Origin of the sequence: Mediterranea sp. ET5 (assembly GCF_023337025.1) — a bacterium.
Lineage (GTDB): Bacteria > Bacteroidota > Bacteroidia > Bacteroidales > Bacteroidaceae > Phocaeicola_A.
Map to the genome: position 1 here is coordinate 115344 of NZ_JAMBLN010000001.1, position 230686 is coordinate 346029.

The following is a 230686-nucleotide window of genomic DNA, read 5'->3' on the forward strand; positions in this document are numbered from 1 at the left end:
CGCCACAGGAAGTAGGACTGGTCCTTCCTGGGGTCATCCCCCGCCACGATATAGACATGGCCGTCCACCTCCTCCAGGCGCGAATAGTGCCCGGTCGCGATGTACCGACAGTCCAGGCGGTCCGCCCAGTCGGTCAGCATACGGAACTTGAACAGCGGGTTGCACATGGCACACGGATTGGGTGTGCGACCGCTCATGTATTCGTCAATGAAATTCTGTACAATCACCTTGCGGAACTCTTCACGCACGTCCGCCACATGGTGTTCAATGCCCAAACGCTCTGCCAGGCTTTGAGCTTCCAGTATATAGTCAGGCAGTTCCTGGTCCGGAGACGAGAACTTCGAGGGAGAATCCCACGTACGCATGGTCACTCCGACCACCTCATAACCTCGCTCCTGCAGCATCATACAAGTAGCTGTACTGTCAATACCGCCACTCATTCCCACTAAAACTTTCTTGTCATTCATCGTCTTTCTGTTTATGTATTGCGAACGGCAAAGATATTATTTTCACTTTGTTTGTACTGTTAAACTATTCTATTTTTCAGCAAAGACGAAGAGAGGAAAAGAAATTATACAACGCAAAAGGGCTACCTTTGCACCACTTCTTAACAACCATACCACATGACGACACACACAGGAACAGCAACCGAGCTTGGCACACTGCCCATCAGAAAACTGTTGACACAGTACTCCATTCCCGGCATCATTGCCATGACTGCGGCCTCCTTATATAACATGATTGACAGCATCTACATCGGACAGGGCGTAGGTGCGATGGCCATTTCCGGCCTGGCTCTGACCTTCCCGTTCATGAATCTGGCTGCCGCCTTCGGCTCCCTGGTGGGAGTGGGTGCCGCCACCCTGATTTCAGTCCGACTGGGGCAAAAAGATTATGACACCGCCCAAAGCATCCTGGGCAACGTCGTCCTGCTGAACGTCATTATCGGACTTGCCTTCGGGTTCATATCCCTGATATTCCTCGACCCCATCCTTTATTTCTTCGGTGCCAGCGATTCCACCATCGGTTATGCCCGCGACTTCATGCGGGTCATCCTGCTGGGCAATGTCATCACCCACATGTATCTCGGACTGAACGGTGTGTTGCGTGCGTCGGGACACCCCAAGCAAGCCATGATTGCCACCATCAACACGGTGGTGTTCAATGCCATCCTGGCTCCCATCTTCATCTATGGATTCAAGTGGGGCATCGAGGGAGCCGCCCTGGCGACCGTCCTGTCACAAGCCATCTCCCTGCTACGGCAGATACACATCCTCAGCAACAAGAATGAACTGATTCATCTCCAGCGGGGCATCTACCGGTTCAACCGTTCGATTGTCACCAACATCATTGCCATCGGCATGTCTCCCTTCCTGATGAACCTGGCGGCCTGCTTCATCGTCATCCTCATCAACAAAGGTCTGAAGGATTATGGAGGCGACTACCATATCGGTGCATACGGCATTGTCAACCGGGTCGGTTTCTTCTTTGTCATGATTGTCATGGGACTGAACCAAGGCATGCAGCCTATCGCCGGCTACAACTTCGGAGCGCAGCTGTTTGACCGCGTCATCCGCGTCCTGAAGCTCACCATCTACAGCGCCACCTGTGTCACGACGGCAGGTTTCCTGATCGGTGAGCTCTGCCCCCACCTGGTTGCTTCGGCATTTACGACCGACGAACAGATGATTGACCTGGCGGCCAAAGCCATGCGCATCATGGTCCTCTTCTATCCCATCATCGGGTTCCAGATGGTGACCACCAACTTCTTCCAAAGCCTGGGCATGGCGAAGAAGTCCATCTTCCTCTCCCTGACGCGCCAGCTGCTCTTCCTCCTGCCCTGCCTGCTCTTCCTGCCTCCCTGGCTGGGTGTGAACGGCGTCTGGTTCAGCATGCCGGCATCCGACTTGCTGGCTTCCATTGTGACGGCATGGCTGCTGTGGATCCAGCTCAAGAAATTCAAAAAAATGCAGGCGGCATGAGGCACCGTTACCTCACCCGACTGCATTCTTCCCTTTCTCTCTTTATAGACAACCTTTTGTAGAGGGTAGCGTGTAGTTGTAGATGTCGCGTCGCACAGCCATGCGCAATGCACGGGCAAATGCCTTGAAGATTCCTTCAATCTTATGGTGTTCGTTCGTTCCCTCGGCATGGACATTCAGATTCATCCGGGCGGCATCACTGAGCGACTTGAAGAAATGGAGAAACATCTCCGTCGGCATTTCCCCGATCCGTTCGCGACGAAACTCCGCCTCCCAGACCAGCCACGGACGTCCCCCGAAGTCCAGTGCGACCCGGCACAGGCAGTCGTCCATCGGCAGGCAATAGCCGTAACGTTCCATGCCCCGCTTGTCACCCAACGCCTTCAGCAGACACTCACCCAATGCCAGTGCCGTGTCTTCAATGGTGTGGTGCTCATCGACCTGCAGGTCTCCTTTGACACGGATGGTCAGGTCCATGTTGCCATGCCGGGCTATCTGCTCCAGCATGTGGTCAAAGAATCCCAATCCGGTCGACACCTCACACTGTCCGCTTCCATCCACCCCAAGCTGTACATAGACATCCGTCTCCTTCGTCACCCGGTGGACAGCCGCCGTCCGCTCACCAGCGAACAGGAACTCTGCGACACGGTCCCAGTCGGGAGTAGCCAGCACACAGACCTCCTTCAGGTCGTCCGGGAGTCCTTCCTCTCCCTCGTGCAGCCAGATGGCACGACACCCGAGGTTCTTCGCCAACTCCACGTCGGTCAGGCGGTCGCCGATGACATAGCTGCCCGGCAAATCGTATTCATCCGAAAAGTAACGCGTCAGCATGGCTGTCCCCGGCTTGCGCGTCGGGGCGTGCTCCTCCGGGAACGTACGGTCAATGAACTCCCGGTCAAAATCAATGCCCTCGCCTGCCAACGTCTGCATCACCAGACGATGTACTCCCCAGAAGGTCTCTTCCGGAAAGGAAGGAGTTCCCAGTCCATCCTGGTTGGTGACCAGGGCAAACTCAAAGTCCAGCTTCCGGCGGATGAACGCCAGGTTGCGGATGACACCCGGATAGAACTGCAGCTTCTCATACGCATCCAGCTGGTAATCGACAGGAGGTTCCAGGACCAACGTCCCGTCACGGTCAATAAACAGTACTTTCTTTTTCATAGGCTTATCTTCAAACGGCTTCATGGGACAAGGCTTCCAGCAAGGCATCATTCTCCTCGGATGTGCCGACCGTGATGCGCAGACAGTTGTCGCAAAGGGTGATGTGCGAACGGTTCCGCACGATGATGCCCTGCTCCACAAGGCGGGCATAAATACCGTTGGCATCGGTCACCCTCGCCAGGAAGAAGTTGGCATCGGTCGGGTACACATGCAGGCAACAGGGCAGCCCGGCGAATGCTTCCATCAGCCGTTCCCGCTCTTTCAGCAACACACCGACCCACTGCTGCACCTGCAACGGCTGCTGCAGCATGTGAAGTGCTTCGCGCTGGGTCAGCAGGTTGACATTATAGGGATACTTGATTTTGTTCAGGATAGCTATCACTTCCGGATGTGCACAGGCGATGCCCAGACGGATTCCCGCACAACCCCATGCCTTGGAGAAGGTCTGAAGGATAACCAGATTCGGGCGCTCCTTCAGTTGCCCCAGCAGGGAAGGTCCGGAAGAAAAGTCGATGTAGGCCTCATCGACCACCACCAACCCGTCGAAAGCATCGAGCAGACGTTCCATCTCCGCACGGTCCAGGCTGTTGCCGGTCGGATTGTTCGGGGAACAGAGGAACATCAGCTTGGTCTGCGCGTCTGCCTTCCGGAGCATGTCATCGGCACGGAAGCGGAAAGCCTCGTCCAGTGGGACCTTGCGGTATTCTACATTATTTATAGCGGCACAAACCTCATACATGCCGTATGTCGGGTCAATGGCTACCACGTTGTCACACGCCGGTTCACAGAACGCCCGGAACAGCAGGTCTATCGCTTCATCACTTCCGTTACCCAGGAAGATAGAGTCAGGGTCAACCCCCTTCACGGCTGAAAGGGCTTGCTTCACCTCTCCCTGCAGAGGGTCGGGATAGCGGTTGTACGGCTGGTTGTAAGGGTTTTCGTTTGCATCCAGAAAGACCGACGCCGTCTTCCCCTTATATTCATCGCGTGCCGAAGAATAAGGTTTCAGCCTTCGGATGTTCGGTCGCGTCAGTTCGTCTAAAGTTCTCATGTCACTGGTCGTTTAAATTCATTGTAAAGACAAGAGCCGCAAGGTCACGGCATTCTTATGTGCATCAAGCTGCTCACCGGACGCCAGCTTCTCAATCGCCGGTCCAATGTTGCGTATGCCCTCGGGCGACAATTCCTGAAACGTGATTTTACGTACGAAGCTGTCCAGATTGACGCCACTGTAAGCCCGGGCATACCCGCTGGTGGGCAATGTATGGTTGGTGCCGGAAGCATAATCTCCCGCACTCTCCGGCGTATAAGCTCCCATGAACACAGAGCCGGCATTAACTACTTTCTCAGACAGGGATGTGTAGTCTTCCACCTCCAGGATAAGGTGTTCGGGAGCATAGGCATTCGCCAGTTCCATAGCCTCCTCCATGCTGTGCACCAGGATCAGCTTGCTGTGCTCCAGCGAACGGACCGCCAGTTCCCGACGAGGCAACTTCTCCAGCTGGACCTGCACTTCCTCCCGGACGCGTTCCAACATCCGGTCCGACGTCGTCACCAGGAGAACCTGACTGTCTGCCCCGTGCTCTGCCTGTGAAAGCAGGTCGGCTGCCACAAAAACCGGGTTTGCTTTTTCATCGGCGACAACCAGCACCTCCGAAGGACCGGCAGGCATGTCGATAGCTACCTCATGAAGCGACACTTGTTGCTTCGCCGCCATGACATACTGATTGCCGGGACCGAATATCTTATAAACCTTCGGGACAGTCTCCGTCCCGTACGCCATGGCTCCGATTGCCTGAACTCCTCCAGCCTTGAAGATACGATGTACTCCGGCAAGGCGGGCGGCATGGAGAATGGCAGGATTGACCCTTCCCTCCCTGTCGGGCGGAGTACAGAGCACAATCTCCCGGCATCCGGCAAGACGGGCAGGCACCGCCAACATCAGGACCGTGGAAAACAGCGGAGCCGTTCCGCCCGGTATGTACAACCCGACTTTCTCGATGGGGACTGCCTTCTGCCAGCACACCACACCGGGAGCCGTCTCAATCTTCTTCCCCTGAAAGCGCTGCGCCTCATGAAAGGTCGCTATGTTCCGCTCAGCCTGTCGCAAGGCATCCTTCAGTTCCTCGGGAACCAGCTGCTCCGCTGCCTCCATCTCAGCTTCAGTCACCTGAAGAGAGGACAGACTCACCCGGTCAAACTTCTCTTCATAATCCAAGACTGCCCGGTCACCCCGTGTCCGTACATCCGTCAGTACCGTGTTAACCGTAGCGTATAAGGCTGTCATATCAATGTGCGGACGTTCCAGCAAGGAAGTCCACTCCGCACGTTCCGGATAACGAATAACTTTCATCATAATATCATCTTTTCAATCGGAAGTACCAGAATGCCCTCTGCACCCAGCGACTTCAGTTTACCAATAATCTCCCAAAAACATTTCTCGTCCAGCACCGTATGTACCGAGCTCCATCCCTCCTGTGCCAACGGCATCACCGTGGGGCTCTTCATGCCGGGCAGGACTGCTATAATTTCCTTCAGCCGTTCATTGGGGGCGTTCATCAGTACGTACCGTTTGTCCTCCGCACTTTTCACAGCCTCGATGCGGAACAGGAGCTCTTTCAGAACGTCCCTCTTTTCCGACGTCAGCTGACGGTTGGCTATCAGTACAGCCTCCGACTGCATCACGACTTCCACCTCCTTAAGGTTATTGCTAATCAGCGTCGAGCCCGAGCTGACGATATCAAAAATCGCGTTTGCCAGTCCGATGCCCGGAGCTATCTCGACAGAGCCTGTAATCACATGGATATCGGCATGAACCCCTTTGGACCTCATATAGTCTTTCAAGATACCAGGATAAGACGTGGCGATGCGTTTCCCTTCAAACCACGACACATCCGTGTACGCCTCCTCTTTAGGAATCGCCAGGGACAGGCGGCACTTACTGAACCCCAGACGACGCACCACCTCGGCATCTTCCTGCCGCTCTACAAATTCATTCTCTCCCACAATGCCCAGATCAGCAACTCCCCCGGCAACAGTCTGCGGAATATCATCATCGCGCAGGAACAGTACCTCCAACGGGAAGTTGGCAGCCTGTACCAGAAGGGTTCGTTTAGATGTACTCAATTTGATTCCTGCCTCTTGCAACAAGGCCATGGTGTCTTCAAACAAACGGCCCTTGGACTGAATGGCAATACGTAACATAGTTCTTTTCTATTTAGTTTAACATCATTGCATGGATACAAAAAAAAAGGCTTACCCAACGGCAAGCCTCTCAAATCTTTTTATCATACGACTACATACGACAACACAGCCTACCGAGTATCTTCGTTAGGGCAATGATGATGGAATGTAGTGTTTGTTCTCATACGTTTCTCAATTGTTTCGGTGGCGAAAGTAGGACATTCCGTTTGAAAATGCAAACATTTAGGGTGATTTTATTTTCAAATTATCAAATCCAAGCCATACGGGCTGTCATTTTATAGTCCGGCAACCGTTTCCGAAAGCCTCCATGCACGGCTTCTCCGTACAGAAAGCGGAAGACACTTCCTTTACTCCTCCTCTTCCAGTTTGCACGACTGGAAGCCCATCTCTGCCGCCTTCTCCTTCGAAAAGGTAAAGTAGGTGCAGACAGCCTGTGTGCACAACACGCCGGCTTCATTGTACAATCCTGCTTCCAACGTCACCAGGTTACGGCGTACCTCCTTGATATGTGCCCGTAAGGTCAGGTGGCAGTCGTTCGTCGATACGGGTTTCAGATAACGGGTCTCCATCTTGGACGTAACGCCGGTAGTCTGCAACTTACGCACAATCACCCAGGCACAAATCTCGTCCAGCAAGACCGCCTGTATACCGCCGTGCAACGTGTCAATCCACCCTTGGTATTGCGGTTCCGGATGCCATACGCTCACCACCTCGTCGCCGTCTTCATAGAACTCCATCTTCAGGCCGGAAGCATTACCCGGCGCACAACCAAAACAATTGTAGCCCTCTTTATGTAGCCACGGATTCTGGATTTTCTTCATCATAATAACAGTCTCTAGTGTTAGAATTCAGCGAACGAACCGTCCGTACGCCCGCCTTGTTGCCAAATTTCTTGCAAACAAAATTAAGCGTAAATTCTCAGTTATAGAAACAAATGGGGTATATTTGCACGCAAACAAGGTCAAATCATGTGTAAAGAAAAGCTCTTTGCGGGACTCCTCGGTGTCCTGTTCCTGCTCCTCTCCGGCTGTGCCAACCGACAACAGACGGCTGACCATGCGGAAGCTACCACCGACCTGCCGGCCATCCGACAAAGGGGTGAGCTGGTCGCTCTCACATTGTACAGCTCTACCTCCTACTTCAATTATCGCGGGGAGCCGATGGGATTCCAGTATGAACTGTGCAGACAGTTCGCCGACTCACTGGGAGTGACGCTCAAGGTGAAAGTTGCCAACAGTCCGGAAGAACTCATCCGCAAACTGCAACAAGGGGAAGGAGATCTCATTGCCTATAACCTGAATGTCACCAATGAACGGAAAGACAGCATCCTCTTCTGCGGAGAAGAAAACCTGAGCCATCAGGTCCTGGTTCAACGCGCCGGACGGAATGCACTGAAAGACGTGACCGAGATGCCCGGCAAAACCATCCATGTCAAACCGGGACGCTACCAGCAACGGCTGGAGAATCTCAACAACGAACTGGGAGGAGGTATCCTCATCCATCCGGTGACCGAAGACAGTATCTCGGAAGAAGACCTCATCGAACAGGTAGCATTGGGACAGATAGACTACACCATCTGCGACAATGAAGTGGCAAAGGTCAACCGGACCTACTATTCCAACCTGAACATCCGTCTGAATGTCAGCTTCGTGCAACGTTCTTCCTGGGCCGTCCGGAAAGATGAGCCGCTTCTGGCACAAGCAGCCAACGAATGGTTCAAACGCAACAAGACATCCAATGCCTACCGGAGCAGTGCCAAGCGTTACTTCGAACAGAGCAAACGCATCGCTCACGGCTCCATCCTGTCGGTAAAGAAAGGACAGATTTCACGTTTTGACTCGCTGTTCAGGCACTACGCCAGGCGAATCGACTGGGACTGGCGGTTGCTGGCCTCACTGGCTTACGCTGAATCGAACTTTGACCCGACGGTCGTTTCATGGGCAGGAGCAAGGGGGCTGATGCAGCTGATGCCCCGAACGGCAAGAATACTGGGAGTCCCTCCCGGCAAAGAGGATGACCCGGAAGAAAGCATCAAGGCAGCCGTCGTCTATATCGGACGCCTGGACAAGAGCTTTGCTTCTGTTGGTGACAAGGAAGAACGCATCAAGTTCATCCTTGCCTCCTACAACGCAGGGGAAGGGCATATCAAAGATGCCATGGCACTTGCCAAAAAATATGGTGCCGACCCGACATGCTGGAAAGACAACGTAGAAAAATACCTGAAGCTGAAAAGTCACGAACGGTACTTCAACGACGAAGTATGCAAGAACGGATACTTCCGCGGCGAAGAAACCTGCCGCTTCGTGAAAGACATCCTCCAACGACACAGACTCTATAAAGACAAGATTAAACATTGACTCACCGATGACAGGAAACGAACTCTTCGAAGAAATTCTCTTTTACCATTGCTCCGACTTAACCCTACGCGAAAAATATATCCGGCTCTATGCCTTGCTCGACCGCCTCAGCAAGCAGCTCACTGCTGACAGCGCCGCCGATTTCTCCAACTTGTTCTCACGACTCCACTATCTCTGCGAACAGCGGGAGATTCCCTCCAAAGCTATCGAAGTGTTCCGTATCCACGGGAAACAGGCCCAACAGACACGCCTGTCCCCCCGCTCCTTCCCCCTTACGGAAGAAGACTATCTTTACGACCTGAAAGCCCTTTGCGAACTGGTCAGCCGTCTCTCTTCCGAAGCAATTCCGGGAAGCCTGCTGCACGACCTGCCCCGGCAATGGAGGCCCCTGCCAACCTCTACCTATCAGAGTGAAGAGCGCAAGCGGATGCGCGTGGTCGTCGTCCGTTGGGACCAGGACTTCATTTATGCCTACGACGAAGCCTTCCCGTCTGACGAACCGTTTCCCGTTATCTGTCCGGAAGCCTTCGAATCCCTCCGCACTCAACTGTTCGAGGGTGCCCAGCTCAACCTGCTGGCAGTACACACCGACGAAGCAGGTGTCCTGTCTCCGGAAATCATTGTCTTTGAACCGGACTACCTGATAGACATCAGCGCGCTGGCTGCCTGCTACACCAACTACGGAAGCAGTCCATTGCAATACCTGGTCAATAAACTCATTCCACGGGAGACTTCCTTTTATACCTTATTAGGTAATGCAGCCAATCAGTTCCTCGACGACTGTGTGAACGAACGTCCCGAGTCTCCCGCTACTTTTGAAAGCTCCATCCAGAAGGCATTCCGTGCCAATGTCATGGAATACTGTACTTGTCCGGATATCCAACAGGACTATTTCACACGTGCCCACATGCAGTTCAACCATATCCACCGGACAGTTGCCCAGTCATTCATCACCCGCGAATGCCGCATCGACAAGAACCGAGCAGTCCTGGAACCTTCCTTTTTGTGCGAGAGCCTGGGGCTTCAGGGGCGCATGGACCTGTTGCAAAGCGATGGAAGAAACCTCATCGAACTGAAATCCGGGAAAGCGGAGGAATGGGGCGGCGAACAACGCTCCAAGGAAAGCCATGCCCTGCAAATGGCCCTGTACAAGGAGGTACTTTATTACAACCTGGACATTCCGCGGGAAGAAGTGCACTCGTTCCTCTTCTACTCGGTCTACCCGAAACTGTTCCTTGAACGAAGTTCTAAAGCACAAATACAGCGTGCCATCGACCTGCGTAACCGCATCGTCGGTAACGAACTGCTGATTAAAAACGGCCATCCTGACAAAGTGCTGTCCCAGCTGACTCCGGAGAACCTCAATGAGAATGGAGACACCTCCAAACTCTGGGTACAGTGGCAACGTCCCAAGCTTGCCCGGCAACTGGCACCCCTCGAAGCCATGCAAGGGACAGTGGCAGCCTACTTCAACCACTTCCTCACCTTCATTGCCAAAGAACAATTCCTGTCAAAGACCGGAGACTCGCAGCCGGATTCTTCCCGAGGATTCTCCGACCTGTGGAATGCCAGTCTGTCCACCAAACAAGCCGGAGGAAACATCCTGACCGACTTGCGCATCATCCGCATGGAAGACAACGAAGGCATCGAACTGATTGCCTTATCCGTACCGGACTACGACGAAGGTTTTCTGCCCAACTTCCGTCAGGGAGATATCGTACTGCTCTATGAACGGAATGCCGATACCGACAACGCCACCAACCGTCAGGTATTCCGCGGCAACATCGAGTCCATCAACGATCATGAGGTATGTCTGCGACTACGCCACAAACAACGGAACACCCAGGTATTTTCGTCTGGCAGCCTGTATGCCTTGGAACACGACTTCATGGACAGCTCCTTTAACAACCTGTATCAGGGACTGTACACATTCCTCACCGCCCCTGAATCGCGTCGTCAGCTCATTCTGGGACTGCGGAAGCCAGGAATATGCAGTCAGCGTACCCTCAACGGACATTACAAGAATGAACAAATCGACCAGATTGTTCTGCAAGCCAAGCAAGCAGAGGACTATTTCCTCCTTATCGGTCCTCCCGGCACAGGCAAAACATCGGTTGCCTTGAAAAGCATGGTAGAGGAGTTCTGTTCCGAACCCGGTTATAACATCCTGCTCCTCTCCTACACCAACCGTGCCGTCGATGAAATCTGCGAGATGCTGGAAAGTATCGCCGATACACCCGACTATGTGCGCATCGGTAGCAGCCTTTCCTGCGAACAGCGTTTCCATCCCCGCCTGCTGCAGAACGTCATTGCATCGTGCCCGAACCGTGGAATGATACGCCAAGCCATTGAGAACATCCATATCTTTGTCGGAACGACAGCGTCCGTCATGGGTAAAGCGGACCTGTTCAAGCTCAAACAGTTTCAGGTTGCCATTATCGACGAAGCCTCCCAGATTCTGGAACCGCAGCTGCTGGGCATCCTCTGTGCCCACAACGGAACCGGGCAATGTGCCATCAATAAGTTTATCCTGGTCGGGGACCACAAACAACTGCCTGCCGTCGTACTCCAATCTGAGAAAGATTCCAAGGTCCATGACTCCGCCCTGCACGCCATTGGGCTGACCGACCGACGCAACTCCTTCTTTGAACGGCTCTATCATCTACAACAGATACATCCGATGGAAGGCATTGTGGCAATGCTCAACCGACAAGGACGCATGCACCCTGCCATCAGCGACTTTGCGAACCGTCATTTCTATGGAGGCAGACTGGGGATTGTCCCTGTTCCTCACCAGACAGCGGAACTGGAATTCGGTCTATGCCCCACAGCCGAAACGCATCCCTTGCAGTATTTCGTAGCTCATACCCGCACGGGATTCATGGCATCCCATACACCTCCGGCAGCCGACTCCAATAAAATCAATCGGGAAGAAGCCCACATCACCGCCTCTCTGGTGCAAAGCATCCATGCGTTATGTCAGACCAATCTGCTTCCCTTCCATGCGAAGGAACGTATCGGCATCATTGTGCCCTTCCGCAACCAGATAGCTCTCATACGCCACGAATTGCGCAAAATGGATATTCCGGAAGCCGACGAAATCACCATTGATACCGTGGAACGTTATCAAGGAAGCCAACGCGACATCATTATTTACTCTACGACCATCAGCCAACGCTATCAGCTGGACATACTCAGCGTACCCGTCCGTGATGGCGAGCTATGGATTGATCGCAAACTGAACGTCGCCATTACGCGAGCCAAAAAGCAATTCTTTCTAACCGGAAACTATGATTTATTGATACAGAATGACATCTACCGGGATTTCCTGAGCACACTGACACCCTATGAAGGTATTGTGCCCTAACCGGATAAAAAGATAATAGACAGGAAAATTATTCGTTCATACGCTCCATGTTTTCCTGAGCGACAGACATAAACTCCTTTACCAAGAAGTGCTCTTTGAACGAAGCGGGTGCCTTATCCATGATTTGTTGAATTTCAGGAGTCACCACCGGATAGGGCATATTACTGGCAATCAAGGCAAACACTCCGACACTCAATACGTTGTCAAAATTGCCCGTAATGAAGTCAACAACCAGTTTACTCATTTCATCGGACAATTTCTTGCCTTCACGGTTTACCATTTCATGAGCCTCGTCCGGGTTCTCACCGTTCAGAATCATCTGGCTCTCCTTATGAAGGAGTTCCTGTACCTTGTTTTCCAATTCACTTTGTTTATGGAGAAAATCATAAAGATCCTCATTCAGCGGTGTACCATCCACCTTGGTTTCAGTGCCGCTCATGGTCACTTTCATCGTACCCTTCTCGACGACCAGTGGCAGAATTGCCATGTTGTCCATGAATAAAGTAGCCATCATCGTCGAGTCAGCCTCTCCTTTCATGGAGAACTCCCCATGAATGACCTCGCAAGAATCTATGCTATGCCACACTTTGTCGGCATTCAGAACCTTCACATAAAGCATCCTTCCATCCAGGCCGGCATCCGAAGCAGAACCTTCAATCTTATATTTATTGCATGAGGTCAATAGCAAAAGCACCAACGAAAGTAACAGATATTTATTCATAACTCCATGTTCCATAAATACAATTCATTTGGAGCGACAAAAGTACAACCATTCGAATTGAGGCAGAAAGTTTTTATTATTAATTAAAATAATCCCTACACATTTAGGTCTAATTAAAATTTTTCCTTCTCCATCTCAGCAGGTATGCGAAAGGCTGTATAAAGTTCTAAAATAGCGGCTATGGTCAAACAGACAATCCATTCATTACGATGCAGGGTAAACATGCAGACCGAAGTAACCAAAAGCAACAGTGCACCAAATATCTGCTGACGTCGCAACCGACGAATCACCAGGTTGTTTCCTTCGTAACGTGACATTAACTGTGCGATGGCAAACAACACGGCACCCACCGTATACAGATAGGGAGAAAGCAACCAGCCGGTAATATATGACCCGGCACCAATTAAAATCAACACGGCTCCCACCGCAGCCATGTAACCAAGAAGCTTTTTATTCATACGTTCATTCAGTCTTTTCAAAAATGTAAATATCCTCATCGGGCGACTTCATCAGATAGCGTTCACGTGCCACCTTCTCAATTCCGTCAGGGCTGGATTGCAGTTCATCCAACCGCTCCGTATCCCGTTCAAACATTTCCCGATAATGGTTGATTTCCTTACGGAGCGTAATGATCTCATATTGATATTTGGCACGGCGTATCAGGTTGTTTTCGTCAATGAAACCAATCACAACAACGAAAGCAACAGTAGTAATCAGGTATTTATGTCGGCGGATGAAGTTCCATCCCCTAACTAATTTATTCATAACAGATTTGCCATTTTAAATCCTTGCAAAGATAGAAAGTTTTCGAGAGGAAGAAGCTATAAAAACAATTTATTTAATGTACATTTGCAACCAACTTAGACTAAAATTGCCATTTGGATGGAAAACTATATTGTATCAGCCCGAAAATATCGTCCTGCAACGTTTGACTCCGTTGTCGGGCAGAAAGCGCTGACCACCACGCTCAAGAATGCAATCCTCACGCAGAAACTGGCGCATGCCTATCTTTTCTGTGGTCCTCGCGGCGTCGGGAAAACCACGTGTGCCCGCATCTTTGCCAAGACAATCAACTGCCTGCACCTGACACCGGAGGGCGAAGCCTGCAACGAATGCGAATCGTGCCGTGCCTTCAACGAACAACGCTCCTTCAACATCCATGAGCTGGATGCCGCCTCAAACAACTCGGTAGAAGATATACGTTCGCTCATCGAACAGGTACGCATTCCGCCTCAAATAGGCAACTATAAGGTCTATATCATTGACGAGGTGCACATGCTGTCACAGGCTGCATTCAATGCTTTTCTGAAAACATTGGAAGAGCCTCCCCATCATGCCATCTTCATCCTTGCTACCACAGAAAAGCACAAGATTCTCCCGACTATCCTCTCCCGATGCCAGATTTACGATTTCAACCGCATCAGTGTCAACGATACGGTCGAACACCTGCTCTATGTGGCACAAAAGGAGAACATACAGGTAGAGCCTGAAGCTTTGAACGTGATCGCACAAAAAGCAGATGGTGGCATGCGTGACGCACTCTCCATCTTTGACCAGGTTGTCAGTTTCACACAAGGCAATGTTACTTACAAGAGTGTCATCGCCAACTTGAACGTACTGGATTACGAATATTACTTCCAGATGACCGATCTGGTTCTTGGGAACAAAGTGTCCGATGCCATGATGCTCTTCAACACAATTCTTAGCAAAGGATTCGACGGAAGTCATTTCATCACCGGACTGGGAGCACACTTCCGCGACCTGCTGGTCAGTCGTGATCAGGTGACCCTGCCTCTGCTGGAAGTAAGCGATAGTGTCCGTCAACGATATCAGGAACAAGCCCTGCGCTGTGCCCCCAAGTTCCTCTACCGGGCCATGAAGCTTTGCAACGACTGTGACTTGAACTACCGTATCAGTAAGAACAAGCGCCTCCTTGTAGAACTGACGCTCATACAGTTGGCACAACTCACCAGTGACGACGAAGCGCCTGGTGTGGGGCAATGCCCTACACGAGCATTAAAACCCATATTCACTAAACAGGCTGCCACGCAACCCTCAGCGCCGGCAGCCACCTCATCGGTTCAACAGACTGCGCCGACCAAACCTGCACATGTTTTACAGTCCGGTTCGGCATCGGCTGCCACACAGCCTCAACAAGCACAATCGTCCCAACACCAGGCTCCTACCCCTGAGCCAAAAGCCGAGAACAAGATTCCGAAGGTGAAATTTGGTAATTTAGGAGTCTCTATTAAAAGTCCATACCCGGCGCCTACAGCCGAAAAACAGCAGTCTGCAACTACGGCTACCCCGGCTACCGTTCAGGAGGATTACATCTTTAATGAGAAAGACCTCCGTTTTTATTGGTTTGAATACGCCAATCTCCTGCCGGTAGAAGAAGCGGCCAATGCCGGACGCATGAAAGCCATGACTCCTCACCTGCTGAATGACACAACGTTCGAGGTAATGGTTGACAATGAAATTGTTGAAAAATACATGAAGGATATGATACCGCAAATACAAGCACATTTGCGCAAACAGCTTCATAACTCAAAAATCATCATGACGGTGCGTATCAGTACGCCTCAGGAACTCACCAAGGCATACAACCGCGTGGAACAGTTCCAAATGATGAACCAGAAAAATCCTAATTTACAACTTTTGCGCGAAGCATTCGGACTGGAGTTCTCCTGATCAGACAAGCCCAAAACAAAAAAAAGGATAAATTGTCATTTCTAACAATCTATCCTCATTTTAGTTGCGGAGGCCTGACTCGAACAGACGACCTTTGGGTTATGAGCCCAACGAGCTACCAACTGCTCCACTCCGCGATGTTTATCAATTGCTTTGTTTCTCAATTGCGATGCAAAGGTACGGCTTTTTTTGTTACTAGCAAACATTTGCAGCACTTTTTTTGCAGCTTTTTAAATACAGCATCGATAGAACACTAATAAACAATAAATTAGCAATTGAATATTCATGAGATTTTTTTGTCTGTTTTTCCACCAGAGCCTCACTGAAGAAGCGTAATCGGACTACAACTTCCATTCTGAAGAAAGCGAGAAGAATATCCACAATCCTTTTGTAAATAAAAAGAAATGTACTATTTTCGCCAGTGATTTACATTAATAATAAGTATACGGAAGGGAATTCTCTATGGCGATATCTAAAACAAGGAATCTTTTAGTCGAGGTGGCAAGACAGTTGTTTGCCAGGAAAGGAGTAGATGACACCACGATGAATGACATTGCTTTGGCTTCCAAAAAGGGAAGACGTACCTTATATACTTATTTCAAAAGCAAGGAAGACATTTACTGGGCCGTCATAGAATCAGAACTGAACCGACTTTCTGAAGAAATGAAAACGGTAGTTGTCAAGAACATCCCACCCGACGAAAAGATCCTGGAGCTCATTTATACCCGCTTGAGTATTGTGAAGGAAGTGGTTTACCGCAACGGAACACTCAAAGCATCCTTCTTCCGCGATATCTGGACTGTGGAAACATGCCGGAAAGAATTCGACAAACAGGAAATCCAGCTATACAGGGACATTCTGACAGAAGGAAATGAAAAAGGGGTATTTCATATAGAGAATGTCAACCTGGTGGCAGATATCCTGCATTATTCCATCAAAGGCATTGAAATCCCATACATCCGTGGACTGATTGGAGACGGAGTCCCTGACGAAGAGAGTAAAAGATGCGTTGAGAAGCTGGTCTTCGGAGCTTTGGGAAAAATGGAATGAACAAGAATTACTTATCACTAATAAATACGAAAAACTATGGGTTTACTAACTGGAAAGACTGCAATCGTGACCGGTGCTGCACGCGGCATTGGCAAGGCGATTGCACTGAAGTTTGCAGCTGAAGGTGCAAACATTGCTTTTACTGACTTGGTGATTGACGAAAACGGGCAAAATACAGAAAAAGAAATTGCCGCTTTTGGCGTGAAAGTGAAGGGTTATGCATCCAACGCTGCCAACTTTGAAGAGACCGAGAAAGTTGTCAACCAAATCAAAGAGGATTTTGGTTCGGTGGATATCCTGGTGAACAATGCAGGTATTACCAAAGATGGTCTGATGATGCGCATGAGCGAGGCTCAATGGGATGCGGTAATCGCCGTGAACTTGAAATCTGCCTTCAACTTCATTCATGCGTGCACACCCATCATGATGCGTCAGAAATCAGGAAGCATCATCAACATGGCCTCAGTTGTCGGTGTACATGGCAATGCCGGACAGTGCAACTACTCAGCCTCCAAAGCTGGAATGATCGGCTTGGCAAAATCCATCGCACAAGAGTTGGGTTCACGTGGCATCCGCGCCAACGCCATCGCTCCGGGATTCATCATTACCGATATGACGGCCAAGCTGTCTGAGGAAGTAAAGGCCGAATGGTGCAAGAAGATTCCTCTCCGTCGTGGAGGTACCCCTGAAGATGTGGCAAACATTGCTACCTTCCTGGCTTCCGACATGTCTTCCTATGTCAGCGGACAGGTAATCCAGGTGGATGGCGGCATGAACATGTAAGCTGCATGAAAGTCATCTACGAAGACAACCACATCATTGTCGTCAGCAAAACGGCTTCTGAAATTGTCCAGGGAGACAAAACGGGGGATACACCGCTATCAGAACTGGTGAAACATTACCTGAAGGAGAAATACAATAAACCCGGGAATGTGTTCATCGGTGTAACCCACCGCCTTGACCGTCCGGTAAGCGGACTTGTGGTGTTTGCCAAGACCAGCAAGGCACTGGCACGCTTGAACGAGATGTTCAAGAATGGTGATGTACACAAGACGTATTGGGCGATTGTGAAGAATTGCCCACAAGAGACCGAAGCAACTCTGGAGCATTACCTGGTGCGTAACGAGAAGCAGAACAAATCGTATGCATACGACCGTGAGAAGCCCGGAGCGAAGAAAGCCATCCTGCACTATAAGCTCATTGGCCATTCGGAGAATTACTTCTTGCTGGAAGTCGATTTGAAGACAGGGCGCCATCACCAGATACGTTGCCAACTGGCAAAGATCGGATGTCCCATCAAGGGAGATTTGAAATATGGATTTCCCCGTTCCAACCCCGATGGAAGCATCTGCCTGCATGCACGTCGGGTGAGCTTCATACATCCTGTCTCCAAGGAGCTGATTGAGCTGGAGGCCCCCTTGCCGGAAGGCAATCTGTGGAAAGGTTTTCAATCCTAAATAAAAAAAGGTAATGTGAATGGACGTCACATTACCTTTTTTAGTATCATCATATTCGCCCTTAATGCTTCATCCGGAAACGATACATCACAATCGGTTGCTTCGTATCACAGCTCTTCTTCACACTGCGGTATACCTCTTCAAACTCATAGTTCGTATGACGTTTGACAAATGATTCATAGTCATTCGGACCAATCAGCAGGTAGCCTTCACGCGGCTGCTCGTTCTCAAACTGGAGTACCCGATTGTCCAGATAGAAATTCACCGTGAAGTAACGCATCATATCAATGGAAATGTAACTGTATAGATTACCTTCTGGCACTTGCGCACGGATGTCTTCCGCAATGGGCTTGTCCGACTTGGCATTCATCACCTCCGGCTGGTAGACCGAATCGAGCGAGATATAGATGGTGAAGACAAGTCCCAACACGGGATAAAGCAAGGCGCGCTTCTCCCTTACATACTTCACGAAAATAAAGATTGCCACTACGGGAAGTACAATGTAAACCCAATGTATCCAGTCAATCGGCGTAGTCTCCATAATATTAACAATCAGTCCAAAGCTTGACTCAGCCTTATCAGCCGGAATGAACCGGGACACCACACCGCCTTTGATGAGGAAAAAGGCAAGCATCGGCAGAAAAGCGACGACAGACAGTATGACACCATAGGCACGCAACAACGGCGACCGTCTGCCCGACAGCCCAAGCAGGAACTCTGCCAGGAAATAAGCGAGGAAGGGATAAATGGGAAGAAGGTAGGTGCTGCGCTTGCTCTTGGGAATGCAGTAAAACACGAAGATAAGAACAATGCTCAGCAGGGAGAAAAGCCGCGCCTCATCCATTTCCCGGATATAAGTCTTGAACGACTGCCACCAATGCTTCGGACGTTGCCAGGCACGCAACCGACGGATCGCCCACGGCAATGCCATGACAAGCAACAAGGTGTATGGCACATACCCCGACAGGACCGTGATGAAATTATAGTGCATGCCATGCACGTGCGACTCATAGCTCATCTTGCCCATGAAACGCCCGAAATTCTCTTCCATCACCAGATTGAAGAATTCCTCCCCTCCCTGTTGGTAGGCCGCAATATACCACACCGCCGGCAACACACAGGACGCCACGGCAATCACAGCCATCTTACCGACTGCATACCAGAAGCGGCGTCCTCTGAGAAGCATGAATACTCCTGTCACCAGACAAGGCAGAATGATGCCTACCGGACCTTTGGTCAACGTCGCACAGCTCATCCACAGAACCGCCCAATAGGGGAAACCGCGTCCGCCCCTCTCCTGCCAACGGAAGAGCTGCAGCAAGGCAAGCACTATGAAGAGTGTCAACACCATATCCACGCGACAGGCCCATCCGCCACGATGCACCTCGAAGGCTGTGAGGGTGACCAGGGCTGTCACCAATGCCACTTCTGTTCCTCGTCGGCGGGCATAAAACAAGTAGACACAGACGACCATCAGAATCATGGCAAGCGCTGACGGCAACCGCGAGGTATATTCCGTCACCTGTCCGGCAAGGGTTGAGAAGGCTGCGATACACCAATGGAAGAACGGGGGTTTGTAGGCGATATCTCCACCATTGTTGATGGGGAGAATCCAGTTGTCCGTTTGGAGCATCGACACTGCCACTATGGCTTCACGCGGCTCCCCCTTGCTTTGGAACAAGGTTTCCCCCAGGAAAGGGAACACCGTGACGATGCAGACGCAGAGTAGAATCAATAAGAATGTTTTATTTTTCATTTACATGATAGATTGAGTTAGACACTGTCTGTACACGGGGACGCATCGCATGCCGTCCCTCTCAGATACCGACAACGCGGATGATGCAAGGTTCATCTCCCGAGATTATTTCAGGGACTACACAACCTGCGTCATCCGCGTCGTCTGCGTAAAAAAGAGTAAGTACATTTATTTCTTTTCACCGAAATATTTCATGAACTGCGTGCGTTCAAAGGCATTCACCTGTTCGGGGTCCTTGGCAGCCATCATGCCCTTGAACTGGCCGACGGTCTCATAACCGTGCAGTGCCATCCAGTCGCGCATGGCTTCCAGCATGGGATAAATGGCTTTTGCACCCTCCTTATACAGTGCGCTGCATACTTCCACAGCCGAAGCACCCACCAGGATGCTCTTGACGATATCCCGTCCGGAAGTCACACCTCCGGATGCCGCATAGTCTATGCGTCCCACTGCTCCGGAGGCAATGCCTATCCAACGCAGGGAGTTGGCAAGCTCACTCTCGTGACTGAGCACGTGGCCGGCAGTATATTCCAGCTTGTCGATGTCAATATCCGTATGATAGAAGCGGTTGAACAACACCACGGCTGCTGCCCCGTTGGCTTGAAGCTGTGCGATGAGCTTCACGGGATTCGTCAGGTTGCTTCCGAGCTTGACGATGACCGGCACATGCACCTGCTCCCTCACGTGTTTCAGGATATCAATGTGACGCTGTTCAAAGGAACCGTATTGATAATCCACGGATGCCTGGAGCGCCATCAGGTTCAGCTCGATAGCATCCGCTCCGGCCTGTTTGATCACCTTGGCATACTCTTCCCATTCGCGGTCCGTGTAGCAGTTGATGCTGGCGATCACAGGAATCGTGCACACCTTCTTGGTCTCTTTCACCAGACGGGTATATTCATCCAGGTAGTGGGCACGAAGGTAACCCTGCAAGTAGTCACCCGCCTCGGGGTAGTCCGTCTCGGCTGCATGATGGGCGGCCTGCCACATGATCTGTTCTTCGAAAAGCGATTTAAGGACGATGGCGCCTGCCCCCGCCTGCTCCAGCTGACGGTTCTTCTCGGCACTATCGGTCAATCCCGAACTGCTGACAATGAACGGATTCTTCAAGTCCAGTCCGGCAAAGGTGGTTTTCAGTCTTTCCATTATTTGAGCTTTTTAGTTCTTAAGTCTTTCTGTGAGCGGGCTTACGGGTCAATCGCCCACCGCGCTATGCTGCAAAGGTACAACAATAATAAAGAATGCGTACGCAGCCGATGGATTTTTACACCCTCTCGGAAGCATCTTTTTGCAAGACTGACTCCAGCCGTCTCCATTCATCTTCAAAATTCGGGGTGAACACTCCCTGTCCCAGGTTGGTACGTATTTCGTCCATGCCGGAAGTACATTCATAGCTCGGTTTGTCAAGCAAGAATTTGTGACAGTGGATGTCTCTTTCGAACGGAACATGAATCCTAATTTGGGAACTTTGGTCAACTACGAGGCTTTTGTAAAAGTGACTGATGAGACCCATGCCAAGAGCTATCAATTCAATGGAGCTACAGGAAGTTTCAAAATAGAGAAGGGGGCTTCCGTAGTCGTAGTTGTTGACCAATCAACCATCCGCATTGACGGAAGATACCGTCCGGAAGCAACCGTCGAATACATAGATGTAATAAGCAGCGATGTAAATGCTCCAAGAGGAGGGGCGCATGCTGGAGCTGTATCTTTTGTAGCAGAAGCAAATATGAAGGTTATCATCCGTATTTATTATAATCCTATATACTATCCTGATCTTAATTAGTGATAAAGAACCTCAAAAAAAACATCCCCTGCCGTTCATTGCGACAGGGGATGTTTTTCTCATTTTTCTTGGTTACTTAGCTTTTGGGGCTTTTTCTTGTCTTGGTAGTTAAAGTAAACAACCCCAACAATAGCTACGACAGTAACGAAAATAGATACTACAATTGCACCCATATTTATTCCTCCTTTTCTTTTTTGTTTCTAACCAGCCATAGTCCAGCTCCTAATGTTGAACCTGATGCAACGATTATAGAGATGAGTATTAATGGACTTTCCAAATCTCCGAAAACAGAAGACAGTAGCAAAGCTGTTACCATATATTTTGCTACATCCATCAGCCATTTTCCTAATTCTTTGCTCATAAGCAAAGATATAAATTTATCGCCAACTATACAGGGAAAGGTCTAAATGATTTGTTGTATTGTCCAATAAAGAATAAATACCGCCATCAAAATTTCTGTTAAACAGAAAGTCTGCATCTTGGCGAAGCAGTATCCATCTATCGCTTCCTTCAGCTCGCCAATATAAGTGTAATATACCTCCAGCATATCCTACTCCATTATGTTTGGGTTCTAGCCGTCCCTTCGGGATAAGAATTTCCATTTTACCCTTCCAAAACCTTGTACCACTTGGAATTTCTATTTGTGTCTGACCGACAACATCATTCCACTCAATGTCATTTTCAGTCCCCTTGGAGTATTTAGTACTCGGTCGGTAGGAGTTAGACCTCAACTTGAACTCACGTTCCCAACGTGCCTGAATCTCACCACGTAGGGCACCTTCCCCTTTGTTGGAAATGGTATAAATCAAGTTCCAAGGAGAACCATCTGGAACCCTGTCTACTAGAAATGAGTTATACTCTCGACCCTCGACCTGCATCATCCGGAGCGCCGGCAGGTTATCCGGTGCCGGAGGAAGAACCTCGTACATCCATTCTTCCTGCGTGCTGCCGTTTTCATAATCCACTGCCATAAACCACGAGCTTTCTCCCTTCTTTTGGAATAGCGGGACCAATTCATACATCCCAGGAGATACAGTCACATAGCATTGGATATATTTTCCATCCCATTGTCCAGACTCTACTTGGATGTCAATCGGCTGGTATTGCTCGACAATCCGTCCGTTCTGCATCAGGACAAAGCGGAGCTTGCCTTCAAAAGAACACCATCCAGTCCAAAATAAACCGAATACCTTACCTTCGTTCTGATAACACTCATAACCATATTCCGTGTAGTTCGGTCGAATCGTCACTTCATCCTCTCCACACTCCCGTATCTGAATCTCGTCCGTCTTGCCGTACTTTCCCCAGTACTCCACATCGATGGGCATATCCTCCATGTATACCGGGGCTGGGTACTTCAAATCCTTGGTAATCAACTGATTATCAAGGATTCTTCTTTTTATCGGGCGTACTAAAAGTGTACTTCCTGACGAAAAGAAAAAGAAAGAGTACTTTCGCCGTTTTATCAACCTTATATTTATGCTTTATTAACGAAGATGTTGCATATTTCTTCCTTTCTCCTGCTTTTGTTTGCTTTGAAAACGGTATCCATCACTTATCTTTGTAACCCAAACCGATTTTAATGCACAACGTATATGGAAGATTTCAGAGAAACCAACTTCAAAAAGATACAGCAGTTACTTGATAAATGTGTTGCCCATGAATACGGGATGAAAACTAATGCGCTTGCCTTAAAGCGTGAATACCTGACGGAAGCGCAAATGAATGACTACATCCGGCAAGAAATTTTCAACGTGACCGAGAACCTTGTATCCCTATGCCAAAAGAACCGTGCCCTGCACAATATACGTTTTGACATACTGATGCCGGACTTCCTTTGGGAAAGCGGTTTCTTCGAGAATCTCTCTTTTGACAAGCGGAAAAAATATATTTCGTTCCAATGTTCTTCTTTTGATATGGACAAATACCTGCAATCTTCCACTTGCTATGATGAGTAGCTTCCGTTCTTTTCTTCCATTGTGCGCCTTGTCATGCAGACCCAATATCTGGAATACCTCCAACAATCGGAGGACGCCAGTCATGCCTCTGTTCCTTTGGATGAGAAATCAGAAGAACAGCCAAAAGAAGAAGAGAAGGCACAGCCTGAGCCGACCAAGATAGTCGGGAAATCCAATCCATTCAAATCAGTCCTTACAACGCAACAAATCAAACTGTTGGTCGAATGTATCAACGAAGCGCACATATTCACCACGACAATCACCCCGAAAATCCTTTCGGACTTCTTCGCCTGCAAACTGAACGGGGTATTGAAGTCCAACAACAACCGCTTGCTGGCTTATCTGATGATGCAGCTTAGCTGCTACAACTATATCGCTTATGAGTGGCAGTCCGTCATAGCCAACAACAAGCTGGTACTTGCCAAGATAAAAGACAAATACCTCACACGCAGCGACTTGTCGAGCGCGACAGACAACGTGAAGTGCATCTACCCGAAAGGATACGAAATCATAGACAAATACATCAAGCAACTGCAAAAAGGTTGAGCATAGTCTGAGCGGTCAAACAAAGCTCAATTAGACTTAATTTCCAAGCCTTTAACTTTGCCCCCGTTAACAAAACGATGCGGCATGTCGGCATAGGTCAAAACAAAAATATTTCACGTGAGTTACCCGTAACTTATGTGTTGATGTTTTGGAGGATGCCGATTTTTGCCCCATCAAAAATAAAACGAGGGTGCGCACCTTCATATTGTTTCACCAAAAAGTTTCAAGCAATATGGAAAAAACTTTGGAAATGCGAGTGGAAGAACTCGAAAGAATGCTGTTTATGACCAAGAATGTGCTTAGCTTCGATGAAGCGAGCGCATTCCTCTGCCTGTCGAAAAGCTATCTCTACAAGCTGACTTCAGGCAACCTGATTCCCCACTACAAGCCGCAGGGGAAGATGCTCTATTTCGAGAAGTCTGAACTGGAAGCATGGCTCCGCCAGAATCCGGTAAAGACCAAAACGCAGATAGAGCATGAAGCGCAGAAGTATGTCCTTAACCGTTCCTTAAAGAAGTAAAGCCCATGGAAAACAAAGAAAGCATAGAGGCTAAAGGGAGTGCCATCATGAAAAAAGGAGGACTTCGCAGCTCTTTGGAAGATCATCCGCCTAAAAGTGACAGATACCTACGACGTGCCGCCCGAAATCCTTTGGGTGAACGGCTCCACCATCGGGACTTTGGGCAATTTCAGCGCGTCCACAGGAAAGGCGAAAAGCAAAAAGACGTTCAACATCTCCGCCATCGTTGCAGCGGCACTGACCAATGACGAGGTGCTGCACTATTCGGCGTGCCTGCCTCCGGACAAACGGAAAATCCTTTATGTGGACACCGAACAGAGCAGATACCATTGCCACAAGGTGATGGAACGCATCCTGCGGCTTGCCGGGCTGCCGACCGACCAAGACAGGGACGACTTTGTTTTCATCGTACTTCGGGAACAGACCCCTGACATGCGGAAGCGGATTATCGAGTATATGCTGGAGAACATGCCCGATGTGGGGCTGCTCATCATTGACGGCATCCGCGACCTGATGTATGACATCAACAGCCCCAGCGAATCGACCGACCTGATAAACCTGCTCATGCGCTGGTCAAGCGGATACAACCTGCACATTCATACCGTGCTGCATCTGAACAAGGGGGATGACAATACGAGGGGACATATCGGCACGGAACTGAACAACAAGGCGGAAACCGTCCTGCAAATCACCAAGAGCACGCAGGACGGGAACATCAGCGAGGTAAAGGCGGCACATATACGCGACCGGGACTTCGAGCCTTTCGCCTTCCGCATCAACGACAGCGCATTGCCCGAAGTCGTGGACGGCTATGTATTCCAGCAGCCCAAGCAGGAAAAAAGTTTCCCGCTTACGGAACTGACTGAACAGCAGCACCGCACGGCGTTGGAAAACGGTTTCGGCAAGCGCACCGTGCAGGGCTATTCCAACGTCATACAGGCGTTGAAGCAGGGCTATGCAAGCATCGGCTACGAGCGGGGACGCAATGTCCTCGTGGCATTGAACACGTTCCTCGTGAACAAGCGTATGATTGTAAAGGAAGGAAAGGGATACCGTTACAATCCCGATTTTCACTACTAAAACAGGTTTGGTTTAGTTCGGACATATATAAGGGGAACAGACTTCCCGTTTCCCGTCACTCCCGGCAATCAAGTCCGGTACAGTACGGGCGTATATATGAAGGTCTAAACCGGACTGGTACACTTCCCAATTATTCATCATCCACTAAAAAGTTTGCATTATGAACATTGAAGAAGCAAAGAAAATACCCATCACCGATTACCTGCACAGTCTGGGATATTCACCCGTCAAGCAGCAGGGAGCGAATCTATGGTACAAATCGCCACTGAGGGAGGAACATGAAGCATCCTTTAAAGTAAACACAGAACGGGAACAATGGTATGACTTCGGGGCTGGCAAAGGCGGCAACATCATCGCACTGGCACAGGAACTTTACTGTTCCGACCATCTGCCGTACCTCTTAAACCGGATAGCAGAACAGGCACAGCATGTCCGCCCGGTCAGTTTTTCTTTTCGGCAGCAAAGGTCGGCACCGAGTTTTCAACATTTGAAAGTCCGCGACCTCACCCATCCGGCATTGCTCCGTTACTTGCAGGGGCGTGGCATTGACCTTACACTGGCAAAAAGAGAATGCAGGGAACTGCGTTTCACTCATGACGGCAAGCCCTACTTCGCCATCGGTTTCCCGAATGTGGCTGGCGGCTACGAGGTGCGCAACTCCTTTTTCAAAGGCTGCATCGCCCCGAAAGACATCACCCATATCCGGCAACAGGGCGAACCGAGGGAGAAGTGCCTGGTGTTCGAAGGCTTCATGGATTATCTTTCATTCCTCACGCTAAGGACAAAGAACTGCCCTGTCATGCCCAACCTTGACAGGCAGGATTACGTCATACTCAACTCCACCGCCAATGTACAGAAAGCCATTGACGCATTGGGGCAGTATGAACGCATCCACTGCCTGCTCGACAATGACGGGGCAGGCATCCGGGCAACGCAAGCCATCACAGCGGAATACTCCTATCGGGTACGGGATTTCTCGCACAATTACCGGGAATATTCCGACCTGAACGATTACCTGTGCGGCAGGAAGCAGGAACAGAAAAACGGACAGAAACTGCTGCTAAGGCAGAAGAAAGGCAGGGGAATCTAACCCGGCGGAGATAGACACTGTGAGTAACGGGCAGACGTTTCTTAGGGGAAGCAAGGTTATGTTTCGGTAGACCGAAACCGCCTTGCTTTGCTCCCCGCAAAGGAAACCGCTCCCGTCGGTCGCAATTTTCAAGACAACTTCCAAAGACAAAAATGTATGACAGATACAAGGAACAAATCAGGCGGTCGTCCGGCAAAAAACCGGATAGACAAGCAAAGACGTGTGGTCAGCACGAAGCTGACCGAGTTGCAGTATTACGCCGTTAGGAAGCGGGCATCAGAAGCCGGGCTGCGTGTCAGCGAGTATGTGCGGCAGGCTGTCGTGTCGGCAGAGATAACGCCCCGGCTGAACAGGCAGGATACGGACATCCTCCGCAAACTGGCAGGCGAAGCGAACAACATCAACCAGCTGGCACACCGGGCAAATGCCGGAGGCTTTGCGAAAGTGGCGGTCGAACTGGTGAAACTTAAGAACAGGATAGTGGAAATCATAAGCCATTTGTCGGATGATTGGAAAAATAAGGAAAGGAAGCGGGTTTAAGGGCTGTGTGGACTACGTGCTGGGCAAGCAGCAGGCGGTCTTGCTCCATGCAGACGGAGTACTGACGGAAAGCAGGCAGGACATCATCCGCTGCTTCTGCGCACAAGCCTCCATGAATCCCCGTCTGGGCAAGCCAGTCGGACATATCGCGCTGAGCTATTCGGTAAACGATGCGCCCAAGCTGACGGACGAGAAGATGATACAACTTGCGCAAGAGTATATGCGAGAGATGAAAATCACCGATACGCAGTACATCATCGTGCGCCACCAAGACAGGGAGCATCCGCATGTGCATATCGTGTTCAATCGCATAGACAACAACGGCAAGACCATCTCGGACAGGAACGACATGTACCGCAACGAGCAGGTGTGCAAGAAGCTGAAAGCCAAGCACGGGCTATACTTCGCCAAAGGCAAGGAACTGGTTAAGCGGCATCGCCTGAAAGAGCCGGACAAGTCGAAATACGAGATTTACACGGCTGTGAGGAATGAAATCGGCAAGTCCAAAAGTTGGCGGCAGTTACAGGAGCGGCTGGCAGAAAAGGGCATCGGCATCCGCTTCAAGTATAAAGGGCGTACAGACGAAGTGCAGGGCATCTCCTTCACCAAAGGTGCCTATACGTTCAAAGGTTCGGAAATAGACCGCAATTTCAGCTTCTCCAAACTGGATAAGCATTTCGGGAACGCAGGAATGGATACCGTAAAAAATAGCCAGCAGATAGTTTCCGCACCTATTTTGGAGCCTGAGCAAACACCGCAAAGGAACGACAGCCCTTCAATGGGCGGCTTGTTCAGCTTGTTCGATGTTTCGCCGTCTGCTCCATCGGACGAAGAAATTGACTGGAGTCTGAGAAAAAAGAAGAAGAAAAAGAAAAGACAACTTAAACTGTAAACGGATATGGAAGAAAATTTGATTTTAGAGGGGCTTCTCTCCATGGTCACGGAACTGAAGGAGAAGCAGGAAGCGCAGGTGACGCCAGCCGGACGCGAGGAAACCCTTTCCCGACTGGAGGCTATAGAACGGGCATTGTCTGAGTTACGCAGGAACCCGGCGGTTCCCGAAAAAGAGTTGCAAGACATCCTGACCCGGCTTGCCGAACTGCGGAAATCAGGACAGGAACAACGGCAATCTTTCGGGGAGGTCAAGAATTATGTAGTAGCCACTTTCGGCTGTCTCAAGGAAATGCTGGAAACAATGAAGCGGTACCATGATGAGCGCATGGCAGAAAAAGAAGAAGCCAAACCCGTACCGTTTCATCGGCGGATTTACAACAAAGTAACTTCTTTGGTACGCCCGAAGCTATTCCTCTTTTCGGCAGGTCTGATTGTCTGTGCCACGTCCCTGTTCCTGAATGTCCGTCTGGCTGAACGGATGGGGCAGTTGCAGGACAACGACATGAAATACCGTTATCTGCTGATGCAGGGACAAGCGGACGGCAATACCCTTGAAAGACTGGAGAATAAGTTCAAGTGGCAGCGGGACGAGCGTTTTATCCGCAACCTGACGGATTCGGTACTAGATTTTGAGGAACGTTGCCGCAGGCAGGCGGAAGCCTTGGAACGGGCAAAGCTGCTTAATGAGCAGGCTGAGCAGTTGAAAAAGGAAGCTGATAGGTTAGGAAATCAGTAAATAGCAAAAAGCCGAGGTGAAGGATAAGTCCCATAACTTCGGCTTTTGAGTTTAATAGTTATACGTAATTCAAACAGACTATTTTTTTAGACAAGCCTTGACCATCGTCAAGGTTTATATGATATTTTTCACGAAAAAAGAAAAGTGAAATCTTATTGTTAAGATTTTATTTTATATTTGCGCCGCTTGAAAGGAAAACAAATATATGTAGAACAAAAAACTACTTTTTATGGCAAACCTATCAAAAGAAGGCAATATTCAACATAAACTTGGATTTGCCGGGTTACTCATCACATTGGGTATTGTTTTTGGTGACATTGGAACATCGCCACTCTATGTTATGAAAGCCATCATTCATACTGGAGAAGCTCTTGATGAAAATTATGTTTTAGGCGCATTGTCTTGTATCATATGGACGCTTACTCTTCAGACTACGGTGAAATATGTGCTGGTGGCTCTCCGTGCCGACAATAACGGGGAGGGTGGCATACTTGCGCTTTATGCCCTTTTACGCCGCCACAGAAGAAGGTGGATTTACATCATTGCCATTATCGGTGCGAGCACTTTGCTTGCTGATGGTATTATCACTCCAGCCATTACGGTCACAACTGCCATAGAAGGACTTGAAAGTATCAGTCCGCATCTGCCTGTGATTCCTATTACACTGACCATTATTACCATTATATTTTTCGTTCAGCGTTTTGGTACAGAAAATATAGGACGGTCATTTGGCATATTTATGCTACTTTGGTTCCTGCTTCTTGGAATCGCCGGAGCTATCAGTCTGACTTCCTATCCTCAAGTATTCAAGGCATTCAATCCTTACTATGCCATACGGTTATTAGTGGAATCCCCCCACTGGTTTCTGATATTGGGTGCCGTTTTCTTGTGTACCACTGGTGCAGAAGCCTTATACTCTGATTTAGGGCACTGTGGCAGACGAAATATTACGGTCAGTTGGATATTTGTAAAGGTGATGCTTATTCTAAATTATTTGGGGCAAGGAGCGTGGGTATTGCATCATCCGGAAAGTGCAGAAGGTACAGTGAACCCATTTTATTCAATCATGCCACAAGAAATACTGTTGTTTTCCATAGCAATGGCTACCGGGGCAGCTATTGTTGCGAGCCAAGCTCTAATAAGCGGTTCATTTTCCATATTGAGTGAAGCTATGAACTTGAATTTCTGGCCTCGTATGCGTATTAAGCACCCTACCAACGTAAAAGGTCAGTCATTTATTCCAATGGTAAACCTTGTAATGTATATTGGAGTAATATTTACTATATTGTTGTTTCGAGATTCCACCCACATGGAAGCCGCTTATGGACTTGCCATAACTATTACAATGTTGATGACAACATTGTTGTTGGGATTCTATTTGCATATGCATAACATTCCACGCATTCTATCAATACTGTTTGTCGGCGGATATTGTGTTATTGAAGGTATTTTCCTTGCTGCAAACCTGTCCAAATTTATGGTCGGAGGTTGGTTTACGCTGTTAATAGGTGGATTATTATGTTTTATCATGTTTGTATGGGTAAGTGCCAACAAAATTCGTCGAAAACATATGTCTTCCAAACGGTTAAGTGAATACTACAACATTATTTCTGATATTAAGGCGGACGAAAGCATATCCAAATATGCTTCTAATCTTGTCTATGTGAATCATGCAGACAAAGAAGGTTGTGTGGACGATAAATTGTTGTATTCCATAATTAATAAGCAGCCTAAACGGGCAGATCATTATTGGCTTATTAACCTTGAATTTGTGGATACACCAGACACACTTGAATATAATTGTTCCACATTAATAAAAGGGACATTGTTTAGTATAACCATGCGTATAGGTTTTCGTATAGAACCGCGCGTGAGCCTTTATTTACGACAAGTAGTTGATGACCTTGTTGCGGATGGTGAAGTAGAACTAACAAGCTCTTATCCTTCATTGCATAAGAATGGCATACCGGGTGATTTTCGCTTTATTATTATCCACCGGATATATTATCCTGAAGATTCCCGTAACCGCCGACAAAATTTGCTGATGAGCCTTTATGCCTTAATTAGAAAGATAGGCATTGGAGAACCGAGTGCGTTGGGGCTTGACACATCGGTTGTTGTTGTCGAGCGTGTACCGTTAATTATAGCTAATAGGGCAAAACATATTCGTCGTATAGAGCGGATTAAGCCTGAAAAATGCGATAATGATGCTAATATAGTCTTGGAAGAACAGAATGTATCATAAGTGACTTGCTATAATTATCGTCTGCATTTACGGTTTAGTTCTGTCTTTTGTATATACATCCAAACTAACCTAAACCTATTCTTGTTGGCAGTAATAAACGTGCTGGCGAAAAGAGAAAGAATGGCTTTCCTTCTTTTCGCCAGTAGTGTTTTTTTTATTGCTAATAGTTTGCAGTTGAAATGAACTTCTTAATTTCCTCTTCAGTGGGAAGTTCTATCATATACTTTTGCACGAAAATATTCGGGTCTAATCCGGCAGTGGCGTACTTTACCAACGTGTCGCCCTTCTCAGTACAAAGCAGGATGCCGACAGGCGAATTGTCGTCGGGCTGCATCACTTCCGCCTTGAAGTAGTTAAGGTATAGGTTCAGTTGCGAAGCGTACTCATGGCGGAACTTGTCTATCTTCAATTCCACGATGACATGGCATTTCAAAATGCGGTGGTAAAACACGAGGTCGGCAAAGAAATAATCCCCGTCTATCAGGATTCTCTTTTGGCGTGCTTCGAAGCAGAACCCATGCCCCATTTCCAACAGAAAGTGCTGCAGGTTGTCGAGAATGGATTGCTCCAAGTCGTTTTCCGTTACCAAAGCACGGTCGTTCAATCCCAAGAACTCCAACGTAACGGGCGTGTTAATAATGTCTTTGGGCTGCAGCGGCATGGCTTGCCGCTGCACCAAGGCAGACAAGGTTTCCTTATTTTGGGATAATCCGCTGCGTTCGTAATAGAGGGAATTGATTTGCCGCTCCAATTCCTTTACTGACCAGCAGCCCCGAATGGCTTCCATTTCGTAGAAAGCACGTTTTACAGGGTTATCAATGGGTGAAATTACATTCAAATGGGTAGAGGATAGGCGGCTAAATAACTTTTCGGGTGGGGTAATCCATTTGTTTTGAGCCGATTGAATGTATTGAGAAGATTCGGCGGTTGGCGACCGCCGAATTGGGTCTGCAAATTCGGCGGACAGTGTGTGCCGAATTTCGCTTCCTGCCAATATGTATTGTGCGATAGGCTCTTTCAGTTGCGGATAAACGAGGTACAACCGCCGGAACTCACGAAACCTGCGCTCGTTCAGTCCTTTGACATTCAACCGCTGTTCCAGTTTCTTCAACAGTTGCTCGCCGTATGCGGCACGGTCTTCACCGTTTTGCTCAAACTCCACGATATAGCAGCCCATGAGCCAGTTGCGGGCAGTCAGAGCGAGGTTTACAGCGTGTGCGGCTTGTGCCTGCAACGTGCTTTGTATCGTGCTGATATGTTTTACTAATGCTTCAAAGTCCATAATTGCAAAGGTAAGTCTTTTATGGTTAAAACTTTAATTCCGGCAGGCTGTTTATCGCTTCCTCTTTCAATTTATCCACCGCACGGGTGTATTTCTCCGTATGTTTCAGTCCGCTATGCCCGAGCAGGCTGGCAACCGTCTTGATGTTCGCCCCATTGTTGAGGATATTCACGGCGAATGAGTGACGAGCGCAATGCCAGCTTATGTGCTTATCTATCCCGGCTCTTTTCACCCAACGCTTGACGGATTTGCAGCAACTTTAATACGAAGGCAGGTTGAAGATGAGAGCGTCTTTGTTACCGTCTGCCGGCGGTTCTCCCACAAGCGAAAGAAGCCCGTCATTGAGCGGAATAACCACACCGCTACTGGCGGAATGACCTTTGGTCTTGTTCTGCTCAAATTTTAGCAGCTTGTTGGCGTAGTCGATATTCTTATAGGTAAGGTCTTTCACATCACAGAAGCGCAAGCCACAATACAGGCAAAAGATAAACGCACGCCTTACGTTGGGGTTCTCGTTGTCATAATGGCACGCAATCAACCGCAGGATTTCTTCCGGCGAAAGCACATCCTTGCGTAGTATCTGGCTATCCGCCTTGCAGGTAACGCCTTTGCAGGGGTCTTTCAGCATCACATCGTGGTCAATCGCATAGTGGATAACCTTCTTGAAACGCTGGAAGATGCTTTTAGCCCCTTCGCCCACGCTCCGGGATTGCAGATAAGCTACGAACTGTTCCATCATGTCCTTCGTGATAAGTTCCGGCTTGATGCCGAACTCGTGCATCGGGTAATGCTCCTTCAAAAAGTCCTTGAAACGGCTTAGGGCGATTTGCACCATCCGAATGTCTTTCTTGGTATAGTCATTGATATAGGCTTGAAAATAATCCAAGAAATTCACGTTCCGGTCTTTTTTCAGGCGATAGCCCAACATGCTTTCCTTGAACTCCTGTTCACGCTCGGCACGTATCCTTACGGCAAGTTCCAATGTTTCCTTGTTTTGCTGGCGTTCCGCAGAAGTACGGGGCTTTTCTATCAGATACAAACTGAGGTTTTCTTTTCGCCTGTGATGCTTGACGGCGAACTTCGGCTTTCCCAGCATCTTACCGCTTTCATAATACACCTGATTACCGTTTTCATCCAACACGGGCTTTTCCTCTCTACCCAAATAATACTCCAGATATAGGCTGATTCTGCCGTCCGACAGTTTATTTTGCTCCAATTTTGGGTTTTCTTTCGTTTTATTTTCTAACTTTGCCATTGTTTAGAGGTTTTATCCCGATTTAGGTACCATAACCGGGTGATTACGCTAAATAATTGATTTTCTTTTGTTTTCCGATATTGCAAAGGTACAAAAGAAAATGGAATTTCAAAGTGTACTAAAAGTGTACTGAATAACAGAAAATGGGCAAAATATGGCAAAAATGGAGAAAATAAGAAAGATGCAAATAGCTGATAATAAGGAAAATAAATTCTTTTATTTTCCTATGATTTCTATGCTTTGTACCGGGGCGTTGTACATACCCTTCAGGTTGAACGTATAGGTGTAGATATACCCGGCTTTCCACTCGTGCTTTGCCGGAATCTCGTAGCTGCACCGGTGACCGTCCACGTCAAAGCTCACCGTATAGCCGTAGCAGGAGACTGTCGGGAACACGACCGCCTCGTTCATCACCGGTGATGCGTCGTTGAGGAGGTAGTTTCCACCTGCCGGGATGCTACCCGCGTTCCCTTCCTGGACCACGCTGCCGTCTGCGGCATCGAGCCGTCCCCGGGTCCTTATGCCCGAGATGGTGACGTTCTCCACCTTTCCCTGTCCCATGTATTCGTCCTTCATGACCTTGATACGCACAAGGCTCAGGGCATGCTTCATCGTGAGTGCCGCCGTGGGCACCTGCTTCGTCACCCTTGCCGTCCCGTACAGGCAGTCCTCCTGTCGGGTGAGGTCTACGGGAATCTCCCGGCAATCCGTCACCGATGCGCTGTAAGGAAAGTACGCCGTGACGTTCATGTCGCCCTTGACCGGTGCGTTGCCACCCGCCTTCCATTCGTTCCCGTCATAGGCAAAGCTGACGTTCGAGCTGACGGCACCTCCGCCGTTGTCCGTGGCGAACACGCCCATCGTATGTCCGACTTGGAACGCTTCCACAATAGCCCTTGTCTTTATCCCTTCAAGAGAGGGGTTGACGGCGAGCATGATGTCCTTCGCCTCCGCAGGCTTTTCGTTCGGTGTCACTACCGGCGGTTCATTTATCACCGGTTCATCATTGGAACATGCCAGGAACATCCCCAGGCATACCACACAACTAATGTATTTAAATGTCTCCATAACTTGAAATGGCTGGTTGTTGATGCTGTAAAGATACAATCCATTATGGATTTTTACACCCTCTCGGGAGCATCTTTTTGCAAGGCTGACTCCAACCGTCTCCATTCATCTTCAAAATTCGGGGTGAACACTCCCTGTCCCAGGTTGGTACGTATTTCGTCGGCGGTCCAGAAACGTCCGCCATCCAGTTCTTCACTCGGACGGATTTCTCCCTCATACACCGTACGGAAGCTGTAGACCAGTTCGCGTTCGCGTGAGGACTCAAACACGTAGCGGTAGAGTTGCTCGGGCACAAAATCCGTGATACCCAGTTCTTCGCATGCTTCACGCCGCAGGGCACGGTCGACATTTTCTCCCAGGTCGACATGGCCTCCGACAGACGTATCCCAGCGTCCCGGCTGGATATCTTTCCACAGCGGACGCTTCTGCAGGAAAAGCTCTCCCTGACTGTTCATCACATGCAGATGGACAACCGGATGAAGCTTCATGCTTCCATTGTGGCACTCACCGCGTGTGGCGGCATCGAGGATGTTCCCTTCCTCGTCGACAACGGGAAAGAGTTCTTCGTTATTATCATGTGGTGTAGTCATAGCAACGGACAATTTTGTCTGCAAAGGTAAAGATTTGACCGTAATCTGAAGCTATTTTTAAGATACAACGTATATCACGGAGTAATTACAGGAATAAAGAAAAGTAAACAGCACGAACCTATCCGCCACCCATTTCCAACATCCTGTCAAACAGAAAGCATATTCAGGCATTTGCCTGACACTATTTCGGGAATCGCCTCTTTTCGCTAACTCATACTTTTCAAAATCGGCGTAAACTGGAGAGGGAATGCTAAAACAAATTAACGTTCGCCTCAAGTTAAGCCTTCGTTTTTAGAAAACTATACATTTCATTTTCGAAAAACAGACAAAACGTGCCCGGAACAATATTGTTTCACGAGCCAAACAATATTGTTTGACGCGTCAAACACATTAGTTTCATACCTCAAACACTATTGTTTCGTGCCCGGAAGTCAAATCTTTGGAAAACGAAAGTAAGAAATTGTGAGTTTCGTTCTCCAGAAGAAGGGCGCTGTCAATAAATCGGAAGGTAGCATCCTGCACCAGTGTATCAGATATCAGGTATCAAAAGGCAACTCCATACGTCCTCCAAGGTGCATGCGAATGGTATCAAAGGAAAATCGGTATCAATGTGTATTTGGCAAATCGCCTGAGAATGCCACGGAATCCACCAATCCGTATTTTGGTGCGAGGGAAGGCACTGTGGAGCGGTTCATTTGACATTTTGACAAATTGGCCCTATCTTCGTCCGTCAGTTTTTCAAACACCGGAAATAATGAAGGCAGATATTGAATCATTCAGACAAGCCGTATACGCCATCGTAGCGTCCATACCACCGGGAAAAGTAATGAACTACGGACAGATAGCCTGGCTGGCAGGAATGCCCCGACATGCCCGGCTCGTGGGACGCATACTGGGCGAAGTCCCGGCATCACTCAACCTGCCCTGTCATCGTGTGGTCAACAGTCAGGGACGAACGGCTCCGCACTGGCACGAACAGACCGACAGGCTGCATGCGGAAGGGGTCCTCTTCCGCGCGAACGGATGTGTCGACCTGAAACGGTGCGGATGGGACCTGAACACCGAGGTTGACAACCCCGACTGAAACACCTGCAACATGACACGGGAAGCGCGGGTTCGTTGTGATTTTATAAGGAAATTCCATCCATTTATCGTACCTTTGCCCATCAAACGTAAACGCATGTGTGATTATGAAAATTAGATTACTACTATTATGGGGGCTTCTACTCTTCTTTGTCTTTGACACTTCGCAAGCCCAACGGTTGAATCCCCGGCAACGATACAACCGGAACTATTTTAAGAATGTGGTAAAAGCCTATTCGGACTATCTGGATAAAAAGACGGCACAATACTGGCTGCCGGACTCCACCGGACGGGTTTACCAGCCAAATGTCGAAATCAATCCCATCTATTATCGTCTGTTTACCCCGGTCACCGTCTATCATTCGACGGTGTTGCGTGCCATGAACGGACAGCTCACCGACTCACTGATGGTGGACAGCACCGAAGAGACGCAGGAAGACGCATTGCTTCCCGTCCGCATGGCGCGCATCGAGCAGGATGAAGACATCGCACACGCCATGGACAAGGCGTTGGTCTACACCTACCTGAATCACCCGACGCTGGTCCGCCAGACAGAAGACAAAGTGAGGTCCCAGCGCGTGTTCAAGGAAGGTATCATGCCGGACAGCCCACGCCGTCAGCGGATGACCGACCTGATCAAGGAGCCGAACTGGAACGACCCGGGGGTCAACCAGAACCTGGTCATCCGGAAGCCGAACTTCTGGAAACATTCAGCAAGCGCCTCCCTGCAATTCACACAGAACTACATATCAAGCAACTGGTACAAAGGTGGTGAGAGCAACAACACGATGCTCTCGGGACTGGACATCAGCCTGAACTATGATGACAAGCAACGCATCCAGTTTGACAACCGCCTGGAGTGGAAACTGGGCTTTACCACCTCACGCTCCGACACCGTACACAAATACAAGACCAATACCGACCTGATCCGTCTGACCTCCAAATTCGGCATCAAGGCATTCTCCTCCTGGTACTACACCGTACAGACGGAACTCTCCACCCAGATCTTCGGCAACTACAAGACCAACAGCCACGAAGTGAACTCCAGCTTCCTGGCTCCGGGCTATCTGAAGGTGGACCTCGGTATGGACTTCAAGAAAAACCTGAAGAACCTGACATTCTCAGCTGTCATATCCCCTCTGTCCTACAAACTGACGTATGTGGGTGATGATGATGTCGACGAGACCAAGTTCGGAGTCGAAGAGGGCAAACGTTCCAAGAACGACCTGGGTTCGAACCTGCAGATCAACTCCAAATGGACCATCCTCTCCAACATCACCTGGGAGACGCGTCTCTCCTACTTCACCACCTACGAACGTGCGGAAGCCGAATGGGAGAACACCTTCAACTTCCAGCTGAACCGCTACCTGTCGACCAAGCTGTTCGTACATGCACGCTTCGATGACGGGGTGGAACGGGATGAGGATAACGACAGCTTCTTCCAGTTGAGCGAGTTGCTCAGCTTCGGCTTGAGTTATAGTTTTTAAACCTCATATACAATGTTGACATTAGACAATATTTACAGAGCATCTTATGTATTGAAAGAAGTAATCCGCCGTACCGACCTCATCAAGGCTCCCTCCATCAACCCGGGGAGTGAAATCTACCTGAAGCCTGAGAACCTGCAGGTGACAGGCTCGTTCAAGGTACGCGGTGCCTACTACAAAATCTCACAACTGACCGACGAAGAAAAGGCAAAGGGCGTCATCGCATGCTCGGCTGGCAACCATGCACAAGGAGTCGCACTGGCTGCCACACACAGCGGCATCAAGTCGCTCATCTGTCTCCCCGAAGGAGCTCCCATCAGCAAGGTGGAAGCCACCCGGCATCTGGGTGCAGACATCTGCCTGGTAAAGGGTGTCTACGACGATGCTTACCAACGTGCCATGCAACTGCGCGACGAAATGGGTTACACCTTCGTACATCCTTTTGACGATGAACTTGTCATCGCCGGACAAGGCACCATCGGTCTGGAACTGCTCGAACAATTGCCTGATGTCGACAATGTGATTGTTCCTATTGGCGGCGGTGGCCTGATCAGTGGAGTCGCCTATGCCATCAAGAGCCTCAACCCCTCGGTGAAAGTGTATGGCGTACAAGCCAGCGGTGCACCGAGCATGGTGCAGAGCTTCGAGAAGCACCACATCGAGTGCCTGCCTTCCGTCTCGACCATTGCGGACGGAATCGCCGTGAAGGAGCCGGGCGAACATACCTTTGATCTGTGTGAAAAGTATGTCGACGGCATCGTCACCGTCAGCGAAGACGAAATCTGTGCAGCCATCCTGGCACTGATGGAACAGCAGAAGCTCATCGCCGAAGGAGCCGGAGCGGTATCGGTTGCGGCAGCCATGTTCAATAAAGTTCCCGTCGAAGGGAAAAAGACCATTTGCCTGGTGAGCGGCGGAAACATCGACGTGACCATCCTGAGCCGGGTCATCAACCGTGGTCTGACAAAGAGCGGCAGGAACTGCGTCCTGACACTGGAACTGATCGACAAGCCGGGACAGCTCATGCGCGTGGCACAGGTCATCGCCCAGCATGGCGCCAACATCCTGTCGTCGCACCATGAACGCAACGGGGAGAATGCCAACGTCAACGCCTGCACCCTCCGTGTCGTCATGGAAACACGCAACGCCGAGCACGTGGAGGAAATCCGCAAAGCCCTGCTGGCCGACGGCTTCCGCATCCTCGACTGACGGGAACCGAAAGAGCGGTGCAACACGACCGCCCCAACACCTGCAAACAAAAAAACTCAAAAACCCAACAATATGGCAGACGATAAAAAAATCATTTTCTCGATGGTAGGCGTAAGCAAAGCCTTCCAGCAGAACAAACAGGTTTTAAAGAACATCTACCTATCCTTCTTCTACGGAGCCAAAATCGGCATCATCGGTCTGAACGGTTCCGGAAAGTCCACGTTGCTCAAAATCATTGCCGGACTGGACAAGAGCTACCAGGGCGAAGTGGTCTTCTCACCGGGCTACAGCGTGGGCTACCTGCCCCAGGAACCGCAGCTGGACAACACGAAGACCGTGAAGGAAGTGGTCATGGAGGGAGTGCAGCCCATCGTGGACGTACTCACGGAGTATGAAGAAATCAACAACAAGTTCGGCTTGCCGGAGTACTATGAGAACCCGGAAAAGATGGACGCGCTCTTTGCCCGTCAGGCAGAACTGCAGGACAAGATTGATGCCACCGACGCCTGGAACCTCGACAGCAAGCTGGAGCGTGCCATGGATGCCCTGCGCTGTCCACCTGAAGACCAGCCGGTCGCCAACCTCTCAGGAGGAGAGCGTCGTCGTGTCGCCCTGTGCCGTCTGCTGTTGCAGAAGCCTGACATCCTCCTGCTGGACGAGCCGACCAACCACCTCGATGCCGAATCCATCGACTGGCTGGAGCAGCACCTGCAGCAATACGAGGGAACCGTCATCGCCGTGACACACGACCGCTACTTCCTCGACGACGTGGCGGGCTGGATACTGGAGCTCGACCGTGGCGAAGGCATCCCCTGGAAGGGTAACTACTCCAGCTGGCTGGAACAGAAGACACGGCGCATGGAACTGGAGGAAAAGACTGCCAGCAAACGCCGCAAGACCCTGGAACGCGAGCTGGAATGGGTACGCATGGCACCCAAGGCACGTCAGGCGAAGGGAAAAGCCCGTCTGAACTCGTACGACAAGCTCCTCAATGAGGACCAGAAGGAGAAGGAAGAGAAGCTCGAAATCTTCATCCCCAACGGTCCGCGTCTGGGAAACAAGGTCATCGAAGCCCACGGCATGCGCAAGGCTTATGGCGACAAGCTGCTGTTCGACAACCTGGAGTTCAGCCTTCCGCCTAACGGCATCGTCGGCGTGATTGGTCCGAACGGAGCCGGAAAGACTACCCTCTTCCGCCTCATCATGGGACTGGAAACCCCTGACGCGGGAACGTTCGAAGTGGGAGAAACCGTCAAGCTCGCCTATGTGGACCAGCAACACAAGGACATCGACCCCAACAAGAGCGTCTACCAGGTCATCAGCGGAGGCAACGAACTGATACGCATGGGCAACCGTGACGTGAATGCACGTGCCTACCTGTCGCGCTTCAACTTCTCCGGTGCAGACCAGGAAAAGCTCTGCGGCGTGCTGTCAGGTGGCGAGCGGAACCGACTCCACCTTGCCATGGCGCTGAAGGAAGAGGGCAACGTGCTCCTGCTCGACGAGCCGACCAATGACATTGACGTGAACACCCTGCGTGCCCTGGAAGAAGGTCTGGAGGAGTTTGCCGGATGTGCGGTAGTCATCAGCCACGACCGCTGGTTTCTCGACCGTATCTGTACACACATCCTGGCATTTGAGGGCGACTCCAAAGTGTTCTACTTCGAGGGCTCCTATTCCGAATACGAAGAGAACAAGATGAAACGTCTCGGCAAGGAAGAGCCGAAGCGCATCCGTTACCGCAAACTGATGGAAGACTGATGGAAGAAAAGATAACCAAGGAATTTATCGACGGGCTTCTGCAATGGGGACAGGAGCGGCTCGACAAGGGAGACTACCCGAAGGAGACGGTACGGGTCAATGTCTCACACAGCATCCCCGATTGCCGCGTCTACATCGATGCCATGGTGCATACGCTGGCATTGCATTGGGAGAACCCGCTGTTCCGCCCCATGGTGGAGGAGTTCGACGAGTTCCGGCATTTGCTGACGGACCATCCGGCTGCCTCCTGACCCGTCATACGGCAGAGTAGCCGGAGGGTCCGCAACGGAAGCAGCACTTATTGCTCCGACAAGTACGGATTCATGCCGGTACATGTACGGCTTAGACCGACCAAAGTATAATACTTAGGGGGTCTAAGTATTATACTTAGCCTGCCTAAGTATAATACTTTGCCTCATCTATCCGTCACTTGGACGGAATACATGTACGGGATAGTCCGGGCAATACTCCCGGTACTGCATCTGACGAAGGTGTGTCAACAGGAATCTCATGTTCCCGCTGACGCACCTTCTTGCTTTGGCAGGACATACCGCAGCACGACGTAGCCCAGCACACCGGCCAGTACGGTGCCGACCAACACGCCAAGCTTTGCCTGGTTGAGCAGGACCTCGTCGGTCTCCCCGAAGGACAAGTTGGCAATGAAAAGCGAGACGGTGAATCCGATACCGCCCAACAGCGACACACCTGCCACATTCTGCCAGTTCATCCCTTGCGGCAGAGCCGTCACACGGCTGCGTACGGCCAGCCAGGTGAACAGGTAGATGCCGACGGACTTTCCCAGCACCAGACCGATGACGATGGCATAGGTCACCGGACCTGCAACAGCTCCTTCCGCCCCCGACAGGGTGATTCCGGCATTGGCAAAGGCAAAGAGCGGCATGATGAGATAGTTGACCATGCCGTGCATGCGGTCTTCCATGAACTGGAGGGGAGAGATGACCCGGTCGGAAGCCGACTCGATGCTCTTCAGGATATCAATCTGATTGGGAGTGAGCAGGATGCTGCTCTTGTCGAAATGGGGGAACTCGGCTACGTTCTCACGGATGCGCGCGATGTACTTCTTCACATTCAGGCACGGTATGGAGGGGATGGTGAAGGCGACCAGTACGCCGGCAATCGTCGCATGTACACCTGACTGCAGGAACAGGTACCACACCACAATGCCCGCCCAACAGTAGAACGTCCGCGACATGACCCGCATCCGGTTGGCAACCGCCAGCAACAGCAACACTCCCAGTGCACCCAGCAGATAAGCCACATCGAGATGAGAGGTATAGCCGAAAGCAATCACCAGGATGCCGCCAATGTCGTCAACTACCGCAAAGGCAGTCAGGAAGATTTTCAGGCTGAGCGGGACACGCTTTCCGAAAAGGCTGAGCACTCCCAGCGAGAAAGCGATGTCCGTTGCCATGGGGATGGCCAGACCGTCGGCTGCCGGTGTACCCGCCGTCAGAGCAAAATAGAGCAGCACGGGAATCAACATACCACCCACAGCGGCAATGATGGGCAACAGAGCCTGGCGAAGGCTGGAGAGCTCACCCACCAGCACCTCGCGCTTGATTTCCAGTCCGACGGAGAAAAAGAAGACCGCCATCAGGGCGTCATTGATGAACGCCATCAACGTGAGCGGCTCTCCGTGATGGCTGAACAGGTTGAAACTGCCTACCTGCAACGAGACAGGGTGACTCCAGAAGGCATGATAGGCATCCGCCCAGGGAGAGTTGGCAACTACCATGGCAAGCACGGCAACAATCATCAGCACCATACCACCGTTGACGCGGTGTTTCAGGAAACTCAGGAATGAGTAATCGAAAGTTTTCATAATCGGATTGTTCATGTTCATTGTCGTATTTGTTTTTTCAGGTCAGACGTTCAGCGGGGAAGACGGGCAGCTGCCGGAAAGGGTTGCTGCTTCACTTCATGAATACCAGATAGACTGCCATCACCAGACAGAGGAAAGCCGCCGCATGATTCCAATGCAACGCTTCTCCCTTGAAGAAGACCGTCGTAAAGACCGTGAAGATAATGAGGGTGATGACCTCCTGGATTACCTTCAGCTGCAGCAGGGAGAAAGGTCCCCCGTTGCCCACATAGCCGATGCGGTTCGCCGGAATCTGACACGAATATTCCGCCAAAGCAATAAACCAGGAGAAAAGAATGACGCCGTAGAGCGGCCAGTTGGAAATGACCTTCATTTCCTGAAGTTTCAAATGTCCATACCAAGCGAAGGTCATGAAGATGTTTGAAACAATCAACAGTAGGATCGTGTAAACGCCTGTCATATCAGTTAATCTATTTTAGAGGGTAAAAGTTCTTCTTGTACATTGGTCATGCTGCCCCACAGGCTGTAACGGGCTTCAGGATTCAGTTCCTCCAGCCGACGAAGGACGTCCTTCATCCGCGCCCGGTTGGAGGCGGTTTCATAGGGACAGTTCTTCACCTGTTTCCGGTAGCCCCGCAAGGCAGCCAGTTCCTCCAGGTCGGCTTCGTGCACCAGACAGAGCGGACGAATGAGGGTCATGTCGAACTTGTGCATCACCAGCTTGGGCGGCATGCTGCTGAATGCGCCCTGGAAGGTGATGTTCATCAGCAGAGTCTGAAGGATGTCGTCCATGTGATGTCCCAGGGCAATCTTGTTGCATCCGTGCTCCTTGGCTACGGTAAAGAGTGCCTTGCGCCGGTTCCACGAACAAAGGAAGCAGGGAGACTTGCGCGTGTCGGTCGAGGGGTCAAACGAAGTCTCATAATGGACAAAGGGGACTCCCAACCCTTCACTGTACGCCTTCAGATAATCCAGGTCAGCGCGGTAGGCAATGTTCGTCATACCGACATGAACCGCCATGAGCGAGAAACGCGGCTTGTGGATGCGCGAGCGCAACGCCAGCAGTTCAAGCAGCGCCATGGAGTCTTTTCCTCCCGACAGTCCCACGAGAATCTTGTCATCATCTTCAATCAATCCATACTTCACCACGCCCTTGGCAAAACGCTGGTTGATGCGGCGCAGGAGTTTGTCTTCAGTTGTCAGTAGTGCCATAAAGAGTATTCATCGTCTGAGCCAGTCACGGCTCTCTTTAAAAATGGGCAGCAAAATTACAGCATTTCAGAGAAATCTTCGTACTTTTGGGCTGACTTTATAACAAATGATTCATACAAACACCGACTTCTTATGAACAAGAGATATGTCCTGTTGCTTGCCGCCTTCCTAGGCATTACCCTGATGCAAGCCCAAACACTCAGTCAGGCACGTGAACTTTTCAACCAAGGAAAATATGCAGAAGCCCTCCCGGCGTTCCAACGTCTGGTGAAGCAGAGCCCCTCAAACGCCAACTATAATTATTGGTACGGAGCCTGCTGTGTAGAGACTGGCGCCGACTCCCTTGCTACCCCCTACCTGGAGAAGGCTGCCAAGCGGAAGGTGCTGGATGCCTACCCCTACCTGACCCGGGCACAGATGGCGCAATACCTTTATGATGAGGCTGTGGAAACCTGCGAAGACTACATCGAACTGCTCACAGCCAAAAAGAAAGAGACCACCGATGCCGAGACCGCACTGGCACGTGCCCGCATGGCTTCCCTGATGCTGCGAGGGACCGAGCGCGTCTGTGTCATCGACAGTTTTGTGGTGGACAGGGACAATTTCCTTTCTGCCTATAATATAGGTAAGGAATGTGGCTCAGTGGCCCTGGCAGACGGAAACATCTTCTACCAGAACGAATTGGGACAAAAGCGCTACTGGGCACTGCCCAAAGGCAAACACATCGGGCTTTTCACCAGTGACAAGCTGCTCGATGAATGGACTGCCCCCAAAGCGATTGAAGGATTGAGCGAGGACGGCGACAACAGCTATCCTTATCTGTTGGGCGACGGCACCACCCTTTACTATGCCAACAACGGCAGCGAATCCCTGGGAGGCTATGATATCTTCGTGACGCGTTTCAACACCGAGACCGGCAAGTTCCTCAAAGCCGAGAACCTGGGCATGCCTTACAACTCGCCTGCCAACGACTACATGATGGTCATCGACGAATTCAACAACCTCGGCTGGTTTGTTTCCGACCGCTATCAGCCCGAAGGGAAGGTGTGCACCTATGTCTTCGTGCCCAACTCCTCCCGTGAGACCTTCGATTACGAGAATGACGGGGAAGAGCTGATTGTCCGCCGCGCAAAGCTGAGCAGCATCCGCGACACCTGGACGGACGAGGATGTGGTACGCCAGGCACGTCAGCGACTTGCCATGCTGGTCCATGACCGGCCGACGCAGACCGAACGCCCCGACTTCACGTTCCTCATCGATGACCGGACGGTTTACCACAAGCTCGCCGACTTCCGTTCACGTGAAGCCCAGACGCTCTTCCGCCAGTGGCAGCAGATGCAAAAGGACTACCTGACCCTCTCCCAACAGCTCGACGGACTGCGTACCCGGTATGCATCTTCGCCCGAAGCAAGCCGGCAGACCCTGGCTCCGCAAATCCTCGACCTAGAGAAGCGCAAGGAGCAAATGAGCAACGAGCTGGACGAATTGGAGGTAAAAGCACGCAATACTGAAAAAAATCAGCTCGACCGATAGGATATATTCCCAAAGAGCCTTACCTTTGGAAAAACTAACCAATCAGGGAGAATCACCATGGAACTAGTCATCATTGCCGTCTTGCTTGTCGTCGGACTCATTCTTTTGGTTGCCGAGGTCTACCTCTTTCCCGGCATCAGCCTGGCAGGAATCTGCTCCACCGCATGCCTCATCTTTGCCAATGTCTATGCCTATCTTCATTTGGGCGGCATGGCCTGTCTCGTCACCTTCCTCATCACCCTCGTCAGCTGTGGAGGAATCCTGCTGTGGGTCTTCCGCTCCAAGGCACTCGAACGGGCAGCCCTGAAGGAAGACATCGACTCGACCGTGCACAACACGGCTGTCGACTCCATCCGGCCGGGAGACAAAGGCATCGCCATCACCCGTCTGGCACTCATCGGCAATGCTGAAATCAACGGACACATCGTGGAGGTGAAGTCGCTCGACGGCTTCATCGACGAGAAGACACCCATCGTGGTACAACGGGTGGTAGAGAGTACCGTATGGGTCCTGCCCGCCAAAGAGTGACAGCCTCCCCTATTCCATCACGAACCATTAACCTTTAATATTTATGACCATGTATCTGACTTTAGCGCTCATTGTCGGGATTATCATCTTCCTGGCAATCGTGTTGCACTACATCCCTTTCCTGCTTTGGCTGTCAGCCAAGGCTTCGGGTGTGCACATCTCTCTCGTACAACTCTTCCTGATGCGTATCCGGAATGTTCCGCCATCGGTAATCGTACAGGCACTCATCGAGGCTCATAAGGCCGGACTCCAGTTCATCACCCGCGACGGACTCGAAGCCCACTATCTGGCTGGCGGTCATGTCGCCAAGGTGGTCCATGCCCTGGTGTCAGCAGCTAAAGCCAATATCGAACTGTCCTTTCAGATGGCTACTGCCATCGACCTGGCAGGACGCGATGTCTTCGAAGCCGTACAGATGTCTGTCAACCCGAAGGTCATCGATACACCGCCCGTGACGGCTGTTGCCAAAGACGGCATCCAGCTGATTGCAAAAGCACGCGTGACGGTCCGTGCCAACATCCGCCAACTGGTGGGTGGTGCCGGCGAAGACACCGTCCTGGCACGTGTCGGCGAAGGTATCGTCTCCTCCATCGGCTCGTCAGAGAACCACAAGTCGGTGCTGGAGAATCCCGACTCCATCTCGAAGCTTGTCCTCCGCAAGGGACTGGATGCAGGCACCGCCTTCGAAATCCTGTCCATCGATATTGCCGACATTGACATCGGCCGGAACATCGGTGCCGCCCTGCAAATAGACCAAGCCAATGCCGACAAGAACATCGCACAGGCAAAAGCCGAGGAACGCCGCGCCATGGCTGTGGCTACCGAACAGGAAATGAAAGCAAAAGCGGAAGAGGCACGTGCCATGGTTATCCAAGCCGAAGCGGAAGTGCCCAAGGCAATGGCAGAAGCTTTCCGAAACGGCAACCTGGGCATCATGGACTACTACCGGATGAAGAACATCGAAGCCGACACCCGGATGCGCGACAACATTGCCCATCCGCAGAACAACGGACAGACTTCACTGGATAAATAACGTAATGACAGACTCCGCCATGGCTACTTATTTCCCTCCTTCCGAACTGATCATCAATCCCGACGGTTCCATCTTCCACCTCCACGTGCGTCCCGAGCAGCTCGCAGACCGTGTCATCCTTGTGGGTGACCCGGGACGTGTGCCCCTCGTGGCATCTCACTTTGAAACACGCGAATGTGACATCCAGAGCCGCGAGTTCCACACCATTACCGGAACGCGGAAGGGCAAACGCATCACGGTCGTATCGACCGGCATCGGTTGTGACAACATCGACATCGTGCTCAACGAGCTGGATGCCCTTGCCAACATCGACTTCGGGACCCGCCGGGAGAACCCCGTCCTGCGCTCCCTTCAGCTGGTCCGCATCGGGACGTGTGGCGGGCTGCAGCCGGATACCCCCTTGGGCTCCTTCGTCTGTTCGGAAATCTCCATCGGCTTCGACGGACTGCTGAACTTCTACGGGGGACGTGATGCCGTGTGCGACCTCGGACTGGAGCAGGCTTTCCTGACCCACATGGGGTGGAGCGGTTCGACAGGCATTTCCCATCCGTATGCCATCCATGCCGACCGTGAACTGGTCGAACGCATTGCCGGAGAAGACATGATACGCGGCATCACCATCTCGGCACCCGGTTTCTTCGGTCCGCAAGGGCGTGAACTTCGCATTCCGCTTGCCGACCCGCAACAGAACGCCAAGATTGAATCATTCAGTTACGACGGACGCCACATCACCAACTTCGAAATGGAAAGTTCTGCCGTAGCCGGACTGAGCCGTCTGCTGGGGCACCATGCTACCACGGTCTGCATGGTCATTGCCAACCGACGTGCCAAGGAAGCCAATGCCAACTACAAGAACAGCATTGACACACTCATTGAAACAGTGCTTGAACGCCTGTAACGGCTCCAGGTTCCCTGCCTGTCAGCGAATCTGCCATTCCCCAACAAACATAATTCAGTATGTCCCGTCCCTTACGCACAATCTGTCTCCTCTTGCTTGCCGTCCTGCCATTCCGGCTGACGGCACAAGAGGAGCTTGCGCGTACCCTGCATGAACAGGAGGAAGTGCTGGCACACGACCCGGACAACACGGAGGCGCTGCGTCGGTTGATGTTTCTCCATCTCGACCGGGCGGACTACCGCAAAGCCATCGAGTACGGACAACGGCTGTTGGACATCGGATACGAAAGAAAAGACTACCACCAGGCTGTCCTCTATGCCCACACTGGACTGGGACAGGCATACACCATGCTGGGTGACTCGATTGCTTACAGACACTTGGGACAGGCACGTTCCAACGCACTGACGGCACAGAATGACTCGGCGCTCTGCTCGGTCTACAACGGACTCGGACTCTATGCGCTCAACATCGACAAGGACTACTATTCCGCCCTGCACTACTACTTTCTCGGACTGGAAGCTGCCAAACGCTGCCACTACGAACGGTTACACACCATCCTGCTCGCCAACATTTCCGCCGTGTACTTCCTGAAACGGGATACGGCAGGACTCGCCTACTCGCTCGAAGCCTACGAACGGGGACACCGCCTCTCGTCTCCTTACCTTATATATATAGGTGCCCTGACGACCGCCTATATGTATTACCTGAACGGTGAATATGACCGGGCACTCCCCTACATCAAGGAAGCGGAGTTCCTCATGCAGCAGAACGACTTCTACGACCAGGGCAATGTCCATGCACTCTATGGCATGATTCTGACGGCACAAGGAAACACGGCAGAGGCCATCACGCTGTTCCGACGGGGATTAGACCTGAAGGAGAAGAACCAGACTTCCACCCACGTGATGCTGCTGCACGGCTATGCACGGGCACTGCAGCAGGAAGGTAAGACTGACAAGGCCATCCGCCTGCTGGAGGAGGCACTCTCCCTGACCGACCGGGAAAACAATGCCGTCTACCGGGACGAAGTCATCGATGCCTTGTCGGACTGTTATGCCGCCCAAGGCGATTATGCCCGGGCACTTGACTGGCTGCGTCGGCTGAACAACGAGAACGATACCCTGTACAATACCGATAAAGAGAAAATCATCAGCGAGCTGCGCCTGAAGTATGATTCCGAAAGGCAGGAGAATGAAATCAAGCAGGGGAAGCTGGCACTGCTCCGGAAAGAGAAGCATGAACAGTTGCTCATCGCCATCCTCACGGTCATCGGAGTTGCGACCGTACTCTTGTGGCAACTTTACCGGCGCAAGAACCGGCTGTACCAAAGCATCGTCCGTCAGAACCAGGAGGCCTTGCGACGTGAACAGCAACTGTCCGACCACATCCGGGTCCTGCAGAACGAGAAATACACCGCGTCCTCACTCACGGGAGAAAAGAAGCTCACGCTCTTCCAGCGGCTGGAAGAACTGATGCGCGAACAAGCCATCTACAAAGACAACCAGCTCACCAAGGACAAGGCTGCCGAACTGCTGGATACCAACCGCACCTATCTGTCACAAGCCATCAACGAACAGACCGGACTGAACTTCACCCAATACATCAACCAGTACCGGGTGAATGAAGCCGTCCGTCTGCTGAGCGACCCCTCGAACACGACAACACTCAAAGCCATCGCTGCCGAAGTAGGCTTCAGCTCCATGTCCACCTTCTACAAACTGTTCCAGAACAGCGTGGGGATGCCTCCCAAACAATACCGCGACACGGTAATGGAGCTGAAGGAAAAGGACAACTGACACAGAGAGGGGCATCCGATACCGGAAATCTTTTCCATATACGGCAATTGCCGGAGGTGTATGCGGAAATATTAGGGGAAATCTATTCTTTTTCATTCTTTTGCGATACTGAATAGCATGAGAAAGAAGAATGAATATAAACCTCTAAACAAATGCCATTATGGAAAAAGACACACCTATCCCCTGCCGGCTGTTCCTGATGCTGGCCGTGCTTTTCGCACTTTGGGCAGGTCCTTCCTGCGCACAATCTTACCAACGTACCATTCACGGAATTGTCGTGGACGAGCATGAACAACCGCTCCCTGCCGCTCACGTGAAAGAGGTGCCCGCCACTCCGGGAGCATCCGTTGCCGGTGTCATCACCGACGTACAAGGACATTTCACCCTCACACTGCCTGCCTCCGCCAAAGCCATCGAGGTTTCCTTCCTGGGTTATGAAATCCAGCAGGTGGCACTGACCGACGCTACTGACTACGAGATAGCACTCATCCCTTCCAGCGAACTGCTGGATGAAGTCGTCGTCACAGGCTACCAGACCATCTCCAAGGAACGGGCGACAGGTGCTTTTTCCAAGATTGACGCGAAGAAACTGGAGACGCAACGCCTCAACGATGTCGGTTCCATGCTCGACGGACGCATCGCCGGATACAGTGACGGCAAAATCCGTGGCGTGACCTCCATGAACGGCTTGACTACCCCGCTGTATGTCATCGACGGCTTCCCGGTGGAGAAGACCACCAACGACGGCTACGGCAACTGGGTGGAGAGCGTGCCGGACATCAATGTGGAGGACATCGAGAGCATCACCGTGCTGAAGGATGCGGCTGCCACCTCCATTTACGGTGCACGCGCTGCCAACGGCGTCGTGGTCATCACAACCAAACGGGCGAAGAAGGACCAGCTGAACGTCTCCTTCTCGGCAACTCTCACCGTACAGCCTTATGAGTATTATACAGGACACCTGGCAGATGCCGCCACCATGATTGGGATTGAATCGGAATGGGCCCTCCAAAACCCAAATCTTCAGGGAACCGATGCCGACGTCATGGAGTACGCACAAAACGCCTTGGACAACATGACCTACCAGTCACAAGGTATCCGCAACTACCTGAAGTATTTCGCAGGGAAACAGTCACTGGACGATACCATGGCTGCCCTGGAGGCTCTTGCCGCACAAGGCTACCGCTACTACCGCGACATGGAGAAGTACGGCAAACGCAACCCGCTCACCCAGCAATATAACCTGAGCATCGGCAAAGGCAGCGAACGCAACACGTTCAACGCCTCCATCTCCTACCGCGACAACCGGCTGGAGGACAAGTATTCGGCGAACCGTACCATCGGCATCAATCTCCAGAACTCCACCCGGCTCACTGACTGGCTGACCTTCGACGTCGGCACTTACCTGAACTATGGGACGGGGAACACGCAGAGCTTCGACCTCCTCTCGCCCAACTACACCTTCATGCCCTATGACGCCCTGATGGACGACGGAGGAACTCCGCACACCAACACTGAGGCTGACCGTTACAGCACCAGTCAGCTGAACACGCTGAAGAACTACGGACTCTACAACCTGGACATCACCCCGCTCGACGAAATCGGGATGAACCTGAAGAAGAACCGCGACTTCAGCAACCGTACGTTTGCACGCCTGAGCTTCCGGATTACCGACTGGCTGAAGTACACGGCGTCGTTTCAATATGAATATGCCGAACTGAAGAACAAGCAACTGCGCAGCAAGGATTCCTACGAAGTGCGCAACCGTGTGAACACATTCGCTTCCGCAGGCACCGACGGTACGGTATTCAACCTTCCCTACGGCAACATCTACTTCACCGAAGCCAACACGACGCATGCCTACAACTTCCGTCAGCAACTCGACTTCCAGAAGACCTTTGCAGGCAAGCACGACGTGACCGCCATATTCGGAACGGAAACCCGAGAGAACAAGATGGACTATGCCAGCCAGACGCTCTACAACTATGACCCCGCCCTGCTGACTTATACGCTGATTGATGCCAACCGGCTGAGCACCACCAGCGGCGTATGGGGCTGGGCAAGCTTCACCCAGAACGACAATGCCTACATCCGTCAGCTGGTGAACCGCTACGTGTCCATCTACGGCAATGCCGCCTATACCTACGACGGACGCTATACCCTCACGGGAAGTATCCGTTGGGACAAGACCAACCTCTTTGCCACCGGCTCGAAATACCAGCGCCGTCCCATCTGGTCCACGGGTGTCAGCTGGAACCTCGACAAGGAAAGCTGGTTCAATGCCAAGGGAGTGAACATGCTGAAGCTCCGTATGAGCTACGGTATCGGAGGTAACATCGCCAAGAACTCCGCTCCTTACATGACTGCCTACTATGGCAACAACAACAATGTGGGCGGCATCCAGGGAACCATCCAGAGCCGCCCGAACCCCAGCCTGCGTTGGGAAAAGACCACGACCTTCAACCTCGGCGTCGACTTCGCCCTGCTGGACAACCGGCTCAACGGCTCGATTGAATACTACAACAAGAAAGGCTCCGACCTCCTTGCCAACACCATGGGCGTACCCACGGAGGGATGGGGATACAGCACCTACACCATCAACAACGGCAAGATGACCAACCAAGGTTTCGAACTGACGCTCTCGGGCGACATCATCCGCACCAATGACTGGAACTGGAACGTGTCAGGCGTGCTGGGCTACAACAAGAACGAAGTGACCTACGTCAACGTGGAAGCTCCGGTAGCCTACCTGGTCATCGACTACCCGACTGCCTATCCGCGCATCGGCAATCCCTACAATGCCATTTACGGCTACCAGTGGGCAGGACTGAGCGCGACCGGTACACCGCAGGTCTATGACGCCGAAGGCAACCTCTTCACGGACATGGCTCCGACGGAAATCGAGGACCTCATTTACCTGGGAACGACCGTACCGACTTACACCGGCTCCATCAATACCAACCTGCGCTGGAAGAACTGGGAACTTGCCGCACAGTTTGCCTTCGAGGGCGGCCACAAGATGCGCAACACCAACCTCGCCTACATCTCTTCGGGCATGGCTCCCGTAAGCGCCTCCATTGCCGACCGCTGGATGGCACCGGGCGACGAGGCTCATACCGACGTACCGCGATACATCTCCTCCGAGAGTCCGGACTACAACTACGAGTACTACAACATGTATGCCCGTGCCTCGGTCAACGTCATCAGCGCTGCCAACTGGCGCATGAAGAACCTCTCGCTGACCTACCGCATCCCCGCCGACTTCTGCCGGAGCCTCTCCCTGCAGAGTGCACGCATCATGCTGGGCATGGAGAACGTGTTCACCGCAGCCAGGAGCCGAGACGCCAAGTACCTGCTGGGCGGCTACGTGAAACCCAACTACCTCTGTGGCATCTACCTGAATTTCTAACCCAACAACGAAGACCATCATGAAGAAACTGACATACCTATTCGCCCTCGCCGGACTGCTCGGCATGAGCTCCTGCAACGACTACCTGGACATCGTGCCCAAGGGCAACAAGATTCCCACCACGCTGGCTGACTATGAGGCATTGTTGCGCAATGAATACACCATCTCACAGACGCCCGTCACCAATGCGCTCTACCTGCTCAACGACCAGTACATGACCAAATCCAGTCTGGGCAGCCCGACCCTGAACACCGCCAACTACCTGTGGGACGAGAATGCCAACCGCATCACCCTCAACAACTCGGACGAAGGAACGTACTATTACCTCTATGGCGGCATCTCCTCCTGCAACCTCATCGTCGAGAATGCTCCCACGGCAACCGAGTCCACCGAAGAGGAACGCAACGAAGTGATTGCCTATGCCAAGGTCATCCGTGCCTACAACTACTTCGTCCTGGCAAACTACTATGCGGACACCTATGAAACGTCTACGGCAGCCGAGAAGCTGAGTGTCCCCCTCATCACCAGCGCGAACATCAGTGCTCCCTACCGTCAGGTGAGCATTGCCGAAATCTATGACTTCATCCTCAAGGACATACAGGAAGCCATCGACAGCGGCCTTCCGGCAAAATCTCAGACGGTGCTCCATCCGAACCTCGGTGCGGCATACGCCCTGCTGGCACGTGTCTACCTCCAGATGGGAAACTACTCCGAAGCCCTGCGCCATGCCGACCTCGCCTTGGGACAGAACGATGCCCTCTATGACTGGAACGCCTTCTACAATGCCCACCAGGCAACCATCGAAAAAGCGGACGACTACACCAACCTGCCCTCCCCGATGGGCTTCGATTACGTAGAGACCTACTACTTCCGCCACGGTATCCGTACCGGCATAGGCAATGAATCCAACATCCCCATAGAACGAAGCGAACGTTTCGAAGCTGGCGATGCACGCTTCCTCTCACGCTGGAAACGCTACACCACCGGTGACGACACCTACTACCGCAGCGTCATTAGCGGCTATTTCAACCACGCCGGACTGACTACTGCCGAGGTCTACCTTATCAAGGCGGAATGCCAGGCACGGCTTGCCTCGGGCAACGACTTCACCGAAGCCATGAACACCCTCAATACCGTCCGGAAGACCCGCATCCGTCCCGACGTGTATCAGCCCGCCCAAGCCTCGACACTCGCCGAAGCCATTGAACTCATCCGCCGGACCAAAGACAACGAGCTGATTTTCTCCATCGTTCCTTTTGCCGACGCACGCCGTTTCAACAGCGAAGGCACCTACGCCCGTACGCTGACCAAGACCTACGAAGGAAAGACACTCACCCTTGCCCCCGACTCCCACTTGTGGACCATGCCTTTCCCGGCAGGTGCCCTCAACAACCCGGGCAACGGCAGCATCCAACAAAATGTGAACAAATAAACCCTTACCACCATGATGAAAAAAGAAACCATTCTCCTTGCAGCTGCCGCCTTGCTTGCCGCAGCCTGTTCCTCCACTCCGTCCACTGACGGATATACCTTGACGGGACACATCGAAGGCCTGCCCGACAGCACCCACGTGCAACTCATCCCCGTGAGCCATTACAACGAGAAACCACTGGCGGACACCGTCATCGTCAACGGAGAATTCACCTTCACGGGCAAGATGGACGAACCGCGTGCCGTCCTCCTGCTGGTGAAAGACGCCTACGGTTCCCGTCGGCTGATGTTGGAAAACACCGCCATCGAAGTGAGCGGCACCGTTACGGCAACCGACAACAACGGCACCCCGAGCTATGACCTCGACCGTCTGTCGGTCAGCGGCTCTCCCCTCAGTACCCGTTATGACTCGCTGATGTCCGTACGCGAACAGATGGATGCCCTCTTCAAAGCGAAAGCCACGCTCTATAAAGACTCCACGATGGAGGCCCGTGCAGCAGCCAACCACAAGTTCTTCGCTACCGTCGACTCCACCTTCCACGCGGCAGTCCTGAGCCAGAAGGATTCCTACTGGGGTCCGCTGTTGATGATCTCGCTCACCAGCTACCTCGACAAAGGACAGCAGGCATGGTATGACGAGCTGTCCGACGCCGCCAAGGCATCCTACTACGGACAGAAGGTGAAAGAAGAGCTCTATCCTGCCGGGAAGGTCGGTTCTGCCGTTGCCGAGTTCACCGTCAAGGACAAGGATGGCAAAGAGGTGACCCTCGCCTCCCTGCGCGAAGGCAAGAAGTACGTCCTCATCGACTTCTGGGCTTCGTGGTGCAACCCCTGCCGCAAGGAAATCCCCAACTTGAAGAACCTCTACAAGCTCTACGGCGACAAAGGCTTCCAGATTGTGAGCATTTCTATCGACAAGAAGAAGGCTGAATGGGAGAAGGCACTCGAAGAAGAGCAACTGCCCTGGCCCAACTTCCTCGACGAAACAGGCGTAGCAGACCTCTACAAGGTACGGTTCGTCCCCACGATGTACCTCATCGACGCTCAAGGTACGCTGGTAGGTGAGAATCTCCGCGGACAAGCGCTTGCCGACAAGCTGAAAGAGCTGTTCCAGTAACATACCAACCGGTCATCAGACTTTGAGCAGTCCAATAACCCGGTTCGGGTTGAATCCCGGTTCCATCACCGGGGGTTGTTTGAACACCAAGGCACAGAAGTGCAGAGGAGGAATCCGAAGCTCTTTTGTGCCTTTCCCATTCGTCCCGGCGCCCTCCAGACAGACACCGGCATTCCGGTCTTCCCTCCTCACCCGGTCGTCCCCTGCCCGTTTCCACGTTTTTCCCCTCTTCCCACAGGTTTCCCTTCCGACACGGCACGATTCCAAAAACAATTCCCTATCTTTGCCGCCAGCTTAATTGACAGAACCAAATACACGTAACACAACCATTATGGAAAATAGAAAAGGTCTTATCATGGCACTCATCGGAGTGCTGATTGTTGGTCTTGCCATTGTCTCCTTCCTGCTGTTCCGCAGCCATTCCGCCAATCAGGAGATGCAGCAGCTCTTCGAAGTGGAGAAGGAAGAGATGGAGAACGAATACTCCAACTTCGCCAACCAGTATGACGAACTCCAAATCAAAATCAACAACGACTCCCTCTACCAGAAGCTGGAACAGGAGAAGCTCAAGACACAGCGTCTGCTGGAAGAGCTGCGCCAGGTGAAGTCCAGCAATGCCGCTGAAATCATGCGTCTGCGCAAAGAGCTGAAGACCGTACGTGCCGTCATGCGCACCTACATCATCCAGATCGACTCGCTCAATCGCATCAACCAGCAGCTGACGTCGGAGAACCAGAGCGTGAAGAAGAAGTACAACGAGGCAACCCAGCAAATCAGCAGCCTCTCAGAAGAGAAGAAGACCCTCAATGAGAAGGTGACTCTCGCCTCCCAGCTTGATGCCACCCACATCACCGTGACGCCGACCAACAAACGGGGCAAGAAGACAGACCGCATCAAACGTATCACCCGGCTCGACATCAGCTTCACCGTCGTGAAGAACATTACCGCCGAAACGGGACAGCGCACCCTCTATGTCCGCATCACCAAGCCGAACCAGGAAGTGCTGACCAAGAGTGCTGCCAACACCTTCCCCTATGAGAACCGCAACATCGCCTACTCCATCAAGAAGTACATCGAATACACGGGTGAAGAACAGAACGTGACCGTGTACTGGAATGTCGAAGAGTTCCTCCAGGCAGGTACCTACCGGGTGGACATCTTCGCCGACGGCAACCTCATCGGTTCGCAAACATTTGACTTGGATTGACGGGGCGTTTCCCCGATACCCTCCCCCTCCTGTCTTACCGACGGGAATGATACGTACGAGGCACGAAGACACGACATGGAACTCCATCCGGACGGCAGTTCCCTTTCATGTCTTCGTGCCTTGCTCGTTTACTCCCCACATGGAAAGGAAGATACCAACGGGTGAATAACCCTTTTTAACTTCGGTAACGTTATAAATTCCTAAAGGAGTATGGTTATTCAATCAATGCAGAGTTACTTTGCACACATCGTTGCATACGCAATTATTGCCGTGCAAAGAAAACCTCAACCACCTAAATTCAGGATAAGAAATATGAAGAAACTAATCGGCATCCTTCTGCTGTGTTCCGTTTGCAGTGCGGCACACAGTCAGACTGTCCTCAGCCTGGACAGTTGCCGGGCAATGGCTCTGCGCAACAACAAAGAGCTGCGCATTGCACGAGAAAAGACAAAGTCTGCACACTACGAACGCAAGGCGGCATTCACCAACTACCTGCCCAAGCTGTCTGCCACAGGCGCCTACCTGCACAACAACAAGGAACTCTCCCTCTTGAGCGACGACCAGAAGACAACCCTCACCAACATGGGGACCGGTCTGGCGACTGCCGTTCCCGCCCTGCAGGCACTGGGCGTGGACCAGCTGCTCAACTCCCTGGGCAGCACTGTCGTCAACGGATTGCGCACTGACACACGCAATGTCTATGCCGGCGCCGTCACCCTGACGCAGCCTCTCTTCATGGGAGGCAAGATACGCGCCTACAACCAGATTACGCGCTACGCCGAACAGCTCTCACGTGCCCAGGAGAATGCCGGCACGCAGGACATCATCCTCAGCACCGACGAAGCCTACTGGCAGGTGGTCTCACTCGCCAACAAGAAACGGCTTGCCGAAAGCTTCCTGGCACTGGTGAAGCAACTCGACAGCGACGTCGACAAGATGATACGCGAAGGGGTAGCCACCAAGGCGGACGGACTGTCCGTCAAGGTCAAAGTCAACGAAGCCGAAATGACTCTCACCAAGGTCAACGACGGACTGAGCCTCGCCAAGATGTTGCTTTGCCAGCTCTGCGGCATCGACGACCTGCACACCCCCATACAGCTGGCTGACGAAACGCTGGAGAACCTGCCCTTACCGACTTCCAGCACCGAAGCGGACGTGGCGATGGCATTCAACAACCGTCCGGAACTCATCAGTCTCGAACTTGCCCACAAGATTTACCGGCAGAAGGTGAACGTGGCACGCGCGGAGTTCCTGCCCAGCGTGGCACTGACGGGCAACTACCTCATCACCAACCCGTCGGTGTTCAACAGCTTCGAGAAGAAGTTCCGCGGCATGTGGAACGTCGGTGTCCTCGTCAGTGTACCCATCTTCCACTGGGGAGAAGGAGTCTACAAGGTGAAGTCTGCCAAGGCACAGGCCGAAGCCGTCCGCTACCAGCTCGACGAAGCCAAAGAGAAAATCGAGTTGCAGGTGAACCAGTGCGCCTTCAAAATCGACGAGGCGCTCCGCAAGCTGCAAATGACGGAAAAGAACATGGAGAAAGCCGACGAGAACCTGCGCTATGCCAACCTGGGCTTCAAGGAAGGCGTCATCCCGACCAGCAACGTGCTGGAAGCACAGACAGCTTGGCTCTCCGCCCAATCGGAGAAAATCGACGCACAAATCGACGTGAAGCTCACCGATGTCTACCTGAAGAAGGCGCTCGGCAAGCTCGGTCAGTGAATCCTCCCCAAGAATCAACAAGAACGTATAACATCAAAACCATTTTATAAAAGCCTACAACTATGCTTACAGAAAAACAACAGAACAAGAATATCATATTGGCACTCATCACCCTGGTGCTCGTCATCGGAGTGGTAGCCCTGGTGGGATACCTCACGTTGGGAAGGACCCCGGAAATCATTCAGGGACAGGCTGAAGCCGACGAATACCGTGTATCGAGCAAAGTGCCGGGACGCATCCTGGAGCTCCGCGTCAAGGAAGGACAGAAGGTGCACAAGGGCGACACTCTTGCCATTCTCGAAGCTCCCGACGTAGCAGCCAAACTGGCTCAGGCTGAAGCAGCCGAAGCTGCCGCACAGGCACAGCATGAGAAGGCGGAACGCGGCACACGCGCCGAGCAGCTGCAAGCCGCCTACGAGATGTGGCAGAAGGCGAAGGCTGGACTGGAGATTGCCGAGAAATCCTACAACCGCGTGAACCGCCTCTTCGAAGAGGGAGTGATGTCGGCACAGAAGCGCGACGAGGCTTACGCCAACTACAATGCCATGGTAGCCACGGAAAAGGCGGCACGTGCCCAGTATGACATGGCGCGCAACGGCGCACAACGGGAAGACAAGGCGATGGCGGCTGCCATGGTCGACCGTGCCAAGGGTGCCGTGGCTGAAGTAAACTCCTACATCAACGAGACCGTGCTGATTGCACAGGCTGACGGCGAAGTGACCGAGATATTCCCCAAGGTGGGCGAACTCGTGGGGACGGGCGCTCCCATCATGAATGTCACCCTCCTGGATGCCGTATGGGCCACGTTCAACGTCCGCGAGGACCTGCTGAAGGACTTCCAGATCGGACAGGAAATCACGGCATACGTCCCCGCCCTCGACCAGGAAGTGCACCTCAAGGTGTACTACATGAAGGACCTGGGCAGCTATGCGGCATGGAAGGCCACCAAGACGACCGGCCAATTTGACATGAAGACGTTCGAGGTGCGTGCCGAGCCGGCACACCCGCTACCCGGCCTGCGTCCCGGCATGAGCATCATAGTCAAAGGAATCGAGTAAGACAATCCGGCTTCCGCAAGTTCAGGCGGAATGCCAGCAAGAAACAACCAGAATCATGCGAATCCTCCTTCTTCGAATAGAGAGGCTCACCCTGCGGGAGCTCAAGCGGATGACAGCCCGTCCGCTATACCTCTTCTGCATGGTCATCGCCCCCCTGTTCTGTTACCTGTTCTTCACCACCCTGATGGGTAGCGGACTGCCGACCGGACTGCCGGTGGGCGTGGTCGACATGGACAACACCTCGACCACCCGTACCATCGTGCGCAACCTGGACGCCTTCCAGCAGACTGCCATCACCGCCCATTACAAGGACGTGACCGAAGCCCGCCAGGCGATGCAGCGCGGCGACATCTACGCATTCTACTACATCCCCGAAGGCACGACTGAAAAAGCCATCTCGGGCCGTCAGCCCCGCGTGTCGTTCTACACCAACGGCTCCTATCTCATTGCCGGCTCGTTGCTCTACAAGGACCTGCTCACCATTACCGAGCTTGCCAATGCGTCCGTGGGACAACAGACGCTGCTGGCAAAAGGCGCCACCGAACGGCAGGCGCTGGCGTTCCTGCAACCCATCCTCATCGACACCCATCCGCTCCACAACCCGTGGCTGAACTATTCCGTCTACCTGTGCAACACCTTGCTGCCCGGCGTGCTGATGCTGCTCATCTTCATGGTGACAGTCTACTCCATCGGCTCGGAAGTGAAGGAAGGGACGGCACACGAATGGATGAGGCTGGGGCACAACAACCTCAACCTCGCCTTGGCAGGCAAGCTGTTTCCGCAGACCATCATCTTCTTCATCATGGCAGCGGGCTACAACGTCTACCTCTACGGCGTGCTCCACTTCCCGTGCAACAGCGGCATCTTCCCCATGTTGCTTGCCTCGCTGTTGCTGGTGCTTGCCTCGCAGTCGTTCGGCATCTTCCTCTACGGCTTGTTGCCGACCCTGCGTTTCGCCCTGAGTGCCGCCTCGCTGTGGGGCGTCATCTCCTTCTCTATCTCGGGCTTCAGCTTCCCGGTGATGGCGATGCACCCGACCCTGCAGGCACTGAGCAACCTGTTCCCCCTGCGCCACTACTTCCTCATCTATGTGGACCAGGCGCTCAACGGCTACCCGATGAGCTATGCATGGGTGTCCTACCTCGCCCTGCTCGTGTTCGTGCTGCTGCCTCTGTTCATCCTGAAGCGGCTCCACAACGCCATCCTCTATTACCGCTACATACCCTAAACGAAAAGACATCATGAAACAAAATAACCTACGTACCGTATTCAAAGAAGGCTTCCTCGACATCTTCTATGTGTGGGGGATGGAGATGCGCAGCGTCCTCAAGGATGCCGGCGTGCTGATATTCTTCGTCCTCGTCCCCCTCGCCTATCCGCTGGTCTATGCCTTCATCTACACCAATGAGACCGTACGCGAGGTACCCGTTGTGGCTGTCGATGCGTCCCACTCCTCGCGCAGCCGCGAGTTTCTCCGTCGGGTGGACGGCACTGCCGATGTACATATCGTGGGCTATGCCGCCAACCTGGAAGAGGCGAAGCGCATCATGCGTGAGAAAGGTGCATACGGCAGCATCTACATCCCCGAGGAATTCAACGACAACCTGATGCGGGGCGAACAGGCATACGTCAGCATCTTCTGCGACATGAGCGGACTGCTCTACTACAAGGCGTTGCTGAGCTCGTGCACCGAGGTGTCGCTCGACATGAACAAGGACATCCAGGTGCAGCGGCTGGGCAACACGACCGCCCGTCAGGACGAAGTCAGCACGCAGCCCATCGAGTACACGTACGTCACCCTGTTCAATCCCCAGAACGGTTTTGCCTCCTTCCTCATCCCCGCCGTGCTGATGCTCATCATCCAGCAGACCCTGCTGCTGGGCGTCGGCCTGTCGGTCGGCACCCAACGGGAGGGAAACCGCTTCCGCGAGCTTGTCCCCATCAACCGCCACTACCACGGCACGTTGCGCATCGTGCTGGGCAAGGCACTGGTCTACCTGATGATTTACCTGCTGGTCGATGTCTACATCGTCTGTGTCGTGCCGAAGCTGTTCAGCCTCGTGCAGATACCCGACGTCGGCACACTGACTGCCTTCATGCTGCCCTACACCCTGGCGTGCATCTTCTTTGCCATGACGGCTTCCATCCTCATCCGCAACCGCGAGACGTGCATGCTCATCTATGTGTTCACCTCCGTCCCGTTGCTCTTCATCAGCGGAATCTCGTGGCCGGGTGCATCCATCCCGGCATTCTGGAAGGTATTCTCCTGGATATTCCCCTCGACCTTTGGCATCAACGGCTTTGTCCACATCAACACCATGGGGGCTACCCTGGGAGAAGTGGCTGCCGAGTATCGTGCCCTCTGGATACAGACGGGCGTATACTTCCTCACGACCTGCCTGGTCTACCGGTACCAGATTATCCGCAGCCGCAAGCTGTTGCTGAAGGAACGGGAGAAACAGCTGATGAGCCAACTGGCAACGGACAATTGATTACTTGCGGTTGCGGTAGTCAGTGGGCGACATGCCGCAATGCTTTCTGAAGTAACGTCCGAAGGTGGACTGGTCGGTGAAGTTCATCGCATCGGCAATCTCCTTGATGCTCATGGACGTCGTACTGAGGTAATGCTGTGCACGGACGATGGAGGCGGTCTCTATCCACTGGATGGCGGTGCGTCCGGTCTTTGCCTTTACGACCGACGAGAAGTAGTTGGGTGACAGATGCTGCTCGGTGGCATAGAAAGTCACCTTGCGTTCCCGGGTACAATGTTGCATCAGGGAATGGAAGAACCGGTTAAAGATGTTGTCCTCACGGCTCTGGGGAATCTCCTCCACCGGCGACCCTTCGAAATAAATCTCCAGCGCCTCCAGAAACAAAGCCTGCAAAAGGGTCCGGATCAGCAGACGGCGCATTGCCGCACCTTGTCCGGACTCCGTCTGCACGGACAACCGGGAACGGTCAAGCATCAGCTCCACCAGCTGCTCCATGCGCCCATACTGCGCTGAAGTGATGCGGATGCACGGATGACCGCGCAACAGCATCACGTCCTGCAAAGGCATGTCAGACAGGGTCGTGTAGAGCCGGTCCAGCTCCGTCAACAGCAGAAAGCCGTCGAAGTCATCGCTGTGGCGCACAATCCGTGTAGAGGTATAAGGAACATGAAAACACAGGAAACAGCCGTTCACCGGGTAGACACGGTCATTGACCAGGATGTCTGCCTGTCCCCGTCGGCAAAGGAAGAAACCAATCTCATTCTGTGCCGTCAAGCCATACGTGGCGTTCACTTCCGCCAGGTCCAATATACGAAACAATGACTTTTCCATCTGCATGCAGTTTGCCCGCAAAGATAAGGAAATATCCAAACTCCATAAAAGGACCATCCCTTTATAATAAGCCTAGCTGAAATAATCCGACAGACAGGAATCTCAACATACATTTCGCACCAAGCAGAGAAGGAAAAGGAAGCATCTGTCGGCTTTTTTCGTTGAAATTGCACAATTCTTCCCCTGTATTGCACTTCCGTCGATGAACGGGCTACCCTATCTTTGCCGATTCAAAAACGAGACTCAAATGTACAGGATAGGATTAGATGTAGGTTCTACCACCATCAAGACAATCGTGCTCGATGAGAGCGGCCGGATTGTTTATTCACGCTACGAACGTCACCACGCCAAAATACAGGAAAAGTTACTCGCCCTGCTATCGGACATCCGCACCCGGCTGGGCGATGCCGAGGTCACGCTCCGCCTGACAGGCTCTGTCGGGATGGGTATTGCCGAACGGTGTCGCCTCCCCTTCGTACAGGAGGTGGTCGCAGCGACCAACTACATCGCCCGCAACCATCGGGAAGTGTCTACACTGATTGACATCGGCGGTGAAGATGCCAAGGTCGTCTTCCTCCACGAGGGCGAAGCCACCGACCTGCGCATGAACGGCAACTGTGCCGGAGGTACGGGAGCTTTCATCGACCAGATGGCTATCCTGCTGAACGTGACTCCCGACGAGCTGGGGACCTTGGCGCTGAACGCCACACACATCTATCCCATCGCGTCGCGTTGTGGCGTATTCAGCAAGACAGACATCCAGAACCTCATTGCCAAGAACGCCTGCAAGGAGGACATCGCCGCCTCCATCTTCCACGCCGTTGCCGTGCAGGTCATCGTGACCCTGGCACACGGATGCGACATCACGGCGCCGCTGTTGTTCTGCGGAGGTCCGCTCACCTTCCTGCCTGCCCTGCGCAAAGCGTTCACCGACTACCTGCAACTGTCGCCCGACGAGGTCGTGCTGCCTGAAGACAGCCATCTGATACCCGCCTGGGGCTCTGCCTTGTCGGAGGAAGACAGCCAGCCGGTCCGCCTTTCCAGCCTGAGCGACTCCATCAACCGGCATTTGTCCGTCACCTACCAGCCTGCCGAAAGCCTGGAACCCATCTTCAGCGATGACGACGACTACCGCCGGTGGAAAGAACGCATCTCGCAAAGCCCCATCCGGGAAGGCAGCCTCCGACCCGGCGTTGAAGAAGTGACGCTGGGCATCGACTCCGGCTCGACCACAACGAAGATTGTCGTCCTCAACCGCCGGAACGAGCTGCTGTACACCTACTACCACGGCAACGACGGCAATCCGATAGCGACCGTGGAGAAAGGACTCCGCCTGTTCCGCGAACGGTGCGAAGAGGCGGGCACGCAAATCCGCATCACCGGCAGCTGCTCCACCGGTTATGGAGAAGACCTCATCAAGGCTGCCTTCCGCCTCAACGGAGGCATCATCGAAACCATAGCCCACTACATGGCAGCCCGTCATGTGACGAAGGATGTGTCCTTCATCCTCGACATCGGCGGACAGGACATGAAGGCAATGTTCGTATCGGGAGGGGTCATCAACCGCATTGAAATCAATGAAGCCTGCTCATCGGGATGCGGCTCGTTCATCGAGACGTTTGCCAAGTCACTGGGTCTCCCGGTGCAGGACTTTGCAGCCGAAGCCTGTCGTGCCACCCGCCCCTACGACCTGGGCACCCGCTGCACGGTGTTCATGAACTCCAAGGTGAAACAGGCACTCCGTGAGGGAGCCGGACTCGGAGACATCGCAGCCGGACTGTCCTACTCGGTCGTGAAGAACTGCCTGTACAAGGTGCTCCGCCTGAAGAGCACCGAGGAACTGGGACCGCACATCGTGGTGCAGGGAGGGACCATGAAGAATGACTCCGTGGTGCGTGCCTTCGAGAAACTCATCGGCAGAGAGGTGTTCCGCAGCAACCATCCGGAGCTGATGGGCGCCATCGGGTGCGCACTCTATGCCCGACAATATGCTTCAGCTGACGCCACGCTCGACGAAGTGCTGGGCAGCGCCTCCTACACCACCCGTCCGCAGAACTGCCACGGATGCGAAAACCAATGTCTCATCACGACCTACCGCTTCGCAAACGGCAACCGCTACTACTCGGGCAACCGCTGCGAAAAGGTATTTACCAATAAAGGTATGGAACAGCGACAGGGACAGAACGTCTATGCCCGGAAGGAGCATCTGCTGTTCGACCGCCACATCGAGGTGGAGCATCCCATAGCCGTCATCGGCATCCCGCGCTGCCTGAACCTGTACGAGGAGTATCCCTTCTGGCACACACTGCTCAACCGTTGCGGTCTGCGGACGGTACTGTCGGCGCCATCGAGCTTTGCCGCATACGAAGCCAAAGCCAAGCTGGTGATGTCGGACAACATCTGCTTCCCCGCCAAGTTGGCGCACAGCCACATCCAGGACCTTATCGACCGCCGGGTAGACCGCATCTTCATGCCCTTCGTCGTCTTCGAGAAACAGGAAAGCGGACAGAACAGTTACAACTGCCCCATCGTATCGGGCTATGCCGAGGTCATCAAGAGCGTGCAGCGTGTGGGCGTCCCCATCGACTCGCCGACGATAACCTTCAAGGACAAGGACCTGCTCTACAAGCAGTGCAAGGCGTATCTCCGGACGTTCAGCATCCCGGAAAAGACCATTCGAAAGGCGTTTGAAGAGGCTTTGAAGGAAGCGGACCGTTTTGAAGAACAGCTCATCGATGCCAACCGGCAGGTACTCGCGGCAGCCGACAGACAGACGCTGACCGTCCTGCTCGCCGGACGTCCCTACCACACCGACCCGTTGATTCAGCACAAGCTCTCGGACATGATTGCCGCGATGGGCGTCAACGTGCTGACCGACGACCTCGTCCGCCACACGTCCCTCCCCATGGAAGACGTGCACTACCTCTCGCAGTGGGCATATCCCAACCGTATCCTGAAAGCCGCCAAGTGGGTTGCCATGCAGGGACCGCACATCCAGTGCATGCAGATGACCTCGTTCGGATGCGGACCGGACGCCCTGCTCACCGACGAGACCCGCGACCTGCTGAAACGGTACGGGAAGACACTCACCCTGCTGAAGATTGACGACGTGAGCAACATCGGTTCCATCAAGTTGCGCGTCCGCTCTACCATCGAAAGCCTGCGCCTGTCGGGGAAGGAGGAGACACGTCCGGCTGTCCGTCCGTTCGTCACCACCCCGCCCTTCCGTGAGGAAGACCGGAAGCGGAAAATCATCGCCCCGTTCTTCACCCCGTTCATCTCTCCGCTGATTCCGCCCCTCATGAAGCTTGCCGGCTATGACGTGGAGAACCTGCCCGTGAGCGACACGGCATCCTGCGACTGGGGACTGAAGTACGCCAACAACGAAGTCTGCTATCCTGCCACCCTCATCGTGGGCGACATCGTGAAGGCCTTCAAGGAGGGACGTTACGACCCGGAAACGACTGCCGTAGCCATGACCCAGACGGGAGGACAGTGCCGTGCCTCGAACTACCTCTCGCTCATCCAGCGCGCCCTGTCAGAATCCGGTTTCGGACAGGTGCCCGTCATCTCCCTCACCTTCGGCGGACAGCTGGGCAACGAGCAGCCGGGCTTCCGTGTCAACTGGTTCAAGATGCTCCCGACCATCCTGAATGCGCTGCTCTTCTCCGACTGCATTGCCAAGCTCTACTATGCCACCATCGTGCGGGAGAAGGAAGAAGGGACTGCCGTCCGCCTCAAAGAGAAGTACCTGAACATCGCCAAACGGTTGATAGAGAACGGCAGTACGGACGAATGGCTTGCGACACTGCGCACGGCAGCAGCCGAGTTTGACGCCGCCGCCTGTGACCGGGACGTGCCCCGGGTAGGCATTGTGGGAGAGATTTTCCTCAAGTTCAACCCCTTTGCGCAAAAGAACATTTGCGAATGGCTCATCAGCCGACGCATCGAGGTCGTCCCTCCCCTCCTGACCGACTTCTTCGTCCAGGGATTCGTCAACTACAAGGTGAACCAAGACACCGGACTCCAGAAGAAGGTCGTACCCGGCAGCCTCATCCACTGGCTCTACAAGCTGGTATGGAGACGGATGGAGAAGTTCAACCGTGCCGGCAGCCGGTTCCGTCACTTCACCCCCTTTGCCAATGTGTTCGATGAGTCCAAGGAAGCTTCGCGCATCATCTCGCTCAGCGCCCAGTTTGGCGAAGGCTGGCTGTTACCCGGGGAAATCCTTTCCCTTGCGCGCCAACGGGTTGACCATGTCATCAGCCTGCAACCTTTCGGCTGTATTGCCAACCACATTGTCTCAAAAGGCATCGAGAAACGCATCAAGGACCTCTATCCCCAGATGCACCTGCTCTCACTTGACTTCGACAGCGGCGTGAGTGACGTGAACATCATGAACCGTCTGTTGCTGTTCACGAACAGTCTGAAGACCGAGGAGAGTCACGCATCAAGAACGGACCGGAACATTGCCGTCCGATAGCCTTCCCTCATCAAGCATCACGAAGGGCCGGTCTCCCCACGAGGAGGTCGGCTCTTGTTGTATCCGTTGCCGCCTGAAGCTGAACCTTGTCCCGCCTCTCCAGCAAGGCCATCGTATTCCCACGCCGTGGGACCGTGAGTTCCACGCCGTGGGACTGACAGTCCCAGCGCCTGGAACTCGAAGTCCCAAAGGCTGGAACCCGGAGTCCCACGCCGTGGAAATACGGTTGGGACTCTCTTTTGGGGAATAACGGAAGAAGATTGGTTCCTGGAAAAGAGCTGTAGAGTTGAAAATGGAGTAAATTACCTACTCAAGTTTCGCATGGGCTCAACCTATCTGTGGACAAGACGTCAAGAGACCACAACTGGAGCCTGCGAAAGTGGAACCAACAACAAAAAGCAACGTGAATGGCATCAGTAAGAGTGAAATTCCGCCCCTCTTCCAATACCACTGACGATGTATTGTGCGAGGCACGGTTGGGCAAGTGTTGCCAAGAGCAAAAACATACCGCTTTCCGTCATCAGTGAAGGTATGGGACACGACTCGGAGGAAACCACACGAATCTATCTTGCATCGCTGGATTCCTATGTGATTGACCAGGCAAACAGCCTTATCCTGAAAGGGCTGTGAGGGCTTAACTAAGCTGTTTATCCAGGCATTTATCTCTAAGCAAGAGATAAATGTACGGCAGGTCATATAATTCTAAGAATCATGGAATTGTTTGGAGTATTGAACAAACTAAAAACAAAATATTATGAACTTAAATAATATCCTACAGAAGCTTGAAAAGAACAAATACCAAGAGTATTTGCCCACTTCGAAATCACGTTGGGAAACTCTTAGAGAAAGTTTTCGCCCAGTAGAAATTAAAACGCTACTCGTTGGAGAGGCGCCGCCTGACGGAGGTACAAGGTTCTTTTATCATGACGATGTGCCTCAACATGACAATTTATTTTTAGCTGTTATGAAAGTTCTATACCCAACTGAAGCTAAAGCATATAAAATAAGAAGAACACCCAAAGCCAAAAAGGCACTTTTGGAAAGGTTTAAGGCTGATGGCTTTTATCTAATGGATTTGTATCCTATGCCATTAGATCAAAAGCCCAAAGGAAAAGGCGCGTCTTTCTTTTCTAAAGTATTCATGGAGAAGCTCAAACAAGAGACTTTAGCCGAAGATTGTCGCATTATTCTTCTTAATCCTGCAAAGAAATTGGAACAACCATTGAAAGATCTTGGTTATAAGGTTTTTGTTGTGCCTTTTCCATTATATGAGGGGAAGGTAAAATTCATTCAGCAATTCGGAGAAATAGTAAAAAACAAATAAATATGGAAAGGCTGAGGATGCAGAGCCTTGACGTGACAAGCTCAAACATAGACAAGATTGCGCGGCTGTTTCCGCAATGCGTAACGGAACACAAAGATAAGGATGGCAAGACGGTGCTGGGCATTGACTTCGAGAAACTGCGTGACGAACTGTCTTCCGACGTAATAGACGACGGTGAGGAACGCTACCAGTTCACTTGGCCGGACAAGAAAGCTCACGCACACTTGGCTAATACGCCGACCAACAAGACGTTGCGCCCTTGCCGGGAAGAAAGTGTGGACTTCGACCATACACAGAACCTTTACATTGAGGGCGATAACCTCGACGTGCTGAAAGTGCTTCGGGAGACATATCTCGGTAAAGTGAAAATGATTTATATCGACCCACCTTACAACACTGGTAACGACTTTGTTTATAACGACGACTTCTCACAGAGTGCGGATAAGTATCAAGAGAACAGCGGGCAGACGGATGAAGAAGGAAACCGCTTGGTTCAGAATACGGAATCAAACGGACGTTTTCATACGGATTGGCTGAATATGATTTATCCACGGTTGAAAGTGGCGAAGAACTTGCTAGCAGAGGATGGAGTGATATTTATTTCGATTGATGACAATGAGGTGGAAAACTTGAAGAAAGTTTGTAATGAAGTATTTGGAGAGGGGAATTTCATTGCACAACTGATATGGGAAAAAGCGTATTCACCGAAAAACGATGCCCGATTTATTTCAAACAGCCATGACTACATATTGATGTATGCAAAAAGCATAGATACCTTTACAATAGGTAGATTGCCACGGACAGAAGAAGCAAATGCTCGATATTCTAATCCTGATAATGATCCAAGAGGAGATTGGAAGCCAAGTGATATGTCTGTAAAAACATATAGTGCAGATTGTGATTATCCCATCACGACTCCCTCCGGCCGTGTCGTAGAGCCTCCAGCAGGACGCTGCTGGAGTCTCTCGCCGAAAGCTTTCGGCGAGAGACTCCGCGATAATAGAATTTGGTTTGGAACAGATGGAAATAGTGTACCTTGTATTAAGCGATTTCTTTCTGAACTTAAATTTGAAGGAATGGCTCCAACCTCCATCTTGTTTTATAAAGAAGTGGGTCATAGTCAGGAAGGGGCTAAAGAAGTTGTAGCTCTTTTTGGAGATAAAGGAGTATTTGATGGGCCAAAGCCTGTGAGGTTGTTGCAGCGACTTATTACTTTGGCTAATCTTAAAGATGATTCTATTGTTTTGGATTTCTTTTCGGGTTCGGCTACAACGGCTCATGCGCTGATTAAAACAAATGCAGAAAAAAACACTCACTGCAAATTTATAATGGTGCAATTACCGGAAGAGGTCAGCGAAACAAAGAAAGACCAAGGCTACAAGACCATCTGCGAGATAGGCAAAGAACGCATCCACCGCGCCGGAAAGAAAATCAAGGAAGAAAACGCAGACAAGGAGGGCATCGACAAATTAGATATCGGCTTCCGCGTGTTGAAGTTGGACAGCTCTAATATGCAAGATGTGTATTACACACCACAGGAGTTTACCATGAACGACCTCTTTGCCGACAACGTGAAACCCGACCGCACGGCGGAAGACCTGCTCTTCCAAGTGATGCTGGACCTGGGTGTAGAACTTTCCGCCACCATCGAGCAACGGACGATGAACGGCAAGCAGGTATTCTTCGTCAACGACAACTACCTGGTTGCCTGTTTCGACACGGACATTACGGAAGACACCATCAAGGCGATAGCCAAGCTGAAGCCTTATTACTTCGTGATGCGCGACAGTTCGCTGGCTTCGGACAACGTGGCGGACAACTTCGACCAACTGTTTGAGACTTACAGCAAGGACACCATCCGCAAAATCGTGTAAGCCCTATGAAATTCCAATTCAAGATACAGCAATACCAGACGGATGCTGTGGAGAATACGGTCAGCGTATTTGCCGGACAACCCTCGCACGACCCGGCGACATACCGCCGCGACGTGGGACGTGAGCGACTGAAACTGGACGAAACCGGATACCGCAATGCAGAGGTAGAACTCGACGCGAAGCAGTTGCTGGAAAACATCCGCCAGGTGCAGCGCGAGAGCAACATACCCCTGTCGGACAAACTGGTGACGGTCGGCGGCATGGGCGTGTGCCACCTCGACATCGAGATGGAAACGGGTACGGGAAAGACCTACGTGTACATCAAGACCATGTTCGAGCTGAACAAACGCTACGGCTGGAGCAAGTTCATCGTGGTCGTACCGAGCATTGCCATCCGCGAAGGTGTGTACAAGAGCTTCTCCATGCTGGAAGACCACTTCATGGAGCATTACGGACGAAAGGCGCGTTACTTTGTGTACGACAGCGGAAACCTGAACCTGCTGGACAGCTTTTCGAGCGACGGAGGCATCCATGTGATGATTATCAACACGCAGGCATTCGCTGCCTCGCTGAAAGAAGGCGGACGGAGCAAGGAGAGCCGCATCATCTATGACAGGCGCGATGCATTCGGCAGCCGAAGGCCCATCGACGTGATTGCCGCCAACCGTCCGATTATCATCATGGACGAACCGCAGAAGATGGAGGGCGAGGCCACACAGACCGGACTGAAACGCTTTACGCCGCTGTTCGTACTGAACTACTCTGCCACGCATAAGACCAAGCACAACACGGTGTATGCCCTCGATGCCCTGGATGCCTACAAGGAAAAGCTGGTGAAGCGCATCCAGGTGAAAGGCTTCGAACTGAAGAACCTGCAAGGTGCGAATACCTACCTGTACATAGACAGCATTATCCTCTCCAAGAAAGAACCGCCTATGGTCAGGATGGAGCTGGAGGTGAAACGGAATGGGGGCATAAGACGGGAGTCAAGGAAGCTGGCATACGGCGATGACCTGTTTGTGGTGTCCGACCTGAACCAATATAAAGGTTATGTGATTTCCGACATCAATCCCTACCGCAACACGGTGACTTTCCTCAACGGCGTTACGTTGCGCAAGGGTGAAGTGACAGGCGACGTGAGCGAGCTCGCCTTGCAACGGGTACAGATACGCGAGACCATCCGTTCGCACTTCGAGAAAGAACGTGAACTGTTCGCGAAAGGCATCAAGACGCTTTCGCTGTTCTTTATTGACGAAGTAGCGAAATACAAGAGCTACGACGAACAGGGGAACGAGGTAAAAGGCGTGTTCCAACAAATATTTGAGGAGGAATACACAAGCTTGCTCAACGAGAACCTTTCCCTGTTCGATGACGCTTACCAAGCCTACCTGCGTCGCTTCCAAGTGCAGGAAATACATGGCGGCTATTTCTCCATCGACAAGAAGAGCGGTCGTGCCATAAACAGCAAGACAAGCAGGAAAAGCGACCTATCGGACGACATTTCCGCCTATGACCTGATTCTGAAAAACAAAGAGCGTTTGCTAAGCTTTGACGAACCTACACGTTTCATCTTCTCACATTCCGCCCTGCGCGAGGGTTGGGACAATCCCAACGTATTCCAAATCTGCACCTTGCGTCACAGTAACTCGGAAGTAAACAAACGGCAGGAAGTGGGACGAGGATTACGCCTCTGCGTAGACAAGGACGGCAACCGCATGGACAAGGAGATGCTGGGCGACCGGGTGCATGACATAAACAAGCTGACCGTCATCGCCAACGAGAGTTACAGCACCTTCGTAGACGACCTGCAGAAGAAGACACGCGAATCACTGCGCGAGCGTCCGCGACAAGCCACAATGGACTTCTTCAAGGACAAGACCGTGCTGCTCGCCGACGGCGCAAAGCATGTGATTACGGAGAACGAAGCGATTTCCATCCATGCCTACCTTTACGACAACGCATATATCGACGAACACGGCGTAGTGACCCAACGCTACAAAGACGATTTGCTGGAGAGTCGTGTAGCTGCATTGCCTCATCGACTGGAGCCAATGACACACAGCATCCACACGCTGGTACAAAGCACTTATGACGAAAACGTCTTGCTGGACGAAATGATAGAGGACGGCAACCAAACGCAGTCGCCTGAAAACAAACTGAACGAGAATTTTGCCAAGAAGGAGTTTCAGGAGTTGTGGCACAGCATCAATCACAAGTACGTCTATACCGTGCATTACGATAGTGATGAACTCATCCGCAAAGCCGTTGATGCCATTGACAAGGAACTGTATGTGACAGAACTGAAATACATTCTGACCGAGGGAACGCAGCAGGCTGCTGACCAATTCGGCGACACGCGCACCACGACCAAGAAGATAGGAACGGTAAGCACCTCAACCGTGAAGTACGACCTTGTGGGCGAGATAGCCAAAGGTGCGACACTGACCCGCCGCACGGTGGTAGCTATCCTGAAAGGCATCAGCCAAGCCAAGCTCTATATGTTCCGCAATAATCCGGAAGAGTTCATCCGGAAGGCCATCCGCATCATTAAGGAACAAAAGGCCACCATGATAGTGGAGCACATCAGCTACAACCGAATGGAGGAAACTTATGACAGTACCATCTTCACACAGGAGAAACATACGCAACCGATAGAAAAGGCTTACCCTGCCAGAAAGCATGTCATGGACTATGTGTTCCCCGACAGCAAAGGTGAGATTGAATTTGCCGGGAATCTTGACAGTGCTACCGAGGTTTGTGTCTATGCCAAGTTGCCTCGCACATTTCAAATCCCGACACCCGTAGGCAATTATTCTCCCGACTGGGCAATTGCCTTCAATAAGGGCACGGTGAAACATATCTTCTTCATTGCCGAAACCAAAGGCTCCATGGGTACAATGGAACTGCGCGGTGTGGAGAAAGCGAAGATTGAATGTGCCGAACAGCTGTTTAACAAGGCATCGACCAGCTGCGTACGCTACCACCAAGTAAAGGACTATCAGAATCTACTGGATGTCATGAAGGCGTTAGAGTGATATTAAGCCTTCACTCTTAAACCCGGCATACCAAACGCAAAGCAGCGAAGCTGTTCTCAACGGGGTCAAGCTTCGCTGCTCTGTCATATCACGGCAGGCATTACGCCTGCATACTATACCATATCCTGGATATCAACCGAAGTTATCGAACATCAGGTTCTTCATCGGAACACCCAAGCTGTCGAGCATACCCTCTACCGCCTTGCTCATCGGACCAGGACCGCACATGTAGTACTCTATGTCTTCAGGAGCTTCATGGTCCTTCAAGTAGGTGTCATAAATAACCTGGTGAACAAATCCCGGAGTATACTTCACGCCCGCAGCATCGGCAGCCGGGTCGGGACGGTCCAAAGCCAAGTGGAAAGAGAAATTCGGGAAATCACGTTCCAACTGAAGGAAGTCTTCCAGATAGAACACTTCATTGAGTGCACGGGCACCATAGAAGTAAGACATCTTGCGGTCAGTCGTATGCAATGTGCGAAGCATATGCATAATCTGTGCGCGCAACGGAGCCATACCGGCACCACCACCAATCCACATCATCTCACGCTTGGAGTCGAAAATCGGATGGAAGTCTCCATAAGGACCGCTCATCGTCACCTTGTCACCAGGCTTCAACGTGAATATGTAGGAAGAAGCTATACCCGGCATCACGTCCATGAAGCCAACTTGGGGTTTCGGCTTGAAGGGCGGAGTGGCGATACGGACAGTCAGCATGATGCGGTCCCCTTCTGCCGGATAATTCGCCATCGAATAGGCACGTACCGTAGGTTCGTCATTCTTGCATTTCAAACCAAACAGTCCGAACTTCTCCCACGACGGAAGGTATTCCTTGCCAATCAGGTCCTTGTCAATATCCTTGTCATAATCCATGGAATAAGTAGGAATCTTTATCTGTGCATACGAACCGGGGATAAAGTCCATGTGCTCACCGGGAGGCAATGCAACAATAAACTCCTTGATAAAGGTTGCCACGTTCTTGTTGGAGATGACTTCGCACTCCCACTCCTTGACACCCATTACCGAATCGGGAACCTTGATGCTCATGTCACCTTTCAATTTCACCTGACAGCCCAAGCGCCAATGGTCCTGACGCTGCTTACGGTTGAAATGAGGCAATTCGGAAGGCAGAATCTCACCTCCACCTTCTATTACCTGACACTTACATTGTCCACACGAGCCCTTACCTCCACAAGCCGAAGACAGGTAGATGCCATTTACAGCCAGTGTGTTCAGCAGGGTGGAACCGGATTCCACTTCAAGTGTATTTTCCCCATTGATGGTAAGCTTCACGTTGCCCGAAGGAACCAGGTATTTCTTGGCCACCAGCAGGACGATTACCAATATCAGCATAACGGAGAGGAAAACCGCTATACTCGCAAAGATTAACTGTGTATTCATGTCGTTACGATTACTCTTTGTTCATTATATCTTCAGTCCAGAGAAACACATGAAGGCCATTGCCATCAGACCTACCACAATGAATGTGATGCCCAATCCCCGCAATGGAGCAGGCACATTGGAGTAAGCCATCTTTTCACGGATGGCAGCCAAGCCTACGATGGCAAGCATCCAGCCGATACCTGAACCTAACGCATAAGATATGGCATCCGCCACACCACCGATAAACTGCGGGTCTGATTCACCCTTCACGATGCGTTGCTGCATAAACAGCGAGGCACCCATGATGGCACAGTTTACGGCAATCAACGGAAGGAAGATACCCAATGAAGCATAGAGGGAAGGGCTGAAACGCTCTACCACCATCTCCACCAGCTGGGTAATGGCGGCAATCACAGCAATAAACAGGATGAAGCTCAAGAAACTGAGATCAATACCAAAGATACCATCCGCTGAAAGCACACGAGTCTGCAGCAGATAGTTTACAGGGAGCGTCACCACCAAAACGAAAGTGACGGCAATGCCTAATCCCACGGCTGTCTTCACGGTCTTTGACACGGCAAGGTATGAACACATGCCCAGGAAGAAGGCAAATATCATGTTGTCGACAAATATCGAACGAACAAATAGACTTAACAGATGTTCCATAAGTTACAAAATTAAGGGGTTGATAGCGGCTTTGCCGATTATTTGTCTTGCAATTCCTTGTGACGGCTGCGCTGCCACCAGATGATGCAGGCGACAATCACAAGAGCCATGGGAGGCATCACCATCAAACCATTGTTTATATAACCGGCATCGTAAACTGACTGCGGGATGATGCGGAAACCCAGCAATGTGCCGGAACCTAACAATTCGCGGAAGAACGCCACAATGACGAGAATCTTGGCATAACCCAGTCCGTTGCCCAGACCATCAAGGAACGATTCCCAAGGACCGTTGGACATGGCGAAGGCTTCCAGACGTCCCATCAGGATACAGTTGGTAATAATCAATCCGATATAGACCGAAAGCTGTACACTCACATCATAGGCAAAAGCCTTCAGAATTTCACTCACAATCGTCACCAACGCAGCGACTACAACCAGCTGCACGATGATGCGGATGCGGTTAGGGATTGTACGGCGGATGAGCGAAATGATGACATTGGAGAAACCCGTAATGATGGTCACAGAGAGACCCATCACGATGGCAGGCTCCAGCTTGGCCGTCACCGCCAATGCCGAACAGATGCCCAGCACTTGCACCGTCACGGGGTTGTTCAGACCGAGCGGTGTGGCAAATACTTCTTTGTTTTTCTTGGAAAATAATTGGCTCATATTGCTTCTGTCCTCCTATTCTTTTGAAGTTAAAAACTTGATGTAGTTGCCCAGACAGTTCTTCAACATCTGGTCGACACCGTTGGAAGTGATGGTTCCGCCGGAGATACCGTCAACCTGACAAGCCGGGTTCTCCACCTTACCATGTTTCATCACGCCCAGCACGACCTTGTCGGCATCCAGTGCCTGCTTGCCGACGAACTGCCCTTTGAAGGCATCCGTGACAATCTCCGCACCCAAACCGGGAGTCTCACTGGCATGGGAGAAGTATACTCCATAGACGGAACTCTTGTCAGCGTTAAGTGCCACGTAGCCCCATAAGGCTCCCCACAAACCTGTACCATATACAGGGATGACATACTTGGTCTCACCTTCTACCTCGCAGACAAAGACGTGCAAGCGTCCGTGTTCCTTCACCTCCTTCTCGTAGGAAGTGGCAAAGTCCCGGTCATCCACCTTCTCATCGAGGCGACCTTCGGCGTCCATCAGGCAGTCGGCCTTCACGTAACGGGCATACTCGGCATTGACATCTTTCACACCGGTCACATGGAGGGCTGAAAGAATCTGCTTCTTGGTGTCCATCTTGATATTCTCATCCTGACGACTGCGGAGCGAAGAGTTGACAAATGCCAACAGGAACGCCACCACAATCACCATGACCGCAGCATATATTAATGTATAGACATTGCTGTTCGTATCTCTTTTCTTCTTGGCAGGCTTGGTGGGGTCCCCGGGCTGCTCCACCTCCTTGAACTGAGTACCCGGCGCTTTGCATACCGGACACTGGGAAGGAGCAGACTCACCTTCGTAGACATAGCCACAGACCTGACAAACAAATTTCTTTGTAGCCATATTCCTTTTCTTATTTTTGGGTAGATACACGTTTCATTCTTCGGGAGATGTTGCCCTGCACCACACAATAGTCAATCAGCGGAGCAAAGACATTCATCAACAGGATAGCCAGCATCATGCCTTCGGGATAACCCGGGTTCAGCACACGGATGATGATGGCCATGGCACCAATCAGGAAACCATAAATATACTTACCGGTCTCCGTACGTGCGGAGGTCACCGGGTCGGTTGCCATGAACACGGCACCGAAACAGAAGCCTCCCAGACAGAGATGCTCGTACCAAGGCATGTGGGCCATGGCAGTGTCTATGCCCGACACGTTGAACAGTCCTGCAACAACAGCACCGCCCACAAATACAGAGAGCATGGTCTTCCAGCTGGCAACGCCCGTCCACAAGAGAATAACAGCACCGATAAGGATGGCAATCACACTGGTCTCACCGATAGAACCGGGGATAAGACCGGTCACCATATCCCATGAGAACGGCGGGAAGGCATCGGCAGCCTTGGCGGTAGAAGCAATACCCAGCGAAGTGGCAGCAGTCATTCCGTCAACCGTCTGTCCCAAGCCGAAAATGCTGTCGCCCGAGACCCAGACCGATTCACCCGACATCTTGGTCGGATAGGCAAAGAAAAGGAAAGCACGGGTTACCAGCGCCACATTGAACACGTTCATACCGGTACCACCAAAGACTTCCTTGGCAAAAATTACAGAGAAGGCTGTTGCAATCGCCAACATCCAAAGCGGACAGTCCACGGGGACAATCATCGGGATCAAAATACCCGTAACCAGAATACCTTCATGGATTTCCTCGCCCTTCCATTGCGCCACGGCAAACTCAATGCCCAGTCCGACTACATAGGACACAATAATCTTGGGCAACACGGCAAGCAGTCCATAGAAGAACATCTCCCAGAATCCGGCGGTCATCGGCGTCTGCGTAAACGCTGCGACATGAGTAAAATGCTGGTATCCGACGTTGTACATGCCAAACAACAAGGCCGGCAGCAGAGCGATGACCACCAATATCATGATACGCTTGCTGTCAATCGCATCATGGATATTCGTACCCGTACGCGATGTCGTGTGGGGGACGAACATAAATGTCTCCATACCATCGAAAAATGAATGGAGCGCATGCAGACGTCCACCCTTTTCAAAGTTGGGCTTTATCTTGTTTAAATAGTTTCTTAATCCTTTCATACGAATCTTTCTATCATTGAATATATGAATTGTCAGTCATTCCTATTGTCAATTCTGTTACTCTCCTTCAATTTCCTGACGCAACAAATCCAAGCCTTCGCGTACGATGCGTTGCAGTTCCAGCTTCGACGAATCGACAAATTCACACAAAGCGAAGTCCTCGGGAGCCACTTCATAGATACCCAATGCCTCCATCCGCTCTATGTCACCTGCCAGGATCGCCTTGATGAGGAACTCAGGCAGGATATCCATAGGCAGCACACGGTCGTATTCACCGGACATGATCATGTGGCGTTCGCCTCCTTTCACACGGGCATCCAGTGTATATTCGCGCTTACGGCCGAACAACCAGCTGAAGTAGGCATGGCTTGTGCTGAAGTCATTCAGACGGGGACTGATCCAGCCGAAGAATTCATCGACATCACTTCCTTCGGGAATGACAGTCACCTGTGTCGAGTGTGCACCCAGGAAGCCATCGGCTGTCGTCGGATGTCCCGTCAGCACGTTTCCATCAATGACACGAACCACACGGTCTCCCAGAACGACACGGCCTTTCAGCAGCGTGGACAACTGTACGCCCACTTTCATACGGACGTATGCCGGAGTCGTTACCTCGGAACCAGCCAGAACAATCGTACGGGTCAGGTCCACATGTCCGGTCCGCAAGGTACGTCCGATGAAAATCACATCTTCCGCTCCCAGCGTCCACACCTGTTCGCCTTTGTTAATCGGGTCCACATGGTGAATCTGTATACCTACATTGCCTGCGGGATGCGGTCCGTCAAAAAGGTGGACACGCACATTCTTGGCATTTCTCAAAGCCGGACTCTGCTGACGGACGCTGACACCCAGATGCACCGGTGCCAGACATGCCAACACATCCAGACCGGACTGGAAGTCTGCCTCCTGCCCCTTCAACACAAATTCAAAATCAGGAGCTAAAGGCTTCGAGTCAAAAGCCGACACGAAAATAGCTTTGGGATGATTGTCCGGAGATGCCGTAATGTCATAAGGTCGCTGACGAAAGAAGGCAAAAAAACCTGTACGCATCAGCCATGCCTTTGCATCATCAGCCTTCATGCGTGACACATCAGGACGTTCAAACTCCACATACTCCTGCCGGGAGTCAGCTTGCACACGGATACTCAGTACCCGACGGCGCTCGCCACGATCCACACCCAGCACCGTGCCGCTCACAGGCGACACAAAATTCACCTCAGGATGGTTCTTGTCTACGAACAGCGGCTCTCCGGCTTTCACAGCATCACCTTCATGCACGGTCACTTTCGGCATGATGCCGGTGAAATCGGCAGGCATCAACGCATACACCTCCGGCTCGTCTACACGGAGTATTTCCGGCGCAGGTTTACCCTTCAGGTTGATGTCAAGCCCCTTTCGCAGTTTGATAACATTTGCCATATACTATTTATATATTATTAGATGATTCTCTCCAATTGTAGTTCAAAAGTATTTACCGCCATCCGGCAAAGCTTTCCTAAGATTCTGTCAGACAGGGGTGCCACAAAGATACGATTATTCTTCCCATCTACGATAAGACTTGGCGGTAAAAAGTGACACCCCTGTGTACCGTGTTCGTTAACAGATGAACAAAAAAACATGCGGTTCCCGATTTTGAAAACTCAATGTAGCAGAAACGCATTTCTGCCTTCTTGCCGGTTCTCACCTGCATTTTCAGCCGCAAAGAGTCCGTTTGTAAAGATTACAGATTAAAAGTCAGAAGGCCGCCTTCCCCACCATCGGGAAAGGCAGCCTTCAGCTTACCAATATCTGAAATTAAGAAATTACCGGCTTATTTGTATTCTGACCAGCTCTTGATGGCAATGTCGTTTACATCCAGCGTACAGAACGCATTGATGAAGGCACTTGCCAGGCGGGCATTGGTAATCAGAGGAATATTCAAGTCGATGGCTGCACGACGGATCTTGTAGCCGTTGGTCAGCTCACCTGCCGTCAGGTTCTTCGGAATGTTCACCACCATGTCTATTTCCTTGTTGTGAAGCATCTCCAGTGCCTGAGGTTTGGCTTCAGGCTCGCTCGGCCAGTGTACCAGTGTATTTTCAATGCCGTTCTCGGTCAGGAAACGCGATGTGCCGCCGGTAGCGAAGAGGTTGTAGCCCTTCTTCTTGAGCATGCGGGCTGCATCGAGCATGTCAACCTTCTGCTTGGCTGTTCCGGTAGACAGAAGGATGTTCTTTGCCGGGATGCGTTGACCGACGGAAAGCATGGCGGTAAGCACTGCGCTGGCTGAATCGTCTCCCAAGCAACCGACTTCACCGGTAGAAGCCATATCGACACCCAGCACCGGGTCGGCTTTCTGCAGACGGTTGAATGAGAACTGCGAAGCCTTGATGCCGACATAGTCAAGGTCGAAGAGGCTCTTCTCCGGCTTCTCGACAGGCAGACCCAACATCACACGGGTAGCCAGTTCGATGAGGTTGATCTTAAGCACCTTGCTGACGAAGGGGAAACTGCGCGAAGCACGAAGGTTACATTCGATCACCTTGATGTCGTTCTCACGGGCCAGGAACTGGATATTGAACGGTCCGGAGATATGCAGTTCCTTGGCAATCTGACGGGAGATGCGCTTGATGCGACGCACAGTCTCCACATAAAGCTTCTGGGGCGGGAACTGGATGGTGGCATCGCCCGAGTGCACACCGGCATATTCAATGTGCTCGCTGATGGCGTAGGCAATGATTTCACCGTCCTTTGCTACCGCATCCATCTCAACCTCCTTGGCGTGCTCGATAAAGGAGCTGACTACCACGGGATGCTTCTTCGATACATTGGCTGCCAACTGGAGGAAGCGCTCCAGCTCTTCCTGGTTGGAGCAGACATTCATGGCTGCACCGGAAAGCACATAGGAAGGACGCACCAATACGGGGAATCCGACCTTGTCAATGAAGGCATTGATATCTTCCATTGAGGTCAGGGCACTCCATTCGGGCTGGTCCACTCCGATGCGGTCAAGCATGGCAGAGAACTTGTCGCGGTCCTCTGCATTATCAATGCTCTTGGCAGAGGTTCCGAGGATATTGACATGTTCGCCGTCAAGACGCATGGCCAGGTTGTTCGGAATCTGTCCGCCCGTAGACACGATGACTCCGTGGGGATTCTCCAGTTCGATGATATCCATCACACGTTCAAAGGTCAGCTCATCGAAATAGAGTCGGTCGCACATATCATAGTCCGTAGACACGGTCTCCGGGTTGTAGTTGATCATCACACTGCGGTAGCCCTCCTTGCGAATCGTGTTGAGCGCCTGTACACCACACCAGTCAAATTCCACGGACGAACCGATGCGGTAAGCTCCCGAACCCAATACAATGATGGAGCGGCGGTCGCCCAGATAGTTCACGTCATTCCCGACACCGCTATAAGTCAGGTAGAGGTAGTTGGTCTGTGCAGGATATTCGGCTGCCAGCGTATCAATCTGCTTCACCACCGGCACAATGCCCAGGCTCTTGCGGTAGGCACGCACCTGGTTGATGGCTTGTTCGATGTCCATATCTTTCTCCAGTCCGATTGCACGTCCGACCTGGAAATCTGAGAAGCCCTGTACCTTCGCTCTACGGAGCAGTGTGGCATCCAGCTTGTCCAGAGACCCGACGGCATGCAGCTCCTTCGATGTGTTCATGATGTTCATGAGCTTCTGCAGGAACCACTTGTCAATCTTCGTCAGGTCATGAATCTGGTCGATGGTGTATCCAGCACGCATTGCCTTGCTGATGACAAATATACGGTTGTCGGTCGGTTCACGCAGTGCCTTGTCGACATCGGGAATCACCAGCTCCTTGTTCTCCACAAAACCGTGCATGCCTTGCCCGATCATGCGGAGTCCCTTCTGGATGGCTTCTTCAAACGTACGACCGATGGCCATGACCTCGCCCACGGATTTCATGGATGAACCCAGCTCGCGGTCTACACCACGGAACTTGCCCAGGTCCCAACGCGGAATCTTGCAGACCACATAGTCCAGTGCCGGCTCGAAGAATGCCGAAGTCGTCTTGGTCACAGAGTTCTTCAGGTCGAACAGACCGTAACCCAATCCCAACTTGGCTGCCACGAAAGCCAACGGATAACCGGTCGCCTTGGATGCCAATGCCGATGAACGGCTCAGACGGGCGTTCACCTCAATCACCCGGTAATCTTCCGACTCGGGATCGAAGGCATACTGCACATTACATTCACCCACAATGCCGATGTGGCGGATGATGCGGATGGCAAGCTCACGCAGTTTATGGTATTCCTTGTTTGTCAGCGTCTGGGAAGGAGCTATCACGATGGACTCGCCGGTGTGGATACCCAGCGGGTCGAAGTTCTCCATGTTGCAGACCGTGATACAGTTGTCGTAACGGTCACGCACCACTTCATACTCGATTTCCTTCCAACCGCGGAGCGATTTCTCCACCAGTACCTGGGGAGAGAAAGAGAAAGCCTTCTCTACCAGCACGTTCAGTTCTTCCTCATTGTCGCAGAAGCCGGAACCCAGACCTCCCAGTGCGTAGGCTGCACGTACGATGACGGGATAACCCAGCTCACGGGCTGCACGGCGTGCGTCCTCGGCATTCTCCACCGCCTCGCTCTTGATGGTCTTCACCTGGATTTCATCCAGCTTCTTCACAAAAAGCTCGCGGTCTTCCGTGTCGATGATAGCCTGTACGGGAGTACCCAGCACGCGCACATTGTATTTCTCCAGAATGCCACCCTTATAAAGCTGCACACCGCAGTTCAAGGCCGTTTGTCCGCCAAAGGAGAGGAGGATACCGTCGGGACGTTCCTTCTGGATGACTTTCTCCACAAAGAACGGAGTGACCGGCAAGAAGTAAATCTGGTCTGCCACACCTTCACTGGTTTGCACCGTCGCAATGTTCGGATTGATCAGCACCGTGTGGATGCCTTCTTCTTTCAAAGCCTTCAGCGCTTGTGAACCGGAGTAGTCAAATTCGCCGGCCTCACCAATCTTGAGCGCACCCGAACCTAAGAGCAATACTTTCTTTATATTTTCTTTCATGATCGTTTTCTAATTAAGGATTAAAGGAGTTTCACAAAATCATCGAAAAGGAACTCGGTGTCGGTCGGTCCACTGGCTGCTTCCGGATGGAACTGTGCCGAGAACCAAGGTTTCGACTTGTGACGGATACCCTCATTGGAGCCATCGTTCATGTTGATGAAGAGCGGTTCCCAGTCAGCCCCCAACGTATTGTTGTCCACTGCATAGCCGTGATTCTGACTGGTGATGAAACACTGGTTGGTCCCGACCTTGCGCACCGGTTGGTTGTGGCTGCGGTGACCATACTTCAGCTTATAGATTTTAGCGCCGCCCGCCTTGGAGAGCAGCTGGTTGCCCATACAGATACCAAAGATAGGCTTGTCGGAAAGGCTCATCGCCTTGCGGATGTTCTGTACAGCCTCATCGCACGTATCCGGGTCACCGGGTCCGTTCGAGATGAAGAGTCCGTCGTACTCCAACGCCGTGAAATCATAGTTCCAGGGCACCCGGATGACTTCCACATCCCGTTTGAGCAGGCAGCGGATAATGTTTGACTTCACACCGCAATCCACCAGCACGACCTTCTTCTTGCCGGCTCCCTCGTTGTAACGCACTACCTCTTTGCATGAAACCTTGTCTACATAGTTGATGCCGCTGTACTGTGCTTCAGGGATGTTGTCGGGTTCATCGTCAAAGACAATCTTACCCATCATCACACCGTGCTCGCGCAGCACTTTGGTCAGCTCACGGGTGTCGATGCCCGTGATGCCGGGAACTCCCTCGCGCTTCAGCCAGTCAGCCAGACTCTCCACAGCGTTCCAATGGCTGTACTCATAGCTGTAATCGCTCACAATGATAGCTTCCGCATGGATTTTCTCACTCTCCATGAAGGTTGGCAATCCATTGGGTTCAAAGGTAAACGGCGGCACACCGTAGTTACCGACCAAGGGATAAGTCAGCGTCATTAACTGCCCTGCATACGAGGGGTCTGTAAGACTTTCCGGATAGCCTGTCATGGCGGTGTTGAAGACTACTTCGCCGGCAACAGGCTTTTCATAACCGAATGATGTTCCGTGGAAGCGGGTTCCATCATCGAGGATTAGTGTTACATTTCTCATTTCAGATAGATATGTTATTATTCTTAATTAGAACTGATATACTTTTTCAATATAATTGATGAAGGCCTGGTTGAGCTGGCGCACACCGCCGGGTGTCGGATAGTCACCGCTGAAGTACCAGTCCCCGGTATGGTCGGGACAGGCTGCATGCAGTCCTTCCAGTGTCTGATAGACAATCTCCACCTTGGCATGAATGCCTTCGCCCTTGGTCAGCATCTCCACCATCTTGTTCGAGATTTCCTCATCGGTGAACGGCTCATAGATTTCCTTGACATAGTTCACCATCTTTTCTTTCGGCAGATGTTCCTGTACCTTCGACTTCTTGTAAGCACGTTCGATGACGTCGCGCATGCCACGGTCTTCCAGCAGTTCCATCGCCGCACGGAAGGCAATGAACTCGCTCATCTTTGCCATGTCGATGCCGTAGTAGTCCGGATAACGCACCTGAGGCGATGACGAGACGATGACAATCTTCTTTGGGTGCAACCGGTCAAGAATCTTTATGATACTCTGTTTCAGGGTTGTTCCGCGCACGATGCTGTCATCGATAATCACCAGATTGTCCTGATAAGGCACTAGACTGCCGTAGGTGATGTCATAGACGTGGGCAGCCAAATCATTGCGGCTGTTGCCTTCGGCTATAAAGGTACGCAATTTTATGTCTTTTATGGCAACTTTCTCGCTCCGAATGCGCATGGAAAGTATGCGATCCAGCTCACTCCGTGTCGGACGGTGCCCCAAAGCCTCGATTTCCTTTATCTTGAGATGGTTCAGATAGGTATCAAAACCGTCGAGCATACCGTAGAAGGCGACCTCCGCCGTGTTGGGGATGTAGGAGAACACGGTGTGTTCCACATCATAGTTGACCGCTTTCAGAATAGGGTCTACGAGACGGCGACCCAGTTCCTTGCGTTCGTTGTAGATGTCCTTGTCGCTGCCCCGGCTAAAATAGATGCGCTCAAACGTACATTGCTTCTCTTCCTTGGGCTGGTTGATCTGCTCCACGCGCATCTCTCCCCGCTTGTTGACCAGCACCGCCTGTCCGGGACGCAGCTCGTGGACTTCCTCTACCGGGACGTTCAGGGCTGTCTGGATTACCGGACGTTCGGAAGCCAGGACAATGATTTCATCGTCCTTGTACCAGAAAGCCGGACGGATTCCCCACGGGTCACGCAGGGCAAACGACTCGCCGCTGCCTGTCAGTCCGCAAATGACATAACCTCCATCCCACTCCTTGCTTGACGTACGGATGACATTCGTCAGGTCGATGTGGTCCTCGATGGCATGCGTCAGGTCGAGTCCGGTCCGTCCTTCCGCCTTGTATTGCTGGTAGAGCCGCTCCACTTCCCGGTCGAGCCGGTGGCCGACCTGCTCAAGCATGATGTAAGTGTCGGAATAGATGCGGGGATGCTGTCCGTCGGCTGTGAGACGGGCAAATATTTCATCGACATTCGTCAGGTTGAAGTTTCCGCAGAGCAACAGGTTCTTTGCCCGCCAGTTGTTCCGGCGAAGGAACGGGTGGACATAAGAAAGACCACTTTTACCGGTAGTCGAATACCTCAAGTGGCCCATATAGGTTTCCCCGGCAAAAGGCAGATAGCGCTGCGCATAGTCGGCATCGTGCAACTGTTCGGGGGTCAAATCCTTGAAATGACTTTGGACGGACGCGAATATCTCCGTAATCGCCCCCGTGCCCAAAGCCCGCTCTCGAAACATATATTCTTCGCCGGGTTCGGCCTTCTGTTTCACGCAAGCCAGACCCGCTCCCTCTTGTCCGCGGTTGTGTTGTTTCTCCATCATCAGATAGAGTTTGTTCAAACCGTACATCCACGTACCATATTTCTCCTGGTAGTAGCTCAACGGTTTGAGCAAACGTATCATGACGACACCACATTCATGTTTCAGCTGTTCCATTTGTATTGTGTTTGAATTATTCTACGGTGACCGATTTAGCCAGGTTACGCGGCTGGTCGACATCCTTCCCCTTGCAGACGGCAATGTGGTAGGCTAGCAGCTGCAAGGGGATGGTGGTAATCAGCGGTTCGAGGCACTCGATGATTTTCGGGATTTCGATGCAGTCGTCTGCGATGGCAGCTATCTCCGTATCGCCCTCCGACACCAATGCAATCACCTTGCCTTTCCGCGCCTTTATCTCCTGGATGTTACTGATGATTTTCTCATACATGGCGTTCTTCGTTGCCACCACGACCACCGGCATCTCCGTGTCAATAAGGGCAATCGGACCATGCTTCATCTCGGCGGCAGGATAACCTTCCGCGTGTATGTAGGATATTTCCTTCAGCTTCAGGGCTCCCTCCAGCGCCACGGGATAGTTGTATCCGCGTCCGAGATAGAGGAAGTTGTGTGCATAGGTGAAGATGCGCGACAGCTCTGCAATCGCCTGGTTCTTCGACAGGACCTGCTTCATCTTGGCAGGCACGAGGTTCAGTTCCTGCACGATTTCAAGGAACTGTGAATCCTGGATGGCTCCTTTCTCCTTCGCCAGTGCCAGTGCCAGCATGGTCAGCACGGTGACCTGTCCGGTAAAGGCCTTCGTCGAAGCCACCCCGATTTCCGGACCGACGTGGATATACGAGCCGGTGTGTGTGGCACGGGCTATGGAAGAACCCACCACATTACATATACCGTATATAAATGCACCCCGCTCCTTCGCCAGCTGGACTGCTGCCAGCGTATCGGCCGTTTCGCCCGACTGGGAGATGGCAATCACCACATCCTCCGACGAGATGACCGGGTTGCGGTAACGGAACTCGGAAGCATATTCCACTTCCACCGGGATGCGGCACAGACTCTCGATCAGCTGCTTGCCAATCAGTCCTGCATGCCAGGAGGTACCGCAAGCCACAATGATGAAGCGGCGGGCGTTCAGCAGACGTTCCTTATGGTCAATGACAGCCGACAAGGCCACGTTGGTCGATTCGACATTGACGCGACCGCGCATGCAGTCGTTGATGCAGTCAGGCTGTTCGAAAATTTCCTTCAGCATGAAATGCGGATAACCACCCTTCTCCAGCTGTCCGAGGTTCATTTCGATGGTCTGCACCTCCGGCTTCATCTTCACATTATCCAGGTCAACCACTTTCAGTTCCTGACCGCGACGCATGACAGCAATCTCGTTGTCCTCCAGATAAACCACCTTGTCCGTGTATTCGACAATCGGTGTGGCGTCGGAACCAAAGAAGAATTCATCCTGCCCGATTCCCACCACCAGCGGACTGCTCTTCCGTGCCACCAGAATGGTGTCAGGCTGACGACGGTCGAGCAACGCAATGGCATACGCTCCAATCACCTCATGCAGGGCCAGCTGCAGGGCGGTCAGCAAATCGAGCTTGTTGGAGAGCTGGACATACTCAATCAGCTGCACCAGCACTTCCGTGTCGGTATTGCTCAGGAAGGTAACACCCTTCTGCTGAAGCCGTTCCTTCAACGTCGCGTAGTTCTCGATAATGCCGTTATGAATCAATGCCAGATTGCCCGATGAAGAATAATGAGGGTGGGCGTTCACTTGGGAGGGTTCGCCGTGTGTTGCCCAACGGGTGTGGGCTATGCCGATGCTGCCTGAGGTATCCTTATCCTCAACAAAGTGCTCTAAATCAGAAACTCTTCCTTTGGTTTTATATACGTTTAATTGGTCTTGACCGTTGATTAATGCCATCCCTGCGCTGTCGTAACCTCTGTACTCCAGCCGTTTCAAACCTTTCACGAGGACAGGGTAAGCATCTCTCTTACCGATATAGCCTACGATTCCACACATAACTTAATTTCATTCATTAATATTTGCGCAAAGATACAATATTCCCCCTATATATCCGGCAAACGTACGAAATTATTTAATAATTAATTCCACTTCCGCAGGTCGGCACTTCCACAAGTTCCAGCCGCCCCTCTTCCTGTCATTCTGTCAAAACGTCAAACGAACCGCTCCACAGTGCCCGTTTTCAGCCCCAAGGACTGGTTTGCTTGCAAAGAAAGCATTCTCAGGCGATTCGTAAAATACATTTTGTCGTTCTTTTGGCGTAAAGCATATCTTCAGGATGGATTAGCCGAAAGATTGAGATTCTTATGCCCTGTCATCCGAAGCAGAACCAGGCAAAGTAATAGTTGGAAAATCATCATCCTGGCACACAAACTGGAGGTGAATGAATGTTAAGCAGAAGGCTCAATTGTTAAAGGAAAGAAGATTCCTTACATTTACTCGTCAAACACTTGTGTTCGGCATGCCAAACAATATTGTTTGACTCGTGAAACAATATTGTTTGGGAGTGTTAACGATCTTGTTTCACGAGTGAAACACATGTGTTCTGCTGCATAAACATTCGTTTTACCCCACCGAATGGAATAACCATGCAACGATTTCCGCATGAATATTCTTAAAAGAACCTACTTTTCCCGATTCCTCCAAAGTATGCGTTAGCTGAAAAGTATATTTTAAACGATTCTGTCAAACAAACAGACTGTTTTGCTTACACCGTGCTTGCAGAGCATGAAACGAAACGTAAGGCATTCCACAAACACCTTCAACCTAAAGAGCTTGCCCCTGATACAGCGCCGGACCGTGATTGGGATTGAAGAGCGACCGGCTGTTTATCCAGAACTTTTGCTGAATTAAGAAAAAGAATGGCAAAAAAAGAGTAATAAGTTATGATTTTTTCATGGAAAAGTAATACAGGTATGCAAAAAAGCAGTACTTTTGCAAAGTCGAGATTACAAAATAAAGGTTATAGTTTATATTATGACAACAACAGACAAGACCTTTCAAGAAATAAATGAAAGTTACACCATCAGCGAAGCAATAGCGGAAGCCAAACGCTGTCTGAACTGCAAGAATCCGTTGTGCAAGAAGGGATGCCCGATTGAACACGACATCCCGGGATTCATCCATCAGCTCTCCATGGGTAATATGGGAGCTGCCATGAGCATCATCAACGAGAGAAGCAACCTTCCTGCTATCTGCGGACGTGTGTGCCCCCATGAAAAACAGTGCCAGGGCCACTGCGTGCTCTATGCCAAAGGTAAAGGCATCCAGGTCGGCAAGCTGGAGCGCTTCATCGCCGACTTTGATACTGAAATGAATCTGATCCGTGAACGCTTGCCTCAAAAGACCCGTGGCAAGGTGGCTGTCATCGGTTCAGGACCTGCCGGACTGACCGTTGCCGGAGACTTGGCACGCCACGGCTTCAACGTGACGATTTTTGACGGACAGGAGGAAGCCGGCGGTGTCCTGATGTACGGCATTCCCGAATACCGTCTGCCGAAAGCCGTCGTACGCAAGGAGATTGAAAAAATCGAGGCACTGGGCGTCTCGTTTGAACTGAATTGCATGGTGGGCAAGGACATCACTGTCGACGAAATGTTTGCCAAAGGATTCGATGCCATCTTCATCGGGACCGGTACCGCCCTCCCCAAGTCGCTGGACATCCCGGGTGCCAGGCTGCGTGGCGTCGTACAGTCGTCCTACCTGCTTCACATGGTGAGCATCTATAACCAGAATACCATCAGCCGCGACCGCGTACCGTTGATTGCCGGAGAGCATGTGGGTGTCATCGGCTGCGGCAACGTTGCCATGGATGCTGCCCGCACGGCAGTCCGCATGGGTGCCGCCAGCGTCAGTGTCATCTACCACCGGACGGAAGCGGACATGCCCGCCATCCAGAGTGAATACCAGGAGGCAGTCAAGGAAGGGGTGAAATTCCTGTGGGAGACCTCTACGCAGGAGTTCATCGGCGACGAGGAAGGCCACGTGAAGGCTATCCGCGCCACGACCCCTCAAGGCGAACAAATTATCCCGTTCGACCGTATCTACCTCGCCATCGGCTCACGCCCTGCCAACCGCATCGTGTCAACCACAACGGGTATCGATGTTGACGAGGCGGGATACATCATCGTCAAAGACCGTCCCTTCGGTATGACCACCCGCAAAGGTGTGTTCGCCGGCGGCGATGTGGTCCACCACCCCCAGACGGTCGTGCTTGCCATGAAAGCTGCCAAACAGGTGGCTGCCGGCATCGAACAATACGTCGACGCCATCAAGTTACTGGAGAGCTGAACAACCAACGTACCTACTTATACATAATATCTATTTTGAGAAAGAGGATGCTTCCCGCTGCGGGGGCATCCTCTTTTCTGTGTGTGGGGGTTTCTATCCCCCATACAAGTGGGTATAGAGAATCTTCAGTCCGATGCCTATCAGCAGGATTCCACCCAGACGTTCCACCGGGAAGTGGAAACGTTTGCCGGCAAAGATGCCGATCATGAATCCGGCAAAGGCAAGGACCAAAGAGACCAGGCCAATAATTGTTACAGGTTGCCAAATGTCGGCCAGGACACGATAGCCGATGCAGGAGAAGGAGATGCCTACTGCCAGGGCATCGATGCTGGTTGCCACCGACAGAGCCAGGGTCACCTTCAGGCTGTTGGGATTGAAATGCTTCTCTTCCTCGGGCTTGAAGCTCTCGTAAATCATCTTTCCACCCAGAAAAGCCAGGAGTGTGAAGGCTATCCAGTGGTCACACTGCTCCACCAGTCCGCTGAAACGGGCTGTCGCCACCCAGCCCAGGAAAGGCATGAAGGCCTGAAACAGCCCGAAAGAAAAAGAGGTCAAGATGATTGTCCGCCAGTAAATACGTTTCAAAATGATGCCGCTGGCTATGGAGACGGTCAGACAGTCCATCGCAAGGCCAACGGCAAGTAACCACAATTCGAAATAGGTCATCGCTTCTTGTTCAACGGTAAATAATAAATGATGTTATAGGAGAAACCGAACAACACATCGTCTTTCACTCCGTAACCGGGAATGTAGTGAGGCTCGGCATTGGGATGCTCGGTCGAGCTTAACAGCCGTTTGTAACGGACGGACCAACCCATGTGCAGATTTTTCCATACCTGGGCACGGATGCCTGCCACCAGTTCCAGCCACTGTGCCGTGCAGGAAAGGCCTTCGTAATGGAACGGCACGCTGCCTCCCCACACAGGGTCCTGTAAGTCGGGTGCACTGATGTCGAAACTGAACGAGGAGAACCCGTAACGCAATCCTCCGTAAATGATGCTGTAGGTGTCCTTCTTGTGCATGAAGTTGTAGTTCATGCCGACGCGGAAATAGGGTGCACTGGTCTTGTAGGCAATCTCCTTGTCCTCGTCCACCATGTCACTGCTGCCGAAGCCTACTTCCACGATAGGCATGTACCGGTTGAGCAGATTGACCTCGGCAGCTACCTCGCCGCTGATATACGTGCCACCGAACAGCTTGTTGCCCACTCCTACCAGGTCGGTCGAGATGCCAATACCTTGTAAGAACGGCTTTTTCTCTTCACCTTCCCTAGAAGCCGCCACAGCCTTGCGCACCTCCTGCTTCGTCTGCGAAGCTCCGGACGTGTCGACTACCGGTTTCTGTGCCCACAGGGAAAGGGGAAACAGTAGACTAATTGTTAGGAAGATATACTTTGATATGTTCATTCGTGTCATAAGTTACATCGGGATTGACAATCGTGATGGAATCGAAGATGCGATGTGCACACCGTACGGCATCGATGTGGTGATACATGCCTGTACCGCACTCCATCGAAATGAAGTGTGGGATGTTCTGGTGAGTGACGTAAATAGTGTCGAACAGCGTTTCGCTGAGATGAACGATGAACGTGTCTTCCGTGTTCGTATAGCTCAAAGGGAGCTGCATCAGCTGCATGTTGCTTTCCTGATTGATAAGCACGGAATCCACTCCCGTCGTCGTGACCGTCACAGGCTCGGTAAAGGCGACTGCCACCCCGTTGCCATTGTAAAGTCCGTAATTCACATAGGCCGTATTGCTGACCGTGCAGTCGGTGTCATTGCACGCTCCGGCAAGAAGGAGCAACAGTCCGAAGGTCAGTCCATGTAGTGCAGATGCTTTCATACCTTTCATCAGATTTCTTTTTCCACCTTATAGTTATTGCGTTCAGGGGCATTGCGTGTCACCAGTTCACCGACAAAGCCCGCCAGGAACAGTTGTGTCCCGATAATCATCGCCGTGATGGCGAAATAGAAATAGGGCGAGTCGGTAACCAGACGATAGGGCTGCCCGCTGTACATGGCATAAAGCTTGTTGAATCCCAGGACGGCACAGGAAATAAAGCCCAACAGGAAAACTATCGACCCGAGAAAGCCGAACATGTGCATCGGCTTCACACCGAACTTTGACAGGAACCATAGCAGGAGCAGGTCCAGATAGCCGTTGAAGAAACGGTTGAGTCCTCCAAACTTGGTCTTGCCGAACTTACGTGCCTGATGGTGCACAACCTTTTCCCCAATTTTGGAGAAGCCTGCATTCTTTGCCAGGTAAGGGATGTAGCGGTGCATCTCGCCATAGACCTCGATGTTCTTCACCACCTCACGCCGATAGGCTTTCAGTCCACAGTTGAAGTCGTGCAGGTTATGTATGCGCGAGACAGCCCGCGCCGTCGCATTGAAAAGCTTTGTCGGAATCGTTTTCGACAAGGGGTCGTAACGTTTCTTCTTGTATCCCGACACCAGGTCGTAACCCTCTTCCGTAATCATGCGGTAGAGCTCAGGAATCTCGTCGGGACTATCCTGCAAATCAGCGTCCATGGTGATGACCACATCGCCTTCCGCCTTACGGAACCCACAGAACAACGCCGGCGACTTTCCATAGTTCCGGCGGAACTTGATACCTTTCACACAAGGCGATTCCGCACGCAGACGCTCGATGACTTCCCAGGAACGGTCGGTACTTCCGTCATTGACAAAAATGACCTCATACGTAAAATGATGAGCTGCCATCACCCGTTCAATCCAGGCGAACAGTTCAGGCAACGATTCCTCCTCATTGTAGAGAGGAACGACAACGGATATATCCATAATCTAGTAGTTCGATTTCGTTTTGACACGGTCCATCCCTTCCTAACGCCCCACGGCTTTCCGACGCATGGTGAGCAAGGCAGTAGGCAGGGACAAGAGGATGCCGTAAAATATGTTTTGTGATAAAAGTTGCATGGCAAGTTGGATGGGAGTCAGTTCATAAAACACATCGAGCGCATGTTTGATTTGCGTCATCTGAGCCTGCATGGCAGATTCGTCTTTGACAAGTTCCAACTGTGCTGCCACACGCGTGTATATGAAACCGTTATCAAGGAACTGGAAATAGAGGTAGTGTCCTACAGCCGTCAGCAGGGATGCGAAGAGATAAATCTGAAAGGCAAATACCAACGCGGAGAAAAAAGGATAATCGCCCTCACATTGGCGACCGAACGAACGGGACATGAGAAACACGATGACCGGTACGGCACATGTCAACAGGAGGAACAGCAAAGCAAGGGGGGAAAAGACCAGTCCGAGGGGAAGCAAGGCAAACTTCAGGATCCAGAAAAGACCCATGTATGTCCCATAAAGCATGGCTGTTTGCTGCAAATTGTTTCGTTGTGATGCCATTTAGTCTTCAATCTATCATGTGTGCGTGCAAAAATAGTACTTTTTCATCAAGCAACAAAAACTTATCCCTGACAAAACCTCGCCCCTCTTCCTCCGTCCGGTCCTCCCATACAAAAGTAAATCCGAGGTCGTTTACAAAGTGTCTGACAATCAAGGCATGTGTAATTTCCTTGTAGAAAATGTTACATAAACACTTGTTGTATTAGAAAAAATATCTACCTTTGCAGCCGGGTAAGTCCTATACGGCCAGCTCCCTTCGAATCCTCCAGGGCTTGATCGCAGCAAAGGTAGTTGGTTGTAGCGGCGCGATATAGTTAGCTTACCCACCTGCCTCTTTAGCTCAGTTGGCCAGAGCACGTGATTTGTAATCTCGGGGTCGTTGGTTCGAATCCGACAAGAGGCTCTCCAAGAGAATGTTCGTTGAAAGAACATTCTCTTTTTTATATCCGTTCCAGCGGCATGACGTCAAGATTACACATCACCCCTTCATGCCATGCTTGGCGGCGAGCAGCAGAATAGCCTCAGTGATGAATGCCGTCTTGTCGGGCACTTGTTCCAAGATAGCCGCCACATGCTCGTCGGCGTTGAAGCCGTAACGCTTGGCAGTCTTCCGTTTGCGGCCCGAACCGGGACGAGAACCGCCCCAATTTGCACGTTTGTCTTGCTCTTTCTCCATGATTTTACTACTTTTGCTCCCAATAACCCGACAAGTGGAAGGACGGTCTTGCGGCCTTTAATGCTTTCGCAACCCTTCTCTTGGATTAGAAGAACCGTACCGTAATGATCAGCGTTCTTACTTTCCAAATCTTGATTACAAGTGTCCAGCTCATAATTTTAAGATTTGTCGGGTTATTTCCCTTCTTTTCTCGGCATCGGGACTTGTCCGTCGTAACCTCTCATTGATTACATTGCAAATGTACTATTTATCTTGAAACTCCATCGGTAAATTCAAGATTAGTTTTCCGATGTATCTTCGTCTTAATACTTTTTCCACTCACTCAGCAACCGGCCACCGAACAGCTGAATCTCGTCGTCCGTGGCGTTCATGCGCTGCTTCATTACCGTCATGAGCTTTGTTTCTGCCTCGACTTGTACGGTGTTGACGTTGATGTACGACTGCGCCACCCCTGTAAGCTGCTGAAGCCCGGATGATAGATTTTGAAATACCGTTGCTACACCATTGAGCTTGAAGAGTTGATCCCTGAATCTCTTTTCTGCCGTTTCGGCAATACCTAGCTCTTGCGAGAGCCGTTTCACGTCGGTCGTCGCCTCGACGATGTGTTCTTTCCCGTCGATGGAAAGCTTGATATTAAATTTTACGTCTTTAGACATTGCTTTTTCGATTTTTATTTCTTATGTTTGCGACAAACCAAAACCTTTAACCCCATGAGAACTATTGAACTCGGTTATTTTCTCGTTTTGATAAGCTTAATACTGCTTTTCTCTATCTTTTTCATTCAGAGCACCGACGCTCTATTTAATTGTGGCCTCGCCTCCTTTATAGTCGGTTCTATAGGATGGCTTCTCGTATCCATAGACCCCCGCGACCTCAAAGAAGACTGGGAGGTCAAAGAGATTGAGGAACGTTGGGCGGAAAAGAAACGTGCCAGGGAGCAACGCCGCCTGCAGAAGCAAAACGGCAAAGCGAAGCACTAAACCCGTTTAGCCAGTTCCTCGAAGCGTCGCTTCTGCTCCTCTCGGCTCATCACTACCCGGTCAGCACCCCGCTTTTCCTTCTTCTCATCCCAGGGCAACGGCCAGAACCGCTGCACCGTGGTCTTGTGCTTCATGTACGGGCCGCTCAGCGTGTATGCCAGTGCCCGCGTCTGTTCCCACGACTCGCGGCTGTCTGCCTCCCGGGTCTTGGCATGCGCCTCACAGACCGCGCTGAACTCGTCGGGGGTCATCCGCTCAAAGTCATCCAACCGCATCCCGACACAGCCCAGCGCGTATCCCAGCAACCCGGCTATGGTCGGGCTTTCTTTTTTTACTCCTGCATCCTTCTCCGTGCCCTCCAGCATCGCGGCAGCCCAGGGCTCAACTTGTGCAAATTTTATACCCTATTCCAGTTTGCTAAGAAGAATATAATCCAAATAAAAAAACAAGTCAAATTATATGTAAGAGACGGACCGGACTACTATATTTGCGGCCATTAGAACTTTTGTCAAATATTAAAATCTAAATAGTAAGTATGCCTATCGGATGTGTACTTTGGATAATCTTAATAGTTGTATTTAGCATCAGCATGTACGGTTGGGGGGAGGTTATCATAATACTGGTAGGTATTATAATTAACACTTTCCTTATATGCCACCATCGGAACAAGATGAGAAAGAAAAGAAGAAACAACATGAACAAGAAATAAGTTCCTACGTGCAGATGCAATTTGATGTATCAGTCCACAAGTCAAGGATAGCCTTGAAGTTTTAGAGCTATTGACAAATTGTCAAATGAAGCCCCTTAGCAGCGACTGTCCTACGGCAAACTCCGGATTGATACATTCCAAAGGCTTTTTCAGACAGTTTGCAACATACGCATTGACAAACATTCAGACTGGATAACGTCACAATGGTATGCTTTCAGCTCTAAGACTCACATACTGCCCCTGACCATCCGGAATTTCACACTTGATGTCACCATCCAACTATTCTGCAAGCTCCTCCTTCCAGAGAAGGAAACTCAAAACAACCCACTCGAACGCCTCATCCGAGAGACTTTTCATCGCAAAACAGCAGGGTTGAAAGCAGGAAACTCCCCAAAATCCCGCAGCAATTTTCCAAATCGGGCGTACGAAAGAAGAATATTCCGGGCACGTTTTGCCCATAACATGGAAATAAAATGTATAGTTTTCTAAAATATCAGGGGAATGTTGAGGTTTCTGTTAAACGAAATTAGCAATTCAATATCGGATTACCAAGAGTTCGAAAAGCGAGAGTCAGCAGAAAAAGTCAGAAGAAGACTTTCTGCAAGCAAAATGAGAATTATCCCCTCCATGTGTCAAACTTCAGAAAAGGACTGCCGGAGACGGAACCAATAAAAAGATACACAAAGGTGTGAAGATACAGAGTGAAATTAACGAATGGACAAAATGGATAAAATACATCTTCTCCCTGCCCCTTCAACGCCTTTGTGTTATGCTTTTAACCCAACGGTCAAATGACCGATTTGGGTTTAATTTTCGTCAGCAGTAATCTTAAGCACCCCACCGGTAGTCGGGTCGAACATGACCTGGGTAGTGGTCTTCTTGTCAAAGAGCTTCTTGCTCAAGATTTCACGATTGCCGAACTGCGCAAAAGGCAGCTCACCTTCATAGTATTTCTCTTTTCCCTGGAACACCGTGACATGAGCTTTTCCAGGGACATTGTAGACCACCCCTTCCAGCTTCTTCTTCGCCTTTTCCTCCGGAGACGCCATGGGAACCGTATTTCTATTTTCCAAAGATACATACACAGGCTCGCCTGCCAGGTTGTTTGCACCCACAACCCCCAGACGCTTTGAAAAACGGAACAGCACCTCCTTGTCTATATTCCCGGTCGGGAGAAGCGTCAGGTTAAACTTCTTCGTCTCCGTCACGGTCGTTCCTTCAAAGAGCTGCAGCAGGGCAGTTTCCTGACGATTCAGGTTGGCAAGCATGATTTTCAAGGATTCTCCATCCGTAGGCATGTAGTCAGCCTGTCCCCGCGTCAAGCTGTTCTTGCTTTCGCGTATGTTATAGATTTCCTTGGCAGTCAGCTCCGCCATCTTGGCGGTAGAACCAGCCATGAGTATCTCCTCGGTCATGTAATCACGCGGATTCACCGGAGCTTGCGGAGTCTCCGAAGCAGGCTCTTCACCCGAGCCCTCAGCCAACGTATTGTGCGTGTTTATCGCTTTCAGAATGCCGTCAGGCGTCAGCTCCACCAACGGGGCAACGGTCTTGTCTTTCAACTCGATGGTATAAGCCTGGTCCTTATCGGGAGTCCCCACCGGGACTACCTTGACTTCCTTTATTTTCCATTGCTCATACGCCTGTGCGGAAACGCCTGTCAGACGCAGGTATTTCTCAGCATAGCGACAAAAGTCGCCGGAGGTAAACACTGTCTTCTCCGCCACCACCGTAATGCTGAGGGTGGTCTGGGGCAAGAAGTAGGTCACTCCTTCCTCATTTTGTCCCGGAGCATAGCCACTGACACGCGTCTGCGCACTTGCCGACAGAGACAAAAGCAATGCAAAAGCAAATAATCCTGTTTTCATATCATTATGGCTTAGAATGGTTTTTAAAGAATCGTTTCATCGTTCAAGCTGCTTCCATGCTTCCGGCAGATGGTCGACCAGACTTCCGGCAGTCATGGCAATCTGACTTTCTGCCTCGGCAGCCAGGTCTCCGGCAAGACCGTGTACGTATACACCCAACCGGCAAGCATCAAACGAATCATATCCCTGCGCCAGCAAGGCAAGCAAAATGCCCGTCAACACATCGCCGCTTCCTCCGGTAGCCATACCGGGATTGCCCGTCGGATTGAAAACGACCTCTCCTTCGGGAGTGACGATTGCCGTCCAGGCTCCTTTCACCACGATATACACCTGATGGGCTGCAGCCAGCTCCTTCGCCTTCGTCAATCGTTCATACGTATCACTGCACGTACCGACCAGCCGTTCCAGCTCTTTCGGATGCGGGGTGAGGATACTGCCTTTCGGCACTTGTGACATCCAGGAATGGTTGAGCGAAAGGATGTTGAGTGCATCGGCATCAAGCACCATCGGTGTGGAGGTTATCTGAAGCTGCTCAATCAGAGCCTCAGCTGTCTCCATAGCCTTTCCGAGTCCCGGACCTACCCCGACCGCCTCGTAAGAATCTGCTTCCGTAGCCGTCGTGAAGCACTCGTCGCTATAATCGTGATCGATCATGGCTTCAGGCACACTCGTCTGCACAATGTCATTGTTACGCAAGGGAACATGGACCGTCAACAGCCCCACCCCACTGCGCAGGCAGGCACGGGCAGCCAGAATGGAAGCTCCTGCCATACCGAACTTCCCGGCAATAAGCAGCGCATGACCGTAATCCCCTTTGTGGGAGAACCGTCCGCGTGGACGCAAGAGGGAAGCCACTTCATCCTTTTCAAGGATATGGAAAGGGGTCTGTGCCTCTTTCAGGAAACCGGGCAACAAACCAATGTCAAGCACCTCCACATCTCCCAACAGTTCCTCATTCTCCGAGAAGAGGAAGGAAAGCTTGATCTGTCCGATAGTCAGCGTCAGATCCGCACGGATAATGAACGTACGCTGGTTGTATGTATTATCCTCGCACATCAGTCCTGAAGGGATATCAATGGAGACCACCTTGGCAGGTGACTGATTGATGTAATTCACCACGGCGGCAAAACCTCCGCTCAGCGGCTTGTTGAGTCCCGAACCAAACAATCCGTCAATCACGATGTCCCCCTCGGAAAGCCGGGGAGGGTCAAAGTTCTTGGTAACCTCTTCAAACTTCACGTTGTCGCACATCTGCAACAGGTCACGGTTGGTGGTGCAGTCGTCCGACAGATGTCCGGTGGTATTGAACAAGTAAGCCTCTACGGCATATCCCTTTTCCGAGAGCATGCGTGCCACGGCAAGCGCATCACCTCCGTTGTTCCCCGGTCCGGCAAACACTTTTACCGGTGTGATGTTGTACCACCGGCGGGCGATGGCAGCTGTAATGGCTTGTGCTGCACGTTCCATAAGGTCAATGGATGCAATGGGCTCCTGTTCGATGGTATATTGATCCCATTCCTTGATTTGAGAATTAGTCAGTATTTTCACTTTTATAGGGTCTTTAGTCTGTTTGGGGTGTAAAATTACTATTTTAGCCTTATACCGTCTTCCTTTTTCAGTACAAAATTAGAAACTGTTTCGAATTTACTTCCGCAAATCCAAAGCGCAGGTGACAAGCGGCAAGGCATCTATCCGTTTTCTTCGAATGTGAAGGCATCTCCATCCTCCAGGACCGGAAATTTCCGCCGGAATGCCTCCAGCCGCTCCCGGTCAAGCACCGCCGTAGCAAATCCTTCCTGTCCGTCTACACAGGATGCGATGACTTTGCCATACGGATCAATCACCCGGCTATGTCCGTCATAGGCGGCAACGGGGTCGCGTCCCACCCGATTGGATGCCAGCACATAACATTGGTTTTCCAAGGCACGTGCATCCAGCAACGCATCCCAGACCCGGATTCGCGGCACCGGCCAGTTTGCCACATAGAGGGCTACCTCATAATCACCGCGGTTTCGTGCAAAGACAGGGAAACGCAAGTCATAACATACCTGAAGCAGGAAACGCCATCCGCGGAACTCCACGACAACCCGTTTCTGTCCCGGGGCATAAACCTTATCCTCTCCACCATACGTAAACAAATGGCGTTTGTCATAAGCCTCCACGGAGTGAGGCGTCACGAAGAAGAACCGGTTGTAGAACCTGCCGTCCGCTTCCACCGGCAGACTGCCTGCCAAGGCTGCATCCAGCCGGACAGCCCACCGGCGCATCCATTCCAAGGTATCCTCCGCCGTAGCGGCCACTCCCGGAAGACCGGGCTGCATGCAGAACCCGGTAGCAAACATCTCAGGGAGCAGATAGATATCGCTTGACGGAGCGTCTCTCAAAAGCAATTCCAAGTGTTCTCGATTGGCCGCAGCATGACACCAGGTGATATCGGTCTGCAACACCGTTGCCCGCAGCTGGTTCCGGGGCTCGTCTGTCCTGATGCCATCATGCCTTTCAAATTCCATCGTACTCATATCAATCAATCCATATTCAGTGACTAAGGGAATATCTCAACTACGCCCGCGCAACACATCGAGCATCTGCCGCGCTGCCTTCTCCGAAGCGCCCGGAGCACCTAAAAGATTGATAATACGGTCGTATTCATCCAACATCTTCCGGCGTTCGTCTCCATCGAGCAAACGCCTCAGTTCACGCTGCATGTTCTCCACAGTCATGGTATCCGCCACCAGCTCGCGTACCACCTCCCTGCCGGCAATCAGATTGACCAGCGAAATGTATTTCACCTTCAAGACATGCCGCCGCAAGAAAGAGATGACCTTGCCGATGGGCGTATGGTAACACACCACCTGAGGCACACGGAACAAAGCGGTCTCCAGCGTCGCTGTCCCCGAAGTAACCAGTGCCACATGGGCATTGGCAAGGAGCGGATAGGTCTGCCCGTAAACGACCTTTACCGGTGTTCCCTGAATGAACTCACCGTAATAGAAGGGGTCAATACCGGGCGCACCTGCCAGTACCATCTGATACTCCGGGAAAGCCGAAGCCGCACGTATCATGTCGGGCAGGTTGTCCTTGATTTCCTGCTTGCGGCTGCCTGCCAGCAGGGCGATAATGGGACGCGAAGGGTCAAGTCCGTTGGCATGCAGAAACTCTGCCCGTGTCTCCGAAGCGGTTTCCCGGAATTTAGCCACAGCATCCACACACGGATTGCCCACATAGTGAATGGGATAGTCATACTTCCGATAAAAATCCACTTCAAAAGGAAGAATGGAAAAGAGCTCGTCCACATCCCGCTTGATATTCTTGATGCGATACGTCTTCCACGCCCAGATTTTAGGGGAGATATAATAGAACACGGGAATCCGAGTCTTCGCCCTGACAAACTTGGCAATGCCCAGATTAAAGCCGGGATAGTCCACCAGAATCACCACGTCGGGATGCCACTGTACGATATCCTCTTTACACAGACGCATATTGGCAAAAATGGCAGGCAAATGGAGTAGTACCGGGATAAAGCCCATGTATGCCAATTCACGGTAATGCTTCACCCTCTTGCCTCCCACGGCCGTCATCAGATCTCCTCCGAAAAAACGGAAGTCCGCCTCCGGGTCTTCCTGGCGTATGGCTGCCATCAGGTTGGATGCATGCAGGTCACCCGATGCCTCGCCGACAATCAAATAATACTTCATAAGCTAGATATCCAGATTCCAGTCTTTCATTTGTTCCATCATCTCGTAGGCCGTCACGTCAATCTTGACGGGGGTAATGGCGACGTAACCGTTGTTCAACGCCCAGGCATCAGAGTCCTCGCCTTCGTCGTCACTCTGAAAGGAACCGGTCAACCAGTAATAATGTGTTTTATAAGGATGCGGACAATCCGCCCACTCATTGTGCCATCCTCCCCGCGTCTGCCGGCAGACCTTCACGCCCCGGAAGGAAGGGGCCGATGGGAAATTGACATTCAGACAGACTCCACCGGGCAAACCATGCCGCAGGACTTCCTTTGTGATGCCTTGGACATAGGCTGTCAGGGGAGCAAAATCAGCATCAGGGTCATGATCGCACAGTGAGAAGCCGAAGGAAGGGACTCCCTTCATACATCCCTCGAGCACTACTCCCATCGTACCGGAATAGTGGACATTGACAGCCGAATTATCGCCATGATTAATTCCACCGATAACCACATCCGGACGCCTCGGCAACGCATCGTGCATGGCGAGCTTGACACAGTCGACCGGAGTACCCGAGCAGGCATAAACTGTCAATCCTTCTTCCCGATGATAAAGCGCATAATGCACCGGAGACTTCGAGGTCAACGAACAGGCAGCCCCGGAACGCGGAGAGTCCGGTGCCATGACAACCACCTCTCCCAGCGGACGGAGCATACGTATTAATTCATTGATTCCTTTGGCCGTAACGCCATCATCGTTTGAGACCAATATCAGTGGAGATTCATTCTTCATACCTTATATATTATGTTTGCGGGCAAAAGTACGAAAAATAGCCAGCCCGCGAACAGCTTATAGGAATATTTCTTAATCTGCGTGAAAGGCTCTGTCAAAAAATAGACATCTTTACATAGAATTGTCTATATTTGCAACTTCAAGGAGTGTAAGCTTCTTGAACTAGTAAAATGATACAAATGGGAAAGATTATTGCTTTAGCCAACCAGAAAGGTGGCGTTGGTAAGACTACAACTACGATTAATCTGGCTGCATCATTGGCCACACTTGAGAAAAGCGTGCTGGTGATTGATGCCGACCCCCAGGCAAATGCCTCATCGGGACTGGGGGTGGATTTAAAGGAAGTTGACTGTTCTATCTACGAATGCCTGGTGAACCAACAGGATATTCGTGAAGCCATTTACACGACTGACATCGAAGGGTTGGACATCGTACCTTCACATATCGACCTCGTAGGTGCCGAGATTGAAATGATTCAGCTGGACGACCGTGAGAAAGTAATGAAAAAGCTGTTGGCTCCGATGAAAGAGATGTATGACTATATCCTCATCGACTGCTCACCGTCACTGGGACTTATCACCATCAATGCCTTAACGGCAGCTGACTCGGTAATCATTCCGGTACAGTGTGAGTATTTTGCACTCGAAGGAATCAGCAAGTTGCTCAACACCATCAAAATCATCAAGTCGAAACTGAACCCGGCACTGGACATTGAAGGGTTCCTGCTCACGATGTACGACTCGCGCCTGCGTTCAGCGAACCAAGTGTATGAAGAGGTGAAGAACCACTTTCAGGAACTGGTATTCAAGACCGTCATCCAACGCAACGTCACGTTGAGCGAAGCGCCCAGCCATGGCATCCCGGTCATTCTTTATGATGCCGACTCGAAAGGCTCGAAGAACTACCTGGCATTGGCACAAGAAATAATCAAACGAAACAGTAAGTAGAAAATTCATGGCAGTACATAAGAAATTTGCTTTAGGACGCGGACTGGATGCACTCATCTCTACGGAGGAAGTGCGTACCAGCGGCTCTTCTTCCATCAACGAAGTGGAGCTGTCGAAGATTTCAGTAAATCCCAACCAACCCCGACGAGACTTTGACCCCGAAGCTCTGCAGGAACTGGCAGACTCCATTGCTGAAATCGGCATCATACAGCCTATCACCTTGCGTAAAATCAGTGACGATTCCTACCAGATCATTGCCGGTGAACGACGCTTCCGGGCTTCCCAAATGGCAGGCCTGACAACCATCCCTGCCTACATACGCACTGCCGATGACGAAAATGTGATGGAGATGGCACTCATCGAGAACATCCAGCGCGAAGACCTGAACTCTCTGGAGATTGCCCTCGCCTACCAGCATTTGCTGGAACAGTACGAAATGACGCAGGAGCGCTTGAGCCAGCGGGTGGGAAAAAAACGCACGACCATCTCGAACTATCTCCGTCTGCTGAAACTCCCGGCACCGATTCAGGTCGCCCTGCAAAAGAAAGAGATTGACATGGGACATGCCCGTGCACTCCTGACATTGGAAGATCCCAAGACTCAAATCAAGATTTTCGAAGAAATCCTCAAGCACCACTACTCCGTCCGCAAAGTCGAAGAAATGGTCAAAGCACTCAGCGAAGGGGAGAGCATCAAGAGCGGTGAAAAGAAAATCACCCCCCGTGGCGCCAAACTTTCGGAAGAATATGATGCCCTGCGCTCCCACCTGTCCGACTTCTTCCATACCAAGGTACAGATGTCGTGCAGCCAATCGGGAAAAGGTAAAATCAGCATTCCTTTCAACAATGAGGAGGAACTGGAACGCATCATGGAGATATTCGATAAACTCAAACCGCAAGAATAATCATCAGCCTTGAAACGTATGATTCATACCTATCGTCAATGGATAACCCTGTTGCTGACTCTGTTGCTGGTATGCGGCGGACGTACGGCTGCCTGTGCACAGGTGGCTGTCGCTGACTCGCTCGTGACAGACTCCCTGGTCAACGACAGCCTGACGATGCTGCAAGACCGGCAACTGGAAATCCTGGAAGCTCCCATAGACACTGCCAGGCTTTATGCCGGAAGCGATTCCATCCATCAGACCACTACTCCCGAACCGGTAAAGAAGCGGTGGATGCCCGACCCCAAACGGGCTACCTGGCTGGCTCTGCTCATCCCGGGAGGAGGACAGATTTATAATCGCAAGTATTGGAAACTACCGATTGTCTATGGCGGATTTGTGGGATGTGCCTACGCCCTGACGTGGAACAACCAGATGTATTCAGACTATTCACAGGCCTATCTGGACCTGATGGATGATGACCCGAACACCGACAGCTACAAGGACTTTCTTCCACCCAACTACAAGATTGAAGGCAATGAATCGCAATTCGAGAATATCTTCAAACGGAAGAAGGATTACTACCGCCGCTACCGCGACCTGAGCATTTTCTGTTTCATTGCCGTCTACGCCCTATCGGTGATTGACGCCTACGTGGACGCCGAGCTGTCGAACTTTGACATTTCGAAAGACATCAGCCTGAAAGTGGAACCGACTATCATAAACAACAATAACAACCTTTTCAGTAAGAACTACAGCCGACAGTTGAGCATCGACAAGAACTCTTCAGTGGGCCTGCAATGCCGATTAAGATTTTAACTTGCTATATGAAAAAGATATTTATCCTTGTCCTGTTTATCACATCACTGAACCTGCATGCACAGCAAAGCATCGCCGTCACCTCGCCATCCGGCAATGTGGAAGAAATCGACATTCCGGAAAACATGACGCTGTCGATCGACAGCCTGCTGTCCAATTGGCATGCAAAGAATTACCTGTCAATCTCTCCCGAAGACTGCAACTACGAAGATGTGAACCCGACCTATCCGGATTCCATCTATATCGACCGCCTGTCCCGCATACCGACCATCATGGAAATGCCCTACAACGACATTGTGCGCAAGTTCATCGACATGTACAGCGGACGCCTGCGCAAATCGGTGTCTTACATGCTGGGAGCCTCCAATTTCTATATGCCTATCTTCGAACAGGCACTCGACTTGTACAACCTCCCCTATGAGCTGAAATACCTGCCCATCATCGAGTCGGCACTCAACCCGACCGCCGTATCCAGGCAGGGAGCGACCGGACTCTGGCAATTCATGCTGGGTACGGGAAAGATTTACGGACTTGAGACCAACAGCCTCATCGACGAACGCCGCGACCCCATCAAGGCTACGTATGCTGCCGCACGTTACCTGAACGACCTTTACGAGGCTTTCCAAGACTGGAACCTGGTCATTGCTGCCTACAACTGCGGTCCGGGTACTGTCAACAAAGCCATTCACCGTGCCAATGGCGCCCGGGACTACTGGAGCATCTACAACTACCTGCCGAAAGAGACACGAGGATATGTGCCTGCCTTCATTGCAGCCAACTACATCATGAACTATTACTGTGACCATAACATCTGCCCGATGGACACGCAACTGCCCTTGGCGACAGATACCATACACATCAACCGCGAGCTGCATTTCCAACAGATATCCGACTTGTGCAACATCGACCTGGAATCGCTGCATGCACTGAATCCGCAATACAAGACTGAGATTATACCGGGCAACAGCGGCGACTGCATCCTGCGACTTCCGCATGCAGCCCTGACAGCCTTCATCGACGCAAAAGACTCTGTCTACACCCACCGGGCAGACGAGCTGTTCACCAAACGCAGACAAGTAGCCGTCCAACAACCGGCAGCACGGGCAACCGCCAGTACGGCAGGTGCCAAATATTACAAGATACGACGCGGCGATACCCTCTCGGAGATTGCCGAAAAGTTCGGGACAAGCGTCCGTCGCCTGAGAAGCTTGAACGGCATCCGTGGTAACCGCATCACGGCCGGCAAGTCCATCAGAGTCCGTTAAACCTTAAATTCACATTTTGACGATTATGGAAGACCATGTACAAACCAAAGAGATGCAAGAAGAAGAACTGATTAATGCTGCTTTTCAGGATCTTCTGAACTGCTATCTTGCGACCAAGCACCGCAAGAAAGTCGAGATCATCACCAAAGCGTTCAACTTTGCCAAACAGGCACACAAAGGAGTCAAACGACGCTCGGGCGAGCCTTACATCCTGCATCCCATCGCCGTAGCGAAAATCGTTTGTACTGAAATCGGACTGGGCTCTACCTCCATCTGTTCGGCTCTTCTCCACGACGTGGTGGAGGACACGGACTACACCGTGGAGGATATTGCCAACCTGTTCGGTCCCAAAATCGCACAGATTGTGGACGGACTGACCAAAATCTCCGGAGGTATTTTCGGAGACCGCGCCTCGGCACAGGCAGAGAACTTCAAGAAGCTCCTCCTCACCATGTCAGACGACATCCGTGTCATCCTCATCAAGATTGCCGACCGTCTGCACAACATGCGTACCCTGGGGTCCATGCTGCCCAACAAGCAGTACAAGATTGCCGGCGAGACGCTCTACATCTATGCACCGCTTGCCAACCGCCTCGGACTGAACAAAATCAAGACCGAGCTGGAAGACCTGAGCTTCAAGTACGAACACCCGGAAGAGTACAACCAGATCAACGACAAACTGGCCGAGACACAAGCCAGCCGCGATGAAGTGTTCAAGGAGTTTACCGACCCCATTCGCGCACAACTCGACAAGATGGGATTGGAATATGAAATCAAGGCACGCATCAAGTCCCCCTACTCGATCTGGAACAAGATGCAGACCAAACACATCACCTTTGAGGAAATCTACGACATCCTGGCCGTCCGCATCATATTCAAGCCCAAGTCGATGGCGGAAGAACTCAATGAATGCTTCAACATCTACGTCGCCCTCTCGAAGATATACAAGCCACACCCTGACCGCCTGCGCGACTGGGTGAACCACCCGAAGGCCAACGGTTACCAAGCACTGCACGTCACACTGATGAGCAACCGCGGACAATGGATCGAGGTGCAAATCCGCAGCCAACGCATGGACGACGTTGCCGAACAGGGCTTTGCCGCACACTGGAAATACAAGGAAGGGGGAGGCAGCGAAGACGAAGGCGAACTGGAGAAGTGGCTGCACACCATCAAGGAAATCCTTGATGACCCCCAACCCGACTCCATGGACTTGCTCGACACCATCAAGCTGAACCTCTTTGCTTCTGAAATCTTCGTCTTTACGCCGAAAGGGGAAATCAAGACGATGCCTGCCAACTGTACGGCACTGGACTTCGCCTTCTCCATCCATACCTTCCTGGGCAGCCATTGTATCGGTGCCAAGGTGAACCATAAACTGGTTCCGCTGAGCCACCGGCTGCAGAGTGGCGACCAGGTGGAAATCCTGACTTCGAAAGCACAGCGTATCCAACCCTCGTGGGTGAACTTCGTATCGACAGCCAAGGCTAAGGCCAAGATTCTTGCCATCCTGAAACGGGAACAGCGTCAGGCACAGAAGCTGGGCGAAGATGTCCTTGCCGAATTCTTCAAGAAGGAGGAGATTGAGCCGATCAGCATCAATGTAGACAAACTGTTGGCCCTTCACCAGATGACCCGTGAGAACTTCCTCGCCGCACTGGGACAGAAGACGCTCGTTCTGAATGAAGAAGACCGGAACATCCTGAAGGACAAAGGCAACAACAATTGGAAGAAGTATACCAAGTACATCTTCCCCTTCAACCGCAGCAAAACGAAAGAAACGCCCCAACTTCCCCCTGCCAATGAACCGGCACCTGCCACCGGCATTGACAAGAAGAAGCCTGTCATCCTGACCGAAGCAGGCGTAGGCAAGGACTTCATCCTCGCCAAGTGCTGCAAGCCCATACCGGGTGATGATGTCTTGGGATTCTTGAATGAGAATGACCAGATTGTCATCCACAAACGCCAGTGCCCCATTGCTGCCAAGCTCAAGAGCAGCCAGGGAAACCGCATCCTCGCTGCCGAATGGCATACACGCCGGACCATGGCATTTGCCGCAACCATCCAGGTAAAGGGTATCGACGACCTGGGTCTCATCAACGAAATCACCCAAATCATTTCACGGCAGCTCAATGTGAACATCCACAAACTGTGCATCGAGAGCAACGAGGGTATCTTTGAAGGACAAATCGAGCTTTACGTCTTCGATGTGGAAGATGTGAAGACCCTCTGCAACTCCCTGCGTCAGGTGAAGAACATCCAATCGGTCACCCGCGTCTGACGACAGACACGACCGGTGCATACCCATTAACCGAAGAGGCACAAAGACACAGCCCGGAACGACAGTCCTGCTGTCCACGTCGTTTCCCTGTGTCTTTGTGCCTCTTCGGTTGAGAGAGTCCGAAGGCTCTCCATATTCCGGATGCCGTATCAGTAGATGGTCTGGTCCAGCTCCTGCTTCAGGGTCATCAGCTCCTCCCGGATGGCTTTCAGACGGTTGATCACCTCCATGGTCTGCACGGTAGCGGTCCGGTTGGTCTTCAACATCTGACGTGCCCCCTGCAAGGTCATGCCTTTCTCCTTCACCAGATGGTAAATCAAACGTACCTGCTCGATGTTCTCCTCCGTATATTGCCGGATTTGCCTTCCGCTTTTCCGAGGCGTAATGAGTGTCGGGAACTCTTTCTCCCAATAGCGCAACAACGTCTCTGACACTTTGAACATGGCAGCGACCTCCCCGATGGAGTAATACAGCTTCAAATTCTTGTTTTCCTTGTATGCCATAATAATACGTTTCTACTTCCCTGTAAATATACATCAATCATACACCTTGCCATGGTTGGCGGCCATCTGGATCATCTTGTCGTAATCCTCCGCACTCAAATCCATGAAGTAGTAATTCACCGGATTGACCTTCTCCCCCTTGACCACCACTTCGTAGTGCAAGTGCGGTCCCGTGCTCTTGCCCGACGACCCCACTCCACCGATGACCTCGCCGCGGACCACCTTCTGCCCCACCTTCACCTTGATGGATTGCAGATGGGCATAACGGGTGCGATAGCCAAAGCCATGATTGATTTCAATGGTGTTGCCGTATGCAGTTTCCCACCCGGCAGAGACCACCGTCCCGTTACCGGTAGCATAGACGTCGGTTCCCGGATTGGCGCTGAAGTCCATGCCTGAGTGAAACTTGGTCGTCTTGTAAATGGGGTCGATACGTATCCCGTAACCGGACGCCGTCTGCTTGAGATCCTTGTTCGAAATGGGCTGAATGGCGGGAATGCAGAGCAACATCTCATCGTGATTCTTACACAGCGACACGACCTCGTCAAAGGACTCCGACTGGATGTAAAGCTGACGGCGGAGCATATCCAGCTTCCGGGTCGTATTCACCACCAGATCGGCATTCGCCAGATCCATGAACTCCTCGTAACGCCCGTCCCGGTAACCCGCCATACGGACACCGTCGGCGATGGGGTCTGCCTGCAGGACCACCCGATAGAGGTTGTCGTCCCGCTGCTGGATGTCCTTCAAGACCGTCAGTGCATCATCCAGCTGCTTGGACAACACATTGTACTGCGCTTCCATCCGCGCATTCTCCACACGGAGTTCCTTCTCGGAAGGAGAGCCCAGGAAAAGAAACAAGGCCAGGAAGCATCCGGCTCCCAGGCCCATACCGACAAAAAGCTGACGAGCAATGCTGAGAATACGTTGTCTGACAGTGGGATAAATCCTATCGTAAGTGCGGGTTCGAGGGTTATAGATATAATAGACTTTGCGCATGCCTTTCTTCAAACAACGTGAACAAAAAGGTCCACCTTAATGAATATTTCACATAAATAGTTGAGGCAAAAATAACAAAAGACCTTATCTTTGCAAACTGTTTTTGAGAATATTAACTACAAACGACTTTTAGATATATGCTGACTGCAAAAGAAATCAGAGAATCTTTTAAACGTTTCTTCGAGTCAAAAGGCCACGTCATCGTACCTTCGGCTCCCATGGTGATCAAAGATGACCCGACCTTGATGTTTACCAATGCCGGAATGAACCAATTCAAAGACATAATCCTTGGCAACCACCCCGCCAAGAACAAACGTGTGGCTGACTCCCAGAAGTGTCTGCGCGTGAGCGGCAAGCACAACGACCTGGAAGAAGTGGGACACGACACCTACCACCATACGATGTTCGAGATGCTGGGCAACTGGTCGTTCGGAGATTATTTCAAGAAGGAGGCCATCAGCTGGGCATGGGAATACCTGGTCGACGTGCTGAAAATCGACCCTGCCAACCTCTACGCCACGGTCTTCGAAGGAAGCCCCGAGGAAGGACTAGAACGGGACAATGAAGCTGCCGGCTACTGGGAACAGTTCCTCCCGAAAGACCACATCCTCAACGGCAACAAGCACGACAACTTCTGGGAAATGGGCGACACGGGTCCCTGTGGTCCCTGCTCGGAAATCCATATTGACCTCCGTCCGGCTGAAGAACGCGCCAAAGTTCCCGGACGTGACCTGGTGAACCACGACCATCCGCAGGTCATCGAAATCTGGAACCTCGTCTTCATGCAGTACAACCGCAAGGCTGACGGAAGCCTCGAACCCCTCCCTGCCCGCGTCATCGATACCGGCATGGGCTTCGAACGCCTCTGCATGGCCCTGCAGGGGAAAACATCCAACTATGACACGGACGTGTTCCAACCCATCATCCGTGTGATTGCTTCCATGGCAGGCACGGTCTATGGCAAAGACCCGCAGACGGACGTTGCCATGCGCGTGATTGCCGACCACATCCGTACCATTGCCTTCTCCATCACCGACGGCCAGCTCCCGTCAAATGCCAAAGCAGGGTATGTCATCCGACGCATCCTGCGCCGTGCCGTCCGCTACGGATATACCTTCCTGGGACAGAAGCAGGCCTTCATGTACCGCCTGCTGCCCATCCTGATTGAGACCATGGGTGATGCCTATCCCGAACTCCAGGCACAGCAGACACTCATCGAAAAAGTCATCAAGGAAGAGGAAGAAGCCTTCCTCCGCACCTTGGAGACCGGTATCCGTCTGCTGGACAAGACCATGGAAGATGCCAAGGCTTCCGGTAAAAAGGAAATCAGTGGTGTGGATGCGTTCACGCTCTACGACACCTTCGGCTTCCCGCTCGACCTGACCGAACTCATCCTGCGCGAGAACGGTCTGACGGTCAACACGGAAGAGTTCGACGTGGAGATGCAGAAACAGAAACAACGTGCCCGCAATGCTGCTGCCGTAGAAACAGGCGACTGGGTAGTGCTCAAGGAGGGCGAAACGGAATTCGTCGGATATGATTATACGGAATACGAAACTTCCATCCTGCGTTACCGTCAGGTGAAACAGAAAAACCAGACACTCTACCAGATTGTGCTCGACAAGACTCCGTTCTATGCCGAAAGCGGAGGTCAGGTGGGCGACACCGGCGTGCTGGTCAATGAATTCGAAACGGTTGAAATCATTGACACGAAGAAGGAGAACAATCTTCCCATCCACCTCGCCAAGCGACTGCCCGAACACCTGGATGCCCCGATGATGGCGTGCGTGGATACGGACAAGCGTGCCGCCTGCGCTGCCAACCACTCATGCACCCACTTGCTCGACGAGGCACTCCGCCAGGTTCTGGGAACCCACGTGGAACAAAAGGGTTCACTCGTGACCCCCGACGGGCTGCGCTTCGACTTCTCACACTTCCAGAAAGTAACTCCTGAGCAGCTGCGTGAGGTAGAACACCTGGTAAATGCAAAAATCCGCGAGAACATCCCCTTGACCGAATACCGCAACCTGCCCATCGAGAAAGCCAAAGAACTCGGTGCCATTGCCCTCTTCGGTGAGAAATACGGCGATGAAGTTCGTGTGGTACAGTTTGGTTCATCCATCGAGTTCTGTGGTGGAACACATGTGTCTGCCACCGGAAAAATCGGTATGGTGAAGATTCTTTCCGAGAGTTCAGTAGCTGCCGGCGTCCGCCGTATCGAGGCAATCACCGGAGCGAAAGTGGAAGAAATGATGGACACCATCGAGGACACGCTGAACGAGTTGCGTCAGCTCTTCAACAACGCTCCCGACCTGAAAGCTGCCATCCGCAAATACATCGAGGAGAATGCCGGGCTGAAGAAACAGATGGAAGCGTTCATGAAAGAGAAAGAGGCACTGGTAAAAGGCAAACTGATCAACAATGCCAAGGATATACATGGTGTAAAGGTCATCAAGGCCGTCCTCCCCATACCTGCCGACTCTGTCAAGAACATCGCCTTCCAGCTGAAGGGTGAGTTCCCGACGAACCTCTTCGTTGCCATCGGAAGCACCGACAACGGCAAGCCCATGCTGACGGTAGCTGTGAGCGAGGACCTCGTAGCAACCGGAATCAATGCCGGCAAACTGGTGCGCGAAGCTGCCAAACTGATTCAAGGTGGCGGTGGCGGACAGGCTCACTTCGCAACGGCTGGTGGTAAGAATGCCGACGGACTGAGTGCTGCCGTGGACAAACTGATTGAACTGGCAGGATTCTAAGAAATAATCCCTCTCCCACTGAAAAGGCTTGTATGCCGGGGCACGACACCCGCATACAAGCCTTTTTTTATATCGTCATGCAATCTTCTCATTTTGACAAAATGTCAAATGAACCGCCTGAGAAGGCCCTTCCTCGCACCAAAATACAGTTTGGTGGATTCCGAGGCCCCTCTCGGACGATTCGCAAAATACACATGGATACCGATTCAAGCGGAATACAATCCTTGATGAAGGGACTAAGGCCGGATTTACTATCCGAATAACACCCGACACCCGACTATTTCACGATTAATGAAAGCTTCCGATTTGTTGACATCACTCACCTTCTGGAGAGTGAAACTCGGTTTTTTTGCGTTTCATTTTCCAAAGATTTGACTTTCGCGAATGAAACAATATTGTTTGGGAGGTGAAACAATATTGTTTGACTTGCCAAACACAAGTGTTTGACGCCTGAAACAATAGTGTTTGAGCGTTAAAATGTAAAGATTCCGAAAACGAAGTGTATAGTTTTCTAAAATCAAAGGCTTTTTACTGCCCTTTCATCCACTTTATTTTGCAGTTACGCGCTAGTTTGCCGGAATTTCATCAAATACGAGTTAGCAGGAAAAGGCAATTCAGCCGATTCTGTCAACCATAAACGGGAAACAGGTTGCATTTTGAATACCGGTACCCGACTCCTGTACCTGACGGTAAATCCCCATTCGGTTAAAATCAATGAAAACTATCTCCTTTTATCGGTTTTTCAAATCGAAAGCACTACATTTGCACAACGTATGGACACTATGCATAAACGGATACGGAACATATGGAAGCGAATCTGCTGTTGGACGGGGCTGTGCCTTCTCCTGGCTTCTCCGCTGACAGCCAAAGACTTTACGGTAGTGCTCGATGCAGGGCATGGCGGACATGATGCCGGAGCTGTAGGGCGGATTTCCAAAGAAAAGAACATCAACCTGAAAGTGGCACTTGCCGTGGGGCGTCTGCTGGAGCAGAACTGTCGCGACGTGGAAGTCGTCTACACACGCAAGACCGATAAATTCATTCCGCTGCACGGACGCGCCGACATTGCCAACCGTGCGCAGGCAGACCTCTTCGTCTCCATCCACACCAACTCATTGCCCAAAGGAAAAATCGCACGGGGAACGGAGACCTATACCCTGGGACTGCACCGGACAAAGGAAAACCTTGCCGTTGCCCAAAAAGAGAACTCTGTCATCCTCATTGAAAGCGACTACAAACAACGCTATGCGGGCTTCAACCCCAATTCCGCAGAGAGCTACATCATGTTTGAGTTCATACAGGACAAGAACATGAAGCAGAGTGTCCGGCTGGCACAATCCATCCAACGTCAGTTCCGCACCACGGCGCGACGCAACGACCGGGGAGTACGTCAGGCGGGATTTCTGGTCCTGCATGCTACCTCCATGCCCAGCGTTCTGGTCGAGTTGGGATACATTTCTACACCGGACGAAGAACGCTACCTGAATTCCGCACAGGGAGTGTCGGACCTGAGCCGCAGCATCTACAATGCCATCCTTGACTACAAACGTCGCCAACCCGGCACATCGGGCGTCGGTGAACCGGCTGACCTGCCGGCTGAGGACAGCAACAACCTCCCGACAGAGGATGTCAGCGAAGAATCCGAATCCCGGGCAGAACCAGAAAAGACTCCGGAACCGACGGCTCCTGTTCCGTCTCAATCTCAGACGACCACGGATGCACCTGTATTCAAGATTCAGATTCTCACCTCCTCCACCCGGCTGAAAACGAATGACCGCAGACTGAAAGGACTTGCTCCGGTCGAATATTATGTGGAAGGCGGACTGTACAAATACACCTATGGTGCCTCTACCGACTACAACGAGGTCTACCGTACGCGAAAACAAATCCTGGCAAAATTCAAGGATGCCTTCATCATAGCCTTCCGGGGCAATGAAAAGATGAACGTACAACAAGCTATCAAGGAATTCAAACAAAACAAACATAAGTAAGACAGAACAACTATGAAATATGTAACAAAGGAAGTCAAAATCGCATGTGCCGGCATCGCTGCCGTGGCTGTACTCTTTTTCGGCATCAAATTCTTGAGAGGCATCAACATGTTCAAGGCCACCAACTACTACTATGTGGCTTATGACAACATCGGCGGCCTGACAGTGTCAAGCCCGGTCTATGCCGACGGATATAATATAGGTATCGTCCGCAACATCGACTATGACCATGAACGCCCGGGACACGTCACGGTCGAAATCGACGTGGAGGAAGGATTGCGCATCCCGAAGGGAAGTCAGGCGGAACTGGTGACTGAAATGCTCGGTACGGTGAAAATGAACCTGCTCCTTGCCAACAACCCGCGCGAACGGGTCGAAGTGGGCGACACCATCCCCGGACATGGAAACAACGGACTCATGGGCGAAGCACAGAAAATGATTCCGGTCATCCAGCAGATGCTGCCCAAGATGGACTCCATCCTGGTTTCGCTCAACAAACTGTTGGCTGACCCTGCCTTGGCTGCAACCCTGCACAACACCGAGCAAATCACAGCCAACCTGAACACCACTACCCGTCAGATCAATCACCTCATGCAGAACGATATTCCCCAGCTGACGGGCAAGCTGAACCACATCAGCGACAATTTCGTCAGCATCAGCGACAACCTTGCACAGACGGACTACAATGCCATGTTGCAACGCATCGATGCCACCCTTGCCGACATCACCCGGATGACCGACAAGCTCAATGACAAGGACAACAACCTGGGCCTCCTGCTCAACGACAGCACCCTCTACAACAACCTGACCCGGACGACCGGTAATGCTGCCGATTTGCTGGAAGACCTCAAGGCACACCCCAAACGTTACGTCCATTTCTCCCTCTTCGGACGGAAGGACAAATAAGACGCCAAATAGCCTTTATCTAGAATCTGTCTAAATTATTATTTAGACAGAAGGAAGGCGAAGCGGATGACATAATCCTTTCGGTATCAAAAGGAAAACATCCTCTTCGCCTCCCTTATTCAAGGACTTTAAGGAGGAGTACAAAAACTAAAAGACTCTCACATACAGAGGCTTTCAAATACGCAAGTCTGAAGCCTTCATCCCCTTCCGAAAGCCCCGAAAGAACAACCTAATAATGAGATCCTTACCATTACTTTCTAAATTCCAAGAAAAAGGAGATTTGTTTTTTCTGATTTATATTGCCTATTTTGCAGCGTAGAAGTTTTGACAAGTTAATAAATGTTTGATTAAGCCCTATGATGGAAAACAATCATGTAGAGCTATGGAATCGCTGTCTGCAAGTGATTAGAGACAACGTGCCTGAGCCTGCATTCAACACGTGGTTCAAACCTATCATACCTCTGAAGTATGAGAACAAGACACTGACCGTGGAAGTCCCCAGCCAGTTCTTCTATGAGTTCATAGAAGAGAAGTACCTGGGACTGCTGCGCTCTGTTCTCTATAAGGAAATAGGAGAAGGCACCCGGTTGATGTACAGCGTCTTGACCGACAAGACCAACCACATCACCACCAAAATTCCTTCGACCAACCAGCCGACTGTCCCGCAGCCCCAGGCTGTGACGGGAGCCAATCGTACTCCGTTTACTCCCCAACAGACAGCTCCGGCACTCGATCCGCGCCTGAACCCCAAATACCGCTTCGACAACTTTATCGAAGGGGAAAGCAACAAGTTGCCTCGTACGGTAGCTGAAGAAGTAGCTCTCCGCCCCGCCAAGACGGCGTTTAACCCCTTGTTTATTTATGGTGCATCCGGTGTGGGAAAGACCCACTTGGTGAATGCCATCGGTGCGCGCATCAAGGAGCTCTATCCGCAAAAGCGTGTATTGTATGTATCCGCCAACCTGTTCCAAGTGCAGTTTGTGGACGCCACGTTGCGCAACAAGGTGACGGACTTCATCAATTTTTATCAGACCATCGATGTCCTCATCATCGATGACATTCAGGAGTTCGCCGCCATGACGAAGACCCAGAACACCTTCTTCCATATCTTCAATCACCTGCATCAGAACGGCAAACAGTTGATTCTGACGTCCGACCGTCCGCCTGTGGCACTGCAAGGCATGGAAGACCGCCTACTCACCCGCTTCAAATGGGGACTACTCGCCGAACTGGAGAAACCCAACACCGAATTGCGCAAGAATATCCTGAAGGACAAGATTCACCGCGACGGACTGGAATTCCCCGAACCCGTCATCAACTTCATTGCTGAAAATGTCAATGAGAGTGTGCGCGACTTGGAAGGAGTGGTCAATTCATTGATGGCCTATTCAGCAGTCTACAACAAGGACATCGATATCAATCTTGCCGAAAGCGTGGTGAAGAAGATTGCCAAAGTCGAGAAGAAAGAAATTACCATCGATACCATCATCTCCAAAGTGTGCGAACACTACGACATCGAGAAAGAGAGTCTCCACTCCCGTTCCCGCAAACATAATGTGGCGATAGCCCGTCAGGTAGCCATGTATCTGGCCAAGAAATACACCGACACGTCGTGTGTACGGATTGGAAAGCTCATTGCCAAGCGCAACCACTCGACGGTGCTCCATTCCTGCAAGATGGTGCAGAACCAACTGGAAATCGATAAGAACTTCCGGAGCGAAATGGAAGAAATCGAAAACATGATCCGCTGCTAGGAAGACGGCAGATATCCGGAAGACAACAGCCAGCAGACAAATACACCCCATCCGACATACAACAAAGACACGAAATCACAGAGAGAAACCAATGATTGCCTGTCAAGGCTCTGACTCTGTGACTTCGTGTCTTTGCTTTTCCAGCTCTTGAGGAAACAACTTCCTGAACCGTTTACTTCAGGAATCCCTGACGCTTCATGGCTGCCAGGTAGGTTTCCGACATGGCTTCGTTGTCCTTCTTCGTGTAACGGATATCCGTGAATATCTGAGCCAGGGTTTCCGTATGGTTGATTTCAACAAAATGTCTGTTCTCCGGCAAAGCCTCCTTATAGGCATACAGACGGTCGATATCTGCGGACGTATAGTCATGATAGGTCTCCTCATGCACAAAAGCTCCGGCAGGCAGACGGTCGGGCTGTTCGGGATGTTCGGCAGGATAACCTACGGCGACGGTCGTGACAGGCATCACCAGCTTCGGGAGCTTCAAGGTGTCAATCAGCACGTCGGGCTGATAGATGGTCGTTCCCAGGTAGCAGATGCCCAAGCCCTGCTCTTCGGCAAGCGTACAAAACGTCTGTGCATAGAGCAAGGTATCGATGGAAGCATTCAGAAAGGACAGGAAATTATCATAACCCGGTACCGCCTTCCGGTTCTCACACCACACGCTTGTACGGTGGAAATCGGCACAAAAGGTCAACACTACGGGTGCATCAGTCACCATCGGCTGGTTGAAATGCGCAGGAGCCAGCTTCTCCTTCATGGCGCGGTCGCGCGTAACGACCACACTGTAGAGTTGCAGGTTTCCCATGGTCGAAGCTCGTCCGGCTGTCTCCAGCAACTCATCGAGCAATGCCGGTTCAATGGGTTTATCGGCATATTTGCGAATAGTCCGTCTTTGTTTTACGTGTTCCATAAAGTAATATTGTTTTTACGGAACAAATTTAAGGAATAATATGAAAGAGAGCTGTCAAGCAGACTTCTTTTTTTCAACAACTGACAATAACTTTTCAACAACTTCATTGCCTATCTCCAATCAAAGTTTTTCCTTTTGGCAAACTTTTCATAGAAGCAAAACTCATAACACCCTAATAATCAATAGTCATTTATTCAGTTTTGGAAAACTTCATAAATAGGCATAAAATCTTTATTGAAAATTTTGCCAATAGAGAAAACATGTATAGCTTTGCCGACACATTCGTTAGCCCTGTCTCAACTTCTACAACCGAGACCTGACACTAAATTCAGAAATCAAGGACTAACACATAATACCTACCATTGTGGAAAAGCAAACTTATACGTACGACGAAGCGTTTAATGCCTCCCTGGATTATTTCAAGGGAGACGAGTTGGCTGCACGCGTTTGGGTCAACAAATACGCAGTGAAAGATTCGTTTGGTAACATCTACGAAAAGTCACCAGCCGACATGCATTGGCGTATCGCCAACGAAGTGGCACGCATCGAAGCCAAGTATCCGAACCCGATGAGCGCACAGGAGCTCTTCGACCTGATGGACCATTTCAAGTACATTGTTCCTCAGGGAAGCCCCATGACCGGTATCGGCAACGATTACCAGATTGCCTCGCTGTCCAACTGCTTTGTCATCGGCATGGATGGTTCTGCCGACTCGTATGGCGCCATCATCCGCATCGATGAAGAACAGGTGCAGCTGATGAAACGTCGTGGCGGTGTCGGGCACGATCTCTCACACATCCGTCCGAAAGGTTCACCCGTGAAAAACTCGGCACTGACCTCCACGGGTCTGGTGCCGTTCATGGAACGCTACTCCAACTCAACCCGTGAGGTCGCACAGGACGGACGCCGCGGTGCCCTCATGCTGAGTGTCTCCATCAAGCACCCCGACTCGGAAGCTTTCATCGATGCCAAAATGACGGAAGGCAAGGTGACAGGCGCCAACGTCTCGGTAAAGCTCGACGACGAATTCATGCAGGCAGCCATTGACGGTACGCCCTACGTACAGCAGTTCCCCATAGATTCCAAGAACCCGAAGGTCAAAAAGGAAATCGATGCGTCGGCGCTGTGGAAGAAAATCGTACACAATGCCTGGAAATCGGCAGAACCCGGTGTACTCTTCTGGGACACCATCATCCGCGAATCAGTGCCCGACTGCTATGCCGACCTCGGCTACCGCACCGTGTCAACCAATCCCTGCGGTGAGATTCCATTGTGCCCGTACGACTCCTGCCGTCTGCTTGCCATCAATCTTTATTCCTATGTCATCAATCCGTTTACTCCGGAGGCCTATTTCGACTTTGAGACATTCGAAAAACATGTCGGCTATGCCCAACGCATCATGGACGACATCATCGACCTGGAACTGGAGAAGATCGATGCCATCATGGAGAAGGTCAAATCAGACCCTGAAAGTGAAGAGGTAAAAGGTTCGGAAGAGCACCTGTGGGAGAAAATCTACAAGAAGACCGGACAGGGACGACGCACCGGCGTAGGTATCACCGCCGAAGGTGACATGCTTGCAGCCATGGGGTTGCGATATGGCACTGAAGAAGCTACGGCTTTCTCTGAAAAGGTACACAAGACCATCGCCCTGATGGCATACCGCTCATCAGTCAACATGGCAAAGGAACGTGGTGCCTTCACCATCTATGACAGCGAGCGTGAGAAGAACAATCCGTTCATCAACCGCCTGAAGGATGCTGACCCCGAACTGTATGAAGACATGGTGAAATACGGACGCCGTAATATCGCCTGCCTCACCATTGCCCCCACGGGAACTACCAGTCTGATGACACAGACCACCTCAGGCATCGAACCCGTATTCATGCCGGTCTACAAACGTCGTCGGAAGGTAAATCCCAACGACCCCGAAGTACACATCGACTATGTGGACGAAACGGGTGATGCATTTGAAGAATACATTGTCTACCACCATCACTTCCTCACCTGGATGAAGGCGAACGGTTACGACACGGACAAGAAATACACCCAGGAAGAGATTGACGCACTGGTTGCCCAGTCACCCTACTACAAAGCGACTTCAAACGATGTAGACTGGCTGATGAAAGTGAAGATGCAGGGACGCATCCAGAAGTGGGTGGACCACTCCATCAGCGTGACCATCAACCTCCCCAACAATGTGGATGAAGACCTCGTCAACCGCCTCTACGTAGAGGCCTGGCGTTCGGGTTGCAAGGGTTGTACGGTCTATCGGGACGGTTCGCGTTCAGGAGTGCTTATCTCTGCCAAGAACGACAAGAAGAAAGAGGAACCGGCACCCTTCAAACGTCCTGAAATCGTCGAGGTGCGTCCGAAAGTATTGGAATGCGACGTGGTGCGTTTCCAAAACAACAAGGACAAATGGGTGGCTTTCGTCGGTCTGCTCGACGGACATCCGTATGAAATCTTCACCGGATTGCAGGATGACGATGAAGGTATCGTACTCCCGAAGTCGGTGACTCACGGACGCATCATCAAGAACATCGATGAAAACGGCAACAAACGCTACGACTTCCAGTTCGAGAACCGCCGTGGCTACAAGATGACCGTGGAAGGTCTGTCTGAGCGTTTCAACAAGGAGTACTGGAACTATGCCAAGTTGATTTCCGGCGTGTTGCGCTGGCGGATGCCGATTGAAAAGGTCATCAAGCTGGTAGAATCGCTCCAACTCGACAGCGAGAACATCAATACGTGGAAGAATGGTGTGGCACGTGCCTTGAAGAAGTACGTCATTGACGGCACGGAAGCCAAAGGCATGAAATGTCCGAACTGCGGCCAAGAGACTTTGGTCTATCAGGAAGGATGCCTCATCTGCAAGACCTGTGGTTCGTCACGCTGTGGATAACCCACCAACCGACAACAAAGAAAATACAGAATTATAACCCATCATACGTCCGCGCCCCGCAAAAAGCGTGGACGTATCTGTTTTTCCCTTTTTACATCCCATGAACATGTACATCCTACTCAAAGACGTCCGTTTCTATGCCCGCCACGGTGTAGACCCGCAGGAAACTGCCGTAGGTGCTGTCTTTACCGTCAGCCTGAAAATCAAAACGGACTTTACCCAAGCCCTGAAAACCGACGAACTGGCAGGAACACTCAACTATGCTGAAGTGTTCAACCGTGTCAAGGAAGAGATGGCACACCCCTCCCTCCTCCTCGAACATGTAGGCGGACGCATTCTCAACCGTCTGTTTACTGATTTCCCCAACATCGAACAGATTGAGCTTGAACTGCTCAAACAGAATCCTCCCATGGGAGCCGATTGTACCGGGGCAGGCATTCTGCTCACCGTCGGAAGAGAGGAATGGAATAAATAGCAAAAAGAGGATGCATCCGGTGTGGATGCATCCTCTTGTGAGCCGAAACCGGGACTCGAACCCGGGACCTATTCATTACGAATGAATTGCTCTACCAACTGAGCCATTTCGGCTTTTCCCTTAAAGGCGGTGCAAAGATAATGCTTCTTTGGTAAACTGAAAAGAAAAGTCGATATTTTTTTACTTCCTCTCCTCATTTTTCTTACGGACTCGCTTTGGTGAATAATGCCCCTCGACGTATTTCGCTACTCGGGAAAGCTTGTCCATGTCGTCGGCATACCGACTCCACAACTGCCGGTACACAGAGGGAATGGCCAGGTCATCAGCCGGATGGTCCTTCACAAAGGGGTCGAGGGCAGCATAGACATGGAGCAAAGCGACGATTTCTTTTGTCGGACGCTTCACTTGCCGCGCCAATGCCATCACTTCCGGTACCTTCTCGTTCATGGTTGAAATGATGAGCTGAAAATAAAGGTTCAGGACCAATGTCCCGATGCAAAAATCCTTCAGCAATGCCGTAGCCTCCCGATGCGCCAACTTGGGCTGACCAAAATAGATGCTCCAGACAGCCGGATTGTCATCCCCGAAAACATCCTCCCCGGCATCAAAGGGGAGCACAGGATACCACTGCTGGAATTGCATCATCCTCCGGCAAAAGGCGTCAGGTGTACGCCCCAGCAACTGCGCCCGGTCAACCAGCGTTTCATCGGTGACAGACTTCATCCCAACGGGTTTACTCAGATACAGGTCCAGGACCAATAGCGACTCTTCCTTGCTCCACTGTTCCATATTCATAGACTTTCAATTCTTTTTCGTGAAGCAAATATAGCCTTTTTGCCCGGAATCAGGCGTTTCTTGGTGACACATTTTAGAAAGAAGCTTATCTTTGCGCCCTGAAACAAGCAACTTCACTCGCAATGAAACGAAAGAAAACCAAGACAACGAAAACATGGCTGGCTGTGATTGTGGCGTTGGGCGTATCCTACCTCTTCGGTTTATATAAACAAGGAGGGAAAGCTGCCCTTCCCGAGATACCGGTTCTGCAACAGGCTGCCCCTCAACCAGCTGCTTCACCGACGACTTCCCGTTCGTCGGATGGAGAAAGGGGAATGGCTCTGCCTGCTCCTTTGGATAGCCGCGACGAACACATCCTGCATCATAAGGGATTTGTCGTATCCTATAACGCTGAATGGAAGATTCCGAACTGGGTGGCATGGGAACTCACAGCCAGTGAGACCCAACCTAAGATGGAACGGGAAGATTCCTTCTGCGAGGACCCCGACTTCAAAGGTCCGCAAGCGACTTTGGACGATTACCGCCGCTCCGGTTACAGCCGCGGACACATGGTGCCGGCAGCCGACATGCGTTGGGACGAACAAGCCATGGCAGAGTGTTTCTATCTGACGAACATGTGTCCGCAACAGTCCGCCTTCAATGCCGGCAACTGGGGACAGCTGGAACGTCAATGCCGCGAATGGGCACAGCGCGACAGTGCCATCTGGATTGTGTGCGGACCGATAGTCGGGAAAAGCCCGAAACGTATCGGACAGGGCAAGGTCGTCGTACCCAGCGCCTTCTTCAAAGTCATCCTTGCACCCTACGCCAAGACACCCAGAGCCATCGGCTTCATCTATCCTCACCGGAACAAGAAGGGAGCCAAGATGCGTGAGTTCATGATGAGTGTGGACGAAGTGGAACGTCGTACTGGTATAGACTTTTTTGCATCCTTACCGGATGATGTAGAGCGTAAGGTGGAGGCGCAAAACCCGGCAGGACGCTGGCGGTTCATGGACGACCGGAAGAGATAGACAGAGGGAAAAGAAAGATTTTTTTATCCAATCCTTGTACGATTACAATATTATTTCTACATTTGTACAACGAAAAAGATGAGCCGCATTGGTAGAACTGGGAAACTCATCAATTACACTGAAATACCGAGATACGCTTCAATCTCCAATGGCGGGCCACGCCTTCGGGTAGCTTTAAGCCGGTGGATTACAAAGGGGATGAGCTCTCAAATCTTATTACTCGGAGTTTCATCGCATCACCAGTGCGGCTTTTTCATATAGCAAGAGAGGATGTTTCGCAGGAAATGTCCTCTCTTTGTTTTTATCCCCTTCCCATAACGGTTCCAACCATTCCCATCCGACATATATATCCCCAGACAACGCATGTATCGGCATTTGACAAAATGTCAAACGAAGGGCGTCACAGTGCCTTTCCTCGCACCAAAATGCAGGTTGGTGGATTCCGAGGCCCTTCTCAGGCGATTCGCAAAATACACTTTGTCATCGGTTCGCGTCGGATGACATACGTATGAGAATCGGAAGGACTGGGAACCTTTCTCACAGACATCTTGCGCCCGAATCCTCATCCATTTTATTACCTTCTGATTTTTTGACGCAGCACTCCTTCCAGAGAGTGAAACTCGAAGTTTTTCAGTTTCAGTCTCCAAAGATTTGACTTCCGGGCATGAAACAATCGTGTTTGGAGGGGGAAACTATATTGTTTGACGCGGCAAACTATATTGTTTGGCTCGCGAAACAATATTCTTCCGGGCACGTTTTGCCTGTTTTCTGGAAATGGAATGTATAGTTTTCCTAAATAAGAGACCTTTTCGAAGGTTTTCGTTCACGTTTCTTTGCACTTCATCTCCAGTTTAACCGGAATTTGAAAAGTGTTCGTTAGCGGAAAACGGCAATTTGGGAAATAAGGGAAGCAGAGGATGGGATATGCTTTCAAAGTGTCAGCAGTCACCATACACCATGAATCTGTCAAACCAACTACCCATTTCATTCAATAACTGATTTACACCGCATCTCTGAAGGATTCATGTCCGGCGGAACGGCAGGAGAACCTCTACATTTACGCACGAATTTCAGCAGTGAAATGAAAGACTAATTACCAAACTACCTGAATGTTTAACTTTAAATGAAACCTGTATGAACAAGCTATTCATGCGAGCCTCCCTATGGGCTCTGTTTTCTTTGGCTTTAAGTACTTCAGGCTGTAGTGATGACTCGGGGTTCCCCGATGTGGACGGACAGAATCCGGTCCTGACACTGACGAGCGAACACATCGAGTCGGGGGCAGGACATGCCTTCACCATCACCGGAGAACTGGAAGACAAAGATGGCATTGCTTCAGTCAATCTCTCCTGCCCGGACCTCTATCTGGACAAGACCATCGACCTCATTGATATCTATGGCGAACCTAAACCAACCTATCAATTGAATTATTCGTTCAACCTGAAGAAGGATGAAATCGGCGAGCGCTTTGTCATCAAGGTGACCGTGACGGACGTCGGCGGACGAAGTGTCTCCAGGGATGTGCTCGTCACCATGGACGGTGACTTCTCGGCTCCTGCCTTCACCGCATCGCCTGATAAAGAGGTGACGGTGCTCATCAAGCAGCAGACGTCCTTCAAACTCAGCTTCACGGCGACCGACGACCGTCAGCTGGACTATGTCCTCATCAACATCCCCGGCGTGGAAGGATATGCCGACAAGAAAGTGGATGCCGGCGGACAGTCCAGCCTGACCCACACCGAGCGGTTTACCCTGCCCAATGTCGCCAAGAGCTACAACATCACCCTGAAGGCGGTCGACAAGAAAGGCAACGAGACCGTCGCCACGAGTGTGCTCAATGTCTCGGAAATGCCGGACTTCCCGAAGATGTATCTTGCCGACGTCGCCACGGTGGAAGAGCTGAACAGCGACGTGTTCGGCGTGCCGATGGTCATCAGCCATACGGGAGCCTACCAGTACCGTGCACGCTACTACAACGAGACTGCCGGAACCAAGATTTTCTTCCTGCCGCAAAAGACCGACTTCGCACCCATCTGCTTCGGTCTTGACCCGGACAACAAGAGCAAGCTGACCGACGACCCGGAAACAGCCCTCCCCATCGTCCTCGACAAGGCGGGCGTGTACTATGAAATCGACCTCAACGTCAAAGAGGGCACCTTCAAGACACGCACCTACTCCGTCGCCGAAGCTACCGACCCCATCAAGTACAAGAAGTACGGTGCAGGTTCCGCCAACTTTGACCGTTGGGAAAGCGGAAGCGAGATGATTGACTTCTACCTCGGCTGGGGCGGTTCGCCGTCAGACGCAGGCAACCACAAGTTCGTGCAGGACGCTAGGAACCCTCACCTGTTCTACTACCCTGCACCGGGAGATACCTGGACACTGGAAGCCGGACAGAAGATGAACTTCATCATCACCAACTACCACCCCGACGGCTGGTGGGACCATGTGGAATGGCGTGTGGACAACTCGGAGGACATCGAGAAGTTCGGCTATTTCTCCAAAAAGAACGATGTGAACCCCGACTGGGAAGGCACCAACCGCAAGTGGGCAAACGGCACGGCTGTCGGCGACAACTGGGCGAAACCGACCGTGAAGACGGGAGGCAACTACCGGTTCGTGTTCGACGCCCACCTGGGACGCGGAAAGATTGTTCCGGCAAAATGAGTAAAGAGACAATAGCTCCAACCAATCAGATTTAACGACAATGAAAAGACAACTGATATTCCTATGCTGCTTCCTGCTGACAAGCCTCAGCCTGCTGGCACAGCAGCTCAACCTGAGCGGAAAGGTGATATCCGGGACAGACAAGCAGCCCGTCATCGGCGTCACCATCAAAATCAAGGGAACCGCAAAAGGCACGACAACCGACATCGACGGTAACTACAGGCTTACCGGGGTAGACCGGAACGCCACGCTGGTGTTCACGTCCGTCGGTTATACCACCCAAGAAATCAACGTGAAGGGACAGACCGTACTCAACGTCACCCTGCAGGAAGCCAACGAACTGCTCGACGAAGTGGTGGTCATCGGCTACGGCGCAGTGAAGAAGAGCGACCTGACCAGTTCCATCTCGACGGTCAAAGGCGATGAAATCGTGAAACAGACGACCGGCAACGCCATGGATGCCCTGCAAGGCAAGGTCAACGGTCTGCAGGTGGCAAGCGGTGGCGGACCGGGCACCACACCGAAGGTCATCATCCGCGGTGTGACCACCGTCAACGGGAGCTCACCACTCTATGTGGTCGACGGCATGCCGGTCGGAGACAACATCAACTTCCTCAACAACAATGACATTGCCTCGATGGAGATTCTGAAGGACGCAGCTGCTGCCGCCATCTACGGTACGCGTGCCTCCAACGGCGTCATCCTCATCACGACCAAGAAGGGCATGGCAGGCAAGACGACCATCAACTTTGCCGCCTCCGTCGGCTTCCAGACCCTCTCGAAGCCGAGCATCGCGTCCGCCGAAGAATACAAGGCGACGTTCAACGCACGCTATGAGAACGACGGCAAGGCTTCCATCTGGAACGATACCGGTGCCACGACCAACCCGGGCGGAACGGACTGGTGGGACGAAGTGGTCAACAAGACCGCCCTCATGCAGAACTACTCGCTCAACATCTCCGGCGGCAGCGACAAGCTGCTCTACAACTTCAGCGTCGGCTACTTCCGCAACAACTCACAGTACGACGTGGGCTACTGGGACAAGGTCAACGTACGCCTGAACACCGAATACACCTTCAACAAGTATGTGAAGCTCGGCGTCGACATCGCTCCGCGTGTGGAGTCGTGGGACAACACGCCCAACCTCTTTGGAGCCGCCATGGCGATGGACCCGACAACCCCTGTCTTCAAGCCGGAAGACAAGTGGGTGGACAACGTCTACAACAACTACCAACGCTCCTACAACAACCAGGAGTGGAACCCTGCCGCCTCACTGGCACGCTCGAACGGTCATTCGCGCGACCTCGGTGCGATGCTCAACTCCTGGCTGCAGATTACGCCGCTCAAGCAGCTGAACTTCCGCACCCAGTTTGCCACGAACGCCCACTTCCGCCGTTCGGACGGCTACACGCCGCAATTCTACATCGACGCCCTGGAGCAGTCGACCCTGAGCGACGTGTCCCGCCAGAGTCAGGAGTGGATGGACTGGAACTGGACCAACACCCTCACCTACATGGACACGTTCCGGGAGAAGCACAACTTCACCGCCATGGCAGGCTTCACCGCCGAACGCTATGCGTGGTTCAACACCTATGCTGCCCGTGCTGCCGTGCCCAGTGACCTGGAAATCATGCGCGAGGTCAGCGCCGGCACCCAGAACCAGCGTGCCAACGGCGACACGTCCTACAACACCCTGGCATCCTTCCTCGGACGTATCATGTACAACTACGACAACCGCTACTACGTGACCGCATCGCTCCGTGCCGACGGTTCGTCGCGCTTCCCCGAAGGCAGCAAGTATGCCTACTTCCCCTCGGTATCCGTGTCATGGAGAATCATCGGCGAAGAGTTCATGAAGGACCAGGAGGTGTTCGACAACCTCAAGCTGCGCGCCGGCTGGGGTAAGGTGGGCAACCAGAACATCAGCAACGACGCCACCCTCACCCTGCTCGGACAGAGCGACTATGTGTTCGGCGCCACCCCGCAACGTGTGACCGGTACGAGTGTCTCCACCGTCGGCAACAACCAGCTGCGTTGGGAGACCGTGGAGGACTGGAACGTCGGCATCGACATGTCCGTCCTCAAGTCACGCCTCGACTTCACCTTCGAGTACTTCCAGAAGAAGTCCCACGACATGCTCTACTCCAAACAGAACGTCCTCGTTGCCGGCTATCCCAACTGGAACAGCACGCTGTGGATGAACATCGGCAGCATGCAGGCTACCGGCTGGGAGATGAGCCTCAACTGGCGTGACAAGGTCAGCGACTTCGCCTACAACGTCGGGCTGAACCTCTCCTCCATCCGCAACAAGGCCATCAAGTTCTCCGGCGACGGCCCGATAGCCACCGGCGGCTTCCATAGCGACCAGATTATCCGCAATGAAGACGGAGGGCTCATCTCCCGCTTCTATGGCTATGTAGCCGACGGACTCTTCCAGAACCAGACCGAAGTGAACGCCCACACCAACGAGCACGGCAAGGCCATCCAGCCCAACGCCAAACCGGGCGACATCCGCTTCAAGGACCTGAACCACGACGGCGTGCTCGATGCCAACGACAAGACCTGGATCGGTAACCCCTATCCCGACCTGATGCTGGGCTTCAACCTGGGACTGAACTGGAGGAACATCGACTTCTCCGCCAACTTCTACGGCACCTTCGGCAACGACATCTACAACAAGACCAAGGGCTACTACTCGGGAGAGAATGGTCAGAACGTCTACAAAGGCACGCTTGAAAAAGCATGGCACGGCGAAGGAACAAGCTACGACATTCCGCGCATGAGCTATACGGCTTTGGAACTCAATTACCACCGTGTGTCCAGCTTCTACGTCGAGGATGGCTCCTACCTGCGTTGCAAGCAACTGCAGATTGGTTACACCCTGCCAAAAGCATGGGTGAGCGGCTCGCAGCTCCGTCTGTCGTTCTCTGCACAGAACCCGTTCACCATCACCGGCTACTCGGGCATGGACCCCGAGCGTCCGCAACTCGACGGCAGCGTGATTGAAACCGGTATCGACGGCATCGGCTATCCGAACCCGCGCACATTCTTATTCGGACTTGACTTGAAATTTTAACTGCTATAACTTATGAGACACAAAGTACTTACCATATTGGCTGTCGCCTCCCTGTGCTTCTCGTCGTGCGACGACTTCCTGACGGAAGACGTGCGGGGCAGACAGAATCTTGACACTTACTTCCAGAGTGCCAACGACGCCCAGTCGTTCGTGACAGGCTGCTACCAGGCCATCACGTTCGGCGGCTGGTGGAACATCAACACCGTGTGGCTGATGTCGGAGATGTGCAGCGACGACGGCTGGATGGGCAACACCACCCAGTCGCAGAGCGACTACATCTCACTGGCACACTACCAAGGCTCCGGACAGAGCAACGGCGCCATCTCCAACTTCTGGCAATACCGCTACAAGGGTATTCTGCGCTGCAACATCGCCATCGACCGCATCGGCAAGTCCAACCTCGCCGACGAACAGCTGAAGCAACGCCTCATCGGCGAGGCGCGTTTCCTCCGCGGATACTTCTACTTCGAGCTGGTGCGCAACTTCGGCGGAGTGCCCCTGGTGGACGCCTTCAAGATGCCCGAAGAGATTGCCGGCATCACCCGTTCGTCGGTGGAGGACTGCTACAAGTTCATCGAGGCGGACCTGAAGGCGGCTGCCGAAGTGCTGCCCAAGCGCAGCGAGTATGCAGCCAGCGACATCGGACGTGCCACCCGGGGTGCCGCCCTCGGACTGCTCGGCAAGGTCTACCTCTACCAGGAGAAGTGGGGCGAAGCCTACGAAGTGCTGAAGCAGGTCATCGACTCCAAGGAGTACGACCTGATGGAGGACTTCGGCGACGTGTGGAGCGTGGACCACAACAATAACAAGGAAAGCCTCTTCGAGGTGCAATACATGTACGACGAGACCTACTCGCTGGGCGGCGCCCTGACCGTCATCACCGGTGCACGCTCGGGACCCGGCGACGGCTGGTCCTGGGGTCAGCCGACTGCCAACCTGGAGCAGGCATACATCGATGCCGGAGACACCGTCCGCCTGAAGTGGACCATCATCAAGACCGGCTGTACGGAGATTGCCGGCGAGAACCAGTTCGACAAGTTCGTGGAGAACAGCAAGAACATGGCGCAATATGACGCCTACCTGAAGGAGTACGGCTGGGACCCGGACTGCTACATCATCGACCCGGCACAGCACAAGTCCGCCCGCATCGTGCGCAAGTACTTCGTGCCACTGGAGAAACGTCCGGAAATCTACAACATCGACCGCATCCCGCTCGACCACCGCATCCTGCGCTTCGCCGACGTGCTGCTGATGTTTGCCGAGGCTAGCAACGAGCTGGGCAAGGACACCGAGGCACAGGAAGCCCTGAACCGGGTACGCCACCGCGTACACCTGGCGGACGTGACGGCAACAGGTAACAACCTGCGCAAGGCGATCCGGCTCGAACGCCGCCTCGAACTGGCGTGGGAGCAGAACCGCCTCTACGACATCCGCCGTTGGAAGGATGACAATGGCAAGCCGGTCATCGCCAACCTCATGGGACCGAACGGCTCGTTCGTGAAGTTCAACACCGACCCTGCCACGCGCGACCGCTACGAATGGGAGAACCAGGGAGAATCCAGCGACAAGGGCATCACCTTCGACCCCGACCGCGACATGGTCTTCCCCATCCCCCTGTATGAAATCACCCAGTCGAACGGCTCCATCAAGCAGAACCCCGGCTGGAACTGACAGGCGGAAGGAGACGGACCGCTCCTCCCCTCCCGGCACACGGTCAGAAGGGAAGGAGCCCGGCCTATCCGTCATCATCCCCGGGGATAGACACGGACAAAGCCTGCCTTAGACGGACCAAAGTATTATACTTAGCCAGCCTAAGTATTATACTTAGACCCCCTAAGTATTATACTTAGGTCCGTATAAAGCCTGGTTTAATCCGATTCATCCCCCGTGCCTGCGGGATTGACCCCGGGGGATGACCGACTGAAGCACCCGACTGTATCCATGCTGCCGCTTATAAGGGTCGAAACTCTCTATAAGCGGCAGTTCATTTATCCATGTTACACTCAACTCATCAAACCCATCCCATCATGAAACCATCCCTTCTATTACTCAGCATCGCGTCCGCCCTCCTCGCCGGTTGCTCGGACAGCGACTCTCCCCTCACCCCCGACACCCCGCAGCAACCCGACTTCGTCAGCGTGGAGAAGGCAGTCAGCATCGACGCCGGCACCACCTACCAGACGATGCGCGGCTTCGGAGCCTCCGACTGCTGGACGGCGGACTACGTAGGGCAATACTGGACGCGTCAGCGTGACGCCATCAGCGAACTGCTCTTCTCCACGGACATCGCCGACGGCAGAGCCAAAGGCATCGGCCTCTCCCAGTGGAGGGTCAACCTCGGTGGCGGCACAGCCGCACAGGGAGACGCCAGCGGCATCGACGACAAGACACGCCGCGCCGCCTCCTTCCTCACCGGCACGGGTCAGTATGACTGGAACAACTGCCGCGGACAGCAATACTTCATGCAGCGTGCCAAGGACATGGGCTGCCCCTCGTTCGTCCTCTTCAGCAATACGCCCCCGGTGCAGTTCACGCGCAACGGCAAAGGGTTCTCAGCCAGCGGCGCCTGTTCCAACCTGAAGGAGGATGCCTACGACGACTTCGCCGACTACCTCGCCACCGTGGCGCAGCACTACCTGCACGCGGGCTATCCCGTCACCCACCTGTCTCCCGTCAACGAGCCGCAATACAACTGGGACAGCGGACAGGAAGGCAGCGGCTGGCAGAACAGCGAGGTGGCACGCCTCATCCGGGAGCTGGACCGCGCACTGACCGACAAGCAGGCGGACGTGACCATCCTCCCCGGCGAAGCGGGCGACTGGGAATACCTCTACAAGACCAAGGGGGATGCCACACGGAGCAACGTCATCGCCGACTTCTTCACCCCCTCTTCCGCGGACTACATCGGCAACCTGAAGCATACCGCCAACCTCCTCTGCGGACACAGCTACTGGACCGACGGCACCTGGAACGGCATGCGCAAGGTGCGTCAGCAGGTGGCAGCAGCAGCCCAAGCCAAAGACATCGAGCTGTGGCAGAGCGAGTGGAGCATGCTCGGCGACGGCTACAGCAGCGAGGAGTTCGTCGGCTATGACAAGGCGACGGAGATGGACATCGCCCTCTACATGTCCAAGGTCATCCACAACGACCTCACGCAGGCAGGCGTCGGCTCATGGAGCTTCTGGACGTCGATGGACGTGCCGCGCTGGGGACACCAGAACCGCTTCCTGCTCATCGCCCTGACACCTGCCGGAGGCGAGAACGGCGACCTCGCACAGGAGGGGAGCTACCGTCCGACTGCCACCCTGTGGGTGCTGGGCAACTACAGCCGCTTCATCCGTCCGGGCTACGTCCGCATCCGGATGGACTACAACGAGTCGCGCCACTTCTTCGCCTCGGCATGGATGTCACCGGACAAGAAGGAGGTCGTCGCCGTCTACACCAACCTGACGAGCGACAAAGGCATCCGGCTCAGTGAGACCCACACCGGATGGCAGGGCAAGGCGGCGTCCGTCAGACTCTACACGACCACAGCCCGCAAGCAGCTGGCGGAGAGCAGCGTCACCCCCGACGGCCCCGTCGTGCTCGAACCGATGAGCGTAACCACAGTCGTCTACCAACTCAACTGAAACCCATGAAACGATACATCTACCTCTTACTCCTCTGCGTGTGCTGCACGTTCCGCCTTCCGGCACAGGTGTCGTTCGGCGACGCCACACGCTTCAACGACGGCTGGCTGTTCCGGCTTGCCGACGACTCGCTGATGTCGCTCCCCACCTTCGATGACAAGGACTGGCGGAAGCTCGACCTGCCACACGACTGGTCGGTCGAGGGACACCTCTCCCCCGACCTGGCAAGCTGCACCGGCTACCTGCCCGGCGGCATCGCCTGGTACCGGAAGCACTTCCGTGTGACAGACCGGGCAGCCCGCCACTACATCTACTTCGAAGGCGTCTACAACCGCAGCGAGGTGTACCTCAACGGCCACCTGCTGGGCAAACGCCCGAACGGCTACATCTCGTTCCTCTACGACCTGACGCCCTACCTGCAGGGAGGCGACAATGTGCTTGCCGTACGGGTGGACCACAGCCGCTACGCCGACTCGCGCTGGTACACGGGGTCGGGCATCTACCGCGATGTGTGGATGGTGGCAGCCCCGGAAATCCATTTCGCCCAATGGGGCATCGGCTGGAAGCTGGTGCGCATGAGTGCCGGGAAGGCAACGGTCGACGTGGATGTGCAAATCGAGAAACACACCGCCGCCACACAGCCGCTGCGAGTCCGCTCAACCCTCTATGACGCGCAGGGGAAGGCAGTGGCGCACGCCACACAGACGGTGAGGGAGCTCGCCCCCGGTACGGTCCGCCGAAGCCTGCGGCTGAGCATCTCCCATCCTCACGTCTGGGACCTCGACCGTCCGTATCTCTACACCCTGAAGACTGAACTGCTGAGTGGCGCGGAACGCATCGATGCCGCCACGACCCGCGTAGGGCTCCGCACGCTGACCTTCGACGCCGACAAAGGCTTTGCGCTCAACGGACGCTGGATGAAGGTGAAGGGTGTCTGCCTGCACCACGATGCCGGAGTGCTGGGCGCCGTCGTCCCTCCCGAAGTGTGGGAGCGTAGGTTGCGGAACGTGAAGGAGGTGCTCGGAGCGAACGCCATCCGTCTGAGCCATAATCCGCAAGCCCCGGTCGTGTATGACCTCTGCGACAATCTGGGCCTCCTCGTCATGGACGAAGCGTCGGACGAGTGGGAGTTCCCCAAGCGCAAGTGGGTCAAAGGGTGGAACGTGGGCGAACCGTCGTTCGACGGCTCCTTCGACTTCTTCGAGGAATGGATTGACCGTGACGTAACGGACATGGTCCGCCGCGACCGCAACCATCCGTCGGTCTTCCTCTGGAGCATCGGCAACGAGGTGGACTACCCCAACGACCCGTACTCCCATCCGGTGCTGGACGGCACCTCCATCAACCAGCCCATGTTCGGCGGCTACAACCCGGACGCACCCGACGCCCTGCGCATCGGCGAGATAGCCAAACGGCTGGCAGCCTGCGTACGCAAGGTGGACACGAGCCGTCCGGTGACCGGAGCGCTGGCAGGCGTGGTCATGTCCAACCAGACCGCCTATCCGCAGGCGGTGGATGTGGTGGGCTACAACTACACGGAGAACCGCTACGACGAGGACCATGCCACCTACCCGAAACGCATCATCTACGGCAGCGAGACGGGCTCCGGCATCGAAGCCTGGCAGGCGGTGAGAGACCGCGACTTCATCTTCGGACAGTTCATCTGGACGGGCATGGACTACCTCGGCGAGTCGGGCAGATGGCCTTCACGCGGACTGGGTACGGGACTGCTGGACTTTGCCGGCTTCGCCAAGCCGCGCGGACATCACCGTGCCGCCTTGTGGCGTGAAGACCCGGTGACCTACATCGGCACCTACCCTGCCGCTCCCCGCCTCTCGCCCGATGCCTGGGACAGCTGGAACTACCGTCCGGACGAACCGGTACGTGTCGTGTGCTACACCAATGCACCGCAAGCCCGCCTGCTGCTCAACGGCAAGGAAGTGGGCACCCTGAAACCCAACGACGACCAGACCGGCATCATCAGCTGGGACATCCCCTTCCGGGAAGGAACGCTCCGTGCGGAAGGGTGCGACACCGACGGCAGGGTGCTGTCCGCCTACGAGATAGTCTCTTCGGGCCGCCCCTATGCCTTGCGGGCGACGGCAGACCGGCACGTGTTGCGGGCAGACCGCGGCGTGGCACACATCCAGGTGGAAGTGGTGGACGAGAAAGGGACCGTCGTGAAGCTCAGCGACAACGACATCTCCTGCCACATCGAGGGCCCGGCACGCCTGCTGGGACTGGAGAACGGCAACAACACCGACATGAGCGACTACACCGCCCGTCATCGCCGCGTCTTCCACGGCAACCTCCTGGCTTACCTCCAAGGCACGGGGGAGAAAGGGGAGATTGTCGTCCGCTTCACCTCTCCCCTCTTGCAGGACTGCGTCGTAAGGCTGAAGGCTGAATAAGCCCCTCGGGAAGATACCCTACACGCAAGAGAGGCACAAAGACACCGGAACGTCAGGACTCACAGGTACCGTGCTCCGGTGTCTTTGTGCCTCTCTGCTTATCCGGCTTACTCCTTCGTCTCCGCCTCTTCAGGTTCGCCTGCCCTTTCCTGACCGGCATAGCAGGAAGGCGGCACCCCGAACTGCTGCTTGAAGCACTTGCTGAAGTAGTAGGGGTCGCTGAAGCCCACCATGTAGCAGACCTCGGAGACGTTGTACTTCTGTTCGAGCAACAGCTCCGCCGACTTCTTCAGGCGGAGCAGGCGGATGTATTTGCTCGGGGTATAGCCCGTGATGCCGCACACCTTATTATTAAAGGTCGTGCGTCCCAGATGCATGGCGGTCATCAGGTCGTTGATGGACAGGTCGGGGTCTGCCAGACGCTGCCCGATGAGTGCGTTCAGTTCGTCAATGAACTTCTGGTCGAGCTCGGAGGCAACCAGCACGTTGGTCTTTGCCGACGAGTCCCTGGAGAACTTGTCGCGCAGCTTGTCGCGTTGCTCGATGAGCTTCATGATGCAGGTCAGCAGGTATTTCAGGCTGAAGGGCTTGCCGATGTAGAGGTCTGCCCCCTTCTTCATGCCTTCCAGCCGCTTGTCGGCAGAGTCCAGTGCGGTGAGCAGCACCACGGGGATGTGGCAGGTGTTGAAGTCCTCCTTCAGGCGACGCGTCACCTCAAAGCCATTCATGCCGGGCATCAGGACGTCGCAGATTATCAGGTCCGGGTTGTAGGCACGCGCCTCCTCCAGACCGGACTTCCCGTCGGGCTTGGCATGCACCTCGAAGTAGCGGCTTATCTCCTCCTGCAGGAAGCGGCGCACATCGTCGTCGTCCTCGATAATCAACACCTTGCGCGGGTTCAGCGACGCACCGGGCTGGGGCAGGTCGTCCCGTCCGTCGGTCTCCGTCCCCTCCTCCCGGTCGAGGAAGGAGATTGCCGGGTCTTCCGCCTGCAGACGGCTGGGCTTGAGGAAGTCTTTCTCCTCGTAGGCATCGGCATGCAGCGGAAGGGTCACAGTGAACACCGAACCTCCGCCCTCGTTCTCCCGGTAGGTGATGGTCCCCTTGTGGATGTTGACCAGCTCGTGGGTCAGGTGCAGCCCCACTCCCACACTGTTGGCAGAGAAGCTGCTCTGCATGAAGCGGTTGAACAGCTCGCCCCGTTTCTCCTTGGGGATGCCCACGCCGGTGTCGGACACACTGATGTCCAGTGTTCCTGCCTCCTCGTTCACCTTGACACGGAAGAGCACCTGTCCGTTGGAAGGCGTGTACTTGAAGGCATTCGAGAGCAGGTTGTAGACCACCTTGTCCAGGTTCCCCTTGTCGATGAACATGGTGTAGGACTCCACGGACGGCAGGAAGCGGAAGTCGATGTCCTTGGACGCAGCCATGTCCCGGAACGTAAGGAAGATTTCATAGAAGAACGCCATCACGTCAGTCTCTTCGAGCGAGAGCGCCAGCTTGTTGTTCTGCATCTTGCGGAACTCCAGCAACTGGTTGATGAGCCTCAGCAGACGCAGGGTGCTCTTCTCCATGATTTTCAGAGACGGAAGCATCTCGCGGGGAATCCGCTGGAAGCCGGCGATGCGCTCCAGTGCTCCCTGTATCAGGGTGAGCGGCGTCCGGAACTCATGCGAGATGTTGGTGAAGAACACCAGCTTGTACTCCGTCAGCTGCTTCTCCACCTCGATGCGGTTGCGCAACGTGTTGAACTTGTGCATCAGGCGGAAGAGCAGCCAGGCTATCAGGATGCACAGCAGGACGTAGAACAGATAGGCCCACGTCGTCTGGTAGAAAGGCGGAGCAATGACGATGTCGAGTGTGGTCTCCTTGCAGCCCGTCGTCCCCGAGCCCTTGCAGGACTTCACACGCAGGACGTATTTGCCCGGCGGAAGGTTGCGGTAGATGGCGAAGTTCAACGACGACGGCGCCACCCACTCCTTGTCATAGTTCTCCAGCTTGTAGGTATAGTTGGCTTCGTTCTCGGGCGAATAGTTGAAGGTCGAGAAGGTGATGATGAGGGAGTTCTGCTTGTGGTTCAGACGGAGGCGGTCCGTGTAAGCGATGTCGTTCTCCAGCGGAGAGCCGGGTGTGTTCGGACGGGTCTCGACCCCGTTGATGCGCAGGGAGGTCAGCACGACACGGTCGAATGCCTGGGAGGCATGGTTGCTCTTCACCGTACGCGGGTCGAACACCACCAGTCCGTAGTTCGAACCGAAGGCGATGCGTCCGTCGGGCAACATGCAACCGCTGTTCTCGATGTACACGTTCCCCAGCTCGAAGGCGGAGAAGAAGTAGTTCTGGAAGGAGTGGTCGGAAGGATTGAAGCAGGAGATGCCATACTCGGTGGAAATCCAGAAGCGTCCGTCCCGGTCCTCAATAATGGACTGCACCATGTCGTTCACCAGTCCCTCGTTGGTCGTGTAGTGGCGGAAGGTGGAGCTGGCGAGGTCCTTGTCCGGCTGACAGACACAGATGCCCGCGCCCGACGTTCCCAGCCACATGCGTCCGTTGCGGTCCTCATACAGGCACTTGATTTCGTTGTTCCGCAGCTTGCCGTTCCGGCTGCTGAACTCCACATAGCGGTCAGAATCCGCCAACAGCTCCTCGGGACGGAAGACGAAGGCACCGTCGCTGGTCACCACCCAGATCCGTCCGTTGTGGTCCTCCAGCAGGGAGCGCACCTGACGCTGCCCGTATGTCTTGTTCAGGAAATGACGGAAGGTGTAGGTGCCGTCAGCCTGTGGCACAGCCAGGTCCAGTCCGCCGCCGAAGGTCCCTATCCACATGCGCCCCTTGCTGTCACAGAGGAAGCAGAAGATGTGGTTGAACCCCAGGCTGCCGGACTTCTCGCGGTCGCTGACGTACCATTTGCCGTCGATGCGCAGTCCGTTGCCGCGGCTGCCCAGCCACACTTTCCCCTGACGGTCCTCCGCCACGGCATAGATATTGGAATGTTCGAAATGCTCCTTGGAGAGCACGTTGAGGTCGTTGTCACAGACATAGAGACTGCCGTTGCGGGCACTGACCCAGATGTGTCCGTCGTCCTTCAGGCGGGTCACCACCCGGATGATGTTGGGAGCGCCCAGACTGTTGATGCCGTTGGGGTAGATACGCTGCACGCTCTCGTTCAGTACCGAGAGACGGGACACCCCCGTAAACTCCGAACTGATCCAGATGCCCTGGCTGCTGTCCTCCATCAGGTATTGCAGGAAGTTGGAACGGATGTGGCTCGAACCGTCCATGTTCGCCGTGAAGTGTTGCAGCTCTCCGGTGTGCAGGTCGTAGGCGAACAGCCCGTTCCCGTAAGTCGACATCCAGAGAATGTCGCGCGAGTCGTGCACGAAGCTGTAGCGTTCACGGTCGATGTACCCCATCTGATAGGGTTCCATCAGGCGGAAGTGGATGACCTCGTGCGTCTTCACGTTGACATGCCACACCACGCCGGTGCCGTTGTACAGCCAGTAGTTGCCCCGGTTGTCCTGCGTCACCTGTGCGTTGGGGATGTTGAGCTGTCCGGCGGACGTGAGCTGCCCCGTGCGGGTATGCAGGACATAGCCTCCCCGGGTGGTGAAGATATACCAGTCGTCCTGCAACGACAGGGTCCCCAGGACGGACTCTTCAACGACGCGGGGGATGCGCGCCACCTCGACAGGAGTCTCACTTCCGTCTTCAATGGCAGAGATGACGCCGCGCGAAGAGAGGAAATAGACTGCCTCCCCGAACGACTGTGCCGCATAGGCATTCGGGTCGCGGACCAGCAGACGCGTCTTGCCGTCCTGCTCCGTCAGAGCCACCCCCTTGTCCATACCGATCCAGATGCGTTGACGGTAGTCCTCATAGACATAGTTCACATGATTGGAAGGGAGGTTGCCCTTCTCCTGCTTGAAAGCGATGGACCTGAATCCGTCGCCGTCAGGTCGCTTACGGTAGCAGATCCAGCGACATCCGTTCGACTTGTGCCACAACCAGATGTCGCCAAGAGACGTCTGAAGCTTGCTCCCGTAGCGTTCACCGTATTCCCCGCATCCGGTGAAGTCGACGAAGCATCCGTGGTTCAAATCGTAGCAGCTGTACATCTCGTTGGTCAGATTGATCCACAGGAAGCCGTGCTTGTCCTCATCAATCCGGCGGATACGGTGGTCAGCCAGCGAGAGCTTGTCGGTCTCGGGATAGAAATTCAGGAACGAGCTGCCGTCGTAGCGGCTCAGTCCGTTGAGCGTTCCCATCCAAAGGAACCCTTTGCTGTCCTGGAAGATGCAACGGATGGAGTTGTTGGCAATGCCGTCGTGGGTGGTCATGTGACGGGAGCGCACTTCCACCGACGCCCACAGATACAGGGGCAGACAAAACAGAAGGGTACAGAGGAGTGAGGTCTTATGTCGTATATCCATAGTTCAGGAGGTTCGTAATCAACGGACAAAGATAGGGATTTCTTTTCAAACCGCGACACGAACCCCCGAACTGTCCTAGCGCAGGTATTCAGCAAAGAAGCTCTCGATGGCGTCGAAGGGTATCTTGTCGAAGTTGTCATACAAATCCGTATGGTTCGCACCGGGAACGACCAGGAAGACCTTGTTGTTTTCTTTGCCGGGAACGACCGTCAGCTGCTTGTAGGCATCACTGCCGAAATAGAAGGAGTGCGCCTTTTCACCGTGCACAATCATCACGGCACTTTCAATCTCTCCGGCACGACTCATCAGCGGAAAGTTGATCCAGGGAATGGGAGACGTCGCATTGCGTCCGCCGTTGGAATTGAGGGAACGCGGATGATAGCCCCGTTTGGTTTTATAATAGGCGTGATAGTCGCGGAGGAACTGAGGCGCATCGTCGGGCAACACATCAGGAACCCCGCCACCCAGTTTGGGCGTACCGTTCCGGTAATCCTCCGTCCGCTGTGCAGCCAGCTGCTCCCTCAATGCCTTCCGTGCCTCTGCATTGTCGGCGGCATCGAAATAGCCGTTGGCACTCACCCGACTCATGTCATACATGGTCGATGCAAGCGTAGCCTTGATGCGGGGGTCGGCAGCTGCCGCATTGATGGCGAGTCCTCCCCATCCGCAGATACCGATGATTCCCACCTTCTCCCGGTCTACGTCAGGGCTGGTCACCAGGTAATCGACCGCCGCACAGAAGTCTTCCGTATTGATGTCCGGCGACGTCATGTAGCGTGGCTGACCTCCGCTCTCGCCCGTAAACGAAGGGTCGAAAGCAAGGGTGACAAATCCCCGTTTTGCCATCTCCTGCGCATACAGCCCGGCAGCCTGCTCCTTGACGGCTCCGAACGGACCACACACGGCGATTGCCGGCAATTTGCCGTCAGCCCCTTTCGGCTGATACCTGTCTGCGGCAAGTGTGATGCCATACCGATTACGGAATGTCACTTTGCAGTGTTCCACCTGGTCGCTTTGGGGGAATGTCTTGTCCCACTCTTGTGTCAGATTCAGTTTTTCTTCCATAATGCTGTTCGTTTTAAGTTGGTTGTCCTGTGCATGCAGACTCCCTGTTCCCAGACAGGAAGCCAGACACAGGCATGTGATAAGTACGCTTCTCATAACGTTGTTTTCATGAACGGTTTCACGTTGTTTTTCCGAGGACAAAAATACGACAAGAGCCCCACAACCCGATTGCTGTGAGGCTCAAATGCGTTTGCTGAGAAGGTCAGCAGGAAGAAACTGTTTCTAGGACCTCTTGCTGACGGGAAACACTTCAGTCGGTGCAACACCATACTGCCTCTTGAATGCCGTCGAGAAGTGCGACTGATTCTTAAACCCCACCCGGACGTAGACATCCGCCACTTTCGCCTCTCCTTCCTGCATCATGGCGTATGCCGCCTCCAGCCGTTTGCGGATGAGCCACTTTTCAGGCGTCAGGTCACTGATTTTCTTGAAGTCCCGTTTGAAGGTCGCAAGACTTCTGCCCGTATAGTGCGCCAGTTCCTCCATCGTGAACTCATACATGTAATTCTTGTCCATGAACTCCAGGATATCTATTTTCCACGGCTCGTTGAAATCAAACAGTGTCGGTGCAAACCGTCGGTCGATGTGCAGCAGGGCAAGCAACCCTTCCTGCAACTTCAGGTGCATGAAGTCCTCCTGCGGCTTTACTTCCGGGTCAAAAAACGGGGTCAACGAAGCAAAGAGGCTGACTATCTCCGCCGTCCGGGGCAACTTGATGACACCCGGCTCCAGCTTCGGTGTGTCGGCAGCAACCTTGTATGGTCCGGACTTGGCATACATCTCCCGCAGGAAGTTACGGGTGAAGTTCAGGAAGATGCCACAGTACCTCTCTCCGTTCAAGGGCCTTTTATACATTGTTATATGGTGGTCACGCGGGATATAGACACACTCCCCCTTCCCGACATGTATCTGTTCGTCTCCGCAGTCCAGGACCATCTCTCCGGAATACACGTAATTCATCGCATATTCCCGTGAACGGTGGATACAGGCGCTCACATCATCATAAAAGAAGCTGTAGAATATGTCTTCATAGTTGAATATCAGTTTCATCGGACCAAGTTGTCCCTCGTCTACCTGTTTCATGGTTGTCTTTTCTTGTTCTCCTGCAAAAATAGGGATTTCCATTGAAAGAAAGGCTGATGGTAAGACGACAGCGAACCTTTTAAACAAAATATTCACATCCTATATCCAAGCATCTTCAACTTGCACCTCCGAAAATCGAAACAAACAGAATGCAACCCATTCTCCCTTTCTGCTTGACAAAATCACCGGAATCCCTATTTTCCGCTAACGCATACTTTTGGAAATTCCATCAAACTAGCGAGCAAATGCAAAGTAATGCTAACGAAAGTAGCCCCAAAAGCCTCTGATTTTAGAAAACTATACATTTCGATTCCAAGATATTTACATTTTAACGCCCAAAGAATATTGTTTGACCTACGAAACACAAGTGTTTGACGAGTCAAACAATATAGTTTCACTTCTCAAACAATATTGTTTCATCCGTGAAAGTCAAATATCCGGAAGATGAAAGAGAGAAATCTCAAGTTTCACTCTCCAGAAGATGAGTCGCGTCAATAAATCGGAAGCTTTCATAAAGCATCACGAAGCATCCACCGTGCGTTAGCAATGAAGGACTTCACACGTATAACCGATCACGAAGACAGCATCCAGCACAAATAGGCATCAAAGTGAATTTTGCAAATCGCCTGAGAATGCCACAAAATTCACCAAATCGTATTTTGGTGCGAGGAAAGGCACTCTCAGGCGGTTCATTTGACATTTTGTCAAGATGGGGAAAGGACGAAGAATAGAAAGGTATTCTCACTGCACCCACCCCGTCATGGCTCGTCTCTCTTCTCCGGCCGAGAGTCGGTGAATCGTTGGGACACAACGTTCCAGTCCACGATTTTCCAAAGGGCTTTCAGGTGGTCGGCCCTTCGGTTCTGATAGTCGAGATAATAGGCATGCTCCCATACGTCGAAACCCAAAAGTGGTGTCAGATTGTCTCTTACAGGATTTCCTCCGTTGGGATAGGTCTTGATGAGCAACTGTCCGTTACCGTCCTTGGCGAGCCATACCCATCCAGAGCCGAAGAGCGAGGTCCCGGCCTTCACAAAGGCTTCCTTGAAATGATCCACGCTCTCCCATTTTGCCTTGATGGCGTCTGCAAGAGGACCGGTCGGCTCACCACCTCCGTTGGGAGAGAAGGCGGTGAAGTAGAGATTGTGGTTGAGCATCTGTCCCGCATTGTCATACAGTGACCCTTCGGAGCCCCTGACGATATCCTCTATCGTCTTACCCTCCCAGGACGTGTCTTTCACGAGTTTGTTCACATTGTTCACGTAGCCTTGCAGGTGCTTGCCATGATGCAGCTCGATGGTCGTTTGGCTGATGACAGGCTCCAGTCCATTGGTAGGATAAGGCAAGTCAATAAGACTGAAGGATGTGTTTTGCTGCGCTGCCGCTCCTTGCACGGCTATCGCAAGCAGTAGGAAATAAAAGAACTTCTTCATTGTTTTCAATTTTTGTATTAATAAATAACTAAAACCTCCCTCCTACCTGCACGAAAAGACCGTAAGTGTACTTCTTGGAAGGATAGGAGTCTCCCAACGTCGCATGCTCGATGCGCAAAGGGCGATAAGAGGAGTATACATCCAGGTTGGAGAAACGGTAACCGATGGAATAGAAACGGTTTTTATGCGACACGGTCAGCATCGTCCGCGTGTTCCAGAAAAGCCACTTCCCGTCGTTCGTACTGCGGAGACTTGTTTTCGAAGCATTCGTCCGTGAGTCATGATACTCCACATCGATGAGGGTATAAGGCAGTTGTGCCATCAGTTCCGGTTGAAAGGAGACGTGCACCCCACACTTGCCGATAGAGAACAGACGGGGCGTACGGAGCAGAACCGAAGGAGAAAGGTATAGCTTGCCGATTTTCCGGTCGTCATCCGCCACATTCCAGGAAGTCCATTTCCCGGAATTCAGCTCACCGGACGGCGCATATCCCTCCCACTGCTTGTAATATCCCAGTCCGCCTCCGATACCGATGCAGGGGTGGATGAGATAATGGAAGGATGCCTCCAGTTCGTAGGTCGTGTCATAAATCAGTCCCGCCAGGAGAGACACTTCCTGTCTGGGTTTCTCTTGTGCTGCGGCATGGAGCAGAGGGGATGCCGCCAAGAGGATGGTTGCCAGCTTTTTCATAAGGTTTAGATGGTATTAGTTTCACAGACGTCCTGCTGCTCAGTCGACAAGGCGTCAGGAAACAAGGAGGTCCGAAACGCCACAAAACTAGAAAGAAACTACTATGCCACAATGGATGGGGAGAAGGTTTCTTCCAGCCGTTTGCATTTATTAGGAAGTTGTGCACACGCCCAACTTACCGGATTGAAAAAGTTTTTTATTTTTCTTATAAAAAGAACCAGGCAATCCAAATAAATCCATAACTTTGTGCTGTTCACTCATACCGATACAGCTCAACAACAGACTGGAAGAGTGGGCGTATTTCTTCATCGTTTATGCATTTCAAATCATCTGATAACATGAAACGAATCATCATCTCAACCTTATTGTTGATGCTCATGACACAAGTAAGCATCGGACAGACACTCAAAACCTACAGTGGACTCTACGAAGGCGGACCTACGAGGATAAGAGTGACGGTGGGAAGATCAAATTTGCAGGCTTTTCAGCGATTATCAATTATGTAAACGGACGCACGGAAGGCACATTGGTTCATGAAGGAGCAATGTTCCAAATGAAGAACAACCGAATCACAGGTTCGGTAAAGAAGACCGAAAGGACACAAAATCAAGATTGGACCATATCCGGTCAATTTGACGATAACGGTTTTCCCGATGGGAATTGGAAAAAGGATTACAAATTAGATGGGAACCCTTATGTCGACACCGAAAAATATGTACACGGGTTATTGGTTGCCAAACAGACCCGGAACGTATCGACCGGAGACATAACAACGTATCAATTTAAAGATGTCAATCCTCAAGAATATATTGCCGCATACACCCCTGACAAGGACTCTACCATTGTGGATAAACTAGTCTGCAAAGAAAAGATTTACTATGAACAAGGAGAGAATGACGAGTCATCTCTTGATTTGCTACCTGAAGTATTTGGAGTAGAAATCAGAAGCATTGTCGAGAAGATAAAAGAAGTGAGGGGTTTTGGCTCGGAACAGGAAGTATATGAAAGTATCCCTTTTAAAAAGATTGTGATTGTAAACAAGATTGAAACTCAGGATGAACTCATATTTTCTGAATCAAACGTAAGAATACCAACCTTTCCCGGTGGAGTGACAGAACTGATGAAATACATCACCGAGAAATTCAACTATTCAAAAAAGGCACAAGACGAAGGAATACACGGACGCGTAATAGTGTCATTCATCATAGATTGTGACGGATCTATTTCCGATGCAAAAATAGTCCGTGGTCTCAATCCTGAATGCGATAATGCAGTAATACAACTTATCAATGGCATGCCTCGCTGGATACCGGGACAGAAAAATGGGAAAAATATACGGGTAACATATACCGTTCCAATAAAGATACCCTTCATATTCGATTAACTCGAATCTGAGAATCCAATTCAGAAGTAACAGAAAGCAAAGTTACAACGAGTCATTTCTTCCTTATCGAGCTAAGGTCAAGGATGAAATGGCTCGTGCTTTTTCACCCGGTTATGAAGTCGTATAAAATATCTTGGCTATCTTTGTCCACAAACAATATGACCGGGAAGGGGATATGCTTCCCCGGAAACGGTTCATACGGGTGTGTCACGTGGTAATGATAAGCTGATGGTGAAAAGAGTTTTCATGTTTCTTGTCTCGTGGTTGTGTGTTTGCCTGACGGGAGCGCAACCCTACTCCATACAGTCTATCGGTCTTGCCGAAGGACTGTCTAACAATTATGTCCTGGGCATCACACAGGACAAACAGGGATTCCTGTGGTTCGCCACGGAAGAAGGGCTGAACCGCTTCGATGGCATTCAGGTACTGAATTACTACAAAAACAACGACAACAGCATCTCGGGCAACGAGCTGAATTCCCTGCTCGATGACCCTCACGAACCGGTCCTGTGGATTGCGACGCAACGCAACGGACTGAATGCCTACAATTACGAGACGGGACGTTTCACCTATTACCAGCATGACGATGCCCGTCCGGAGAGTCTGATAACCGACGACGTGACCCATGTGGCAGCCGCCCACGACGGCAACATCTGGCTGTCCACCTATTGGCAGGGCATCGACTATCTGGACAAGCGTACCGGACGTTTCACCCACTACAACACTTCTACCGTCGAGGGACTGCCAGACAACCAGCTGTGGACGGTACTCGATGGCGGTGACGGCAACCTCTATGCCGGACATGTCCGCCACGGTTTTTCCGTCATCTCCATCCGAGAGAAGACCGCAGTGAACTACATGCCACAGCCCGGTAACCCGCACAGTCTGGAAGGCAGTGAAGTGAACTGCATCTACCAGGACAATGCGGGACGCATCTGGGTCGGGACGGAACGGGGTGTCATGCTCTTCGATGCGTCCGCCCGACGTTTTTACCGACTGACGGACAAGGACCGCCGTCTGTCCCACCCGGTGCTGGACATCCGGCAGACCTCCGACAACAGGATATGGATTGCCCTGGACTTCGGGGGCATTGCCATTCTCGACCTGTCCTATTCGGGCTTCCGCTCTCCCGGCGACTTCTCCATCCGCTTCATTGAGGCAGGCGACAACAGCAGCTACCTCTCCCATTCACGGGTACGCCGACTGTTCCAGGACTGCTTCGGCAACGTCTGGGTCGGGACTTACGGAGGCGGTGTGGACTTCATCCGCAAGAACCCTCCCCTCTTCCACAAGTATGAATACACCCACAACCCTGCACATACACAAAACAGCATGACCCGGCGGAACGTCGCCTGTGTAGTCCTCGACAGCAATGACGAAGTCTGGATTGGTAGCGACGACGGGGACATCAACCATTTCCGGAAAGGGACACGCCACGAGGTGTTCGGTCTGCAAGCCAATCTCGTGCAGGCGGCATACCGCGACAAGCGGGGCGGACTGTGGTTTGGACTGTACTACGGAGGCGTCGCCTGTCAGGACCCGGAACGGAAAGGCAGGCCTGCCATCCTGCCCCACCCGGAACTGCAAGGGGTTGATGTGCGCCACATCAGCGAAAATGCACGGGGAAACATCCTGCTCTGCACCAGCTCCGGCATCTACGAGCTGGACCGCCTCAGCCATGCACCCGTCGGGCATTACACACCGGGAAACAAGCTGACGCGCTGCCTGCTGGAAGATGCAGACGGGAACTACTGGGTCGGCTCGTTCGGCGACGGACTGATGGTGCTCGACCGGAACTTCAAGCTGCTGAAGACCTTCAACATGAGCACGCATTTCCCGTCCAACACGGTCAACTGTCTGTTCAGGGATACGCACGGGACAGTCTGGGTCGGGACTGGTGACGGACTGGTTGCTTACCCCCCCCCACAAGGTTGGAAACGAGATACTTATAAAGTATATGGCAGAAACGAAGGACTCGCCAACACCTTTGTCTGCGGCATTGTGGGCGACCGCCGGGGGAACATCTGGTTCAGCACGAACAAGGGCATCAGTTGCCTGCATGCCGACGGACAAGGGTGCTCCAACTATGATGCTTCGGACAATCTTCCGCTTGGCAGCTTCAACCCCGGAAGTGTGGCAACCGACACGAAAGGGAACTTCTACTTCGGTTCCATCGACGGACTGTGCTACTTCCACCCCGATGAAGTGCTGAATCCCCGCGTCGCTCCTTCAGCCGTCATCACAAGTCTGAAGGTCATCGGCTCGCTCAACAGCCGTCAGAAAGACCGGACACTGACCATCGGCAACAGGCAGAACGTGGAGCTGGGGTACCGGGAGAACACGTTCGACGTGACGTTCACCATCCCCGACTTCGCCCTGAAGAACGATGTGGAATATGCCTACCGGCTGGAGGGGCTGGACAACACGTGGTACACCGTACCGAGGAGCAACAGCCTGACATTCCGCAACCTGACACCGGGCAGCTATCAGTTGCAGCTGAAGACACGTATCCGCAACCAGGCATGGAGCGACAGAGTAACCTCCCTGGACATCCGCATCGTACCGCCCTTCTACCTGAGCGAATGGGCGGAAATCCTCTACATCCTGTTGGGACTGGGACTGATCACCTACCTGTCGTATGCCTGGCAAAGGATGCTCCACACCAAAGCCATGTACCGCATCGAGAAACAAAGCCGTGCACGCGAACAGGACCTGAACAACGAGCGTCTGCGGTTCTACACGAACATCACCCACGAACTGCGCACACCGCTGACCCTCATCATCGGTCCGCTGGAAGACCTGCAGAAGAACAATTCGCTGGTGCCGGGAGATGCCAGACGCATCACAATGATTCACCAAAGTGCCCTGCGTCTGCTCGACATCATCAACCAGCTCCTGGAGTTCCGGAAAACAGAGACGCAGAACAAACGGCTGTGCGTGCAGAAAGGCAATCTGGTGGAAACGGTCTACGAAATCGGCATCAAGTACAAGGAGCTGCACTTGAAGCATGCGGTGGACTTTGTCATCGACACGGACGGAAAGGATACGCTGGAGGCATACTATGACAAAGAGGTGGTCAATATCGTATTGGACAACCTCATATCGAATGCCTTGAAGTATACGGAGAAGGGAGAAGTACGGGTCGGGGTGAAAGAGACGGTACACCTGGGAACGCCTTCCATCGACCTGTGGGTGAGCGATACGGGATATGGCATCAGCCCCGAAGCCCTGCCGCACATCTTCGAACGTTACTATCAGGAGAACGGACAGCACCAGGCTTCCGGCACAGGCATCGGGCTGGCACTGGTCAAGAACCTCGTGACGCTGCACGAGGGAGAAATCACGGTCGAGAGCGAACCGATGCGTGGAAGCACTTTCCACGTCTGGCTGCAGAGAGATGCAACCTATCCGGATGCCTTGCATGCGGAAGCCAACGCTCCCGAGACGCGGGAAGTTATGCCCGATGCTCTTCCGGCGACCGATGTCTATGCAGGCATGGCGGACGGGGCAAAGCCCATCCTGCTGATTGTGGAAGACAACATGGACATCCGGCAATACCTCGCCGACTCCCTGTCTGATGAGTTTGACATCCTGACAGCGTCCAATGGAGAAGAAGGGAAGGAGAAAGCCTTCACCTACACCCCCGACATCATCGTCACCGACATCATGATGCCGCTTATGGACGGCATGGAGCTGTGCAAGCATCTGCGTCAGGATATCCGCACCAGCCACATCCCCCTCATCGCACTGACAGCCAAAGACTCGCTCAAAGATAAAGAAGAAGGCTACACGGTCGGAGTGGATTCCTACCTGACCAAGCCCTGCAGCGCCAGTCTGCTGCGAAGCCGCATCCACAACCTGCTGCGCATCCGCCGTCAGCTGGCACAACACTTTAGCGACAAGACCGCCACAGTGGACAATCGTCCGGAAGTGCTCGAAGAGTCTCTCAACCGACTGGACAAGGAGTTTATCGATAAAATCAACGAGCTCATCACATCCCGTCTGGCATCCGACAAGCTCGACATCAACTACCTCTCCGAGCAACTCTGCATGAGCAGCTCCACGCTCTACCGCAAAATGAAAGCGATCACCGGGATGTCTGCCAACGAATACATCCGCAAGATACGGATGAAGTCTGCTGAGGAATATCTGTTGCAGGGACGTTACAGCATCTCGGAGGTCGCCTTCAAGGTGGGAATCAACAACATGAACTACTTCCGCCAATGCTTCAAGGAGGAGTTTGGCTGCACCCCTTCGGAGTTCATCAGAAGGTTGAAGAAGAAGTAGCGGACGGGAATTCCGCCCGCCAGCAGCCGACTTCATGGGAATTGATGATGCCGATGGCTTGCAGGTAGGAGTAGATGATGGTGCTGCCTACGAACTTCATTCCCCGGCGGGAAAGGTCCTTGGAGACGGCATCGGACAAGGCGGAAGTGGTCTGACCGGTCTCATGGAGGATGTTCCCTTGTGTGAAGCCCCAGATATACCGGTCAAACGAACCGTATTCCCGACGAATCTCATTGAACACGCGGGCATTGGTGACGGCAGCACGAATCTTCAGTCGGTTGCGGACAATCCCCTTGTCCTGTTGCAACGCCTGAAGCTTGTCTTCGCCGTATCCGGCAATCCGTTCCGCATCGAAGCCGTCGAATGCCCGACGGAATGCTTCCCGCTTGTTCAGGATACATTCCCAGGAAAGTCCCGCCTGAAAGGATTCCAGCAACAGCATTTCAAAGAGTCTGCCGTCATCATGCACCGGGACTCCCCATTCCCGGTCATGATAGGCGACATAGGCAGGATTGGCCGTGTTACACCAGCTGCACCGCGGTTTGTCAAGCTCTGCCATACGCCTCAGCATCCTTTTCCGTCCAAACTACAGGATGGTCCTTCCTCCTCCGGACGGGCATGCAATCCGGCGTCTTCGGGGTTCAGGGTTACTGTTCCGTCTTCCAGCACAAAGCAGGGAATACCCACGGCTCCGCTCCGCTTGGCTTCATCAAACACCGGACTCTGGTCACGCAGATGCATGAACTCCTTCAGGTTCCTTATGTGTTCACCTATATCTATCACTTCATACCGGCTGTCGCCTTTGACCTGCTCCTCCACGGACATGCAGTCCGGGCAGGTGCTCATTCCATAAATTCTAATCATTGTGTTACTGTCTTAATTACGTTGTTTGGTGAGGCAAAATTAGCAGAAATCATCCAATCTCTATGATTTGTCCGTCCGCTTCATGCGGGCGGCGTCCTTCAGACGTTGTACACGGGCATCTTCGTGCTCGATGACGGACAGCTCAATCCTCCGGCGACCATACAGAATCTCCTTCCCCGGCTCCGTCACCTTCAGATGCCGTTCTTCCTCATAATCCCTTCTGATCAGTCCCATCTGCATCATCTGCATCAGATAGTTTCTCCAGTCATGGCAAGAGATGTCACGTCCGACCCCGAAGGTTTTCAGATACTGCAAGTTCCGGCTACGGACTTCTTCGGTGCAGTTGCCGTGCAGGATGTCAATCGTCAGCGTAAGCCTGATTTGTTCCTTCGTCCGCATAATGGCAGACAGCGCCTTCTGCACGAGTACCGTCCCGTCAAAGCGTTTGGGTGGTGCAATGCAGACGTCACAGTTCCCACAATCACAGGTTCTCGTTTCACCAAAGTAGTTGAGCAGAATCCTCCTGCGGCACACCCGGGCATCGGCATATTCCTGCATCTGCCTCAGCTTCTCCAGGTTCATCTCCTTCTCACCGCTTGACGCCGCAAAGCCACGCAGGGTCATCACATCGTCCATGTTGTAGAAAAGGATGGTCTCCGTGGGCAAGCCGTCGCGTCCGCCGCGACCGATTTCCTGGTAATAGTTCTCAATGCTCTTGGGCAGGTTGTAATGAATGACAAAGCGCACATTCTGCTTGTCGATTCCCATTCCGAAGGCGACAGTCGCCACCATGACGTCGATGCGGTCATGAACGAAGTCCTCCTGCATCCGGTGGCGCTCCTCCATCGACAGTCCGGCATGATAGACACCCGCCGGTATCCCGTTCCGGCGCAACTCCTCCGCCAGCTTATCGGTCATGTTGCGCGTCAGGCAATAGATGATTCCGCTCTCATGCGGATGCCGCCTGATGACATTCAGAATCACCTGAAGCCGTTCCCTGGCAGTATAGCCGCGCTTCACGTCCAGACTGAGGTTCGGACGGTCGAAAGAGCCGACAAACAGTTCCGGGTTGCGCAGATGGAGTCCTTCGATAATGTCCCGCCTCGTCACGGAGTCCGCGGTTGCCGTCAACGCCAGAATCGGCACATCGGGATACTCCTCCTGCAAAAAGCCCAGCAGGGTATATTCCGGACGGAAGTCATATCCCCAGTGCGAGATGCAATGTGCCTCATCGACGGCAAACAGGGATATCCTGATCCAGCGTGATATCTCGGGGACCTCGGTCATCAGGCGTTCGGGGGACATGTACAGCAGCTTCACTTCGCCACGCAGGCATTTCTCACAGACCGCCCTGTTCTCCGCCTCGGTGTTTCCACTGTTGATGGTCTCTGCCCGGATGCCGTGCGCCTGCAGTATTTCCACCTGGTCTTTCATCAGGGATATGAGTGGGGACACGACAATCGCCGTTCCCTCCAGCATCAATGCCGGCAGCTGGTAACAAAGGGATTTTCCGCCGCCTGTAGGCATCAGCACAAGGGCATCTTTCCCCTGCAGGACGTGGTTGATGACTTCTTCCTGTACAGGCCTGAAACTATCGTAGCCGAAGCAGGCTTTCAATAACTGGCGTGGTGTTTTCATGATTCAACAGACTTGAAACGTAAGAAGCAATGTGCTTCTTGCCGTGAAAGTAGCGATAAAACCGTGCCTGACAAAAGATTTGCAAGGGAATTTTGTACGGAAGGACCGGATTTTATGGACCGGACTCCCCCGCGTAACGAACTTTTTACATAACTTTGCCACCCGCATCAAAACCACTGAAAGAATCCCAAACGAATGAAACACAAGCATCTGATACGAAACTGCCTGCTGGCTGCACTGGCAGTGGCTCTCCTCGCCGGAGGAAGCATCTATTACCTGTTCTTCAGTCCGACATTCTCGCTCAACGAAACGACTTACTTATACATCCGTCCGGGTGACACCCTGGAAAATGTCTGTCACCAACTGGAAGAGAAGGCTAACCCGAAGACGTTGACCGGCTTCCGCTGGCTGGCATCCTTCTACGGCTATGACGGACACATCCGCAGCGGACGTTACGCTGTCAAGCCCGAAGATACGGTATTCGGACTGATACGACGGTTGTCCACCGGACAACAGACGCCGGTCAACCTCATCATTCCGAGTGTACGCACCACAGACAAGCTGGCTGCTGCTGTTGCGGACCGCATCATGCTTGACTCTGCCACAGTGGCTTCGGCTCTTGCCGACTCGACCGTATGTGCCCGACTGGGTTACACGACACAGACGATTGCCTGTCTCTTCATTCCCAACACTTACCAGGTGTACTGGGACATGGACCTCGACGGCTTCTTCTCCCGCATGGAGAAAGAGCACAAACGGTTCTGGAACGAAGAGCGCCGGAAGAAAGCGGAGGCAATCGGACTGACTCCCGAAGAGGTCATGACCCTGGCTTCCATCGTGGATGAAGAGACTGCAAAGAACGACGAGAAGCCGATGGTGGCAGGACTCTACATGAACCGACTGAAGCGCGGCATGCTGCTGCAGGCCGACCCGACCGTAAAGTTTGCCTGCGGCGATTTCAGTCTGAAACGCATCCTGCACAAGCACCTGGCTGTGGACTCACCTTACAATACCTATCTGTATCCGGGACTGCCGCCGGCTCCCATCCGCATCCCTTCGATTGCAGGCATCGAAAGCGTGCTCAACTACACCCGCCACGACTACCTCTACATGTGTGCCAAAGAGGATTTCTCCGGACGCCACAACTTTGCAGCCACACTGGCAGAGCACCAGAACAACGCCCGCCGCTACCAGCAAGAGCTGAACCGACGGAAAATCTATTAACGCCCAAACAGAGAAAGAACCCATGGAACCTCATCGTACCCTGCAGACCGTCCTTGCAGACTACCAACAGCGCAAGGCGAATCACGAACAGCACCTGTCGCGCATCCAGCAACGCATCTACCGCATCGGGACCATCCGCCTGCTGCTCTTTGTGGCAGCCATTGCCGGTGCCATCTATTTCCGACACGAAGGATGGACCGTGGTCGTTCCTGTCATTGTCGTCTGCCTCGTGCCTTTCCTCATCCTGATGAAGGTACACGACCGCCTGTTCTACGACAAGGACTATACCCAGCAGCTGATTGACATCAACGCGAACGAACTGGCGGCCCTCGATTACCGGACCGACTGCTTCGACGGAGGGAAGGACTTCCAGGACCCGGCACACCCCTACTCCTACGACCTGGACCTGTTTGGCGACCGTTCCCTGTTCCAATACATCAACCGTACGTCGACCTACTTCGGACGGCAGCGGCTTGCCGGATGGTTCGCCCGTCCGCTCGACCGCAAGGCAGACATCGAGCTGCGTCAGGATGCCGTGCGCGAACTGACACCTTTGCTTGACTTCCGCCAACAGTTCCAGGCTACCGGTATGGTCTATAAAGGCAAGTTGTCCGACGGTGAGAACCTGCTGCACTGGGCAGAGTCGGTCACGGAGTTCCGCCACAGCCGACTGCTGACGTTTGCCACTTACCTCTTCCCCGGACTCAACGCCCTGTTCCTCATCCTGGGCATGGCGGGATGGACCTCGTGGCATTGGCTCACCGGCTCGTTCATCCTGAGTGTGGTGACCAGCATTGCCCTGCAGAAGCGCATCTCCCTCTTCCAGATGTCCTATGAAGACAAGCTCGCCATCCTGGGAAGTTACGTCCGGCAGATGAAGCTCATGGAGGCACTGCATCCGCAGAGCACCGTGCTGGCGACCTGCTGCCGACGGCTGCAAACGGGCGAGACTCCCGCCTCGGAAGCCATCCGTCAGCTGTCGAAAGAGATGAACGCCCTGAATCAGCGCAACAACATCCTTGCCTACATCCTCCTGAACGGCTTCCTGTTCTGGGAGGTGCGTCAGGTGATGCGCATCGAACGCTGGAAGGAGCAGTATGCAGGAAGCCTGCCCGTCTGGCTCGATGCCATCGGTGAAATGGATGCGCTCTGTTCCCTGGCTGCCTTTGCCTACAACCACCCGGACTACACGTTCCCCGTCCCGACGGAAACACCGTTTACCCTGTCTGCCGAACGCATGGGGCACCCGCTCATCCACCGGGACCGCTGCGTACGCAACGACATCCGCATGGAGAAGCGCCCCTACTTCATCATCATCACCGGAGCGAACATGGCGGGCAAGAGTACCTACCTGCGCACCGTCGGCGTGAACTACCTGCTCGCCTGCATGGGTGCATCGGTCTGTGCCGAACGCATGACGTTCTATCCGGCACACCTGGTGACCAGCCTGCGCACGACCGACTCGCTCAACGACAACGAATCGTACTTCTTTGCCGAACTGAAGCGGCTGAAGGGCATCATCGACCGGCTCAATGCCGGAGAGGAGCTGTTCATCATCCTGGACGAGATTCTGAAAGGCACCAACTCGGTGGACAAGCAGAAGGGCTCGCTGTCGCTCATCAAGCAGTTCATCCGATTGCAGGCGAACGGCATCATCGCCACACACGATTTACAGCTGGGGACACTTGCCGAGCTTTATCCCGACGACATACGCAACTACCGCTTTGAGGCAAGCATCAGCAACAACGAACTGACCTTCTCCTACCGCATGCAGGAGGGAGTCGCACAGAACATGAACGCATGCTTCCTGATGCAGAAGATGGGCATCTACATGGAGGAAGAGACAGCCGGGTGAGGCGGTCCGACCGGACCTGCAGATACAGTTCGCGGGAGTATGTTCCACTGAAGGACATACTCCCGCGAAGTTTTTTCGGGATGAAGTGGTAGGACTTGTCAGCGACGCTTGCCGCGCTCACGCTCCTCGCGTTCACGCATCATGCGTTCCTGTTCTTTCTGGAGAGCGGCGAGTTTCTCCATCATGCCACTGCGTTTCTTCGGATTGTTCTTGTTCGCCAGCATACGGGCTTCGAGCTTTGCGAGCAGGGCTGCTTCATCGGTCGTCTTGCGGAGCACCATCATGATGATGATACTGATCAGACCGGAGATGAAGTAGTAGTAGTTCAAGCCGGACGAATAGCTGTTGAAGATGAAGATGAACATCACCGGCATCAGGTACATCATCCATTTCATGGCAGCCATCTGCGGATTGGCACCCGTGTCCTGCTGCTTCATCATGATATAGGTATTGATGATGTTGCTCACACTGAAGAGCAGACAGAAGAGACTCAGGTGGTCGCCCAGCAAAGGAATGTGCACGCCCCAGTTGATGACATCGTCATACGTCGAGAGGTCCGGCGCCCACAGGAAGCTCTGCTGACGCAACTCGATGGCGTTCGGCACGAAGTTGAAGAGGGCGATGAACACCGGCATCTGAATCAGGGCAGGCAGACAGCCACCCATCGGGCTGACTCCGTAACGGCTGTAGAGTGCCATCGTCTCCTGCTGCTTCTTCATGGCATCCTCGGGCTTGGGATATTTCTTGTTGATTTCGTCCACATAAGGCTTCAGCACACGCATCTTGGCGGACGACATGTAGGACTTGTACGTGGCGGGATAGACGATTGCCTTGACGATGATGGTCATCAGCAGAAGCACCATACCCATGCTCAAGCCCCAGCCGGACAGCCAGTCGAAGAGGTTGATGGTGAACCAACGGTTAATCCAGCGGAACAACGGCCAGCCCAGGTAAACCAGGTCTTCCATCTCCAGGTCCTTGCCGTCGACAGCCAGGTCGTTGGTTGCCTGCAAGGTCTTGAAGTGGTTCGGTCCGAAATAGAACTGCATGCGGGTGGGCTGCTTGCCGGTCGGGTCGAAGAAGGTCGTCGTGGTGGCATCGTAGTTCTTCAGGTAGCCGCTGCCCTCTGCCTGCGGCACAGACTTCAGGGTCGTGTTGTTGAAGTCCTGTCCGGCAATGAAGACGCAGGAGAAGAACTGGTTCTTGAAGGCAATCCAGTCCATCGGCTCGCCTACTTCGGTAGTCTCTTCCTTCGTCTCGCTCAGGTAGTCACTGCCCTCGCCCTTCACTTTATAGGACAAGGAGGTGTAGCGGTTCTCAAAGCTGAAGCCTTTCTCCAGCTGACGGGCACGCTGGTGCCAGTGGATGTCCACGGTCTTTACCGAAGGGGCAAATGCCTGCTCCATGCCCGACGCTTCCATCGTGAAGTCGAGCATGTAGCTGTCGGCATGCAGGACATAGCGGAAGTCCAGGTGTCCGCCACCATTCATGGGCAAACGCATCACGACACTGCTGTCCGTCACCTGTTCGGGGACAAAATAGAGTTCATCGGTCCGGATGTTCTCGTTCTTGCCATTGAAGGCGAAGCTCAGTCCGGCATCCTCGCCGTCAAACAGGACAAGCGGCTGATGGTCCTGGCCGTTGTACTCCTTCAACTTGGCAGACTGCACCCGTCCGCCTTTGGTGTTCAGTTTCAGTTCGACCAGATTGTTCTGCAAGGTGACTACGGATTCTTGTCCCTGACGGGCATAGAAAAGAAGCGAGGTGGAATCTTCCGCAGCGGCCTGCTGCATCGCCAGCTGTTGCTGTGCTGCCTGCTTGGCCTCATGTTGCTCCACAAGTGCCTGGATGGAATCTTGGTAGTGCTGCATCTGTGCCTGTTCCTCAGTGCTGGGGCGGTTGAAAAAGCTGAAGCCAATCAACACGGCACCAATCAAGACGAACCCGATAAGCGTGTTTTTTTCCATTCTTGGTAATGTAACTTCTTATGTATTATGGATGATAGATTGTGTTATTTCTCGATAGCTGCCTTGACGAACGACATGAACAACGGATGGGGCTTCAGCACCGTACTGCTGTATTCCGGATGGAACTGCGTGCCGATGTACCACTTCAGACCGGTGATTTCGACAATCTCCACCAGGTCGGATTCCGGGTTGATGCCGACGCAACGCATGCCTGCCTTCTCGTACTCTGCCTTGTAGGCGTTGTTGAACTCGTAGCGGTGACGGTGACGTTCCTGGATGTGAACCTGTCCGTATGCCTCAAAGGTCTTCGAGTTCTGGTCGAGCACACATTCATAGGCACCCAGACGCATCGTTCCACCCATGTTCGTGATGGATTTCTGCTCTTCCATGATGTCGATGACGTTGTGCGGGGTCTTCTCGTCCATCTCGCGGGAGTTGGCGTCGGCGTATCCCAGGACGTTGCGGGCAAACTCGATTGCCATGCACTGCATACCCAGGCAGATGCCGAAGGTGGGAAGGTTATGTGTGCGGGCATACTTGGCAGCGACGAACTTGCCCTCGATGCCACGCTGTCCGAAGCCCGGGCAGATGATGATGCCGTCCATGCCCTTCAGCGCCTCGGCTACATTCTCGTCCGTCAGCTTCTCGCTGTTGATGAAATGGATGTCTGCCCGACGGTCGTTGTAGGTAGCTGCGTGCGACAGGGCTTCACGGATTGACTTGTAGGCGTCCTGCAGGTCATACTTGCCCACCAGACCGATGTGCACGGCTTCGGTGGCATTGTTCCGGCGATTGAGGAAGTCTTTCCACGGACCGAGCGTCGGAGTCTCGCCAACGGGCAGCCCGACTTTCTCCAGGATGATGCTGTCCAGTCGCTGTGCCTGCATGCGCAAAGGTACTTCGTAGATTGACGGCATGTCTCTCGACTCGATGACAGCCGACTCGTCGACATTGCAGAACAGGGCAACCTTCTTCTTCAGGCTTGTGCTCAGCTCATGCTCGGTGCGGAGCACCAGGATGTCGGGTTGGATTCCCACCGACTGCAGTTCCTTCACGGAGTGCTGGGTAGGCTTGGTCTTCAGCTCACCGGCAGCTGCCAGATAGGGGACGTAGGTCAGGTGCACGCACAGCGCGTTGCGGCCCAGCTCCCACTTCAACTGACGGATGCTCTCCAGATAAGGCAACGACTCGATGTCGCCCACCGTACCGCCGATCTCCGTAATCACGAAGTCGAACTTGTACTTGTTGCCCAACAGCTTCACGTTGCGCTTGATTTCGTCTGTAATGTGGGGGATAATCTGGATGGTCTTGCCTAAATAGTCGCCGCGACGTTCCTTGTCAATGACACTCTTGTAAATACGTCCGGTGGTGATGTTGTTGGCTTTCGTGGTCTGGATGCCCAGGAAACGTTCGTAGTGTCCCAGGTCCAGGTCGGCCTCGTGACCGTCGACAGTCACGTAACATTCTCCGTGTTCGTAAGGATTCAATGTTCCCGGGTCGATGTTGATGTACGGGTCGAATTTCTGGATTGTCACATTGTAACCTCTTGCCTGGAGTAGTTTACCGATAGATGATGAAATGATGCCTTTGCCCAACGAAGAGGCAACACCACCTGTAACGAAGATATACTTTGTTTCTGCCACAGCTATAATATTTTAATGGTTTGTAGTTTCTTTATCTTTAAGCATTTCAAAGTTGCAAAATTACAAAAAAACGGAGAAGACACTAGGTTTTGACAAAAACATTTTAGAAAACAGCCCTTTCCTTCCGCCTGAAAAGCAGGCAACAAACGCACCGGACGCGCACACCGGGAAAGTGGACCGACGGCGTCCGATGAAAAAGATGAAAGGGAAAGGAGCCTGAAGGTGTCGCTTTATCTGAAAAAAGACTAACTTTGCGACATTTGAACAGCCTGCAAAGGCATTTCGCATATCCTGTTATAACTATGAAGCAAACACTACTCACGGGACTGATGCTCCTCGGGGCGACACTCGGCCTACGGGCACAGGCACCGCATCCGGAACGGATTTACTTGTCCGGCACGGGAATCGATGACACGAAAACATGGGAATTCTTCTGTTCGAAGGGGCAGAACAGTGGCAGCTGGAAACCGATTGAGGTGCCTTGCTGCTGGGAGACGCAGGGCTTCGGCGAATACACCTACGGACGCTGGTACACCGTCAAGGGGGCAAAGCCCAGCGACGAGACTGGGACCTACCGACACACGTTCAAGGCGCCACGCACGGAGAACAGGCAGCGCGTGAAGCTCTTCTTCGACGGAGTCATGACCGACGCGGAGGTCCGCGTCAACGGACAGCCCGCCGGGGACATTCACCGGGGAGCCTTCTACCGCTTCTCCTACGACATCACCGACCTGCTGCGCCCGGGCAAGAAGAACACCCTCGAAGTGAAGGTGGCGAAACAGTCCGCCGACAAAAGCGTCAACAATGCCGAGCGGCGCGCCGACTGGTGGCTCTTCGGCGGCATCTTCCGCCCTGTCTGGCTGGAAGTCGTGCCCGCAGTGAACATGGCGCACATCATCCTCGATGCCGACCAGCACGGACGGCTCCGCGCACAGGTCCGCATGGAGGGCGACGCGCAGGGCTACGCGCTCACGACATCCTTGCGGCGCCTCTCCGACGGGACACCGGTGCGCAACGCGTCGGGCAGTGACAGCCAGACCGTCCGCATCGCCGACAACCGTGCGGAGCAGCTCATCGACAGCCGGTGGGAGGACATCGACGCCTGGACACCGGAATCCCCCACCCTCTACGTCGCGCGGGTGGAACTGAAGTCGCCCGACGGCAAGGTCATCCAGGCGCGCGAGTTCCGCACGGGCTTCCGCACCGTGGAGTTCTTCCCGCAGGACGGACTTTACCTGAACGGCACGCGCCTCGTCCTGAAAGGCATCAACCGGCACTCCTTCTCGACCGACGGCGGACGCACGACGAGCGCAGCCATGAGCAGGGAGGATGCCAAGCTCATCAAGCAGATGAACATGAATGCCGTCCGCTCGCACTACCCGCCCGACGAACATTTCCTCGACATGTGCGACTCCCTCGGACTGGTCTACATCGACGAGCTGGCGGGCTGGCACGGCAAGTATGACACCAAGGTGGGCACGCGCCTCGTCCGGGAGATGGTCGAACGGGACGTCAACCATCCCTGCATCGTCATCTGGAGCAACGGCAACGAGGGAGGATGGAACACGCGCCTCGACACCCTCTTTGCCACACACGACGTCTTCCAGCGGCGCCACGTCATCCACCCGTGGGCGGACTTCAACGACCTCGACACCCATCACTATCCGGCTTATCTGACGGGAGTGGCACGCTTCACCAACGGCTACAAGGTGTTCATGCCGACCGAGTTCATGCACGCCATGTACGACCAGGGAGGCGGCGCGGGACTGCGCGACTTCTGGGACCGCTGGTGCACGAACCCGCTGTTTGCCGGAGGCTTCATCTGGGCGTTCTGCGACGAGGCGCCGAAACGCAGCGACCGGGGCGGCGTGCTCGACTCCGACAAGTCGAATGCTCCCGACGGGGTGCTTGGACCGCGGCGCGAGAAGGAGGGCAGCTTCCATGCCGTCCGGGCGCAATGGTCGCCCGTGCAGCTCCGTCCGCTCTTCATCACGGACCACTTTGACGGCTCGTTCCAGGTGACGAACGAATACCTCTACACCCGTCTGTCGGCTTGCCGCATGACATGGAAGGTGCTGCTCTGCGCCACCCCGCTGCTGGAGCGGAATCCGCGTGCGGAGGTGCTGGCTGAAGGCGCAGTCACCCTGCCCGACATTGCTCCCGGCGAGACGGGGACGGCACACTTCTCCCTCCCCGATGCCTTCCGCAACGGCGACGTGCTGGAACTGGAAGCCTTCGACCGCGACGGGCACAGCCTCTGCCAGTGGACCTACCCCATCAAGAACGCGCGAACCTATTATGAAGAGAAGCTCGCCTTCACCCCGCAGACCCTCGAATGGACCGAACCTGCCACTGCCGTGCGCCGGGACGGGACGGTGACACTGAAGAGCGACCGGGTGACCGTCGCCTTCGACGACTCGACGGGCATCATCCGGCGTGTGACGGCCGACGGCGTGAAGGTGCCGCTCACCAACGGACCGCTGCCCGTGGGCATGAAGATGCGCTACAATGCCGACCGCAGTTACGTGCGCCGCGCGGCTGACGGAGCGGTGTTCTGCGCACGCTACCAGGGTGGCGCCGACTCCATCGTGTGGAAGCTGACGGACAACGGACTGCTCTACATGGACGCCCTGCTGCTGAACCGCGCCTCGGGTGGCGGAGGCTTTGACGACGCCTTCATGGACACGAAAGTCTACAACCTGGGACTCACGTTCGACTATCCGGAACAGCTCTGCACGGGCATGCAGTGGCTGGGACGCGGACCGTACCGCGTCTGGAAGAACCGCATCCCCGGCACGAACTACAACATCTGGCAGAAGGACTACAACAACACCATCACGGGCGAAAGCTTCGAGAACCTCGTCTACCCGGAGTTCAAGGGCTATCATGCGAACCTCTACTGGGCGGGCATCCGCAGCGACAAGGCTCCGTTCACCGTCTACAGCCGCACGGACGGCATCTTCTTCCGCGTCTTCACGCCTGAAGAGCCGAAGGGTGGTGACGGACGCACCATGCCGCTTTTCCCGGACGGCGACCTGTCGTTCCTGCTCGACATTCCTGCCATCCGTTCGTTCAAACCGACGGAACAGCAGGGTCCGAACAGCCAGCCGGGCAACATCCGCATCAAGAGTGGCGACGAGGGCCTGCACATCGACCTGGTGTTCGACTTCCGACACACCGACAAGGAACATTGACTTCCCGCCGGATTGACCCCCTGCAGGGACGAGCGGTCTGCTCGTCCGGTCCAATCCCGCAACCCATAACCTCTCCACACGGAGACACGGAGGAATCACAACCCGCCGTGTCTCCGTGTTTTTTTGTCCGTTGACCCCCGGACGGGGCGGAAACGGCTTGCAAGCCCTTCTTTTCAACGGAAACGAAACAGGATACGGCGTATCCAGCCCCGTTTGAAACTTGGAGAAGCCGGATACGGCTTACAAAGCCTCCAATGAGAATGAAACGAAACTGGATACGGCGTATCCTCTTCCGTTTGGAACGAAACGAAACTAGATACGACATTTCCAGCTTCGTTTCGAAAGACAAGGCGCTAGATACGCCGTATCTTCTTCCGTTTGAAACAAAACGAAACAAGAAACGCTGTTTCCGGGACCTCTCGCAACGGGGAGGACCTGGAAACAGCGTTTCCGGCTTGACGCAGCAGGAAGGGAAGGCGTTGCCGTCCGTCGAACCACCCGACGGGAACGGCACAAGGCGGTGAACGCCGCACCGCCCTTCCGCTGAACAAAAACGATTAACGGACGGACTGATTGAGGTTCTTGCAGAAGCGCGCCTTCACGCTGTCGCCCTCCTCGGGGAGGATGGTGACGTCGCGCAGGGTGATGTCCTCGGCATAGATGAACTCAGCGCCCAGCTTGGAGGTGATGTGGACGTTCTCCAGCGTGATATTCTTGATGGGCATCTCGGGAATGCCGTTGAAATAGAGCGCGCGGCGTGCTCCGGCACAGGTGAGGTGGCTGATGTGGATGTTGCGGAAGCAGGGGGTCGTCTCGTCGACAGGCATCGGGTCGATGGCTGCGGGGACGGACTCGCCGCTCTCCAGCACTTCCACGGCAGACTTACCGCCATAGTGGAGGTCGAAGGTCACCGGCTCGGTGGGGATGTTGGTCATCGTGACGTGGTCCACCCAGATGTTCTCCACCGTTCCGCCGCGTCCGCGTTTGCTCTTGAAGCGCAGGCCGACGTCCGTTCCCAGGAAGCTGCAACGGCTCACGAAGATGTTCCGCACACCGCCGCTCATCTCGCTGCCCACCACGAAGCCGCCGTGTCCCTGGAACACCGTGCAGCCGTCGATGAGCACATTCTCGCAGGCGCGTCCGCGTCGGCGTCCGTCCTCATCCTTGCCGCTCTTGAGGCAGATGCCGTCGTCGCCAACGTCGAAGACGGAATTAACTATCAGGGCATTGCGGCACGACTCCAGGTCGAGCCCGTCGCCGTTCTGCGCATAGCTCGGGTTGCGCACAAGGACGTCCTCGATCAGCACGTTCTCGCACATCAGCGGGTGGAGGTTCCACGCCGGGGAGTTCTGGAAGATGACGCCCTGCAGCCAGACGTTCTTGCAGGAGATGAGGCTCACCATGACCGGACGGAGGAAGTGGCGGACGCTCTGCCACTCGGCTTCGGTCTTCAGGTTCTGCGGGACGTTCATGTTGCTGATGGTGTCGCCGTGCAGGGTCTCCGGGTAGGGGAACCAGTAGTCGGGACGCTTGAAGACGCCGCCCCGGGCGATGGTCTTCTTCCATTGGCTCTCGGTGACCTTTCCTTTTTTCAGCGGACGCCAGAAGTGTCCGTTACCGTCGATGGCTCCCTGTCCGGTGATGGCCACATTCTCGAGATTCCGTCCGGAGATGGGCGACTGGCAGCGTCGGGTGTCGAGCCCTTCGAAGACGGTCTCCACGAGGGGATAGAGGTCGACGTCGGGCGAGAAGAGGATGACGGCTCCCTTCTCCAGATGGAGGTCGATGTTGCTCTCCAGCACGATGGGTCCGGTAAACCAGATGCCCGCGGGGACGATGAGGTGGCCGCCGCCCTGGCTGCCCAGCGTGCGGATGGCACGGGCAAAGGCGTCGGTGCAGAGTGTCTTTCCGTCGCCGACGGCTCCGAAGTCGGTGAGCGTCACGTGTCGGTCGGGGAAATCGGGCGCCTGGATGCGCGGCATCTCGAACGGCAGCTTCTCATAGAGGGCTTCATACTTGTAGCCCGTCGGCTGGGCGTTCGTCACGCCTAGTCCGAAGAGCAGGGAAAGCACAAGAAAGGTAATGCGTTTCATAGTGTGTCGTGTTTTGAGGTTTGTGTATGTCAATTATCCATTGTCAATTGTCCATTGTCCATCGCCTGGAGGGGTGTCAGGCTGACGGGACCGAGGAGTCCGCTCTCCATCGGCTGCCAGTGGGCGTAGGTGCCCTTCTTGTAGTTGATGGTGGCGACGTTGATGTCCTTGAACTTGCGCCAGGGCACTTGGCGTCGGTCCATCTCGGCGATGCGGTTTGCAGGCAGATTGGTGACCTCCACCTCGAGCACGTTCTCGCCGGGCTTCAGATAGCGTCCCACGAGGCAGCTGTAGGGCAATGCCCAGAGGGTGGCGACCTCCTGTCCGTTGATGCGCACCCGTGCACTCTCGCGCACATCGCCCAGGGAGAGCAGCCACTCGTCCGCCTCCGCCGACAGACGGAAGCGGTAGGTGTAGCATGCCGTGCCCATGGTGTTGGCGACGTTCTCGCCGGGCAGGTCGGTCCAGGAGCCCAGCGTCACGTATGCCGGCACGCCGCTCACGGCAGGGTTGCTCTCCACGAAGCGGAAGTCCCACTCGGCGCCGAAGGGGAGGGGCTCCGCTGCCTTCTTATAGGTAGGATAGGCGGCAGCCTCGACCTGCTGCGAGGTGAATGTCTGCAGGAAGGTCGACTCGCCAGATGCGAGCTGGAGGTAGACTTCCGTCTGTCCGTCCCTGATGCGCAGGGGCGCCTTGCCCCAGGTGCCGTCCATGGGGTTGTAGCGCACCACCGACGTGGCAGGCACCGTCAGGGGGACCCATCCGTCGGTGTCACGCCCCGTCAGGGCGGAGAGGAAGTAGAGGTAGCCGTCGTCGTGGGCGCGGCGGAGGTAGTTCAGACCGAAGTCGGTGTGCAGGCGTTCGGCAGGGACGTGTGCCTGTGCCAGGGTGGCTGCATAGTCGGTGCCGAAGAGGATGTGCGGATGCGCTTTGCCCGTCAGGTCCTGCAGCACGGTGCGGAACTCCTTCCTGCGTTCGTCCAGCCTGCCCCATCCGGGCACGTCCTCGGGATATTGGTCGAGGAAGATGATGGTTGCCCCGGCATCGGCGAGCGCGAGGAGCTTCCGCAGGACCTCCGTCGGCATGAGCTTCGCACCGGGAACGACCAACGCCTTGTAGGCGGTGCCGCCGGGCGTCAGGAGGGCGCCATCCCGGCAGACGGTCTGCTCGACGAAGCGGTCGGAGATGTAGTCCACGTCGTAGCCTGCCGCGCGTATCTTGTTGACCGCCTCGATGAAGCGGGGAGCACGGCGGTCCATCTTGTGGATGTCGAACATCAGCAGGCGTCCGTCCTGCTCCTGCCACATGTCATAGAGCGGCAGGTAGAGCAGGAAGTCGTTGTCCGGTCTGCCCTGCTGCAGGAGGCTCTGGCAACGGGTGATGTAGGTGAAGAACGCCGGAGCGTCGCGCCAGATGGAGTTCGTCGGGCTCATGTCGACCGACGCATAGAACTTCCATCCGGGCCAGGGGTCGTCCTGCGGCGAATAGGTGGTGCCGTGGAAGTAGACGTGGTTCACGCCGGAGAGGAACATCAGGTCGAGGTCGAGCTTGCACTGCGAGAGCGACGTACGGAAGTGCTCCGTGAGCCAGGTGAAGGTCTCCGACGAGGTGTAGGGCTTGCCCGTGAGGTGTGCTGCCGACGAGGCGTACTTCAGCATGGAGATGTCGGAGAAGTTGGGGCGTGTGAGGGAGTCCTTGCGCAGCCCCCTGATGCCGAAGTCCGTCAAGCCGAAGCCCTCGCACTCCGGCACGTCGACGGCGGCATAGAGGTCAATCAGATTGCCGGGCGAACCGTGTGCCTGGTTGCGTGTGGAGGAGTTGTGGCTGTGCGCCCATGCCGTCCAGCGGCGGGTGAAGTTCTCCAGCAGCAGGTCGGAGAGTGTCTCGCGGTAGTCGGAGACGATGCGTGCGGTGGCGTCGGTGCGTTCCTCCGACAGGAACTCGGGCAGGTGTTCCTCCAGCTTGTAGCCGCGGCGTTCGTAGAACTTGTCGAAGAGCCCCTGCGTCCAGTCCGCCTTGTAGACTTCGTAGGAGTCGTTGAAGACGTTGTGCGGGAAGGCGGTTCCGGCGAACGCTTCGTCAAACTGTGCCAGGTAGCCGTCCACGGCGTGCGCCGAAAAGTGGTCGAGCACGTATCCCTCCCCTCCGGGAGCTGCCCGCTTCACCTTCTGCCGGGTCTTCCCGCAGAAGGCGGCTATCAGCCTCCATTCGCCCTCCGGTGCGTCCCAGGTGAGGGTTCCCTGACGGACGTTGGCAGTCAGGTCGAGGCATTTTCCGCCGTCCGCGAATGCCATCAGGCGTTCCAGCACGGCGTAAGGCTTCTGCTTGGCATCGTCCACACCGACGGGCATCTGCACATGCTTGCCTCCTCGCACCCTGTATTCGGAGACGACGAGCTGACACGCCGCATCCTGCATGGACACTTCCGGTCCGCCGAAGGGCCAGCCTGTCCCGTTGTTCATGTCGACCTGCATGCCCAGTTCCTTCGCCAGCGTCAGGGTATAATCGTACATCCGCATCCATGCGGGAGAGAGATAGGGACGCTCGTTGCGCTCGTTTCCCTGTACGCCGTAGATGGGCGTAATCTCGACCGTCCCGATGCCGGCACGGGCATACTCCCTCAGGTTGTAAGCCAGGTTGACCGAGTCGACGGCGCTTCCCATCCACCACCAGCGGGTGCCGGGCTTCATCTCGGACGACACGGCGGGCCATCCCGGCTGCTGTGCCCACAGCGGTCCGGCGCAGCAGATGCACAGTCCCGCGGCGAGCACATGTCTCATTGCAATTCGTTTCATAGTCTTGTTTTGTTTATGGATTCAGCTTCCGCAAAGTCCGGAACGGCAGCGGGGCATCCTCCCCGGCAGTCAGGGGTCTGGCGGAAGGTTAAGTCATTGTTTTTCATAATTCCCGGGGTCCCCTTTGCGGCTCGTCCGCCTTTGCGGAGATAAAAGTAATCCAAATCGCGCAAAGACTGCCATTTGCAAGAGATTTTCTTAATGTATTCGGTGCTGGAAAAGCCCCTTTTGCAATATATTCCATCTGAACGAACGATTTTCCATGTTGTATATGAACGGATTCCTCTACTTTCGTCAGCGAACTTTAACAACGTAGACAGCCATGATTAACTACAATTTTTTCCAAGGAGACACTCACTCCGTCAGTGTGGCGCCCGACTTCACCACCTTCCGGAGGAACTACATCAAGGATAATGTAGACAAAGGTGAATGGAAAACAGTCCAGACAAGCCCTGCCCGACGGTCCGGCGACGTATCCGGACTGAAAGTAAGCATGGTCGAACAGCAGAGAGTCAGTCCACAGGCATCCGGCTCCGGACAGGAGCTGCCCGCCTCCTACACCATCAGTCCGACCGAAGAAACCGGCAGCGACTACCTCCTGGTCTATATCACCACAGGCTCGGGAAGGCTTTTTCTTAATAATTGTGAACGGGGAGGGGTAAAAATCAAGAATGGCATGCTCTGCTGGCTGTCTCCGAAATACTGGTACGCCCTCAAGCCGGATGCCGAGGCGGGATGGACCGTCTGTTACCTCGCGTGCCGGGGGACGATGCTCGACCAGTTCATCCGCCGCTCGATGCTGGACGGCAAGAACAACATCCTGGAGCTGGGCATGAACGAAGAGCTCATCCACCTGTTCAAGCGTGCCCGGGAGGTAAAGGACTCCGAGGAGAGCTTCGCGCAGACCTACCTGACCGGCATCGTGCTGCACATGGTGGGACTCATCCTGGCACAGGCACAGCCTCCCTGCGACGAGCCTCGCGAGAACGAACAGAAGATGGAACAAGCCGTCCTGCTGATGAAGGAGAATGTCATGAACGACATCGACATAAACCAGCTGGCAGTCTCGTTGGGATTCAGCTATTCTTGGTTCCGGAAGCTCTTCAAGGACTACAGCGGCATGTCTCCGGCGAAGTTCTTCCTGGAGCTGAAATTAAAAAAGATAAAAGAATTGCTCATTTCCACCGACATGCCCATCAAGGAACTGTTATATTCACTAAATTGCAGCACGCTTGAGAACTTCTATACCACGTTCAAAAAACACACCGGCTACACCCCCTCCGAGTACCGGAAGCGGATGGCAGCCGACCACACAAACACGACCGATGAAAAACCCTAAAACAAACATACGTTTCAACCCGATTATGAAAGCTATTATTGCAGCCTGCATGGCTATCCTTTCCCTCCCCGCCTTCGGAGAGGACAAATTTCCCGATGGTACTCCAATCCCCGAATGGTTCCGCCAGAGTGAACCTACGGCAGTAGAAACGCTCGGCAAGCAGTTCGTCATCACGGATTATGGCGTGACCAACGACAGCACCGTCCTGCAGACGGAACAGATACAGGCGGTCATCGACCGTGCCGCCGAAGAGGGTGGCGTCGTCGTCATCCCCAAGGGAACCTTCCTGAGCGGTTCGCTGTTCTTCAAGCCCAAGACCCACCTCCATCTGCAGGAGGGAGCCGTATTGAAGGGCAGCGACGACATCAGCAACTTCCGCATCGTCGACACCCGCATCGAGGGACAGTCACTGAAGTATTTCGCCGCCCTGGTCAACGCCGACCATGTGGACGGCTTCACTATCACCGGCAAAGGCACCATCAACGGCAACGGACTGCGTTACTGGAAATCGTTCTGGCTGCGCCGTGCCGTCATCCCCAAATGCACGAACATGGACGAGCTGCGTCCGCGCCTGGTCTACATCTCCAACAGCAATGATGTGGAGCTCTCCGGCGTGCGGCTGATCAACTCCCCCTTCTGGACAACCCATCTCTACCGCTGCCAGCGCGTGAAGCTGCTCGGTCTGCACATCTTCGCACCGTCTGCCCCCGTCAAGGCTCCCAGCTCGGATGCCGTCGATGTGGACGTGTGCCGCGACGTGCTGATGAAGCACTGCTACTTCTCGGTCAACGACGATGCCATCGCCCTCAAGGGTGGCAAAGGTCCGTGGGCGGACCAGGACCCGAACAACGGGGAGAACCGGAACATCATCATCGAGGACTGCACCTATGGCTTCGCACACAGCGCCCTGACCTGCGGCAGCGAGTCCATACACAACTACAACATTGTCCTCCGCCGCTGCACGGTGACGGGACTCTCCCGCCTGCTGTGGCTGAAGATGCGCCCCGACACGCCGCAACACTATGAGTACATCCTCGTGGAGGACATTACCGGCGATGCCAAGAGCTTCCTCGTCGTGAAGCCGTGGACCCAGTTCTTCGACCTGAAGGGACGGACCGACAAGCCGGTGTCGCACGCCAACAACGTCACGATGCGCAACATCCGGCTGGAGTGCAACACGTTCTTCGACGTGAAGGCGTCCGAGCAGTACAACCTCGACCATTTCACCTTCGAGAACCTGCAAATCAAGGCAAAGAACCCCGCGTGCGACAAGAGCATCATCCCGAACTTCACCTGGAAGGACGTCACCGTCACCGGCAAGTGAGCGGAAGCGACGATGCTGACAATCCCCTTATGTCAAGAACCCATTACCTCAGACACGATATGAAAACACACTGTTACCTTTACGCCCTCGCCCTGTGCTGCCTCTCTCCCCTGACAGTACAGGCGGAAGGGAGTCTGACGGCTCCCGTCGCCGGAGTGTACGCTCCGCAAGCAGAGAACAATATATATAAGGTATACGCCCAACGGTTCGCCGACTCGGAGATGAAACGTTTCCCCGAAGCCTGGCAGCTCGACCACGGCAAGCGCCTCTTCTTCGGCTATGCGCAGGGAGTGGGCTGCTGTGCCATGCTCGACATGTGGCGGGCAACCGGCGAACGCCGCTACTTCGACTACGTGGAGCAGTGGGCGGACTCGCTCATCAACGACAAGGGGGAAATCCACCTCTACAACATGAGCGACTACAACCTGGACTTCATCAACTCCGGCAAGGTGCTCTTCGCACTCTACAAGGAGACCGGCAAGGAGAAATACAAGCAGGCAATGGACGTGCTCATCAGGCAACTCTCCCGCCATCCGCGTACCACCGACGGTGGTTTCTGGCACAAGCTGGTCTATCAGCACCAGATGTGGCTCGACGGCATCTACATGGCTTCGCCCTTCATGGCGGAATACGGAGCGACCTTCAACCAGCCGCAATGGATTGACGAGGCAGTCCGCCAGATACGTGTCTGCCACAAGCACACCTTCGATGCCCGCACGGGACTGTACTATCATGCGTGGGACGAGAGCAAGAACCAACGTTGGGCAAACTCCGTCACCGGACAGTCGCCCAACTTCTGGGGACGCAGCATCGGCTGGTGGTTCATGGCGCTGGTCGACGTGCTCGACTTCGTGCCTGCCGACCATGAGGGACGTGCCGACCTCATCGCCTACGTGCAGAGTCTCGCCGCCTCCCTCCCCTACTATCAGGACAAGGACGGACTGTGGTATCAGGTCATCGACCAGCCGGAGCGCGAAGGCAACTTCCCCGAAGCGTCGGTCACCACCCAGTGCATGTATGCCATCGCCAAGGCGGTCAACAAGGGATACATCGACCCCAAGTACCGCGCCGTGGCAGAGAAGGCCTTCAACGGACTGAAAGAGAAACTCCTCCGTGAGAACCCCGACGGCACCCTCACGCTGACCCGCTGCTGTCAGGTGGGCGGCTTGGGCGGACGCCCCTATCGGGACGGAAGTTACGGATATTATATAGGTGAAAAGATTCGCGATAACGACGCCAAAGCAACAGGCCCCTACATCATGGGGTGCCTGGAGCTTGGGCAAACAGACTGAAATGTAACTTGAATGCTAACTGATGCTCCCCGTCGGTCCTGCGGAAACAACGGAACACCGCGGGGAGCTCATACAACGACCAACCAAACATCATGTTCAACAAGAAAACACTCGCACTGCTCTGCCTGGCGTTCCTGCTGCTGGCAGGCAACTCATGGGCACAACCGCTCAAACAGAAGGAAGTATTGGAAACCCTGACCAAGGTCAACGGCTACTTCATGAAGAAGTATGCCGACTACCGCCTGCCCTCGTTCTACAAGAAGATGCGCCCCAGCAACATCTGGACCCGCACGGTGTACTACGAAGGCTTGCTCTCGCTCTATTCCATCTATCCCCTCGACGAGTACTATGACTATGCCTACGGCTGGGCAGACTTCCACGAATGGGGCTTCCACCGTGGGACGACGACCCGCCATGCGGACAACTACAGCCCGGGACAGATTTACCTGGACCTCTACCGCCTCTGCCCGAACGATGCGGAAAAGATACGCAAGACACGCGCCAACATCAACATGCTGGTCAACACGCCCCAGGTGAACGAATGGTGGTGGATTGACGCCATCCAGATGGGTGCCCCCATCTTCGCCAAGCTGGGACGGCTCACCGGCGAACAGAAGTACTTCGACAAGATGTGGGCGATGTATGCCTACACCCGCAACGAGCACGGAGGCAACGGCATGTTCAACCCCAAGGACGGACTGTGGTGGCGCGACCAGGACTTCGACCCACCCTACAAGGAACCGAACGGGGAAGACTGCTATTGGAGCCGCGGCAACGGATGGGTCTACGTGGCACTGACCCGCATCATGGATGAGATTCCTGCCGACGAGAAGCACCGCGCCGACTATCTTGCCGACTTCCTCACCATGAGCGAAGCGCTGAAGAAGTGCCAGCGCGAGGACGGTTTCTGGAACGTCAGCCTGCACGACCCCGACCACTTCGGCGGCAAGGAACTGACGGGTACCTCCCTCTTCGTCTGCGGCATGGCCTGGGGCATCAATCAGGGACTGCTCGACCGCGCCGAGTACCTCCCCATCGTGGAGAAAGCCTGGAACGCCATGGTCAAGGATGCCGTGCACAAGAACGGATTCCTGGGCTACGTACAGGGCACCGGCAAAGAGCCGAAAGACGGACAACCCGTGACCTACGACAGCGTACCCGACTTTGAGGACTTCGGCACCGGCTGCTTCCTGCTCGCCGGCAGTGAGGTCTACAAACTGGCGGGAGAATAATCATCCCCCTGCCTGCAAACAAGAAACCTCGTTAACTGTTATACAATGAAAAGACTGATTTATTCCCTGGTAGCCTTGGCACTGGCAGCCTGCCACCCGACGACGGAGCAGGAAGCCATCGACCGTGAAGCCTTGGTGACCCGCAACAATCCCGTGTTGGCAGCAGCCGATACGCTCGCCTCCCTCTCGGTGGGCAACGGCGAGTTCGCCTTCACTGCCGACGTGACCGGACTGCAGACCTTTCCGGAGAGTTACAAGAACGGCGTGCCCCTCGGCACCCAGAGTCAATGGGGATGGCACAGCTTTGCCAACCCCGAAAACTACAAGCCCGCAGATGCCCTGAAGGAGTATGACTTCGGACGCGGACACAAGGAGTTGTACTCCTGCCAGTTCAAAGAACCGGGACGACAGAAGTCCGCCTCCGACTGGCTGCGCAAGAACCCGCACCGCCTGCACCTGGGCATCATCGGACTGGAAGTGCCCGATGCCTCCCTCGCCGACGTGACCGCCATCGACCAGAAGCTGGACATGTGGAACGGCGAAATCAGCAGCCGCTTCACCCTCGGCGGACAGACCTATGACGTGAAGACCGTCTGCCATCCGGAACGCGACCTCGTAGCTGCCACGGTGACCTCGCCGGCACACACCGGCATCAAGTTGCACTTCCCCTACCCCACAGGCGGACACTGCGACGATGCCTGCAACTGGGATGCGAACGACAAGCACCGGACGGAGATTGTCCGTCAGGATGCCCAGCATGCCTTGCTCAAACGGACTCTCGACGCCACGACCTACTACGTCAACCTGACGTGGGAAGGACAGGCAGAACTGAAAGAGAAAGAACCCAACTACTTCGTGCTCCAACCGGCAGACGACCAACTGGCATTCGCCTGTGAGTTTACCGCCCAGGAACCTGCCGCCGACGGAGCCGCCCTCCCCTCGTTCGCTGAGAGCGAGGCTGCCGCAGGCAACCACTGGCAGAACTTCTGGAAGAAGGGAGCAGCCGTCGACTTCAGCCACTGCACCGACCCGCGTGCCAAGGAGCTGGAGCGCCGCGTGGTGCTGAGCCAATACCTGCTCGCCATCCAGAGTGCAGGCAGCATGCCTCCGCAGGAAACAGGACTGACCTACAACTCCTGGTTCGGCAAGTTCCACCTGGAGATGATCTGGTGGCATGAGTCCTGGCTCGCCTTGTGGGGACACCCCGAACTGCTGGAACGCACCCTCGCATGGTATGACAAGGCTGAACCGAAGGCACGGGAGATTGCCGCCCGTCAGGGTTTCGACGGCGTACGCTGGATGAAGATGACCGACCCCAGCGGCGAAGAGGCACCGTCGAATGTCGGCTCGTTCCTCATCTGGCAACAGCCGCACTACATCTATCTCGCCGAACTGGCTTACCGCGCCAACCCGACCGACAGCACGCTGGCACGCTACGCCCGTCTGGTGGACGAGACCGCGAAGTTCATGTATTCCTTTGCTACCTACGAACCGGAGAAAGACCGCTACGTGCTGAAGGGTGCCATCCCTGCACAGGAGACCCTGCGTGCCGCCGAGACGGTGAACCCGCCGTTTGAGCTGTCCTACTGGCACTATGCCCTGCAGACGGCACAACAGTGGCGCGAACGTCAGGGACAGGAACGCAACGCCCAATGGGACGAACTGCTTGCCAAGCTCTCCCCGCTGGCTTACAATGCCGACAGCCTCTACCTGGCTGCCGAAACTGCCACCGACACGTACAAGGACATCCGCTTCACCTCCGACCACATGGCCGTCCTTGGCTCGGTGGGCATCCTGCCGATGAACAAGCTCATCCGTGCCGACTACATGCGCAACACCCTGCACTGGATCTGGGACAACTGGAACTGGAACAAGACATGGGGCTGGGACTACCCGATGACTGCCATGAACGCCGCCCGCCTCGGTGAACCGGAGAAAGCGGTGGGCGCCCTGCTGATGGACAAGCGCACCAACACCTACCTGCCCAACGGACACAACTACCAGGACGGACGTCTGCGCTGCTACCTGCCGGGCAACGGCGGTCTGCTGACGGCTGTCGCCCTGATGTGCGCCGGCTGGGACGAATGCACCGAACAGAACCCCGGCTTCCCGAAAGACGGAACCTGGGATGTGCGGTGGGAAGGCTTGAAGCCGATGCCGTAAGACTTGAGTAAAACAGGCGGACTTTTGTCCGCCTTTATCCGTTAATTATATACACATGAATCTGCAACAACCTATCACTTTTGTCTGTACGCTCTGCGCCGCTCTGTCGCTCTCCGCACAGCCGGCAAGCAAGAAAGCGACACTCGAAGGACGGGACTACACCGAATCGACCTCCTACAACGATGCCTATCGGGGGACGCCCCGGCGGCTGCAATATGTGCCGGACGGGGAAGACTTCGTCTGCGTCAACGGAAAGAACCGCTACACCCGTGCCCTCTATGGCAGCCATACCACCTACCGGGTGGAGACCAGCGACCGCCCCGTCTTTGCTATCTACAACAAGCCCAAGAGCTGGAACATTGCCTTCCGCCTGTCGGGCGACGGACGGGAGGGGCTTGCCCTGGACTCCACCGCCTACTGCGAGGCACGCTATACGCCCGGACGACGCAGCTACGTGCTTGCCGACCCGGCATGGGGCACGGACAGCCTCCGTGTCTCCGTCCTTCCGCTTCCGGACAGCGAAGAGGCCATCTGGCGCTTTGAAGGTCCGCAGGACTGCCGCTTCGAGGGACGACTCGCTCCCATCCGTGCCAAACGGCTCAGCCGCAACGGCGACATGGGTGCCGACCCAGCCGACAGCTTCGAGGCTTCCCTGACACAGCCTGCCACAACCACGGCTTTCACCACCGACAAAACAGGCATCGCCTACGTGCTCTACACTGACGGGAAGCTACGCCGCCTCTCCACGGCACGCGGACGGAAGCTCTACCAACAGGCGGAAGCTGCACGCGAGGCATTGGTATCCCGCTTCCGCATCGAGACGCCCGACCCCTTCATCAACACCCTGGGCGGTGCACTCGTGGCAGCTGCCGACGGCATCTGGGACGGTCAGGTCTGGCTGCACGGTGCCAACGGATGGCGGATGCCCCTGAGCGGATGGCGGGCTGCCTATACGGGCGACTGCCTGGGATGGTCCGACCGCGCCCGCACACACTTCGACAACTATGCCGCCTCGCAGGTCACTGACGTCCCGCCACGCTATGCCCACCCCACGCAGGACAGCACGATGCACCTGGCACGCGCTGCAAAGAAGTGGGGCACGCAGATGTACAGCAACGGCTATATCTGCCGCAACCCGAGACGGAACAACCAGATGCACCATTACGACATGAACCTCTGCTACATGGACGAGCTGTTGTGGCACCTCTGCTGGACGGGCGACCTGGACTATGCCCGACGGATGTGGCCCGTCATCACGGCTCACCTGGCATGGGAGAAGCGCAACTTCGATCCCGACGACGACGCACTCTACGACGCGTACTGCTGCATCTGGGCGAGCGATGCGCTCTATTACAACAGTGGGGCGGTGACACATTCCAGTGCCTATAACTACCGCGCCAACCGGCTGGCAGCCCTCATTGCCGGGAAAATCGGAGAAGACGGCAGCCGCTATGCCCGCGAGGCGGAACGCATCAAGGAGGCTCTGCACCAACGGCTGTGGATGAACGACAAGGGCTGCTGGGCAGAGTTCCAGGACTTCATGGGCAAACGCCGCCTGCACACCGCGCCCGGCATCTGGACGGTCTATCATGCCATCGACTCGGACGTGAGCGACCTCTTCGACTATTACCAGGCAGCCGACTACGTCAGCCGGGAGATTCCCCGCATCCCCGTCCGGGGTGCCGGACTGTCGGACGAGGGCTACTACACCATCGCAACCACCAACTGGATGCCCTACTCGTGGAGCATCAACAACGTGGCGTTCGCCGAGGTGTGGCACATGTGTCTGGCTTACTGGCAGGCAGGACGTCCGGAAGAGGCGTTCCGTCTGTTCAAGGGCTCGGTGCTCGACGGCATGTACCTGGGCAACAGTCCGGGCAACTTCGGACAAATCAGCTTCTACGATGCAGCCCGCGGCGAGTGTTACCGTGACTTCGGCGACCCCGTCGGTGTAGCATCGAGAGTACTGACGCAGGGACTGTTCGGCATCCAACCCGACTTGCTCAACCACCGGGTGACGCTCCGTCCGGGTTTCCCTGCCGCATGGGACTATGCCCGCCTGCATGCCCCCTACCTGGACTTCGACTTCCGTCGGGAGGGAGACACCGACCACTACAGCCTCACACCGCGCTTCGGGCAGGAGGCAACCTTCCGCCTCATCCTCCCGGCACGCAGGGAGCGTATCGCACAGGTCACCGTCAACGGAGAGCCTGTGAAAGCCACTCCGGTGGAGAGCATCGACTTCCCCTGCATCGGCATCGACTGTCCGTCGGCTGACGCGCTTCATGTGGAGATTGTCTGGGCGGGAGAAGCCATCAACGAGGCAAAGGCACATTCCGCCCAACAGCCGCTGCGGGGCACGAACGACGCCGGGATGCGCTTCGTCTGCCTGCAACAGGGCGACATGCAGTGGTGGAAACCGCTCCGCAACGAACAGCCTTCCGCTCCGGTCTTTTACGGGACGGACCTCCCGGTCTATGCCGACGCCGTCTACCGTCCGGTGCCGATGGACGAGGCATGGAATGCGTCCGTGACGGACATCTTCCGCGAACAATACCTCAGTCCGCGTTCCCCCTACACCACGCTGCAAATCCCGGTACAGGGCATCGGCGAGTGGTGCCACCCGAAAGAGACTGCCGACATCGACGACAGCGGACTGCGCCGGTTGTCGAAGGACAGCATCTTCACCACGCCGCAAGGCATCCCCTTCCGCACGCCTGCCACGGGACAGAACATTGCCTTCACCTCGTTGTGGAACAATTATCCGGACTCCCTCTCCATCCCCCTGGAAGGAAAGGCTGACGGCATCTACCTGCTGCTCGCCGGAAGCACCAACCACATGCAGTGCCGCATCGAGAACGGCAGCATCACGGTGCGGTATGCCGACGGCAGCACGTCGCGTCTGCCGCTCGTCAACCCGGACAACTGGGCACCCATCGAGCAGGACTTCTATTTCGACGGACTGGCATTCACCAACGATACGCCCCGCCCCTACCGGGTTGCCTTGGCTTCGGGGCTTGTCAGCCGCAACCTGGAGCGTGACCTGCACCTGAAAGGGTTCAATGACCGCCGCATCCCCGGCGGAGCAGCCACCCTCCTCTACCTTCCGCTTGACAAGCAGAAGACCCTGCGCAGCCTCACGCTGGAGACAGTCTCCAATGAGGTAGTCATCGGACTGATGGGCGCCACGCTGGTGGAGTAGGCACATCGGTATACTGAAACAGGAAAGCACGGAGTGACCCGCCTTTGGATTCGAAAAGGCATCACCCCGTGCTTTCTTTTTTTGAGAGGGAGACTTGCCAGTGGATGTACAGCAAAGCGTTTCACCGACTAAGTCTCCATCATTCGTCCGCGAACTGCCTGATGGCCGACCTGAGATAAAAAAGCAAGGTGGGTGCAAATATTTTCCAGTAAAAACTATTGCCATTCTCAACAAAGGCTCTATCTTTGCCCCCGTGAAATCACCAAAGAACCAAAGTATGGAAGATATTTGCACCATCAAAGACATCTACAAGACGCTTTACCAGTTTGAAAAAGCGTTCGCCGAGTGCAACGGGATGACCATCAACGAAGCCATGATTCTCTGTTGCCTCAAGGACGGAGAAGCCAAGACGGCAGGCGCCCTGAGCGAGTTCGTCGGGTTGTCAAACTCCCGTATCTCGAAGGTTATCAATGCCGTGGAAGGGAAACAGCTCATCCGTCGGCTAATCAACCCCAACGACAAACGGCAGATGCTCTTCTCGCTGACGCCGGAAGGACGGGCGTGCATCGCCACCATGCAGGGCAAGGACCTGGGCTTCGACAACTTCTTCACCAACCTGCGGAAGTGCCTGGGCTGACCGGGAACGGGAGTCCCACACTTCCTTTCTTTTCATCCAAATAGTTTCTACTAGCAATTATTAATAACCATCAATAGAAGACTTATGAAGTACCTCATCATTGGAGGCGTAGCAGGGGGAGCGACCGTTGCCGCCCGTTTACGCCGGCTTGACGAACAAGCAGAAATCATCCTCGTGGAGCGAGGCAAATACGTTTCGTATGCCAATTGCGGCCTACCTTATTATATAGGTGGAACCATTGACGACCGCCAGAAGCTCTTCGTACAGACCGCACAGGGATTCACCGACCGTTTCCGCATCGACATCCGCACCGAGCAGGAGGTCATCGCCATCGACCGTGCCGAACGTCGGGTGAACATCCGGCGGGTACTGACGGGAGAGACCTACACCGAGAGTTACGACCGGCTGGTACTCTCGCCGGGTGCCGAACCGCTGCGTCCGCGCATCGAGGGCATCGACCATCCGCGCATCCTGACCCTGCGCAACGTGCCCGACACGGATGCCATCAAGCACCTGGTGGAATACACCGAGGTGCAACATGCCGTCGTCGTGGGCGGAGGCTTCATCGGACTGGAGATGGCGGAAAACCTGCGTCACCTGAACATCGAGACGCACGTCGTGGAGATGGCGGACCAGGTCATGGCGCCGCTCGACTTCTCCATGGCTGCCATCGTGCATCAGCACCTGACGGAACAGGGTGTCACCCTCCACCTGAAGAACGGCGTGCATCACTTCACCGACGAGAACGGACAAGTCGGTGTGCACCTCAACGACGGACAGGTGCTGAAGACCGACCTGGTGGTATTGAGCATCGGCGTACGTCCGGAAACCAAGCTGGCACGTGAGGCAGGGCTGGAACTGGGCACGACCGGAGGCATCCGCGTCAATGCCTGCATGCAGACTTCCGATGAGGCCATCTACGCACTGGGCGATGCCGTCGAAGTGACCCACCTCGTCACGGGCAAACCGGCACTGATTCCGCTGGCAGGTCCCGCCAACAAGCAGGGACGCATCGTCGCCGACAACCTCGTGCTGGGCAACCGACGCACCTATGCAGGCTCGCTGGGCACGTCCATCGCCAAGGTGTTCTCCCTGACGGTTGCCGCGACGGGAGCGAACGCCAAGCTGCTCCGTCGGGAGAACATCCCCTACATCGCATCCTGGACGCACGGCTCCTCGCATGCCGGTTACTATCCGAACGCGGTCAGCATGAGCCTGAAGATTCTGTTCGATCCTGCCGACGGACGTCTGTTGGGCGCACAAATCGTGGGCTTCGACGGGGTGGACAAGCGCATCGAGATGCTGGAACAGGTCATCCAACGTCAAGGGACCGTCTACGACCTGATGGAACTGGAACATGCCTATGCCCCTCCCTACTCCTCGGCTAAAGACCCGGTGAACATGGCAGGCTTCGTGGCTGACAACATCCTGAGCGGACGGGTACAGACCATCACCTGGCGCGACAAGCTCCTGACGGATGCAGGCAGCGTGAAGCTGGATGTACGCACGGCGGAAGAGTATGCGCTGGGCAGCATCCCGGGCTTCCGCAACCTGCCCCTCGACGAGCTGCGCGAACACCTGCAGGAGATTCCCCGTGAGAAACCCGTCGTCGTGTCGTGCGCCGTCGGCCTGCGTGGTTACCTGGCTGCCCGCATCCTGATGCAACACGGCTTCCAGCAGGTCTTCAACCTTTCAGGCGGATACAAGACGTGGAGTGCCGCCACCGCTCCACTCCAGCAGCCGGCAGCTCCGACACCGGAGGGACGTCCACGAACCGACAGTGCGCCGGCGACAGACGCTCCTGCCCTGCAAGTGGATGCCTGCGGACTGATGTGCCCCGGTCCCGTCATGCAGCTGAAAAAGAACTATGCGTCGCTCGCTGAAGGAGAGACGTTGGTCATCAAGGCGACCGACCAGGCATTCGGCAAGGACGTGGCATCGTGGTGCAAGATTACGGGTGCCGAACTGACGAAGCTGGAAAATCAGGGCGGCATCGTCACGGCATGGGTCCGCAAGGTGAAAGAGACCGACGAGCCGCTGCCCTCGTGCCCCTCGACCCGTCCCGCTCCGGCAACGGCTGACCACAAGACACTAATCGTGTTCAGCGACGACCTCGACCGCGCCCTCGCCTCGTTCGTCATTGCCAACGGTGCCGCCGCTATGGGCAAGAAGGTCACCATGTTCTTCACCTTCTGGGGACTGAACGTCATCAAGAAGCCTCAGAAGCCTGCGGTGCAGAAAGACATCTTCGGACGGATGTTCGGCTGGATGTTGCCGAGCGACAGCCGCCACCTGTCCCTCTCCAAACTCAACATGGCAGGCATCGGCAGCCGGATGATGCGCATGCTGATGCGCCGCAAACGCATCGACAGCCTGGAGAGCCTCATCAAGCAGGCGCAGGAGAACGGGGTGGAGATGATTGCCTGCACCATGAGCATGGATGTCATGGGTGTCAAGCGGGAAGAGCTGATGGACAACGTGACGCTGGGCGGTGTCGCCACTTACCTGGAGCGTGCCGAGGAAGCAAACGTCAATCTGTTCATCTGACCTCCGGCTCCGCAACGGCATCCTCTGACGGCAAGACTTCCGGAAAGGAAAATCAGGAAGTCTTGCCGTTTTTTTTTTACGTTTCCTCTCTACAAGCTACTCATTTTTTACGTAGCTTTGTGGAAACATTTAAAATCTAAATGCTATGAACGAGAAGTTTATCATAAACATAGGACGGGAATTGGGCAGTGGAGGCAAAGCCATCGGCGAACGCCTCGCCAAGATTTACAACATCCACGTCTATGACAAGAAGCTGATTACGCTGGCAGCCGAAGAGAGCGGCATCTGCCAGAAGTTCTTTGAGAAAGCGGACGAGAGCAACAAGGGGTTCATCTCCTCGCTCATGGGCGGGCTGCGCATCCCGTTTATCAGTGACGGGGCTGCCTATGACAACTACCTGAGCAACGATGCCTTGTTCAAAATCCAGAGCGATGTCATCCGCAAGCTGGCAAACGAGGAATCCTGCATCTTCATCGGACGGTGCGCCGACTACATCCTGCGCGACCATCCGCGCTGCGTGAACATCTTCGTGACCGCCGACATGAAGGACCGCATCTGCCGCCTCCGCGAAACCAACCCGAACATCAGCGAGGAGGATGCGGAAATCTACCTCGAGAAGGCTGACAAGAAGCGCTCCAGCTACTACAACTACTACAGCAACAAGACCTGGGGAGCTGCCGCCACGTACCACCTCTGCATCAACTCCTCCGTCTTCGGACTTGACCGCACGACGGAATACATCAAGGCATTCATTGACGAGAAACTGCAATTGAAATAAGGCCCGACAGGACCTCTAACCTATCATCGCCCCAAAGCCACGGAGTCATATCGCTTCGTGGCTTTGTAGTGACGGGGCAGGTATCCTACATCGGTTATCCTCCTTTTACCTGTCATTCTGCACAATCTAAGCAGTTGTTCGGAAATTCCGAACAAGTGAATCTTCTTGCAGTTCCCCGTCTTTAAAAAGATATGCTTGTAGTCCTCATCACTTTCTCCCCTCTTCCGCCAGTTCCACGACCTCCATGTCCTTGAACGTTCCCGCCTCCAGAGTCAGACGCACCAGCGTACGCACCTTGTGGAAACCGTAGATGCCCGCTGCACCGGGATTGATGTGCAACAGACCGAGCGTCTTGTCATACTTGACCTTCAGGATATGGGAATGTCCGCTGATGAAGAGCTTGGGCGGATGCACCAGCAAGGTGCCGCGGATGGACGGGTCGTACTTGCCGGGATAGCCGCCGATGTGCTTCATCAGCACGTCCACCCCCTCCACCGTGAAACGGTTGACCAACGGGTAACGCAGACGCAGGTCCTGTCCGTCGATATTGCCATAGACCGCACGCAACGGACGAAAGGCTGCCAACCGCTCTGCCAGCTCCAGCGAACCGATGTCACCGGCATGCCAGATCTCATCGCAATCGTCAAAATACTTGAGGTAACGCTCATCCCAATGGGCATGGGTGTCTGAAAGGATTCCTACTCTCATGGTCTTTCTTCTTTACTTTTGCGGCAAAAGTACAACAATTCTTTTGCAGAACTCAGCAACCGCCCTGCCCTTTTCTTCCGACCTGCCGACGGGAAGCATCGTCCCTCCCGGGGAAGAGCGCAGTAATCCCCCGCCTTGTACAGACCAAAGTATAATACTTAGGGGGTCTAAGTATAATACTTAGGCAGGCTAAGTATAATACTTTGGTCCGTCTATCCCCTGCTTGTATGACGTCCATGCCGTACCTTGACGAGGTCTATCCCCCGCCTGCATCCTTCACAGGCACCGCCGGGACGCGGCAAATGTGAAACATTCTGTAAAAAGAAGGCGGTTCCGAAAGGGTGCCCGGCTTTTTTTCGTACGTTTGTACTATCAAACAGACCTATTAAAAAGAAAGCGTATGAAGAAAGTTTTTAAGATTGCCGCCATTGTCATAGGCGTACTCATTGTGCTGCTTCTGGCACTGCCCTTCCTGTTCCGCGGCAAGATTGCCGACCTGGTCAAGACCGAAGGCAACAAGATGCTGAATGCCGAGTTCGACTTTGCCTCCCTGGACATCAGCCTCATCCGGCACTTTCCCCAGGCATCCCTGACGTTGGAGGACTTCTGGCTGAAGGGAAAAGGCGACTTTGCCAACGATACTCTCGTACAAGCCGGAGAACTGACCGCCACGGTCAACCTGTTCTCGCTCTTCGGCAACAGCGGATACGATATCTCCCGCATCTACATAGAAGACACCCGGCTCCATGCCATCGTCCTTCCCGACGGACGCGCGAACTGGGACGTGATGAAGTCCGACAGTACCGCCACGGAGGAGACGTCGGCCGGGAGCGATGCCTTCCGTGTCAAACTCCAGCGTGTGGAGCTGGACAACGTGGACCTCATCTACGATGACCGCCAAGGCAAGATGTATGCCGAGGTCGAGGGACTGGACCTGGGCTGCCGGGGCGACCTATCGGGCGAACGTTCCACCCTTCAGCTGAAGGGAGAAACACAGGGAGTGACCTACCGCATGGACGGTATCCCCTTCCTCAACCGTGCCCGCATCACTGCCAAGCTGGACGTGGATGCCGACTTTGCCAACGGACGATATACACTGAAGGACAACACCCTGACGCTGAATGCCATCGAGGCGAACCTCGACGGATGGTTCCAGATGAAGGGGGCACAGACGGACATGGACGTGAAGCTCCACACGAACGACATGGGCTTCAAGGAGGTGCTGTCACTCATCCCCGCCATCTATGCCAAGGACTTTGACAAGCTGAAGACGGACGGCACCGCCACCCTCTCGGCTTACGCCAAAGGTACTCTGCTGGGCGACACCGTACCGGCATTCAAGGTACTGCTCGACGTGAAGAACGCCATGTTCCGCTATCCGAGCCTCCCCGCCGGTGTGGACCAGATTAACGTACAGGCATGCGTGGAGAACCCCGGCGGTTCGGTGGACAGCACGCTCGTGACCATCAAGCCCCTCTCCTTCCGTCTGGCGGACAACCCCTTCACGCTGAACGCCGTGGTGAAGACTCCCGTCAGCGACCCGGACTTTGCCGTCAGCGCACGGGGCACCATCGACCTGGGGATGATCAAGCAGGTCTATCCGCTCGAGGACATGGAACTGAACGGTGTGGTCAAGGCGGACGCCAATGTGTCCGGACGCCTGTCCTACATCGAGAAGGAGCAATATGACGCCGTGAAGGCAGGGGGCACCATCGCCCTGAGCAACATGAAGCTGAAGATGAAGGACATGCCGGACGTCGACATTCGGCAGTCGCTGCTCACCTTCACGCCCCAATATCTGCAACTGAGCGAAACGACGGTGAACATCGGCAAGAACGACCTCACCGCGGACAGCCGCTTTGAGAACTACATGGGCTATGCACTGAAAGGCTCCACGTTGCGGGGCACCCTCAACCTCCGTTCGAACCACCTCAACCTGAATGACTTCATGTCGTCGGCTACCGACACGACGGCCGTGGCTGCCGACACGACAGCGACCGCAACCAGCGGGGAAGGTTCGCTGCTCATCGTACCCAAGAACATCGACTTCGCCATGCAGGCGGACATGAAACAGGTGCTGTTCGACACGATGACCTTCAACAATGTCAAGGGCAAGCTCACGGTGCGCGGCGGCAAGGTGGACATGCAGAACCTTTCACTCGGGACCATGGGCGGCAACGTGCTGCTCAACGGGAGCTACTCCACCGCCGACCCCAAGACACCGACCTTCAACGCTGGACTGAAGATGACCGACCTGGGCTTTGCACAGACCTACAAGGAGCTGAACATGGTGAAGCAACTCGCCCCCGTCTTTGAGCACCTGAAGGGAACGTACTCCGGCAGCCTGAACATCGATACACAGCTCGACCAGGCCATGAGTCCCGTCCTGCAGACCATGACGGGCAACGGCAGCCTCTCGACCCGCGACCTGAACCTGAGCGGCGTGAAGTCCATCGACCTCATTGCCGACGCCATCAAGAAGCCGGGCATGAAGGACTTGAGTGTGAAAGACATGAACCTCGACTTCACCATCGACAAGGGGCGTGTGTCCACCAAGCCGTTCGACATCAAGCTGGGCGACTACAACCTGAACCTCTCCGGTACGACAGGGCTGGACCAGACCATCGACTACACGGGCAAGATACAGCTCCCGTCATCGGCGGGGAAGATTGCCGAGCTCACCACCTTCGACCTGAAGATTGGCGGCACCTTCACCTCGCCCAAGGTGAAAGTCGATGCCAAGAGCATGGTCAACCAGGCCTTGCAGTCTGCCGGCGAGAAAGCCATCGACAAGCTCACTGACAAGCTGATCGGCAAGAAGGACACGACCGGCGCTGCGCAAGACGAGAAGAAGAACGTGGTCAACAAAGTGCTGGACATCTTTAAGAAGAAGAAGTAAATGAGGAGATACGTCAGCCTGACAGCGCTATTGCTGCTCCTGCTGGCAGCCGCTTGTGGAGGACGCCCCGACCCGCTGCGTGAAGAGGTCGGAGCGTTCCTCCGTGACAAGCGTGCCACGGTGGGAGTCTCGGTCCTGACCGACAGCACGACGCTGCTTGCCTGGAACGACACGCTCCACCTTCCGCTGCTGAGCGTGTTCAAGTTTCCGGTGGCACTTGCCGTGCTTCACCGCATGGAGCAACAGCAGACACCTCTCGACACGGTGCTTCACCTGACGCCCGACGACCTGAAGACCGGCACGTACAGTCCGCTGTGCATCCGGTATCCGGAACGGTCAGCCGACGTCCGCATGGACTCCCTGCTCTATTACAGCGTGGCACTGAGCGACAATAATGCCTGCGACGTGCTGTTGCGTTATGCCGGAGGTCCCCGGGCCGTGGAGCAATACATCCATCAACTGGGCATCACGGACGTCCGCCTGTCTGCCACCGAGGACGACATGCACCGGCAACCCGGACGAGTGACCGACAACAGCGCTACGCCGGAAGCCATCTCCCGGCTGTTCCGCCTGTTCCTGCAAGAGGGACTGTCCGCTCCCGTCTACCGCAATTACCTGTACCGGGTCCTGACCTCCACCTCCACCGGGATGAACAAGCTGCCTGCCGGACTGCCCGACCACGCGATACTGGGACACAAGACAGGCTCGTCCGACCGTACGCCGGACGGAGTGAAGACCGCCGACAACGATGCCGGCTTCGTGCTCCTGCCCGACGGACAACGCTACTACATCACCGTCCTGGTGACCAACTCGCTGGAGAACGACTCGGTGAACGCAGCCATCATCGCTACCCTCTCGCACATCGTCTGCCGACACCTGGGCGGCTCTCCATCCACAAATCCTAATCCATAAACCTACCCTTAGACATGAACAAAGACTTGCTACTCCGTACCCTGGAACGCTGGCACGACGAAGACCAGCATCAGAAAATCATCGATACCATCCACGACCTTCCGGAAGAGGACGTCGACTACACGCTGAAGAGCCTGCTGGCACGCGCCCTCAACAACCTCGACCGCATGGAGGATGCCGTGCAGGTGCTGCTCTCCATCGAGTCGGAAGGCACCGACGACCCGATGTGGTACTACCGGCTGGGGTATGCCTACTACTACCTGCACCGGGAGGAGGAAGCTCTTCCGTTGTTCCAACGTGCCTACGAACTGGCTCCGGACGAAGACACCCAACGCTTCATCGACCTCTGCGAACAGGGAGCTCCCCAACCGGGAGGACCGGTCATGTACAGCGAGGAGGAGCAGACAGCCATCGAACAGCACATCGCCCGTTACTTCGGTCCCAACGAGAACGTGTTTCACGAACTCATCTCCTACGACATCCATGTGGACATCTACATCGTCGAGCCGACCCCGGAACGCAACTACTACACCCTGGTGACAGGAGGCATGGGGGCACGTCCGATGAACGTCCCCGAGGAACTGGAGGACGAGGAAGTGGACCGTGCCGAACTGCTCATCACCCTTCCGCCCGACTGGAACCTGCAGAGCCAAGACGAGAACGACTACTGGCCCATCTACTGGCTGAAGGTCCTGGCACGTCTGCCCATCAACGAGGACGACTGGCTGGGCTACGGACACACCATCGAAACGGGAGAGGGCGACGAGACCATCGCGCCCAACGCTCCCTTCCAGGGACTGATGCTAGTCACCCCGCAGGAAGTACCCGAGGCGGCACACACCTGCCGTCTGCCCAACGGAGATGCCGTCCGTTTCTACCAGGTCATCCCCCTGTTCAAGGAGGAAATGGACTACAAGCTCGACCATGATGCCGACGCACTCATCGACCGCATGGAGCATGTCAGCCACGTGGTGAATATCTATCGCAAGAACACCTGCGCCTCGGTGCAGGACCTGCAACAGACGGAGAAAGACTTCTATCTGAAGGCGGACGAAATCTATCCGCTGCTGAACGGATGGGACGAGGCGGACGGCTGCTTTGCCTCCGACCGCATCACGGTGGACGGTTGCAAGGTGGGCTACATGTACCGCGAGACGCCCGATGAAGAATGGACTGCTGACAGCGGGTGGCGCTTCCTTGCCGGAGACGAGGACGAAGCCTACATGGACGACCCCGACAAGGTGGGACTGTATCGCCTCAACACGGTGTGCAACTACGACCGGGACATCATCCCCCTGCTGCATGCGCCCTACAATACGGCTTACGAACGGGGCGACGACGGCAAGTTCCACGAATGTGAGTTTACCCCTTCAACTGAATAAATACCATGGACATTGCAACCTTTATCACCAACTACCGGGAGGCATTCGGAGCACAGGCTCCCCTGCCCCTGCTCTTTGCCTACAGCGACACGCCGCTGGCAACCACCGCGAAGGTCGGCGGATGCTTCTTCAAACAGCTTGACAGCGCCCGTCGGGGAACCCCCGTCAGCCTCAACGCCGACAATATCGGCTGCGGCGGAGGACGCTTCTACACGGGCTTCGCACCCATGGGCGAGCACATCCCGACCTTTGTCTCCCTCAAAGAACGCTACAAACAGACACCGGACATGGTGCTCGACTACACCCGTCAGCTCTCCATCGAGGCAGCCCCGAAGGCTTACCTGAACTTCGTCCGCATCGACCAGGCAGAGAGCTTTGACGGCATGGAAGGGCTGTTCTTCTATGCTACGCCGGACATCCTGTCGGGACTGTGTGCATGGGCCTTCTACGACTGCAACGAGCCGGATGCCGTATGTACCCCCTTCGGCTCGGGATGCGGCACCACGATTGCAACTGCCGTCCGGGAGAACCGCCGGCAAGGCTACCGCACGTTCATCGGACTGTTCGACCCTTCGGTGCGTCCGTATGTGGGAGCCGACGAACTGGGCTTCGTCATTCCCGCCTCACGGTTCCGCACGATGTATGAGACCATGCGTTCCACCTGCCTCTTCGGCACGAACGCCTGGAGCAAGGTGAAGGCACGCATCGAACCGGACACCGCTCAATGATTCTTTTTTACAAACTCTAAACCCTCTGACTGAAACATGAAAGCATTAGTCATCGGTGGCACAGGAGCCACCGGCAAGCACCTGGTACAGGACCTGCTGCAAGACGACAGCACGACGGAAGTACACATCTTCGTCCGTCGGCAGGTGAACCTGAGCCACCCGAAGCTGCACGTACATGTTGTTGATTTTGAACATCCCGAACAATGGGCAGACCTCGTGCGGGGCGACGCTGCCTTCTCCTGCCTGGGCACTTCCCTGAAAGAGGCAGGCAGCAAGGAAGCCCAGCACCGCATCGACGTCGACTACCAGCTGTCGTTCGCACGGACGGCACGCCGGAACGGTGTCCACACCTTTGCCCTGATTTCCGCCGTAGGGGCAGACGTACACTCCCGTCTGTTCTACAACCGGCTGAAAGGGGAAGTGGAGGAAGGACTGAAGGCCCTGCAGTTTGGGCGGACGGTCATCCTGCAACCCAGCTTCCTCGACCGGGGTGCCAAGGGACGCTTCCGGGAAGACGTCGGCATGAAAGTCTTCAAGGCCCTCAACCACATCGGGCTGTTGCGCCGCTTGCGCCCCATCACCACCGAGATGCTGGCTGCCCGGATGCTGAAGCTTGCCAAGACGCTCCCCGACGGACTGCACACGGTGACGGCAGATGCCATCCATCGCGCCTGATGGTCCGGTCCGTTATCGCTTCACAAAGCCAATCTTGGCATTCAGCTTGAAGAAGTAGGCACCGTTCTCACGCTCCAGGTAGCCATACTTGTCCTTCTCCAACGAACCTTTCTCGAAGCGTGTGTTCCGGAAAAGGAAGTCCTCGAACGTCCCCTTGTCCGCCTTCTGGTAGCACACCGGGCATCCCTCGGTGTCGACCATGATGAACCCTTCGACTGCCGAATCGGTTCCGTTGAACAGCTTTGCCGGACGCATGCCTAGAGCCAGTGCCAGCAGGAACTGCTTCATCTTGTACTCGTAGAACCGGTGCTTGGTGATCAGTTCCTCCTTTATCTTGAGCGGATTGATTTCGCGGATGCGTTCCGTCAGTTCGCTCACACGGGTCATGTCCTCGACATACATCGTGCGTACCATCTCAGCCAGCAGGCGGGGGAAGTGCAAATCAATCATCGAAAGATTGCTGCGGAACACCTTGTCCGCCACATCGCTGTACTTCAGCACACCCCCCAGCCGATCAATCATCCGCATGCGGTCGATGACCTCGTTGGGAGATTCCAGCGCATTGATTTTGTTCACCGTCGGAGTCGCGAACTTGACACCCGTCTGCTCGAACTTCAGGTTTGCCGTACGTCCGCCATCCAGCAAGGGATTCATCGGGGCGAGGCGTGAACAGACACGGAAGCCCACCAACGGAGCCTCCACCGTCCAGAAGCCGATGTGGTAATCCGTACGGTCGTCCGTCTTTGCCTCCAGGTCGTAGACGGCAATCTCGTCCAGAAACTCTTCCACCCCAGCGGGCGACTCCATCCCGTCGGTGTGCGTCCGCTTCATCGCATTGGCTATCAATTCGGCTGCCGCCTTGAAATATTCCCGGGGAACCCGCTTGTCCATCTTCTCGCCCACGATGTGGATGTCATCTCCCTCAATGAGGTACCGGCGGGTTCCGTCGTGCTCTTCACGCTGCACGACCGCAATCCGGTAAGGACGTTCCGTACATGCCTCACCCGTCGGTGTGCCTGCACAGACATACCCGTCAGCTAACAGACGCAGGAAGGACTGCACCTCTCCCCACTCTCTTTTGGTTGCTTCAAATGCCATAAATCAGTAGTATATTATTAAAAAATGTTATAGCTCATCATTTTCCCCTTCTGCCACTTGGACATTACCGGGGAAGCCTCTATCTTTACCGCGTGTTTTTCATAGTATTAGATTTAAGGTTAACAAAAGGTTGGGTCAAAGCGTTGACCCTTTTTTCATGCCCGTCGGTCAACCCCATGCCTTCACCAACGCATAGCCAGCCCACACGGCCAGGAGTCCGAGCAACAGGCTGAACGCCGCATAAAGCGCCATCCACAGAAACTGTTCCCCCTTCAACAACTGGAGATTCTCATTCATGAATGTGGAAAACGTGGTGAACCCGCCACATACGCCGACCGTCAGGAACAGACGCAAGTCGGGATGCAGGATGTGTCCCCGCTCAAAACAGCCGTAGAACAATCCGATGGCGAGGCATCCCAGGATATTCACCACAAAAGTCCCGAGCGGGAACGGATGGTGAATGTAGTGCTTGGCAAGTCCGGACAACAGGAAGCGCAGGCCTCCACCCACAAAGCTCCCCAGTCCGACAACTATCAAAGAACGTATCATAGATTCCATTTGCTTTTTTACCGGGCGCAAAGGTAGCAAATCCTCCTTTATTTATAACTTTGCCCGAACTTCATTTACCGTCAGCCTTATGAACCTGCGCAAGATTCTCCTGCTCCTGTTCCTTTCTGCCGGCATCTTCCTGCATGCCCAGGTGAGGTTCGACCGGACGACGTATGACCTGGGCAGCTGTCCGGAAGACACCGTCCGCCTTCCCCGTTGCGAGTTCACGTTTACCAACCTGGGCAAACGTGCCGTCAGCATCGCGGAGGTGAAGACGAGCTGCGGCTGCCTGAAGGCCTCGTTCGACCGACGCCCCGTGCAGCCGGGAAAGACCGGACGCCTCGTCCTCACTTTTGACCCACAGGGACATCCGGGCAACTTCCTCCGCAAGGTCACCGTCTACTTCAGCCAACAGACTCCCCCCTGCATCTTACAGATAAAAGGGAACGTCCGCCCGGCATCCCGTCCACGGAGAAGCGTTTTCCCAGCGCCTCCCCTTCCTCATCGCAACTCGCCCGTGCTTCTCAGGTAGGTCTCGATGTTGGCAAGTGCCTTTTGCGACAGCCTGCCGACGCTCTGTATGGACTTCCCTGCCACCACCGGGGTGTACATGACCTGCGGACAGCCCGCCAGTTCATCAGCCAACGTCCCCATCCCTGTCCCGTCGCAGAAATAGAAGCTGTTGTCATTGGACTTCAGCCATGCTTTCAAAGCCGCCACATCGAACGTCGCCCCGATGGAGGTATTCATCAGGATGCGGTTATTCCCCATCAGGCGGAACTCCTCCTCGCCCAGCAAAAAGGTATTCCGCGGAAGGCACGTGCATACGATATCCGACTGCCGCAACAGGTCATGCAACGGATAATAAGTGATGCCGGCAGCTTCAGCATCCGGCTTGCGCGTCCGGCTGTAGTACCCCACTTCAGCCCCCAGAAAACGGAAGGCGTCTGCCAGCATACGTCCGGTACGTCCCAGTCCGATGATGCCCATCCGCTGACGGGTCAGCTCATATTTGTCTGCTTTCCACTGACGGTCTCCGAAGCCATGCAGGAAACGCACCAGTTCGCTGATAGCATATTCCACGACACCCTCATCGCCGTAATCCTTCACACCCACGACCGTTATGCCCTTCCGGCGGGCTTCCACCACATCGACATTGCATGCCTTCTCATCATAGAGGGTGCAGCACATACCGATATACCGGATATTCGGACAGGCATCCAGCACAAATTTACGAATCGGACTTTTGAAAGAAACCAACACGGCGTCGGCATCGCCTATCCGACGGATAATCTCGGCGTCATCCACCGGACGCTCGTTGTACAACTCCACCTGCACGGCATAGTCAGAAAGCTTCTTCAGGGCTTCCGCGCTCAGCAAGGTGTCTTCGATAGCTACAAGTTTCTGAAACATATCTTCTCTGAATTACTCTAAAATTAGTTACAAAGATAGCCTTTGGGAAGAAATTAAATGATACATTCGCGAAAGATTTCAAACAAAGCATACCTTATGAACGAACAACCTCAACTCAACGAACACAACAAGCAAGAATTTCCTCCTGCACACACGGCAGAGCATATCCTCAACCAGACCATGGTACGCATGTTCGGCTGCGAACGTTCCCGACATACACACATTGAACGCAAGAAGAGCAAATTGGATTATCCGCTCCCGACTTGTCCCACCGCCGAACAGGTGGCAGAGATTGAAAGACGGGTCAACGAGGTCATCGCCCAACACCTCCCAGTGACCATGGAATACATGCCCCAGGAAGAGGCAGCCCGACGTTATGACCTGGGGAAGTTGCCCGAAGATGCCAGCCCGACGTTGCGCATCGTCCGTGTGGGCGACTACGATGCCTGCCCCTGCATCGGCACGCATGTGGCAAACACGGCAGAAATAGGCCGTTTCCGCATCAGCAGTACCCGTTATGCCGACGGCATGTTCCGCATTGTCTTCCGGCTTGACTTGCCTGAACAGGGAGAGGCGTAATCCGTCCTCAGCTTCCGGGGTTCATGGCCGTGTACCGGGAAACGATAAGAAAGCAATTTCCGGGTTTTGCTTGACAGAATCTCCCCAACAGCCGTTTTCTGCTAACTCACCTTTGATGAGATTCCGGTAATCTAGCGGGCAACTGCAAAGGAATGCAAACAAAAACACTCAAAAGCGCCTTCCATTTTAGAAAACTATACATTTCATTTTCAAAATATGGACAAAACGTGCCCGGAACAATATTGTTTCGCGAGCCAAACAATATAGTTTGAGGCGTCAAACAATATAGTTTCACCCGCCAAACACTATTGTTTCGTGCCCGGAAGTCAAATGTTTGGAAAATGGAAGAGAAGAATTCCGAGTTTCGTTCTCCAGAAGGTGAGCGGTGTCAACAAATCGGAAGGTATCATCAGGCAGGTAGAATGGTGCATCAAGGAGTCGTTGTGAAGGAGCATGCATCCATGATGTGTCACAATCATGTGGCAGGAAGCAAATCTGCATCAATGTGTATTTTGCGAATCGCCTGAGAAGGGCCTCGGAATCCACCAAACTGTATTTTGGTGCGAGGAAAGGCACTGTGGAGACCTTCGTTTGACATTTTGACAGAAGGAATGGAACGGCAGAAGTAATCCGTGCTTTGTGGGAGGTGTCGCCTTTCCCGAAGAACAAGAAACAAACTATTATACCCTTATGCTCTCACTGGATATCAGACTTTCAAAGGCACAAGTAATGGCAATAGCCGACCATCTCCATCACGACGAAGGTGGCATTGAGGCTATGCTTATTCAAATGAAACAAATGGACCATCCTCGTGTGGCTTATAATGCAGCATGGGTGCTGTCCCATTTATCCAGGGAGGACAAAAGGATTCATCTTCTTCCGCACTACGGGGAGCTGGTTGCTCTGGCAACCTCCACAGCGCTTTGCTTTCGCCGTGGGCTGCTGCTGGCTATCCTCGCAGACTTCCCGACGGATGAAGTGAACGGTAAATTACTGGATTTTTGTCTTCTACATCTGACTGACCCCAAAGAAAGCGACAGCGCACGTTCTGCCATGATTAAACTTGCCGCCAGGATGTGTAAACCTTATCCTGAACTGTGCAAGGAACTGATGTTGCATTTAGACATGATGCCACAAGATTCATCTCCCAGCATCGCGGCTGCGAAGAGAAACGCCTTGAAGAGGATTAAAATAGTGCGGTGAGGTCACAGACCTGCCTAAAGCAACAGAGGAACTTCATTGCTGAAATTCCTCTGTTGCTTTCGTGGAGCGTACGAGACTCGAACTCGTCACCTCGACACTGCCAGTGTCGCGCTCTAGCCAGATGAGCTAACGCCCCTCCTTTGTTTTGCGGTGCAAAGATACGTATATTCTTGAAAGGAGCAAATGCTTTATCTTCTTTTTTTGAATTCCTCCATTCTTTTTTTACGTTCCTCCTCACGCTTCTCTTCCCGTTTCTTCCCGATATACCAACCAATGGCCGATGCGATGAAAGAGATGCCGGCATAGCCTATCACGTAATGCCAGTCGGAGGGATGATAGTATATATATAAGGTAGGAACAAACAGGGCTACAAGGATGAGCGGGAACCACCAGCCATACGGACGTACCACTCCATACGAATAGGAACAGATAAAACAGATGATGGGATTGATGGTCGTCGGGAACCAATCGGCTACGGTCTCCACACTGCAGAACAAGGGGAACACATAAAAGCCGACAACAGCAATAATCAGGTAAGTAATCAGTTCTCTCATGGGGATTGTGTCATTTGTAAAGTAAGAATATGCAAGGGATTTTGTTCAGATCGGGCAACTTGCCCTTCCAGTCCCTGATGCTGCGGGTACGGATATACTCCCCTTCACACGTCAGGTTGGCGGCAATGCACAGCCGGGTCTGCGGACGGCAAGTCTTCAGTATATCTTCCAGCATCTTATGGTTCCGGTAGGGAGTCTCAATGAACAGCTGGGTCTGGTCTTCCGAATAGATACGTTGTTCCAGCTGCTTTAAGGCTTTTGCACGTTCACCCGCTTCAATAGGCAGATAACCATGAAAGGCAAAACTTTGTCCGTTGAATCCCGAACCCATCACGGAAAGGATGATGGACGAAGGCCCTACCAGGGGAACGACTTTCAAGCCTTTCCGTTGGGCAATGGCAACCACGTCGGCACCCGGGTCAGCAACCGCCGGACATCCGGCTTCCGAGATGACCCCCATGGACTGCCCTTCTTCCAACGGCTTCAAATAGCCGGAAAGGGCTTCGGCAGACGTATGCTTGTTCAGCGGATAAAAAGTCAAGCTGTCTATGTCGATGGACGGGTCCACCTTTTTCAGGAAACGACGTGCCGAACGGACGTCTTCTACAATGAAATGCCTGATGTGAGGGATGATGGCACAGTTGCGTGCAGGCAACACCGCATCGACCGGGGTGTCACCCAGCGTAACCGGGAGCAGATAGAGGGCTGTATCCATGATGTTTGAAACAGATGATTGATGGATGTAATAAGAAAAAGAACGCATGCCGCTCCGTCATACGTCGGGAAGCAGGCTCTGCGTTCTCAAAAAGTGGTAGGGGGATTATCCGTAGATAATCTTTCCGTTTTCGTCCTTGTATTCGTCAAGACCCTTCTCGTAGGTAGCCATGGCACGCAAGCTCATGCCGACGCTGGAGAATCCTCCATCGTGATACAGGTTCTGCATGGTCACCTTCTTGGTCAGGTCAGAGAACATCACGATGCAGTAGTCTGCACACTCGGCAGCCGAAGCGTTGCCCAGGGGAGACATACGGTTGGCGAAGTCGTAGAGTTTGTCCATTCCCTTCACACCCTGACCGGCCGTTGTCATGGTCGGAGACTGGGAGATGGTGTTCACGCGGACACGGCTCTCGCGTCCGTAGATGTAACCGAAGCTGCGGGCGATGGACTCCAACAGCGCCTTGGCGTCTGCCATGTCGTTGTAACCGTAGAAGGTACGTTGGGCTGCCACGTAGCTCAAGGCAACAATGGAGCCTTCTTCAGCAATGGCATCCAGCTTCTTTGCCACCTGAATCATCTTATGGAATGAAACGGCTGAAATATCAAGAGTCGTTGACAACATGTTATAGTCCAAGTCATCGTAAGTACGTTTCTTACGGACGTTGGGAGACATACCGATGGAGTGGAGCACGAAGTCAATTTTTCCACCCAACACTTCAACCGAGCGCTTGAACACATTCTCCAGGTCTTCCACACTGGTTGCATCGGCGGGGATCACTTCACAGTTGAGTTTCTCAGACAGAGCTGAAACTTGTCCCATGCGTACAGCTACGGGTGTATTCGATAAGGTAATCGTCGCACCCTCTTCCACGGCTCTTTCAGCTACCTTCCATGCGATGGACTGTTCGTTGAGGGCACCGAATATGATACCTCTTTTTCCTTTCAGTAAGTTATAACTCATAAGTCAAAAATTGATTAATTCGGCGCAAAGATACAATGAATATCTAAGATTTGCCGCAAAATGTATGTTTAAAAGCATAAAATAGAAGCATTTTACCGTCCATTTCCGCCAGACGGATGTCATTTTTATGGAATATATTATTACCTTTGCCTGCACATCGGTTTTGGAAACTATTATTTAACTAACAAATCTCATAATGAACACACATTTTACGAAAGCGCTCGTGGTAGCCTTGGGGCTGGTCGTCCTTTCCTCTTGTCAGCCGGCTACTTCGACAACGTCCCAACAATCACAATCTGCTACACTCATTGACGAAGGTGTCTATGCCGGTCTTCCGTTTGAAATGGAACGCGTGAAGCAACCTTCTTTCCCCGATTACCAAGTCAACATCCTGGATTTCGGTGCCAAGCCCGACGGCATCACCCTGAACACCGACGCCATCAACAAGGCGATCCGTCAGGTGAACGAGAAAGGCGGAGGCCGCGTAGTCATTCCTGCCGGACTGTGGCTGACCGGACCGATTGAACTGCTGAGCAATGTCGACCTTCACCTGGAGTACAACGCCCTGGTGCTCTTCTCGGCAGACCATACCCTCTACCCCATCATCAGCACCTCCTTCGAGGGACTGGAGACCCGGCGTTGCCAGTCGCCCATCTTCGCACGGGGAGCTGAAAACATAGCCATCACCGGTTACGGTACGTTCGACGGAAACGGCGATACGTGGCGTCCGGTGAAAAAAAGCAAGCTGACCGCAGGACAATGGAAAAAGCTCCTGGCTTCGGGAGGTGTGACAAACGAAAAAGGCGACGTGTGGTACCCCAGCGAGGGAGCACGAGACGGAGCCAAGGTCACCTCGGAATTCAACGTGCCTGACAGCGAGATTGTCAAGGCGAAAGGGGACACGCTGTGGGAATCCATCCGCGACTTTCTCCGTCCCGTACTGTTGAGCTTCTCTGAGTGCAAGCAGGTCCTGCTCGAAGGCGTGACTTTCAAGAACTCACCCAGCTGGTGTCTGCACCCGTTGATGTGCGAGCACCTGACGGTCAACAACATCAGTGTTTCCAACCCGTGGTATTCGCAAAACGGCGATGCCCTCGACATCGAGTCGTGCACCAATGTACTGGTGGTCAACTCAACCTTTGATGCCGGCGACGATGCCATCTGCATCAAGTCTGGAAAGAACGAGGAAGGACGCAAGCGCGGCATCCCCACCCAGAATGTCATTGTCTATAACAACACCGTCCTCCACGGACACGGTGGCTTCGTGGTGGGCAGCGAGATGTCCGGTGGCGTGAAAAACATCTATGTGGACAACTGTACCTTCCTGGGCACAGACGTCGGTCTGCGCTTCAAGAGTACCCGCGGACGCGGCGGTATCGTGGAAAACATCCACATCAACCGGGTGAACATGATCAACATCCCCGGTGAACCTGTCCTCTTCGACCTCTTCTACGGAGGTGCGTCCGTCAAAGACGAGGTGCCCCCCGTCAGCGAAGAGACACCGGTCTTCCGCAACATCTATATCAACGACGTGACTTGCAAGGGCGCCGGACGTGCCATCTTCTTCAACGGACTGCCTGAAATGCCTATCGAGAACATCAACCTGAAAGGCATTACCATCTCCGATGCTGCCGAAGGTGCCGTGCTGAGCCGTGCCAAGGGCGTGACCATCGACAATCTGAAGATTCAGACCAAGACTCCTTCACCCACCGTACGCCTGACCAACGTCTCTACCATCAAGGTCAACGGCGAAGAGGTTGCCGAAGTCGGAGACGAAGGCAAGGAGCTGAACTTCTGAACCATCGGTCCGCTACCGGTATTTTACTGATATGCAAGAACACAGATAAACCTAATTTAAATCTATGAAACCTTTTCCTATTCTACTGTTTGCCCTGGCTGCAGGCAATGCGACAGCCCTGGCACAAACCCGCCAGCAGACGCTGGAGGTGACGGTGGAAAACAACTGGACTTCTGCCAAGGAGGACGAACCGGTAGTCATCCGGCTTGCCGACGTGAATCCGGGGTTCGAGGTGCAGTCTGCCACTGTGTTCTGCGGGGAGAAAGAAATCCCTTCGCAGCTCGACGACCTCAACCGTGACACCGAAGCGGACGAACTGGCATTTGTAGCCGACATCCCCGCCCGTTCCAAACAGACGTTCCGGGTCATCCTGTCCGACCAACCGTCGGAGAAGACCTACCCGGCACGCACCCATGCACAGATGCGTCTGAGCGACAAGAACCAGAAGTGTCCCCACATCAACTATATCACCTTCGAAGGGACAGTCCCCGTGAAGCAATCCTACAGCGCCATGTATCACCACGGTCCGGCATTCGAGTCGGAACTCGTTGCTTTCCGTGCGTACATGGACAACCGCCAGTCCATCGACCTCTACGGGAAGAAATACCAACGCCTGGAACTGGCAGAGACCAACTTCTACCCGAAGAAGGAACAGCTGGCAGCCGGCTATGGCGACGATGTGCTGTGGGCGGGTACCAGCATCGGCGTCGGCTCGTTCCGCGGATGGCTGGACAACAAGCTGCAGACCATCGACACGGTGGAGAGCCGCAGTGCCGGCGTACTGGCCTCCGGACCGGTGCGCTCCGTCGTGGAGTTCTTTGACCGCAACTGGCAGTATGGCGGACGGACGCTGAACATGACACAGCGTTACACCCTGTACGCCGGACACCGGGACGTGCAGGTCGACATCCGTTTCAAGGAAGCGGACGCAAAGGATGCAACCTTCAGCACCGGCGTACAGAAGCTGGAACGCGACAATGTGGGATTCCTGCAAGCCGACGGACTGGCAGGTTCCTGGGGCAGCAACCTCGCCTACAAGAACGACACGGTCAACCACCCCCGGGAAACCGTCGGACTGGGCATCTGCGTGCCCAAACGCTACGTGACCGCCCATCAGGAGGATGATGTGAACTACCTCTTCCAGATGAATACCGACGGGGAACGCGAACTGACCTACTACTTCACCTTCAACGCCCTGAAGGAAGACAAGGGATTCAAGGACAGCCCGAGCTGGTTCGCCTACTTGAAAGAGTGGCAGCAAGCACTGGCACAGCCCTGCAAAGTAACCATTCATTCACTCCATAACAACTAAATCTGATGAAACGAAAAACATTATTGGGAACGTTGTTGCTGGCAATCGCCTTACCGCTCGCCGCGCAACAAGCCGAGCCTTACCGTTCACAGGTCTGGGTTCCCGACCAGGGGGACGGCACGTACAAGAACCCGGTGCTCTATGCCGACTATTCCGACCCGGATGCCTGCCGGGTGGGCGATGACTTCTACATGACTTCATCGAGCTTCAACTGTGTTCCGGGTCTCCAGATTCTCCATTCGAAGGACCTGGTCAACTGGACCATCATCGGCGCGGCAGTACCCTATGCCGTTCCGCCTGTAACCGACACGAAGCCCGAGCATGGCAACCGCATCTGGGCTCCCTGTATCCGCCACCACGACGGAGAGTTCTATATCTTCTGGGGCGACCCGGACCAAGGTGCCTTCATGGTGAAAGCCAAGGACCCGCGCGGTCCCTGGAGTGAACCTGTGCTGGTCAAACCGGGCATTGGCATCATCGACACGACTCCGCTGTGGGACGACGACGGACGTGTCTACATGGCTCATGCCTACGCCGGCAGCCGCGCACAGCTCAAGAGTGTCATTGCCGTCTGCGAGCTGAACGCCGATGCGACCAAAGCCATCACCCCCTCACGCATCGTCTTTGACGGACACGAAGGACAAGGCACATGCGAAGGTCCGAAGTTCTACAAACGCAACGGATACTACTACATCTTCCATCCGGCAGGCGGCGTGCCGACAGGTTTCCAAACCGTGCAACGCTCCAAGAATGTCTATGGACCCTACGAGAACCGCATCGTGCTGGCACAAGGCAAAAGCCCGGTCAACGGTCCTCACCAGGGTGCCTGGGTCGACACACCGACGGGAGAAGACTGGTTCCTCCACTTCCAGGACGTGGGTGCCTACGGACGTCTGGTCCACCTGCAACCGATGAAATGGGTCAACGACTGGCCGGTCATCGGCAATGATGAGGACGGCGATGGCTGTGGCGACCCGGTACTGACCTACCGCAAACCCAACGTCGGTCAGACTTATCCCATCTGTACCCCGCAAGAGAGCGATGAATTCGACGGACTGGTACTGGGTCCCCAGTGGCAATGGCAAGCCAACTTCAACGAGAAATGGCTCTATTGCGCCGGTGACAAAGGTTACCTCCGCCTGTATTCCTATCCGGTAGGCGAAGACTACAAGAACCTGCGCGATGTCTCCAACCTACTGATGCAAAAGACCACCGGACCCTCCCAGACCATCACGACCAAGATGACCTTCAAACCCATCGAGAAGTACAAAGGCGAACGCGTCGGTCTGACCGTGTTCGGCCGTGACTATGCCGCCCTCATCGTGGAGAATACCGACAACGGGCTGGTGCTGTCGCAAGTGGAATGCATGAAAGCCGACAAAGGCTCTGCCGAGAGAGTCAATGGCAAGGTGACGCTGAAAGAAAACACCTTCTACCTGCGTGCCAGGATTTATGACACGGAGAAGAAAATCAAAGGTAGCGAGGGTGGACATGACCAAGTGGTGATGTGCGAATTCTCCTACAGCACCAACGGCAAGAAATACCGTTCATTGGGCAAGCCCTTCCAAGTGCGCGAAGGACAATGGATCGGTGCCAAGCACGGCATCTTCTGTGCCCGTCCGCATATCGTGACCAACGACGGCGGCTGGGTGGATGTTGACTGGTATCGCGTGACGAAATAATCAGTTTTGCTCTCTCAGGAGCTTCCCCATCAGGAGGGTACTTGTCGTGTTTCTCTTTGCAGACAGGGCAAGTACCCTCTTTCCGTTACGAGTTGCTAAATGAACATTGCATTCAGCTACCCTGACGGGAGCAATTCTGACGTTTTTCCAAAATAAAGTCGCCCGTGCTAAAAATAATCCTCCTTTTTTGTGCTTAGTTTGAGATAATACTTATATTTGTCGAACAAAAAGTTAGAACGTTTAAAATCTATACCTCCATGAAAAAGCAGATAAAATTCAGTCTTGTCTACCGCGACATGTTCCAGTCATCTGGTAAATACCAACCGAGAATCGATCAGTTGGAACGGGTTGCCCCCCACATTGTAGATATGGGTTGCTTCGCCCGTGTTGAAACCAACGGCGGTGCATTCGAACAAGTCAACCTACTCTATGGGGAGAACCCCAACAAGGCCGTACGTGCTTTCACCAAACCGTTCAACGAAGCAGGTATCCAGACCCACATGCTCGACAGAGGTTTGAACGCTCTCCGTATGTATCCGGTTCCCGCCGACGTACGCCGGCTGATGTACAAGGTAAAAAAGGCGCAAGGCGTTGACATCACACGTATCTTCTGCGGATTGAATGAGGTGAGAAACATCATTCCTTCCATTAAATATGCGCTGGATGCCGGCATGATTCCTCAAGCCACCCTGTGTATCACGACCTCTCCGGTCCATACGGTAGACTATTACTGCAACATTGCCGACCAGCTCATTGCTGCCGGTGCTCCTGAAATCTGCTTGAAGGACATGGCAGGTATCGGTCAGCCCGCCATGTTGGGCGAACTGGTCCGCCGCATCAAAGAGAAACATCCCGACATCATCATCCAATATCACGGACACTCGGGTCCGGGCTTGTCGATGGCATCTATCCTGGAAGTGTGCAAGAACGGTGCCGACATCATCGATACTGCCATGGAACCGCTCTCATGGGGTAAGGTTCATCCGGACATCATCTCCGTACAGTCCATGCTGAAGAATGCCGGATTCGACGTACCTGAAATCAACATGAATGCCTACATGAAGGTGCGCAGCCTGACACAGGAGTTCATCGACGACTTCCTGGGATACTTCATGGACCCGACCAACAAGCACATGTCTTCCCTGTTGCTGGGTTGCGGTTTGCCGGGCGGTATGATGGGCTCCATGATGGCGGACCTGAAAGGTGTTCACTCCGGTATCAACATGATTCTGAAAGGACAAGGCAAAGAACCGCTCAGCCTGGACGACCTGCTGGTCATGCTGTTCGACGAAGTGGCTTATGTATGGCCGAAGCTCGGCTATCCTCCCTTGGTAACACCGTTCAGCCAATATGTGAAGAACGTGGCCTTGATGAACGTCATGCAGCTGGTGAAGGGCGAAGAACGCTTCTCGATGATCGACAACCATACGTGGGACATGATTCTGGGCAAGAGCGGACGTCTGCCTGGAAAACTGGCTCCCGAAATCATCGAGCTGGCAAAAGCCAAAGGCTACGAGTTCACCGAGGAAGACCCGCAGAGCTATTATCCCGATGAACTGGACAAGTACCGCAAGGAAATGGACGAGAACGGATGGGAATATGGCGAAGACGACGAAGAGCTCTTCGAACTTGCCATGCACGACCGTCAGTACCGCGACTACAAGTCGGGTGTTGCCAAACAACGCTTCCTCGACGACCTGCAACGTGCCAAGGATGCAGCCATGGCAAAGAAAGGCTTCGACGAAGAGACCATCCGCAAGATGAAACGTGCCAAAGCAGACCCGATTGTGGCACCGCGCCGTGGACAAATCCTCTACGGAGTGAACTTCAACGGCGAAGTGATGGAACCGTTCGTCGGCAGAAAGTACCAGCATGACGAAGTGTTCTGCTCCATCTCAACTCCGTGGGGCGAGAACGAGGAAATCGTTACCGGCTTTACGGGACGTGTCGTTGAGGTATGCGCCAAACAGGGACAGACGGTCAATGCCGGTGAGGTGATTGCCTATGTAGAGCGTTCGGAAATCTTCGCTTGATGACAACGGACAGTCAGTAAGAATTGAACTCAATAAGTCGGAGGGTGTGTCAGAGTGATGAACTCAGAAGGACACACCCTCCTTTGTATAGATACACGCACCATATACCTTCTTTCTTCCCAACAGATGAAAATACTCCTTGCTCTTGATTCCTTCAAAGGTTGTCTCACCTCAGAAGAGGTAGAAGACACCTTCGCACACGCTTTGGCTGCACAAGGTATGGAAACCCGCAGCTTCCCCCTGTCCGATGGAGGAGAAGGGATGCTGGAAGCCTTCGTCGCGGCACTCCACGGACACATCGTCAGCACTTCCGTCCATGACCCTCTGATGCGCAGCATCGAAGCTCCTTACGGCATTACGCCCGACGGGACCGCCATCATCGAGACGGCACGGGCATGCGGACTGACGCTGCTGTCGGCTGAAGAACGCAATCCGCTGATTGCAACAAGTTATGGGGTGGGCGAACTGATTGCAGACGCACTGCATCGCGATTGCCGCAGGTTCATCATCGGGCTGGGCGGCAGCGGAACCAGTGACGCCGGAAGAGGGATGCTCCGTGCCCTGGTCGACGCATTTGCCCAAGGTGGAACGATGGAAGAGGTGATTACACGTGACACGGCCGATTGCCGGTTTACCCTGGCATGCGATGTGCGCAATCCGCTGTATGGGAGAAACGGTGCCGCACACGTCTTCGCTCCGCAGAAGGGAGCAACTCCCGACATGGTAGAGGAACTGGACCGCCGGGCACGTCATTTTGCCGAAGAGTCGGCACGCCGGCTGGGGTGGGACATGTCTTCCCGTCCGGGTGCAGGGGCAGCCGGAGGATTGGGCTATGCCTTCATGCAGTATTTTCAGACGGATTCCCGTTCAGGAGCGGACTTGCTGCTCGATTTTATCGGGTTTGATGAAGCATTGCAAGGGGTTGACCTGGTCATTACCGGCGAAGGACATGCCGACCGACAGACACTGATGGGCAAACTTCCGGAACGTGTCCTGCAACGGGCGTTGGCACACGGTGTACCGGTCCGGTTGGTCGCCGGACGGGTGGACGACAAAGACATCCTGTCCGCTGCAGGGTTTGCCGGGGTTGATGCCATCACGCCTGACGGCATGGATACAGAGGAAGCGGTCAAGCCCGAAGTTGCCCGGCAAAACATCCGGGAATGGGTACGGCGGGAATTGGACCCGGCTCATCTGTCGTCCCAACGATAAACCGGATGGCAGGGGATTCAGACGCGGTCCGCCTCGATATAGCCGTGCATCACGGCATAGATGGCGAGTCCGGAAACAGACTTGATGCCCAGCTTCTCGGTGATGTTCTTCCGATGGGAGATGACAGTGGTCAGACTGATGTTCAGCTTCTCGGCAATTTCCTTATTTATCAAACCCTTTGTAATCAGGATGAGTACCTCTATCTCACGGGGAGACAATTCCTGAGTCTCCTCTGCCGGCACATGGGAAGGATGCGGACGGGACATTCCGTGATGCCCTCTTTTACGCAACTGCAGGACATCCTGTACCAACTGGTCCTGCGGACGACAGACATTCAGTGTAGGCACGGGAAGGGATAAATCGCCGACAGAAAGCACAATGCTCTTGGGACGCCGCTCCAGAAAGAAAGGCGTATGTTCGAAGTAAATCTGGGAAGAGACGAAATAGTGCGCATACATGTCGGGGGTGTCATCCACCAGCTGGTTGAACGACGAGAACACCCGGATGACAGCCTCGGGCAGCATTTCCTCCAGGATGGTCTGCAAGCCCAGGGCTGCCAGGGTATTTTGTTCGATGATTGCTATTTCCGATATCGGGTGATGCATACGGCTGGAATCATTTGGTTGAATTCTGGTTCAGGTAGGCGGCTACTGCTTCGGCACACCGTTCGCCGTCAATACCTGCCGACACGATGCCGCCGGCATATCCGGCCCCTTCGCCGCAAGGGAACAGTCCCTGCACACGGACATGCTGGAGGGTGTCGTTATCACGGAGGATACGCACCGGAGATGACGTACGGGTCTCCATACCTATCATGACTGCCTCATTGGTCAGGAAGCCGTGTGAAGTACGTCCGAATGTCTCAAACCCCTGACGCAGACGGGAGGTAATGAACTCCGGCATCCAGAAGTGCAGCGGAGAAGAAATCAGACCGGGACTGTAGGAAGACCGGGGCAAGTCGTAGCTCAACTTCCGGTTCACAAAGTCCACCATGCGCTGTGCCGGAGCGGTCTGCCGCATGTTGCCCTGCAGCCAGCACTGTTCCTCCAGCTGTTCCTGCAGTTCCAGCATGGACAGCGGCGTGTCGTGCAGAGGTCCGTGCACGGGCTTCAGCGTCGGGTCGTCCAGGTCTTCCGGACGGATTTCCACCACCATGCCCGAGTTGCTCCACTGCGAACCGCGGTTGGAAGGCGACATTCCGTTGACCACAATCTGGCGCGGGCCGCTGGCTGCCGGCACCACGAAACCACCGGGACACATACAGAAGCTGTATACGCCGCGACCGTCCGCCTGGGTGACAAAGCTGTACTCGGCTGCAGGCAGGTACTTTCCCCTTCCGTTCTTGTTGTGATATTGAATCTGGTCTATCAGCAGCGAGGGATGTTCCAGACGTACACCGATGGCAAGTCCCTTTGCCTCCACCTCTACCCCGTTGGCATAGAGCCAGCGATAGACGTCGCGTGCCGAATGTCCGGTAGCCAGGATGACAGGTCCCATGTATTCATGCCCGTTCTGGGTACGGATGCCACGCACCCGCCCCTCCTCGATGAGCAGCTCGTCCATGCGTGTCTCAAACCACACTTCCCCCCCGCAACGCAGGATGGTGTTGCGCATCGCCTCGATGACGGCGGGCAGCTTGTCCGTTCCGATATGCGGATGTGCATCGGCAAGAATGGATGTGCTGGCTCCATGCTGGCAGAAGACGTTGAGTATCTTCTCCACATTGCCGCGCTTCTTGCTGCGTGTGTAGAGCTTGCCGTCGGAGTAAGCCCCCGCCCCTCCTTCACCGAAGCTGTAGTTTGATTCGGGGTCCACCTTATGGTCGCGCGAGATGCGGGCAATGTCCTTCTTCCGTTCACGCACATCCTTGCCACGCTCCACCACGATGGGGCGCAGGCCCAGCTCGATGAGACGCAGGGCTGCAAACAGCCCACCCGGTCCGGCACCGACGACGACGACCTGCGGACGCCCCTTCACCTCCGGATAATGTGTCGGCACGTACGCCTCATCCTGTGGCTGTTCGTTGATGTAACAACGCACCTTCAGGTTGACGTAGATGGTCCGCTGGCGGGCATCGATGCTCCGCTTCAGGATACGCAATGCCGTGAGGGTACGTATGTCGATTCTCTTCTCACGCGCCACGTAGCGACGGATGTCGGCTTCACTGGTTGCCTGTCCGGGCAATATTCTCAATTGGTATTCTACAATCATAGTTCTTCAATTCTTCTAATTAGACACTTGACTTCTTCCGTCATCCGAAGAGGAAACGGAACGCTTCTTCCACCTTGCGCACCCCCACCAGCTCAATCTTCACCTTCGACGTGTCCAGTCCCTGCAGGTTGTGACGCGGGATGAGGATGGACTTGAAGCCCAGCTTCTCCGCCTCCGAGATGCGTTGCTCGATGCGGTTGACGGGACGGATCTCGCCCGACAGTCCCACTTCGCCTGCCATGCAGACCAGCGGCTCGATGTCGCTGTCCATGTTCGACGAGAGGATGGCACTGATGACTCCCAGGTCGATGGCGGGGTCGTTCACACGCAGTCCACCGGCGATGTTGAGGAAGACATCCTTCTGCGCCAGCTTGAACCCGACCCGCTTCTCCAACACCGCCAGGAGCATGTTCATGCGACGGATGTCAAACCCGGTGGCTGAACGTTGGGGAGTCCCGTAGGCTGCCGTACTGACCAGCGCCTGGGTCTCGATGAGGAACGGACGTACCCCCTCGATGGCGCATGCGATGGCGACTCCGCTCATCCCTTCATGGTCGGCGGAAAGGAGAAGTTCGGAGGGATTGCTCACGGGGCGCAGCCCGTCCTGCCGCATCTCGTAAATGCCCAGTTCGGCGGTACTGCCGAAGCGGTTCTTGATGCTGCGCAGGATGCGGTACATGTAGTGCTGGTCGCCCTCAAACTGAAGGACGGCATCGACGATGTGCTCGAGCACCTTCGGACCAGCGATGCTGCCTTCCTTATTAATATGTCCGATGAGGATGACGGGGGTATTGGTCTCTTTGGCAAACTTCAGGATGGAGGCGGCGCACTCGCGGACCTGTGCCACACTGCCGGGCGACGACTCGACCAGTTCGGTGGAGATGGTCTGGATGGAGTCGATAATCACCAGCTCGGGCTGTACGTTCTTGATGTGGGTAAAGATGTGTTCCAGCGACGTCTCGCAGACGATGAGACAGTCGGACGAATTATGACGGATGCGGTCGGCACGCAGCTTCAGCTGGCGGACACTCTCCTCACCCGAAACATAGAGGATGCGCCGTTCGGGCATGCGCAGGACGGTCTGCAACACCAGCGTCGACTTTCCGATGCCGGGCTCGCCGCCCAGCAACACCAGGGAGCCGGGCACCAGTCCGCCTCCTAACACCCGGTTGAGCTCATCGTCGTGCATGTCGATACGCGGCTCTTCACTGCCGACGATGTCCGACAGGACCACCGGCTTGTTGCGTTTTCCTTCCGCCGATGCCGTGAAGGCTGTGCGGTGTGAAGCGGCAGGCTCCTTGCGCACCACCTCTTCCACAAATGTATTCCATGCACCGCAAGAGGGACATTTGCCGACCCACTTGGGAGACTCCTGCCCGCAGTTGCTGCATACATAAACGGTCTTTTCCTTTGCCATATCTTTCTTTTCTCCGTCAGCTGCCTGCCGGTTCATGAGGCGACGCCTGGCGGATGTTTCGGTTCACTTTCTGCAAAGGTACAACATCAGATGCTAAAAAAAGCGATTACTTTTGCCGAAAAATCGAAAACGACATGAACTATTCGGCTTACTTATTCGACTTTGACTATACGCTGGCAGACTCCTCGACCGGCATTGTGAAATGTTTTCGCATCGTACTGGAACGACACGGCTTCCCATCCGTCAGTGAGGAAGCCATCCGCCGCACCATCGGAAAGACCCTGGAAGAGTCGTTCGCCATCCTCACCGGCGAACACGATGCACAGACGCTGAAGGAGTGGCGGAGCGAATATACCACGGAAGCCAACCGATACATGAACGTCAACACGCGGCTTTACCCGGACACGCTGGACACCTTGAGGCGGCTCAAGGCTGACGGGGCACGCATCGGCATCATCTCCACCAAGTACCGGTACCGCATCCTGGACTTCTTCAGCGACAAGGTGGAACCGGACTTCATCGACCTCGTCGTCGGTGGGGAAGACGTGACACACGCCAAGCCACACCCCGAGGGACTGCTTGCCGCCATGGACCAACTGGGAGTAACCCCTTCCCAAGTGCTCTATGTGGGCGACAGCACGGTCGATGCCCTCACGGCACAAGCCGCAGGTACCGACTTTGCGGGAGTACTGACAGGCGCAACCACCCGTCAGGAGCTGGAAGCGTATCCCCACATACGGCTCATGAACTCGCTGGCAGAGCTGATGGAGCCGTGAGGCGGTCAACGGTCCGTCACCCGCAATTGCCAGAACGCCACGGCTGAGGCTGCCGCGACATTGAGCGAATCGACTCCGTGTGCCATCGGGATGCGCACGACATAGTCGGCTTCGGCAATTGCCTCGCGGGAGAGTCCGTCCCCTTCCGTCCCCATGACAATCGCCAGGCGTTGCTCGGCAGCAAGGCGTGGGTCATCCAGCGAGATGGAGTTGTCGGTCAGCGCCATCGCCGCCGTGCGGAATCCCAACCGGTGAAGTTCGGAGGGAGAACCGTCGAGCCAGGTCCACGGCACCAGGAAGACAGAACCCATCGACACCCGGACTGCCCGTCGGTTGAGAGGGTCGCACGAGGAAGGGGTCAGCAGAACGGCGTCCATCCCCAACGCGGCTGCCGAACGGAAAATCGCCCCGATGTTGGTCGTGTCGACTACCCCGTCGATGACCACCACCCGGCGTGCTCCCCGGCAGACCTCGTCCAAGCTGCGCGGTTGCGGACGACGCATGGCGCACAGCACGCCCCGCGTCAGTACATACCCCGTCAGCCGGGCCAGCAGCTCGCGGTCTCCCGTATAGACCGGGATGTCCCCGCAACGCGCCACAATGTCGGCGGCATCACCCGCCAGATGACGGCGCTCACAGAGCAATGCCAGCGGTTCGTAACCAGCCTCCAGCGCCACCCGGATGACTTTCGGGCTCTCAGCGATGAAGATGCCCTTGCCGGGCTCCAGACGGTTGCGCAGCTGCGCTTCGGTCAGTGTGCTGAACACGTCCACTCCGGGATGGTCCAACGTGTTTATCTCCAGTATCGGCATACGTTTCTTTCTTCCTGTTCAACATTCACGGGCGCAAATGTAGCTATTTTTCCTGCCCCTCCCTTCCGCCCGACGCGGGAAAGCACTACTTTTGTTCCATCAACCATCCTTTTACCCGCTCATGAAAGCATACACTTACATCGGACCGGGGCGTTTCGGACTGACCGACAAGCCCCGTCCCACCCTGCTCCATCCGCGCGACGCCATCGTCCGTGTGACCTGTAGCAGCATCTGTACCAGCGACCTGCACATCAAACATGGCAGCGTTCCCCGCGCCGTGCCCGGCATCACCGTAGGGCATGAGATGGTAGGTGTGGTCGAAGAGACCGGCACCGCCATCCACCACCTCCGTCCCGGCGACCGTGTGGCGGTCAATGTAGAGACATTCTGCGGCGAATGCTTCTTCTGCCGTCACGGCTATGTGAATAATTGTACCGACCCCGACGGGGGCTGGGCACTCGGATGCCGCATCGACGGCGGACAAGCGCCTTACGTCCGTGTCCCCTGTGCCGACCAGGGGCTGACACCTATCCCTGACGGCGTGAGCGACGACGCGGCACTGTTTGTGGGCGATGTGCTTGCCACCGGTTTCTGGGCAGCCCGCATCGAAGAGGCATACCGGCTGTTCGAGAGCAAGGCGGACGGCGTCCTGAAAATAGCCATCGACATGTGAGAAGCCCTGGATAAGATTTAAACCCGGCGACACGGGAACACAGCGTTTCGGGATATGCCCGGACAGGCAATCCGTCTCGCTGTGCCTCTGTGTCCCGGACTATCCGTATTGTTAATTAATTCAAACGCTCTCTCTTTTCAACGACACAGAATATCCCCTCGCTCATTATATTACCTACATTTGCCGCCAGGAGAATTAATCATTGTTTAGTGAAAGCAAAAGCTTTCAACAGACCATAAACCTAAAGTATCATGAAGAAATTGTTTATTGCTTTTATCTGCACCCTATTCGCCATGAATATCAGTGCACAAGTAAGTGTAGAAGAACCAGAGTTTGCAGAACAGACCCTACTCTTAACATCAGACAGTCAAGGAGTACTCTTGAGTCGAGAAAATGCAACCATCAAGACAAAGGCCGGTGCCAGCCTTTATCTCACAGGTATTGGTAAAGTAAAATCGCGTCTGACCTTGAAAGGAATCAAATCAACCAGTAAAGTGACAGGGAACATTGGAACAACTAAGATTATCATCAAGGCAAAAGACAACGACACTGACCCCAATTCGTTCATCAGCATCTTCAAATTCGAAATCAAAGGTAAAGAACGTCGTTACCAACTGGCAGAGGCGGGAACACTGTCAAAAACAGAAACCAACAACCTTGCCACCATTGAATACAACGCTTCCAAGTATGGGCAAAGCTCGTACCTCATTGTCCTAAACGATCTTGAACCGGGTGAATATGGCATCATCATGGGAGACCCCAATAATACCAATACAAAAAATGGTTTAAAAGTAACCACCTTTAGCGTAGTAGAATAATTACAGGTCCGGATAATCATCTCATCTCCATCACCGTCCGGACCCAATCGGCAAGCTGTGCGACGGAAAACCTCCCTTCCAGTTGCACGGCTTGCTTCGTTTATACTCTCAGAAGCGGATGTCCACTCCACCCATGAAGATCGCCCGCGGCATGGGGTAGCCCTGCATGACCTCATAGCGTTGTGCCAGCAGGTTCTCCCCCTTCACATAGAGGGAGGCAAAGCGGCAGAGGCGGTAGGAAGCGCGCGCATTCCACAGCACGAAGTCTTCCGTCGTGCCTGAACCGGACGTGGAGGTGTACAGGTCCTTGACGTACTGCACACCGGTCGCCACATTCCATCGTCCGTCGCGGAAGGTGATGCCGGCATAGAGCTTATGTTCCGGGGCGGCAAGCACGGGGTGCTCCATGTGCAGCCAGCTGTAGTTGGCATCGACGTCCCAGTGTGCGTCCAGGCGGTAGGCGGACGTCAGCTCCACGCCCCAGTTCTCTATCTCGCCGGAGTTGAAATAGCGGGGGACTGTCGGGTCGAGCAGGATGGTGTTGTCTCCTTTGATATAGTACAGGTTGGCACCGTAGGACAGACGTCCGCCAAGCAGCCGCTGCGTGAAGGAGAGCTCGTAGTTCATCAGACGCTCGGCCTTCAGGTCCGGGTTGCGCGGGTTGAACATGTACATCTCGCGGATGGTCGGGTTGCGGAAGCCCTTGCTCACCATGGCACGCAGTTCCGCCTGCCGCGGCAGGTGGAAGGCAAGTCCGCCCTGTGGCACCAGCTCCGTGCCGACATGCGAATGGTGGTCCACACGCAGACCGACGTTGAGCGAAAGCCAATCGCCGAGCGACTGACGGAAGTCGGCGTAACCGGCAAACTCATCCTGCTTCTTGTCCACACCGGGACGCTTCTCACCCGTGGCAAGTACCTTGTTCCAGGACTCTCCGCCGAAGTGCTGGTAGTCGAAGCCCAGCGTCAGCCGGTTGCCGGCAAAGAGGGTCGCGCTCTGATACCACGACACCCCCATCATGAGGTCCTTGGAGTGGAAACGGTAGTCGCGTGGAGTGCCTCCGGGACTGTATCCGTCGTCGATGCGGTGGTTGCCCCAGTTGTAGAAGAAGCTCAGGGCACCCGACGTCCGGTCGTAGTTGTTCTGCAGGGCGACGGACGTCATGCCGCGCGTGATGTGCGAATCATTGTCCACCAGCGGCGCACTCACCGGACCGGGATTGGAGGCGTTGAAGTGGGTGACGTTCACGTCGGCATACGCTTTCCAGTGCGGGGTGAAGTCGTAGCCCAACTTGGCATAGCCCCCTGCCTGTTCGAAGCCGAGGTCGGCGCGGTGTCCGTCCGTCCGGTTATAGGAAGCCGCAACGATGCCCGAGAAGCGTCCCCGGCGCAGGAGGTGGGTAGCCTCCGTCTGCAAGGTGCCGTACGAGCCTCCTCCCAGCCGGATGTGGGTGTATCCTCCGTCAGCCTGCTGCTGCCGCGTGACGATGTTGAGCACCCCGCCCATGGCATTGGAACCGTAGAGCACCGACGCGGGACCGCGCAGGACCTCCACCCGCTCGGCAAGCATCGTCTGATAAGCATCGGCGATGGGATGCCCGAAGAGACCCATGTACTGCGGATGTCCGTCGATGAGCACGAGCATCTGCGACGTACCCCCGATGCCACGCACGGTGATGCTTCCGGCTGCCCCGGTCGAGACGCCATAGCCCATCAGGCTGCGGCTCGTGGTGAAGAGTCCCGGCACCTGCTCGTTGAGTAGCGGCAGGATGGAGGGTTCGTAGCGCTCCTCCAGCTGACGGCGGTCGATGACGGAGAGGGTCATGGGCAGATGGCGCACGTCGGTGGCATTGCGTGTCCCGGTGACCACGACCTCGCGGAGGGCACGGTCCCGCAGGGTGGAGTCGGCAGGCAGCGTCTGTGCCGACAGTCCTGCCGACACGGTCAGCAGGAACGGGGAAAAAAGGTATTTCTGAAGGTTTGTCATGTATCTCTCTTGGTTTGTCCGGCTGCAAAGGTAACTGCCTGCCGCCACAATCGGGGTAGACGGATTACCGCAGTTACTACCCGAATTACGGAACACCGCGCCCCTCCCCGTCCCTCCGTTCCGTAACCCGGGTTGCAACATCCGTAATAAAGGTTATGCGTGTTCCCGACCTATCCACTACTTTTGCAGACGAAAGAAAACCCTAACGAGTTGACGATTACGCTCCACCTATGGAAGATAAGAACCACACACTGGACCTCAAAAGTGTATACGACTGCAACCGCTGCCTGGGATGCCGGACCCTCCATCCGCAGGCGACGCTCATCAACCTGGAGAACCCGGAGCTGGGGTGCGACGCCGTGAAGTTCGAGTTCTATGCCATCCTGCTCATCGAGGAGTGCCCCGACGGATGCCACTGCTGCGGACGGAAGTACGACGACTTCTCCACCGCCACCATGGTGTTCCTCACACCGGGAGCCATCTTCCGCATGACCACCGACAACACCCTGCCCGACAAAGGGTGGCTGCTGGCGTTCCACCCCGACCTGCTGTTCCGCACGACGCTGGACAACCACATCCGCAACTACACCTTCTTCGGCTACCGCAAGGAGGAGGCGCTCCACCTGTCGCAACGCGAGACTGCCACGGTGACCTGCTGCCTGGAGCACATCGAGGAGGAACTGCACCACCCCATCGACACCCATACGCGCACCATCCTCTCCCGCCACATCGAGCTGCTGCTGGACTACTGCACACGGTTCTACGAACGTCAGTTCATCACCCGCGAGAACAAGAACAAGGCACTCCTGAGCCGGGCGAACAGACTGCTCGACACCTACCTGACGTCCGGCAGGCTGGAGGGCGGCAGGCTGCCCACGACCGCCTCGTTTGCCACGGAACTGGGACTCTCGGCTGCCTACTTCGAGGACCTGCTGAAGTTCGAGACCGGCAAGACGCCCGACGAATGCTTCCAGCTCAAACGTCTGAAGATGGCGAAGCACCTGCTGCAGGACCCCGCCCACACCCCTGCGTTCGTGGCGCGCCGGCTGGGCTACCCGAGCGTGCAGTCGTTCAGCCTGCTCTTCAAGCGGTTCACGGGTGTGTCGCCCGGCGAGTACCGCCTCGGGGCCAGCTGACACACGGACGGGGACGGACGGCATTCATGTACGGCACAGACGCGACTAACCCCGGGCCTGTACGGACCAAAGTATTATACTTAGCCCCCCTAAGTATTATACTTTGGCAGCCTAAGTATAATACTTTGGTCTGTCTATCCCCCACATGTACGACGTCTACCCCCTACAGGCACGACGTTCATCCGCCGCATGTACCGCGCTCCTCCCCGTCGGGTGGACGGACTCATTTCACCGTTTGGCGCAATTGATGTATCTTTGCGCCGCCTAAGAACCCTATAACATAAAAAAACAAGCACTATGAAAGTTCTGTTAATCAATGGTAGTCCTCACCGTGAGGGCAATACCTTCATCGCCTTGCCCGAGGTGGCACGCGTCCCGGAGACACCCCCACACGGCTCATCCGGGAGACAGACCCTGAACCTGAAACTGACTTTAAGGAACCCAAAGACTTCTCATGAAACAACAAACAGAAAAGGCTGAAGCCCTGTTGGCCCTCATCCGCGAAGGCAAGTCACTGACGTTCGGCCAGCAGCTCAAGCTGACCGCCCAGCTGAGTATCCCTTCCATCGTGGCACAGCTCTCCAGCATCGTCATGCAGTACATCGACGCCTCCATGGTGGGCAGTCTCGGTGCCGACGCCTCGGCATCCATCGGACTGGTATCCACCACGACGTGGCTCTTCGGCGGACTCTGCATGGCAGCCACGGCAGGCTTCTCCGTCCAGGTCGCCCACCGCATCGGGGCGAACGACTTCACCGAGGCACGTGCCGTGCTGCGTCAGGGTCTGGTTGCCATCGGGCTGTTCGGACTGACGCTTGCCCTCATCGGCGTCTCCATCAGCGGCTTCCTGCCCGGGTGGCTGGGCGGCGACGAAGTAATCCGCCGGGATGCCTCGCTCTACTTCTTCATCTATGCCCTCTTCCTGCCCGTGCTCCAGATGAACTTCCTCGCCGGGAGCATGCTGCGTTGCAGCGGGAACATGCACATGCCCAGCCTTGCCGGCGTGCTAATGTGCGTGCTCGACGTCATCTTCAACTTCTTCCTCATCTTCCCCTCGCGGGACATCCGGCTGGGCAGCTTCACGCTCTTCATGCCGGGCGCAGGACTGGGCGTCGAGGGAGCCGCCCTGGGAACGGTCCTTGCCGAGACCATTGCCGCCGGGTTGCTGCTCTGGTTCCTGCTCACCCGCTCTCCCCAGCTCCGGCTGACGAAGGAACACGGACGCTTCCGCCCCACTGCCGCCACTCTCAGGAAGGCTTTGCACATCGGTCTGCCGATGGGCATCGAGCATGCGGTCATCTGCGGCGCCCAAATCATGACCACGGTCATCGTGGCTCCGCTGGGCATCTTCGCCATTGCCGCCAACTCGTTTGCCATCACCGCCGAGAGCCTCTGCTACATGCCCGGCTACGGTATAGCCGACGCCGCGACCACCCTCGTGGGGCAGAGCATGGGAGCAGGCCGACGGGACCTGACGCGCCGGTTCGCCTACATCACGGTCTTCATGGGCATGCTCATCATGGGTCTCATGGGAGTCATTATGTACGTTGCCGCCCCGCAAATCATCGGTGTCATGACTCCCGTCGACGAAATCCGCGAGCTGGGCGTCATGGCGCTCCGCATCGAGGCATTTGCCGAACCGATGTTCGCGGCAGCCATCGTCGCCTACGGCGTGTTCGTGGGTGCGGCAAGCACGCTCATCCCCTGCCTGATGAACTTCTTCAGCATCTGGGCGGTGCGTCTGTCGCTCGCAGCCCTGCTCGCCCCGACCCTGGGACTGAAGGGCGTCTGGATAGCCATGTGCGTGGAGCTGTGCTTCCGGGGAGTCATCTTCCTCATCCGCCTGTTCCGCGGCAAGTGGCTCAAGACCATCCGGTAGCCTTCGGGTGATGACCGACGGCATCATCCGTAATCCAGGTTACAACAACCGTAATTTATCTACAAGGAGAATAACAACCGCTTTGTACTTTTGCATCGTGAACGAAGCCCCGGAAGGGAAACCTTCCCGGCATCCGTCGGGATGCCCGCAAAGCGCAACGAATCATCAACTAATATATTATTGTGTATGAAAGAGATCAAGAATAAGGAGTTCGGAGGCGAACGTCCCCTGTTTGCCTCGCACGACCTCCATTTGGACAACGTCATCATCCGCGTCGGCGAATCCGCCATCAAAGAGTGTAGCAACATCATAGCCACCAACTGTACGTTTGAAGGGAACTACCCGTTCTGGCATGTGCACGGGTTCACCATCGACCGCTGCTTCTTCGACGTCGGCGGACGTTCGGCACTGTGGTATTCCGACCACCTGAAGATGACCGACACACGCATCGATGCCCCGAAGATGTTCCGCGAGATGGACGACATCGAGATAGAGAATGTGGTGATGAACGACGCCGACGAAGTGTTCTGGCGTTGCAACCGCCTCCACATCAAGAACCTCAAGCTCCACGACGGCACCTACCCCTTCATGTTCAGCAACGACATCTACGTCGACGGACTGGAGAGTGACAGCAAGTATGTGTTCCAGTATGTGAAGAACGTCGAAATCCACAACGCCCGGATTACGACCAAGGATGCGTTCTGGGAGGTGGAGAACGTCACCATCTATGACTCCGAGCTGAACGGCGAGTACCTCGGCTGGCACTCACGCAACCTGCGCCTGGTCAACTGCCACATCACCGGCGAGCAACCGCTCTGCTACGCACAGGACCTCGTGCTGGAGAACTGCACCTTCGGTCCCGACTGCGACCGCGCCTTCGAGTACAGCACCGTGAAGGCCGACATCCGCGGCGCCATCACGAACATCAAGAACCCGACGTCGGGACACATCGTGGCGGACTCCATCGGCTCCATCACCCTCGACGAGAACATCAAGGCTCCCGCCGACTGCGTCATCGAAGAGAGAGGAGGCAGCCATGCGGTATGACTTCGACGAGATAATCCCGCGCCGGAACACCAACTCCTACAAGTGGGACAGTGCGGCGGATGCCGACGTCCTCCCCTTGTGGGTGGCTGACATGGACTTCCGCACGGCAGCCCCCATCGTAGAGGCGCTGCAACGGCGCGTCGCCCACGGCATCTTCGGCTACACACGGGTACCGGACGCCTACTACGATGCCGTCACGGACTGGTTCGCCCGCCGTCACGGCTGGACCATCCGACGCGACTGGATGATTTACACCTCGGGAGTGGTGCCTGCCCTCTCTGCCGTCATCAAGGCACTGACCGTGCCCGGCGACAAGGTGCTGGTGCAGACTCCGGTCTACAACTGCTTCTTCTCCTCCATCCGCAACAACGGATGCGGGATGGTCAGCAGTCCCCTGACATACGAGGACCGGACGTACCGCATGGACTTCGAGGACCTGGAACGGAAGGCAGCCGACGAGCGGGTCAAGGTGATGCTGCTCTGCAATCCCCACAACCCTGCCGGACGTGTCTGGACCCGCGAAGAGCTGACCCGTCTGGGTGACATCTGCCTCCGCCACGGGGTCACGGTCGTCTCGGATGAGATTCACTGCGAGCTGGTCTACCCGGGACATACCTATACACCGTTCGCCTCCCTGTCGGAGGAATTCCGGCAGCACTCGGTGACGTGTGTGTCGCCCAGCAAATCGTTCAACATGGCGGGTCTGCAGATTGCCACCATCGTAGCTGCCGACGACGACATGCGCCGACGCATCGACAAGGCAATCAACATCAACGAGGTGTGCGACGTCAATCCCTTCGGCGTACTCGCCACCATCGCCGCCTACAACGAGGGCGAGGAATGGCTCACCCAGCTCCTTGCCTACCTGCATGCCAACTACCGCTACATGCAGGCTTACTGCGAGGAGCATCTGCCCGACTTCCCCCTCACCCGCCTCGAAGGCACCTACCTGGTGTGGATGGACACCCGTGCGCTCCGTCAGCCGTCGGAGGAACTGGAACACCGCCTCACACAGGAGGCGCGGCTCTGGCTCAATGCAGGCACGATGTACGGTGCCGAAGGGGAAGGCTTCATGCGGTGGAACATCGCCTGCCCGAAGTCCGTACTCCATGAGGGACTTGAGCGCTTCCGGCAGTATGCAGAGGCACACAGACAGCACACGTAAACAACTCAAGTCATACGCCTAACGGCATTCAAACAGCATTCAAACTGTATTTAAAGCGAGCGAGGGCGTGTCCGGCTGTTGACCGGCACGCCCTCGCTTCATAGTATCTGTATGAGTTTCTTTCCGCTTACACTTTCCGTCGGAAGGTACGGAACCCGTAGGCTGCCACCACGATGAAGCAAATCAGCGGAAGCACAAAGGACAGGTTGACTGCCGGGAAGCCTCCCACACTGCCCAAGTCGATGATGGAAGCCTGCACCGGGGGAAGTACCGAACCTCCCAGAATCGCCATAATCAGTCCGGCAGCTCCGAACTTGGCATCATCGCCCAGACCTTCGAGGGCAATGCCGTAAATGGTGGGGAACATCAGCGACATGCAGCCCGACACGCCCACCAGGCAGTAGACTCCGTAACGGTTCTCCAGTCCGATGACTCCCAGCGTGAAGAAGCCGGCACAGATGGCAAGAATCATCAGCAGCTGCCCCGGATTCATGTAACGCAGGATGAAGGTACAGATGAAGCGGCTGCAGCAGAACAGCACCATGGCATAGATGTTATAACGCTGCGACAGCACTTCCGCCGACCGCTCGTCCATGCCTTCGAGCATGAAGTAATGCGTGCCGTACTGGATGATGAACGTCCAGCACATAATCTGTGCACCCACATAGAAGAACTGGGCTATCACCCCCTCGCGGTAACGGGGCAGGTGGATGAGCCGCTTCATGGTGGCACCGAAACGGATGTCGTGCGACTGGTCGCCGTTCTTCGGCATCTTGGTGAAACGGATGATGAGGAACATCAGCAGGATGACGGCAGCAATGGCGACGTAAGGCGTGATGAGCACCGAGAGGTCCGCCTCCTTCAATGCCTCAAACTCGGCATCGTTGAGTTGGGCACGGGCATCGCTGTCCATCGGGTTCAGCCGCGCCTGGATGAAGTTCATCGCCACATACATACCCAGCAGGGAGCCCATCGGATTGAACGACTGAGCCAGGTTCAGCCGTCGGGTGGCAGTCTCCTCCGTACCCATGGAGAGAATGTAGGGATTGGCACTCGTCTCCAGGAACGACAGTCCGCACGTCAGGATGAAATAGGCCAACAGGAAGTAGGCATACTCACCCAGCATCTTGGCAGGCAGGAAGAGGAAGGCGCCGACGGCATACAGCCCCAGCCCCAGCAGGATGCCCGCCTTGTAGGAATAACGCCGGATGAAAATGGCGGCAGGGAATGCCATGGCGAAGTAGCCTCCGTAGAACGCCACCTGTACCAACGCACCGTCGGTCACACTCATGCGGAAAATCTTGGAGAAGGCTTTCACCATCGGATTGGTGATGTCGTTGGCAAAGCCCCACAAGGCAAAGCACGACGTGATGAGGATGAAGGGAAGCACGAAGCTCACCCCATCCTTGTGAAGGATAGATGTTTTTTTCGAGGGCTCCATAGCAGTTCAGGTTTTATTTGTACAACGGACCGTAGGCGGCGCAGGCGCGGTAGTCGGCACCTTCCTTGTCCATGCCGAATGCGTTCCAGGCTGCCGGACGGAATATCTTGTCCTCTTCCACGTTGTGCATGCATACGGGTATGCGGAGCATGGAAGCCAGCGTAATCAAATCCTGACCGATGTGCCCGTAGCTGATGGCACCGTGGTTGGCACCCCAGTTGTTCATGACGGAATAGACATCGCGGAAGGCAGGCTTGTCACACAGACGCGGTACGAACCAGGTCGTCGGCCAGGTCGGGTCGGTACGCTTGTCGAGCACCGCGTGGATTTCCGGGTCGATGTCCACGGTCCATCCTTCGGCAATCTGAAGCACGGGACCCAGTCCCTTCACCAGATTCAGACGACTCATGGTCACCGGCATGCCGCCGCGACTCAGGAAGTTCGACGAGAAGCCTCCGCCACGGAAATAGTCGCGGTTGGCAGGACGCCAGGTCGTGGCTGCCAGACAGGCCTCCACGTCTTTCTCGTTGATGTCCCACGGCTGTTTCATCACGGGGTTGCCTTCCGCGTCACACTGACGACCGGTGCCGTCGAGCGTAGTGGCTCCGGAGTTGATGAGGTGGATGATGCCTCCGGCAGCCCGTCCGGTCAGCTCCTTGCCGGTGACACGCTTCACGGCTTCGGGGCTCCAGTAGGTGCGCACGTCGGAGAAGATTTGTCCCGTGTTGGTCAGCAGGTGACCGAACAACATGGCGATGCCGTTGCAGCAGTCGTTCTCCGTAGCTACCACGAAGGCTTCGCGGATGCCGTTCCAGTCAAACGAGGAGTTGAGCAGCGACTCCGAGAAGTCACCGTTGGGCTTGAAGTCCGTCCACTGGCGTTGTCCCTGGAATCCGGCAGCGATGGCATTGTGTCCCAGCGCCTCTTCCTTGAAGCCCGCCTCACGCAGCCGCGGATTGCCACGCATCAGGTCGCGCATGATGATGGTCATCTTCACCACGAACTCCCAGTCGGCATCTTTCTCGGCACGGTTCTTCTTCTTCTCGTCGCGGTTGCCGATGTCCTCGCCTTCATTGGGCTTGCAGTATTTCTCGGTCCATGCCATCGCCTTGGCAAACTCTTCCTTGTCATAGATGCCCTCCTCGATGCGGCGGAGAATCTCAGTCAGGTCAACCGACTCGGCACGGATGCCCAAGTACTCCTGCAGGAAGTCCGGGTTGACAATGGAGCCGGCGATACCCATGGCGACACTTCCCATCGACAAGTAGGACTTGCCACGCATCGTCGCCACAGCCTGTGCGGCACGAGCAAAGCGGAGCAACTTCTCGGCTACGTCGGCAGGGATGGTATTGTCTGCCAGGTCCTGCACGTCATGTCCGTAAATGCCGAATGCCGGCAATCCCTTCTGTGCATGGGCGGCAAGCACGGCAGCCAGATAGACGGCTCCCGGACGTTCGGTTCCGTTGAATCCCCATACGGCTTTCGGATAATAAGGGTTCATGTCCATCGTCTCCGAACCGTAACACCAGCACGAGGTCACGGTGATGGTGGCACCCACTCCCTCACGCTCGAACTTCTCGGCGCAGGCAGCAGCCTCGGCCACACGTCCGATGGTGCTGTCGGAAATGACGCACTCCACGGGCGAGCCGTCGCCATTCTTCAGATTATTGGTAATCAACTCTGCCACTGCCTTTGCCAGGCACATGGTCTTCTCTTCCAGACTTTCACGGATACCGCCTTGACGACCGTCGATGGTCGGGCGGATTCCAATTTTAGGGTACTTGTTCATTGTATTACATTTAAAGCGTTAACGCTGTAGTCCCCCGCAGGAGGCTACAGCGCAACAAATGTAGACAAATCTTCCGAGAAGCTCAGCACGAATGTCCTGAAAATTGCCTCCCGTTTAAATATCGTTTTACTTTTTCTTCAACGTCACCAGGATGACACCGCTCCTGCCGGCAGCACCGTACTTCGCCTTGGAAGCCTCGTCCTTGAAGACCTCGACGCGCTCGATGGCATTCGGGTCCAGTGCATGCATCATTGCAGGAGTGATTTCCTTGCCGTCGCAGATGACCATCGGATTGTCGCCCGACGTCAGGTTGACATCCTGCTTCTGCCCGGTGTCCGTCCCCGACTGCTTGTTTTCTCCCGACGGAGCGGACTTCTTGTCGTTGCGGAACACGATGGGCACCGTATAGCGGACAGCCACCGGCTTACCGCCCTGTCTGCCGGGCACCCAACGAGGCATCAGGTTGATGACCCGCAGCCCTTCGTTATCCAGCAACTGACCTGCGGAACGCACGACCTTCGCATCGCTGACCGTTCCATCCTTCCCGACTATAAACTGGATGATGACACGTCCCTCCAGATTCTGTTTCACGGCTTCCTCCGGATACTTCAGGTTCTTACCGATGAAATTCATCAACTCCATGGTACCACCGGGGAACTGGGGCATCTGTTCCACCATGTCGAAGACCCCCTCCCCATGCTGCGTCGGTTTGACACTGTCAGCCGGAATTTCCGTCTGTTTTGCTTTCACGACTGCTGCCAAATCTGTAACTTTGGCGCTCGATAACTGCTCCAACGGAGCGGACACTTCGGGGCGTGCAAAAGCCGCCACCGCCACCGTGGCAAGCGGAAGCAGGCAAAGATACTTCACGCGTGCCCATTGACCGGACTTTTTCTTTTTCATCATAGTTATACGTTTTTGAAGTGAACTGTGATTAAAGCTGTTGGCTAGAGAGTAGCGTTTCGTGCCGACAGCTTTTTCTATTAACAGCAATTGATAACATCTGGCATCCAACCCCTTGCCCAAGACTCCTTCGTCCGCCTGGTACTCATGCACGTCGTGCAGTTCGCGCTCCAGCATCCATGCCGACGGGTTGAACCATTGCAGGGCCGTGCACAGTCCTGCCAGCATCAGGTCGGCCGTGTGACGACGGACGATGTGCTCCCGCTCGTGAGTCAGGATGTAATCGCCGTGTGCCGACAAGTCCTCCTCGCTGATGACCACACAGTTCCACCAGCTGAACGGAGCCAGGTTGCGTCGGTGTACCACCAGCCATACGCCATCCTCCAGCCGGGTCCGCCTGCCTGAACGGAGCAGACGCAGCAACTGGAACAGCCCGATTCCCCCACGCAGGAAGAAGATTGCCAGCCCTGCCAGATAGAGGGCAACCACTGCCGACTGCCAGCTAACGGGACTCCCGGACGCCACTTCCGCCGGAACAGCTTCCGCCGTCGCAACCAGGACAGACCCGACATCGATTCCTCCGGACGAAGGCAACCCCACCAGCCTCATCCACGCCCCACCCAAGGCAGGCAGCACGAACGAAGCCACACAAATCCCCAACAGCGTCGCACGGTTCATCCCGTGAAGCGTCTCACTCCTCAACCAGAGCCGGTAGCCGGCAAACAACAGTGCCAGGCAGACGGCGGACTTGACCACATAAACCAAAAGTGCTCCCATAAGCTTCAATTTTCAGGATGATTGGCAGGATTGGCATCGCGTCCGGGCTTCTCGACCTCGTCGATCAGCTGCTTCAGTTCGTCCACTGAAATCTTCTCTTCCTTGACCAGCGATGACACCACGCTCAGATAAGAATTATTGAAATATTTGCTGATGATACCCTTCAGCGTACGACGCTTGAAATCGTCGGCAGACACCACGGCATAATATTGATAGGTGTTCCCATAAGAGGTATGAGACAGGAAACCCTTCTCCTCCAGGCCGCGGACAATGGTAGACAACGTGTTGAAGTGAGGACGGGGTTCCTTGTAGAACTCCAGCAGTTGTCTGACGAACAGAGGCCCTTTCTCCCAGAAAAAGCCCATGATTTCTTCTTCTTTTGCAGTCAGTTTATTCATGGCATCTCTTGTTTTTTCGCAAATAACTGCATTTTTTAGTTACACAACTAATCTTTCTAGTTAATAAATACAAATACCCTGCATATTCCCCCTGAAAGAGCGGTCAACCCGTTCCGGACTTGTCGGTTTGAAGAGGCGGGAACAACGATGCCGTTTTCCGTCCGTGAACGTCCGACTCCGATTGACAAAATGTCAAACGAAGCGCCCGACAGGGGCTTTCCCTGCACCCAAATACGGCTTGATGGATTTTTTTGTATTCTCAGGCGATTCGCGAAATACAGTTTGTCGCCCGTTTCGTTGTTTTCGTTTCCTTTCGGATGGTTCTGCAGACGGGACCTGCCATCCTGCACCTTCGCATCGGCTTCTCCCCGTTCTTTTAATAGTTTCCGAAATGTTGACTGCCTCCTTCTTCCAGCGAACGAAACCCGGAATTTTTCACTTTCACTTTCCAAAGATTTGACTTCCGGGCACGAAACAATCGTGTTTGGCGGGTGAAACTATATTGTTTGAGGCGGCAAACTATATTGTTTGGCTCGCGAAACAATATTGTTCCGGGCACGTTTTGTCAGTATTCCGAAAATGAAATGTATAGTTTTCTAAAATCAAAAGCTTTTTTCGGCGTTTCGTTTGCATTCCTTTGCAATTCCGTTCCAGTTTGGCGGAATCCTGCAAAGTACGCGTCAGCTGAAAAGAAAGAAAACGGGGAATCTGTCAAGCAAAAGGACGGGAAAGCCATCTTTCTGTCACTTCCGTCCGTCCGATAAAAAAAAACCGGCAGGGAGGTGCCACGTCCGTCTGCCATAAAAAACGGAACCGGTACACCTTCCTGCCGGGAATTCATCCGGGGATGCCTCCCCTCACTCAGAAAGTATAGTCCACGCAGGCGCGTGCCTCCTTGTGAGGCGCCACGATGGAAGCTGCTGCCACATGAGCCGGATGGCGGGCATACGTACCCACATCTTCCAGCGTCTCCACGACGGCAGTCAGCACCACGTCCCATGTCTCCGCCGGATTTTCATTGATACCGACTTCGATGCTTTTCAACACGTCGATTTGTGCAGGGAGTGCTTCCAGTGCCGCCTTGAATCGGCGCGACACCTCCAGACGTTCCTCCGGAGTCCCTTTCAACTTGAATGCTACAATGTGTCTGATCATATCTGTCTTGTCATTTTGATGTAAGTTTCACATGTGTACTCTAGTTATTGCAGCCTATAACCGGGCGTAAGCTTCCTCCAGCTGCTGCAATGCCTGCTCCACAACGCTGCGGGGTGCCGCCACATTCAGGCGCATGAAACCGGTGCCCTCTTCGCCGAACATGCTTCCGTTGTTCAGCCCCAGCCGTGCCTCGTTGACAAAGAACGATTCCAGCTCTGCCTGCGTGGCAAAGCCCAGTTCGCGGCAATCCAGGAATATCAGGAAGGAGGCTTCCGGAAGCACCGCCTTGATCTTCGGCATGCGTTCCTTCAGACGCTCATCCACGAGACGGATGTTTGCCTGTGCATAGTCCAGCATCTGCGTCAGCCATTCCTCGCCTTCCGTATAGGCAGCCTCGGCTACAAGGTAGGAGAACACATTGCCCATCGCCAGGTCATTCTGGTCGATGTAACCATAGAAGCACTCACGCAGTTCCGGGTTGTAGACAATAGCCTGGGAGACGATGATGCCGGGCATGTTGAACACCTTCGAAGGTGCCATGAACGTGACTGTATGTTCCCGTGCCCACGGGGTGACGGTGGCAAACGGACGGTGGCGATGCGGGGCAAACACCATGTCGGCATGGATTTCATCACTGATGACGGTCACACCGCAAGCCTCACAAAGGCGGGAGACCTCCTCCAGCTCTTCCTGTGTCCAGACCACTCCGCCCGGGTTGTGCGGGTTACACAGGATGAAGAGCTTGCAACCCTCCAAAGCCCTGCGCAAGGCATCAAAATCCATGCAGAACCGTCCGTCGCGCAACACCAGGGGTGCACAGACCGGCACACGTCCCGTCCCTTCGATAACCTGACGGAAAGGATGGTACACCGGCGGTTGGATGGCAATCTTGTCTCCTTTCTCCGTCAGTGCACACACGGCGTGGTGTATGCCCGGCACGATGCCCGGGATGTAGTGCAGATCGTCTCTTTCCACTTTCATGCCGTAACGTTTGTCCACCCAACGGATGATTGCCTCATAATAGCTGTCTGCCGGGTGTGTGTAGCCGAGCACTTCGTGGTCCAGCCGACGCCGGATAGCCTCCAGGATAAAAGGCGGTGTGCGGAAATCCATGTCCGCTACCCACATGGGGATGAGGTCTTCCCTGCCCCACAATTCTTTCATGGCATCATATTTAATGGCATTGGTACCTCTGCGCTCAATGAGCTCATCAAAATTGTACTTCATATCTTCTTTTTGTCTTTGTGTGGTTAAATAGGGTACAAACATACGTAAAAGTTTCACGTTCTTGCAAGTCTGACTTTGAAAACCTTCCTGTTCTATACTGAATTTAACGAAGTTCACGTCCTCTTCCTGAGATTCTTCACAAAAAAATGCATCCGATATTTGTACTTTCCCCCAAAAGCACTACCTTTGCAACCGCAAATAAGGCTGGTTCCGTAGCTCAGCTGGATAGAGCAACGCCCTTCTAAGGCGTGGGTCCTGCGTTCGAATCGCAGCGGAATCACAGGGAAAGGAAGTCATTCACATCGAACGGCTTCCTTTTTTCATGCCCGGAAGCGATGGGTTGCGAGGCTCGGCATCCGGCTCTCTCCCACGATTTTTACACCTTTAGACATTGTATTTCTGATTTTTATTTCTTATGTTTGCGACAAACCAAAACCTTTAACCCCATGAGAACTATTGAACTCGGTTATTTTCTCGTTTTGATAAGCTTAATACTGCTTTTCTCTATCTTTTTCATTCAGAGCACCGACACTCTATTTAATTGTGGCCTCGCCTCCTTTATAGTCGGTTCTATAGGATGGCTTCTCGTCACCATAGATCCTCGCCACCTCAAAGAAGACTGGGAGATCAAAGAGATTGAGGAACGTTGGGCGGAGAAGAAACGTGCCAGGGAGCAGCGCCGCCTGCAGAAGCAAAACGGCAAAGCGAAGCACTAACCATGCAGAGCCAAAAGTTTTATAATGAATAATACCGCCTTTACAAACAATCGAATAGGAGGTCAGAACTTTCAGCTTTGACCGCATCTTCGTAACCGATTTAGGATGTAGACGCAGGCGGCATTTACCTTTCACCATATAGAAGGAATAGCCTAAATACTTTACCTTGCCTGCATATGACACCTCTGTCTTGTCCCGGTTCACTTTAAGGTGAAGCTTCGATTCGACATGCCTTGTGGCAGCTACGGTGAGGGCGGAAGCCAAAGCTGGTGTTGCTGAACTGCCGTTCATAGATAGGGCTCAGGATTTGGCTGACTGCTTGTTGGAGATTGCGCTTAACCTGCAGGTATGCACGGTTAAGGTTCTCTGGCGAGAGGATGAACTCCAATAGGTTTCCAAGTTCAAATTGCACTTCCTTGAGGTCGTTTTCAGTCATGTCCATGAAGGCCTGCACCCCCTCATAGCTTTCGCATTCCGTGCTATCCTTTTGAGGGTGGCTATCGATTGACATCGGTATTTTCTGCATTCTTTCCTTCATGGAGTGACATTCATTACTGCTCAATTGACTAATGGTTCAGCCCTTCCCCAAGACGAGTGGGTAAATCATCGGGTACTATGACCTCGGCTGACTTATCATGGCAAGCTTTACTCCGTGCTTCGGAAATTCATTCTCCGCACGTCCATGAGACCTCCCCAGTTAAGGACATCCTCTTTCCACCTTATACCCGCTTGATTTACTCAGGGCATTTCCGTATAGCTATCGGACTTTGGAATGTTCGTGCTGGGCGAACCAAAAAAGCGCGAAACCGGGTGGAATCGCGCTTACATAAGATTTTATTTGATACATCAAGCCACAGAAATGGAGCATAATTCTCGACCCACAGAACGTATGGTCTCAAATATAGCTTCCATTCGTTCTGCGGAAGGTTTCTTGGTGCCACTCACGTATTGGGCAAACAGACTTTGTGATATTCCCAATCTGCGAGCAATGGCGGAAGCATTAAGCTCCGGATGCGCCATAAACACCTCGTACAAAGGATTAGTTGGCTTTTTCATGAAGAACCCTTCAAAACTCAGGTCTTCATCAATCTCCTCCCAATGGATTCCATCATCGCTTAGTGTGAAATTGTTCCGTTGTTCTGGTGTGGCAAATGGTTGCCATTTTCTCTAAACATTCCATCAAAACAAGGGGGCAAATCCGCTCCCGCAAACAAAAAAATAGGAACTAAGTTTTTATGCTTAATTCCTATAATCTACTTATTATCAGCGGAAAGACAGGGATTCGAACCCTGGGAACAGTTGCCCGTTCACCGCATTTCGAGTGCGGCCCGATCGACCACTCCGGCATCTTTCCTTCGAAAGCGCTGCAAAGGTAAAGGTTCGTTGGCAGAGCTCCAAATATTCAGGGACTCTTTTTCATCTTTTTCAACTTTAAATTTACGTACGGACTACCTAAATGTTGCTATTTTATGTTCTACAGCATAAAATTAGGGCTGTTTGTGACGCGCATACGGAATTTACAGCTTATCTTTGCGGCTCAAAATTTTGGAGGAGGATACGTACCTCCGTTTATGCACTATTATTAATTCAACTTTCACAAGATTATCGGATTTATGGAATTGAACAGAAACTTCAAAGACGGACTCTGGACGCAAGAGATCAACGTGACTGATTTCGTAAGCAGAAACATTACCCCTTACGAAGGCGACGCATCCTTCCTGCAAGGCCCCACCGAACGAACCCGGAAAGTCTGGGAGTGCTGCCTCAAGGCACTCGAAGAGGAACGGAACAACGGGGGAGTACGCTCGCTCGATCCGAACACGGTGTCAACCATCACGTCACACAAGGCTGGATACATCGACCGGGAGAACGAACTCATCGTGGGACTGCAGACCGACGAACTGCTCCGGCGTGCCATCAAGCCTTTCGGCGGCATCAAGGTGGTCGAGAAGGCTTGCCGTGAAAATGGAGTGGAAGTAGACCCGAAGGTGAAAGACATCTTCACACACTATCGCAAGACACACAACGATGGCGTGTTCGACGTATATACGGAGGAGATTCGTTCCTTCCGCTCCCTGGGATTCCTCACCGGACTGCCCGACAACTATGCACGCGGACGGGTCATCGGCGACTACCGACGGCTGGCGCTCTACGGACTGGACAACCTGATTGCTGCCAAGCAGGAGGACCTGCGCGACCTCACCGGTCCCATGACCGAGGAACGTATCCGCCTGCGCGAAGAGGTTGCCGAACAAATCAAGGCGCTCAAGGACATGAAGGTCATGGGCGAATACTACGGACTGGACCTGAGCCGCCCTGCACACAACGCACAGGAAGCGGTGCAATGGGTCTACATGGCTTACCTGGCTGCCGTCAAGGAACAGGACGGAGCTGCCATGTCGCTGGGCAACACGTCCTCCTTCCTCGACATCTACATCGAGTATGACCTGGCGCACGGACTCATCGACGAGACCTTCGCACAGGAGCTCATCGACCAGTTCATCATCAAGCTGCGCATGGTGCGCCACCTGCGCATGCAGAGCTACAACGACATCTTCGCCGGAGACCCGACCTGGGTGACCGAAGCCATCGGCGGACGCTTCAACGACGGACGGACGAAGGTGACGAAGACTTCCTTCCGCTTCCTCCAGACGCTCTACAACCTCGGCCCGTCGCCTGAACCGAACATGACCGTGCTCTGGAGCCCGCAGCTGCCCGAGGGATTCAAGGACTTCTGCGCACAGGTGTCGGTCGACACCTCGTCCATCCAGTATGAGAACGACGAGCTGATGCGTGAAGTGCGTCACTCGGACGACTACGGCATCGCCTGCTGCGTGTCGTATCAGGACATCGGACGGCACATCCAGTTCTTCGGCGCACGATGCAACCTGGCGAAAGCCCTCCTGCTCGCCATCAACGGCGGACGTTGCGAGAACACCGGCACGCTGATGGTCAAGGACATTCCCGTGCTGACCGGCGACACGCTGAAGTTCGAGGAGGTCATGGCAAACTACAAGAAGGTGCTCAAGGAGATTGCACGCGTCTACAACGAGGCGATGAACATCATCCACTACATGCACGACAAATATTACTACGAGAAGGCACAGATGGCGTTCGTCGACACCAACCCGCGCATCAACCTGGCATACGGCGTGGCGGGCATGTCCATCGCCGTCGACTCGCTGTCAGCCATCAAGTATGCACGGGTGAAAGCCGTACGCAATGAAATCGGACTGACGGAGAGCTTCCAGATTGACGGCGAGTTCCCCTGCTTCGGCAACGACGACGACCGGGTGGACCACCTGGCTGTCGACCTGGTCTACTTCTTCGACGAGGAACTCAAGAAGCTGCCCGTCTACAAGAACGCACGCCCGACGCTCTCCATCCTCACCATCACCTCGAACGTGATGTATGGCAAGAAGACCGGTGCCACCCCCGACGGACGCGCCAAGGGTGTCGCCTTCGCTCCGGGTGCGAACCCCATGCACGGACGGGACAAGAACGGTGCGTTGGCATCGCTCAGCTCCGTGGCAAAACTCCGTTACCGGGATGCGCAGGACGGCGTCAGCAACACATTCTCCATCGTACCGAAATCGCTCGGACCGACGCGCGAGGAACGCATCGAGAACCTCGTGACGATGATTGACGGCTACTTCACCAAGGGCGCACACCACCTGAACGTGAACGTGCTCAACCGCGAGATGCTGGAGGACGCCATGGAGCATCCCGAGAAATACCCGCAACTCACCATCCGCGTGTCGGGCTATGCCGTGAACTTCATCAAGCTGAGCCGCGAACATCAGCTGGAGGTCATCTCACGCAGCTTCCACCAGCGCATGTAATCGGCTGAGAACAGAAATCCGGACACACATAACCGCACAGGCACGGAGGAGTTCGACGGCACAGTCGCCTCCGTGCCTCTGCTTTTTTCATACGCATGTATCAAATGGAAAACAACCAAACACAACCTGCACTCAACGTCCACTCCTACGAGAGCATGGGCACCTACGACGGACCGGGACTCCGCCTGGTCGTCTTCCTGCA

Annotated in this window: 171 protein-coding genes, 6 tRNA genes and 6 pseudogenes (2 of these 183 only partly in view); 99 read left to right on the plus strand and 84 right to left on the minus strand. The window is 54.0% G+C overall.

What is annotated here, in order from left to right; all coding sequences use genetic code 11:
• Positions 1-482, minus strand: the 5' end (the start) of a protein-coding gene (gene mnmA, locus M3087_RS00465) for a tRNA 2-thiouridine(34) synthase MnmA (RefSeq protein WP_289551362.1). Its footprint begins 643 nt before the window's first position; only the first 482 of its 1125 coding nucleotides appear in the window; its start codon is at positions 480-482; the stop codon falls past the left edge of the window.
• 141 nt (positions 483-623) lie between these two features.
• Between mnmA and M3087_RS00470 the strand changes: the two genes are divergently transcribed.
• On the plus strand, positions 624-1982 hold the full coding sequence (locus M3087_RS00470) for an MATE family efflux transporter (protein WP_106484683.1): 1359 nt from the start codon (positions 624-626) through the stop codon (positions 1980-1982).
• A gap of 42 nt (positions 1983-2024) precedes the next feature.
• Here the strand turns inward: M3087_RS00470 and hisB are convergent, their stop codons facing one another.
• The 5 genes from hisB to M3087_RS00495 all read right to left on the minus strand — a co-directional run bounded on the left by hisB (position 2025) and on the right by M3087_RS00495 (position 7168).
• A complete protein-coding gene (gene hisB, locus M3087_RS00475) occupies positions 2025-3143 on the minus strand; it encodes a bifunctional histidinol-phosphatase/imidazoleglycerol-phosphate dehydratase HisB (protein WP_022386009.1) in 1119 nt (372 codons plus the stop codon).
• Between the two features lie 10 nt (positions 3144-3153).
• Entirely contained in the window at positions 3154-4194 is a 1041-nt protein-coding gene (hisC, locus tag M3087_RS00480) for a histidinol-phosphate transaminase (protein ID WP_249092967.1), read from the minus strand.
• An 18-nt stretch (positions 4195-4212) separates the two neighbouring features.
• Positions 4213-5496 carry a histidinol dehydrogenase gene (hisD, locus tag M3087_RS00485; RefSeq protein ID WP_249093235.1) on the minus strand — a complete coding sequence of 428 codons (1284 nt, stop codon included), beginning with the start codon at positions 5494-5496 and terminating at the stop codon, positions 4213-4215.
• On the minus strand, positions 5496-6347 hold the full coding sequence (hisG, locus tag M3087_RS00490; RefSeq protein ID WP_249092969.1) for an ATP phosphoribosyltransferase: 852 nt from the start codon (positions 6345-6347) through the stop codon (positions 5496-5498). Before hisG ends, hisD begins: the two co-directional genes overlap by 1 nt.
• A 347-nt stretch (positions 6348-6694) precedes the next feature.
• Positions 6695-7168 carry a PaaI family thioesterase gene (locus M3087_RS00495; protein WP_106625764.1) on the minus strand — a complete coding sequence of 158 codons (474 nt, stop codon included), beginning with the start codon at positions 7166-7168 and terminating at the stop codon, positions 6695-6697.
• A gap of 147 nt (positions 7169-7315) precedes the next feature.
• Here M3087_RS00495 and M3087_RS00500 point away from each other — a divergent pair, with 147 nt between their 5' ends.
• Together M3087_RS00500 and M3087_RS00505 are read left to right on the plus strand one after the other, a co-directional pair.
• Positions 7316-8704 (plus strand): transglycosylase SLT domain-containing protein, encoded by a 1389-nt coding sequence (locus M3087_RS00500; RefSeq protein ID WP_249092971.1) that lies wholly within the window; start codon positions 7316-7318, stop codon positions 8702-8704.
• A 7-nt stretch (positions 8705-8711) separates the two neighbouring features.
• Positions 8712-12071 carry an AAA domain-containing protein gene (locus tag M3087_RS00505; protein WP_249092974.1) on the plus strand — a complete coding sequence of 1120 codons (3360 nt, stop codon included), beginning with the start codon at positions 8712-8714 and terminating at the stop codon, positions 12069-12071.
• A gap of 28 nt (positions 12072-12099) precedes the next feature.
• On the opposite strand, the gene M3087_RS00510 is transcribed toward M3087_RS00505, so the two are convergent.
• The 3 genes from M3087_RS00510 to M3087_RS00520 all read right to left on the minus strand — a co-directional run bounded on the left by M3087_RS00510 (position 12100) and on the right by M3087_RS00520 (position 13557).
• Complete coding sequence (locus M3087_RS00510) at positions 12100-12807, minus strand: DUF4369 domain-containing protein (RefSeq protein WP_249092976.1); 708 nt, start codon at positions 12805-12807, stop codon at positions 12100-12102.
• Positions 12808-12905: 98 nt separating this feature from the next.
• A complete protein-coding gene (locus tag M3087_RS00515; protein WP_106484677.1) occupies positions 12906-13250 on the minus strand; it encodes a hypothetical protein in 345 nt (114 codons plus the stop codon).
• A 4-nt stretch (positions 13251-13254) separates the two neighbouring features.
• Positions 13255-13557 (minus strand): FtsB family cell division protein, encoded by a 303-nt coding sequence (locus M3087_RS00520; protein WP_022386000.1) that lies wholly within the window; start codon positions 13555-13557, stop codon positions 13255-13257.
• A gap of 117 nt (positions 13558-13674) precedes the next feature.
• Between M3087_RS00520 and M3087_RS00525 the strand changes: the two genes are divergently transcribed.
• A complete protein-coding gene (locus M3087_RS00525; RefSeq protein WP_249092978.1) occupies positions 13675-15483 on the plus strand; it encodes a DNA polymerase III subunit gamma/tau in 1809 nt (602 codons plus the stop codon).
• A 64-nt stretch (positions 15484-15547) separates the two neighbouring features.
• Here the strand turns inward: M3087_RS00525 and M3087_RS00530 are convergent.
• Positions 15548-15620: transfer RNA gene (locus M3087_RS00530), tRNA-Met, on the minus strand.
• A gap of 325 nt (positions 15621-15945) precedes the next feature.
• Between M3087_RS00530 and M3087_RS00535 the strand changes: the two genes are divergently transcribed.
• From M3087_RS00535 to M3087_RS00545, 3 genes are read left to right on the plus strand one after another with little or no spacing between them, the layout of a single operon-like run.
• Positions 15946-16533 carry a TetR/AcrR family transcriptional regulator gene (locus M3087_RS00535; protein ID WP_022385998.1) on the plus strand — a complete coding sequence of 196 codons (588 nt, stop codon included), beginning with the start codon at positions 15946-15948 and terminating at the stop codon, positions 16531-16533.
• Between the two features lie 36 nt (positions 16534-16569).
• A complete protein-coding gene (gene fabG, locus M3087_RS00540) occupies positions 16570-17316 on the plus strand; it encodes a 3-oxoacyl-[acyl-carrier-protein] reductase (protein ID WP_022385997.1) in 747 nt (248 codons plus the stop codon).
• A 5-nt stretch (positions 17317-17321) separates the two neighbouring features.
• Positions 17322-17990, plus strand: coding sequence for an RluA family pseudouridine synthase (locus M3087_RS00545; RefSeq protein ID WP_022385996.1), 669 nt, complete (start codon positions 17322-17324; stop codon positions 17988-17990).
• A 61-nt stretch (positions 17991-18051) separates the two neighbouring features.
• Here M3087_RS00545 and M3087_RS00550 read toward each other — a convergent pair whose 3' ends face one another.
• Together M3087_RS00550 and M3087_RS00555 are read right to left on the minus strand one after the other, a co-directional pair.
• Positions 18052-19746 carry a glycosyltransferase family 39 protein gene (locus M3087_RS00550; RefSeq protein WP_249092980.1) on the minus strand — a complete coding sequence of 565 codons (1695 nt, stop codon included), beginning with the start codon at positions 19744-19746 and terminating at the stop codon, positions 18052-18054.
• A gap of 168 nt (positions 19747-19914) precedes the next feature.
• Positions 19915-20892, minus strand: a complete 978-nt coding sequence (locus M3087_RS00555; RefSeq protein WP_249092982.1) for a dihydroorotate dehydrogenase-like protein — start codon at positions 20890-20892, stop codon at positions 19915-19917.
• Between the two features lie 301 nt (positions 20893-21193).
• Between M3087_RS00555 and M3087_RS00560 the strand changes: the two genes are divergently transcribed.
• Positions 21194-21529, plus strand: coding sequence for a hypothetical protein (locus M3087_RS00560; protein WP_249092984.1), 336 nt, complete (start codon positions 21194-21196; stop codon positions 21527-21529).
• A 175-nt stretch (positions 21530-21704) separates the two neighbouring features.
• Here M3087_RS00560 and M3087_RS00565 read toward each other — a convergent pair whose 3' ends face one another.
• Together M3087_RS00565 and M3087_RS00570 are read right to left on the minus strand one after the other, a co-directional pair.
• Entirely contained in the window at positions 21705-21890 is a 186-nt protein-coding gene (locus tag M3087_RS00565) for a DUF6722 family protein (RefSeq protein ID WP_249092986.1), read from the minus strand.
• A gap of 16 nt (positions 21891-21906) precedes the next feature.
• Positions 21907-22857: a hypothetical protein gene (locus M3087_RS00570; protein WP_317236685.1), complete on the minus strand. Its 951-nt coding sequence runs from the start codon at positions 22855-22857 to the stop codon at positions 21907-21909.
• Between the two features lie 267 nt (positions 22858-23124).
• Here M3087_RS00570 and M3087_RS14355 point away from each other — a divergent pair.
• From M3087_RS14355 to M3087_RS00615, 8 genes and pseudogenes are all read left to right on the plus strand, one after another.
• A pseudogene (locus tag M3087_RS14355) lies at positions 23125-24033 on the plus strand (hypothetical protein).
• A gap of 232 nt (positions 24034-24265) precedes the next feature.
• Positions 24266-24553 (plus strand): helix-turn-helix domain-containing protein, encoded by a 288-nt coding sequence (locus tag M3087_RS00585; RefSeq protein ID WP_249092990.1) that lies wholly within the window; start codon positions 24266-24268, stop codon positions 24551-24553.
• Positions 24554-24634: 81 nt separating this feature from the next.
• Positions 24635-25633, plus strand: coding sequence for an AAA family ATPase (locus M3087_RS00590; RefSeq protein WP_410796765.1), 999 nt, complete (start codon positions 24635-24637; stop codon positions 25631-25633).
• 160 nt (positions 25634-25793) lie between these two features.
• A complete protein-coding gene (locus M3087_RS00595; RefSeq protein WP_249092994.1) occupies positions 25794-26723 on the plus strand; it encodes a toprim domain-containing protein in 930 nt (309 codons plus the stop codon).
• 156 nt (positions 26724-26879) lie between these two features.
• Positions 26880-27263 carry a MobC family plasmid mobilization relaxosome protein gene (locus M3087_RS00600; protein ID WP_022456182.1) on the plus strand — a complete coding sequence of 128 codons (384 nt, stop codon included), beginning with the start codon at positions 26880-26882 and terminating at the stop codon, positions 27261-27263.
• Positions 27229-28155, plus strand: a complete 927-nt coding sequence (locus tag M3087_RS00605) for a relaxase/mobilization nuclease domain-containing protein (RefSeq protein WP_249092996.1) — start codon at positions 27229-27231, stop codon at positions 28153-28155. The genes M3087_RS00600 and M3087_RS00605 overlap by 35 nt, the downstream gene beginning before the upstream one ends.
• A gap of 6 nt (positions 28156-28161) precedes the next feature.
• On the plus strand, positions 28162-28893 hold the full coding sequence (locus tag M3087_RS00610) for a hypothetical protein (protein WP_071148004.1): 732 nt from the start codon (positions 28162-28164) through the stop codon (positions 28891-28893).
• A 229-nt stretch (positions 28894-29122) separates the two neighbouring features.
• The gene (locus tag M3087_RS00615) at positions 29123-31138 is read left to right on the plus strand and encodes a KUP/HAK/KT family potassium transporter (protein ID WP_018710110.1); all 2016 of its coding nucleotides are present in this window, start codon (positions 29123-29125) and stop codon (positions 31136-31138) included.
• Positions 31139-31298: 160 nt separating this feature from the next.
• On the opposite strand, the gene M3087_RS00620 is transcribed toward M3087_RS00615, so the two are convergent.
• The 4 genes and pseudogenes from M3087_RS00620 to M3087_RS00635 all read right to left on the minus strand — a co-directional run bounded on the left by M3087_RS00620 (position 31299) and on the right by M3087_RS00635 (position 35333).
• Entirely contained in the window at positions 31299-32420 is a 1122-nt protein-coding gene (locus M3087_RS00620) for a YhcG family protein (RefSeq protein WP_249092998.1), read from the minus strand.
• A gap of 25 nt (positions 32421-32445) precedes the next feature.
• Positions 32446-33675 (minus strand): annotated as a pseudogene (locus M3087_RS00625) (tyrosine-type recombinase/integrase).
• A 216-nt stretch (positions 33676-33891) separates the two neighbouring features.
• Positions 33892-34743 carry a fimbrillin family protein gene (locus M3087_RS00630; protein ID WP_317236686.1) on the minus strand — a complete coding sequence of 284 codons (852 nt, stop codon included), beginning with the start codon at positions 34741-34743 and terminating at the stop codon, positions 33892-33894.
• A 53-nt stretch (positions 34744-34796) separates the two neighbouring features.
• Positions 34797-35333 carry an NUDIX hydrolase gene (locus M3087_RS00635; RefSeq protein WP_249093000.1) on the minus strand — a complete coding sequence of 179 codons (537 nt, stop codon included), beginning with the start codon at positions 35331-35333 and terminating at the stop codon, positions 34797-34799.
• A 754-nt stretch (positions 35334-36087) separates the two neighbouring features.
• Between M3087_RS00635 and M3087_RS00640 the strand changes: the two genes are divergently transcribed.
• The 5 genes from M3087_RS00640 (at position 36088) to M3087_RS00660 (ending at position 41124) form a co-directional block, all read left to right on the plus strand.
• The gene (locus M3087_RS00640) at positions 36088-36417 is read left to right on the plus strand and encodes an MGMT family protein (RefSeq protein WP_249093002.1); all 330 of its coding nucleotides are present in this window, start codon (positions 36088-36090) and stop codon (positions 36415-36417) included.
• Between the two features lie 622 nt (positions 36418-37039).
• Complete coding sequence (locus M3087_RS14395) at positions 37040-37903, plus strand: DUF3078 domain-containing protein (RefSeq protein ID WP_410796767.1); 864 nt, start codon at positions 37040-37042, stop codon at positions 37901-37903.
• Between the two features lie 12 nt (positions 37904-37915).
• Entirely contained in the window at positions 37916-39112 is a 1197-nt protein-coding gene (gene ilvA, locus M3087_RS00650) for a threonine ammonia-lyase (protein ID WP_022383444.1), read from the plus strand.
• A gap of 72 nt (positions 39113-39184) precedes the next feature.
• Complete coding sequence (gene ettA / locus M3087_RS00655; protein WP_249093005.1) at positions 39185-40873, plus strand: energy-dependent translational throttle protein EttA; 1689 nt, start codon at positions 39185-39187, stop codon at positions 40871-40873.
• Entirely contained in the window at positions 40873-41124 is a 252-nt protein-coding gene (locus M3087_RS00660) for a hypothetical protein (RefSeq protein ID WP_249093008.1), read from the plus strand. Before ettA ends, M3087_RS00660 begins: the two co-directional genes overlap by 1 nt.
• 257 nt (positions 41125-41381) lie before the next feature.
• On the opposite strand, the gene nhaA is transcribed toward M3087_RS00660, so the two are convergent.
• The 3 genes from nhaA to M3087_RS00675 all read right to left on the minus strand — a co-directional run bounded on the left by nhaA (position 41382) and on the right by M3087_RS00675 (position 43928).
• Positions 41382-42716, minus strand: coding sequence for a Na+/H+ antiporter NhaA (gene nhaA / locus M3087_RS00665; protein ID WP_249093010.1), 1335 nt, complete (start codon positions 42714-42716; stop codon positions 41382-41384).
• Between the two features lie 91 nt (positions 42717-42807).
• Positions 42808-43176: a DMT family protein gene (locus M3087_RS00670; protein WP_022383440.1), complete on the minus strand. Its 369-nt coding sequence runs from the start codon at positions 43174-43176 to the stop codon at positions 42808-42810.
• Positions 43177-43181: 5 nt separating this feature from the next.
• Complete coding sequence (locus M3087_RS00675; RefSeq protein ID WP_249093012.1) at positions 43182-43928, minus strand: ATP-binding protein; 747 nt, start codon at positions 43926-43928, stop codon at positions 43182-43184.
• Between the two features lie 132 nt (positions 43929-44060).
• Here M3087_RS00675 and M3087_RS00680 point away from each other — a divergent pair, with 132 nt between their 5' ends.
• The 13 genes from M3087_RS00680 to M3087_RS00740 all read left to right on the plus strand — a co-directional run bounded on the left by M3087_RS00680 (position 44061) and on the right by M3087_RS00740 (position 62152).
• Positions 44061-45461: a tetratricopeptide repeat protein gene (locus M3087_RS00680; RefSeq protein ID WP_249093014.1), complete on the plus strand. Its 1401-nt coding sequence runs from the start codon at positions 44061-44063 to the stop codon at positions 45459-45461.
• Between the two features lie 57 nt (positions 45462-45518).
• A complete protein-coding gene (locus M3087_RS00685; protein ID WP_022383437.1) occupies positions 45519-45989 on the plus strand; it encodes a hypothetical protein in 471 nt (156 codons plus the stop codon).
• Between the two features lie 43 nt (positions 45990-46032).
• Positions 46033-47022 (plus strand): flotillin-like protein FloA, encoded by a 990-nt coding sequence (gene floA, locus M3087_RS00690; RefSeq protein ID WP_410796739.1) that lies wholly within the window; start codon positions 46033-46035, stop codon positions 47020-47022.
• A gap of 19 nt (positions 47023-47041) precedes the next feature.
• On the plus strand, positions 47042-47920 hold the full coding sequence (locus tag M3087_RS00695; RefSeq protein WP_249093018.1) for a nucleoside phosphorylase: 879 nt from the start codon (positions 47042-47044) through the stop codon (positions 47918-47920).
• Between the two features lie 59 nt (positions 47921-47979).
• Positions 47980-49716 carry a helix-turn-helix domain-containing protein gene (locus tag M3087_RS00700; protein WP_249093019.1) on the plus strand — a complete coding sequence of 579 codons (1737 nt, stop codon included), beginning with the start codon at positions 47980-47982 and terminating at the stop codon, positions 49714-49716.
• A gap of 160 nt (positions 49717-49876) precedes the next feature.
• The gene (locus M3087_RS00705; RefSeq protein WP_249093021.1) at positions 49877-53125 is read left to right on the plus strand and encodes a SusC/RagA family TonB-linked outer membrane protein; all 3249 of its coding nucleotides are present in this window, start codon (positions 49877-49879) and stop codon (positions 53123-53125) included.
• 19 nt (positions 53126-53144) lie between these two features.
• Positions 53145-54557, plus strand: a complete 1413-nt coding sequence (locus tag M3087_RS00710) for a RagB/SusD family nutrient uptake outer membrane protein (protein ID WP_249093023.1) — start codon at positions 53145-53147, stop codon at positions 54555-54557.
• Between the two features lie 12 nt (positions 54558-54569).
• Positions 54570-55673 carry a TlpA disulfide reductase family protein gene (locus tag M3087_RS00715; protein ID WP_249093025.1) on the plus strand — a complete coding sequence of 368 codons (1104 nt, stop codon included), beginning with the start codon at positions 54570-54572 and terminating at the stop codon, positions 55671-55673.
• Between the two features lie 331 nt (positions 55674-56004).
• Complete coding sequence (locus tag M3087_RS00720) at positions 56005-56880, plus strand: hypothetical protein (protein ID WP_022383430.1); 876 nt, start codon at positions 56005-56007, stop codon at positions 56878-56880.
• A gap of 312 nt (positions 56881-57192) precedes the next feature.
• Positions 57193-58602, plus strand: coding sequence for a TolC family protein (locus tag M3087_RS00725; protein ID WP_249093027.1), 1410 nt, complete (start codon positions 57193-57195; stop codon positions 58600-58602).
• Between the two features lie 62 nt (positions 58603-58664).
• The gene (locus tag M3087_RS00730) at positions 58665-59660 is read left to right on the plus strand and encodes an HlyD family secretion protein (protein ID WP_106485187.1); all 996 of its coding nucleotides are present in this window, start codon (positions 58665-58667) and stop codon (positions 59658-59660) included.
• Positions 59661-59715: 55 nt separating this feature from the next.
• Positions 59716-60888: an ABC transporter permease gene (locus M3087_RS00735; protein ID WP_249093029.1), complete on the plus strand. Its 1173-nt coding sequence runs from the start codon at positions 59716-59718 to the stop codon at positions 60886-60888.
• A 13-nt stretch (positions 60889-60901) separates the two neighbouring features.
• Positions 60902-62152 (plus strand): ABC transporter permease, encoded by a 1251-nt coding sequence (locus tag M3087_RS00740; protein ID WP_106485189.1) that lies wholly within the window; start codon positions 60902-60904, stop codon positions 62150-62152.
• Here M3087_RS00740 and M3087_RS00745 read toward each other — a convergent pair whose 3' ends face one another.
• Positions 62153-62983: a helix-turn-helix domain-containing protein gene (locus M3087_RS00745; protein ID WP_157948262.1), complete on the minus strand. Its 831-nt coding sequence runs from the start codon at positions 62981-62983 to the stop codon at positions 62153-62155.
• A gap of 247 nt (positions 62984-63230) precedes the next feature.
• Here M3087_RS00745 and M3087_RS00750 point away from each other — a divergent pair, with 247 nt between their 5' ends.
• From M3087_RS00750 to M3087_RS00770, 5 genes and pseudogenes are all read left to right on the plus strand, one after another.
• The gene (locus M3087_RS00750) at positions 63231-67466 is read left to right on the plus strand and encodes an acyl-CoA dehydratase activase (protein WP_249093030.1); all 4236 of its coding nucleotides are present in this window, start codon (positions 63231-63233) and stop codon (positions 67464-67466) included.
• Between the two features lie 432 nt (positions 67467-67898).
• Positions 67899-68096 (plus strand): annotated as a pseudogene (locus M3087_RS00755) (site-specific integrase); the annotation flags it as partial.
• Between the two features lie 124 nt (positions 68097-68220).
• On the plus strand, positions 68221-68790 hold the full coding sequence (locus M3087_RS00760; protein ID WP_249093032.1) for a hypothetical protein: 570 nt from the start codon (positions 68221-68223) through the stop codon (positions 68788-68790).
• Positions 68791-68792: 2 nt separating this feature from the next.
• A complete protein-coding gene (locus tag M3087_RS00765) occupies positions 68793-70664 on the plus strand; it encodes a site-specific DNA-methyltransferase (protein ID WP_249093034.1) in 1872 nt (623 codons plus the stop codon).
• Positions 70665-70669: 5 nt separating this feature from the next.
• Complete coding sequence (locus M3087_RS00770) at positions 70670-73699, plus strand: type III restriction-modification system endonuclease (protein WP_249093036.1); 3030 nt, start codon at positions 70670-70672, stop codon at positions 73697-73699.
• A gap of 132 nt (positions 73700-73831) precedes the next feature.
• Here M3087_RS00770 and nqrF read toward each other — a convergent pair whose 3' ends face one another.
• The 10 genes from nqrF to glmS form a co-directional block, all read right to left on the minus strand.
• Positions 73832-75100 carry an NADH:ubiquinone reductase (Na(+)-transporting) subunit F gene (gene nqrF, locus M3087_RS00775; RefSeq protein ID WP_249093039.1) on the minus strand — a complete coding sequence of 423 codons (1269 nt, stop codon included), beginning with the start codon at positions 75098-75100 and terminating at the stop codon, positions 73832-73834.
• Between the two features lie 24 nt (positions 75101-75124).
• Complete coding sequence (nqrE, locus tag M3087_RS00780; protein WP_022383420.1) at positions 75125-75748, minus strand: NADH:ubiquinone reductase (Na(+)-transporting) subunit E; 624 nt, start codon at positions 75746-75748, stop codon at positions 75125-75127.
• Positions 75749-75786: 38 nt separating this feature from the next.
• Entirely contained in the window at positions 75787-76419 is a 633-nt protein-coding gene (locus M3087_RS00785; protein ID WP_022383419.1) for an NADH:ubiquinone reductase (Na(+)-transporting) subunit D, read from the minus strand.
• Between the two features lie 15 nt (positions 76420-76434).
• The gene (nqrC, locus tag M3087_RS00790; protein ID WP_262918837.1) at positions 76435-77271 is read right to left on the minus strand and encodes an NADH:ubiquinone reductase (Na(+)-transporting) subunit C; all 837 of its coding nucleotides are present in this window, start codon (positions 77269-77271) and stop codon (positions 76435-76437) included.
• Between the two features lie 10 nt (positions 77272-77281).
• Positions 77282-78475 carry an NADH:ubiquinone reductase (Na(+)-transporting) subunit B gene (locus tag M3087_RS00795; protein WP_022383417.1) on the minus strand — a complete coding sequence of 398 codons (1194 nt, stop codon included), beginning with the start codon at positions 78473-78475 and terminating at the stop codon, positions 77282-77284.
• A 57-nt stretch (positions 78476-78532) separates the two neighbouring features.
• On the minus strand, positions 78533-79894 hold the full coding sequence (locus tag M3087_RS00800) for a Na(+)-translocating NADH-quinone reductase subunit A (protein WP_249093041.1): 1362 nt from the start codon (positions 79892-79894) through the stop codon (positions 78533-78535).
• A 391-nt stretch (positions 79895-80285) separates the two neighbouring features.
• The gene (gene carB / locus M3087_RS00805; RefSeq protein ID WP_022383415.1) at positions 80286-83510 is read right to left on the minus strand and encodes a carbamoyl-phosphate synthase (glutamine-hydrolyzing) large subunit; all 3225 of its coding nucleotides are present in this window, start codon (positions 83508-83510) and stop codon (positions 80286-80288) included.
• Between the two features lie 20 nt (positions 83511-83530).
• Positions 83531-84607, minus strand: coding sequence for a glutamine-hydrolyzing carbamoyl-phosphate synthase small subunit (carA, locus tag M3087_RS00810; protein ID WP_022383414.1), 1077 nt, complete (start codon positions 84605-84607; stop codon positions 83531-83533).
• A gap of 27 nt (positions 84608-84634) precedes the next feature.
• Positions 84635-86521 carry a hypothetical protein gene (locus M3087_RS00815; RefSeq protein WP_022383413.1) on the minus strand — a complete coding sequence of 629 codons (1887 nt, stop codon included), beginning with the start codon at positions 86519-86521 and terminating at the stop codon, positions 84635-84637.
• Positions 86522-86537: 16 nt separating this feature from the next.
• Positions 86538-88382, minus strand: coding sequence for a glutamine--fructose-6-phosphate transaminase (isomerizing) (glmS, locus tag M3087_RS00820; RefSeq protein WP_022383412.1), 1845 nt, complete (start codon positions 88380-88382; stop codon positions 86538-86540).
• 978 nt (positions 88383-89360) lie between these two features.
• Between glmS and M3087_RS00825 the strand changes: the two genes are divergently transcribed.
• Positions 89361-90674 carry an NAD(P)-dependent oxidoreductase gene (locus tag M3087_RS00825; RefSeq protein WP_249093043.1) on the plus strand — a complete coding sequence of 438 codons (1314 nt, stop codon included), beginning with the start codon at positions 89361-89363 and terminating at the stop codon, positions 90672-90674.
• Positions 90675-90767: 93 nt separating this feature from the next.
• Here M3087_RS00825 and M3087_RS00830 read toward each other — a convergent pair whose 3' ends face one another.
• Genes M3087_RS00830 through M3087_RS00850 form a run of 5 tightly spaced genes read right to left on the minus strand, consistent with a single transcriptional unit; the run spans position 90768 to position 94012 of the window.
• Positions 90768-91340, minus strand: a complete 573-nt coding sequence (locus tag M3087_RS00830; protein ID WP_022383410.1) for a manganese efflux pump MntP family protein — start codon at positions 91338-91340, stop codon at positions 90768-90770.
• Complete coding sequence (locus M3087_RS00835; protein WP_249093045.1) at positions 91337-92080, minus strand: DUF6048 family protein; 744 nt, start codon at positions 92078-92080, stop codon at positions 91337-91339. The genes M3087_RS00830 and M3087_RS00835 overlap by 4 nt, the downstream gene beginning before the upstream one ends.
• Entirely contained in the window at positions 92046-92516 is a 471-nt protein-coding gene (locus tag M3087_RS00840; RefSeq protein WP_249093048.1) for a DUF6452 family protein, read from the minus strand. The genes M3087_RS00835 and M3087_RS00840 overlap by 35 nt, the downstream gene beginning before the upstream one ends.
• An 8-nt stretch (positions 92517-92524) precedes the next feature.
• Positions 92525-93478, minus strand: a complete 954-nt coding sequence (locus tag M3087_RS00845) for a glycosyltransferase family 2 protein (RefSeq protein ID WP_249093049.1) — start codon at positions 93476-93478, stop codon at positions 92525-92527.
• Between the two features lie 42 nt (positions 93479-93520).
• Complete coding sequence (locus M3087_RS00850; RefSeq protein ID WP_249093051.1) at positions 93521-94012, minus strand: DUF4199 domain-containing protein; 492 nt, start codon at positions 94010-94012, stop codon at positions 93521-93523.
• Positions 94013-94377: 365 nt separating this feature from the next.
• On the opposite strand from M3087_RS00850, the gene M3087_RS00855 reads away from it, so the two are divergent.
• Positions 94378-94451, plus strand: a tRNA-Thr gene (locus M3087_RS00855).
• A gap of 75 nt (positions 94452-94526) precedes the next feature.
• On the opposite strand, the gene M3087_RS00860 is transcribed toward M3087_RS00855, so the two are convergent.
• Together M3087_RS00860 and M3087_RS00865 are read right to left on the minus strand one after the other, a co-directional pair.
• On the minus strand, positions 94527-94724 hold the full coding sequence (locus tag M3087_RS00860; protein WP_249093053.1) for a hypothetical protein: 198 nt from the start codon (positions 94722-94724) through the stop codon (positions 94527-94529).
• A gap of 302 nt (positions 94725-95026) precedes the next feature.
• Positions 95027-95380, minus strand: coding sequence for a hypothetical protein (locus M3087_RS00865; RefSeq protein ID WP_249093055.1), 354 nt, complete (start codon positions 95378-95380; stop codon positions 95027-95029).
• A gap of 54 nt (positions 95381-95434) precedes the next feature.
• On the opposite strand from M3087_RS00865, the gene M3087_RS00870 reads away from it, so the two are divergent.
• Positions 95435-95704, plus strand: a complete 270-nt coding sequence (locus tag M3087_RS00870) for a hypothetical protein (protein ID WP_249093057.1) — start codon at positions 95435-95437, stop codon at positions 95702-95704.
• Here the strand turns inward: M3087_RS00870 and M3087_RS00875 are convergent.
• The 6 genes from M3087_RS00875 to surE all read right to left on the minus strand — a co-directional run bounded on the left by M3087_RS00875 (position 95701) and on the right by surE (position 102750).
• Positions 95701-96069, minus strand: a complete 369-nt coding sequence (locus tag M3087_RS00875) for a hypothetical protein (protein WP_249093058.1) — start codon at positions 96067-96069, stop codon at positions 95701-95703. The genes M3087_RS00870 and M3087_RS00875 overlap by 4 nt on opposite strands.
• A 1150-nt stretch (positions 96070-97219) precedes the next feature.
• A complete protein-coding gene (locus M3087_RS00880) occupies positions 97220-98281 on the minus strand; it encodes a DUF4831 family protein (protein WP_249093059.1) in 1062 nt (353 codons plus the stop codon).
• A gap of 36 nt (positions 98282-98317) precedes the next feature.
• Complete coding sequence (locus tag M3087_RS00885) at positions 98318-99829, minus strand: NAD(P)H-hydrate dehydratase (protein ID WP_249093061.1); 1512 nt, start codon at positions 99827-99829, stop codon at positions 98318-98320.
• A gap of 140 nt (positions 99830-99969) precedes the next feature.
• Positions 99970-100740, minus strand: coding sequence for an amidohydrolase (locus tag M3087_RS00890; RefSeq protein WP_249093237.1), 771 nt, complete (start codon positions 100738-100740; stop codon positions 99970-99972).
• Between the two features lie 96 nt (positions 100741-100836).
• Complete coding sequence (gene lpxB / locus M3087_RS00895; RefSeq protein ID WP_249093063.1) at positions 100837-101976, minus strand: lipid-A-disaccharide synthase; 1140 nt, start codon at positions 101974-101976, stop codon at positions 100837-100839.
• A 3-nt stretch (positions 101977-101979) separates the two neighbouring features.
• The gene (gene surE / locus M3087_RS00900) at positions 101980-102750 is read right to left on the minus strand and encodes a 5'/3'-nucleotidase SurE (protein WP_249093065.1); all 771 of its coding nucleotides are present in this window, start codon (positions 102748-102750) and stop codon (positions 101980-101982) included.
• 179 nt (positions 102751-102929) lie between these two features.
• On the opposite strand from surE, the gene M3087_RS00905 reads away from it, so the two are divergent.
• Genes M3087_RS00905 through M3087_RS00925 form a run of 5 tightly spaced genes read left to right on the plus strand, consistent with a single transcriptional unit; the run spans position 102930 to position 108945 of the window.
• The gene (locus M3087_RS00905; RefSeq protein WP_106485211.1) at positions 102930-103697 is read left to right on the plus strand and encodes a ParA family protein; all 768 of its coding nucleotides are present in this window, start codon (positions 102930-102932) and stop codon (positions 103695-103697) included.
• Between the two features lie 7 nt (positions 103698-103704).
• Entirely contained in the window at positions 103705-104601 is an 897-nt protein-coding gene (locus tag M3087_RS00910; RefSeq protein ID WP_022383824.1) for a ParB/RepB/Spo0J family partition protein, read from the plus strand.
• A gap of 9 nt (positions 104602-104610) precedes the next feature.
• Positions 104611-105399, plus strand: a complete 789-nt coding sequence (locus M3087_RS00915; protein ID WP_234395763.1) for a DUF5683 domain-containing protein — start codon at positions 104611-104613, stop codon at positions 105397-105399.
• 8 nt (positions 105400-105407) lie between these two features.
• Positions 105408-106664: a lytic transglycosylase domain-containing protein gene (locus M3087_RS00920; RefSeq protein WP_249093067.1), complete on the plus strand. Its 1257-nt coding sequence runs from the start codon at positions 105408-105410 to the stop codon at positions 106662-106664.
• 25 nt (positions 106665-106689) lie between these two features.
• Complete coding sequence (locus M3087_RS00925; protein WP_249093069.1) at positions 106690-108945, plus strand: RelA/SpoT family protein; 2256 nt, start codon at positions 106690-106692, stop codon at positions 108943-108945.
• Between the two features lie 149 nt (positions 108946-109094).
• Here the strand turns inward: M3087_RS00925 and M3087_RS00930 are convergent, their stop codons facing one another.
• Positions 109095-109448, minus strand: coding sequence for a MerR family transcriptional regulator (locus M3087_RS00930; protein ID WP_022383828.1), 354 nt, complete (start codon positions 109446-109448; stop codon positions 109095-109097).
• Between the two features lie 33 nt (positions 109449-109481).
• Positions 109482-110447, minus strand: a complete 966-nt coding sequence (locus M3087_RS00935; RefSeq protein ID WP_106625825.1) for a M23 family metallopeptidase — start codon at positions 110445-110447, stop codon at positions 109482-109484.
• A 137-nt stretch (positions 110448-110584) separates the two neighbouring features.
• Between M3087_RS00935 and alaS the strand changes: the two genes are divergently transcribed.
• The 4 genes from alaS to dnaA all read left to right on the plus strand — a co-directional run bounded on the left by alaS (position 110585) and on the right by dnaA (position 117854).
• Positions 110585-113203, plus strand: coding sequence for an alanine--tRNA ligase (gene alaS, locus M3087_RS00940; RefSeq protein ID WP_249093070.1), 2619 nt, complete (start codon positions 110585-110587; stop codon positions 113201-113203).
• A gap of 782 nt (positions 113204-113985) precedes the next feature.
• Positions 113986-115194, plus strand: a complete 1209-nt coding sequence (locus M3087_RS00945; RefSeq protein ID WP_410796747.1) for an N-acetylmuramoyl-L-alanine amidase family protein — start codon at positions 113986-113988, stop codon at positions 115192-115194.
• Positions 115195-115206: 12 nt separating this feature from the next.
• On the plus strand, positions 115207-116100 hold the full coding sequence (locus M3087_RS00950) for an MlaD family protein (protein ID WP_022383948.1): 894 nt from the start codon (positions 115207-115209) through the stop codon (positions 116098-116100).
• A gap of 356 nt (positions 116101-116456) precedes the next feature.
• The gene (gene dnaA / locus M3087_RS00955; RefSeq protein ID WP_106485216.1) at positions 116457-117854 is read left to right on the plus strand and encodes a chromosomal replication initiator protein DnaA; all 1398 of its coding nucleotides are present in this window, start codon (positions 116457-116459) and stop codon (positions 117852-117854) included.
• A 172-nt stretch (positions 117855-118026) separates the two neighbouring features.
• Here the strand turns inward: dnaA and M3087_RS00960 are convergent, their stop codons facing one another.
• Positions 118027-118767, minus strand: coding sequence for an NADPH-dependent oxidoreductase (locus M3087_RS00960; RefSeq protein WP_249093074.1), 741 nt, complete (start codon positions 118765-118767; stop codon positions 118027-118029).
• Between the two features lie 364 nt (positions 118768-119131).
• On the opposite strand from M3087_RS00960, the gene M3087_RS00965 reads away from it, so the two are divergent.
• Together M3087_RS00965 and folB are read left to right on the plus strand one after the other, a co-directional pair.
• The gene (locus M3087_RS00965) at positions 119132-121672 is read left to right on the plus strand and encodes an adenosylcobalamin-dependent ribonucleoside-diphosphate reductase (protein ID WP_249093075.1); all 2541 of its coding nucleotides are present in this window, start codon (positions 119132-119134) and stop codon (positions 121670-121672) included.
• 106 nt (positions 121673-121778) lie between these two features.
• Positions 121779-122147: a dihydroneopterin aldolase gene (gene folB / locus M3087_RS00970; RefSeq protein ID WP_106625826.1), complete on the plus strand. Its 369-nt coding sequence runs from the start codon at positions 121779-121781 to the stop codon at positions 122145-122147.
• A 40-nt stretch (positions 122148-122187) separates the two neighbouring features.
• On the opposite strand, the gene M3087_RS00975 is transcribed toward folB, so the two are convergent.
• Together M3087_RS00975 and M3087_RS00980 are read right to left on the minus strand one after the other, a co-directional pair.
• Positions 122188-122260: transfer RNA gene (locus M3087_RS00975), tRNA-Thr, on the minus strand.
• Positions 122261-122327: 67 nt separating this feature from the next.
• Positions 122328-122942 (minus strand): hypothetical protein, encoded by a 615-nt coding sequence (locus M3087_RS00980; protein WP_249093078.1) that lies wholly within the window; start codon positions 122940-122942, stop codon positions 122328-122330.
• A 122-nt stretch (positions 122943-123064) separates the two neighbouring features.
• On the opposite strand from M3087_RS00980, the gene M3087_RS00985 reads away from it, so the two are divergent.
• The 6 genes from M3087_RS00985 (at position 123065) to M3087_RS01010 (ending at position 135738) form a co-directional block, all read left to right on the plus strand.
• Positions 123065-123955: a DNA/RNA non-specific endonuclease gene (locus M3087_RS00985; RefSeq protein ID WP_249093079.1), complete on the plus strand. Its 891-nt coding sequence runs from the start codon at positions 123065-123067 to the stop codon at positions 123953-123955.
• 1134 nt (positions 123956-125089) lie between these two features.
• On the plus strand, positions 125090-126622 hold the full coding sequence (locus tag M3087_RS00990) for a hypothetical protein (protein ID WP_249093081.1): 1533 nt from the start codon (positions 125090-125092) through the stop codon (positions 126620-126622).
• A gap of 40 nt (positions 126623-126662) precedes the next feature.
• Positions 126663-129698 carry a SusC/RagA family TonB-linked outer membrane protein gene (locus tag M3087_RS00995; RefSeq protein WP_249093084.1) on the plus strand — a complete coding sequence of 1012 codons (3036 nt, stop codon included), beginning with the start codon at positions 126663-126665 and terminating at the stop codon, positions 129696-129698.
• A 12-nt stretch (positions 129699-129710) separates the two neighbouring features.
• Positions 129711-131369 carry a RagB/SusD family nutrient uptake outer membrane protein gene (locus M3087_RS01000; protein WP_249093086.1) on the plus strand — a complete coding sequence of 553 codons (1659 nt, stop codon included), beginning with the start codon at positions 129711-129713 and terminating at the stop codon, positions 131367-131369.
• Between the two features lie 356 nt (positions 131370-131725).
• Positions 131726-133327: a glycoside hydrolase gene (locus M3087_RS01005; protein WP_249093088.1), complete on the plus strand. Its 1602-nt coding sequence runs from the start codon at positions 131726-131728 to the stop codon at positions 133325-133327.
• Positions 133328-133332: 5 nt separating this feature from the next.
• Positions 133333-135738 carry a glycoside hydrolase family 2 TIM barrel-domain containing protein gene (locus M3087_RS01010; protein WP_249093090.1) on the plus strand — a complete coding sequence of 802 codons (2406 nt, stop codon included), beginning with the start codon at positions 133333-133335 and terminating at the stop codon, positions 135736-135738.
• Between the two features lie 107 nt (positions 135739-135845).
• On the opposite strand, the gene M3087_RS01015 is transcribed toward M3087_RS01010, so the two are convergent.
• The 5 genes from M3087_RS01015 to M3087_RS01035 all read right to left on the minus strand — a co-directional run bounded on the left by M3087_RS01015 (position 135846) and on the right by M3087_RS01035 (position 144443).
• Positions 135846-140171 (minus strand): hybrid sensor histidine kinase/response regulator transcription factor, encoded by a 4326-nt coding sequence (locus M3087_RS01015; protein ID WP_249093092.1) that lies wholly within the window; start codon positions 140169-140171, stop codon positions 135846-135848.
• Between the two features lie 75 nt (positions 140172-140246).
• The gene (locus M3087_RS01020; protein WP_410796751.1) at positions 140247-141332 is read right to left on the minus strand and encodes an alpha/beta hydrolase; all 1086 of its coding nucleotides are present in this window, start codon (positions 141330-141332) and stop codon (positions 140247-140249) included.
• Between the two features lie 126 nt (positions 141333-141458).
• Positions 141459-142286, minus strand: coding sequence for an AraC family transcriptional regulator (locus tag M3087_RS01025; RefSeq protein ID WP_249093240.1), 828 nt, complete (start codon positions 142284-142286; stop codon positions 141459-141461).
• Positions 142287-143077: 791 nt separating this feature from the next.
• Positions 143078-143752 (minus strand): superoxide dismutase, encoded by a 675-nt coding sequence (locus M3087_RS01030; protein WP_022384221.1) that lies wholly within the window; start codon positions 143750-143752, stop codon positions 143078-143080.
• A 28-nt stretch (positions 143753-143780) separates the two neighbouring features.
• Positions 143781-144443 (minus strand): hypothetical protein, encoded by a 663-nt coding sequence (locus M3087_RS01035; RefSeq protein WP_249093095.1) that lies wholly within the window; start codon positions 144441-144443, stop codon positions 143781-143783.
• 338 nt (positions 144444-144781) lie between these two features.
• On the opposite strand from M3087_RS01035, the gene M3087_RS01040 reads away from it, so the two are divergent.
• The 3 genes from M3087_RS01040 (at position 144782) to M3087_RS01050 (ending at position 150114) form a co-directional block, all read left to right on the plus strand.
• The gene (locus M3087_RS01040; protein WP_249093096.1) at positions 144782-144949 is read left to right on the plus strand and encodes a hypothetical protein; all 168 of its coding nucleotides are present in this window, start codon (positions 144782-144784) and stop codon (positions 144947-144949) included.
• A gap of 47 nt (positions 144950-144996) precedes the next feature.
• The gene (locus tag M3087_RS01045) at positions 144997-145827 is read left to right on the plus strand and encodes an energy transducer TonB (protein WP_249093098.1); all 831 of its coding nucleotides are present in this window, start codon (positions 144997-144999) and stop codon (positions 145825-145827) included.
• Positions 145828-146055: 228 nt separating this feature from the next.
• Entirely contained in the window at positions 146056-150114 is a 4059-nt protein-coding gene (locus M3087_RS01050; protein ID WP_262918840.1) for a hybrid sensor histidine kinase/response regulator transcription factor, read from the plus strand.
• Here M3087_RS01050 and M3087_RS01055 read toward each other — a convergent pair.
• From M3087_RS01055 to M3087_RS01065, 3 genes are read right to left on the minus strand one after another with little or no spacing between them, the layout of a single operon-like run.
• Positions 150092-150673 (minus strand): DNA-3-methyladenine glycosylase I, encoded by a 582-nt coding sequence (locus M3087_RS01055; protein WP_249093099.1) that lies wholly within the window; start codon positions 150671-150673, stop codon positions 150092-150094. The two genes, M3087_RS01050 and M3087_RS01055, sit on opposite strands and share 23 nt — an antisense overlap.
• Before the next feature lie 5 nt (positions 150674-150678).
• Positions 150679-150978 carry a hypothetical protein gene (locus M3087_RS01060; protein WP_022384227.1) on the minus strand — a complete coding sequence of 100 codons (300 nt, stop codon included), beginning with the start codon at positions 150976-150978 and terminating at the stop codon, positions 150679-150681.
• A gap of 60 nt (positions 150979-151038) precedes the next feature.
• Complete coding sequence (locus tag M3087_RS01065) at positions 151039-152616, minus strand: RecQ family ATP-dependent DNA helicase (protein WP_249093102.1); 1578 nt, start codon at positions 152614-152616, stop codon at positions 151039-151041.
• Between the two features lie 195 nt (positions 152617-152811).
• Between M3087_RS01065 and mltG the strand changes: the two genes are divergently transcribed.
• Together mltG and M3087_RS01075 are read left to right on the plus strand one after the other, a co-directional pair.
• The gene (gene mltG, locus M3087_RS01070) at positions 152812-153840 is read left to right on the plus strand and encodes an endolytic transglycosylase MltG (RefSeq protein ID WP_022384229.1); all 1029 of its coding nucleotides are present in this window, start codon (positions 152812-152814) and stop codon (positions 153838-153840) included.
• A gap of 22 nt (positions 153841-153862) precedes the next feature.
• Complete coding sequence (locus M3087_RS01075) at positions 153863-155695, plus strand: MutS family DNA mismatch repair protein (protein WP_249093103.1); 1833 nt, start codon at positions 153863-153865, stop codon at positions 155693-155695.
• Between the two features lie 98 nt (positions 155696-155793).
• Here M3087_RS01075 and yidC read toward each other — a convergent pair whose 3' ends face one another.
• Positions 155794-157662 (minus strand): membrane protein insertase YidC, encoded by a 1869-nt coding sequence (gene yidC, locus M3087_RS01080; protein ID WP_249093105.1) that lies wholly within the window; start codon positions 157660-157662, stop codon positions 155794-155796.
• Between the two features lie 44 nt (positions 157663-157706).
• Positions 157707-159305, minus strand: coding sequence for a CTP synthase (locus tag M3087_RS01085; protein ID WP_022384232.1), 1599 nt, complete (start codon positions 159303-159305; stop codon positions 157707-157709).
• A gap of 302 nt (positions 159306-159607) precedes the next feature.
• On the opposite strand from M3087_RS01085, the gene M3087_RS01090 reads away from it, so the two are divergent.
• The gene (locus tag M3087_RS01090) at positions 159608-162499 is read left to right on the plus strand and encodes a glycoside hydrolase family 2 protein (protein ID WP_249093107.1); all 2892 of its coding nucleotides are present in this window, start codon (positions 159608-159610) and stop codon (positions 162497-162499) included.
• Between the two features lie 557 nt (positions 162500-163056).
• Here the strand turns inward: M3087_RS01090 and M3087_RS01095 are convergent.
• Both M3087_RS01095 and M3087_RS01100 read right to left on the minus strand, forming a co-directional pair.
• A complete protein-coding gene (locus M3087_RS01095; protein WP_106625332.1) occupies positions 163057-164592 on the minus strand; it encodes a glycoside hydrolase family 28 protein in 1536 nt (511 codons plus the stop codon).
• 29 nt (positions 164593-164621) lie between these two features.
• Entirely contained in the window at positions 164622-167387 is a 2766-nt protein-coding gene (locus M3087_RS01100; protein WP_249093110.1) for a glycosyl hydrolase, read from the minus strand.
• 322 nt (positions 167388-167709) lie between these two features.
• Between M3087_RS01100 and M3087_RS01105 the strand changes: the two genes are divergently transcribed.
• The 9 genes from M3087_RS01105 (at position 167710) to M3087_RS01145 (ending at position 181901) form a co-directional block, all read left to right on the plus strand.
• On the plus strand, positions 167710-168726 hold the full coding sequence (locus M3087_RS01105) for an AraC family transcriptional regulator (protein ID WP_249093112.1): 1017 nt from the start codon (positions 167710-167712) through the stop codon (positions 168724-168726).
• A gap of 25 nt (positions 168727-168751) precedes the next feature.
• Entirely contained in the window at positions 168752-170050 is a 1299-nt protein-coding gene (locus tag M3087_RS01110; protein ID WP_249093114.1) for a glycoside hydrolase family 28 protein, read from the plus strand.
• Positions 170051-170109: 59 nt separating this feature from the next.
• A complete protein-coding gene (locus M3087_RS01115; protein ID WP_249093115.1) occupies positions 170110-171342 on the plus strand; it encodes a glycoside hydrolase family 105 protein in 1233 nt (410 codons plus the stop codon).
• Between the two features lie 92 nt (positions 171343-171434).
• Positions 171435-172574, plus strand: a complete 1140-nt coding sequence (locus M3087_RS01120; protein ID WP_022384240.1) for a glycoside hydrolase family 88 protein — start codon at positions 171435-171437, stop codon at positions 172572-172574.
• 45 nt (positions 172575-172619) lie between these two features.
• The gene (locus M3087_RS01125) at positions 172620-174737 is read left to right on the plus strand and encodes a hypothetical protein (RefSeq protein WP_249093117.1); all 2118 of its coding nucleotides are present in this window, start codon (positions 172620-172622) and stop codon (positions 174735-174737) included.
• 55 nt (positions 174738-174792) lie between these two features.
• Positions 174793-177939 carry a DUF4450 domain-containing protein gene (locus M3087_RS01130; RefSeq protein WP_249093120.1) on the plus strand — a complete coding sequence of 1049 codons (3147 nt, stop codon included), beginning with the start codon at positions 174793-174795 and terminating at the stop codon, positions 177937-177939.
• Positions 177940-178216: 277 nt separating this feature from the next.
• The gene (locus tag M3087_RS01135) at positions 178217-178576 is read left to right on the plus strand and encodes a MarR family winged helix-turn-helix transcriptional regulator (protein ID WP_106625339.1); all 360 of its coding nucleotides are present in this window, start codon (positions 178217-178219) and stop codon (positions 178574-178576) included.
• Between the two features lie 84 nt (positions 178577-178660).
• Complete coding sequence (locus tag M3087_RS01140; protein ID WP_249093122.1) at positions 178661-181123, plus strand: DsrE/DsrF/DrsH-like family protein; 2463 nt, start codon at positions 178661-178663, stop codon at positions 181121-181123.
• A 145-nt stretch (positions 181124-181268) separates the two neighbouring features.
• Positions 181269-181901, plus strand: coding sequence for an AAA family ATPase (locus tag M3087_RS01145; protein ID WP_249093124.1), 633 nt, complete (start codon positions 181269-181271; stop codon positions 181899-181901).
• 207 nt (positions 181902-182108) lie between these two features.
• Here M3087_RS01145 and M3087_RS01150 read toward each other — a convergent pair whose 3' ends face one another.
• Positions 182109-182609 (minus strand): metallophosphoesterase family protein, encoded by a 501-nt coding sequence (locus M3087_RS01150; RefSeq protein WP_022385541.1) that lies wholly within the window; start codon positions 182607-182609, stop codon positions 182109-182111.
• A 400-nt stretch (positions 182610-183009) separates the two neighbouring features.
• On the opposite strand from M3087_RS01150, the gene M3087_RS01155 reads away from it, so the two are divergent.
• From M3087_RS01155 to M3087_RS01175, 5 genes are read left to right on the plus strand one after another with little or no spacing between them, the layout of a single operon-like run.
• The gene (locus M3087_RS01155; protein ID WP_249093126.1) at positions 183010-185508 is read left to right on the plus strand and encodes an AsmA-like C-terminal region-containing protein; all 2499 of its coding nucleotides are present in this window, start codon (positions 183010-183012) and stop codon (positions 185506-185508) included.
• Positions 185509-186420: a class A beta-lactamase gene (gene bla, locus M3087_RS01160; RefSeq protein WP_249093128.1), complete on the plus strand. Its 912-nt coding sequence runs from the start codon at positions 185509-185511 to the stop codon at positions 186418-186420.
• Positions 186421-186434: 14 nt separating this feature from the next.
• Positions 186435-187802 carry a DUF2185 domain-containing protein gene (locus M3087_RS01165; RefSeq protein WP_249093130.1) on the plus strand — a complete coding sequence of 456 codons (1368 nt, stop codon included), beginning with the start codon at positions 186435-186437 and terminating at the stop codon, positions 187800-187802.
• 5 nt (positions 187803-187807) lie between these two features.
• Positions 187808-188530, plus strand: coding sequence for a DUF169 domain-containing protein (locus M3087_RS01170; protein ID WP_249093131.1), 723 nt, complete (start codon positions 187808-187810; stop codon positions 188528-188530).
• Between the two features lie 36 nt (positions 188531-188566).
• A complete protein-coding gene (locus M3087_RS01175) occupies positions 188567-189205 on the plus strand; it encodes an NAD(P)H-binding protein (protein ID WP_249093133.1) in 639 nt (212 codons plus the stop codon).
• A 12-nt stretch (positions 189206-189217) separates the two neighbouring features.
• Here M3087_RS01175 and M3087_RS01180 read toward each other — a convergent pair whose 3' ends face one another.
• Both M3087_RS01180 and crcB read right to left on the minus strand, forming a co-directional pair.
• Positions 189218-190303 (minus strand): HpaII family restriction endonuclease, encoded by a 1086-nt coding sequence (locus M3087_RS01180; protein ID WP_249093135.1) that lies wholly within the window; start codon positions 190301-190303, stop codon positions 189218-189220.
• A gap of 168 nt (positions 190304-190471) precedes the next feature.
• Entirely contained in the window at positions 190472-190852 is a 381-nt protein-coding gene (gene crcB, locus M3087_RS01185) for a fluoride efflux transporter CrcB (protein WP_249093137.1), read from the minus strand.
• 88 nt (positions 190853-190940) lie between these two features.
• Between crcB and M3087_RS01190 the strand changes: the two genes are divergently transcribed.
• The gene (locus tag M3087_RS01190) at positions 190941-191384 is read left to right on the plus strand and encodes a DUF1573 domain-containing protein (RefSeq protein WP_249093139.1); all 444 of its coding nucleotides are present in this window, start codon (positions 190941-190943) and stop codon (positions 191382-191384) included.
• Here the strand turns inward: M3087_RS01190 and M3087_RS01195 are convergent.
• Complete coding sequence (locus M3087_RS01195) at positions 191354-192265, minus strand: NAD(P)-dependent oxidoreductase (RefSeq protein ID WP_249093141.1); 912 nt, start codon at positions 192263-192265, stop codon at positions 191354-191356. The genes M3087_RS01190 and M3087_RS01195 overlap by 31 nt on opposite strands.
• Before the next feature lie 96 nt (positions 192266-192361).
• On the opposite strand from M3087_RS01195, the gene M3087_RS01200 reads away from it, so the two are divergent.
• Together M3087_RS01200 and M3087_RS01205 are read left to right on the plus strand one after the other, a co-directional pair.
• Entirely contained in the window at positions 192362-192844 is a 483-nt protein-coding gene (locus M3087_RS01200) for a hypothetical protein (RefSeq protein WP_022385550.1), read from the plus strand.
• A 729-nt stretch (positions 192845-193573) separates the two neighbouring features.
• Positions 193574-194047 carry a hypothetical protein gene (locus tag M3087_RS01205; protein ID WP_249093142.1) on the plus strand — a complete coding sequence of 158 codons (474 nt, stop codon included), beginning with the start codon at positions 193574-193576 and terminating at the stop codon, positions 194045-194047.
• Positions 194048-194109: 62 nt separating this feature from the next.
• Here the strand turns inward: M3087_RS01205 and M3087_RS01210 are convergent.
• The 4 genes from M3087_RS01210 to M3087_RS01225 all read right to left on the minus strand — a co-directional run bounded on the left by M3087_RS01210 (position 194110) and on the right by M3087_RS01225 (position 196279).
• Positions 194110-194183, minus strand: a tRNA-Ala gene (locus M3087_RS01210).
• A 52-nt stretch (positions 194184-194235) separates the two neighbouring features.
• Positions 194236-194601, minus strand: a complete 366-nt coding sequence (locus tag M3087_RS01215) for a hypothetical protein (RefSeq protein WP_249093145.1) — start codon at positions 194599-194601, stop codon at positions 194236-194238.
• Between the two features lie 10 nt (positions 194602-194611).
• Entirely contained in the window at positions 194612-195316 is a 705-nt protein-coding gene (locus M3087_RS01220; protein ID WP_022385553.1) for an SAM-dependent methyltransferase, read from the minus strand.
• Between the two features lie 105 nt (positions 195317-195421).
• Positions 195422-196279 carry an enoyl-ACP reductase gene (locus M3087_RS01225; protein WP_022385554.1) on the minus strand — a complete coding sequence of 286 codons (858 nt, stop codon included), beginning with the start codon at positions 196277-196279 and terminating at the stop codon, positions 195422-195424.
• A gap of 196 nt (positions 196280-196475) precedes the next feature.
• On the opposite strand from M3087_RS01225, the gene M3087_RS01230 reads away from it, so the two are divergent.
• The 5 genes from M3087_RS01230 (at position 196476) to M3087_RS01250 (ending at position 204316) form a co-directional block, all read left to right on the plus strand.
• On the plus strand, positions 196476-198077 hold the full coding sequence (locus tag M3087_RS01230; protein WP_249093147.1) for a glycoside hydrolase family 28 protein: 1602 nt from the start codon (positions 196476-196478) through the stop codon (positions 198075-198077).
• Positions 198078-198141: 64 nt separating this feature from the next.
• Positions 198142-199389 (plus strand): DUF4861 domain-containing protein, encoded by a 1248-nt coding sequence (locus M3087_RS01235; RefSeq protein WP_249093148.1) that lies wholly within the window; start codon positions 198142-198144, stop codon positions 199387-199389.
• A 5-nt stretch (positions 199390-199394) separates the two neighbouring features.
• Complete coding sequence (locus M3087_RS01240; protein ID WP_249093150.1) at positions 199395-201071, plus strand: glycoside hydrolase 43 family protein; 1677 nt, start codon at positions 199395-199397, stop codon at positions 201069-201071.
• A gap of 257 nt (positions 201072-201328) precedes the next feature.
• Entirely contained in the window at positions 201329-203104 is a 1776-nt protein-coding gene (locus tag M3087_RS01245; RefSeq protein WP_022385558.1) for an hMGL-like protein, read from the plus strand.
• A gap of 126 nt (positions 203105-203230) precedes the next feature.
• Positions 203231-204316: a glycerate kinase gene (locus tag M3087_RS01250; RefSeq protein WP_249093153.1), complete on the plus strand. Its 1086-nt coding sequence runs from the start codon at positions 203231-203233 to the stop codon at positions 204314-204316.
• Positions 204317-204333: 17 nt separating this feature from the next.
• On the opposite strand, the gene M3087_RS01255 is transcribed toward M3087_RS01250, so the two are convergent.
• Genes M3087_RS01255 through radA form a run of 3 tightly spaced genes read right to left on the minus strand, consistent with a single transcriptional unit; the run spans position 204334 to position 207944 of the window.
• Entirely contained in the window at positions 204334-204921 is a 588-nt protein-coding gene (locus M3087_RS01255; protein ID WP_249093155.1) for a helix-turn-helix transcriptional regulator, read from the minus strand.
• A gap of 10 nt (positions 204922-204931) precedes the next feature.
• Positions 204932-206527, minus strand: coding sequence for an NAD(P)/FAD-dependent oxidoreductase (locus tag M3087_RS01260; protein WP_022385561.1), 1596 nt, complete (start codon positions 206525-206527; stop codon positions 204932-204934).
• 40 nt (positions 206528-206567) lie between these two features.
• Positions 206568-207944, minus strand: a complete 1377-nt coding sequence (radA, locus tag M3087_RS01265; RefSeq protein WP_249093156.1) for a DNA repair protein RadA — start codon at positions 207942-207944, stop codon at positions 206568-206570.
• Between the two features lie 134 nt (positions 207945-208078).
• On the opposite strand from radA, the gene M3087_RS01270 reads away from it, so the two are divergent.
• On the plus strand, positions 208079-208720 hold the full coding sequence (locus M3087_RS01270; protein WP_249093158.1) for an HAD family hydrolase: 642 nt from the start codon (positions 208079-208081) through the stop codon (positions 208718-208720).
• Between the two features lie 5 nt (positions 208721-208725).
• On the opposite strand, the gene M3087_RS01275 is transcribed toward M3087_RS01270, so the two are convergent.
• Positions 208726-209532 (minus strand): TrmH family RNA methyltransferase, encoded by an 807-nt coding sequence (locus tag M3087_RS01275; RefSeq protein WP_249093160.1) that lies wholly within the window; start codon positions 209530-209532, stop codon positions 208726-208728.
• Between the two features lie 121 nt (positions 209533-209653).
• Here M3087_RS01275 and M3087_RS01280 point away from each other — a divergent pair.
• Together M3087_RS01280 and M3087_RS01285 are read left to right on the plus strand one after the other, a co-directional pair.
• Positions 209654-210145, plus strand: a pseudogene (locus M3087_RS01280) (alcohol dehydrogenase catalytic domain-containing protein); the annotation flags it as partial.
• A gap of 311 nt (positions 210146-210456) precedes the next feature.
• Positions 210457-211023, plus strand: coding sequence for a hypothetical protein (locus M3087_RS01285; RefSeq protein WP_249093162.1), 567 nt, complete (start codon positions 210457-210459; stop codon positions 211021-211023).
• A 108-nt stretch (positions 211024-211131) separates the two neighbouring features.
• Here M3087_RS01285 and M3087_RS01290 read toward each other — a convergent pair whose 3' ends face one another.
• Positions 211132-213009 (minus strand): TonB-dependent receptor plug domain-containing protein, encoded by a 1878-nt coding sequence (locus M3087_RS01290; protein WP_249093164.1) that lies wholly within the window; start codon positions 213007-213009, stop codon positions 211132-211134.
• A gap of 230 nt (positions 213010-213239) precedes the next feature.
• On the opposite strand from M3087_RS01290, the gene M3087_RS01295 reads away from it, so the two are divergent.
• The 5 genes and pseudogenes from M3087_RS01295 to M3087_RS01315 all read left to right on the plus strand — a co-directional run bounded on the left by M3087_RS01295 (position 213240) and on the right by M3087_RS01315 (position 218236).
• Complete coding sequence (locus M3087_RS01295) at positions 213240-214145, plus strand: helix-turn-helix domain-containing protein (RefSeq protein WP_249093166.1); 906 nt, start codon at positions 213240-213242, stop codon at positions 214143-214145.
• 297 nt (positions 214146-214442) lie between these two features.
• A pseudogene (locus M3087_RS14360) lies at positions 214443-214526 on the plus strand (flavodoxin family protein); the annotation flags it as partial.
• Between the two features lie 73 nt (positions 214527-214599).
• The gene (locus M3087_RS01305; RefSeq protein WP_249093170.1) at positions 214600-216024 is read left to right on the plus strand and encodes an MATE family efflux transporter; all 1425 of its coding nucleotides are present in this window, start codon (positions 214600-214602) and stop codon (positions 216022-216024) included.
• 186 nt (positions 216025-216210) lie between these two features.
• Positions 216211-217071 carry a DUF3737 family protein gene (locus tag M3087_RS01310; protein ID WP_249093172.1) on the plus strand — a complete coding sequence of 287 codons (861 nt, stop codon included), beginning with the start codon at positions 216211-216213 and terminating at the stop codon, positions 217069-217071.
• Positions 217061-218236 (plus strand): MalY/PatB family protein, encoded by a 1176-nt coding sequence (locus tag M3087_RS01315; RefSeq protein WP_022385572.1) that lies wholly within the window; start codon positions 217061-217063, stop codon positions 218234-218236. The genes M3087_RS01310 and M3087_RS01315 overlap by 11 nt, the downstream gene beginning before the upstream one ends.
• A 127-nt stretch (positions 218237-218363) precedes the next feature.
• Here the strand turns inward: M3087_RS01315 and fucP are convergent, their stop codons facing one another.
• The 6 genes from fucP to M3087_RS01345 all read right to left on the minus strand — a co-directional run bounded on the left by fucP (position 218364) and on the right by M3087_RS01345 (position 225926).
• Entirely contained in the window at positions 218364-219677 is a 1314-nt protein-coding gene (gene fucP, locus M3087_RS01320; RefSeq protein ID WP_249093175.1) for an L-fucose:H+ symporter permease, read from the minus strand.
• Positions 219678-219690: 13 nt separating this feature from the next.
• Positions 219691-221466 carry an L-fucose isomerase gene (fucI, locus tag M3087_RS01325; RefSeq protein WP_022385574.1) on the minus strand — a complete coding sequence of 592 codons (1776 nt, stop codon included), beginning with the start codon at positions 221464-221466 and terminating at the stop codon, positions 219691-219693.
• Between the two features lie 126 nt (positions 221467-221592).
• On the minus strand, positions 221593-223146 hold the full coding sequence (locus M3087_RS01330; RefSeq protein WP_249093177.1) for a M56 family metallopeptidase: 1554 nt from the start codon (positions 223144-223146) through the stop codon (positions 221593-221595).
• Positions 223147-223151: 5 nt separating this feature from the next.
• Positions 223152-223544: a BlaI/MecI/CopY family transcriptional regulator gene (locus tag M3087_RS01335; protein ID WP_106625365.1), complete on the minus strand. Its 393-nt coding sequence runs from the start codon at positions 223542-223544 to the stop codon at positions 223152-223154.
• A gap of 861 nt (positions 223545-224405) precedes the next feature.
• Positions 224406-224699, minus strand: a complete 294-nt coding sequence (locus M3087_RS01340; RefSeq protein ID WP_022385577.1) for a Dabb family protein — start codon at positions 224697-224699, stop codon at positions 224406-224408.
• A gap of 54 nt (positions 224700-224753) precedes the next feature.
• Entirely contained in the window at positions 224754-225926 is a 1173-nt protein-coding gene (locus tag M3087_RS01345) for a MalY/PatB family protein (protein ID WP_249093180.1), read from the minus strand.
• A gap of 206 nt (positions 225927-226132) precedes the next feature.
• Here M3087_RS01345 and M3087_RS01350 point away from each other — a divergent pair.
• Positions 226133-226206 (plus strand) — tRNA-Arg (locus M3087_RS01350).
• Between the two features lie 166 nt (positions 226207-226372).
• Positions 226373-226642, plus strand: a complete 270-nt coding sequence (locus M3087_RS01355; protein ID WP_249093182.1) for a hypothetical protein — start codon at positions 226373-226375, stop codon at positions 226640-226642.
• A gap of 205 nt (positions 226643-226847) precedes the next feature.
• Here the strand turns inward: M3087_RS01355 and M3087_RS01360 are convergent, their stop codons facing one another.
• From M3087_RS01360 to M3087_RS01370, 3 genes and pseudogenes are all read right to left on the minus strand, one after another.
• The gene (locus tag M3087_RS01360) at positions 226848-227180 is read right to left on the minus strand and encodes a hypothetical protein (protein ID WP_249093186.1); all 333 of its coding nucleotides are present in this window, start codon (positions 227178-227180) and stop codon (positions 226848-226850) included.
• A gap of 308 nt (positions 227181-227488) precedes the next feature.
• Positions 227489-227782 (minus strand): annotated as a pseudogene (locus M3087_RS01365) (DUF2442 domain-containing protein); the annotation flags it as partial.
• Between the two features lie 127 nt (positions 227783-227909).
• A tRNA-Ser gene (locus tag M3087_RS01370) sits at positions 227910-227996 on the minus strand.
• Positions 227997-228255: 259 nt separating this feature from the next.
• Here M3087_RS01370 and pflB point away from each other — a divergent pair.
• On the plus strand, positions 228256-230484 hold the full coding sequence (gene pflB / locus M3087_RS01375; protein WP_106625367.1) for a formate C-acetyltransferase: 2229 nt from the start codon (positions 228256-228258) through the stop codon (positions 230482-230484).
• Between the two features lie 104 nt (positions 230485-230588).
• Positions 230589-230686: the 5' end (the start) of a pyruvate formate-lyase-activating protein gene (gene pflA / locus M3087_RS01380; RefSeq protein WP_249093187.1), read on the plus strand. 652 nt of this gene lie beyond the right edge of the window; only the first 98 of its 750 coding nucleotides appear in the window; the start codon lies at positions 230589-230591; its stop codon lies off the right edge, out of view.

Excerpts from the sequence above, each read along its gene's own strand:
- M3087_RS00470 (WP_106484683.1), top strand. The coding sequence starts at position 624 with ATGACGACACACACAGGAACAGCAACCGAGCTTGGCACACTGCCCATC.
- hisB (WP_022386009.1), bottom strand. The coding sequence starts at position 3,143 with ATGAAAAAGAAAGTACTGTTTATTGACCGTGACGGGACGTTGGTCCTG.
- hisC (WP_249092967.1), bottom strand. The coding sequence starts at position 4,194 with ATGAGAACTTTAGACGAACTGACGCGACCGAACATCCGAAGGCTGAAA.
- hisD (WP_249093235.1), bottom strand. The coding sequence starts at position 5,496 with ATGAAAGTTATTCGTTATCCGGAACGTGCGGAGTGGACTTCCTTGCTG.
- hisG (WP_249092969.1), bottom strand. The coding sequence starts at position 6,347 with ATGTTACGTATTGCCATTCAGTCCAAGGGCCGTTTGTTTGAAGACACC.
- M3087_RS00495 (WP_106625764.1), bottom strand. The coding sequence starts at position 7,168 with ATGAAGAAAATCCAGAATCCGTGGCTACATAAAGAGGGCTACAATTGT.
- M3087_RS00500 (WP_249092971.1), top strand. The coding sequence starts at position 7,316 with ATGTGTAAAGAAAAGCTCTTTGCGGGACTCCTCGGTGTCCTGTTCCTG.
- M3087_RS00505 (WP_249092974.1), top strand. The coding sequence starts at position 8,712 with ATGACAGGAAACGAACTCTTCGAAGAAATTCTCTTTTACCATTGCTCC.
- M3087_RS00510 (WP_249092976.1), bottom strand. The coding sequence starts at position 12,807 with ATGGAACATGGAGTTATGAATAAATATCTGTTACTTTCGTTGGTGCTT.
- M3087_RS00515 (WP_106484677.1), bottom strand. The coding sequence starts at position 13,250 with ATGAATAAAAAGCTTCTTGGTTACATGGCTGCGGTGGGAGCCGTGTTG.
- M3087_RS00520 (WP_022386000.1), bottom strand. The coding sequence starts at position 13,557 with ATGAATAAATTAGTTAGGGGATGGAACTTCATCCGCCGACATAAATAC.
- M3087_RS00525 (WP_249092978.1), top strand. The coding sequence starts at position 13,675 with ATGGAAAACTATATTGTATCAGCCCGAAAATATCGTCCTGCAACGTTT.
- M3087_RS00535 (WP_022385998.1), top strand. The coding sequence starts at position 15,946 with ATGGCGATATCTAAAACAAGGAATCTTTTAGTCGAGGTGGCAAGACAG.
- fabG (WP_022385997.1), top strand. The coding sequence starts at position 16,570 with ATGGGTTTACTAACTGGAAAGACTGCAATCGTGACCGGTGCTGCACGC.
- M3087_RS00545 (WP_022385996.1), top strand. The coding sequence starts at position 17,322 with ATGAAAGTCATCTACGAAGACAACCACATCATTGTCGTCAGCAAAACG.
- M3087_RS00550 (WP_249092980.1), bottom strand. The coding sequence starts at position 19,746 with ATGAAAAATAAAACATTCTTATTGATTCTACTCTGCGTCTGCATCGTC.
- M3087_RS00555 (WP_249092982.1), bottom strand. The coding sequence starts at position 20,892 with ATGGAAAGACTGAAAACCACCTTTGCCGGACTGGACTTGAAGAATCCG.
- M3087_RS00560 (WP_249092984.1), top strand. The coding sequence starts at position 21,194 with ATGAATCCTAATTTGGGAACTTTGGTCAACTACGAGGCTTTTGTAAAA.
- M3087_RS00565 (WP_249092986.1), bottom strand. The coding sequence starts at position 21,890 with ATGAGCAAAGAATTAGGAAAATGGCTGATGGATGTAGCAAAATATATG.
- M3087_RS00570 (WP_317236685.1), bottom strand. The coding sequence starts at position 22,857 with ATGCCCATCGATGTGGAGTACTGGGGAAAGTACGGCAAGACGGACGAG.
- M3087_RS00585 (WP_249092990.1), top strand. The coding sequence starts at position 24,266 with ATGGAAAAAACTTTGGAAATGCGAGTGGAAGAACTCGAAAGAATGCTG.
- M3087_RS00595 (WP_249092994.1), top strand. The coding sequence starts at position 25,794 with ATGAACATTGAAGAAGCAAAGAAAATACCCATCACCGATTACCTGCAC.
- M3087_RS00600 (WP_022456182.1), top strand. The coding sequence starts at position 26,880 with ATGACAGATACAAGGAACAAATCAGGCGGTCGTCCGGCAAAAAACCGG.
- M3087_RS00605 (WP_249092996.1), top strand. The coding sequence starts at position 27,229 with ATGATTGGAAAAATAAGGAAAGGAAGCGGGTTTAAGGGCTGTGTGGAC.
- M3087_RS00610 (WP_071148004.1), top strand. The coding sequence starts at position 28,162 with ATGGAAGAAAATTTGATTTTAGAGGGGCTTCTCTCCATGGTCACGGAA.
- M3087_RS00615 (WP_018710110.1), top strand. The coding sequence starts at position 29,123 with ATGGCAAACCTATCAAAAGAAGGCAATATTCAACATAAACTTGGATTT.
- M3087_RS00620 (WP_249092998.1), bottom strand. The coding sequence starts at position 32,420 with ATGGACTTTGAAGCATTAGTAAAACATATCAGCACGATACAAAGCACG.
- M3087_RS00630 (WP_317236686.1), bottom strand. The coding sequence starts at position 34,743 with ATGGAGACATTTAAATACATTAGTTGTGTGGTATGCCTGGGGATGTTC.
- M3087_RS00635 (WP_249093000.1), bottom strand. The coding sequence starts at position 35,333 with ATGACTACACCACATGATAATAACGAAGAACTCTTTCCCGTTGTCGAC.
- M3087_RS00640 (WP_249093002.1), top strand. The coding sequence starts at position 36,088 with ATGAAGGCAGATATTGAATCATTCAGACAAGCCGTATACGCCATCGTA.
- M3087_RS14395 (WP_410796767.1), top strand. The coding sequence starts at position 37,040 with ATGACCGACCTGATCAAGGAGCCGAACTGGAACGACCCGGGGGTCAAC.
- ilvA (WP_022383444.1), top strand. The coding sequence starts at position 37,916 with ATGTTGACATTAGACAATATTTACAGAGCATCTTATGTATTGAAAGAA.
- ettA (WP_249093005.1), top strand. The coding sequence starts at position 39,185 with ATGGCAGACGATAAAAAAATCATTTTCTCGATGGTAGGCGTAAGCAAA.
- M3087_RS00660 (WP_249093008.1), top strand. The coding sequence starts at position 40,873 with ATGGAAGAAAAGATAACCAAGGAATTTATCGACGGGCTTCTGCAATGG.
- nhaA (WP_249093010.1), bottom strand. The coding sequence starts at position 42,716 with ATGAAAACTTTCGATTACTCATTCCTGAGTTTCCTGAAACACCGCGTC.
- M3087_RS00670 (WP_022383440.1), bottom strand. The coding sequence starts at position 43,176 with ATGACAGGCGTTTACACGATCCTACTGTTGATTGTTTCAAACATCTTC.
- M3087_RS00675 (WP_249093012.1), bottom strand. The coding sequence starts at position 43,928 with ATGGCACTACTGACAACTGAAGACAAACTCCTGCGCCGCATCAACCAG.
- M3087_RS00680 (WP_249093014.1), top strand. The coding sequence starts at position 44,061 with ATGAACAAGAGATATGTCCTGTTGCTTGCCGCCTTCCTAGGCATTACC.
- M3087_RS00685 (WP_022383437.1), top strand. The coding sequence starts at position 45,519 with ATGGAACTAGTCATCATTGCCGTCTTGCTTGTCGTCGGACTCATTCTT.
- floA (WP_410796739.1), top strand. The coding sequence starts at position 46,033 with ATGACCATGTATCTGACTTTAGCGCTCATTGTCGGGATTATCATCTTC.
- M3087_RS00695 (WP_249093018.1), top strand. The coding sequence starts at position 47,042 with ATGGCTACTTATTTCCCTCCTTCCGAACTGATCATCAATCCCGACGGT.
- M3087_RS00700 (WP_249093019.1), top strand. The coding sequence starts at position 47,980 with ATGTCCCGTCCCTTACGCACAATCTGTCTCCTCTTGCTTGCCGTCCTG.
- M3087_RS00705 (WP_249093021.1), top strand. The coding sequence starts at position 49,877 with ATGGAAAAAGACACACCTATCCCCTGCCGGCTGTTCCTGATGCTGGCC.
- M3087_RS00710 (WP_249093023.1), top strand. The coding sequence starts at position 53,145 with ATGAAGAAACTGACATACCTATTCGCCCTCGCCGGACTGCTCGGCATG.
- M3087_RS00715 (WP_249093025.1), top strand. The coding sequence starts at position 54,570 with ATGATGAAAAAAGAAACCATTCTCCTTGCAGCTGCCGCCTTGCTTGCC.
- M3087_RS00720 (WP_022383430.1), top strand. The coding sequence starts at position 56,005 with ATGGAAAATAGAAAAGGTCTTATCATGGCACTCATCGGAGTGCTGATT.
- M3087_RS00725 (WP_249093027.1), top strand. The coding sequence starts at position 57,193 with ATGAAGAAACTAATCGGCATCCTTCTGCTGTGTTCCGTTTGCAGTGCG.
- M3087_RS00730 (WP_106485187.1), top strand. The coding sequence starts at position 58,665 with ATGCTTACAGAAAAACAACAGAACAAGAATATCATATTGGCACTCATC.
- M3087_RS00735 (WP_249093029.1), top strand. The coding sequence starts at position 59,716 with ATGCGAATCCTCCTTCTTCGAATAGAGAGGCTCACCCTGCGGGAGCTC.
- M3087_RS00740 (WP_106485189.1), top strand. The coding sequence starts at position 60,902 with ATGAAACAAAATAACCTACGTACCGTATTCAAAGAAGGCTTCCTCGAC.
- M3087_RS00745 (WP_157948262.1), bottom strand. The coding sequence starts at position 62,983 with ATGGAAAAGTCATTGTTTCGTATATTGGACCTGGCGGAAGTGAACGCC.
- M3087_RS00750 (WP_249093030.1), top strand. The coding sequence starts at position 63,231 with ATGTACAGGATAGGATTAGATGTAGGTTCTACCACCATCAAGACAATC.
- M3087_RS00760 (WP_249093032.1), top strand. The coding sequence starts at position 68,221 with ATGAACTTAAATAATATCCTACAGAAGCTTGAAAAGAACAAATACCAA.
- M3087_RS00765 (WP_249093034.1), top strand. The coding sequence starts at position 68,793 with ATGGAAAGGCTGAGGATGCAGAGCCTTGACGTGACAAGCTCAAACATA.
- M3087_RS00770 (WP_249093036.1), top strand. The coding sequence starts at position 70,670 with ATGAAATTCCAATTCAAGATACAGCAATACCAGACGGATGCTGTGGAG.
- nqrF (WP_249093039.1), bottom strand. The coding sequence starts at position 75,100 with ATGAATACACAGTTAATCTTTGCGAGTATAGCGGTTTTCCTCTCCGTT.
- nqrE (WP_022383420.1), bottom strand. The coding sequence starts at position 75,748 with ATGGAACATCTGTTAAGTCTATTTGTTCGTTCGATATTTGTCGACAAC.
- M3087_RS00785 (WP_022383419.1), bottom strand. The coding sequence starts at position 76,419 with ATGAGCCAATTATTTTCCAAGAAAAACAAAGAAGTATTTGCCACACCG.
- nqrC (WP_262918837.1), bottom strand. The coding sequence starts at position 77,271 with ATGGCTACAAAGAAATTTGTTTGTCAGGTCTGTGGCTATGTCTACGAA.
- M3087_RS00795 (WP_022383417.1), bottom strand. The coding sequence starts at position 78,475 with ATGAAAGGATTAAGAAACTATTTAAACAAGATAAAGCCCAACTTTGAA.
- M3087_RS00800 (WP_249093041.1), bottom strand. The coding sequence starts at position 79,894 with ATGGCAAATGTTATCAAACTGCGAAAGGGGCTTGACATCAACCTGAAG.
- carB (WP_022383415.1), bottom strand. The coding sequence starts at position 83,510 with ATGAAAGAAAATATAAAGAAAGTATTGCTCTTAGGTTCGGGTGCGCTC.
- carA (WP_022383414.1), bottom strand. The coding sequence starts at position 84,607 with ATGAGAAATGTAACACTAATCCTCGATGATGGAACCCGCTTCCACGGA.
- M3087_RS00815 (WP_022383413.1), bottom strand. The coding sequence starts at position 86,521 with ATGGAACAGCTGAAACATGAATGTGGTGTCGTCATGATACGTTTGCTC.
- glmS (WP_022383412.1), bottom strand. The coding sequence starts at position 88,382 with ATGTGTGGAATCGTAGGCTATATCGGTAAGAGAGATGCTTACCCTGTC.
- M3087_RS00825 (WP_249093043.1), top strand. The coding sequence starts at position 89,361 with ATGACAACAACAGACAAGACCTTTCAAGAAATAAATGAAAGTTACACC.
- M3087_RS00830 (WP_022383410.1), bottom strand. The coding sequence starts at position 91,340 with ATGACCTATTTCGAATTGTGGTTACTTGCCGTTGGCCTTGCGATGGAC.
- M3087_RS00835 (WP_249093045.1), bottom strand. The coding sequence starts at position 92,080 with ATGAACATATCAAAGTATATCTTCCTAACAATTAGTCTACTGTTTCCC.
- M3087_RS00840 (WP_249093048.1), bottom strand. The coding sequence starts at position 92,516 with ATGAAAGCATCTGCACTACATGGACTGACCTTCGGACTGTTGCTCCTT.
- M3087_RS00845 (WP_249093049.1), bottom strand. The coding sequence starts at position 93,478 with ATGGATATATCCGTTGTCGTTCCTCTCTACAATGAGGAGGAATCGTTG.
- M3087_RS00850 (WP_249093051.1), bottom strand. The coding sequence starts at position 94,012 with ATGCTTTATGGGACATACATGGGTCTTTTCTGGATCCTGAAGTTTGCC.
- M3087_RS00860 (WP_249093053.1), bottom strand. The coding sequence starts at position 94,724 with ATGGAGAAAGAGCAAGACAAACGTGCAAATTGGGGCGGTTCTCGTCCC.
- M3087_RS00865 (WP_249093055.1), bottom strand. The coding sequence starts at position 95,380 with ATGTCTAAAGACGTAAAATTTAATATCAAGCTTTCCATCGACGGGAAA.
- M3087_RS00870 (WP_249093057.1), top strand. The coding sequence starts at position 95,435 with ATGAGAACTATTGAACTCGGTTATTTTCTCGTTTTGATAAGCTTAATA.
- M3087_RS00875 (WP_249093058.1), bottom strand. The coding sequence starts at position 96,069 with ATGCTGGAGGGCACGGAGAAGGATGCAGGAGTAAAAAAAGAAAGCCCG.
- M3087_RS00880 (WP_249093059.1), bottom strand. The coding sequence starts at position 98,281 with ATGAAAACAGGATTATTTGCTTTTGCATTGCTTTTGTCTCTGTCGGCA.
- lpxB (WP_249093063.1), bottom strand. The coding sequence starts at position 101,976 with ATGAAGTATTATTTGATTGTCGGCGAGGCATCGGGTGACCTGCATGCA.
- surE (WP_249093065.1), bottom strand. The coding sequence starts at position 102,750 with ATGAAGAATGAATCTCCACTGATATTGGTCTCAAACGATGATGGCGTT.
- M3087_RS00905 (WP_106485211.1), top strand. The coding sequence starts at position 102,930 with ATGGGAAAGATTATTGCTTTAGCCAACCAGAAAGGTGGCGTTGGTAAG.
- M3087_RS00910 (WP_022383824.1), top strand. The coding sequence starts at position 103,705 with ATGGCAGTACATAAGAAATTTGCTTTAGGACGCGGACTGGATGCACTC.
- M3087_RS00920 (WP_249093067.1), top strand. The coding sequence starts at position 105,408 with ATGAAAAAGATATTTATCCTTGTCCTGTTTATCACATCACTGAACCTG.
- M3087_RS00925 (WP_249093069.1), top strand. The coding sequence starts at position 106,690 with ATGGAAGACCATGTACAAACCAAAGAGATGCAAGAAGAAGAACTGATT.
- M3087_RS00930 (WP_022383828.1), bottom strand. The coding sequence starts at position 109,448 with ATGGCATACAAGGAAAACAAGAATTTGAAGCTGTATTACTCCATCGGG.
- M3087_RS00935 (WP_106625825.1), bottom strand. The coding sequence starts at position 110,447 with ATGCGCAAAGTCTATTATATCTATAACCCTCGAACCCGCACTTACGAT.
- alaS (WP_249093070.1), top strand. The coding sequence starts at position 110,585 with ATGCTGACTGCAAAAGAAATCAGAGAATCTTTTAAACGTTTCTTCGAG.
- M3087_RS00945 (WP_410796747.1), top strand. The coding sequence starts at position 113,986 with ATGCATAAACGGATACGGAACATATGGAAGCGAATCTGCTGTTGGACG.
- M3087_RS00950 (WP_022383948.1), top strand. The coding sequence starts at position 115,207 with ATGAAATATGTAACAAAGGAAGTCAAAATCGCATGTGCCGGCATCGCT.
- dnaA (WP_106485216.1), top strand. The coding sequence starts at position 116,457 with ATGATGGAAAACAATCATGTAGAGCTATGGAATCGCTGTCTGCAAGTG.
- M3087_RS00960 (WP_249093074.1), bottom strand. The coding sequence starts at position 118,767 with ATGGAACACGTAAAACAAAGACGGACTATTCGCAAATATGCCGATAAA.
- folB (WP_106625826.1), top strand. The coding sequence starts at position 121,779 with ATGTACATCCTACTCAAAGACGTCCGTTTCTATGCCCGCCACGGTGTA.
- M3087_RS00980 (WP_249093078.1), bottom strand. The coding sequence starts at position 122,942 with ATGAATATGGAACAGTGGAGCAAGGAAGAGTCGCTATTGGTCCTGGAC.
- M3087_RS00985 (WP_249093079.1), top strand. The coding sequence starts at position 123,065 with ATGAAACGAAAGAAAACCAAGACAACGAAAACATGGCTGGCTGTGATT.
- M3087_RS00990 (WP_249093081.1), top strand. The coding sequence starts at position 125,090 with ATGAACAAGCTATTCATGCGAGCCTCCCTATGGGCTCTGTTTTCTTTG.
- M3087_RS00995 (WP_249093084.1), top strand. The coding sequence starts at position 126,663 with ATGAAAAGACAACTGATATTCCTATGCTGCTTCCTGCTGACAAGCCTC.
- M3087_RS01000 (WP_249093086.1), top strand. The coding sequence starts at position 129,711 with ATGAGACACAAAGTACTTACCATATTGGCTGTCGCCTCCCTGTGCTTC.
- M3087_RS01005 (WP_249093088.1), top strand. The coding sequence starts at position 131,726 with ATGAAACCATCCCTTCTATTACTCAGCATCGCGTCCGCCCTCCTCGCC.
- M3087_RS01010 (WP_249093090.1), top strand. The coding sequence starts at position 133,333 with ATGAAACGATACATCTACCTCTTACTCCTCTGCGTGTGCTGCACGTTC.
- M3087_RS01015 (WP_249093092.1), bottom strand. The coding sequence starts at position 140,171 with ATGGATATACGACATAAGACCTCACTCCTCTGTACCCTTCTGTTTTGT.
- M3087_RS01020 (WP_410796751.1), bottom strand. The coding sequence starts at position 141,332 with ATGAGAAGCGTACTTATCACATGCCTGTGTCTGGCTTCCTGTCTGGGA.
- M3087_RS01025 (WP_249093240.1), bottom strand. The coding sequence starts at position 142,286 with ATGAAACTGATATTCAACTATGAAGACATATTCTACAGCTTCTTTTAT.
- M3087_RS01030 (WP_022384221.1), bottom strand. The coding sequence starts at position 143,752 with ATGAAGAAGTTCTTTTATTTCCTACTGCTTGCGATAGCCGTGCAAGGA.
- M3087_RS01035 (WP_249093095.1), bottom strand. The coding sequence starts at position 144,443 with ATGAAAAAGCTGGCAACCATCCTCTTGGCGGCATCCCCTCTGCTCCAT.
- M3087_RS01040 (WP_249093096.1), top strand. The coding sequence starts at position 144,782 with ATGAAACGAATCATCATCTCAACCTTATTGTTGATGCTCATGACACAA.
- M3087_RS01045 (WP_249093098.1), top strand. The coding sequence starts at position 144,997 with ATGAAGAACAACCGAATCACAGGTTCGGTAAAGAAGACCGAAAGGACA.
- M3087_RS01050 (WP_262918840.1), top strand. The coding sequence starts at position 146,056 with ATGGTGAAAAGAGTTTTCATGTTTCTTGTCTCGTGGTTGTGTGTTTGC.
- M3087_RS01055 (WP_249093099.1), bottom strand. The coding sequence starts at position 150,673 with ATGGCAGAGCTTGACAAACCGCGGTGCAGCTGGTGTAACACGGCCAAT.
- M3087_RS01060 (WP_022384227.1), bottom strand. The coding sequence starts at position 150,978 with ATGATTAGAATTTATGGAATGAGCACCTGCCCGGACTGCATGTCCGTG.
- M3087_RS01065 (WP_249093102.1), bottom strand. The coding sequence starts at position 152,616 with ATGAAAACACCACGCCAGTTATTGAAAGCCTGCTTCGGCTACGATAGT.
- mltG (WP_022384229.1), top strand. The coding sequence starts at position 152,812 with ATGAAACACAAGCATCTGATACGAAACTGCCTGCTGGCTGCACTGGCA.
- M3087_RS01075 (WP_249093103.1), top strand. The coding sequence starts at position 153,863 with ATGGAACCTCATCGTACCCTGCAGACCGTCCTTGCAGACTACCAACAG.
- yidC (WP_249093105.1), bottom strand. The coding sequence starts at position 157,662 with ATGGAAAAAAACACGCTTATCGGGTTCGTCTTGATTGGTGCCGTGTTG.
- M3087_RS01090 (WP_249093107.1), top strand. The coding sequence starts at position 159,608 with ATGAAGCAAACACTACTCACGGGACTGATGCTCCTCGGGGCGACACTC.
- M3087_RS01095 (WP_106625332.1), bottom strand. The coding sequence starts at position 164,592 with ATGAAACGCATTACCTTTCTTGTGCTTTCCCTGCTCTTCGGACTAGGC.
- M3087_RS01100 (WP_249093110.1), bottom strand. The coding sequence starts at position 167,387 with ATGAAACGAATTGCAATGAGACATGTGCTCGCCGCGGGACTGTGCATC.
- M3087_RS01105 (WP_249093112.1), top strand. The coding sequence starts at position 167,710 with ATGATTAACTACAATTTTTTCCAAGGAGACACTCACTCCGTCAGTGTG.
- M3087_RS01110 (WP_249093114.1), top strand. The coding sequence starts at position 168,752 with ATGAAAGCTATTATTGCAGCCTGCATGGCTATCCTTTCCCTCCCCGCC.
- M3087_RS01115 (WP_249093115.1), top strand. The coding sequence starts at position 170,110 with ATGAAAACACACTGTTACCTTTACGCCCTCGCCCTGTGCTGCCTCTCT.
- M3087_RS01120 (WP_022384240.1), top strand. The coding sequence starts at position 171,435 with ATGTTCAACAAGAAAACACTCGCACTGCTCTGCCTGGCGTTCCTGCTG.
- M3087_RS01125 (WP_249093117.1), top strand. The coding sequence starts at position 172,620 with ATGAAAAGACTGATTTATTCCCTGGTAGCCTTGGCACTGGCAGCCTGC.
- M3087_RS01130 (WP_249093120.1), top strand. The coding sequence starts at position 174,793 with ATGAATCTGCAACAACCTATCACTTTTGTCTGTACGCTCTGCGCCGCT.
- M3087_RS01135 (WP_106625339.1), top strand. The coding sequence starts at position 178,217 with ATGGAAGATATTTGCACCATCAAAGACATCTACAAGACGCTTTACCAG.
- M3087_RS01140 (WP_249093122.1), top strand. The coding sequence starts at position 178,661 with ATGAAGTACCTCATCATTGGAGGCGTAGCAGGGGGAGCGACCGTTGCC.
- M3087_RS01145 (WP_249093124.1), top strand. The coding sequence starts at position 181,269 with ATGAACGAGAAGTTTATCATAAACATAGGACGGGAATTGGGCAGTGGA.
- M3087_RS01150 (WP_022385541.1), bottom strand. The coding sequence starts at position 182,609 with ATGAGAGTAGGAATCCTTTCAGACACCCATGCCCATTGGGATGAGCGT.
- M3087_RS01155 (WP_249093126.1), top strand. The coding sequence starts at position 183,010 with ATGAAGAAAGTTTTTAAGATTGCCGCCATTGTCATAGGCGTACTCATT.
- bla (WP_249093128.1), top strand. The coding sequence starts at position 185,509 with ATGAGGAGATACGTCAGCCTGACAGCGCTATTGCTGCTCCTGCTGGCA.
- M3087_RS01165 (WP_249093130.1), top strand. The coding sequence starts at position 186,435 with ATGAACAAAGACTTGCTACTCCGTACCCTGGAACGCTGGCACGACGAA.
- M3087_RS01170 (WP_249093131.1), top strand. The coding sequence starts at position 187,808 with ATGGACATTGCAACCTTTATCACCAACTACCGGGAGGCATTCGGAGCA.
- M3087_RS01175 (WP_249093133.1), top strand. The coding sequence starts at position 188,567 with ATGAAAGCATTAGTCATCGGTGGCACAGGAGCCACCGGCAAGCACCTG.
- M3087_RS01180 (WP_249093135.1), bottom strand. The coding sequence starts at position 190,303 with ATGGCATTTGAAGCAACCAAAAGAGAGTGGGGAGAGGTGCAGTCCTTC.
- crcB (WP_249093137.1), bottom strand. The coding sequence starts at position 190,852 with ATGATACGTTCTTTGATAGTTGTCGGACTGGGGAGCTTTGTGGGTGGA.
- M3087_RS01190 (WP_249093139.1), top strand. The coding sequence starts at position 190,941 with ATGAACCTGCGCAAGATTCTCCTGCTCCTGTTCCTTTCTGCCGGCATC.
- M3087_RS01195 (WP_249093141.1), bottom strand. The coding sequence starts at position 192,265 with ATGTTTCAGAAACTTGTAGCTATCGAAGACACCTTGCTGAGCGCGGAA.
- M3087_RS01200 (WP_022385550.1), top strand. The coding sequence starts at position 192,362 with ATGAACGAACAACCTCAACTCAACGAACACAACAAGCAAGAATTTCCT.
- M3087_RS01205 (WP_249093142.1), top strand. The coding sequence starts at position 193,574 with ATGGCAATAGCCGACCATCTCCATCACGACGAAGGTGGCATTGAGGCT.
- M3087_RS01215 (WP_249093145.1), bottom strand. The coding sequence starts at position 194,601 with ATGAGAGAACTGATTACTTACCTGATTATTGCTGTTGTCGGCTTTTAT.
- M3087_RS01220 (WP_022385553.1), bottom strand. The coding sequence starts at position 195,316 with ATGGATACAGCCCTCTATCTGCTCCCGGTTACGCTGGGTGACACCCCG.
- M3087_RS01225 (WP_022385554.1), bottom strand. The coding sequence starts at position 196,279 with ATGAGTTATAACTTACTGAAAGGAAAAAGAGGTATCATATTCGGTGCC.
- M3087_RS01230 (WP_249093147.1), top strand. The coding sequence starts at position 196,476 with ATGAACACACATTTTACGAAAGCGCTCGTGGTAGCCTTGGGGCTGGTC.
- M3087_RS01235 (WP_249093148.1), top strand. The coding sequence starts at position 198,142 with ATGAAACCTTTTCCTATTCTACTGTTTGCCCTGGCTGCAGGCAATGCG.
- M3087_RS01240 (WP_249093150.1), top strand. The coding sequence starts at position 199,395 with ATGAAACGAAAAACATTATTGGGAACGTTGTTGCTGGCAATCGCCTTA.
- M3087_RS01245 (WP_022385558.1), top strand. The coding sequence starts at position 201,329 with ATGAAAAAGCAGATAAAATTCAGTCTTGTCTACCGCGACATGTTCCAG.
- M3087_RS01250 (WP_249093153.1), top strand. The coding sequence starts at position 203,231 with ATGAAAATACTCCTTGCTCTTGATTCCTTCAAAGGTTGTCTCACCTCA.
- M3087_RS01255 (WP_249093155.1), bottom strand. The coding sequence starts at position 204,921 with ATGCATCACCCGATATCGGAAATAGCAATCATCGAACAAAATACCCTG.
- M3087_RS01260 (WP_022385561.1), bottom strand. The coding sequence starts at position 206,527 with ATGATTGTAGAATACCAATTGAGAATATTGCCCGGACAGGCAACCAGT.
- radA (WP_249093156.1), bottom strand. The coding sequence starts at position 207,944 with ATGGCAAAGGAAAAGACCGTTTATGTATGCAGCAACTGCGGGCAGGAG.
- M3087_RS01270 (WP_249093158.1), top strand. The coding sequence starts at position 208,079 with ATGAACTATTCGGCTTACTTATTCGACTTTGACTATACGCTGGCAGAC.
- M3087_RS01275 (WP_249093160.1), bottom strand. The coding sequence starts at position 209,532 with ATGCCGATACTGGAGATAAACACGTTGGACCATCCCGGAGTGGACGTG.
- M3087_RS01285 (WP_249093162.1), top strand. The coding sequence starts at position 210,457 with ATGAAGAAATTGTTTATTGCTTTTATCTGCACCCTATTCGCCATGAAT.
- M3087_RS01290 (WP_249093164.1), bottom strand. The coding sequence starts at position 213,009 with ATGACAAACCTTCAGAAATACCTTTTTTCCCCGTTCCTGCTGACCGTG.
- M3087_RS01295 (WP_249093166.1), top strand. The coding sequence starts at position 213,240 with ATGGAAGATAAGAACCACACACTGGACCTCAAAAGTGTATACGACTGC.
- M3087_RS01305 (WP_249093170.1), top strand. The coding sequence starts at position 214,600 with ATGAAACAACAAACAGAAAAGGCTGAAGCCCTGTTGGCCCTCATCCGC.
- M3087_RS01310 (WP_249093172.1), top strand. The coding sequence starts at position 216,211 with ATGAAAGAGATCAAGAATAAGGAGTTCGGAGGCGAACGTCCCCTGTTT.
- M3087_RS01315 (WP_022385572.1), top strand. The coding sequence starts at position 217,061 with ATGCGGTATGACTTCGACGAGATAATCCCGCGCCGGAACACCAACTCC.
- fucP (WP_249093175.1), bottom strand. The coding sequence starts at position 219,677 with ATGGAGCCCTCGAAAAAAACATCTATCCTTCACAAGGATGGGGTGAGC.
- fucI (WP_022385574.1), bottom strand. The coding sequence starts at position 221,466 with ATGAACAAGTACCCTAAAATTGGAATCCGCCCGACCATCGACGGTCGT.
- M3087_RS01330 (WP_249093177.1), bottom strand. The coding sequence starts at position 223,146 with ATGGGAGCACTTTTGGTTTATGTGGTCAAGTCCGCCGTCTGCCTGGCA.
- M3087_RS01335 (WP_106625365.1), bottom strand. The coding sequence starts at position 223,544 with ATGAATAAACTGACTGCAAAAGAAGAAGAAATCATGGGCTTTTTCTGG.
- M3087_RS01340 (WP_022385577.1), bottom strand. The coding sequence starts at position 224,699 with ATGATCAGACACATTGTAGCATTCAAGTTGAAAGGGACTCCGGAGGAA.
- M3087_RS01345 (WP_249093180.1), bottom strand. The coding sequence starts at position 225,926 with ATGAAGTACAATTTTGATGAGCTCATTGAGCGCAGAGGTACCAATGCC.
- M3087_RS01355 (WP_249093182.1), top strand. The coding sequence starts at position 226,373 with ATGAGAACTATTGAACTCGGTTATTTTCTCGTTTTGATAAGCTTAATA.
- M3087_RS01360 (WP_249093186.1), bottom strand. The coding sequence starts at position 227,180 with ATGAAGGAAAGAATGCAGAAAATACCGATGTCAATCGATAGCCACCCT.
- pflB (WP_106625367.1), top strand. The coding sequence starts at position 228,256 with ATGGAATTGAACAGAAACTTCAAAGACGGACTCTGGACGCAAGAGATC.